The sequence below is a fragment of the Pirellula sp. SH-Sr6A genome (assembly GCF_001610875.1).
Classification (GTDB): Bacteria; Planctomycetota; Planctomycetia; order Pirellulales; family Pirellulaceae; genus JBKCUI01.
Genome location: NZ_CP011272.1, coordinates 3,160,204 through 3,390,889, shown reverse-complemented (window position 1 = coordinate 3,390,889; position 230,686 = coordinate 3,160,204). Strand labels below are relative to the sequence as shown.

The window sequence follows — 230,686 nt, the reverse complement described above, 5'->3', positions numbered from 1 at the left end:
GCTCTCGAGGCGGATGCGATCGAGCATGTCGCAGAATTTAGGGAGGCTGCTCACAAACTTCTGCGCTTGCGGATATCGCCCCATGTCAATCAACGTTTGGCAAGCAGCGGTAACTCTATCTCGCAATCCCGATATAGGTAACCAGTCGGTGTAATACCACCTCAAGTCGCCGAGGTTATTGGAAACCTGGACCATGGTATCGATTGCATCGTCCACACGATCCGCTTGGATTAGGGTTTCGATCTCTTCGATCCCCGCGGCCAAACTCTCCGGTTCATAGGGGGACGATAGCCTTAGGATGCTGAGAATACTGATCGCTTCGGTGAGTCTTCCTAGGGAACGAGTCACCTTGCCTTGATCTAAGTTCGCTTGCCTGCGAACCGAAATAGTCGTTTTGGGAGATTTGAGTACCGCTGCCAAATACTCCAATGCCTTTTCCAAACGCTTGGTCCTGCCCTCTGGAGAGTTCTCTCGTTTGGAAAGTTCCATTTCACATTTGCCAGCGAATAGGTCGCTCAAGGGGCGGTAGTTCGAGTTCTTGGGAATGCGAGCTTGCAACGCATCTACCTTTTCAAACTCACCGGCTGCGAAGTATGCCTGCATCTCTTTGATGTCCGCCCGCTCGTCGTCGTCGGCGGAGCTTCGCGGCAAGGTTCTCCAGTGAGAAATACGATCCAACGCATTCTCGATATCTTGTCGATCACGCGACAAGTCGATATCGACGAGACGCTCGATGGCGTCCGATCTGCCCGCGGGCCATCTCGCGGAAGCAATCGCCAATGGCTCTTCCGCCTCATCCCACCGAAACAAGTCGAAGAGCGCCATTCCCAAATGGTAATTGGCGAGTCCTTCGAATCCGTCTGGAAAAGAATAGCTGCGGCTCTTTGTGAGATACTCTACCGCTTTTTCGTTTCGCTCCATTGCGACGGGACGCTGCTCGATACTGCGCGCTAAGTTTCTCTCGCGAGCTCCCAGCAAGAATAGCTTTTTCGAATGGTCTGAGTTCTTGACGAGATCCGCGTCTTCGACAACCGACGCAAGCCTCGCAGCGACATCGATCTCCCCTTTGGACAGGAGCCTCAAGGCCAAATCCAGCTGCTCGGTGGGAGCTGGCTCTGGAAACGCATAGAGGTACACTCCGAGCGCTGCAAAGGAGGTGAGCACCAGTACGGCCACCGCACCTAAGAGTGTCTTCATGCTCAATCCGCGCCGTCGACGTTTCATCGCCGGAAAGCGAGCAGGCTTTCTCCCATGCTGCAACAGCATCACGGAACACCTGAGATCAAGTGCGTAAGTCCCGCGAGCGGCGAAGCAAGAAAAAGCTCCCGCCATGCCGAGTCCGACAGCAATCGCAAGACAAACACGGCTAACCACAGGCTCAGCGCGAGGGCGGCCGCTTGCTGGACCCGAAGTCGCCCCTGACTGGTTCGCTTGGGTAATCGATCGTTCCAACGCTCCAGATCCGATGAATTTGTTGCAGGGATGTCCGTCGGTGCATCAATGTGTTCAGATGAGCCGCTGTGGGAGGACGAATCCGAGTGAATAATCTCGATCGTTCCCAGGAACGGTATTCCCAAGTCGCAACGAGCGGGCGACTTTCCGTTGGGACGACGGTTCGAAGGAGTGACGTGAACGGCCTTGCCTCGCCATCGATCAATCCAAGGTTGCAGCTTTGGGAATCGGTTTAACGCGATGGCGATCAAGCTCCATGCGCTGGTGGCGAGCAGGAGGAGAATCGCTAACTTCGATCCTTGCACAGGTTGTACGACGGGATATTTCTGTTGCGACCCCGTCAGAGAAAGATATCCAATCGAGGAAGCGTGGGAGTTCGCGTGCCATTGCTTGAGCGATGCAACTTTGGCATCGCAGTCGCGGCACTGCGCGAGAAGCTCGGTACGCAACGCTTCGAGCGTGCGCTCCGAGGGTTGCAGCTCGGTGCTATTTTGATAACCGACAAACCGGAGGGGCGGGCCGTCGGAGCTGTTGTCGGAAGGTTCTGCAACAACCGGTTCAGCGATCGAATCGGCCGTTTCTCCAAGGGCCGCATAGGCCTGTGATTTCTGTTGTTGTAGTTCCAGACAGCGGCATTGGTGGAGGAGCGACTCCCGCGTCCATTCCGTTTTTCGGATCTCTCGCAGGAGGGAAATGCATTCGGACGAGGGCTCGCGAGGCTCGGTCTTGGAGAGCAAAAAATCCTCCAACTTCGCCAGATCGATGTACCGAGTCGACCTGACCCGAAACTTGATCGTGCACATATCGGAATGATCGGGAACCGTCTCGTCCCCGACAATCGGGCGGCATTCTAGAAATGTGTAGGGGCCTGCCTTGGGGCCGAGTTTCGCCAGCGAATGGAGTGCCTCCAGACGCTGTCTAGAAATAGCTATCGTCCCTCGTTGTTCGAATTGCACCTGCTGGATGTCCAGCCAGTTCAGTGCCCACACGAGAAGGGCCAGTGTCAGATACGACACCGGCTTGGCGACCAGCCATTCCTTCACTGTTCGGATTTGGAACCATACATCTCGCATCGAACGGTCACCGTGAATGCATGCAAACGAGTCAGGAAGTAATTCCAGGGTCTGTGAATTCATTCTTCGGACGTGGGGCGAGAAAACCTGAACCGTTGCTACATAAACGGCAAAAGGAATAGTTGATGCAATCGGTAGAGTTTCTCTAAATAACGCAGGCTCCGATGTCGATGACGGAGATATTCCCTTCTGGGTTTTGCAGGCCCCTTACCAGCGTTCCGCCATGATCCCGTCAACGAACCAACTCCACCGTTCCACCCGCGTCTCCAAGTTTGCTTGGGGATTGCTGGTCCTCGCATTCGCTCCGGGGTGTTCCATCTGTTGCCAGCCTTACCTCGACGATTATGTCGCGTTTGGCTCTCGCGTTCCGAGGAGCGATATGAAACGTGGGCGGGTGGGCTCCCCTTTCAGCGATCCGGCGACCCAAACGGTAATCCAAAGCGAAGCCGAGTTGCCGTATTACGAGGGGGAATACTATGAGGGTGGAGTGGAAGAGGTAATGGAAGAGGGGGTGATCGAAGACGCCCGAGCATTAGAGATCTCTCCCTAGTATCCGGTATGTAAATTCACGGGATCTCCGCGGCTGTGCCTACGAGTCTGATTGACCGCAGGTACCTTGGCGTTTAGCATCGAGGGGTTGTTTTCGTTCTCAGATTGTCATCTGGCGTTCATCCACCTCGTAAAGGGATCCCCTCCATGCTTCGTCGCAACCTGCGCGGCCTTCTTCGTCTCGCCGTGATTAGCTCTCTTACCTTCCTGCCCGTTTCGGTCTCGCTCGCGGAAATCCCTGCCAATCAGTTGACCCGTTCCGAAGAGTTGAGCGGTTGGAAACTTCTCTTCGATGGCAAGTCGACCGACCAATGGCGAAATTACAAGAAGGATGAAATCTCGAGCGGCTGGAAAGTGGTCGACGGGGCCTTGGTTCGAGAAGGATCCAATGCGGGCGATATCGTCACCAAAGAAAAGTACAAGCACTTTGAGTTGATGCTCGAATACAAGATCTCCGAGGAAGGGAACAGCGGTTTGATGTTCCATGTCAACGAGAAGAACGGAGCTCCTTGGCAAAGCGGACCCGAAATCCAGATCCAAGACAACGCAAAGGGACATGACCCGCAGAAATCGGGTTGGCTTTACCAACTCTACCAGCCTCCTGCCAATCGCGCCCTTGGAGAAACAGCACCTCTCGACGTAACTCGACCGGTTGGGGAATGGAACCAGCTTTACCTTCGCATCGCTCCGAACCAGTGCGAAGTCTCCATGAACGGCGCTGTCTACTATCACTTCAAGTTGGGCGACAAAGATTGGAACGATCGGGTTGCCAAAAGCAAATTCGCTCAGATGGCTGACTTTGGTAAGACTGGCGAAGGCCACATTTGCCTTCAAGACCACGGGAACCTTGTATCGTTCCGCAATATCAAGATCCGAGAGCTGCCTGAAAAGGGACAACCTCCTCAACCGATCGATGGAAAACTCTCTGTGAAAGGCGTCCCGGCTTTTCCGCAAATGAAGTGGGAAGGCTGGACCCCTGTCGAAGAGGATGGAACGATCAACAAACCGCTTCGCATCCTCGAGTTGACCTACGCCAAGGGATTGGCCCATCGCTTGTTCGCCATGGATCAAAAAGGCCGCATCTTCACCTTCGAGAACAAAACCGACACGAAGCAGGCTTCGCTCTACCTCGATATCCAAGACAAGGTGAGCTACTGGGCCGGGCCTGGTGCAAACGAGCAAGGGCTCTTGGGGCTGGCTTTCCATCCCAATTACAATGAGAACAAAGAGTTCTACGTCTGCTACACCCGCAAATCGGACGACAAGTCCGTCGTCTCGCGATTCAAGGCGAAGGGTGATGATCTGCTCAAGGGAGATGCAGGCTCCGAAGAGATCCTTCTGGAGTTGGAGCAACCTTACAAGAATCACAATGGTGGTGCGATTGAATTCGGACCTGACGGATACCTGTACGTCGCATTCGGTGACGGAGGTTTGCGCAACGATCCGAAGGCATCGGGCCAGAATCGCAAACAATTGCTCGGTTCGATTCTTCGAATTGATGTGAACAAGAAAAGCGATGGGCTTGCCTATGGAATCCCAGCGGACAATCCCTTCGCAGGTCAAACGGGGCTTCGACCTGAGATCTATGCCCACGGATTCCGCAACCCATGGCGAATCGCGTTTGACAAAGCGACCGGAACACTTTGGTGCTCCGATGTCGGGCAAGATCTCTATGAAGAAGTCGATATTGTGGTCAAGGGTGGGAACTATGGCTGGAGCAATTGGGAGGGAACCCATCCTTTTGGCAATCGGCCCGTGGTCGAAGGAACTTCGACGCCGATCGATCCGATTTGGGAATACGACCACGCGATCGGGAAATCGATCACCGGCGGACGGGTTTCCAACACCAAGCGGCTTCCGGCTTTGCAAGGCAAATACTTGTACGCTGACTATGTGAGCGGTGCGCTTTGGGCCTTGTCCTATGATGCCAAGAGCGGCAAAGCGACGCGCAACGAGCAGATCATCGAAGGAGGCGTTCCCGTCTTAGCGTTCGGGGAAGATGAGAGCGGAGAGGTCTATTACATGATGGACACCAACCGCGAACAATGCATCTTCAAATTCGAATCGAAGGAATAGTCTGCCCCTCGCTGCCGAACGGTCGACCCGACCGTTCAGCAACCGTGTTAAGGTGTCTAAAAGTTCAATGTCGAACGGTCGTCCTCGACCGTTTAGGATCGCCTTGAGGTATCTAAAAGTTACAAAGCCCCAAGGGTTTTTGGTTTTCTTGCTTTTAGGACGGTGGTCTAGGATGCTGAAGCAGTTGAGGACGACTGCTTGACGGGTTGTCGAACGGTCGTCCTCGACCGTTTAGGATCGCCTTGAGGCATCTAAAAGTTACTAAGCCCCAAGGGTTTTTGGTTTTCTTGCTTTTAGGACGGTGGTCTAGGATGCTGAAGCAGTTGAGGACGACTGCTTGACGGGGGATGTCTGGGGCAGATTCTCACCTGGCGCAATGCGTCAGGCGATGCTGATCTGTTGAGGACAACAGATCGACAATCTTCGACCATTCCTCTCTTTTGTCCTGAAAGGACTTAAGCGATTAGCCGGGGGTTGAGCGCGAGCGACACCCCCGGTGGATTTCATAGTCAATGCATCCCGACGGGATGCCAGCCCCACGCCTCATCGCGCACCTAGTCGAGATACTTGCGATCGTATGGAATGCCTGATGCTTCCAGCATCTCGACAAACTCATCAAGACTCGACTTCGTTTTGTGATGTTCTTCCTGATTGGCAATATAGCGCTTCACAGAATTCCTTGATGTGGGGCTAGGCGATCCAGAACTGTTGAGGCTCCCGTCGAACGGTCGTCCTCGACCGTTCAGGATCGCCTTGAGGTATCTGAAAGTCGCTAAGCTCGAAGGGTTTTTGGTTTTCTTGTTGTTGGGGCGGTGGTTTAGCGTGCTGAAGCAGTCGAGGACGACTGCTTGACGGGGGATGTCGAACGGTCGTCCTCGACCGTTTAGGATCGCCTTGAGGTATCTCAACAACGCATTCGCACTACAAGGACTTTCGGATGCGGTGGAACCCTTCCAAGATTTCGCCTCCAACCGACTTGAGCGATTCCCAAACCTCCTCGGCCGTTTCGTCGATCGCTTCCTTGGTCGGCGCATAGCGCTGCCTCAACTCGAAGAGCCTTTCTTCAAGCTTCCCTAGTTGCTCTTTGGCCTCCATATTTCCCAAATGGATCTTCAATCGCAATTCATCGCGCTGATGAGCAAGCTCCGTGAGGAGCTTTTCGAAGGTAGACTGATGGCTTTCGGTCATCTCATGCTCTCCTTGTTTCGAAACAAAATCTTCGACATGCGGCCTTCCTGTTTTGTTATATCACGTTTTCTGTCTCTCGTTTCCACGCTCGTTCTCGCTACGAACATTGCATTCGCATCGCCCCATGACGCATTTGTGATCGAAGCGATCGACGAAGAAAATGGACGCCCTGTTCCACTGATCGAGTTTCGGACTACGTCAGGGATGAAGTGGATCACGGACAATGCAGGAAAAGCAGTTATCGACGCTCCGGAACTGTTCGATCGAGAGATCTGGTTTTCGGTAGTGGGGCACGGTTACGATGTCCCCCGCGATGGCTTCGGTTTCCAAGGAGTTCGGTTGACGCCCACCCGCGGGACGACCCACCCCGTTCGATTGAAGCGTGCCTTGGCCGCCGAGCGGATCGGCCGACTGACCGGCAGCGGACTTCTCGCCGAGAGTCAGAAAATCGGGGAATACACCGACTGGAACGAGAGCGGCGTCGTGGGTTGCGACTCGGTCCAAACAACCATTTGGAAAGGAAAGCTGTTTTGGTTCTGGGGGGATACCAACTTGTTCCGATATCCCCTTGGTATCTTTCGAATGCTGGGAGCCGAATCGGAGTTGCATCCGTTCGACTTGGAAAAGATGCCGCTTCAACCCCAACTCGAGTTCTTTCGAGATCCAACGAACACATTGCGACCGATTGCGGATATCGAACATCCAGGCCCGGTTTGGCTAGGCGGCCTAATCGGTTTGAAAGACCGCAACGGGATAGAACATTTGGTCGCCAGCTACGCGAAGATTCGAGCACCGATGGACATCGAGGAGTTCGGACTTTGTGAGTGGAATGAAGTCGATCGTGTCTTTCGCGCCGTCAAAACACTTTGGAAGCGAGGCGCGAGCGAGACCACCGATCCCGAACAAGTCGCTGTACCGGACGGGCATGCCGTTCGATACCGCGACGCCTCTGGACAGGATTGGATTCTCTTCTCTAATCCGACACCTCGAATCCAGATCCGTGATACGTACGAAGATTGGTTCGACCCAGTGAAGTGGCAGGTTCATCCCAAGCTTGATGCGATTCGCTCCCGCGACGGAAGCACGATTCAGATCCATCGAGGCGATATCGCTTGGAGCGGCTATGCGAAAAAGTGGGTGATGGTATTCACCCAGCTGTTCGGCAAAGCGTCGCCGCTAGGAGAAATCTGGATGAGCACGGCAGACTCGCCGTTCGGAGAGTGGACTCCAGCAGTCCCTATCGTCACGCATAGCAATTACACGTTCTACAATCCGATCATCCACAGCGAATGGCTTCGAGATGATCAGCCTTGGGTCTACTTGGAAGGCACCTATACGGCTGAGTTTGCGAACAAGCCGGAGAGGACGCCGCGCTACGACTACAATCAAATCTTGTATCGCGTCCGAATCGACGATCCTCAGCTATCCACTATTGAACCGAAACGTTGATCGACGAAGAGACAGGTTCGGGTTGATTGCGACTTTGTGCGCTCACCGTGATCTGCTGCGATCCTCGCACTTCATGCTTCAATTGAAACACGATGGTGAACGCATCGCGCGGTCGGAAGAACTGAATGGGAGTCAACTCGACGACCCCAGTCCCCTCCACGACGCGGTAGTCCAAGCCCAGCGCACGGACCGACTGCAGCTTACACTCCTTGGGTATCTGGAGCGAAATCGCCACCTTTTGATCGGGTTGCTGTAGACGATTCTCCACTCGCAACTCATACGCAACCGTATCTCCCTGCTTGATGAGTTGAACAAGGGGTTGCACAGAAACATTCAAGCGCTCATCCGATGCAACACCAGAGCCGATAGCGGGTCGGGCGCTAGAGCCTGGCAATCCTAACCCACCGGGGGCCGTGGGTAGTCCCATGCCAGGAGCTGAGCTACCAGGTGTGGGACTGCTAGGCAATTCGCCGCTCGGTAGCCCGCCTCCAGGCAACCCACCACCAGGCAGAGCCCCGCTGGGCAAACCACCACCAGGCAACGCGCCGCTGGGCAAGCCCCCGTTGGGCAGAGGAGCGCTCGGTAAAGCGCCGTTATTGAGACCACCTGGCAGGACGCTACCCGGTCCTGTTGACGGGGGTGAATTTCCGGGAATGGTATTGGGATTGGCCAAGCCCCCCGGTGCGGAGCTGGCAAAGCCTCGTACCGTGGTGGTCTGCGAGGCGAGCAGTTGGCCCATGGCGTAGAGGCTGGCAGTGACGGGGTAGTCGCCGGGTTGTTGGACGAAGAATACAGGCTCCAGGAATTGGCGTTCGCCCGGGCGAAGGATTGGGAAGTCGCGGATGACACGAACGTCCCCGCTTTCCTTATGCACTAGACCAGGACGGCTATCGATTTGGATCCGTACGCTTTGGAGAGCTTGATTGCCGTTATTGGTGAGGACGCAGTCGAATACGACGTCGCCGTTCACGGGGGCTTGTGCCATATTGGCTTTCGGCGCGAATTGCAACGAGACCGCTGCTTTTTGGATCAAGGTTGGAACGGTCTTCTGCTGTTTGACACTTGGTGCAGCCAGTAGATCGAATACCACGCGGGCATCCATATCGGTCGTCGGCGTCGCTTGGATCGAGACTTCAAAGACTCGACGTGCATCGAGGGGGCCGATTTCCCAAATCAGCGATTGAGCCGCTTTGCGATGGGGTGGATAGGAGGTCCCATCGATCGTCATGCCATTGGGGATGGTTGCGGTAAGGACGACGTTTTCTGCGGGCAATCCACCGATGTTGGAAACCTTCACGAAGTATTGGAGTGACTGACCGGGGCTTCCTATGTCGGGGCCGAGAGCGTCGAGCACCAGTTCCGGCGCGTTCCATGTCACCGAGGTTGTCCCGCGAGCCAACGAGAGTTCCGGCATATTTTCGCCAGGTTGTTGTGGGCGAACGACTTCGACTTCGACCAATGCCGAGCCGTTCTTCGGGAGGCTGACGCCGCTAGCCGCATTCTCCAATCGTTTCAGGTAGACGTACGCAATTCCATTTTGATCGACGATCGCATCGACGGAATCCTTGAGTTGCTCCCCGGGACGTGTTGGGTCGGTGCTGGTCAACACAAACTGCGCAAACTCGGGATTGAGAGACCGGTATCGCACAATCCAATCTTTGGCCGCGACGAATCCCTCGCTGCGGGTTACTTTGGTCGCTAGGCGAGCGGGGGCGTCGTTGGTGATGACTTGCGGTAATGGGAAATCCCAGCTGACATCGATCCAATAGATCGTTGCGGTTTGACGACGCTTGTTCCATACGTCGCTTTCTGGCGCCAGGACGGTGACCTTTGACACGCCTTCCGAGGGACTGGTGAGGCTGACCCAAGTTTGGCCTTTGCGAATTGGTAGATCGTCCGAGCGATCGGCAGTCCCTTTGGTGATGATACCGGGAGCGTTGCTGGTGCGACCGCGTGCGAAGTCGATACCCAATTTCTCCACCTTCGGACTGGACGCGGGCTTCCAAAACGACTGGCGTTGGCCTTTTGCATCGTCCCCCACTTCGACAATTTGCCCCACGCTGTCAGGTGCGAGCATCCATTCGATTGGCTCATTGGTGACCAGATGATCATCGGTTCCGCAGATACCGGCCAGCAAAACCACTTCGCCCCCGACCGGGGCGACCAGTCGATTCGGTGTAATCAACAAGTCGCCGCATCGCCCTCGCATCTCTTCGGCTTCTTGCTTCTTTCCAAAGACGCAGCCTTTGCCTGAGAGACACCCTTTGCACAGCTTCTTTTCCCCGGTTTGCACACATCGAGGCGGTGTTGGAGGAGTTTGAAAGGCAGGCGCGGTGCTGGGGTATCCGTTGTTCGGATCATGGGGCGAGACAAAGGTCAACGGCCGATTGGGATCGAAGAGTCGATTGCCGCTAGGATCGATCGCAGGAAGAGAAATAGTTTGACAACCCGTTGCACCCGAGAGCAGAGCCAGGATGAACGGGCACCATGCGACCAAGCCGCGAGCGAGCGCTCGCAGTGTTGGTTGGGTTGGTGATGTGGCGTTGGCAACCATCCGTGCATGACCCTCAAGAAACCGTTCTAGCGGGATACCATATTCCCTGTGGGAATGTAGCCCTTGAAACGTGGCATGCTGGAAAAATCGGGCGCGCGAGTAGGAGAATAGCGCGACTGGTTAACGAATGTATCAATGAAAAAAGGTCGAGGGATTTCCTCGACCTTGGTTTGGAGAGCTTCCGTCATGGAGAGTTAGGCAGAGCTATCCCTCGCTGACGTTGCGGGGAGTCGCTCAGGCGCTCTCTTTGCGTTGGGGGATGCTTTTGCAGTGTCGGACTTTTCCATCGGTTGAATCGACGTCGATGGTGTAAGTGGTTCCTGGCTCTTGATCGGGCAATTCGAACATCACGTCCAGCATGATTTCCTCGACAATCCCTCGTAGGCCCCGAGCACCCACATTCTTGACTTGCGCTTTCTGTGCAATCGACTTGAGGGCCGCTTCGGTGAAATGGAGTTCGCAATCTTCCATACCAAAGAGGGCTTGATACTGCTTCACCAGCGCGTTTTTCGGTTCGGTAAGAACTTTGATCAAACCGGGAACATCCAGCGGCGCGAGGGCGGTGACGACAGGGAGACGTCCGATCAATTCGGGGATCATTCCGAATTCTAGAATATCGTCCGAGTGAACTTGGCCGAGCAAGGTCGCGACGTCTGCCTCTTCCTTTACGGTGGAGCCGGGGCCGAAGCCGAACGACTTCTTGCCCAGTCGTTTGCGGATGATTTCGTCCACACCGACAAACGTTCCGCCGCAGATGAAGAGGATATTGGTCGTGTCGATCTGGATGTATTGTTGTTCAGGGTGCTTCCGTCCGCCTTGTGGCGGAACGTTCGCGACCGTTCCTTCGAGCATCTTCAAGAGAGCTTGCTGGACTCCTTCACCGGAGACGTCGCGGGTAATGGAGACGTTCTGGCTTGTCTTTCCGATCTTATCGATCTCGTCGATGTAGAGAATGCCTCGCTGGGCCGCTTCGATATCGAAATCGGCAGCGTGCAACAACTTCAGGAGCAGATTCTCGACGTCTTCTCCGACGTAGCCCGCTTCGGTGAGGGTCGTCGCATCCCCGATGGCGAACGGGACGTTCAGCATTTTGGCCAAGCTTCGAGCGAGCAAGGTCTTTCCGCTGCCGGTTGGGCCAACGAGCAAGATATTCGATTTCTCGATCTCGACATCGTTTCCGCCTTCCCAGGTCGCGCTCAAACGTTTGTAGTGATTGTGGACGGCGACCGCGAGCGCTCGTTTCGTACCTGTTTGACCGATGACATATTCATCGAGGTGGGTCACGATATCGCGAGGGCTGGGAATTTCATTGAAGAGCTTTTTCTGCGGCTTCCGCTTTTGCTCTTGATCCAAGATCGATTGGCAAAGCTCGATGCATTCGCCGCAAATGTACACGTCGCCTGGCCCCTCGACCAACGGTCCGACGTCGCGATAGCTCTTGCGACAAAACGAGCAGAAGGCATTGCGACGAGTGGTGTTGCCACTGCCGCTACCACCCACGCTACGACGACCGGGAACGACATCCTTACCTTGGGGCATTATCGACTCCTTGCTGTTCTCTCAAGCCGCATTGACGGGCTGCTCAAGAAATGAATTGGGACACTGGATATATTGAAGCTCGAGCCATCGCAAAGTCTTCGCAATTGGATTTGCGTCGGTTATACGACAAGGGCATCCGTGTCCACCATTCGAGCCGAATTCATCATTGGGACCGAACATTCCGCAAAGCTTTCGTCGCTTTGCGGACCGGTCTCAGCCTCCCAGGCTGATCGATTGTTCTGTCTCTGTAAGTCTAACACGCGAAGTTGCCGAGAGAATCGTTTTTCTCGCGCCCCCTGAGGGGCTCCGAGGTTGGAGCGGTCTCCACGGACATCGTCGGGTTAGATCTCTCATCGATCGTTGCGTGAGGACGCAACCACCGTGAGAGACGCACTAATCTTTCGGAATTCTGCTTCGCTGATGTCACCCTCACTCCGCATTTCTTCGAAATTCTTTTGGAGCAAGTCGGCCAGTTCGCCCTCGCTTTTGGTGGATCCGCGCAACTTTGCCAACGACTGAAACGCAACAAAGGACACGGCCATCAAAATCAGAACACCCAGTATGGCCTGCAAGGCAGGGTGGGATACCAAATCCCACAACCCTATTTGGATCGGTGCAGAGCTCGTCGTGTTCATCACAGTGAAGAAACAAGTAGGAAAGAATTTCCGCCGCCAAGATCGACGAGCATACTCTGTTCAACCAGGAGCTCCCTCTCCCCTGAGTCGCCCCAATAGTACGCATGTCCACGTCGCGAGGACCAGCGGCAACAACTCTATTTTCCTCGAAAACAAGGCATCGGGTTTGCCGATTGCGAAAAGTCTCAGAACGCCTCCATTTTAAATGCCCAATGCCCTGACAAAATGACTCATTCAACCCACCTGAAGCACCGGCCGAAGCACAAATCCTCTTTTTACGACTCTCCACCCTTCTGCCCACTTCATTGTCCTTGGTTTGGTTTTAATGGCATTTAAAAGGCCTTTGATAATTCCAAGGCCGACTTCGCGTAGAGTTTGGCAAAATAGTTTAGGAACTGTACGCTTCATCTCATGGCAACCGGCCTTAGAGCGGCCTACGCTAGCGTGGAAAACTTGTTGTTTCCTTGTCATCTCGCTGTTCCAACCGGTCGATTCCCTGTGCACCAATGCAGCTCCCCATCCAGACGACAGGTCGTTTTGCTGATCGAGACGTCGAGCGCGTATGGACGCGGGTTGCTGGCGGGGATTGTGCGTTTCATGCGGATGCACGACGAATGGTCGGTCTTTTTGGAGCAGCGCGATTTAACCGCCGAACCTCCAGCTTGGTTAGAGAATTGGCAAGGTGACGGGATTGTTTCTCGCGTGACCACACCTCGTTTGCTTGAGATTGTGCGGCGCACCAAGGTACCGACCGTTGAATTAACCGATCGATACGCGAACTCCGGTCTGCCGTTGGTTCGAACGGACGACTTGCAAGTGGGGCGGCTCGCCGCGGAGCACTTGCTCGAACGCGGTTTTCGGAACTTCGCGTTCTGCGGCTACCGCAATGAAGCTTGGTCGGAGCGGCGGTTGATCGGGTTTCGCGAGCGGCTTCGCGAGCAAGGTTTTGATTCGACGGCGCATCATGTCGCCTGGATGGACACGTCGACCCGGACCTGGGATGAAGAACAGAACGATCTGGCTGCGTGGCTTCGTACCTTGGAACGACCCTGCGGCGTCCTCGCCTGCAACGATGCTTGCGGCCAAACCATTCTCTCTGCCTGTATCCGTGAACAGATCGCTGTTCCCGAGCATGTGGCTGTTTTGGGCGTCGACAATGACGACCTTCTCTGCAGCGTGTGCGAACCCGCTCTCTCGAGTGTTGTTGTCAACGCCGAAGGAGTCGGTTTTCGAGCCGCAGAAGTTCTCTCCGCTCTGATGTCCGGAAACGCGAGCGATCCAGTCGAGACCACCATCCCACCTCTCGGAATCGCCGTCCGACAATCGACAGATGTCGTCGCCATCGATGACCCCGCCATCGTGTCCGCGTTGCAGTATATTCGGCAATATGCGAGCCGTGGAATCTCGGTGCAAGATGTTGTTCGGCAAACCGGGATATCCCGAAGTTCGCTGGAACGAAAAATTCGAAAGCATCTCGGACGCACGCCGCAGGAGGAAATTCGCAATGTGCAGATTAAGAGAGTCAAAGAACTGCTTGCTACCACCGAGCTTTCTGCAGAACGCATTGCACCCCTCTGCGGATTCGAGCACCCCGAATATATGTATGTCGTATTCAAACGGCACGAGAACTTGACTCCAGGTGAATTTCGCATTCAAGCGAAACGGGGATAATCCCCGCCTTGAAACCTCCCTTTCCACTTTCGACCCTCACGCCTCGCAAGGAAAACGAAACGATGATGAAACGTCTCTCCAACCTGCTCGGGATTCTTTCCCTGAGTTGGGTTTGCCTCGCTGCCGCCATCCCCAAATGTTCGGCAGAAAACCCGATCGAAGATCGTTGGCATTACTTGTTGCGCAAACCAGCACCGACTTGGATGGCGACCGACTTTGATGATGCCAAATGGCGTCGAGGTTTCGGCGGCTTTGGGACTCGCGGTACGCCAGGTGCTCGAATCGGTACTCCGTGGAACTCGCCCAACATCTGGATGCGAAAAAATTTTCAGCTGGACACCGTTCCTGCCAAACCAGCTCTCTACTTGCACCACGACGAAGATGTCGAAGTCTATTTGAATGGTTCCAAGATTCTTACCAAACGGGGTTACACGACGGAATACATCGTCGTACCCATCGATCCCTCCCAGCATTCCTTGGTGAAGAAAGGGAAAAACCTCCTCGCCGTTCACTGCAAACAAACCGGCGGAGGCCAATTCATTGATGTGCATGTGATCGATGCGGATGCCGTTCCGAAGCTGCCTGCTCCCAAGATCCCTGAAACGCCGTTTCAATCCGATCTGGTCACCACGTGGGGGACCGAGGTCACCCCGGAGAATGCTTGGCGAGAATACCCACGCCCCCAACTCAAACGGGATCGATGGACCAATCTCAACGGCATGTGGAACTATGGGATTACGTCCGCCGAAGAACTCAAAAAGCCAACGGACTGGAAGGGGCAAATCCTGGTTCCCTTCTGTTTGGAGTCCAAGCTTGGGAAAGTCGGTCGTCTCCTGCTCGACAACGAAGCCCTTTGGTATCAACGCTCATTCGATGCGTCTCCCGTAGAAAATGAACGAACTCTTCTTCATTTCGAAGCGGTGGACTACCGCTGCGAAGCGTTTGTGAATGGCAAGTCGGTGGGCACTCACATCGGAGGGAGTACCCCCTTCTCGTTCGATATCACGGACGTGGTAAAGAAAGGCTCCAACGAACTGGTTCTTCGCGTGGAGGACGACACGATGGGATTTCAACTGCAAGGGAAGCAGCGCCCAGATCCACACGGTATCTGGTACACGCAGGTCTCCGGCATCTGGCAAACCGTTTGGATGGAGCAAGTTGCTGAGACATACATCGAAGACTTGACCATCTCCACCGACGCGCGGGCAGGATCGATCACTCTTCGCGCCGATAAAATTGGAAAGTCGAAGGATGCTTCGATGAAGGTCACGGTTCGCGACGGTGACCAAGTGGTGGCTGAAAAAGCGGTCGGAGGAAACGAAGTCACAGTCACCGTTCCAAGTGCCAAACTTTGGAGCCCTACGTCACCGCACTTGTACGAATTGGATGTGCAATTGATCGATGCCAAGGGGAAAGCGATCGACAGTGTTAAGTCCTATGCAGGGATCCGAACCGTCGGCAAGAAGGTCGATGCGGATGGTCATATTCGCATGACACTCAACGGGGAATTCTTGTTCCATTGGGGGCCGCTCGATCAAGGCTGGTGGCCAGATGGTCTTCTTACACCTCCATCGGAAAAGGGGATGCTCTTCGATATCGAGTACCTCAAGGAGGCTGGCTTCAATATGATTCGCAAACACATCAAGGTGGAGCCGCGACTCTATTACTACCATTGCGATCGGCTGGGGATGATGGTTTGGCAGGATCAAGTCAGCGGAGCCGTCAATCCACCTTGGACCCGCCTGGCACCAAACCCTGTCGACGCGACTTGGCCGGATGAAGCCCATCAGCAATACATGCTAGAGCTGGAGCGGATGATCGACCATTTGGAAAGCCATCCGTCGATCGTCGCATGGGTTCCTTTCAATGAAGCTTGGGGACAACACCGCACCATGGAAGTGGGGAAATGGGTATCGGAGCGAGATCCTTCTCGACTGAACAACATTGCTAGCGGCGGAAACTTCTGGCCGGCGGGAGATATCGTCGATGAACACAGCTATCCAGATCCTGCATTCCCCTTCGGTGACAAACGATGGGATGGGTTCATCAAAGTTGTCGGCGAGTTCGGTGGACACGGGTTCCCCGTGATGGGGCACCTTTGGGATAACGACGCCAACAACTGGGGTTATGGCACATTACCCAAAACCGAAGCGGAGTATCGCGATCGGTACAACAAATCCCTCAAGAAGCTTCAAGACATGAAGAAACAAGGCATCGCGGCAGGCGTTTACACGCAAACCACCGATGTCGAGGGTGAAGTGAATGGTTTGATCACTTATGATCGCAAGGTGATCAAGATTCCCGCAAAGGATCTTGCTCCTCTCCACAAAGACCTTGTGGAGAAATAGAGTCGGCCACCCGATCTAGGCGATGGTACAATCGCTTCGAAACGATGTCCCTCTCAAGCCCAGGAACGGAATCGAACCAAGTATGGGAACCGAGCTTTATGATTTGCTAGTCCAGGAGTTTTCCGATTTGGATCTCCTGGAGTTCGTTCGCGTGGCGGTCCGTCTCACGGTGGCCGCCGTTCTTGGCGGGATTCTGGGTTTTGAACGGGAACAGCATGGAAAATCGGCTGGGATCCGAACGCATATGCTCGTCGCGATGGGGTCTGCCATGTTCGTCATGGTGCCGCAATTCGATGGACTGGAAGATGCGGAGCTCAGCCGAGTTTTGCAAGGCATTATTGCAGGGGTTGGATTTCTCGGAGCAGGGACCATTGTCAAGAACTCCGGAGAGGATGTGCGAGGTCTGACCACCGCAGCGGGCATCTGGCTGACCGCCGCGATCGGTGTTTCCGCCGGGCTGGGTCGGGAACTGACTGCCATTATCAGTACCGTGTTCGCCATGATCATTCTCTCGCTCATTCCCCATATTCCGTTTGTGGCGCAAGAGAAGCAGCGCAAGTCGAATCATTCCTCTTCGTCGTACGACGAATCGCAATCGAATTAAATCGGAAACGCCTGACCGTGCGCGGGAATGAAGACATTCCGAAAGCCGATTTCCTGACAGCGTTGCTTTAGCGCAACTTTTTGTTCGGATTCGCCGTGGATAAGAAACAGATTCTTCGTTTCGGTCGCGGTGGAAGAAAGTACGCGAAGAAGATCGTTTTGGTCTGCATGGGCCGAGAATCCACTGACTTGATGGATGTCGATCCATTTGTTCCAAACCCGTCCCTTGAATCGGACGATAGGGGTGGGTGAAAGAAGCTTCGCGCCGAACGACGCGGGAGCTTGGTAGCTCACCATGACCAAGCTGCTGCGGGGGTCGTCGATATGATACCGCAGGTGGTCCAGGATTCTTCCGCTATCGCACATACCACCGGATGCGATGATGATGGACGAGCCGGGCTGGGTGGAACGGTACCAAGCCTCGTCGCTATCGTTAATCCAGTTTCCAGCGAGACTTCGCAAGGCTTCGTCGCCGAGATGTTCGTGGTAAACGTCATCCAGCCTCTTGGCCAAAGGGCTGTCGATGTAGATCGGGCAGTTCGGTATCCGCCCATCTTGTTTGGCGCTTTGCAAGGTGTGCATCACCAAATGGATGCGCCCCAAGCTAAAGGCAGGGATGAGGACTTTTCCTCCTCGAGCGACCGTTTGCCGGATGATCGACGAAAGTTTGTCGATGGTAGAGGGGTAGGACTCATGTTGTTTGCCCCCATAGGTGCTTTCACAAATGATCGCGTCCGCGGTGGGAAGTGGGGAAAGATTCCCGACCAACGGCAGATCCGACCGCCCCAGGTCTCCGGTGAAGAAGACTCGCTTCCATCGTTCTCCTGAACGAAATTCCACTTGAAAACTGACGCTGCCGAGGACGTGGCCGGAATCGATCAATTGCACCGATACGGTAGGGCATAGCCGGAATGGTTCGCCGAGCGGGAGGGGCGTGCAAAGACGCAGCGTATTTTCGACATCCGTGTAGGTGAAGGACGTCGATTCGTCTTCTTGCCAGCCGCGAGAGCGAAACGAAGTGCGTCGCAGCGCGCTCCGTTCAAAGTAGTGGGCTCGGTCACTGAGGATGACTTCCAGCAGGTCGTACGTGGCGTGAGAGCAAAGAATCGGACCGCGAAAACCATCGCGGACCAGCAGAGGAAGCCCTCCACAATGATCTTGGTGCGCATGGGTGATGCAAACAGCGTCGATCGATCCAGGTTCAAATTGCCAGCGAAACGGTTTCTTGCGTCCCCGTTCGTCTTCGCTCGATTCATTGCCGCAATCCAACAAGAGGCGATACGAGCCGGTATCGAGCAGATGCATGGAGCCGGTCACCGAATCGGTGGCGCCCAAAAATTGAAGGGTGGCGGAGGGCTGAGGGTTCAAAGAGCTTCGGTCCATGCTCGATATCGTAGGGGATCCACCCTGAATACACAGCCCCAGAATACGTACCGCGACCTGCTATACTGATCCTTTTATCATTCCAACGATCCATCCAGGCATCGTTTAGGGATTCAAAATGGCACGGAGACAAGGTTTATGAGCAATGTATCGCGACGCCTCTTCTTTTGGGTTGGTTCGCTCTTACTAGCCGTTGCGACCGCACCGATGCAGGTTCGTGCTCAAGTCACGTTGTTTCAGAACGTTCAAATCTTTGATGGCATTCACGACGAGTTGTCACCACCTTCGTTCGTTCTCGTTCGGGGAAATCGGATCGAGCGGATTTCGTCTTCACCGATACCCACGGACCGCCGCGGGGATACGGTTCTCATCGATGGTTCGGGCTGTACGTTGATGCCGGGACTCATCGATGCCCACACCCATTTGCTTTTTTCCCTGGTTCCCCAGCAAGCCGCTTTGATGAGTGATGCGGGATTCCTCCACGTCGTGTCCACGCGCGCCGCGAGCGATACGCTGATGCGAGGATTCACATCGGTCCGCGATCTCGGGGGGCCCGTTTTTGGTCTTAAAAAGGGGATCGACTCCGGCTTGGTCGTTGGCCCGAGGATTTGGCCCAGCGGAGCGTTTATCTCTCAATCAGGAGGGCACGGAGACTTTCGAATGCCCAATGAGTTTCCTGCTCCTGCAAACAGTCTTAGCGTCTCGGAACGAATGGGTGGTTCCGCCATTGCGGATGACGCAGCGACGGTTCGAAAGCGAGCGCGCGAGTTGCTCGGGCTCGGTGCGTCCCAAATCAAATTGATGGCAGGGGGAGGCGTCTCCTCACCCTACGATCCTATCGATGTCACCCAATACACGGTTGAAGAGTTGCGAGCTGCCGTCGAGGCCGCGGAAAATTGGGGGACCTATGTGACGGTTCATGCTTACACCCCGAAAGCGGTTCGGCAAGCCATTGAGGCTGGCGTGCGATGCATCGATCACGGCCAACTGCTCGATGACGATACCGGCAAGCTCATGGCAGATAAAAAAGTCTGGTGGAGTTTGCAGCCGTTTCTCGATGATCGCCCAAGTCCCTTTGCCGAGGGCTCTCCCAATCGATTGAAGCAATTGGAGATGTACCAAGGAACCGACCTCGCGTACAAACTTGCTAAAAAATACAAGATCCAAACCGCTTGGGGGACCGACAACCTCTTTAGCGCAGAAGGCGCGAAGCTACAAGGGGCACAGCTTGCGAAAATGACTCGCTGGTACACTCCAGTGGAAGTCCTGAAAATGGCGACTTCGGGGAATGCGGCATTGCTGGCTCTCTCCGGGAAGCGTGCCCCCTACGAGGGCAAACTCGGCGTGATCGAATCCGACGCCTTGGCCGATCTGATTCTCGTCCGTGGAAACCCACTCGAAGAAATCGAATTGATCGCCAATCCTTCCAAGGCCTTCATCGTCATCATGAAGGATGGGAAAATCTTCAAGAACACGGTAACTGCCAACACGGTGACTCCCAACACCGTGAATTCGTTCCCAGTCGATTAAAGCACGGTGTAAAACAAACCGTTCGCTCCAACACCCGGACCCACTAAAACTGTTACTCTCCACGCAACCCATAGAAAGTTGGTTATGAATTCGCATCCGTCCAGTCACCCCCAGAACCCGGCTTGGACCGCTCTCACCGAACATCACCACAAACTTTGCCATGTCCACCTTCGAGAGCTCTTTGCGGAAGAGCCTCTCCGGGGCGAAGAGATGGTGATCGATGCGATCGGACTTACCCTGGATTACTCGAAGAACCGGATGTATCGCGAAACGGTCGCGCTCCTTGTGCAGCTTGCCGAAAGTTGCCATTTGCGAGCGCGGATCGAGGCGATGTTTCGCGGAGACCGTATCAATACTACCGAAAATCGGTCGGTGCTTCACATCGCGCTTCGCGCGCCTCGCACCGCTTCTATTGTCGTGGATGGCGTGGACGTAGTTCCGCAGGTTCATGCAGTGCTCGACAAGATGACTGCGTTTTGCAATCGGGTGCGCCGGGGGGAATGGAAAGGGTACACGGGCAACCGGATTCGCAATATTGTCAACATCGGAATCGGAGGCTCGGATCTGGGACCCGTCATGGCGTACGAAGCCTTGAAGCATTACAGCGATCGATCGTTGGTGTTTAGGTTTGTATCCAATATCGACGGCACCGATTTCGTAGAAGCCACGCGCGACCTGGATCCCTCCGAGACGTTGGTGATCGTGTCGTCCAAAACCTTTACAACCCAGGAGACCATGACCAATGCCTTGAGCGCTCGCGAGTGGCTTTTGAGCGGATTGGGGGGAGATAGCGAGGCGGTCGCCAAGCACTTTGTCGCGGTTTCCACCAACGCGGAAAAGGTCTCGCAGTTCGGAATCGATACCGCCAACATGTTCGGGTTTTGGGACTGGGTTGGAGGCCGCTATTCGATGGACTCCGCCATCGGGCTGTCGACGATGCTCGCAATTGGCCCCGAAGCGTTCTTGGAGATGCTGGGTGGATTCCATGCGATGGATGAACACTTTCGCACGACGCCGTTTGATCGCAATTTGCCAGCGATGCTTGGATTGATCTCGGTATGGAATTGCAACTTCCTCGGCGCCCATACGTTGGCCATCCTTCCGTATGATCAGTATCTCAAACGCTTTCCCGCGTACTTGCAGCAATTAACGATGGAGAGCAACGGCAAACAAGTGACGCTCGATGGCCAACGGGTTAGCCATTCGACGGGGCCAATCTATTGGGGCGAACCTGGAACGAACGGGCAACACTCTTTCTACCAGTTGATCCACCAAGGAACTCGATTGATCCCTTGTGATTTCATCGCATTCCTGGAATCGCTCCACCCGATCGGTGATCACCACGATAAGCTCTTTGCGAATGTGTTAGCCCAATCCGAAGCGCTGGCATTTGGCAAGACGACGGAGCAAGTCATCGCCGAAGGAACGCCGCAGGAGTTGGTGCCGCACCGTGTGTTCGAAGGAAACCGGCCATCCAATACCATTCTCGCTCAAAAACTTACCCCCGATATCTTGGGTAAATTGGTCGCGCTGTACGAACACGCTGTGTACACGCAAGGAGTCATCTGGAATATCAATTGTTTTGACCAATGGGGGGTAGAACTCGGTAAAGCTTTGGCGCAACGGATTGTTCCAGAACTGACAGCGTCTTCCGAAGCACCCCTGCAGCACGATAGCTCTACCAACGCACTCATCCGGCGATATCGAGATGCACGAAGCTGACCGGGATCGGTCGAGCCACTGGCCATTAGAGCCAATGCGTCGGGTAAGCTCGCTCTGGCGTTAGATTGTTGAAGACAAACGTCCAGAGGACGATCAAGATCGATCCGATTGCTACCGGCGCGATCAAGAAGTCCCACGAGACATCGGCCATCACCCCCACCAACGCGACCGCGCCAGCGGGGGGGTGGACCGTCCGTGTGATCTTCATCGTCACGATCGTGGTCGAAACGGCGATGGCCATGACCCAGGGATCGGTCCCAAACAAGGCCACAACAAGGACGGCGATGGCGGCACCGATAATATTGCCACCTACCACGTTCCGGGGCTGCGCGAGAGGGCTCTTGGGAACGCCAAAAACCAACACCGACGTTGCCCCCATGGGCGCAGCGATCAGAGGGTATCGGCTGTAATACGAGAGGTATGCCAACATGGCGATACCTACAAAGCTGCCTGCCCAGGAAAGGGCCATTTGGTCACGGGAAAATCGAGGCTGGAATGCCTTCCCTTTTCGTCGACTCCGCTTTGCTGACACCACCAAACGACGACGCTCTCGTCTGATGCGCAGAATAGCGGAACGGTAGCGTCTAATTCTAAGAATGATCCATGAACTCCAGGAGAGGTAGAGTGCACTCTCCAGACTAAGTCGTCCCGTTCATTCCGTCAACCTGCGTACAACCGCAACACAGGTATAACACCTCGAGGCGGTTCCCCTTATGACGAGGACGAGAGTTCCATGACGCGCCGCGCCAAGGGGGTCGTTTTTTCTCGGTCGCCATGCAATAGGTATGTGCAACCCGCCAGATACAGATCTCGCCACTGCGGTGCAATGGATTGATAATCCTCGAGGCATGCGGAACTGAATTTGTAATCGTGGGAATCGGTTCCTTTTAGAAATACGAACTCCCTCGACTTGCGGACCAATTCCGTCGCGGATCCTCCGTTCGTGAGAAACTGCAGCGTCTTCTCCGCCGCTGCTTTGCGATCCTCTCGAATCGTCTGAAAGACGGAATCGATTCCAGGGGGCGTGTCCTGCCCTGCGAGGGCATCGCGAAACGCCTCGATGCGGCCATCCTGAAGATCGCCTCGCGCATTGGCGGCCTCCCGGAAGTGAGCTAAAAAAGACGCATTTTGAAGGAGCAACCAGCATCGTAGCGAATCGTCTTGGACATGCTGATACAGATAGTGCATCGCATTGCTAGTCGTGATGGCATGCAAGGGAACAATGGCAGGCTGACGGGTTACCAATTCCGAGGAAGCCAAGAAGATACCATCATAAATGGAGCTTGGGTGCACCCCTGCGTTTAGCATCTCTTTGACCATCAGCGATGCCCCGGTGGGGGTGAGGGTTCGAAGCCCCTCTAACACTCGCACGCTAGCCTGCGGATCTCGCTTTCCGAAACTCCACTGTTTGGTGATGGAGGGAACAAGCTCCCAGTTGAAGCGACCGGCGCGATCGACTTCCGCATCGGTGGTGGACGGGTTGGCCTCCCCAGTGTGATTCAATATCGCGTATGCCAGCGAACGAATCACCGGTTCCGAGTGCTCCCAGCCGATCACGGCGAGAGTTCGAAATGCTCCTGCGACGTAGATGCTTTTATGACCGATGCTTCGGAAATCGCGAGCCGCATGCTTGGCCAGGAGGTCGAGCAAGGTGCTCGTGGACAAAACTCGTGATGCGGCCGCTGCGGCGGCATCCGCCTTCTCTACGTCCCACTGTGCCATGGCTTCGTCGAGCTTCGCGTAGGCTTGATGGGCCTCGGGCACCCGGGCCTCGTCGACCGCAGCCATGGTCCAGTTCCCTTCGGAAACGTCCGTGGCCTGCGCACTCTTGAAGTAGTCGATCGACCAGAGCAAGGGTAGCCATCTCTGTTGGTCGACCGCTGCCATGGAGGCTTGATGGGCCGCATGCACCACCAAAACCGAGTGGAATTTGAACCCGACCGCTGGTCTAGGTTGCACATTTCGAATCCCGGCCAAGAACAGCGCGGCCAGCCATTCCTGGTAACTGACTCCATCCCTTATTCTCGTCATCACCGTTTCGACGATCTTCTCTCGCGGAGTGTCTTCCAGCAATCGGACCAAAGGCTCGATCTCTGGTCGGAACTGCACCATCCCGCTCGGCACTTGCATTTCCGAAGCACGAACGCTCGGCAGCCAAGATCCTGAGAAACCCAACGAACCGGCGGCAGTCGTGGCTGCCGATACCGACAAGAAGTTTCGTCTCGTTTGTGACCCCATTTCCAGAACCTCCAGAGTAAGAATTTGAGCTGACACTTTCCGACTCCGTCGAAAACGGAAAAGCGGAAGTGTGCGAACGGGATGAAGGACGTTTGGGCCTGCTCGACCGATGGCTATCGCCCCTCTTCTGGTATCGGACGCAATACGATTTTACGAATATCCATCACAGCAATCTTGGACTTGGTCTTCGGCCGAACCTCCAGTCTCGCCGTACCCGCCGATAGATTCGCCTTTCCAACCGTCAAATAAACCATGTTCTGGTAATGACCTGTGTCGGGAACGACCCAATCGAACGATTGATCGCCGATCGACAATGCGACTTGCGAGCCACCGTTTCCACTGCCGCAACCGCACTGGACTTCGATCTCATAGGTCCCATCGACGGGAATGTTCAGATCCCAATGAGCCCAATCGTCCACCTCGGTCCAGTATCCCAACACATTCTTATGAAGCTCAGGTTCGTACCGAAGCTTCATTCCATGCGGGACAGCTTGATTGGCGAACAACGTCACGGCTCCCTGCGGTGTTTTCAATATCGGCTTACGACCCTTCGACGCTTGGTCCATTCGCTCTCGCCATACTTTCCAATCCTGTCCAATCTGTTTGGCGCTGGCATTGGCTCGCAATCGGGAGGAATCGAATTGACCATAAATTGCGTCGTATTGTTTGGGATCAAACTCAGGATTCGGCGCACATCGCTGCCCACCGACCGAGTCGAGCCATTGATCCAATTCCGCTCGCAGCTCCCGCGCCTTGTCCGGCATCGATGCTGAAAGATCAGACTCTTCACCGATATCCTTTTCCAGATCATAGAGTTCGAACGAGTTGTCTTCATACTGCAGGATTCCTTTCCACTTCCCTTTCCGAATAGCCGCGGCAGGTCGGCTACCTTGATTGGTGTAGTGTGGAAAATTCCAAAAGAATGGCCTATCCAACGACGGTTCTCGATTCTCGAACCAATGCGAACTCAGATCGATACCATCCAAGGGCCCGAGGGTCTGGCCGACGTTTACCCCCGCCAACTTCAGGAAGGTGGGCATCAAGTCGATCAAGGAAGCAGGGGCATTCGAAACACGGTTCGGTGCAATCGATTGTTTTGTTGAGGCGATGATTAGCGGGATGCGCACCCCCCCTTCATAGAGATATCCCTTTCCGGCTCGAAATGGGGTGTTGTGAGTCATGGGCTCTTCATGAAGCTCTCGCACATGCAATCCACCGTTGTCGCTGGTAAATAGGATGATCGTCTCTCGTTCGGAGGGCTGACGGTGTATGGCATCGAGCAGCTTGCCAACGGAGCGGTCCAACGACTCGATGCTTGCCGCGTAGAGGGAATTGAAAGCTTCGGAGTTCTGTCGCTTCGCTTCCTCCGTTGCCTCCAACTTGATATGGGGCGAGTGGTGGGGGATATAGCAAAAGTAAGGTTGATCCGACTTCGTCGCAATAAACTCGGCTGCGCGACGGGTGATCAAGTATTCATTTTTGTCGCCGGTTTCTTCATCCAGCTTTCCCTTGGCGGGCAACTCCGCTACGACCTCGAAGCCTTGCTCTTTGGGGCTGCTTTCTTTACCTCCTAGATGCCATTTCCCGAACATGCCGGTCCGATAGCCCGCTCGCTGCAATTCTTCGGCTATGGTCCGTTCTTCGGGTGGCAAGGCGGAATGGATGCGTGCGTTGAGGACTCGCTGCGAAGGGTTGTCGGCTCGACCGGGCAAGAAGGACGTCAGGTGCAATCTGGCCGCCGACTTGCCGGTCAAAAGTGAAGCTCGCGATGCGGAGCAGATCGACAATCCGCAATACGCGCTGGTGTACCGAAGGCCTTGCTTGGCCAACGCGTCGAGATGTGGAGTGCGATGCTCCTCGCGACCATAGCAATGCAAATCATTGACGCCGAGATCATCGGCAAGAATCAACACGATATTCGGACGTGTATCTTCGGTTTCAGCCCCCTCCACACGGGAGATCAGGAGAGGAAAGCAGAGCGCGATGAAGGCAAAGATGTTTTTCATGGGTCAATCGAACAGGGGAGGAAGGCTGCTTCGGAGAAGCTCGATTGTATCCGATTCCGAAGTCCGCCACCGGAATGTTTATCGCATGGACGATTCCCACCACACCCAGAGGTCCTTCAACGGATCAAGTTCGGTGGGATGGACACGGCGTTTCGCGTAGGCAATGCGTCCGTAGAGATGACCCAGGTGGATGAGACTTGACTGCTGTTCGGAATACTTGCGGGCCACCCTTCGAACGAATTCGTCCGGCGTCTCTTCCTCTCCTCGAGCAAGACGATGCTCACGTCCCCACGCGATCAAAGCTCGAAAGGTGTGTCGAACGATTTGCTCTGGATTGAGTTGCATAGAAGTAAAGGGGTTGCCGTAGGTAGAAAACGGCGCAAGCGGTTCTGTGGATTCTCCTGAGACAGGTTCGGCGTCAAGCTCTTTCGCGGTCGGTTTCCGACCGAACAGCTCGGTGAGAAAGCGAAGCAAAGCGTGCCTTTGGGTCCAGCCCCAAACGACGGCGATCAGCAATAGAATCAATAGGAGCAACCAGGAGAGAAGCGAGCTCCCATTCCAGTTGATTTGCCACGAAGTGTTTTGGTTCGCGGCCCCCTGGGGCTTCCCCCCCTGCTCACCCCTGGCATCCTCAGCGTCTCTCCCCGCCCCGTCCCCTTCGTCACCACCCTCCCGTTCTTTGCCGCCATTTCCTTTGCCACCGCCCTCTCCTTCTTTGGCGACGGTTCCTTCTTTGCCGTCAACCTTGTCAGCCCTGTCAACACCGTCAACCTTGTCCCCCGCTGGGGGATTTTGATCCTGTTGACGCTGTTGATCCTGTTGACGCTGTTGATCCTGTTGACGTTGCTGATCCTGTTGACGTTGCTGATCCTGTTGACGTTGCTGATCCTGTTGACCTTGTTGACCGGGGGCTTCGACGGCGTCTTGGCCAATGCCTTGGGGGTGGGGTTGGAGATCGTCGCGACGGGCGATTTTGAACGGGGGTTGCCAATTCCATAGTGGTTGGCTCGGGAGTGGTAGGAACGCAAAGAGCAATACCAATGCTGCGACGGCGGTAACACCCATCAGGATCCATTGTGTTGCGAACGACATCTCCATGGGGATATTGCGCTCTCGCAAGTACTTCCGCAGCGTCAGCAACGCGATGAGCACTAGCAGGGACAGAGACGAAAAGAGATAGACGAAAACCATCCGATTGGCGAAGGCTCGGTCGGCTTGGGGGCCCATGAAGAATTGTCCGATGCCGAAGACGGGGATGGCCAAGAGCGAGAAGTAGAGAACCCAGACTCCTTGATTGTGCTTCCGTTGGCGTCCTACCGCTGGTGTCACTTCATTTGCTGGATCCCGAGGGTCTTTTCGAAACAAACCGATGGACTGAAGTAGTCCGGCCCCTTGGCTGGATATCCCCTCGTGAATCAAGGTGCAGTCGAAGGTAATGCGATCCGCGAGGTAGGCGATCAAAACCAGAATCAATAGTAAGAATGGAAGGCTGAGAAACGCGAGTGAACCGCTGGCGGTGAAAAGTCGCGAGATGACAAGAAGGGTTGCAGCTCCCAGTCCGGCCATATACACGAAACTCTGAGCTCGGGACTGTTCAATGGCTATACGCGCGATCAGCACGGAGGCGAATGTGTAGAGCCCGAGTACCCACATCAACCGACCCGTTTGCTGTCCTGGATAGAAGAGTACGATAAGAAAGTAGACGAGCGAACCGATCATCGAAATGATGAAGGCCGGGGCGATCGCCGCCAGGGTGTAATCGAGACTTTCGGGTTTTCGTTTCTTGTCCAGTTCCATCGCCCCAGTATAGACTCCGGCTGGACGCCTTTCGAAACGAGATCAGCGAATGGTATTGGGAACACCCGATAATCGAGCGGCGTTGCTCGGTGTGGGGAGTAAAGAAACCAATCGCGAATGCCATCGCTGGACCAGTTCCGCAGCCTGGGTGGCATCGGGGCCTGTCGCGAGCCACCGGCTGACCTCATCGAGGGACGTGATCTTGGATTCAAGGGCTCGATCGGTCGCCAGAAGGATTTGCTTTACCGACCCGATCTGAGAATGGCTCGGTGGGGCCCCTGGCGCGCTGAGACCCGGACCATTGCCTCGCCATCGCAGTCCATTGCCGTCCAGATGGAATGCCAGTTCCATCGAATCCACCGAGGCGGTTTGCGATTGCAAGGGTCGGAGATCGTGCGAGCACCATCCAAAGCGTTCCATCGTCTGTTTCAACCAAGGCACCTGGATCGTTTCATCGTGGGAGGAACCGGCAGATATCGAACCTTGAACGCGATCGATGAGCCCATTGCGAAGGATAGCTTCTTCGATGTGGAGATCTCCAAAACCTTGAAGCGGCTCTCCGATCGAGTGGGACAAAGCAGCCCAAGACGTATTGAGAAACGTGCTTTGATGGAGCGTGCTTTGCCAACCTTGCGCGTCCTGTTCCCAGCGGACTTGGCCGCGAAAGAGGGCTAAAGGGCCGACATGTTCGACGACGGGGAAATAGGGTTGGATCGCGGAACAGGGGATAGCAAGATCGCGCGTGTCGATCGCCCAATCGGTATGAGGATGTTTGGGGTCGTGATAGCGACGGACATGAACCAACCCCGGCGTCTCTGAGCCTTTGGGTTCCAAGCCGAACAAGATCTTGATGTCGGACAATGAAAGCGAAGGGGTGTATTCGATTTGAATCTGGTGCAGCGATTCAAGCTTGGGGGCCGAGGCCAAATGGGGGGAGTTGGTCAAGGTCGAGGGGAGAATGCGCAGCGAATCGATCGAGACTTTGAGGATCGGGACCAAATTATGAGGGCGGCACAAAAACGAGTCGTGCAAGATCTGGAGAGCCAGGTTGGATTGCTCTTGTTTTATTTCGGCCGCATGCAGTTTGAGAGCCCAGCCCTCGTTGGTCATGACTCCGTCGACTTGCTCGGCCCGCAGGATGGGAGTCTGTGTTTCCGGATGGGCACAGACCAATTCTCGTATTCGAAATGTGTGAGGCGAGGGCTGCTCAATCGACTGGAAAACCACATCAAGCCCGATATTGCTCCGGATCCGTTCCCGCCATGCGGCAGCCTGACGAAGCTGGTACCAGCTGGTTTTCGAAAGGACCACGAAACCGGACGTGGCGAGGAGGGGAATGAGCCCGAGCAATAAAAGAACCGACCGATACAGCGCTCGCTGCGTCGACTCGTGAAGCCACAAATGCTTGCGTCGGCGTTGGAAATGCACGGTGTATCTGGGACGCTCGCACGTCGGAGGAACGGGGAAACGATGCTTTTTCCGCAATCTGTTCGATAGCAAATCCGATTTTTCGATGCAAGCGAGCTTCCAGGTTCCTCGCAAGGTTTCGGTCGACTTGTTTCAATGGTATAAAAGCGTGCATTCCTTGAGTTCGAATTTCCATTCGAATGCCCTCCCCCAATGCTTTCATTATGCCGATTGAACCTGCCTGGCGACGAGAGAACCGCCCTCCACGAGTCTTGATTGTCGATGACGATTTCGAAGTAGCTGAACCCGTCAAATTCGCGTTGGAAGGCTTGGGCTACACAGTCACCCATGTCTCCGATGGGAACAAAGGAGTCGATGCGATCGAAGTCGTCCATCCCGATTTGATGGTGCTCGACATGATGATGCCTGGCAGGAGCGGATTCCTGGTCTTGGAACACCTCCGACGCATCAAACGCTCCAACGTTCGAGTCATCATGGTGACTGGAAACGAAGGGGAGCGGCACCAGGCCTATGCGAGGATGCTCGGGGCGGACGAGTATATGCATAAACCCTTTGCCATGGATAAGCTGCTCCAGAGAGCCCAAGAGCTTCTCGCCATGCCGCTTCCGGACGAAGAGACTGTGCGGCGTGAGGAAAGTGAGCCGCGTGAGGGCAATGGACCGAGTTCCGAGAATCCAGAAGCGGAACCGACCGGAGGAACAGCGTGAGCAGCGATTACGATTCCGAACTATCCGATGCACCCATTTCGCTCATCGCACCCACCTTCGAGTATCTCTCCATTGCCTGGCGAGGAGATATTGATGGCCATTTGGAATTGCTCGATCAGACCAAGCTACCGCTGACGCTGGAGATCCAACCTTACCGCGATGTGGAAAGTCTGTTCGAGGCGATCGTTTCCCTCCGCGTCCGCGGCGCACCTGCGATTGGTATCGCGGCTGCCTACGGAGTGGTTATCGCTGCCCAAAAGGTCATCGAAGAGCCCTTGGCCAGCGCTGCGGCCGCCATCTTGACGCAATGTGACTATCTAGCGACGAGCAGGCCGACCGCGGTCAATTTGTTTTGGGCTTTGGATCGAATGCGAAAGATCGTCGATCGCAACAAAGGTTTATCCGATAGCGAGGAACTGACTCGTGCGCTCCTTCGCGAGGCGCGGTTGATCCACGAGGAAGATCGACGAATGTGCCATGCGATCGGAGCTTACGGAGCATCCCTGCTTCGCGACGCGACAGGCGTATTAACCCATTGCAACACCGGTGGTTTGGCGACCTCCGAGTATGGAACAGCATTGTCGGCGATCTTAACCGCGCAGGACCAAGGCCATGTGCTGCAGGTTTATGCGGACGAGACTCGACCTCTGTTGCAGGGGGCCCGTCTCACCGCTTGGGAATTGCAACAGCGTGGCATTCCGTGCACGTTGATTTGCGATTCGATGGCCGCGCAAGTCATGCGGGAGGGGAGAGTGCAAGCGGTAATCGTGGGAGCCGATCGCATCACGGCGCGGGGTGACACAGCCAATAAAATCGGTACTTACTCCCTCGCTGTCTTGGCAAAGTACCATTCGATTCCATTTTATGTAGCGGCCCCGACCAGCACGTTCGATTTGAGTTTGGTCTCGGGGGACGATATCCCCATCGAACAGCGCAAGTCGACGGAGATCACCCATGGATTCGGATCGCAAACCGCTCCCATGCATATTGAGGTTTACAACCCAGCATTCGATGTCACGCCCGCGGAGTTGATCACAGCGATCATCACGGAGAGAGGGATTATCGCCCCGGTGAGCGAGTCGAAAGTCCGATCGATGCTCTCTTAGGAAACACCATGATGGAGAGCACGCATTTGTCCCGTTGTTTATCGCTGATGCTGGTGCTCGCGATTTCACTGTTTAGTCCCTCCCATGTGTTTGGACAACGGAGAAACGTCACGGCGCCGCAAGTCGAAGAGGCGATCCGCCGAGCGGTCAATTTCCTCTACTCCGAGCAAGAGAGCAACGGCGCGAATCGAGGCGGTTGGAGGGAGTACGAGACCGGTTACGGTTGCGGAAGCTCTGCCTTGGTGACATTGGCCCTCCTGAGCGCGCAGGAACGCCCCTCCGACCCTCGCTTGAAAAAGGCGCTCGATTATCTACGGCGTACAAGGCCGACAAAGACCTACGAGATCGCGCTCCACTGCATGGCGTTGTGCGCTGCGGAACCAACCCGCGATATGGCCATCATTCGCAAGGATGTCGAATCGCTCGTCGAGATCCAAGCTTCCGACGGTGGATGGGGCTACCACTTGGGAGATGGTTCTTCCGACGAATCCAACGCACAATTTGCGGTGCTGGCGCTCTGGGAAGCGAGCAAATTAGGGATCGAGATTCCCGATGCGTGTTTGGAGAAGGCGTACCAATACTGGAACAGTCGACACACCGGGTCCGGTTGGGGATACCGCAGCGAACGAGGGACCTCCGGCAGCATGACATGCGCTGGCATCGCATCCATGCTCATCCTGCGCGACGCGTCGGAGAACGTAGACGCCCGAGTGGAAAACGGAAGTATTGTCTGCTGCGGCGGTGGGGCGGACGCCATGCAGCGCGATCCTGTTTCCCTTGGCTTCGCATGGCTCGTCGCCAACTTTTCTGTTGAGCAGAATCCCTCTGGTACGGGATGGCATATCTATTATTTGTACGCGCTCGAACGGGTCGGACGATTGACGGGTCAGAGGTTTTTTGGTGAACGAGATTGGTATCGTGAGGGAGCGAGCTACCTCGTATCGGTTCAGTCCCAAGTGAAGGGTTCCATCGATGGCGGTGGGATGGAGGCTCAATCGCCCGCCACCACCACCGCTATGGCCTTGCTCTTTTTAAGCAAAGGGAAGCGGCAAGTCGTTATTGGACACCTTCGACACAGTGAAGATCGTGACTGGCAGTTGCACCGAAGAGCGGTGCAGAATCTGACCGGCCAGATCGAGAAGGTTTGGAAACGTGAGTTGGCGTGGCAATCGGTCACCTTAAAGAATGCTACCCTCGCATCGCTGCTGGAAACACCGGTTCTTTACATTAGCGGTTCCAAGGCCTTTCGGTTGACACCCGATCAACGCCAATTGCTGAAAGAATATATCGACAACGGCGGATTGATTTTTGCTGAAGCCTGCAACGGCGACGGCTGCGATGGTCGAGCATTTGACGCGACGTTTCGAGATGAAATGCAACAGATCTTCGAAAAGCCACTCACCAAGCTACCTCCGTCTCATCCTGTTTGGTTTGCCGAAACGAAGATCGATCCTTCGGCGCTGCCCGAAGATTTCTGGCTTTATGGCCTCGACGCTTGCTGCCGCACGAGCGTGATCTATTCTCCCATCAGTCTTTCATGTCGCTGGGAATTGGCTCGTCCGTGGGGAAAGACGAAAAAACATGGTCCTGCGATCGACACCGATATCGAAAACGCGGTCAAGATCGGAGTGAACCTCGCATCGTACGCGACCGGTCGGGAGTTGAAGGAAAAGCTGGATGCGGTGGAAGTCATTGCGGCACCAGCGAATTACCAAACGTTGCCCCGAGGGGTTTTGAAACTGCCGAAGATCCAACACACTGGGGGTGCCGATGATGCTTCCAGGGCGATCGTCAATCTTCTCGATGTCTACCACCGTGAAACGAAATCACTTATCGATCGCGACACGCCTCTGATCTCTTTGACCGATGAATCGATCGAACGATATCCCCTCCTTTACATTCACGGTCGAAACAAGTTTCTGTTGTCCGACGTCGAAAGAGATTGTTTGCGCAAGCACTTCGAGAACGGGGGCTTTGTTCTCGGTGATGCAATCTGCGCATCGAAGGATTTCGCGGCATCCGTTCGAGACGAGTTTCTCAGGGCCGTGCCAGATGCGAAATGGCGAAGCTTGGATCCGAAACACTCGTTCATGCTCCGCGACGAAGTGAATGGTTTCGATGGATACGATCTCTCACAAGTCGATTTGGTGGATCCGAATATCGGCACCGGAGACTTGAGCCGCGCCAAACGGGAAGGCCCTCCCGAAATCGAAGCCCTCGAGTGGAACGGACGCATCATCGCTGTCTTCTCTCCCAATGACCTGAGTTGTGCGATGGAGTCTAAACATTCGATCCAGTGCAAAGGCTATGTGCGCGACGATGCCTTCCGAATTGGTATCAATATGATTCTGTTTGGACTTTCCCAATAACGGGATCCGAAAAGGAGTCCGTACCCCGCTCGATGGTCCTTTCGATGGCTATTTAGATTTGATCTTGAGGTCGGGAAGCTTGGCTTGCAGTTCGGCGAGCGCTTTTTCGCTTACAGCCGTATCGTTTATTAGTAGATCCTTAAGATTCTTCAATCCACTCAATTCCGCGACACCTTGATCGGTAACTTTTGTCTTGCCAAGGTGGAGAAACTCGAGAGTTGGAATGGCAAGGATAGCGGGGATCGCTTCATCGCCTATCGTGGCGATATCATCAAGGTTGAGTTTCTTGAGGGATAAGCCCGCGAGCTTCTTCAAACCAGCATTCGTCACACGTGTCCTCAGAAGATTCAATTCGCTCAGTTTCGGCAATTTGGCGATCGTGTCGAGGGATGCGTCTCCTATTGCGAGCTCGCTCAACTCCAGCGATACAAGGTTCGCGAAGTTGGGCAAATACTCCGCGATCGTTTGATCGGTCACCCCGGCCGCTCCTCGTACCCGAAGCTTGGTGAGGGATGGGTTGTTGACGAAGGGGGCCAAGCACCGATTGCCGATTTCCAACCGTACCAGCGAGAGCTCTTTCAGCTTCGTCAAGGACCGAAGAGCAGCCAGTTCGTCATCGCCAATCGGACCATCGAGGATGGAGAGAGCGCCCAGGTTCTCACATTTTGCGACAGTTCCTATCCCCACCTTGGATAGCCCTCGTCCGCTCAGAGTTAGATTGCGGAGCTTCGATTGTTGAGGCAAGAACGCCAACGCTGCATCGGCCGAGCCCGCTGAGTCTGGAAATGTGCATTTGGAGAAGTCAGCAACTTGCAGATATCCCATCGCATCGAGTTTGACTTTGATGCCCGGGAATCGCGCTTCCCAATCGGCTGCGGAACGGACTTCTTGGGCGATCGCCGGCCGAGATCCGACACTCAGGCCGTCGAGGGTGAAGCTGCCGACGCCCCCGATAAGGATGATAAAGCAGGAACAAGTGCGCATGATGAAATCTCTCAGTGGAGCCTTAAACAAATTTAGGTGCGGGAGTGAAGGGAGCGATTGGGATCTTCAAGCGAGGATGTCGTTTACTACTTTACCTGCTACATCGGTGAGGCGGAAATCTCGGCCCGCATAACGATACGTCAATCGGGTGTGATCGATGCCGAGCAAATGCAAGATCGTGGCGTGGAAATCGTGAACGTGAACACCCTTCTCGGCCACGGTGGCTCCGATTTCATCGGTTTCGCCATAGGTCATTCCACCCCGAATCCCGCCACCTGCCATCCAGGAGGAGAAGCATGCGCTATGGTGGCCGCGTCCCTTGTCGCCATCCACGCCCGGTGTGCGTCCGAATTCTGTCGTCCAGACAACGAGGGTATCATGGAGCATCCCACGATCTTTCAAATCGCGCAGCAAGCCCGCAAGTGGCTTATCGATGTTCTTCGCATGTTTGGCGTGCTCCGCCATATCGCCATGCTGATCCCAATTGTGACTGCTGCTCCCATCGACCAATTCGATGAAGCGAACACCCCGTTCGGCCATTCGTCGAGCAACGAGGCACATCCATCCGAATCCTTCGTTGGTTTCTTTCGACACACCATACAACTCCAATGTGCGAGCGTCCTCTTTGGAGATATCGAAGGCATCCGGTGCATCGCTTTGCATATGAAAGGCTGTTTCAAAGCTGCGAATGCGAGCGGAAAGATCGGTGTCGGTCACTCGTTCGCTCAGGTGTTTATTGTTGAGCAGGTCAGCGAAGTCCAGCTCCAGTTGTTGTATCTTTCGCGATGCTGTGCGCGGAGCCAAGTTCGGTATGGGTTCACTTCCTCCCAGGACTCGCACACCTTGATGGTAGGCCGGCAAGAAGTCATTGTTGAAGATCTGCGTGCCTGCATATGGCATTTGCGGAGCGAGCGCAATGAAGGAGGGAAGATTCTGGTTCTCGGTGCCGAGCCCATAACTTACCCATGAACCGATGCTCGGCCGAGAAAAGAAAAATGAGCCGGTGTGCATGCCCAGCGTTGCGTTGTAATGTTCATTATCGTTCCCATTCATGGAACGAATCACACAGATGTCATCCATCCTTTCGCGCACATTGGGAAACAAATCGCTGACCAGAGTGCCGCACTCCCCTCCGGGTTTGAAATCCCAAAGTGGTTTGAGGAGAACCCGTTCCTGATTTGATAGTCCTCCCCCAACCCCTTTCTTCTTTCCGTCTGCCTTGAACAACTCCGGCTTGTAGTCGAAGGTATCCATATGGGAGGCTCCCCCATTGGAAAAGATAAAGATGACCCGCTTGGCCTTGGCTGGAAAGTGAGGTTTCTTCGGCGCGAGGGGATCGGTCTCCAATTTGGGAGACGCCGACGACGACTCGTCCGCCAATAGCTCACCGAGCATTCCGGGCATGACGAGCGATGCCCCGAACAGCGATCGAAAGACCGCTCGGCGAGACGGTGTGGACGAGCGAGTTGGGGAGAGAACCATGTTGCCAGATTCCTTAGTCGATATATAGGAACTCATTGAGGCGGAGCATGGCGCGCACCTGGGCGAACCACGCTTCGCGTTCCGATTCGTTGTCCGAATTGCCTCCCTCGCGAGCCACCTGTGCTGCTGCGAGGAGAAACCGATTCGACGCGTCCAATTCCTCTTCGGAAACCGGTCGCCCGAGGATATGTTGGTACGCGAATCGGATGCGGTTTTTTTGTTCAGGTGCGTGATCCAAGATGCGTTGGGCAATACGCTCGGCTTGCTGATGGACAAGCGGATCGTTCATCAAGGTGAGTGCTTGGATCGGGGTCGTGGTCGATGACCGCGAGCCGGTGCTCGTCGAGGGATCCGCTCCGTCGAACGTCGCGAGAAAGGGATGACGTTGAATGCGCTGTGTCATTAAATAAGCACTGCGATGCACCGACTCGTAAACGGCTTTGAACGGATTGTGTTGGGTGTATTTCCAGCTCGACGAGGGTGGAAAGGGGTGGAGTGCAGCCGGGCTCAGATTCAAATTCCCTCCGAGATGGAGAAGGGTATCGCGAATGGATTCGGCATCGAGTCGTTGGCGTCGAAACCCAGCGAGAAATTCGTTGCTGGGGTCCAAGGCGATCGCCTTGGCATCCCGGAAACTCGATAGTTGGTAGACGCGAGAGAGCATAATGTCTCGATGCAGTTTCTTGATCGACCATCCATTCTCTTGCAGACTGCACGCGAGAAAATCGAGGAGTTCCGGGTGGGTCGGAGGTTTGCCTTGCTTTCCAAAGTCGTTCGGTGTGGGGACGATTCCCCGTCCGAAATGGTATTGCCAAACGCGATTGGCGATCACCCTCGCTGTGAGAGGATTGCGTTCGGACACGATCCATTCGGCAAGCTCTCGACGCCCGCTTTCGTGGCAATCGACCGGTAGATCTCCACCTCCCATGATGGCTGGGAATCTTCGTCGAACGATGTCACCTTGCTTGGTAGGTTCCCCTTTGAATTGGACCGCGGCATCCACGGGCGACTCTCGATCGGCCACCGCGTACGCGGATTCGAAGAGGGGGGGGTGACTAGCGAATGCGTTGGCCTCCTTTTCCGCTTCTCGGTATGCCTTTTCGGCTATCGCCTTTTGGTCTTCCTTTGCCTTTTCAAACTCCTTTTTCCGTTGCCGGGCTCGTTCGTTGAGCTTGGCCAACTCCTTGTCTCGTTCCGACTGTTTCCGCAGGGTCTCTGCAAGCTCAGAGGCTGGGACCAATGGGATGAAGTCCCGTTGCTTCTGATCGAGTTCAATGCCAGGCCACGGATAACGAGTACTCGCAAAGATCCCATAGAGACCGTAATAGTCTTGCGTCGTAATGGGGTCGAATTTGTGATCGTGGCAGCGAGCGCAGTTGATGGTGACTCCGAGAAAGGCTCGACCGAGATTGTCGATGGTGTCTTCGATCGTCAGGTGCCATGGATAGTCGTCGACCCGCGAGCCGAATCGCCGCGAGTTCGACAAGTAGCCGGTGGCGACGATACGAGACTGACGCTCTGTTTCGTTCTCGCCACCACGAAGGTCGCCCGCGATTTGATCCCGCACGAATTCATCGTACGGCAAATCCCGGTTGAACGCATCGATCACCCAGTCGCGGTAGCGCGCCATTTGCGGAATTGGGAAATCGGAATTATCTCCGGCGGTATCCGAATAACGAACGACGTCCAGCCAATGCCTACCCCATCGCACTCCGTATTGTGGGGATTGGAGCAATCGATCGACCACGGTCGCAAACGCCTCGGCGGAATCGTCAGCCAGAAACGTTTCGAGCTCGGACTGCGTGGGTGGAAGACCGGTGAGATCGTAAGTGGCGCGTCGCAGAAGCGTTCGTTTGTCGGCGAGGGGCGCTGGGGTTAGCTCTCGCGACTCCAGCGAATGAAGAACGAAACGGTCGATATCGGTGATAGGCCAATCCGAATGTTGCACCGAAAGTACCGATGGTTTTGTTAAGGAACGGAACGACCAGAATTGGCGGGCCAACTCCAAGTCGATTTTTTTGCCCGTATGCTTCGTCACGACGGTGCGAGGATCAGGGGCACCGATGCGGATCCAATGAGCAAGATCTGCGATTTGTTCGTCGGAAAGTTTTTCGTCCGGAGGCATTTGCAAGTCGTCTTGGTAGCGGACCGCTCGGAGGAGCAAGCTCCCTGACTCATCGCGTGGCACGACGGCGGGTCCTAACGAACCGCCGCGACGAATCGTCCCCCGCGAGTCGACGAGAAGATTCCCTCCTAGCTCGTCCGAATCGCTGCTGTGGCATTCGTAACACTTCTCGACCAGGAGAGGACGGATCCTCTTTTCAAAGAACGCGAGATCATCATTCGAAATCGATTCTTCCACGCCATCGAATTCTCCTTTCCAAATTTCGATGCCGGAAAAGTTGGCAGCACCTCCCCGGCTCGTGACGGTGACGCTTCCATTCTTGGGGGTAATAAACCATGGGCCTAACTTTTCCCAATGGCCGGCGCCACCGCTTTTGTACTGGGAGACGACTTCGCGTCCGTCGATCGAGATGTTGTAGGTTTCCGAGTTGTTGTCTTCCCAGACGTACAAGAATAACGTGTATCGGCCGGTGGGAAGCTCGTTCAATGTGACGCGATTGCCCCCCCATCGACTGCTTCGAATCATCGTCGCCCGGGCTTTATCTGTCTCGGGTTTTAATGGAACGGACTGGCTCTCAAATCCGCGATCCGCGCAATCGAACCATGGTGCGTCGTTTCCATCCCATAGGTTTCCATCGATCGTGATCGGCGGGCCATTCAGGTTCACACCGCGATAGAAAGCGGGTGCGGGTTCTTCCTCTGCGACACTGCTACCAAGTGTTAGGCAGAGTGTGGCAAGCACAAAGCAAATGGGGAACCGCCATCGAGTGAAGTGGAACATAGCGAGCCATGGGGAGGATGAGCACTGGCTTGTTGAACATGGCAAAACACACCCATATCATAGCTCGCTCTGTGCGCAGGGGATACGGAGCGATTCTGAATCGCCCCTGCTGGCAAGGCATGTCCCTAGACGGCTGCCCGCCTGCCCGGTTCTGCTTGGTTGAGTTTGTTGTAGAGGGTTTTCAAGCTGATCCCCAGCTCTTCGGCGGCAGCGGGCTTGTTCCCGTTGTGTCGATCGATGGCCTCTTGTACCGCGAGGACTTCCATGTCTCGCAGGGTGAGAGCGGGCATGCTGGCTCGGACTTCTCGCTTCATCCGCTTATCGCAGAAATGCTTGGGGAGATGTTTGAGGCCTATCGGAGGTTTGTCGCAAAGGATCGTCGCGTATTCCACGACATTGGCAAGTTCCCGGACATTGCCAGGCCAAGGATGCTGTTTGAATGCGGCGATGGTCTCGTCGTCAAAGAGTTCATCGATGGAATCGTGTTCTGGATGGTGACGCAAATAGAGGTGTCGCGCGAGGAGCATGACGTCTTCGGAGCGTTCTCGTAGCGAAGGGACATGGATTTCGAAGGTATTGATACGAAACATCAAGTCTTCTCGAAAGGTTTGGTCCTCGACCATTTGCTCCAGATTTCGGTGCGTCGCGCACACGACGCGGACATCGACATGATGGACCTCGTTGTCGCCTACTCGACGGATATCACCGCTCTCCAAGACTCGCAGCAATTTGGCTTGCATGGGTAACGGGAGTTCGCCGATCTCATCCAAAAAAATCGTGCCCCCATCGGCCTCATGAAAGAGGCCATCCCTCTGCGAATCCGCGCCGGTGAATGCCCCCTTCTTATGTCCAAAGAGTTCGCTTTCGATCAAGTGCTCGGGGAGGGCACCACAGTTGACGGCGACGAAGGCGCGGTTGGCACGCAAGCTATGTTCGTGGACAGAGCGCGCCACCAATTCCTTACCGCATCCTGTTTCGCCTCGAATCAGGACGGAGCTGTTGGTCTTGGCAACCTTGGACACCAAGGTTGCGATGGTCTTCATTTCCTCGGATTGCCCGATCAATACCGTGCGAGCATTTTGAGGTTGTTTTGCTTTTTGAAGGGCAAGAGTGTGAAGCTTCAATCCACGCCGCGCACGCACGCGTTCAAACAGTTCGTTCATTTCGGAAAGCTTACATGGCTTGCCGATGTAATCGATAACCCCGTACTTCAGTGCGAAGACGGCAGACTCGAGAGATTGTTTACCCGTCAGGACAACACAATCCATCGTGGGCGCCATTTTCGATGCCCGTTCGATGACTTGCAGGCCATTCATGCCAGGCATGTCGAGATCGACGATCATGCAGTCGAATGTGTCCTTTTCCATCGCAGCAATCGCAGTCAATCCATCAGGGCATACCGTTACCCGGTGCCCCATGTGTGGGATCTCCATGCGCATCAGTTCTTGAAGCGAGGTCTCATCGTCCACGAATAGAATCGATAGGGGGTCATGCTGCATAACGGTACTCTCGGGGCGACGAGGGGGAATGGTCGGATGTGGTGTGTTTGGATTCGGAGGGCTGGCAAGGGATTCGCACTTCGAAGCGAGAGCCATTTCCGGCTCCCAAGCTCTTGGCTGCGATACGGCCACCGTGATCGGCGATGATTCGGCTGGTGATAGGTAGTCCTAATCCCGTTCCGCGTCCATCCCGACGGCGTGTAAAAAAAGGCTCGAAGAGATGCTGGAGAACTTCTTCGGTCATACCGCTCCCGTTGTCTTGGATAGCGAATTCGATCTGTTCGTTTTGTTGTTCGATGGTGATGGTGACCAAGCCATCGGGGCGGTTCGGATCGAGCGATTCCAACGCGTTGGTAAGAAGATTGAGAACGACTTGCTTCATCTCCTGGGGGCTGGCCCAAGCCATCATGGCCGCGGGGCCAGGGTTGAATTCGATCTTCTTCGAACGAAATTGTCCCAAGTGCCGAACCATGCCGACGACATCTTCGATCAGTTCCGCGAGATCGACATATTGGCGGCGCTCTTCGGTTCCAAGACGAGAAAAATCGAGCAGGCGTTCCGTAATTCCTTTGCATCGAAAGGCTTCGTCTTGGATTCGTCGCAAATAGGTCTTCAGGGTATCCACATCGACTCCGGTCGATTCGTCCGGTTGGGACTGGCCAGCGGTCGCGTGCAGAATACGATGCAATCGAGACTCGAGCGCTTCGGCGCTCCATGCGATCGATGCCAGTGGATTGTTGATTTCATGGGCTACTCCAGCTGCCAGGAATCCAACGCTCGCGAGCTGCTCGTTCCGAATGACCTCGCGCGACCTCTCTCGAACTTGTTCATGCAGATCGCGTTGGATGCTGAGAAAGCTGGCTACACCCAAGTTGATCGCGTCCGCCAGCTCCGCCAATTCGTCCTTGCTGTCCGCTCCAATCCGAATGGTGAAGTCCCCGGCGGCGACACGTCGGGCACCAGCGAGCAACTCTTTGAATGGTCGAATCACGGCTCGCCGCGCGTAGCTGATCAAGCCGATCAGCATGACACCCGCCACCAACGCGCTGCTCCAAGTCAGCACGATCCAAGTTCGATAGCGATCTCGCACATCCTCTCGAAAGCTGGACATCTTTTCCGCGAGCAACATAGGAAGCTCGTGAGCAAGATTGGAAAGTTCTGCCAATTGTTCCTGCAGATGCTGAGCCGAGGGTGCGTCGAAGTTTTCCGCCAGAACCGATCGTTGTTGCGAATCGATCTCTTGAATCAAGTCGCTGATTTCGGCCACCAAAGCCAGTTCTTGAGAACGGTCTGCCAAGAAGAGTTCGTCTTCATCGGAAGATTCCAATCGAGCCCGATATCGACTGAGGATGCTGCGAACTCGCTCCAGCCCCTTTTGGAATTGAAGGCTTCGCATCTCCCGTTCGTATTCACGATCGAGCCGAAACTTCATCGGCTCCTTGATGTCGATCGTGCGATCTTGATTCCGCAATGCGTCGATCGAACGAGTCAGTGCGGCGGTCATCGGCATTTCCAAGGCACGCTCTCCGAGCGTGGCGGCCAAATCGCGGTACGCGTAGACACCTCGAAAACTGCTGTAGCCCAAAACGGCGATCACCAGTCCGAGGACCACCATTGAGACAAGCAGCTTTTTTCGAATCGTCCAGTTCGGAACGTTGGGGATCCACATTGCGAACTCCTTAACGAACGATCGCGCTATCCCACGGAACGCCGCGATAGCTGGCGCGCGGGAAGGCTTGAGGAGGGGCGACGGGCGGACTGACGATCGCTTGAGGATCGCCATTGGTCAGTTCGACCAGATTGATGACTTGATGGCCGCTCGTACTGGGGAACGTGAACTGGGTACCGGGGTCTCCATTCATGCCATTGACAACATACGATCCGACTGTGAGATCCAATTCCAAGGGAGGATCATTCGAACCAGGAATCAACTGGATCTTGATTTTATGCGGAAGCGATGTTTGTACCGCACCGTAATATTGATGATCCGATTGGAACGCATTCGCAATCAATCGACCGGATGGATCCCTCAAGAAGACCTGACGGGTCAAACCATATAGAGGATCGATCACGAGGGTTCGAAGATAATTCCCAGAAGGAGAAGGAACGGAGGTTGTGATCTGCCACAACCCATCGGCTTGCGTAACAGGTGCCTGCACCATCTGATAAGTGTCGAGCGAGTTGATTCCCAACGCTTCGATAATCCAGATCGGGGACACGGGCAAAATACGTCGGTTGATCTGCGCATCGAACAGGTCGTGTCGCGCAAAGTATAGTTCCGGCGTCATCCCACTTCGGACGCTCATCCAAAAGGCCTCGTTGTTGCTGCCAAGGTCAAAGCCTTTGAAGCCTGCGACAGTTCCCGTCATTCGAAAGTACTTGGGGCGAAGCCAAGTCAGGTTGGCATTGAGATTGAGCTCATTGTTCACGCGGACTGCGACCGAATTGGATTGCAGCGATTGGATCGTATTGGATCGATTGAGAACCTCTGCCAATTGCTCCACGGAAGGGGGAGATTGAAAGAGTTGCGTCGGCTGAAATTCGGGAATAGAGCGTTTGGGAAGACAAGTAGCACCCGTCGACACGAACAAAATGGCGATGGACCACCAGATCGGTAGCAGGCCGAGAACGGTTCTACTTCTTGGAAGATTATTCCTCGGCATAGAGCAACTCCGCCAACTTTGCTTGCAATACTGAGGACTGCTCGCGGTCGGCCGGGACGATCGGAACGTCCAGCACGCGATCGTCGGCAGCGAATCGAAGCGACATGTGCGTCGGCTCGTCGAGGTCGGATTCCTGCATCGCTGCTTCGAATGATTCCACTTCGATGAGGACGCGGCGACGAACCAACAACAGTGCGAGCAAATAAGCGAGCGACTCTTGACCCGCCGTATCGAGCAGTGCCTCCAGCGTATCGACGAGTACGCGAGGGGGAGCAAGGGTCTTGCCGGTCGTTTTCTTGCTAGGAATGGATGTCTTCCACCAACCGACCGTATCCGCGTCCGGACCTGACCAAGCGTCCAGGCCGAAGTCTCGACGCACCAGTTCGCTACCCTTCTGAACAATAGCCGAAATGTATCGCTCCCCAGGTTCGAGAGGACGATTGTTTCGATAGCATTTCCGGGATGATCGTTGAATCGCATATTCCTGCATACCGTCGGCTTGTAACAGATCGGTTTGCCGGAGGCCAGATCATTCGGCCGGCTGTCTCACTACGCGTCCAGCTCGGGATCCAACGGAGCCGGTGTATCGGGCTCGAAGATTTTCCAACCGGCGGCGAGGATCATGGCCCGTCCCAGCACATAGATCGAGATCCCCATGACAACCCCGATTAAATCGGCGGCAAAGTCATACCAGTCAGCCGTTCGACCGACCGGTATCTGCAGCAACTCATCGATGGCTGCATAAGCGACGCAAACCGCGATGGCGACGGCAACATTGATCCAACGGTTGCGTTTGGTCGGGATGGCCCAAGCGACGAGAAACGAGAGGCCGGTGAAGGCCCCTGCGTGCAAGAATTTGTCATTGGCACGAATCTGGCTCATCACCGCATTCGGCGGGATGTGGGTGCCAATGAACAACAGAATCCAGTAGGCCGACAGCAACACGACTGCCCATCGAAGGCCATAGACGGTTGCTTTCATGCGAAGGGCTCAGTTGGATTCGAGAAAGAAAAAACGGGCGTCAGCTCGACGCCCGTTTTGCGTGATAGTCTATTGGAAGGATCGAGATCAATCCCACCACCACTGATTCTCTCGCAGGTCAGCAGGGGCGCCCATCGACTCTGCTTTTTCCTCGACGGCCTTGTCGACCGAGACAGTGGAGGGGTTTACAAGCTTTCGTGCGGCGATGTGGACACCGCCCCCGATTGGAGTCATCAACTGGGATTCCTTCCAAATCGCATTGATGGCTGTCTCGACTTGGGTGACTTCCGTCCCGGTGCTGACTGCGAATTGATTCTCATTGCCAAAGATCCCTAGGTTCCAACTCGCCTTTTCGTACAGATTGCGATCTTGGATGAAGGCTGCGGCGATGCTCATGTCGAACAAGTTGCGCATTTCGTGGAAAACGGGGGTAACGTCGGCGATCAGATCAAACTTTTCGGTGAACTCGCGGGTGAACCCGACGCTCGCTGGATCGCCGGATTTCCCCGTATCCTTTCGCTTGCCGTCGGATTGAACACCTTCGAGCGCTCCAGAAAGCTTCACACCTCGACCGGCCAAGTGCATCGCGGTACCTGCTTCATTAGTCGCGACCGTCGAATAATCTGCTTCAAAGTACCAGCGTTGGAGGGCATTGCCACCGGGGTTGGGGCGGGAACGCTGGATCCATGTGGTCATTGGGACGATGGGGTCTTGAAGTCCGATCCCGATCAGCTTCATGCGATAGTCTGCCTCGACGAGAACGCGCGCGAAGTGAGTCGATTTGGGAACACCCTTGATCGTAACGGTTTGCATTCCCAAGGCATTTTTCATTCCGGCCACAAGCGGTCGGATGTCCGAGGGAGCTTGGCCGCCGAACTGCGAATGGAATTGCTTCATTCGCTTGAGCCCCTCCTGGGTTGGGTCGATGGAACAACCGATGGACTTGGTCGCCCCGCCATTGGGTCCGAAGGCACGCAAAGCGACGATCAGATCATCGAGTCGGAGTGTTGCGCGGCCGTTGGAAAGACCGACAAATCGTCCAGAACCATCGGCGTACCACTGATCCGCCGGGCCTGCGATCACGATGTCTTGGGTTTCAGGAAGATAGAGGACATACTCCAAACGTTGCAGTCCTGCGATACTCCAAACTTCGTCGTTCAGAGGTTGCCCCGCATCCAGCTGCTTGGAGACAAATTTTTCCAGACGATTCAGCGAGACCTTTCGCATCGGAGACTTTTTCAGCTCCCCGGGAGGGGTGCTTTGCAGCGTCGCCATCCGCTGGGCGGCCGCGACCCGAGGGTCGACCTGCATCACGCGCAGAACGCCGGTCGCGTCGATGTCGATCCCTGCGAGGCCGTTGGCGCCGTTGTTATTATTGTTGTTGTTATTGTTGTTATTATTATTGTTGTTGTTGTTATTGTTATTGTTCTGGGCTAACAACGTTCCGCTCGCGCTGCCGAGAATGGCAACCATTGCCAGTGTGCAAGCTGTACGTAAGAAGAAGTGGTAACGCATGCCGAGCAGCCCTGTGGATGTGCGATTCGTCGAAAAGGAGGACACGGACCTCCGGCGACTGGAAGCCCTCACTCCTCAAGAATAGTTGCCAAACAGCGGGTCCGCAAGAATTTGCTGCAAACGGCTCTCGACAATTCTTTATAGCTTTTTCCGGGATTATCGCCGGAATTCCTCAAGCTTTCTTGACCGGAAATCACAGAAAAGGCTATTCCGTCCATTCGGCGTCTGCATGCGTTGGTGCGGCTCCCGCGGGTCCAACCGTTCTAGTTCCTTTGCCAGCATTGGCTTCAGCGTGGTTTTTCGGTACCTTCCTATCCTCGCGATTGCTGCGATTCTCGGTCTTTCCCCGGGGATTCCGAACGCCGCTGCGCAAACCCGTGTGCAGCTCCCGAACAATACCTACCCAGTCCCTACAACCGGCGGGTACCCCGCGCCAACCGCTCCCGCCTGGGGGGCCCCCACCGCTGGCGCCTACCCGCCCAGCGTTCTCCCTACCACCCCGTCAACCGGCTTCGATCCCTATTTCCGGCCCAGTTCGCAACCGATGTTTTCCAACACGCCGAATTGGAACCTCGGGAATCTGTTCAACTGGAACACCTCCGCTCCCGTCATTCCACTCGGGCCCGCTAACCCGGGGGTCTATCCCAACTATCCGAACCCAACTGCCGGAACGGGATTGCCGACGACGAACCCGTGGGGAACCACCCCTGGCGTCTACCCCAACGGCTACCCTTCGAATGTCTATCCCAACACGACCCCCAACGTGTTGTTTCCCGGAACGAATAACCCTCCCCTCAATACCAACTGGAATTTCAATAGCCCGTTCGGTGCACCGCAAGGTTCAGGATGGTGGAACAATTTCTGGAATAACACCTCTTCCAACGTGAACTATGGCTCGAACCAAGTCGTGCGGCTCTTTCAAGGGGCTCGCTTCCGTCACACGTGGCTCAGCGGAACCAACGGGTTCAGCAACAGCGACGCGAATTCGATCGAAAGCAACGACACCGATGTTTCTTTGGTATTCGGGATCCCCAATTTCTTAAATAGTACCCGGTCCCTCTATATCATCCCTTCCTACTCGCACCACCTTTGGGACGGTCCGAGCGTTCCGGGTAGCGATTTGCCGAGCAAGGCCTTCAGCGGGTTTCTCGACGCCGGTTGGGATACGAATCCCCTCCAAACGCTCGGGGTGGAACTCGGGGTTCGCGTGGGGGTCTTTTCCGACTTCGAATCGGTCAGCTCCGATAGTATCCGCGTAATGGGTAAGGCGCTCGGGCGGTTGCGATTGACTCCAAACGCGACGGCCAAGGCGGGGGTGTTTTATCTGGATCGAAACAAAATCAAACTATTGCCCGCGCTCGGAGTCCTCTGGGCACCTAATCCCGACTCTCGTTTCGATATCTTCTTTCCTGAACCGAAGCTTTCGCATTACGTGTCTACCGTCGGCAATACGGATATATGGTGGTATCTCACCGGCTATTACGGCGGTGGCACGTGGACTATCGAGCATACCGACGGTGCAAACGACGAAATCGATATCAACGACATCCGCGTTATGCTCGGTCTGGAGTTCGGTCGATCGGATCAAATCCGGCAAGGCTTCCGATTGGGCTTCGTCGAAATGGGATATGCGTTCGACCGAGAGCTGATTTATCGCTACCGACCCACCAGCAATCTCGAGCTGGAAAACAGTATCGTGATCCGCGCCGGCCTGGCGTACTGAACGCTATACGAATCGGCGTGGCATACGAAAGCGGGTGCTTGCTGCTAAACTTGACGATTGGACTTCGAGGCCCACCGGCCCGAAACTCGGTTCCAAACGATCAAGACGAACAACAATGCTGCGACGATTTTTCTTCCTCCTGGTGTCCGTTCCCTTCTTCCTGGCGTCGCCGTCTCCTGTCCAATCGCAAATTCTCGACAAGGAGAAAATGCTGCAGCGCGAGACCTTTTGGGATAATCGGGACTGGAACTGGTACTCCAACCAGATTCCTTTTTTTGATTGCCCCGATCGAGAGATCACCACGACGTATTACTACCGTTGGGATCTTTTGACGAAACACTTGACGTACGGGTCCCCCCATAGCGGCTATTCCTTCACGGAGTTCATCGACCGACCGTTTTGGTCGGGGGCCTACGGAGCCATCAGTTGTCCAGCTGGTTTTCAACTTTATGAGTCGCGCTGGCTCCGCTCCCCTCGCATTGCAACGGACTATCTGAAGTACTGGTTCCGCACCCCCGGCGCGCAACCCCGCAATTACTCCACTTGGCTGGCCGACTCCGCTGTTGCGGTGGATCAAGTCCATCCGAACCGCGAGGCCTTGATCGATCTTCTACCTGATCTGATCGCGAACTTCGAAGGCTGGGAGAAGCGTCATTTCGTCCCCGAGGTAGGACTGTTTTGGCAAACCGGACACGACGATGGCATGGAGCTCAATATCAATAGCCGCCAAACGCAAGACATTCTTCGGGGAGCACCTAGCTATAGGCCTTCCTTCAACAGCTACATGTGGGCCGATGCCAAAGCGATCGCGCAGATCGCGACCCTGGCAGGCAAGGCGGAGATTGCAGCACAGTATACGGCCAAGGCAGAGGCGCTGCGGTCTCGCATGTTGGAACGGATGTGGGATCCCAAACGGCAGTTCTTCTTCCCTGTTCTCAAGAACGATGAACAGAGAGATGGCTTTACACAAAAAGCGCTCTCCCGCACCTACGAGAGTGGACAATTCGCGGGGGATTCGCACGGCAGGGAGTTGATTGGCTACGTGCCGTGGCAGTTCGGCGTGCTGAAGGGGAAAACGTCATTCGATGCAGCCTGGTTGAAGTTGATGGACCGCGATGGATTCTATGCCGACTTCGGCCCCTCCACCGTCGAGCGAAACGATCCGATGTTCCTCTTGCAGAAGAGTTGCTGCTGGTGGAGCGGTCAGTCTTGGCCCTACGCCACGACCCAAACTCTCAAAGGTCTCGCCAATTACCTTCAAAGCGGCGGGGATCAGATTGCTGCGGCGGATTACGTCGATCTCCTCGGTATCTATGCGCGTTCGCATCGAAAGGATGGCAAACCTTATTTGGCTGAAGCGCTCCACCCCGATACCGGTTCATTCGAAGGGCACGATGGCTACAATCATTCGGAACATTACTTCCACTCTGGCTATTGCGATCTGGTGATCACAGGCTTGGTCGGGCTCGTACCTCGGGGCGATGCGACACTCGAGATCCGACCGCTCGCACCAGACGATTGGGAGTATTTCGCATTGGATGAGGTTCCGTACCGCGGGCATCTGATTTCCGTCGTATGGGATCGAGAGGGAAACAAATATGGTCATGGCAAAGGACTGCATGTCTTGGTGGACGGAAAGCGAGCTGGCCACTCTTCAACATTGCGAGCGTTGATATTGCCCAATGCTGTTCCTGGGCAAGGCATCGAGGCGGACAGCCCCAAACAGTCCAGTGTTCCCACCAACTTTGCCGTGAACAACGACGGAACTTACTTCCCCCGTACCGCTACGTCGTACACGGCTTCGGGAACCTCGACAAGCAAACTGAACGATGGCAATTATTGGTATCTGCGCCATCCCCCCAATCGATGGACCTGCGAGGGATCTGCAAGCCAAGAAGATTGGATCGAAATCGACTTCGGAGTCGAAAGAGAAATCAATTCGGTGCAACTCTATGTTCTGGACGATCGAGCGGATGCGAACCCATCTCCTATTCGCGCGCCGGCTTTGGTTCGTTTGGAAGCTATGGTCGAGAACGATTGGGAGAATATCGAAGCGAGTGCGTCACTCCCGCGGCCTGAGGGGCATCGACCATATGTCTTGTCGTTTCCCCCAAAGAAGGTTCGAAAGTTGCGGACGTGGCTCGTGCATGATGGATCATGGCGATCGGGACTAACCGAAATCGAAGCTTGGGGGGATGCCATCTTGCCGATCGCAACGGTACCGCCTCCCGCAGGCAACTTGGCATTCAACGATGGTTCGAAAGAATTCCCGCGCGCCACCAGCAGTCACCATGACCGTTTTGGAGGCGTCCCCAAGTCCGCGATCGATGGGATTACGAACTTTCTTCCGTCGCCGACCAATCGGTGGACCAGCTACGAGTCCAAGACCGAATCGGATTGGTTGGAGATCGATTTTGGCAAGCCGACAGAATTTCGTCGCGTCGAGCTTGGTATCTACGATGATCGGGGAGGGGTTCAACCGCCCACCTCGATCGCCTTCCAAGCTTGGAATGGCACGGAATGGAAGGCGATTCCAGAAGTGGTTCTGTCGCCCTCCAAGCCGACGGGTAGTCAGTGGAATACTGCAAGATTTCCCGCCACTGCCGCATCCAAGCTTCGCATCCTATTCACACACTCCGGCGCAGCGCGTAGCGGTGTGACGGAAGTCATGGTGTGGAACGATTGATCGACGTGTGGGTGCATTACAGGCTTAGCGTGCGTTGGATTCTCGCGATCGAGCGTTCTTTCCCGAAGAGGCACAAGTAATCGAAGAGGGTAAGTCCCGATGTCTTGCCCGTCAGGGCGATTCGAAGACCTGCCATAAAGTTCCCGAGCTTGATACCACGACCCTCGACGTAGGACTTCAGGGTAGGTTCGAAGTCGGATTGGAGCGTGCTCGTAGACGAGCGGATGACCTCGCAGAAACCTTGGACGGCCTCGACCACTGCCGCGTCTCCCTTTAGCTTCTTGGCCATCGCATCGGAGTCGATCGAGAACGCATCGTCCGGTGTGAACAGTTCATCGAATTGAAGGATATCTCCTGCCACTTTGATTCGATCTCCGGCGGCGGTAACGACCTGCGTGAGGAACTCCGCAATGTCGCAGGGGGGAGGGGTTGGCACCCAGCCCGCCTTTTGAAGATAAGGCAAAACCATCGCGACCTTTTTCTTGGCATCGAGCTGGTTCATCCAACGGGTTTGGAACGCGACCAGTTTTTGAGGGTCAAACGACGCGGGAGCCTTGTTGACCCGCGCTAGGGAGAAGTGCTGAATAGCATCGGCGAGAGAAAAATGCTCGGTGCTGTCATCGAGAGACCAGCCGAGCAGCAGCAAGTAATTCAGGACCGCTTCGGGGAGAAAACCCGTCTCGCGATAGAAATCGACGACGACAGGATTGAAAGTCTCGGGTGCAACATTGAGTTTCGCTCGCTCGGCGATCGTCGCCCCGAGTTGATTGAGCGCTGCGAAGTCTTTCTGCTTCAGATACTTATCCAGTTTTCGTTTGCTCAGCTTGGCCGTTCCACCGGGCTCGGCGACGTAGGGAAGGTGGGCATAGATGGGCAAAGGGTAACCGAGAGACTGGGCGATGAAGATCTGGCGGGGCGTGTTGGGTAAATGCTCGACCGCTCGTACCACATGGGTGATTTGAAAATCGAAATCGTCGACGACGTTGGCCAAGTGGTAAAGGCAAGTCCCGTCGGCACGCTGGATCACGTGATCTTGTTCATCGCTCCAAGCGAACGAGCAATCCCCGCGGATCAAATCGTGGAATTGGCAGTGACCTTCGCGAGGCATTTTGAGTCGAACCACCGCTTCCCGGCCTTGGGCGCGAAACTGTTCGATCTTCTCTGGAGTATCCCCCATGAACGCCCGGTCGTAGAGGAACGATTTGCCGCTCGATTCGGCGGCCGCCCGCTGGGTCGCCAGTTCCTCTGCGGTCGCGAAGTCGTAGTAGGCGGCCCCGGATTCGAGCAATCGAGCAACGGCGGCTTCGTAAGAATTCGAGCGTTGGGATTGGAAGTAGGGAGCGAAGGGGCCTCCCACCTCCGGACCTTCGTCCCAGTTCAATCCCAACCATCGGAACCCATCCAAAATAGGTTGCAACGCCGCTTGCACATTTCGATTTTGGTCGGTGTCGTCGATGCGAAGAAGGAATTGGCCACCCGACTGTTTCGCTAGCAAATAGTTGAACAGTGCGGTGCGCACTCCGCCGATGTGCAAGTATCCGGTGGGGCTGGGGGCAAATCGGGTTCGTACGGTCATGGATGTCAATCGACTCTGTGTAACAAGCAAAAAATAACAAGCGATCGATGCGAGCAAACGCTAGCGTTAATGCCCCGATCAGGAGGAGGCGCTCACCGATGTTGTAATGTGATACCAAAGGGATTAGATTCCTTCGAGTGCTGCTGCTGCACGAACGGAGACTATTTCCCAGGGATGGTGTATCGCATGATTCGCAAAGCGTTGGTTGCGTTCGGATTGGTCGGTTTCGGGGTGATCGCCGGTGTCACCTTGCACGGCGCATTGCGATTTCCAGTCGCCACCGGGCAGCCTCCCGTTTTTCCGGCCGAATCGACTCCCGTCGGTGCGATTCCCAGCGCCGACCCCCCGCCTGCCTCCTTCTTCCCCTCAGCACCATCGACCGTGCCCGTTCCGGTCGCAGGTCCCCTGCCGATCGGTATCGATATGGGAGACGGATTTTATGCGATGACCGCCGAGGAGGCGTTGAATGTCTCGGTTTACGACCGGGCCAATCGCAGCGTGGTGAACATCTCCACCACCACCCTTCGCCCGGAGAGCATGCTGGTGAGCATGGAGGTCGAGGGGAACGGCAGTGGTGTTGTGATGGATAAGCAAGGACTTATCTTGACCAACTACCACGTCATTAGCGGGTCCCAAAAAGTGACCGTGACTCTCTTCAACGGCGATGCTTACCCAGCGAGCTTGGTCGGACAAGACGCCGACAACGATATCGCGGTATTACAAATCAGTGCACCTGAGACGGCCCTCTTTCCTGTTCCATGGGGGGATTCCAGCAATCTGCGTGTTGGGCAGCATGTCGTCGCGATCGGCAATCCATTCGGACTGGAGCGCACGATGACGACGGGGATCATTTCCAGTCTCAATCGTCAGATTCGGTCAAAGACCAAGCGGCAGATTCATTCGATCATTCAAATCGACGCCGCGTTGAACCAAGGAAACTCGGGGGGGCCATTGCTCAATTCTCGGGCAGAGCTGATCGGGATGAACACGGCCATCGCGACGCGCAGCGGCGACAATGCGGGGATCGGATTCGCCATACCCATCAACACGATCAAACGGGTGGTTTCGCAATTGTTGACGCATGGCAAAGTCATTCGACCCACGATCGGGATCTTGCAAGTCTTCGAGACCGATCGCGGTCTGCTGGTGGTGAACGTAACACCCAATGGTGCGGCGGAGCGAGCTGGAATCCGTGGATCCAAATTAGCGCGTCGAAAAAATCGGGTCGGGCTCCTGCAAGTCGAGCAAGAGATCGTCGATCACAGCCAATCCGATTTGATCGTCGGTATCGATGGCCAAAAAGTGAAACGTTCCGATGATTTGCTGGGCGTCATCGAATCGAAACGGCCGGGGGACCAAGTGGTATTGTCGGTGGTACGAGGAGGAGAAACGGTCCAGGTGCCGATCACCCTTGGGGGACATGAGTCCAACTAGCCAGCAAGGCGCCTAGGCGAAGATGATTTTGGCGAAATCGCTTGCTACCGGTGCAGGATTGGTGCAGACTACGTCTCCTCCGGTATCGCGCGAGCGACGCACGGGGCTGAATTCCGCAACAACTCTTTGAAGACTTCCATGCGATGAGTACCGCAACCCTTGCACCTTTGCAGCTTCTGCCCGCCAAGACAATCGATGGCCGCAAACCGAAGCGAGAGGATGTGCCGTCGAGCGAAGTCCTGTGTGCATACTGCACGGCGAAGTGCTGCCGTTACTTTGCGATGCCGATCGACACACCGACGACCGAACAGGACTTGGATTTCATCCGTTGGTACCTGCTACACGACCGCGCCTCGGTCTTCATCGAGGACGAAACGTGGTACTTGCTGGTTCACACCGATTGCAAACATCTCCAGGCGGATCATCGCTGTGGTATTTACGAGACCCGTCCCCAAATTTGTCGCGACTACTCGACCGACAATTGCGAATTCGACGAGGACGCCGTTTACGAGATGTATTTCGAGACCGCTGAACAGGTAGCCGAATACATGGAAGCGCGATTCCATTCCAGCGACTTGAGCGCGCTCCGATCCCCCGAACCAAATCCGCTCGCTATCCTGTCCTAGTTCGGCGGTTCCACGTCCGACCGTTAGTTCGCGTTGTTCAATCCGAACGGTCGCGGTAGCATGCAAGCTTTCCTTGCCGCGACACATTTTGAAAGAACTGGCCATGGCGTTGATCGAGCCTCGCACCCTCAAGGGATTCCGAGATTTCTTACCCGAGTCGATGATTCCTCGGGAAAAGCTCATGGAGACGGCTCGAACAGTCTACCGACGCTACGGTTTTGTCCCGATCGACACCCCGGCTCTCGAACTGTTGGAAGTGTTGACCGGAAAGGGATCGGATGAAACCGATCGCCAGATGTACCACTTCACCGATGCGGGAGGTCGAGCCGTTGGCATGCGATTCGACCTGACCGTCCCGTTCGCTCGATTCGCTGCCCAACACATTGGCCAGTTGGGAACTCCGTTCAAGCGGTACCACATCGCTCCGGTATGGCGAGGGGAAACACCTCAAGCGGGGCGATTTCGCGAGTTCGTACAATGCGACTTCGACACGATCGGTACGACGGGGGTAGTGGCCGATATCGAAACGGCGTTGGTGATTCATGAACTGATGCAAACCATCGGTATCGAACGTTTCGCCATCCGGATCAACAACCGCCAAGTTTTGACGGCGTTCCTCCAGTCGATGGGGCTTGAACACGCATCTACGTCTGTTTTGAGAGCATTGGATAAATTCGAGAAAGTCGGTGGCGATCAAGTTCGAAGAGAGCTGGAGCAAGCTGGATTGAATTCCGACCAAGCCAGCGCGGTGCTGGAGCTCGCGGCCCTCCGCGGCTCGACCGACGAGATTCTGAGCCGGCTCGACCGGCTCGTCGCAGGCGTCGAACTCGGGGGAGAAGGAGTCGAAAGGCTCCGCGCCCTCACCAGCGCATTGGAGGCGGCAGGTGTTTCGAACGAACATTATCGGATCGACGTCTCGATCGCACGCGGGTTAGACTATTACACGGGCGTTGTATTCGAAACGACTCTCGGTGACCTACCGTCGATCGGCAGCGTCTGCAGCGGTGGTCGCTACGATAACTTGGCAGGACTTTATACGAAGCAGCATTTGCCCGGCATCGGTGCATCGCTTGGTTTGGATCGATTGTTGGCCGCGCTGGAGCAGTTGGGGCGTCTCCCCAAACACAGCAGTGCGGCGGATGTATTTATCGCCTTGTTCGATCCAACGCGATTGAATGACTATTTTCGATTGGCGTCCATTGTTCGCCATGCCGGTTATTCCGTGGAAGTCTATCCCGACGGAAAGAAGCTGGCACAGCAACTTAAGTATGCCGATCAGCGAGGATTCCGGGTCGCGTTGATCGCAGGTTCCGACGAGCTGGAACGAGGGACCGTTCAAGTTAAAGATTTGGTGAATAAGATCGGTACCGAGGTGAGCTGGCGAGACGAGCCGGTTAAGCTTTCGCATGCAGTCGAAACCATCCTCCGATTGACGGGCGACGATCTGCTGGCTTAGCGACTCGGAGCGAATAGCTCACCTGTTTCCCTCCCACCGAATCCCCTCCGTACCTTGCATCTCCTCTCGTCATCACTTCGCGCCCGTGGCGCCTCTGCGAGAAACCTTCCGTCCCTGTAGTCCCATCGATTGCGTGGGGGATGAGTTTCTCACCAAGGCGCAAAGATCGCAAAGAGAAGAACGGAGAGCATTCTGCTAATTGAATCCCCTCCCGTACCTTGCATCTCCTCTCGTCATCACTTCGCGCCCGTGGCGCCTTTGCGAGAAACCTTCCGTCCCTGTATTCCCATCGATTGCGTGGGGGTGAATTTCTCGCCAAGGCGCAAAGATCGCAACGAAAAGAACGGAGAGCATTCCGCTAATTGAATCCCCTCCCGTACCTTAATCCCCTCCCGTCATCCCTTCGCATATTGGCGCCTCTGCGAGAAACCTTCCGTCCCTTACCGCTTTGTGACTCTCGGAAAGAAGCGGCCGGTTTGTTCCGCATATTTTGCATAGCGTTCTCCGTATGCTTCTCGCAGTGCTTGTTCCTCTTGCGGTAATCGAGCGGCCAGCAAAACGAGTAGGAGGGCGCAGCCGAGTGCGAGGAGTCCGTTGGCGGCAAGCAGGCAGACGCCGGTCATTAGGCCCGCGGTAGCCACATAGTAAGGGTGTCGCACCCAATGGTAGGGACCTGATGTGACCAGCTCCCCGCCCGATCGAACCGACGCAGTGCCCGTTAAGCTTTTGCCAAGATGTCTAAGCGACCAGATGAAAAGTGCAATGGCGGGTAGCCCAACGAGCATGCCAACCCAGCGAACGAGAGATGGAATCGGAAGAGACGCCCACGCGACCGATGTGGGGTAGATCATGTACGCTGCTGTGGATGCGACCAACAGGAGCGTGCAGGATTGAATTGCAAGGAAGAACCCAATCGTATCCCGCGGTTGGTCTTCCCTCCGCGAGTTAGTCGACGAAGCTCGTTTGGCAGGGACTATGCTAGCGATCGCTATGCCAAGAAGGATTAGGATTGCAGCGCGATAGGGAAGCTCTAGCAGCATAGGGCGTTTCGCAGCAACGTATGCGAGAGCTAGGCGGCGGAGGCGTTTCTCACGTTTTGCTGAGGGGCTCCTTTGGCGGGAAATCGGTTGGCCATGAAGAGCCGCTCCCACCAGTTTGCTTTGCGAAGTCGAGGGTCGGACAACGAGACCGAGTGGGTTTTCCCTTTTCGCGTTTCCAGGATCACGCTTCGATCTCGCACTTCGCGCACGATCCAATATTTGTCCACCTCGTAGCTGTAGAGCTCTCCATGCGGAGAGGGAGCGATGTTCTTCGCACGGGGGCCGGGCGATAGACTGTGCTTCTCTCTCGTGTACACAACCCAGTCATTGGGGTGAAACGGTCCGCTCATTTGAACGTGTCCTAGCTTCGCAATCAGGTGGAAAAAGCTACTTTGTAAGGCTTGGAATGCTCCATTGGGGAGTTGATACTCCCTTAGAGAATAAGACGACAGTGCCAGCAAGCGTTTGCCGGGGTTGAGGTGCGGGTAGAGGACCCCGCCAACCGCTGCAACTTTGTATTCTTGAATGAGAACGGTTGAGAATCCAGGTCAGCATGAGGGGAAATGGGGGGATTGCGGTGAAAAGGTGGGGTTTTCTTGCTTGAAGGGGATTGGGGGACTGGGATGGAAAGTCGGATCGTTTCGGTACAGTTTGTATGTTTAGGCAATATCTGTCGTTCGCCGGCCGCTCAAGGGGTGATGGAGGACTTGATCCGGACACGGGGTTTGGCCGATCGGTTCGCGGTCGATTCGGCGGGGACTGCCGGGTATCACATCGGCCGGCCGCCCGACACGCGCATGTTGGCGTCCGCGAAGAAGCGAGGGTACGAGTTGGCGAGCCGAGCGAAGCAGTTCGAGAAATCGCATATCCGGTCACGGACGCTCATCTTGGCGATGGATCGGGAGAATTTGCGAGATATTTTGGCGATGGCGGAAGGAGTCCCGACTCACATTCAGCTCTTCAGCGATTATCTCGATGGCTCGTGGCCTCGCGACGTGCCCGATCCTTACTATGGAGGCGAGGAAGGCTTTGAATATGTGCTCGATATGTTGGAGACGGGATGTCCGAGGGTATTGGAAGCGCTTCAAAAAAAGATCTCACATTCTTTCTAGCCCCGCATCGACGTGACCAAACGTGTCCTCGCATCGACGAAAAATACTCTCAGTCAATCGGAGGTCTGATTGTGAATGGGAGATGAATTCGATAGCATCGCATATCACGCGATGGAGTCGCACGTACGCCCAGAGATGACCTCTGCCCGGTGAACAAGTCTTAAGAGGGATGCTTGTTCACGTGACATACTCATAATCTCTCGCTTTGCTTTTAAGCGAAAAGGGAATGGAAGAATGGCCGCATCCAGCAAGAATGCAGGAAAGAAGAAGACCGACAAGGGAGGTTCCAGCGAACCCTCCGGGATGGAGAGCATCTACAAGCGCGAACCGGGATTGAAGACCACGCTGCAGCAGATCGAAAAGCAGTTTGGCGAAGGTTCGATTATGCCCCTCGGTGGTGAATCCCAGCTCAAGATCGAGGGAATCAATACCGGATCTTTGTCGCTAGATATGGCGCTCGGTGGGGTCGGGATCCCTCGGGGGCGAATCATTGAGATCTTTGGCCCGGAGTCGAGCGGTAAGACTACAGTATCGCTTCATATCTGCGCCCAAGCTCAAAAGGCAGGTGGCATCGCGGCGATCATCGACGCCGAGCACGCGTTCGACCCGAGTTGGGGAAAGAAACTAGGTGTCGAGCTCGACACGCTGTTGGTGAGTCAGCCCAGCAGTGGCGAAGAAGCGATGCAGATCACGGAGATGCTTGTAAAGAGCAACGCCGTCGATGTTATTGTCATCGACTCGGTCGCTGCTTTGGTTCCCCGGCAAGAATTGGAGGGGGAGATTGGCGATAGCCACGTCGGATTGCAAGCTCGATTGATGAGCCAGTCGATGCGGAAGCTCACCGGTGCAATCGCTCGTTCTAAGACGGCGGTGATCTTTATTAACCAAATTCGGGAGAAGATCGGGGGAATGTCCTATGGCAGTCCTGAGACGACCCCTGGCGGGCGTGCGCTCAAGTTCTATGCGTCGTGTCGAATCGATGTTCGCCGCATTGGGCAATTGAAGGATGGCGAGGAAGTCGTCGGCCAGCGCGTGAAGGTCAAGATTGTGAAGAACAAGGTTGCGCCTCCGTTCCGGATCGCCGAGTTCGACATGATGCATAACTGCGGCATCAGCTACGAAGGAGATTTGCTGGACTTGGGGACAGCCCACAAGATCCTTTCGCGGAGTGGTGCTTGGTACAAGTACGGCGAGACTTACATCGGTCAAGGAAAAGAGAAGGCCAGAAACTTCTTGGTTGACAACAAAGATGTCGCGACCGAGATCCGCGATGCGATTTTGGCTTGCGGTGGCTACACCGGTCCGGAAGGAAAACCGGAAGCGGGCGACGATGTGGACGAGGGAGTCGCCGACTCCTGATTCGTGGGATCGCTCAACCTATCGCTCAAAGCGTGGGCCTGCGGAGGCGAACCAATCCGGTTTTCTTCCGCGGCCCGTTTTGTGCGTTGCGATCGATCGGTGCCGAGCAATCAGCCGCGCAGACCGAGCGGCGGGCAGACGGCCGGGCGGGTAGACAGTGGTAATCGAATAAGGGTGGGCATCGAGCATGCGCAGGTTAGATCGTCAAGGGTGCGGATGGGCGTCGCGATGCTGCGCGCTTGTGCTGGCGATGGTGGGAAGTTTTCTTGGGTCTGAGGATTCCACAGGGGCTGAGTCGGAGTCTGCGAAGCCGAACATCCTTTGGTTCATCGTCGACGACATGTCCGCGAACTACTCTTGTTATGGCGAGCGGTCGATCGAGACACCCCATGTGGATCGATTGGCCGAGGAGGGGACGCTCTTTCGCAACGCGTTCATCACGGCTCCGGTTTGTTCCCCTTGTCGCTCTGCGTTGATCACCGGCATGTACCAGACGAGCATCGGGGCGCATCATCACCGAAGTGGGCGAGGGGAAAGAAAGATCCATTTGCCCGAGGGGGTCACGCCGCTACCTGTGTTATTTCAGCAAGCGGGGTACTACACCTGCATCGGGAGCGGGCTGGACGGGGCCTCCGATCCACCTACGGCGAAGCGCAAGGCTCTCGGCAAGACGGATTACAACTTCGAACACGATCTTTCCATGTACGATGCAAGTGATTGGCGGAACCGCCAGCCGGAGCAACCGTTCTTCATGCAAGTGCAATTGGCGGGTGGGAAGCTTCGAGGGGGAACCGATGCGTCGGCGACTCGATTTGCCGAGCAGGCGGCCAAGGAATTTGGTCGGTCGGTGGATCCCCAAAGTGTCGAACTGCCTCCTTACTATCCACGCGATCCAGTTCTTCTTCGCGACTGGGCTGCTTATTTGGATTCGGTTCGTATGACCGATTTGCATGTGGGTAAAGTCATCGAGAGATTGAAGCGCGAGGGAATCTACGAGAATACTTGGATTGCTTTCATGACCGATCACGGGATCAGTCATGCGCGAGGCAAGCAGTTTTTATACAACGAAGGGACGCATGTACCTTTGGTGATCCGGGGCCCGGGCGTTGCGGCGGGGAAGATCCGTGAGGACTTGGTCGAGCACATCGACTTGGCCGCGACCAGTTTGCGCGTGGCAGGGATTGGATTGCACGCGTCGATGCAGGGTGAGGATTTGTTGAGCGAGAGCTATGAGCCGAAAGATGCAGTCTTTGCAGCCCGCGACCGCTGCGACGAGACCGTGGAGCGGATTCGGAGCGTCAGGACGGATCGGTATTTGTACATTCGAAACTACCATCCCGAGCGACCTCACTTGCAGCCCAATGCTTACAAGGACGGCAAGTCGATCGTCAAGACTCTTCGGAGGTTGCATGAGGCGAAGGAGTTGAGCGCGCTTAGCGAGCGGTTGTTGTTTTCACCCACCCGTCCTGCTGAGGAGTTGTATGCGTGGCGGGAGGATCCTTGGCAGTTGACCAATCTCGCGGGGGATTCCCGTTATCGATCGGAGTTGGAGGGGCATCGAGCGCGTTTGGATCGATGGATTGTGGAGACAGGGGATCGCGGAGCCGAGTCGGAGCAGATGTATGACTCGGACATGGCGGTCTATGTGGGGAAGGGGAATCCCGTGGTCGAGGAGAATATCCGCCTCATGAAACAGTGGAGAGCGGAGGGAAAGTAGCGGCCTGCCCGGTGAAGGCAGGGGCTGCCTAGGGCTACGGAAACCGGAGCCCTCGAAACCAGACCGACCGAAAGCGAGGCGATTGGCAGCGTCGCGGACGATTTATTTTCGGCGGGCCAGGAGGATGGAGGTAACGAATCCGACCAAGCTGAAGGCGCCGATTCCGAGGTAGGTGTACATATACGGAGCGGCTTGTTCGAACGCCCGTTTCATCCGAAAGTAGTCGGGCGTGTAGGTTTCGGAGAGTCCGGTGTAGGCGATGACGTTCCAGGTGTCCCATGCGGCGACGGGGGGCATATTCTCGACCGCCTTGCGAGCTTCGGCGTAGTAATCCTCTTCGGTCTTGCTCAGATCGACAGGAAAGGTCAAGCGATCGTAGGCCATCAGTCCACCGTAACCGAGAAATCCGATCGCAGAAATCAGGAAAATTCCTGTGAGGACTCGCAGCAAGATGCTGGGAGGGGTAGTTGGGCGATCTGCGGTCGCGGTAGTGGTTGCGACGGGAGGGAGAGCGGCGATATGGCGAATGGTCGGGACGTCGATCGATTTCCCGCAAGAGGGACATTGCAGCGCCATGCCCGCTTGGGAGCGGCTGACGGGTATTTGAGCCCCGCAAGAGCATGGCAAGAGAAACTGACTCATAGATTCCGATGGGACCTGAGAAGGGGGATGGAGGTAGGGCTCGTTCGCCAATCGATTCTACCCTGCAAGTCATCGCAGATCATGCTTACGGCAAGGTTTGCCGATCGGTTTTCCGCGACTTGCTCCATTCCGATAAAGTCTTCACCCAATCACTGGACCGAGCAGAGGGTGCAGTTAAAATAAGAGTGCTGTTGCGACAAGAGGTGGAGGCGTCTAGCTGAAGTCTTTTTTCGAGCGACCTGCTAAACGATCCCACCGCTGAATTGTTCGAGTCAACTAAAGCTCCAACCGTTTTCCTATCTTAGGTTGGCAAAACAAAGAACACGACCGTCGATCAGCGCATGGGTAAGAGTGAACTTGCGAGGGGCGTAGCGCCTCTTTAGCAGTCCACTCTAGGTTGCAAAAGGAATGCTGGCAAATGATGCCTTGTTCTCTTTTCTGACCTAAGGTAGGCAGTATTCGCTGGCGGCAGTGATAGCCATGGATGCAATCGGTCGTGTTCCAGTTCCTCGTGCGGTCCAGCCGCTCGATCCTTGAATTGATCCAATCCAATAAAGAGATGATTTGGAGATACCGCTTCGCAGGGTTTTGCGAGAGCGTTTGATTCTGGGGAGGATGAGGGGGTGTGTACGGTCTCGCGTATTTGAGGCGAGGTATCGACGCAGGGCGAGGATCGCCGGATTTTTTTCCTATTCGTAAATATTTACCAATTATATTCGGAGAGGGGTTCGCATTCAGTTAGGTGCTACACTTCCCTTGCCTCGCTCAGGCAGGGGATGAGAATCTGGGCGCGCAGGTGGGTTGATCCGCGTGGGTTGGGGAGTGGGATTTGGGCAAAAAATGCCGATTGTCTCGTTTCCGGACTGCGGGGATTGCCAAAACAAGACGCGTTTTAGGTTCTCGGACCATGCTGACTACGGGCACTCCGATCCTCCATTCAATTCGTGGTTTCAGGAGCTTTAACCTTGTTCGACGGCCTGTTGGATTTCGATGATGATTTGCCTCGCAGCGCTGACGACTTGGATGGTCTTCGCAAGCTGTCGCTTGAGGAGGAAGGTGATGATCTGGGCGATACGGTTGTCGATGTCGTAGTACCAGAGGACCAAGTCCAATTGGAGAGCGATGATGATTTGCTCTCCGGAATGGACGAAATCGAAACTTGGTCGGACGACCCGGTTCGGATGTATTTGACGCAGATGGGAGAGATCCCGTTGTTGACCCGTCAAGAAGAGATCCGGCTGGCGAAGAAAATCGAAGTCACCCGACGACGATTCCGCACCAAGCTGCTCGAGTGCGATTATGTGGTCCAGTATGCCTTCAAGATTCTCAAGCGTGTTCATACTGGCGAACTGCCATTCGATCGCACGGTCCAAGTCTCGGTCACCGACCGGCTTGAAAAAGACCAGATTTTGGGACGGTTGCCGCACAACCTTAAAACGCTCGATGTCCTTCTCAAGAGGAACCGTCGCGATTACCGCAATGCTCTGAGCAAGAGTGTTCCGGAAAGGAAGCGTTTGGAGGCTTGGCAATCCCTGGCGAGACGCCGGCGGAAAGCGGTCCGTCTTATTGAAGAACTAGGGCTGCGCACGCAGCGCATCGAAGCGATGATCAGCGTTCTCGAACGTTTGAGCCAACGCGTCGATGAAATCCTCCATGATTTGGCGACCCTCAAATCGCACCAAGTGGCACCTTCTCAGGTGGCGCAGCTGAAGCGAGAGTACCGCCAGATTTTGGTTGCAACCCAGGAGACTCCATCCTCGCTTCGCAACCGCGTCGCGATGGTGAAAAAGGTCTTCACCGAGTACCAGCGAGCGAAGAAGCAGCTTAGCGAAGGCAATCTGCGGCTCGTCGTCTCTATCGCGAAGAAGTATCGAAACCGCGGTCTCAGCTTCTTGGATCTGATCCAAGAAGGAAACGCAGGTTTGATGCGAGCGGTGGACAAGTTCGAGTATCGACGGGGCTTTAAGTTCTGTACGTATGCGACTTGGTGGATCCGGCAGGCGATCACGCGCGCCGTAGCGGATCAAAGCCGAACCATTCGAATTCCGGTTCACATGGTGGAAACCATGTCCCGCGTTCGCAATGTTTCCCGCCAATTGCTGCAGGAGCTTGGCCGCGAACCGACCCTCGAAGAAACAGCACGACGGGCCGAAACAACGATCGAAGAAGCGCGACGTGTGTTGGCGATGAGCCGATACCCCATTTCGCTCGATCGACCGGTTGGCAATAGCGAAGACAGCCAATTCGGGGACTTGCTCCCAGACGGCACAGCCGAAAGCCCAGCGATCGGCGCGGGGCAAGAGATGTTGCGATTGCGAATCAACTCGGTCCTCAAGACCCTGAGTTACCGTGAACGCGAGATCATCAAGCTTCGATACGGTCTAGGCGATGGCTACAGCTACACGCTCGAAGAAGTCGGACACATCTTCAAAGTGACGCGAGAACGTATCCGTCAAATTGAAGCCAAAGCGGTTCGCAAGTTGCAACAGCCCAGCCGTTCGCAAGAACTCGTCGGCTTCCTCGACTAACTCCATCGAAGGTCGAATTAGCAAATTCCAACCTCAGCCGTTTGCTTTGCAAACGGCTGAGGTTTTTTTATTGGCGAATCGAATGAGATCTCCGAGGACTTAGCCCTCACCCATCGATCGATAGTCGGATCGCCACAGCACCATGGTTCCACTACTTCATCGCAGGAATGTCTGGGAGATTTAGGTAACGCGACCAACAGACATCGCACTGCGGCCGATCGCCCATTCTTCGTCGGTGCGAATGGCAAACACCGATTGCGACCGATTTCGAGGGGTCAATCTAGCAATTCCTTCTCGCCAGTTCGGTGCAACATTCTGTTTCTCGTCCAGCTCGAACCCAAGCCACCGAAACCGATCCATGACCGAGCGGCGAATGCGGGGAGAGTTCTCACCGATGCCCGCCGTGAAGACGATCGCATCGATCCCTCCCATCAGCACGGCATATCCCCCCATGCACTTTTGAATGCGGCGGACATAGTGGTCGATAGCCAGGGTCGCGTTGGGATCGCCCGCATCTGCGCGCGCTTCGATCGTTCGCATGTCCGAGTCTCCGCAGAGTCCTCGCATGCCGCTGTCGCGAAGAAGTGCCGACTCGACCTTGTCAGGATTCCAGCCTGGTTGCCTCTGCATGTAGAAGATCGCGCCGGGATCGATGTCCCCGCTTCGGGTCCCCATCGCGATCCCTTCCAGCGGAGTAAAACCCATCGAGGTATCGATAGGAACGCCATCCAGCGACGCGGTAATGCTCGAGCCGCCACCTAGGTGCAACGAAAGGATACGGCGAGGGCCTATCGCCGTAGGGAGCTCCCTCTGCATCGTTTCTAGCGCGCGTTGGATCGCGAACTCATGCGATGTGCCATGCGCTCCGTAGCGTCGAATTCCGTATTCGCGGTACCAATTGTCTGGGACGGCGTAGCGAGTCGCCATCTCTGGAAGCTTTGCAAAGTAAGCGGTATCGAAGACCATTGCCGCAGGTAGAGATGGAAATCGATTCCACATCCACTCGATGACTTGCCTAGCCGGAGGGTTGTGGAGCGGAGCAAGAGGATCCAGGAGTCGTAATGCCGCGATGGCGTCGGAGGTGACGCGCGTTGTAGCAGGGAAGAAAGAGCCCCCGTGCACTACGCGATGCCCGATCGAGCCAATGGATCGGAAATCGACTTGAGCTAACATCTGTTCGATGGCTGCCTCGTAATTCGGAGCTTCTCCATCCTGCTGACCGATCCGGTCGACCAGTCCTCGTTGCGTTTTATTACCCGATAGCGGCTCGACGACCGCATATTTGAGCGAGGTGCTCCCCACATTCAGAACGAGGACGTTTTGGTGATCGATTGGCTCCATCGAGGTTCGGTCATCCATTCCCTTGGATCAGGGATACGAGGTCTTGGGTGGAGAGTTTGCCTGCAGCCCCAGTACCGTCAAGAACGCTTTCGACCAAGTCTCTTTTGGTGTCGTGCATCGCGAGGATTTCTTCTTCGATCGTATCCTTTGCGACGATGCGATAGACCATGACCGGTTTGTCTTGTCCGAATCGATGCGCCCGATCCGTCGCTTGATCCTCGACCGCTGGGTTCCACCATGGATCCATGTGAATGACGTAGTCGGCAGCCGTCAGATTGAGACCTGTCCCCCCAGCTTTGAGGGAGATCAAAAAGGCCGTGCTATTACCGTTTTGGAAGGCATCCACGAGACGTTGCCGTTCGGCGGCGGGAGTCGAACCGTCAAGGTATTCGTACGAAATGCCTTGCTCGTCGAGCGCTTTGCGGATGAGGCCAAGGTGTTCGGTGAATTGGCTAAAGACGAGTGCACGGTGACCTTCTTCTCGCAAATTGGTGAGCGTCTCGCAGAGTTGGTCCAGTTTGGCCGAAGAACGATCCCATTTCTTGTTCACGATACCAGGATGGCAGGCGAACTGGCGAAGTCGGGTAAGCAACGAGAGGATTTTGAACCGCTGATCCTTTTGATCGGGAAGGGTCACCAGGTTTTGCAGTTCTCCGATTGCGGTTCGACGCACCAACTCATACTGCGATCGTTCCGCAGGGCTCAGGTCGACGTACAGTACCGACTCCGTCCTGGGTGGCAACTCTTGGAGAACCTGTTCTTTGGTTCGCCTCAGAATAAAGGGTTTGAGACGATCGGCGAGCAATCGTTTCGAGCGTTCGCACCCATTCTTTTCAATCGGAGCAGCGTATTTGGTGCGGAACGATTCCCAGCCGCCCAGAACACCTGGTGCGACGACGCTGAACAGGCTCCAAAGCTCTCCAAGATGGTTTTCCATCGGGGTTCCGGTGAGTGCAATCGTCCATTTCGCGTTCAAGGTCGATACGGTTTGAGACGTTTTGCTTCGCGCGTTTTTAATCGCCTGGGCTTCATCCATCACCAACGTTCCCCACTGGACCTTCGCCAGTTCGGAGCCATCGCGCAGCGCGATGGCATAGCTGCTCACGACGAGATCCCCATGCTTTAAATTTTCGAGAAGCTCGCGTCGATCCGATTCTCGATACATGATGGGAGTCAGGGATGGGGCGAACCGTTTGGTTTCCCGAATCCAATTGAATCCGACGGAGGTCGGGGCCAGGACCAACGTCGGACCTTCCGCCGCGCGCGAAGCGAGAACGGCGAGCGTTTGGATTGTTTTTCCCAGTCCCATATCGTCGGCCAGTACTCCGCCGATCCCCCATTCCGCGAGGCGACTCATCCACTTGAAGCCCTCGGTTTGGTAATCTCGCATCAATGTTGAGAATCCGTCAGGCAAGGGAGGATCAAGCTGTTGGGCTCGCAGCATCTTCTGCATGCATTCCTGCCAAGCTTTGGTTGCCTTCAGTTGGATCCCCATGCCATCCAATGATTCGAGAACCGGGGCCGCAGAACCGTCCATGATCAGGGATTTGCGATCGGTATGGCATGCGCCTTTGAGTTGGAGCAGATTCTCACGGAGGCTTTGTTCGATGCGGACCCATTCCCCTTCTCCGATCTGTGTGTAGTCGCCAAGGAGCGGGTTGGTGGTTCCATCGAGCTTCTCCAGGAGGCGCTGCAGCGTCAGGTTTTCATCCCCGACCTGGCATTCGCCCCCGATCCCGAACCAATTCCGTTTGGAGGAGACGTCGATACGAAGCTGGGAAGCGCTGATAGAACCGATGAACTTCGGGGCCTTGGCACTCTTGTTGTCCCAGAGCACTTCGATTTCCTTTCGATGCAGTTCCAGATTTTCGAGAAACATGAGTGCATCATTGAGTTCCGAAATCGTTCCTGTGAATGGAGCTTCACCCGAGGGCTTGATTCCCAGCGATGCGCAAAGCGCCTCGGCCTTTTGAAGCTCTTCGTCCGTAGAACGCACCCACTGAACAGGCTTCCCTTCAAGAACTCCGGAGGTGATGGCAGGTTGGGAGCCCGGGTAAGTCATAGCGCCCGACCGCGTTCGGACCCGAACGCCGAAATCCAGTTGTCCATCGGCTCGTGAGCGGAGTAGAAGGAGCATGTTTCCGGGATCGCGTTGCTTCGGACCCGCGATCTCTTCAGGGAGCACGACGGGAAGATTCTTCTGGAGGGCATAGAGTCGCGAGAGCAAGTTCTCTTTGTACTGGATCGGAATCGGAGGTTGCGCGAGCAAGTGCTCGATGACGTCCCGTTGCGAACTCGTCAATTGGGCCACGTAGATCATGGGGTAGTAGGAATCGTAAACGAACAATCCATGCGGAGTGAAATAATATTTCATGCCACTCAGCGAGTCCGTTTCTCCAGTCAAGCTGAACGACAGAGAATCGTCCTGTTCCGTCACGGAGAGATAGAACATTCTATTCTGGATCTTTCCTGGCCTCTCATCGATCTCCACATTCGGTGCATTGACAAGTTTTGAAATTGCTTGCAACGAGAAAGGATTCCAATCGTACATGCTTTCGTCTGCGGTCCGAAGCACTTTGAGGTCCAAAGGGGTCAGGATGTCCAAATGGTCGAACTTCAGAGTGCGCGAGGGGAGTTTCTTACCCTTGCTAAATCCTTTGCCTGTCTTCTTCATGGTTTGCAGAAGCGGATGGACTTTCAGCTTTCCGTCCGTCGTTTCGATAGACCAGACCAATCGTCTCGCCACCGGCGCTTGCTCCAGATCCGGTAATTCCCCGCTGGGGGGGAGCATGGGTATGGAGTATTTGGCAAAGCTATCCAGGAGTGCAAGCGTCTTCTCACCAGGATCGGTCGCGAACCTCACGAGATTCGGTGAGCCAGGGTTAAATCTCTTCCTAATGATGAGGGACGAGAGGTAAGAGTCGTCGTCGTCCAGATCGAGAAGCAATTCGTTCGCAAATACTTGAATGTGCACACAGTAATGGCGAGGGGACGATGCTCCACAATCGCACTTAGCCACAGGGTTCGTGGGGTCGAGACGCAAGTAGACCCGAGCTTCCGAGTCAGGGGTGTCTAGTTCTCCGACGATTTCACCGGAAGCGTTGACAAAGAGATATGTCATCGTGATGAGCATTTCTCCATAATCACGATCGAAGAGCTGGAGCTTGGTGAACGCCTGCTCGGCACGTTCTTGCCATTCGCTCAAGAGCGAACCGCTGTTCGATTTTGACGGAATCGGAAAAGAGCCATCTTGGACCCGGTCGGTCAAGGCTTCTGCAAAGCGCTTTCGAAAATCCTCAAGATTCCTGGTGTCTGGTTTTGGTCTGTTCCCTGACAATGAAGACTCCCCTGTGCGATCGTAGCTCCGGAGAGGCGGGCGCCTCCCTATGCAGGCAGCCCACCCATGCAGGCCGCCCGCCTATTCAAGCCGCTAGTGTAACACCTCCGCTATCCCTGAGCGAGTAAACAAAACGAGGCGTACGCCCATTGAATCGCAGAGCCCATTGAAGCGCCGAACGGCGAGATCGAAACGTTGCTTCGATTACCTGCTCTGGCTTTGGGATAGGATGGACAGGGATGCTGGGGGAGGTGCGACTAACTCGAGCGATTCGCCCGTCGTCGGATGGGAGAAATGCAGCTGCATGGCATGCAGCAGATAGCCGCCATCCCCTGGCAGTCCCGGATGGCTGTCGATGGGAACTCCGCCTCTCCCATAAAGAGGGTCCCCTACGAGCGGGTGGTCGATCGATGCCAGATGAATGCGTATTTGGTGGGGACGTCCTGTTTCAATCTCGACTTCAAAAAGCGTTTCGCTTTCTCGTCTCTCGAGTGCAACGGCGATACTCTTTGCTCGTTTTCCAGAGTCAGAGGCTGCATGGACTGTCCCCAACCGCGGGTGCGATAGAGGGCCGATCGGTTGATCGATTTCATAGCGATCAGCCATTGCGATTCCTTGCGCGAGCGCCCGATAGATTTTCTTCGTCTCCGGCCATTGGATGGTCAGAGCTCGAACGGATTGTGGGTGCAATCCGAAAAGCACGACTCCCGACGTGGCTCTTCCCAATCGATGCAGAGGCTGAGCCGATGGAAAGCGAGCGCGCACCTTCATCAGCAAGGAGTTTTGATAGAAGCCAGCACCGGGAAGAGTGGGGAGGCCGCTTGGCTTGTTGACTGCGAGAATGTCGCGATCTTCGTACAAGACCTCAAAGTGTTGGGGCGTTTCCTCTTCCTGCCATCCCGGGCGATTCCATCGGATGACGTTGCCAGGCAGCACGACCGATTCCGGTTGAGCAGGCTTGTTATCGATCGAAAGCTCGCCAGCCCGGATGCGTTCGATCCATAGGTCGGCGTTGGAATGCGGAAATTCCCCGGCTAAATGATCAACGAGTCGCTCACCCCCCGGCGGTCGTTGAACTTGGTGAACATAGCAGTAGCCGTCATTGCGAAGCATAATAGCTGTACAGTAATCAAGAAATCTCGAAGAGGAAACTATGGGCCACGGCGCGGAACAGGACGGAAATCGGCAACGCGATGCGTTAAGAAAAGCCAACCGATGGTTGCTGCCTAAGCGAAGTAGTTTCCATCACGCAGTGCGAGGGATTGGCATCTACCTTTTCGAACACACCCACGCTCGATTTCACTTGGTAGCGGCAATGTCTGTTCTAGGAGTCGCCCTTTGGATGCGCATCGATACCGTGCGATGCGTCCTGCTCTTGCTAGCAATCGGGCTAGTGTGGGTGGCAGAGGGACTCAATACGGCCATCGAGTATTTGGCAGACGCGGCGGTTCCCCAGTACGATCCATTGATTCGAAACGCCAAGGATGTGGCGGCGGGGACGGTTTTGCTAGCGGCGGGGATCGCGATCGCGGTCGGGGTATGCGTGTTGGGACCACCCTTGCTGGGCTGGAATTAGTTCAACCAGTCGATGAAGGCGACCATGCAGAGAATGGAGAATCCTCCGAGGGCGATCCAAAGCCAGCTTAGCAAGCGGCCTGGGTGTTTCAGGTCGTACTCTTCCGCGATGCGGAGGACGAGCTGCTCCGCCTGCGGCAGAGAGAGTCCCAATTCGTCTCGATAGAGGCAGACCGCCTCCGACCACTGACCCGCGCGGATCAGGTGGATTGCCAAGGAATCCAAATTCGACATGATGCTCTCGGTCGACCGCGAGCTTGGTAAGCTAGGGTGAGTTGAGGGCCCTGGCAAGCTGCGGGATGGTTTGAACATGGGGTTTGAGGATTTCTTTTCGTCGTCCTATTGGTTTCTAACTCTTTAATGAAACCTTCGTCTTGAGGCGAAATTTTGCCATTTCTATACTCCCGCCGAGAAGCGCCCGTGCGGAATCGGGCCAACGAAGCCTTTTTGTTCGGGAGTGGAACGGATTCCAACCCAGCTGTTTGCGAAACAATCGCAGCCGCGGCCGGTATTTCGCCGACGCCAGGCCGCGACCGATTTGCAGTCTTGTTGCCAGCCGGCAGCAGGGTTCTGGATCGGGTTGCGCACTGAGGGGCCGAGAGCGAGTGGGCAAGCCACCGCGTGGGTGATCGGGTGGCTCCTTCTTCTGCTGGCGATCGCAGGTGGAAATTCGGTTTGGCCGGCCGCCGTGGCCAAGGAAATCGGGGTTCCGTTGGCGGATCCCAAATTCTCGATCAGTGTTTTTGCTCGCGAGGCGATTCGTCAGAAACAAGGCGTTTATGAGGTCCTCACGTTCCAGGGCGGAGTTCGCATCTACCAAGGCAACTTCGTTCACACCGCGGATCGGGTCGTGATTTGGATCGATCGTTCGCAACCGGAAAGCTTGTACGAGACCCAAGCCTTCAAGTACATCGTCGAGTCCCAGGGGCATTGCGAGGTCCGATTTGGTGATGGCCAGTCCCTGCATGACGATCGATGGATGGGAAGGTTGTTCAGCCACTATGAGCTGGAGACTCGGGCCGACGTTTGGCTGGAGCCAACAGGTCCACCCCCCGATTTGACGTCACCTCTATCTGCTCAAAGCCTTTCGTCGGTGGAGCCAGCCATAGCATGGACGAGTGCGGACTCCGAAATGCGTGTGAAGCTCGCTGCGCAGATGTCAAGCGATCCGGCTTTTCTCACCCCTCCCCCCCCCGCTTCGTCGAATAGCTTCGGTGCAACAAGTGGCAATGGGATGATCATCGGCAATCCGAGCATGGGAGGGACGGTGATCGACGCGGGGGCATTGCCTGGCCCCTATGGAGCGCAGCCCTCGCAAACCGGTGTGCCGACTCCGAGCAATGCTGTCCCCAGCAATGGTTCTGCCCCTTCCCTTCTGCCAAACCGCACGCCGGCTGGTTCCGACGTCAATGCATTTCAAATTGGTGCACCGGGGCCGGAAGTGGTAATACCGGCTCCCGTCGCGGCGCCGGTTGCTATGAGCGATCCGAGCGCTGCGGCGCCGAGACCCTTTGGCGCCCGACGCTTTGATTTTTCCGGGCGAGGTGGAATTGAACCTCGATTTGAAATGATGAACCGTCCAGAACGAGGGGACTCGGTCCTCACCTTCTCCGGGGGGATTCGATTGCGCTTTCAAGACACGACGTTAGCAACGGCCGATGGCGTGCTCGATATGGGGACCGTTTTGATCGAAGCCGATCGCGCCGTGGTTTGGACTTCGAACTTGCAGAAACTCATCTCAGGCAAAGTGGATGACATGCCGGTCGAGCTTTACTTGGAGGGGAACGTCGTGTTTCAACAAGGGGCGAGACGGGTCTATGCCGAGCGCATGTATTACAACGTGCAGTCGGAGTACGGCATGATCCTCGGTGCCGAATTGTTGACCGATGCACCCCAATACGAAGGAATTCTTCGGATCAAGGCTGATGTGGTGCAGCAGCGTTCGCGTGAGAATTTCTTGGCCCATCAAGCGGCATTGACTAGCAGTCGCCTCGGTGTTCCCCGTTACTGGCTCCAATCGGACCGCATCGAACTCAGCGACCGGAGCCAAGAGCCGCAGCGAGTTCTGTTCGGTCGTCCGTTTCCAGGTTCATCGAGCGGGGAAACCGGGATGAAAGCGCGGGCTCGCCATAATTTCGTATACCTCGAGGGGTTCCCCGTCTTTTACTGGCCTGTGTTGGATACCAATGTCGACACATCTGGATTTTATCTGACAGGGCTCAAGGTCCGGAATGATCAGATCTTTGGCAGCCAAGTTTTGTTGGATTGGAATCTCTATCAGATTTTTGGAATTCAAGCCTTCGACGGAACCAGTTGGACCCTTTCGACCGACTACCTCGAGAAACGCGGACTAGGGATTGGTACCCAGTTTCAATACAACGTTCCTGATGCATTCCCCAGCGGCTCGGCCAATGGCATTGTCGACTTCTGGGGGATACGGGATAAGGGGCTCGACATTCTCGGGGTCGATCGAACGAATTTGACCCCTGAGGAGCTAACTCGGGGCAGGCTCTTGTTCCGCCATCGACAGCTGCTTGCACCCGACACCGAGTTCTGGGCTGAAGGGGGATGGGTGAGCGATCGCAATTTCCAGGAACAGTACTTCGAGCAGGAGTGGGATACGCAAAAGGACCTCACGACTGGACTTCGATTGCGGCAGTATCTCGATAATCAGATGCTCGATGTTTCTGCGCAGTTCCAAGTGAACGACTTCCATACGGAGACCAGTTGGTTGCCTCGTTTGGATCACTATTGGCTGGGGCAGACTCTCGGTCCGTATTTCACCTATTACACCCATAGCGATGTGGGGTATGCGAGGCAGCGCGCCGCGTCGACTCCCACGAATGCAGCGGACGCGGCCAAGTTTCAATTGCAGCCTAACGAAGTCGACGCATCGGGCATTCAAGCCATGACGCGGCACGAGTTGAATCTGCCCATCGATACCGGGATCAGCAAGATCGTGCCTTATGTGTCAGGAGAGGCAGCTTATTGGGGGGAAGATGTCAACGGCGATAGTTTGACGCGATTGACGGGACAGGCTGGTTGGCGATCGTCGACTCCTATTTGGAGAGTTTTTCCCGACGTGCAGAGCACGGTTTTCAATCTCAATGGTTTGTCCCACAAGATCAGCATGGAGAGCCAGTTCTTGTACGCGGACACGACGCAGGACCTAGATCTGCTTCCTCTGTTCAACCCACTCGATGACAACGCGCAGGAGCATTTCCGACGCCGGCTCGTATTCAACACCTTCGGCGGAACCCTGCCCGATGAGTTTGATGCTCGTTATTATGCAGCCCGCCAGAGCATGCAGCGTTATGTCACTGCTGGGAGCAATGAAATTGTGACCGATCAAATGCAGTCTCGTGTTGGGCTTCACCAGCGGTTGCAGACCAAACGTGGGGCTGCCGGACAAGAGCGAATTGCAGACGTCGTCGAGTTCGACGTCGATGCCATTCTCTTTGGGGACAAGGATCGGGATAACTTCGGTGAGACGATCGGCGGTATCAATTACGACTTCCGGTATCACATTGGGGACCGAGTCACGCTGGTTAGCGACGGTTACTACGATCTCTTCGAGAACGGGCTCAAGGCGACGACGATCGGCGGCGTCATCAACCGTCCCGGGCGAGGCGAGGCCTATCTTGGCGTGACCAGTTTGGAAGGTCCCATCAGCTCCACCTTGTTGACGACCACGGTCAACTATCGCATGAACGAAAAGTGGCTCGCGACCGGGGGGGCCTCCTACGACTTTAGTGCGATCGGGAATATCGGTCAGTCCCTCGGTATCACGCGCATCGGTGAATCGTTTCTGTTCCGAGTGGGAGCAACGATCGACTACGGTCGTGACAACGTCTCCTTCCAGTTTGCTCTCGAACCTCGTTTCTTCCAGCGACGGGGACTCGGTGTAGCAGGTGGTCAGGCCATTGCACCCGCTGGATTGTACGGATTGGAATGATGTCCCAGAAGTTGATTGAACAAGTCTACGAGCATGCGCGGCAAGCCTCCCTTCTGAGCGGGACCCTCGCGTTGCTCGAATGGGATCACCACACGTACATGCCGGCTCAGGGCGGAGAGTTCCGATCGGAGCAAGTGACTCAATTGAGTGGATGGCTGCATCAGCGGCAGACGGATCCAGCGTATGGCGATTGGCTCCGAGCATTGTCGTCTTCGGATGCGATGACGAATCTGAGTGCTGTCGATCAAGCGAACGTACGCGGTCTTCTACGCGACTACGAGAAGAACGTTCTCTTGCCCGAGGCGTTGGTGATGGCGACGGCTCGGGCCACGTCGCGAGGCCAGCAGATTTGGGTGGAAGCGAAGCAGAAGCGGGACTTTGGAATGTTTCGCAGTGCCTTGGAGGAGATCGTGAACCTTCGACGCGAGGAGGCCTCGATTTTGCAAAAGCCCAATCGAACTCGTTACGACAGTTTGCTCGATCAATACGAAGAAGGGGCGGACTCCTCCCAGGTAGAAAAGGTGTTCACGGAGCTGAGCGCGTCCTTGATCCCACTTGTCCGCGAGGCTTTGGAAAGAGAAGCCAGGCATCCGAGTCACTTGGCGATCGCGGCCGATTTTCCAATCGACGGTCAGAGAGCATTATCCCGTTGGGTGGCCGAGAAGATCGGCTTTGACTTTGATCGAGGTCGGCTCGATGAGACGGAGCATCCGTTCTGCACAACGCTGGGCCCGCATGATCACCGCATCTTGACCCGATACCATGTGGATTCGTACAGCAGTGGGCTCTATGGCGTCCTGCACGAAGCGGGACATGGGATGTACGAACAGGGCTTGCCCGTCGCAATGCATGGGCTCCCCGCTGGAGCTGCTGCATCGCTCGGAGTCCACGAGTCGCAGTCCCGTCTTTGGGAGAATTTGGTCGGACGTTCGCGAGGCTTTTGGACGTGGCTTTATCCCGAAGCGATCCGCTATTTACCCGGGTTGTCGCAAGTATCGATCGATCAGATCCTCGCGGACCTTCGGCGTGTCGAACGGAGTTTGATTCGCATCGAAGCGGACGAGGCGACCTACAACCTTCACATCTTTATTCGCTTTGAAATCGAGAAGCGGTTGATAGACGAGAGTTTGCCGGTGGAGGAGCTGCCGAGTTTGTGGCGAGACCGGTACCGCGAGTACTTGGGCATCGAGCCTTCCCACGACGGCGAAGGGGTATTGCAGGATGTTCATTGGTCGGCCGGGCTCATCGGTTACTTTCCAACCTACGCATTGGGGAACCTGTACGCGGCGCAATTGATGGAATCTGCTGCCCGAGATTTGGGAGATCTGGAATCGATGTTCGCGCGAGGCGAGTTCCAGCCCCTTCTCGCGTGGTTGCGTGAAAAAGTACATGTCCACGGACGCTCGTACCTGCCGCATGAACTGATGCAGAGGGCCAACGGAGTTCCGTTATCTGCCCAGCCGTTTCTAAACGATTTGACCAAGAAACGAACGGGGGCCGAGGCTAGGTAATGGTGTGATCTCCTTTTCGGTTTGGTTTGACTTTGTGGATTGTGCGGCCTCTCCCTCGGCGACTTTCCGATCTGTCGCCAGAAAACTTCCTTCGATCGCGATTGCAAACCTACGTTTGCGGGTCTCCCTGCAGGCCCGATGCGGAGGTAGGCAACACCACTCACTTCATCGGGTAATCAGTTGTCGGTAACAAGCATCGTGTCCAAACAACGAACCACATTCTCTGAGTTCGATTCGCTCATCGAGCGACATCAGGGAGACATCGAATCTGCGCTGCACGAAATAGAAGGTTTTGTCGAGACCTTGCAGCACGACATGGAGGTACTCGAGCGTCAAGTCCACCGCGAGGATTCGCTCACCGTCGCCAGCGTCGCCTACCGATTGAAGTCGTCGGCGAAGCGGTTGGGGATCGAATTGATCCATCAATCGGCTGTTCAAATTGAAACGTCCGCGCGAAAGAACCGATTGGGTCAACTCGCGGCGGAAATCGATTTGATGAAGTACCAAGTAGAGCTCTTTACGCAGTCTGCACAGATTCAGAAAGCATCTCTGGACGAGTTCAAGGTGCCGTCGAGTTCTTCTTAAGTCTCGGTATCGCTTGCATCAGCTGATTCCACGCTGAGGCAGATATGCGACTCCCGGCAGCATGCAACGCCGCCAACTTTGGGATCTCACGCAGCGCGCTGAGCGCTCGATCATCGACCGCAGTCCCCGCGATCCAAAGGGTCTGGAGCTGCGGGTGATTCCGGAGCGACTCCATTCCGTCGCTATCGATTTTGCAATGGGACAGATCCAATTCTTGAAGCCGAGGCATTTTGGCGATCCCGGACAGCGCACCATTGCTGATGGCGGTTGATTCGACATTCAATCGGACGAGATCCCATGTCGTGTCAGGGGCGAGCCATGCGGCATCGTCGATCTGGGTGAACGAGAGATCGATCGAGTTCCATTGGGTTCTCCCACCGAGACATTTCAGCAACCAATCGGCCGTCACGGGTGAGCGGCTCAAGACCAATTCGTTGCGATCGGTGTGAGGGAGATAATCTTCCTCGAGAAATGGGCTCTTCTGCAAATAGGTGGCGTAGTTCTTCGTCAGTTCCTCGTCGCTTCCGGGCGACCAACTCTGGGCGTCCCCGCGATGGTAAAGCCTCGCCAAATGTTCCCGGAATCCGATGGACGATTCGCCCTGCTCCATCCAAAAGTGAGCCAGTCCGCAGGCTTGGCTATATCGCTTAGGCAAGTCCCGAGCATCGCGAAACGCTAATCCATTCGCATTTCCAAATTCTTGCCAGGGAAACCAGATTTGATCGTGCAACAATCGATATCGACCCGCCTGCAATCGATTGGAATCCCAACCGCCGATATCGATGAGAAACGCTGTCCCGAGATCCAGCGCTGAAAGAGACTCCATGAACAAAGCCACTCCTTCGACCGCCCAAAAACCGGGTGTTTGGTCCGAATCAAAAACAACAGGTTGCCCCGAAGCTTCTGAGAAAAATTGGTGGGTAAGTTCATGAACGAGGGTCGAGAAATTTCTCGGTCCCTCAAGGTAAAACAACGAAACCGATTGCGATGGATTGTAGTAGCCGTTGGAAAGAGCCACGTTGCGAACGCTGCTCGCGAGGGCGCTCAAATAAGCATCTCTAGATCGGAAAATGACGACTTGAAAGGGGCGTTCTCGCGACGAGAGATTCGGTGCGCCCGTTTGTTCATTCGATCGGGCGTATTCGAAAAACATTTGTCGCCACAACGCAAAGGCGAGCTCACAGTACTCGGCGACTTCGGCTCCATTTTGGCTTCGGCCCTGGAAGGCGATATCGAAGTGGGGTGTTTGAATCAATTGGTAAGCCGATGCGGGCCAACCGGTGATGGGATGAGATCCTTTGGACGAAGCGCGAACTCGGCGGGGAGTGAGGATCGCCTCGGCGGGAGGCCATCTCACTTCCGCTTGGGGGATGCGAAGGGTTGCGAAGCCTGCGCGAAGCCAGTTCCAGCGCGAAGCCTGATCTAGCTGATTCGCGGTTTGAGCTCGTTCGATTTCCATTTGGATATCGCCGTCGAGCGAAATGAGATACCGCTGGAGAGTTTCGCGATCGACGGAACTAGGGAACGCGGCTTCCCAAGCCGTCGTGAGTCGTCTACCGACTGTGCGGGCTCGCGGCATGAGAAAGCGACTTCGCCCATCCCGCGGTATGCGAAGGGATGCGATGAGGGAGCGAAGAGGTTCCCAGGCAGGGGAACTCGACTCCAAACTTTGTGTTCGATCCGTTAACCACTCGAAAAAGGGCTCCGCGCTGGGCAGAGGGAGGAGCGAGGGGGTGCTGGAGGGGGTGGTCGCCGGATCTGCGTGGAACCCCAGCGAACCGCCCGCGAAGGTCGAAGAAGCCGCTACAATCGCAGCAGGGTGTATCGAAGCCAGTGCCGCGAGCCCTTGAACGAACTGGCGCCGATCGATGCTTGGAAATGGAATGGTCATGGGGTATGGGCTGCTTGAGAATTCGGGAGACCCGTTTTCTGTCGAGGGGCCTCGCTCCAGTTTAGCGGATCGAGAATGTCGGTGAATCCAAATCGCACACGTTTGCTCCTGTGCTCTTCGTCGATGGAGGCGGGCGGTAGCGAACGTCAAATGCTTTATCTAATGCAGTACTTGGATCGATCGCGCTTCGACCTTTCGCTGTACCTCCTTTACCCGAAAGGGAGTTTGCTCGAAGAAGTGCCCGAGGATGTAGCGGTTTATTCCTATTGGGGAGATCGGTCCCCACCTCGTTGGAATTGGCCCGGAAGAATCTTTGCCGATCAAGTCCGACACTTGACGCAGCATCTTCGATCGCACCCGGTCGATTTGGTTTACGACAGACTCTTTCACATGGCATTGATCGCGGGCCCGGCTGCCAAACGGACTCAGACGCCTCGCATCGCCACCCTGGTTTCCCCTCCCAACGAAGATGTTGTCCGAAGCGAAAAGCGCTGGCTCGCTTGGAAGAAACGAGCGCTCCGGCGCAGTTATCTTTCTGCTCAAGGCTTGTTGGCTGTTGGATCGGAGACCGCTGCGAGCGCGGCATTGTTTTACAACATCCCCCGAGAACGTTTCCGAATCGTTACTAGCCCTATCGATGTCAAGCGGATCGAATCGTCTGCCCAGATGCCGTGGGAAAACTCATCGCTGGACCTTCGTTGTAAACAGGTCATTGCGATCGGTCGCCAGAGCGATGAGAAAGGACATCGATACTTGATCGAAGCCATGGCGCTATACCAAAAATTTGTGGAACAAGGAGATGCACCTCCCGTTGTGGTCCACTTGGTAGGAGATGGAGTACTGCGCAAGGAACTAGAGTCCTTGACCGATTCACTCGGACTTCGGGGTAGCGTTCTGTTTCACGGTGTCCAAGCGAACCCTTACTCGCTTTTGGCTAAATCGGATTTGATGGTCCTGCCTTCGCTCTACGAGGGGCTCCCCAACGTGGTCTTGGAAGCCATGCTATGTCGTGTCCCCGTACTCGCTACCAATACACCCGGGGGAGCGGGAGAACTATTTCGGCGTACGGGGCTCGGTCAGTTGGTAGCGCGGTGCAGCGCGACGGAGATTGCGAATGCAATGCGCCGGCGATTCTCAGATCCCGATCCATGGCTAGCCCCTCTCGAGGCAGCTCGCCAATACATTCTTGAAAACCACAGCATGGACCGATGGATCGGCGAGTTGTCCGATCTATTCGAATCCCTTAGAAGACGCGGGTCTCACTAGCATGGATTTTTTCGCAGATCAACCGAAGCGAACTTTCCAAGTCCCCGGAAGCGGTTTTGAACGAATCGGCGTCGATCGTGAGTGGGGCACCTAATACGACCAGCGGAGCGCCGTAGGAGGGGCATGCTACGGCTTGCTCGAGCGACAGTCCACCGACCGCTTGGACGGGAATTTTTACCGCTTGGACCACCTCGCGCAATTGATCGAGCGGGCTGGGCATACGATGGCCGCGAGCCGCGATTCCCCGTCGTTCGTCATATCCGATATGGTGGATCACATAGTCGCACCCAAGGTCTTCTAGCCATTTGGCGCCGGCTACCATGTCGGGGCATATCATATTGTCCCCCATCACCTTGACCCCAAAGTCCTTGCCCGCTTTGACCACGCACCGCACAGTTTCTTCGTGAGCCCGCGCCATGACGACAACATGGGTCGCACCTGCTTTGGCCATCATCTCGGCCTCAAGGTATCCGCCGTCCATCGTCTTCAGATCGGCGACGATGGGGACGTTTGGAAAGCGGCTGCGCAGAGCGCGGATTCCGTGCAGCCCTTCTGCCAGGATGAGCGGGGTGCCTGCCTCGAGCCAATCGACTCCGGCCCGCATCGCCATCTCGGCGGTTTCGAGGGCTTCATCGATGTTGGTGAGATCCAGCGAAATTTGTACGATCGGTTTCATGGGGACTCGGTCTTGGAAAGAGGAATGTTTCGCGAGGGTTGAATCCATTCTCGATAGACGAGCCTAGCCGCCCTATTCATGAATTCGGTTTGTCCTTCGCTTTGTTTTGGATTGCAGCCGTTGGTGATGAGAACGAATCCGAACTTCTTTTCGGGATGAAAGAACATCATGCTGTAAAGTCCGTACGCAGACCCTGTATGTCCCTTGAGCATTTGTCCGGGAATGAGTTTGTTGGTGGTGGTGATCGCGAGTCCGTAACCCGAGGACTCGAGTACGGGAGTCTGCATGAGTTTTGCATGTTCGGCGGAAAGGATGCGAACGCCGTCCACTTCGCCCATCTGCATGTGCATCGTCATGTACCGAGCCAGATCGGAGGCGGAGATTTTCATTCCACCCGTAGGAGAGAAGATAGGGGTACTGTAACCGAACACATAGCGATCGATCTCTTCGCGACGAGGGTGATAAGCGTTGGGTGATGGCGTGAAGGACTTCGTGTTGGAGTCGTATTCGTAGAGCGTCACGAAGCGATCGGCGTCGAGCGCGTCGACGCGATAGCCGCCGGTGAGTCCAAGAGGCTTGAGAATATGATTCGCGACATAGTCATCAAATCGTTCCCCCGAAGCGCGTTCGATGATCGCGCCGATCAAATTGAAATTGAGATTGCAGTAGCGGTGTTCCGTTCCAGGTTTTTTGGGACTGAAGCATTTCGGCGCGTAGGTGGCTTTCGACGGATCCAGCACGTCGAGCGAGAAATAGCCTTGGCTGTCGTTCAGGCTCGAGGAGTGCGAGAGGAGCATCTTCAACGTGATAGGTGTATCCGGGTGCTCTGGGTTGCGGATAGAGAATCCGGCCAAGTCCCCGGCGTCATCGGAAAGCTGGAGTTTGCCCGCTTCGACCAATTGCATCACCGCGGTCGCCGAAAAGGACTTGGAAATCGACGCGATTCGAAAGAGGTCCTCGGCGCGGAGCGGCTCCTTCGTTTCGAGGCTTCGAAGACCGAACGATTCGGCGTGGACGGGTTCGCCATTTCGGACGACGGCGACAGCGAGCCCGATCGCTTGGTACTCCTCCATCAGTTCCTGGATGGGCTTGCTCAGAGACGGGAACTCGCCAGCGCGCGCAGGTTCGTCGGCGCGCACAAGGTTGCCGAGCATTGCGAAACAGCAAAGCACAATCGCGGGAAGTTTTTGGTAGGAACGTGGCAGCATGGAAGTCTTCCTCGTGGAAGTGCGATGAAACGGTGGGGGTGGAAGGTGAGAGTATAAGGCTTTAGATCGGAGCGAGCACGCGGGTGGGCGCACGGGCGAGCGCATGGGGGGGCCGCGATTGTGAAAATGGGGTGGATCGGGTAGAATTCCAACTTCCTTCTGAGTGCAAAAAAGCTTGGAAATAATTGGAAATTGAGACGCTTTTTGGCTGTCGCGAAGGCGATCGGCGAAAGCGTGATTGAAAGTGGCGGATTCCAGCTATTGCTGAGTCCCTGCATTGACCCTAACCAGCAGATCGGTTTGTACCCGTGTCCAATTTGCCACCCGACGATTTTGATCCCAACGATCCTTCGAACCTTCCCAATGCGGATGGTGGGGGGGATGGCGAGGGGCCCGGTGAGCGGATGATCGAGGAGGCGATCGAGGACGAGCTCCGCAATAGTTATTTGACCTACGCGATGAGCGTTATCGTCAGCCGGGCGCTACCGGATGTTCGAGATGGGTTGAAGCCGAGTCAGCGCCGGATCTTGGTCGCCATGAACGACTTGAGCCTTACCCCTGGTGCCGCCCGGGTCAAATGCGCGAAGATCGCCGGCGATACGTCGGGTAACTACCACCCGCACGGGGAAGCGATCATCTACCCGACCCTGGTCCGCATGGCGCAGGAATGGAACATGCGCCACGTGTTGATCGACAAGCAAGGGAACTTTGGATCGATCGCAGGGTTACCCGCGGCGGCCATGCGATACACCGAAGCCCGATTGGCTCCCCCAGCCGCCATGATGCTGGACGACTTGAAGCTGGATACGGTCGACTACATCCCCACGTATGACGAACGGCGCACCGAGCCCGTCGTCCTGCCATCGAAATTCCCGAACTTGCTCGTCAACGGCGCGCAAGGCATCGCGGTGGGGATGGCGACCAGCATCCCTCCGCATAATTTGCGAGAGATCTGCGCCGGATTGATCCGCATGATCGAAGATCCCGAGATCTCGATCAGCGAACTGTGCGAAATCGTCCCCGGTCCCGACTTCCCGACCGGCGGGATCATCTGCGGACGCTACTCCATCCGACAAGCCTACAACACCGGACGCTCGACGATCGTGGTGCGCGCTCGCGTCGATGTGGAAGAAGGCAAAAAGGCGAGGTTGATCGTTCGAGAGATCCCATTCCAGCAAGCCCGTGATCGCGTGGTGGAACGGATCGCCGACCTGGTTCGCAACGACAAGATCAAAGGCATCTCCGGCATTCGCGATGAAAGCGATTTGAAAGAGCCGGTTCGAATTGTGATCGAGCTCAAGCAAGGTCACGATCCTCATATCGTTCTCAATCAGCTTTATCAGTTTTCCTCACTGCAAGAAACCCATTCGATCATCCTTTTGGCACTCGTGGACGGAAAGCCTCGCGAGTTGACCCTCAAGGAAATGATGCAGGAGTTTCTGCGACACCGCGTTATCGTCATCCGGCGACGCACGCAGTTCTTGCTCGCCTCGGCTCGAAAGCGAAAGCACGTCGTGGAGGGGCTGCTGCTGGCTCTCGCCGATATCGATCACATCATCCAGATCATCCGCAACAGTCGCACGCAGGCCGAAGCGAAGGAAAAACTGATGGGGGTCGAATGTCCCGCATCGATGATGGAGCGAGCGTTGGGCGATCGAGGCTATACCGATTTCCAACTGGAACGCGGCATAAGCGACACCTATCGCTTGACCAGTGTGCAAACCGACGCCATTCTGCGCATGACTCTCGGCCAGTTGGCTGGACTGGAACAAGAAAGGTTGGCGGAAGAACACTCGGCATTGCTAGATGAAATCTCCGAGTACCGCGATATCCTAGGCGATCCTGTACGGATCTATGGAATCATCCGCGCCGACCTGGAAGAAATCTCCCGTCGATACGGAACCGATCGAAAGACCGTGATCGATGACGAAGAACTCGGGAACTACAACATGGAAGACCTCATCACCGAGGAAACCATGGTGGTCACGATTTCCACCCAAGGCTACATCAAGCGGATTCCGGCCACCACCTATCGCGCCCAAAAGCGGGGAGGCAAAGGAATCGCGGGGATGCGAGCGGAGGAAGAGGATCCCGTGGAGCATCTTTTTGTTGCGAGCACCCACGCTTACCTCCTGTTCTTCACCAACCAAGGAAAGGTGTACTGGCAAAAGGTCTGGGAGATCCCGCAGATGAGCCGCGAGAGCCGCGGGCGGGCCGTCGTCAATTTGTTGAACCTTTCCCCAGACGAGAAGATTCGCGACTGCGTTGTCGTACGAAACTTTGACCTACCCGGCCACTTCCTCATGATGGGTACCAAGAAGGGGATTGTAAAGAAGACCGAGCTGGAGGCATACAGCCGTCCGAAGAGAGGTGGAATCATCGCAATCAAGCTTCGAGAGGACGATGAATTGGTTGATGTGGTCATCACCAAGCCGAACGACCAGATCGTACTTTCGACCTCGACAGGGATGGCGATTCGATTCTCCGAAAGCGATGCACGCCCGATGGGGCGCAATACGTCCGGCGTAAAGGGTATCTCGCTGAGAAAGGGTGACGAAGTGGTCGGGATGGTGGTCGCCGATCCGACAGCGACCCTTCTTACCGCTTGCGAGTTTGGCTACGGAAAGCGAACCACTTTCGGTCCAGGCGATGAGATGGCTGGCAAGGAATTGCCGATGTCCGACGAAGGATCCGAGGAAGATGGCTTGATCGAAGAAGAGGTCCCCGTCGAGGAACCGGAAGCCGAAGATTTAGGCTCTGCGAATCGCTATCGAACCCAACGCCGAGGTGGCAAGGGTGTCATCGACATCAAAGCGACAAGACGGAACGGCAAGGTGGTTGGGATCGCTGCGGTGCACGATTCTGATGAAGTCTTGATGATGACCACCCGGGGCAAGATCCAGCGGATCGCGGTCAAGGACGTTAGCGTCATCGGCCGCAACACCCAAGGGGTCCGGATTATGAGCTTGGACGAAGGCGATTCGCTCACCGCGATCGTTCGGGTTCCATCCCAAGATATCGATCCATCGGAGATTGAAGCCGCATCGGCACCGATCGCTCCCGTTTCCGAATTGCCGATCGATGAGTCGCTGCCCGAATCCACTTCCGAGTCCGATGTATCGGACGCCTCCGAAGGTGAATAAGGTTGGAACCCAAGAAGCTTGAAGCGACCGCCGATGCCAGCCTTGCTTCGGCAGGGATGGTCGAGGGGGAGCGACTGCTGGTTCTCGTATGCACTTACAACGAGAAGCTGAATCTCCCGACCCTCTTCGATAAGTTGGATGCCGTCCTACCAGGGAGCGACATTCTCGTCGTCGATGACAACTCGCCCGACGGGACCTCCGAATGGGTGAAGGCAAAAAGTGAGTCGCGACCCCATACTTTCTTGATTCATCGACCTGGAAAACTGGGGCTGGGGACAGCTATTCGCGCTGGCATGCGATACGCGATCGAGAACCAATACGATTGGGTACTGAATTTGGATGCCGATCTAAGCCATGATCCCGCTGCGATCCCCAGACTGCTTGCTCAACGCCCTGCGCACGATTTGGTAATCGGATCGCGATATGTCGAGGGAGGTGGTTTAGAAGGCTGTTCCTGGAAGCGGATCTTCGTGAGTCGATGCGCCAATGCGTATGCGCGCTGGGTGGTCGGTTGGAAGGTCCGAGATTGCAGCAGCGCGTATCGCCTGTATCGAGTCGCCGCACTGGCTCGACTGGATTGGACTTCGATTCACGGCAAAGGATATGGGTTCCTCGAAGAAATCCTTTGGCACTTGATCGATCAAGGCAATCGCTGGACGGAAGTTGGAATCGTCTATACCGAACGGCAACAAGGGGACTCGAAGATCTCGATGAAAGAAGCACTCTCCACCATCGATTCCCTGCACCGTGTCGCCCGATTGCGATCAACAAAAAACAAATCGAGAAGCGAGTAGCGAGGGGCGGACGCATTGATGCGATTAGATCACTCGGTTCTTCAAGGGCTCGTTCTGTTCGAATCGAGCTAGGTTTTCGAGGAAGTGTCTCACCAAACCCTCCATTTCCTCCCGAAAGCCCCCGGCGGAGTGGGGTGTGATAAAACAATTTCGCGCGGTCCAGAGGGGATGCTCCGCGGGGAGTGGTTCCGGCGTGGTGACATCCAGATAAGCGGCTGCTAGGTGGGAGCCATTGAGCAGGTCGACCAGTGCCTCTTGATCGACCGTGTTTCCGCGTCCGATGTTGTAGAAGATGGCTCCAGGGCTCAATCGAGCCAGACGGTTTCGATCGAAGTAGCCTTGGGTGCTCGGGTTCGCAGGAAGAATGTTGATCACATGATCGGCGTTTCCCAGCCACTTGTCCGCTTGTTCATGCGACAGGATGGGGATGGATTCGTTCCCTTTCGGCTTGCGACGCACCCCGACGATTTCCATTTCAAAGGGGGCGAGGAGCTCGACGAGCCGTTTGGCAATTTCTCCGTAACCGAACAGGATGGCTTTCTGGCCTCGGAGCAGGAAGCTATTTCGCCGGATTGGGGCGGCCGACCAAGCTCGGTTGGTGCGCTGTTCGTCGAGGCATGCGGGCAATTGGCGAGCGAGGCTCATCATCATGGAAAAAACATGTTCCGCGCACGGTTCGTCGTAAACGCCGGAACTGGTGGTTAGTGAAGCATTGCGGGCTCGGAATGCTTCTCTCAAATCCTCTCGATCGTAGGCCGTGTATCCTGCGGATGTTAAATGAACCCATCGGATTTGGGGCAATTGCAGCAGCTGTTGCGCATCGGGTTGACCGAATGCGATCTGAGCCTCGGCTAGTGCAGGATCTGCAGGGCTGCCAACTAAATTCGAGCTGCTGGTCTGGTTCGCGACGATCAGGCGATGGGAACCCAGCGCATCCCGCAAGAATTTTTCCACGGGTGCAGGGAAGCTTGCATTGGTCCAGATCGTAGTTGACCGAGTCGGGTGCATCGACATGTTCGTTCCCCTCGCGTGCTATTGCCAATCGAGTGGCGCGAGCCATCGGTCCCGAAGCTGTTTCCAAGGGAGATCGAGGAGTGTTTTTCCGTCGGACGATACGGTGACCCGATCATGCGGTTCGACGGTTCCCAGTCGATAAACGGGCAGGCCTTCGAAGGCGGATTCGAAAGCAGCGGTGCAATCCTCGGGAACTTCGCACAGCAATCGGCTGTTGGATTCGGAGAACAATGCCGTTTCCACACTCACAAAACAGGCTTGTCGCATCGCGGTGAGATCGGTGGAGACACCGAGTTCCCCTGCGAATGCCATTTCCGCGAGCGAGACCGCCAATCCACCTTCGCTCAAGTCGTGGCAAGAGACGATTTGTTTGTTTCGAATCGCTTGGTGGATTCCTTGGTAGAGTCGCATCGCGAGCACCGCATCCACCTCGGGAACTTTACCGCCCTCTAGCCCGAGGGATCGCGCCACCTGAGAACCGGCGAGTTCCTCGCGCGTGACGCCGACGAGGTAGATGGCGTTTCCGACTTTTTTCAAGTCCATCGTGATGGCTTGTTGGCAATTCTCGATCTGTCCCATAGCGCTGATGAGGAGCGAGCACGGGATGGCAATCGTCTTTTTGATACCCGATTCGTCGGTAAAGGAGAACTCGTTGTTGAGACTATCCTTACCGCTGATGAAGGGAGTCTTCCACTGAACCGCTAGGTCGTGGCACGCGATGGCAGCGCGGACGAGTGTTCCGAGAGTCTCCGGCTTTTCGGTATTGCCCCAGCAGAAGTTATCCAGAACAGCCAGTTTCGAAGGATCGGCACCAACGGCGACGGCGTTGCGAACTGCTTCGTCCATGGCAGAAGTCGCCATGTGGTAGGGATCGAAATCCCCGAGGGTGGGGTTCATTCCGCACGCGAGAACGATACCTTTGGAGCTATGGAGCTTCGGCTTGACGACAGCGGCATCGCTCGGTCCGTTGCAGGATGGACCGACGAGCGGTTTCACCACGCTACCGGCTTGGACCTCGTGATCGTATTGCCGGATAATCCAATGTTTGCTCGCGACGGTGGGGTGCGAAAGGATGTCCAGGAGAGTCGATTCGATCGTTTCGCGCGAGAGGTTCGGCAGCGATAGAGGGGCGATGCTCGAAGGTTGGTAGACTGCTTGCCGAACGATGGGGGGGCGACCTCCGTGGAGGAACTCCATGCTCAAGCAGCCGACTTCTTCTCCCCGATACATCAATCGAAGATTTCCGGTCGGCGTGTAGACGCCGAGTACTGCTGCTTCGACCCCTTCGCTGGCACAGAGGGCTTTCAAGCGATCGATCTTCTCGGGTGGGACTGCGAGGATCATTCGCTCTTGCGCTTCGCTGATCCAAATCTCGGTGTAGCTGAGGCCTTCGTATTTGAGGGGAGCTTGTTCTAACCAAACCTCTGCACCGATGTCCTCACCCATTTCGCCGATGGCGCTGCTGAATCCACCTGCGCCGCAATCGGTCACCGCGCTGTAGAGACCTTCATCGCGTGCTGCGAGAAGGACATCGAGGACCATTTTCTCGGTGATCGCATTTCCGATTTGGACAGCCCCTCCGGAAATCGATTCGCTTTCTTCGGTCAATTCGACGCTACTGAAAGTCGCTCCGTGGATACCATCCCGTCCGGTTCGACCGCCGATGGCAACAATCCGGTCGCCTGGCAGCGCGTGCTTTTCGACTTTGTTTCGAGGGATAATACCGACATTACCGCAGTAGACGAGCGGGTTTCCCAGGTATCGATCATCGAAGTAAACGGCACCGTTGACCGTGGGGATTCCCATGCGGTTGCCGTAATCTCGAACTCCCGAGACGACTCCGGACATCACCCTTCGCGGATGGAGGACTCCCGGAGGAAGCTTGGCAGGGTCGTAATCCGGATTGGCGAAGCAGAAGACGTCGGTGCTGCAAACCGGTTTTGCTCCAAGGCCTGTCCCGAGCGGATCGCGAATGACCCCGCCGAGTCCGGTGTTGGCACCGCCATAAGGTTCGATGGCCGAAGGGTGGTTGTGCGTCTCGACTTTGAAGACGACGCAATCGTCGTCGTCGAAGGTCACAACGCCTGCGTTATCCTTGAACACGCTGACGCACCAATCTAGATCGCCGAGTTCTTTGCGAATTTGAACCGTTGCAGCGAAGATCGTTTCCTTGAGCATCGACTGGAATTGCCGGGTTCCATTTTCGTCGGTGTATTCGATTTTTCCGCCGAGTGTTTTGTGGCTGCAGTGTTCGCTCCAAGTTTGAGCGATGGTTTCCAGTTCGATATCCGAAGGCTCGCGTCCGAGGGTCGCGAAGTGGGCTTGGATCGTCTTGAACTCAGGGAGGGTGAAGTAAAGTTGCCCTTCCTTGCTGAGCTTCATCAAGGCGGCATCATCGAGATTCGAGATAGGAACGATGACTTTTTTGAAGCTGTAAACCGATCCGACGGCCAGTTCGGTCAATCGCAACGGTCCCACGTTGACTTGCTCGATCGAATCATTGGCCAGGACTTTTTGGCACAAGCGTTCCACAACGGATCGGTCGACGGAGCCTGATCGGGTGCCGATCCAGTATTTGCGAAACGTACGGACTTCGTCGATATCTAGTCCGATATCGCGGAGCAACTGGAGTGTGCTTTGAGCGACCGGGTCCATGACGCCGGGCTTTGGCAGGGCGTAGACAAGAGTCGCTTGCCCATTGGACGTCGGGGGTACGGACAGGCTGGCGTCGCCGATTGGGGCCGCGATGGAGCGTTGGGCGATGGGGTCGGAGAGGAGGTCTCTGGCGACTTGTTGAACTCCGGCGAGTTCTACGGAGCCTTGGATGAGGAAGCCGTAGGCCCCGTGGACGATCAAGTCGTTCGAGATACCGAGTTCGCAAGCGGCCTTGGCGGCGGAGGCTCCGAGAGAGTCAGGCTGACCATCAGCCGGATAGATGTCGACTTGCCACAGCGTCACGGGTTGCTTTTCCTGCTTCGAGTAGTGATTCCACACGGTCGAAGTCCCCTTGTTCGAGTGCCTCGATCCATGTTTGGCAGATTGTGGCAAAGTTCTTCAAGGCTTGTAAGGCTGGAGCGTGGTTTTCTTCTAAGATCTGCCGCCAGAGCTGGGGGTTGCTGGCGGCGATCCGAGTCGAATCCATCCAGCCTTTTCCGACGAATTGCAGCATGTGCGAAGGGGTCGTTCCCGCGAGGGCGGAAGCGACCATATGGGGTAAATGGCTGGAAATCGCGAGTGCTTCGTCGTGCTCTTGGGGGGTGAGAATGCAAGTGCGAGAGCCCATCGACTCCCAAAAACGGGTCATGCGGTCGGTGAGATCTTGCGGCGTATGCTCGGTCGGGGTGATGACCACGAGGGCGCCATCGAGCAGCGTTCCGACGGCGTGTTCGACCCCGCTATGGTGGCCGCCCGCAATGGGATGGCTGCCGATATACTGCGAAGCGGGGAGCCGACCGATCGCGCCCCGGATGATGCTTTGTTTGGTGCTCCCGACATCGGTCAAGATCGCATTCGGCTGGGCGACCGAGGCGGCGACGGCGAGGGAGTCGACAATCGATTGGACTGGAGTGCAAGCGATGATGAGATCGGCGTCGCGAGCTCCTGCGAGGATATCGTCGGTGGCGACATCGATGGCGCCCCGTTGGAGAGCTGTATCCAAACGAGAAATCGAACGACCGACCCCGACGACTTGCTTCGCGAGCCGCTTTCGCTTGAGCGCCAGGCCGATGGATCCACCCAACAGGCCGACTCCGATGATACAAACTCGCTGCCAAACCATAGATGCGTTCAAAGCCACGATGAAGACGACGTCGAGAGATCGCCTGGTCGAGTCGTCAGGAAGGGGGTCGAGTAGTCTTGAAGGGATGGTAGTCTACAGTCCGCCGTTCGACTTGCGAACAGGGCAGCCGGAACATTTGGCGATTCGGAGTCAACCGTCGGGCGGCATTTGGTAGGATGGAATCCATGTTTACGACAACCCACTGGACAGCCGTGTTTCAAGCGGCCAAGGAGCAGAGAGGAACGCCGCGCACTCATTTTGGACAGTTGGTCCAAAAGTACTGGGGGCCCCTCTACCACTACGCCAGGCAAAGGGGACTCGGGGCGGAGGATGCTGAAGATGCAACGCAAGGGTTCGTGGAAGAAATGCTCGAAGGTGGGTTGCTCCAGCGGGCGGACCCCTCGCGAGGGCGGTTCCGCGCCTTTCTTCTTCACGCTTGGAAGCAGTATTTGATCGACCGCCACCGGTTCGCCACGAGGGAAAAGCGAGGGGGGCATGTCGCGCAACGCTCGTTCGACGAATCGATGGAGATGGCGTTGGTCGAAGGCGATGGCGGCTCGCTTCCCGTGTCGGATGCGGTGTTCTTTACGAGGTGGGCCGATCAAGTCGTCGAGAACGCCATGCAGCGACTGCAGGCCGAGTACATCGACAACGACCGACTCTCGGTATTCCAGTCGCTTCGAGGCCATTTGACTTCCGAGATGAACGCGAATTTGTACCAACGACTGGGGGAGACTCTCGGCATTTCGGCTTCGGCGGCGAAGGTAGCGATGCACCGGCTCAAACATCGATTCGGTGCCACGCTTCGCGAGGTGGTCGCCGAAACGATCGACGATCTCGAGTCGTTGGATGAGGAGATCGCCTTTCTCGCATCCGCCGTTGCTTCCCGTTCGACGCTCCCCCGTGGCTAGCCACGCATTGTACGGGCTGAAGAATCTTGACAGTTTTTAGATCGATGCTGTAACCGGTGGCAAGGCATGTCGGAAATGTGGTGGTACGACGTCTCGTTTTTCCATTTGTTCACGGCTTGGGGTGGATAGGTTATGGCTTTCCAGCTTGAATCGGTTGCGTGTTCGCGATGCGGCTCTCCGTTGGTCCAAGGTTCGGACTGCTCTCGATGTCTGTTGCATGCCGAATCGAGCGGGGTGAAACGCTTGTTCCCGGTACCCATCGTTTCCACCGACGAGTTGGAGGGACTGCAAAAGAGTTTTCCTCAGTATCAGCTGAAGCGAGTGATCGGCCGCGGAGGCATGGGGAGCATTTACCAAGCCAGGCAAACAACACTCGACCGAGATGTCGCGTTGAAGATCATCGACGCGAAGATCTCGGCCGACCAGTCCTTTGTCGAACGCTTTGAGCGAGAGGCCAAGGTCCTCGCGAAGCTATCTCATCCGAATATCGTGGCCATTTACGATTTTGGCCGGACCTCCGATGCGATGGCGTACCTGGTGATGGAGTTTGTGGTGGGGCTCAATCTGCGGGAAGCCATGAGCTCGATGGAGTTCAGCGTCGAAGAAGCATCCAACATGATGCGGACGCTCTGCGAAGCATTGCATTACGCGCACCAGCGCGGAGTGATTCACCGCGATATCAAACCGGAAAACATTCTGCTCGGGGATGATGGGACTTTAAAGGTCGCCGACTTCGGGATCGCAAAATGGAACGATCCCCGCTCGGCACCCCGAATCACGGCGACTCAGCAAGTTCTCGGGACGCTTCACTATTTGGCTCCTGAACAAATAGAATCACCTGGGGAAGTCGATCATCGCGTCGATATCTATTCGCTCGGTGTCGTGTTCTACGAGCTGCTGACAGGAAAACTGCCCGTTGGCAATTTCGAGTCCCCGAGCCAGCTCAATACCATGGTGCCTCGTGAAATGGATCGTGTGGTGATGCGAGCCCTATCGCGTCGTCCCAGCGCTCGTTTCCAGTCCGCAGACGAGTTTCGAAATGCCATCGGTTCTGTCGTGCAGGGTTCGCGCTCGGAGGAGCGGGATTTGCCTGAACTAGAGCCCACCTTGGTACCTGCGGTCAGTGTCCCAATTGAGCGAGAAGACATGGCCGGATTTGCGAAAGTGCTCGGATCGTTGCAATGCATCTCCAAAGGGATCTTCATCGAATACCAAGTGCGAGATGCAATTTTTGGAACGATCAAGTCGCGGGTTCATTCCATTCTCGTGCCGTGGGGACGCATCACTCGCCTGGAATACAAGCAGGGGATTTTTTCAGGGAGGCTGAAGCTGGTGGGGGACTCCATCTCTGCCTTGCAGGAGTTCCCTGGTTCCGAATCTGGGAGGATCGAGGTGAAAGTCAAGCGATCCAATCAAGAGCTTGCTGTTCGCGTTCTTGAGTCGGCTCAGGAGATCGCACCCGAGACGGTGCAACGAGATGTTTCGCCTAGGAGTCTTGCCCCTCAGAACTTGCTCCTTTCCTTTGGCCTCCTCTTTTTGGGGATTCTCAACAGCGGTTTCTTGGCCATTCTCCTGGTTCTCTATTCAACCGGATCGATGGGATGGCTGGCTGCGATTTTGTTGAGCGTGGTGTTTGGTCCCATTATCTTGACGCAGTTGATTTGTGGAATCGTTCATGCCTTTTCGGGAGTCGACGAAGCGGGGCATGTGGGATTGGTCGCTTCGATGCTTCCCTGTACCCCCTGCGCTGTAATCGGGATCCCGTTAGGGATCTGGGGACGCACTTGGCTATTTCGAAAGTCCGCGATCATGGATTCGCAACCGACCGGATTCGGTGCGACGACACGGATCTTTTTGCGAGATACACGAAACGCTCAATTGGTGGTCGCGATGGAGTCGATCGGAGCGGTCATGGCGATCGCGGGACTCGTCGGGTTCTCGTTTGGACTTTATCCCGCTCAAGTCGTTTATCGGGTGGTCGGGAAGCTTGAGCAGTCCGATCCGCGAACCGATCGGGACGCCGCATTGGAGAAGGCCGTGGCAGGAAAAGAGTTGTTGCTAGAAGCTCTTCGCGCGCGGCTTGCTCCTCTCAGCGGCGTGGCAGTTCAGGAGTTGGGGCAGGAACGAGTTCAGGTTCGATGTTGGCAGTACCAGCAAACTTGGGTGCACCGATTGCTCAAGACGCCGAGGGCCCCGAGTCTTGCATTGTTGGGTGTGGGCGAAGGGAAGGTGGTACCGAATCGGCAGATCGAGTCCTATTTGGGGAGCAGGCTCACCCAGCCATCGGGAGGGAAAGGAGAGATCGACTTTACGATCGGCAGCGATTGGGTGGCGGCGGTGGAGGTGGAAAAGCCCGATGCGATTGCTTTGGAATGGACCGAACGCGGGTGGCAACATGCGAGCTTGCTCGTAGACGGTGCAAGCGGCCCGGGCGTCCTAGGGATAGCGTCGAACCATTGGGTCGAAGGGGTTGCGAGTGTGGCTGCCCCTATTCCCAAGCGTGTGGTGTTTCGACTGCGCGGCGCGGATGGTGAAGACGCTTATGCGATTCAAGCGGCGGTCCGGGGTCCCGATTTGCCCCTCATCCTGGAGCTTATTCGCTAGAGGGCTTGGAAGGTCGAGACGGCCTTCAAGATCGTATGATCGTCCGGGAAGGTGTGGAAGGCTTGAACGAGCATTTGGTTTTCGCGTTCTTCGACATGGAGATAGCTGACCGCGCCGTAGGCGATGCGACCGCTGGAATCGAAGGTTTGAAGAAGCTCTTGGTCGCACTCGGATCGCTGCAATTGGGTTTGTACCATCCAAAACATATCGGGCGACACCGATTCCCGTTCGCATTCCGTGGTGTAACGAATGACGGCGTTTCGATCGACTTCTTGGTAGAACTTCGACCGAAGCGGAGAGGAGATGATACGACGTCGTTGAGGCAGGAGCTGCTGGCAGGAGCAGAGGACTTCGGAGATCACCAGATGCCCGCAGACAAAGGTGATCACATGTCCGTCACCTGTGATATCGATTCGAGCAGAGTAGTTCGAGCGTTGGATGTGTTTCGTTTTGTAGATCTGAAAAAGCTCTGGGTGGATCGATCGTCCGTAAACATACAGTGCGTGTTCTGCGATAGTCGGTCGGATCGAAAGCACAGCGGACCTTTGGGGGATGAGTGGGAGAAGCAATCGTGAGGGTCGCGATTATAGTGGCGTGATTATGAGGCAACCAAGATCAACTTTGCAACATTCTGACTAAAGAAATTGCTAGGGTCGGATTGATGTCAAAACTCCATGGTGCAAGAGGTGCTCTTGACTCTTTCCGATGCTGTGTCCCCTTGACAGGGAGAGGGGGCGTTGCTGGGTGGCTCGAAGTTGAGAAAAGTTATGTTATCATGCGACCCTCCAATGCACCTGGTTGCCAATCCTTCCTTGAGAGACCACGAGAATGCACATTGTACTAGCCGCTTCCGAAGCGGTTCCTTTCGCAAAGACCGGTGGTTTGGCGGATGTTTGCGGCGCGTTGCCCAAGCATTTGGCAGCTCGGGGGCATCGTTGTTCTTTGTTCTTGCCAGGGTATCGTCGCGCGATCCACTCGGGGCAACCGATGGAGGATACGCATGTTTCGTTTGTGGTTGACATGGCTGGAAAGCAAGTGGCCGCGCGGATTCTGAAGACGACCATGCACGAGGGTGCAGCCGATGTCTACTTCGTCGATCAGCCGCATTACTTTGATCGCGAGCACTTGTATGGCGACGAGCATGGTGACTATCGGGATAACGCAGAGCGATTCGCTTTCTTTTGTCGAACGGTTGTCGAAGCGATTGAACGGCTTCAGATGCACGTCGATGTTCTGCACGCGCACGACTGGCAAGCAGGATTGCTGCCCGCTTACGTACGAACCGGGTTTGGCGGCAAGCGTTGGTATCAGCATGCGGCGTCGGTGATGACGATCCACAATCTGGCCTATCAAGGCAGGTTTTGGAGTCATGACATGAATTTGACCGGCATGGACTGGCAATTCTTCAACTGGCAGCAGATGGAGTTCTATGGCGATTTGAATTTCTTAAAGACGGGGATTTCCTTTGCGGATTTTGTCACCACGGTGAGCCCCAGTTACGCGCAAGAGATCCAAACGCCCGAGCATGGGTGCGGATTGGATGGGGTACTGCGAGCCAAGCAATCCCGGCTGTTGGGGATCGTGAACGGGGTCGATTACAATGTATGGGACCCGAGGCATGACAGCCATATTGCCCAGAACTTTGGCGTCGAAAACTGGCGGGATGGCAAAACGGTTTGCAAGTCCGACCTACAGCATATGATGGGTCTACCGGCCGATCCGACCAAGCCCGTGATTGGGTTGATCGGACGCTTGGCCGAGCAAAAGGGGTGGGATTTGGTCAAGCCGCTGATGGAGGGCTCGGTCGAACAGATGCCCGCCCAGTGGATTATTTTGGGGAATGGAGAGCATCGATTCGCCACCGCGCTTTCGCAATTGGCAGCCAGGTACCCGGACAAGGTGGCGGTTCGTCTGGAGTTTTCCGAGCCTTTGGCCCACAAAATCGAAGCTGGCGCGGACATGTTTCTCATGCCGAGCCGCTATGAACCGTGCGGCTTGAACCAGCTCTATAGCTTGCGGTACGGAACCGTTCCCATTGTCCACGCCACGGGGGGACTAAACGACACAGTCGCCGACTTGGCTGGCGACGCGGAGTCTGCGGATCGGGCGACCGGGTTCGCCTTCCGTGATTATTCCTTGCACGGAATTACAGAATGCGTCTGGAGAGCCTTGAATATCTATTCGCAAGATTGCAATCAATGGGGTAGACTGGTCACACGAGGGATGCAGCAAGATTGGTCGTGGTCCACGAGCGCATCATTTTACGAATCTGTCTATAGTCGCGCCCGCGAACAAGCAGCGATCGAAGGCAGACTCTAGAACAACTCATCCGGGAGTCACCCCACCCATGCACGAAACACGCTACGACTGGCTGGCGGATCGATGGGTGATTTTTGCTCCCAACCGCGAGGAGAGGCCGAACGAGTTTCGCCCCCATATGAAGCCTTGCGCGACCCTTAGCGGTTTGCACTCTTGCCCCTTCTGTTCCGGTTCCGAACGAGAAACCCCCGAACCGACTCTGGTGCTTCCCGCGGGCGATCATGAACAGACTCGGCCACTGATTCGAGAGGAGATCCAGAGAGAGTTTCAGGGCGCGTTGGATCATTGGAAGGTGCGGGTCGTTCCGAACAAGTTTCCTGCAATCAATCGCTCTTCACCGGAAACCCGAATTGACAACTGTGGAGGATCGGACGGCGCCGGCCATCACAATCATTCCGGCTCCTACCATCGAGACAACGGAAACCACCTCAATGCAAATCGCCATGGAACGATGGCAGGCGAGGAAGTGCTCCAGCAAGTTGTCAGCACCTTGGAGATGAGCGAACCCAATACCTTTTTCCGGCGCCAGTGTGTATCGGGGACTCATGAAGTCATTATCGAATCACCCAACCACATCGATAGCATCACCTCGCTGCCGCTGGATCAAGTCGAATTGGTTCTGCAGGCCTATCGATTGAGATTGGCACATTGGCGTTCGCAACGCGGACTCCAGTATGCGGTGGTCTTCAAGAATTACGGAGCGGATGCCGGAGCGTCCTTATCCCATACGCATAGCCAATTGATGGGGCTCGATTTTGTTCCGAGCGATGTCGAACGCATGCATCGACGATTGACCGAGTATCGGCATCGCTACGATCAATGCTACATCTGCCAACTGCAAAGCGAAGAGCTTCGAGCGCAAGAAAGGATTGTCTTGGAGTCGGAATCCTTCGTAGCATTCTGTCCCTTCGCGTCCCGTTTCCCGTTTGCCTTTTCGATCATTCCCAAAAAGCACCGCTGCCACTTTGACGAAGTTGCTGAGAACGAGTTGAAAGATCTGGCGAAGGTCTTGAAGGCATGTTTAGCTGCCCTCGAATCGGCACAGCCTTACGCCGCTTACAACTACGTTTTACAAACGGCTCCCTTCCACCGCCCTGACCGAAACGCGCATCACTGGCGATTGCGAGTCATTCCACGACTGAGCAAGGTTGCTGGCTTTGAATGGGGCTCGGATTGCTTTATCAACACGACGAAACCCGAACTGGCTGCCTCGATCCTTCGCAGTCACTTGCCCACCACTGGGGAATTTTGTAGATCCTAAAGCCCCACGGATAGGCTCTTCTTGAATGGATGGCGCGCTCATGGGCGTACTTCCACTACCGCAGGTGGATTCCAGAAGTCGGGTATGATTTGTTTGTGCCAAAACGATCATTGGATGGTTTTTGTGCATCTTATTGTTTTGCACGTCGTCCAGACGGGTGCGACTTGCGGTATTCGATCTACTCGATCGGATCCCGCGTTATAAATACTCTCGCGAGCCCGCGCAGCGCATGGGTGCAGTAGTCATAGCATCGCGAGAATCCCCCCGGGCCTTTTTTCCCTCTCACTGGCCTGGGAGAGCGGCTCAACAGGCCATGCACGCTGGGCAAGAATAGCCCCCGATATCTTGCTGTTTTGCTCATTTTTTTCTTAAAAAGCCTTCGCAGAAACCACCGGAAATGCCTAAATCCATTTAGGATTGGTCGGATGCGACAACCGCTACATTCGCTACGTCCAGCGAATTCGGCACACACTACAACGAAGGCTTACACGTCATGAAGTTTCGCACTGTTGGGAAGAACGTACGTCTCCGCCCAGTACTGGAAAGGCTTGAACTCCGGCAGCTCTTAGCGGCTGACTTACCTTGGAATGCTTTCTCCTCGATGCAGATACCATCGGGAATGCAGGGTGAGGGAGAAGGGGCCTTGTACTATGTCGCCGGCAAAGAGATTGTTCCCTTAGAAATCCATCCCAACAAAATTGCGGTGGCGCTGGAAACGCCCAACCGCCCCGATTCGCTTCTTCAAGGACAATTGGAATGGTCCCGAGGCGTGAACGGCCAGCTCCAAGTCTACGAGTCGAGTGCGTCGATCCATCCATCGACCATTGAACAGCTCCAATCCCTTGGGGAAATCGAATATACCACACCGGTGTTCGTTTCTGGACAGACCGAAATGGTTCTTCTCGACGAGATCATCGTTGGGCTCAAACCGGATCAGACGGTTGAGAGCTTCCTCAGCGACAAGCCTCAGTTCGAGTCATACAGCCAGATGTTCGGCACGACAGACCAGTACGTGCTCAAGGTGAAAGATAGTTTGGGAGTGAAGACGCTTCAGCAAGCCAACGCGCTGCTAGCGGAACCCGAAGTCGCTTGGGTCTCTCCGAACTTCTATCAAAATTGGCAGAAGTTCTATATGCCTAACGACCCGTTGCTCGGTGAGCAGTGGCACTTGCACAACATTGGACAAGGGGGCAGTTTGATCGACGCCGATTCCGATGTCGTCGAGGCATGGGATATCAATGCGGGCGGCTCCTCCAATCTGGTGATCGGTGTGATCGATGATGGGGTGCAGGCATCCCACCAAGACATTCGGGCTTGGGTGAACCCGGGTGAAGTCGCGGGGGATGGGATCGACAACGATGGCAATGGTTACGTCGACGACGTCAATGGTTGGAACTTTGTATTCAATACCAATCAATCCCAACCTCAAAATCCAGGAGATGCGCACGGAACCTCGGTCGCAGGTGTCGCGGCGGCTCGAGGGGATAACAGCGAAGGTGTGGCGGGAGCTTCGTACAAATCCTCTGCGATCAGTATTCGAATGTTCGACGGAAGTAGCGTGGCGAACGATGCCAACATCGCCAATGCCTTGCGTTATGGAGCCGTTCATTCCGACATCGTGAATAATTCTTGGGGGGGTGGCTCGGTTAGCAATGCGATTAACTCGGCTTTGGCCTGGGGAGTGGTAAACGGTCGAGGTGGTAAGGGGGCTGCGTATTTCTTTGCGACCGGAAATGACTACAGCTCCGTGATCAGTTACCCCGCCAACCAATCGCTCGTGAACACCGGGGTGGTCGCGGTGGGAGCGACGAACAATCAAGGGATGCGTTCCAACTACAGCAACTACGGCTTCGGGACCGACTTTGTCACCCCGAGCAATGACACTCGAGCCGGATATTTGGCGATCCAGACGACGGATCGAACCGGGGCAGCAGGCTATGCCGCGGGTGATTACACAGGGACGGGCGCGACCGGGTTCGGGGGTACATCCTCAGCCACTCCTCTTGCTACCGGCATCGCTGCTTTGGTGTTGGCTCAGGCCGAGGTCCTCAATGTCGACTTGAGTCCTGCCCAGTTGAAGACTTATCTCCGCAACACGACCGATTTGATCGGGGGAGTGGTTTACGATATCCAGACCGGATTCCATCCCGAGTATGGTCAAGGTCGCCTCAACGCATTCACTGCCGTGGCGGGTGTTGGAAAGCCGGAGATTTCCGTCGTGGACTCGATGGTGGAGTTCTCCTCCGGAGCGACCGTACCTTTTGGTTCGTTGTTTGTAGGCCAGTCTGTCTCGAAGACGTTCCGAATTCGCAATCAAGGAACCTCGCCACTCCAGCTAACGAACCTCAATGTTCCTGCTCCCTTTTCGATTGTCTCGACATTTGGTGACAGCAGTTTGGGGATTGGGGAATCCACCAATATCACGATTGCCTTTGCTCCGACTGCCGGAGGTAACTTTCTCGACTCGGCGATCATTTCATCGAACGATTCCGATGAAGGCTCCTTTGTCATCCAATTCACGGGTACCGCAACGTTGGCTGATGTTGCAGGCAAAATCTACGAGGACTTTGCTCGCGATTTGGCGAGAGGTCCGTTCGATACCGGCGTGGATCTCGGCGCGTTTGCTTATGTCGATGCGAACGATTCCGGCACGTTCAATGCGGGGGAGACACAGGCCTTTGTGGATGCGACGGGAGCCTATTACTTTGGGACTCTGCCTATCGGTACCCATCGCATCCGAAGCAGTTCACCAGGTTGGCAATTGGTTGCGCCTGCGGGCAACAACTACACCGTCACTTTGGTCGATGAGACGAGCAATTTTCAAGGATTGGATTTCGGTTATCAAAAGAACTCGAGGGCTTACGCGCGCGCTTTCAATGATCGTAATCTCGATGGAGTAATGGATGCCAACGAGCTTCCTCAGGAAGGACTGCTCATTTATGCCGATACCAACGCAAATCGACGCTTTGAGCCATCGTATTTTCAATCCACACCCGTCCCGGTTCTGGATTTGGAAACCTCTGTTTCGACGATCGAGGTGCCAGAGAGCTTTACCATTCAAGACTTGAACGTCTCGGTCCGCATCACGCATAGTTGGATGGGGGACATGATCGTGACGCTCGTGTCGCCGACCGGCGCTCGCGTCCTCTTGGCAAACCAGCAAGGATCGAGTCAGGATGGCTACATCAATACGATTTTCGATGATGAAGCAACCGTGACGATCGGATCGGGCACATTCCCTTACACGGGGCGTTATCGACCGGAGTCAAGTTTGACGGCGGTCGATGGTAGCGATGCGAAGGGAACATGGCGGCTTGAGGTCTTTGATACGTTTGGGGCGGATGAAGGGATCATCGAAGCTTGGTCGTTGAATTTCGGTGGCAACGAAATTGGTAAACGAACCAATGGAGATGGGTATGTCGGTGTGGACGTGCCGGGTGGGACAACACCATTGCAGTTGGAGTTGAGTGGCACGTTTGACTACACCATCCCAAGCAACGGCGTTCGCAACGTGACGGGATCTGTCAATCCGATCAATGGGTTGCTGTTTGGTGTTGTCAATGAGAATTTTGCTCCGACGAACCTGTTCTTGAGCAACGCGAGCGTCCCGGAAAATCGTCCAATCGGAACGACCGTTGGGTTGTTCAGTACACAGGACCTGAACACGCGCGATACGTTTGTCTACAGCTTGGTTGCAGGAGGTGTCGACAATGCGAGGTTTACCATTGTTGGGAACACGTTGCGCACCGGCGCGGCGTTTGACTTTGAAACCAAGAACAGCTACTCGATTCGAGTTCGAAGCACAGATTCGGGAGGTTTGTATATCGAGAAGGACTTTGTTATCGCGGTCATCGATGTCAACGAATCGGCTTCGACGATCTCTCTCAGCAATAATATCCTTGCAGAAAACGAACCGGCACCCCGATTCGTCGGCACGTTAAGCACCAATGATCCAGACGCGGGGGACGTGGTAACGTATCGATTGGTTGCAGGTAGCGGTTCGGGAGACAATAGTCTGTTTCGCGTCACAGGAAATACGTTAGAGGCGATCGTCTCTCTCGATTTCGAAGCGAGGTCGTTTTACAGCATTCGAATTCGAGCCACGGATATCGCGGGATTGAACATCGAACGTTCTTTTGTGATCATTGCGACGAATGTTAACGAAGCACCGCAAGCGATTCAGATCACCAATACTCAGATTTTCGAGAACCAACCCACTGGGACGATTGTCGGCAGTTTGAGCGCCACCGATGCTGAAAATAACGTGATCCAATATGCGTTGGTGGGAGGGGATGGCAGCGACGACAATCATCGCTTCACCATTGTTGGACAGCAACTTCTGGCGGCGGAGTCGTTTGACTTTGAAACCAACAAACGGATGGCGATCCGCGTCCGCGCGACCGATGCAGGGGGATTGAGCGTCGACCGGAACTTCGTCATCGGTACATTGAACGTTAACGAAAATCCCACGTTGTTGGAATTGTCGAATGACACGGTCGATGAATTTCGCCCCATGGGAACGGCGGTTGGCGCGCTTTCGACAACCGATCCGGATGTTGGTGATCGTTTTACCTATTCTTTGTTCGGAACCGCCTCGTTTCCGGATAACATGCAATTCAGCATTGTCGGTAACGAGATACGTACGGCGGGTGTCTTTGACTTTGAGTCGAAGACCGAGTACGTGGTTCAAGTTCGCTCGACCGACTTGGGAGGTTTGTCCTATTCCATCCCGCTGACCATTCGCGTTCGCGACGTCAATGATCCGCCGAGCGATATCGGATTGTCTGCCAATGTCATTGCGGAAAATGCACCTGTTGGCACGGCGATCGGTACGTTCAACACGTTTGATCCCGACAGCGGTGATACGTTTGTTTATTCCTTCGCGTCTGGAACCGGTGCGACCGACAATGCGCTTTTCAGCATCGTTGGAAATGAGCTGCGTGCTGCCGCGATCTTTAACTTCGAGTCCCGGAGCAGTTATTCCATTCGAGTCGCCAGCGTGGATGCGTCGGGGGAACGCTTGGAAAAGATTTTTGCGGTCCTCGTCGCCGATGCACCAGAGGCCCCCACCTCCCTCGTGCTAAGCAGTAATCAATTCCCAGAAAACGCAGGTTCTTCGTATCCGATCGGAATACTGACAGCGTCCGATCCAGACGTCGGGGATACCTTAACTTATTCGTTCGCAACCGGATCCGGGGACGCCGATAACAGTTTGTTTGAGATTATCGCGAGCGGAGCTCTCAGAACGAAGCCCGGTACTTCGTTTGATTATGAATCCCGTTCGTCGTATTCCATCCGTGCACGAGTCCAGGACAGCGCAGGACTATCGCGTGAAGGTGAGTTTGTTCTCCGTGTCACGAATGTCAATGAGTCGCCCTATTCGCTGGATTTGACCTATTCTCTCAGTGAGAATTCCCCGTCGTCCACGCCTGTCGGCCAGTTCGTCGTGCTCGATCCCGATAATCCAGATACCTTGGCATTTTCGCTGGTATCCGGTGTGGGGAGTGAGGACAACAGTTTGTTCTCCGCGACGGCGGGCGGTGTTTTGACCATTCTTTCACCAGCGGACTTTGAATCGAAAGAGACCTATTCGATTCGCGCCCGTGTGACCGATGCGGGTGGACTATCCGTCGAGGGTGCTTTCATTCTTCGGGTAAGCGATATTCCAGAAACACCCCTCTCATTAAGCTTCTCCCCAACAGCATTGGCCGAGAATGCGGACTTGGGTGCAGTTATTGGTTCTTTGAGTACGACAGACTCGGATCGAAACGAATCGTTCACCTACTCCTTCGTGACCGGGGACGGAAGCGATGACAATGCTCGGTTCGCTATCATCGGTGATTCCGTTCGTTCGTTATTCGTGCCTGACTTTGAAACGAAACAAAGCTATCAGCTTCGCGTTCGTTCTACAGATAAGGACGGGCTCTCTATCGAACGTCCATTTGTTGTCAGTATCGTCGATGTGAACGAGTCACCAAACTCATTGACCTTGAGCGCAAACACTCTGCCCGAGAATGCGCCGTCTCTAAGTTTGATTGGGCAATTGAACGCAAGCGATCCGGATGTTGGCGACACATTGGCCTTCGAGCTTGTTTCGGGTGCAGGCGACCTTAGCAATACTCTCTTTGACATTCGCGGGAATGAACTGTTCGCTCGGGATCCATTCGATTTCGAAACGTCTCCGATTCACACCATTCGGGTTGCGGCCCGCGATGCAGGTGGAATGCAGGTGGAGCAGACGTTTACCATTTTGATTCAAGACGTCAACGAAGCACCGACGGCACCGACCCTGACCCGTTCCAGCCTGGATGAGAATAGTCCGAGTGGGAGCGTGATCGGACGGATTCTTTCGACAGATGAAGACTTGAACGATCCCGCCCGGTTTGAGTTGGTAGTCGGGTTTGGAGACGCTGCAGACTTTGCTATTTCCGGTGATCAATTGATGGCTGTCGGATCGTTTAACCATGAAGGCAAGAGCCTTTACACGATTGCGATCCAAGCTATCGACCGATCGGGAGACGGCCCCACCGCGACATTCACGATTACCGTAAACGACGTGAACGAAGCACCCACGACGATCACCCTCTCCAGCGATTGGGTGTATGAGAACGTGTCGATTCCTTGGGATTTCGGCCCCCTTTCTCACGATGATCCCGATGCAAACGATCTGTTGAACTGGTCGTTGGCTTCGGGGATAGGGGATAGCGACAATGGTCGCTTCGAGATCGTCGCAGGGAACCTGCACCTCATCACGGCTCCCGATTTTGAATCGCAGGGCGAGTATTCCATACGGTTGAGGGGCGAGGATCTCGGAGGATTGTTCGTGGAGCAAGCCTTTGTGATTCGCGTTCAAAACGTGGAAGAGCTGCCCTACGGGTTAACGCTCTCGAACGACACGCTACCAGAGAGTCCCGATTCGAACCGGCTGGTGGGACTCTTATCCGCGACGGATCCGGACGGGCTCCCGATCGAGTACTCTCTTCCCGACGGGTTTGCCGACGCTTCGTTCTTCGGCATTGTGGGAAATGAACTCCGCATACTGCCTTCAACCGATTTTGAGTCGACCGACTCGTTCGTTATCGGAGTGACGGCTCGCGACGCCGCTGGCAACGAGCTTACTCAAATCTATACGATTTCGATCACGGATATGGACGAAGCGCCGACATCGATCTCGTTCAATCGCGGTTCCCTCCCTGAGAACTTCCCGATCGACACGCCGATCGGTATTTTCACGGCTACCGACTCGGATCGGGGCGAGACCTTTACCTACTCATTGCTCGGTAGCGATAACAACGGGCTTTACATCCTCGGAGATCAATTGTTCGCCAGTGAACTCTTGGATTTCGAATCGTTGGCAGCGACGTCGGGTACCATCGCAATCACGGTTCGCGCGATGGATTCATCCAGCTTGTTTGTCGATCAGACCATCGTTTTGCAGGTGCTGGACATCAACGAAGCTCCCACACGTATCTTCTTGAGTCAGTCGACGACCGTCGAGAACAATGTTCCTCCGACCGAGATCGGTTTGCTCAGCACCGATGACCCGGACGCGTTTGTCGTTCCGATTCGATTTACGTTGGTCGCCGGTGAAGGAAGTTTGGACAACAGCCGATTTGAGATTGTGGGAGATCGATTGGTATTGGCCCAGACGACTGATTTCGAGGGATCGTCAACGTTGCAGGTACGCCTTCGTGCGACCGACGAAAGAGGAGGATTTGTCGAGCAGTCCTTCTCCATCGGTGTGGTCAACGAAAATGAAACTCCTTCCAATCTTCAGTTGTCGAATACGACGATTGCGGAAGGTCCGACTACCGGCCGCCTGATTGGGCTACTCACCGCAGTCGAGCCCGATGGAAGTCCGATTGAGTTTGCGCTCCCTGCAGGTGCAGGGAACAACGACGCATTTGAAATTCTCGGCAATCAATTGAGGTTGATCGGCGAAGCCAATTTCGAAGTCCAATCCTCCTACAGCGTGGTGGTTCGTGCTGTCGATCCGCAAGGTCTCTACACGGAAGTCCCGTTTGAAATCGTGATCACCGATGTCGCGGAATCTCCGACGGCCTTGAGTCTCAGCAACACTCTTATCGATGAAAACGTGTCTGTTGGAACGCTGGTTGGCACCTTCGCGACTACCGACCCTGACTTGGGTGAAACTTTTAGTTACTCCATTCTGAGCATCGACGGAGATGCGAGCGATAGCAGTTTTGCGATCGCTGGGAACGAATTGCGCACCAATGCTCGCATGAACTTTGAAGCCCGCAGCGGTTATGTATTGCGGGTTCAAACTACCGATAGCGATGGGTTGCAGTTCGATCGATTGATTCGAGTCGACTTGACCGACCTCGTTGAATTGCCACCGCAAGCGTCGAATGATGCGGGGCGCACCACGATTGGGTTGGCGATGACGTTGAATGTCCTATCGAACGACCTTGATCCCGATGGACAAATCGAACCATCGACCATTGAGATCGTAGGATTGCCCGCACGTGGATCGGTTCAGATCTTGGCCGATGGCAGAATGGAATACACGCCATCGAGCAATCCACTGGTAGGACTCATTTACTCCGATGCGTTCCAATACCGAGTTCGAGATAATCAAGACGAGTGGAGCAACGTCGCCACGGTCGCTCTGCAAGTCGATTCGGCATTTTTCAATCGACAAAATCCATTTGACGTTGATGCGGATGGATCGGTCACACCCCTGGATGCTCTGGTTCTCGTGAACGAGATCAATCAGACGGGAAGCCGTGTCCTTCCTCGCCCGGTACCTTTCTCGGCGCCTTATATCGATCCTAATAACGACGGGACGCTCGATCCGCTTGACGTGTTGCAAGTCGTCAATTTCTTGAACGATTCGAGCGGGTTCGGACCGGGGTTAGAAGGGGAAGGGGAAGCAGTGGATGGCGTGTCCGACGCGAATTCGGTTGCGGGGCTCGATTACCTCTACAGCCATTGGGATGACATCGGCGCAGCTAGTCTAGCGAACGACGATGCAACCGATAGCACGAGAAGGCTTCGTGGGCGGCGATAGGTATTTGTAAGTGCCTAGACGACTTCGCGAACCACTCGTGCGATGCAGTCTTCGATAGAAACACCTTCTGCTTCGGCTTTGTAGCTGAGCAGAATGCGGTGGCGGAGCACGGGGTGGATCAATGCGCGGATATCGTCTTGGGACACATGCGAACGTCCGGCTAAGAGGGCTCGGGCTTTCGCACCGAGGACCAGCATTTGGGCGGCGCGAAGCCCGGCGCCCCAGCTGATCCACTGATTGACGAAATCGGGCGCCCCGCTCCGGCCGGGCCGAGTCGCGTCGACGAGCTTCACTGCATAACCGGCGACTTCTTTGGCGATCGGCATGCGTCGGACCATCTCATGGAATTTGAGAATATCTTCGCCGCTGAAGAGGGGTTCGATCGGCTCGCTCCGGCGGCTTGTCGTGTCGAGCACGACCTGCAATTCGTCTTCAAAGGGGAGGTAGTCGATCAAGACATTGAACATGAAACGATCGAGCTGTGCCTCCGGGAGAGGGTAGGTTCCTTCCATTTCAATCGGGTTCTGCGTTGCCAGGACAAAGAAGGGTTCTGGCAAACCGTAGCGCTTTCCTGCAGCCGTGACTTGGTGTTCTTGCATCGCTTCGAGCAATGCCGCCTGCGTCTTGGGTGGTGTTCGGTTGATTTCGTCTGCCAGAATCACATTGGCGAAGACCGGACCGGGGACGAATTGCAACGTTCTGCGTCCGTCCACTTCCTCCAGGATCTCCGTCCCGGTGATGTCGGCAGGCATCAAGTCCGGTGTGAACTGAATGCGTCGAAAGTCCAAGTGAAAGACTTGCGCGACGCTTCGCACCAGCAGTGTTTTGGCTAAACCTGGCGCTCCGGTAATCAAACAATGCGAGCCGGAAAAAAGGCAAACCAGCAATTGTTCAATAACATCTATTTGCCCCACGATGGTCTTCGAAAGTTCGCTGTAGATGCGATCGCGCCCCTCGCGAATCTGGGAGACGACGGCTTCTTCTTCCTCGGGTGCAATGGTGATGTTTCTCAAAGTTGCGTTCCTGCTGATAGAGATGGGTGCGATCGATCATACCACACGGGACATGTATCCGTACGAGACGGGCAACACGGTCTTCGTGGGAGCCTATTAGTGGGTCATAGCATAGGTGACGATATTGATGCCTAACGGGTAAGCCTTTTTGACGGAGAACTCTTCGAAATACCAAGGGTCCTCCCCCTCGCGTTCCCAACCGTCTCCGAGATCGGTGTTGTGGCAAATGAAGACCATGATCCGTCCGTTGTCGTCGGTGATGGCTCGGTAGTTGGCATGGCTCGTGTCGGATCCAGACCGCGGCTCCCAAATAACTCCCGAGTCTCGTCCTGCCCAAGCGGCATTGATCGAAGGAAGCTGCGGCTTCTCCTTCAAGTCATAAACACAGTGAAAGATCTCGTGTTCCAGCGGAACGTCGAACGGTTCGCGATCCGGGAAGACTCGCTTGATTTCCTGATAGAAATTGTCGTATTCCTCATCGCCCCAAAAGTCATCGACCATGAGAAAGCCGCCATTGAGAAGATACTTTCTCAGAGCGATTACTTCTTCAGAATAAAACGTCAGAGCGCCAGGTTCAATGATGTAAATGAACGGGTAGTCGAACAATGCGGGATCTGTGAGTTGCAATACGATCGGCTCTGGATTCACCTTGATCGTTGTCATCTGCTGCAGGCGCAGGGAGAAGTTCAATTCACTATCGCGAAAGTCCGTGGCCCAACCGCCGCCTCGGCGTCGATACCCGCCTGATTCGTATTGGATACGTACAAAGGTGAATACATCTTTTGCAAACTTACGTTCTACCTCCCAAGTAGGAACACCTTGCCTACCGACGTCTCGCCAATCACGCGGGCGGCGCCCCCACTGAGGACCTGCGGCCCACAGGACGCCCGCAGTCCCGATGAGGACAACGAGACCCAACCCCATCCATCGAAACGATTGCGTTGAGCTCATCTTCCCTCCACCTCCTTCTTCTCAGGTTCTGGTTTCGTTTGCATCGAGACGAGCATGCGCAGCGCTTCGGTGAACCGAGGTGATTCCTCCAATGCCAACAGCAAATGCCGTCTGGCCTCTTCCATTTTGCCTTGCTTCTTCAGCGCGACCGCAATTCGATATTCGATCCAAGCGATATCGAACGGATCCAGTTCCATACAGGCTTTCCATGCTGCTTCGGCGAGGTCCCACCGTTCGCCTTTTTCAGCGGATAGGGCGCGTCGTTCTTGGACATCGAATCGCAGTGGCTGAACGGCTTGCATCCGTTCGCACCATTCCAATGTCTCGAGGGCCCGTCCACCTTTCCAGTCGATTTCACTTACCCGCAGCAACGCGTCCAGGGCATCCGAAGATCGCTCTAACCATCGGATCAAATGGGTGCGTTCGTCATCCAACGCACCCATCTCTCGGTAGATTCGGCTCAGCATCGCATGGCATCCATCGGACCTAGGATCTTCAGGCCATAATGCCTCCAACTCTTTGGCTCGCTGCAACGCTTCTTCCCAATTCTCATTCTGGATTGCGCCGCGAGCGGCTCGCTCGATGCTGTAATACGCCTTCGGATTCTCTTGGTACCAAGCCTCGACCTCGGCCCTGTCGTCACCGGTCGGCTTGCTCCAGTCAGCATGGGGAGCGAGTGCCATTGCTTCCTTTTTAATAAACGCCTCAAACTCTTGATCGAGCGCTTCGAGGCTGCCCGGAGCTCGTCGGAGAGCGTCATCGGCGGGCATACCGATAGCAAGATTATCCAGCAACTGAAGCATCGCAGGCATGCCGTAGGTCTCGATCAAGAACTGCACAGCCAGCGAGGATTCGAAGTAAGCAAACTGGACATGCATCGGAGACTTTGCATTCAAGAACGCGCTGCTCAGTTTGCTCAGAGGGACCAAATCTTCGCCCAGGATCATCTCTCGATAGTTGGGATCCATGCTTTGGCCCCAAGTCTTATCGCGCAGTCTCTCTTCATAGACAGAGATTCCTTCGGAGAGCCATCGCGGCATCTTGTTCTTCGTCTTCTGCAGCGTGACGACGTGGCAGTATTCGTGCCATAGGACTGATTTCCAATTCGAATCGACTTGAAGGGCCGCAGGTGAATTGGCTGTGATAAGCCGCCCGAAACAAACTCCTAAGAAACCTTGACCTCCAGGAAGACCGAATGTCCGAATCGCAAAATCTTTTTGCCTTGGAAAGATCTCCACGTAAACAGGTTCCTCCAGCTCGACGGCGTATTTCTCCGTGAGGACCTTTCTGGCTTCCGACAAGATGGTCACGACATCTTGGCCATAGATCTTCGCCTCCCGAGCGTCCATGCGGATCACGAATCCCGGTGCCTCAAGCGTCGCGAAACGGTCCAGCTCTTTCTGAAGCTGCTTTAGATTGAAGATGGTGACGTCGTAGGGGTCTTCGGTTCGGACCTTATCCACCCAAGTCCAACCGTCGTCCGTTTTGCCGAGCCGCAACAAGTCCTGGGCGAGTTGTGTTTGAGCGGGAACGTAGCGCGCGTCCATCGTAAGGGATCGGCGCTGGTAATCCACGGATTCGGAGAACCGGTAGTGCATGGCCAAGTGTTTTCCGATGGTGTGATCGACCTCCGGGTTCAAAGCCCATGGTTCGAACGCTTTGGTGCGATGGCTACCCTCGTCCGGGTACCGGCCCTGCAAGTGTGCGATCGCGGCGCGCAGGGCCCACATCGCAGGGAGGCGTGGGTTAACCTTTTCGACTTCGTCCAGCACCTCGAGAGCCGTTTCATACGCCTCTTCGTTCATCTTCTCTTCTGCGACCATCAAGAGGGATGGAATGTAGCGAGGATTGATCGCGAGAGATTCCTTCAAATGGTTGGTCGCTCGCTCCGGCTCTGTCGAAGACCATGTTTTGGCGAGCAAATACTGGACTTCCGGAGATTTTTCGTCGAGTTTGAGCGCTTTGGCGAGCGACTGCGAAGCCACCTTCGCATCGTTCTTACTCAATGCCATGCGGGCGGTGGCGAGGTGTGCGTCGATCATGGCTGGATCCGCTTTGATGGCTTGATCAAAGCATGCCTTGAGAACTGTTTTGGGATCTTCTCCTCGCAGGAGAAAGTATTCTCCGAGGGGAACCAGCTCGGACGAGCCCGTGTAGCGCCAAGGGCTGCGCTGGACCATCGTGTCGATGAGTTCAAATTGCTCTTTGGCCTTCGAACTCTCATTGTTCATCCGGTAGACTTGGATGGCGAGCAGGCGAATGCGGAGGCTGTCGCCGAATCGAGTCAGCGAGTCCTCGAGGACGGGAACTGCATCGGCATAGCGGCCGAGGGTCATGTAGGTTTCGATCAAGGTCGCGGGCCACTTTTCGTTCCAGACTCGCTTCTCGACTTGCTCCTTGGCGATTGCGATCGACCGATCGTAGTCCCCAACTCGAAGGGTTTCCTTCACTGCCTCTTGGTCCGACACGGATTGGGCCGGTGCGGTGGGTATCCATGCGAACAAGCAGCCGACCGCGACCATCCAAGTGGTGATCCCATGTACCATTCCAGGCAATCCCATTGCGACAACTAGCCTCGTTTGGAATCGAATTCACCGGCGTTGTGTTGCCGATTTGCCGGTTAAGCCTAACGGCTGCGGAGGCTGAAAGCCACTGTTTGGTGGGGTGAATCCTTCTCACTCGTCTCGGGGATACGCAACCGTTGCGGTGGGGATTGCATTAGGATACCTTTTCAACCGCTGCATTCGCAGGGTTTTCGAGTTTTCCACGATCTGAATACCATCCGCTTCGGAGTCGACCATGAGATCTACATTGCGATGCCTCCCCGTCGCGACTTTGCTCCTTTCATTGCTCGCATCGCAGGGGGCGGTTGCCCAATCGGAGCGAGTGCAAGATGGGATCGAGGTGGCAAAGGGAGATTGGCCTTGGTGGCGTGGTCCCGCTCGCGACGGGTCTTCGGATCCATCGCAGTCCTCGCCACGGGAGTGGGACGAAACCAAGAACATCGCTTGGAAGTCCCCCATCTCGGGGCGCGGTTATGGGTCGGTCTGTTTATCAGGACCCAAGTTGTTCTATGTGACGTCCGAAGAGGATTCTGGTGCACAAACGCTCGTTTGTTTGGATCGTCAGACGGGCCAGCGGCAGCATGAAACGGTAGTCCATGCGTCGGGGGGGATGCGAAAGAATGCGCGATCCACGTCGGCCTCCACCACCCCAGCGACGGATGGAAAACTCGTTTTTGTGGCATTGCCCAACAGCGACGCCATCTGGTTGACGGCGGTTCAGCAAGAGGGTGGCATCGCTTGGCAGGTGCGGGTAAGCGATTACGTGGAGCATCAAGGCTATGGGGCCTCTCCAGCGCTCTATCAGAATCTGGTCATCGTTTCCTCCGACAACAAAGCGGGGGGTGTCATCGCCGCTTATCAGCGAGCATCGGGGGAATTGGTTTGGAAACGCGACCGTCCGAAGCTGCCCAACTATCCTTCTCCCATTCTTTTGCGAGCGGCGGGGCGTGATCAAGTCGTGGTGACCGGCTGCGATCGGATCACCAGCTTGGATCCTCGAACCGGGGATACCCTCTGGGAAACCGAGGGGGCGACGACCGAATGCGTCACCTCGACCGTCACCGATGGGAAGCGGGTTTTCACCAGTGGAGGCTATCCCAGAAACCACATGTCCGCCGTGTTGGCCGACGGGTCCAAGACGAAGGTCTGGGAGAACGACAACCGGCTTTATGTACCCTCACCGCTGCATCGGGATGGGATACTTTACGGGGTCCTCGACGCCGGCATCGCGATGGCTTGGGACAGCGAAACCGGAAAGGAGCTGTGGAAGCAGCGATTGGGGGGGACCTTTTCCGCTTCACCGGTCCTGGTGGGCGATCTCGTGTATGCGACCAATGAGGCGGGAGAAACGTTCTTGTTCCGAGCCAATCCGAAGCGGTTCGAAAGTTTGGGGAAGATGCAGTTGGGTCGAGAAGTCTTCGCGACACCGGTTTTCAGCGGTGGAGCCATTTACTACCGCTGCACCGAAGCTGGCGATGGCGAGCGACGCGAAATGCTTTATTGCATCCGACCCTAGTCGCGGGCAACCGCTCCTTGAGACCGCACTGGAGGAACTCGACGCTACCGGCTGTCCGCCTATAATCCCACGCTGCTCTCGACATCGACGCGACTGGATCGTTCGGTTGGATTTTCCCCCCGTTGGGGCGATCCTGCGGGCCTCGAAAATGACCTTGGCATTGCATTTTGTCGCAGGATCTCCTAGTAACCCTCATAAGTGGAAGCCATAATCAGAGCTCCCCATGGCTTTCTCAGGCCAGCGTCACCACCTTTGATGAAACTCTAGAAAAATGAATACCTACAGTCTCGATTACATCGACGACTTATACGTTCGTTACATCCAAGATCCCAACAGTGTTTCGGACGTTTGGCGCAAGTACTTCGAGGAGTTTTCCCTCGCGACGCAATCCGAGGCCCTCTACTCTGGGAATGAGCCTGTCGGTGGGAACAATGGCGAGGTACCGGACGCGCTGTGGTTGGCTCGGATGCAGGAGCGAGTCGATCAGCTCGTACGGGAGTATCGAGTCCGTGGACATTTGATGGCCAAGATCGATCCACTTGGATTGAATCGAAAAGGTCCCCCCGAACTAGATCCACAATCCCATGGTCTCACCGAAGAGGACATGAACCGTCCCTTCACGTCCCCTACGCTAGAGTATGCCAACGGACGGACCGTCGGCGACATCATCGAAAAACTGCGCACGACCTATTGCCGAAGCATCGGCGCTCAGTTCATGCACGTTGACAACCGCAACATTCGAGACTGGTTGCAACGCCGCATGGAATCGACCGAGAACCGGTTGGCATTGTCACGGGAAGTGCAGACGCGGATTTACACCAAGCTCGCCGACGCGACTATCTTCGAAGAGTTTGTTCGAAAGAAGTACGCGACGGCCAAGACCTTCTCGCTGGAGGGAGCGGAGAGCTTGATCCCGCTTCTGGACCGAGCTTTGGAAAAGGCTGGTCAACACGAGGTCAAAGGGGTCGTCCTCGCGATGGCCCACCGCGGTCGGTTGAACGTTTTGGCCAATGTCATGGGCAAACGACCTCAAAGCATTTTCTGGTCGTTTGATGATCCAAATCCCGAGTTGTTTCGTGGGGGTGGTGACGTAAAGTACCACATGGGCTATAGCTCGGATTGGACGACCAGTACCGGTCAGACCATTCACATATCGCTCTGTTTCAATCCGAGTCACTTGGAGTTTGTGAACCCCGTTGCCTTGGGCCGCTGTCGAGCGAAGCAGGACCGCGCGGGGGACATCACCCGAAGCGAGCACATGACGATTTTGATCCACGGTGACGCAGCGTTCATCGGGGAAGGGGTCGTGCAAGAGACTCTCAACTTGAGCGAGCTCCCCGGCTACCGAACGGGTGGAACCCTTCACATCGTCCTCAATAACCAGATCGGCTTTACGACCGAACCGGCGGAGAGCCGAAGCAGCACCTATGCGAGCGACATCGCCAAAATGCTTCAAATCCCGATCTTCCACGTCAACGGCGAGGATCCGGAAGCGGTGGCACAAGTCGTGAACTTGGCGATGGACTTCCGCAAGGAGTTCGAGAAGGACGTCGTGATCGACATGTACGCCTATCGCCGATTGGGACACAACGAAGGGGATGAGCCTCGCTACACCCAGCCGGTGATGTACGCTGCGATCGATGCCAAAAAACCGGTTCGCGATAGCTATCTGGAACATTTGCTCAGTATGAACGAGCTGACGCGCCAGGAGGCGGATGCGATCGCCGAGGTTCGGCACAATCGGTTGTCCCGAGAGTTTGAATTGGCCAAGAGCGAGCCGTTCGTGCATGACTTGACGTCTCTCACCGGCATTTGGGACGGTTATTTTGGTGGGCCAGAACCGGTGAACGAGCAGCTGACGACCGGGGTGTCGCGCGCCGTAGCCGGAGAACTGTTGGCGAGAGCCTGCGATGTGCCGGAAGGCTTCCGTCCGCACCGAAAACTGGTGCGTATCCTGGACGATCGCCGCGAAATCGCTGCGGGGCGACAACCCCTCGACTGGGCCTCTGCGGAGATGCTGGCGTTTGCGACGCTGATCACCGAGGGGCATCCGGTCCGCTTGACCGGGCAGGACTGCGAACGCGGGACTTTCTCGCATCGGCACGCGGTACTTCACGATGAGAAGGACAATCGCAAACATATGCCTCTCAAGCATTTGTCGCCCAATCAAGCGATGATCGAAATCATCAACAGCCCGCTTTCCGAGTCCGCGGTTCTCGGATACGAGTACGGGTACAGCCTCGATTGCCCAGAGGGCCTGATCGCTTGGGAAGCCCAGTTCGGAGATTTCTCCAACGTTGCCCAATGCGTGATCGACCAATTCATCGCGAGTGCGGAGGACAAATGGAAGCGATTGAGCCGTCTGGTCATGCTGCTTCCTCACGGGTTTGAAGGGCAAGGACCCGAGCACTGCAGCGCGCGACTCGAACGCTACCTCTTGATGGCAGCGGAACACAACGTGATCGTCGCCCAGCCCTCGACTCCCGCTCAGTATTTCCATCTGCTTCGCCGTCAGGTGAAATCGAAGTGGAGCAAGCCGTTGATTGTTTTGACACCGAAGAGTTTGCTTCGGAACAAGGCCTGTGTTTCCTCGCTGGACGACATTGAGCATGGTTGCTTCCGCAAGATTCTGCCTGACGATCGGCCTGCGGGAACGCCTACCTCGCGGATCATCCTGTGCAGTGGAAAAGCCTATTACGATCTCTTGGACGAAAGAACCCGACTGGGACGCGACGATGTCGCCCTCGTTCGCGTCGAGCAGTTCTATCCGCTCGAAGCGAGCAAAGTGCTCGAGACGCTTAGCGTTTACGAAGCGGGGACACCGCTCTATTGGTACCAGGATGAGCCATCCAATATGGGGGCTTGGCAGTTTGTGAAGATCCATTGGGGAGATGAGCTCGCGGCCCGCTTCCAACTCCAGAGGATATCGCGAGCCGAATCGGCCAGCCCATCGACCGGCTCCTCTCGAGCTCACAAACTGGAAGAGCGGGATTTGCTCAACGCAGCTTTTGGTCTTGCGTAACCGGTGCGGAATGAAAGGGCAAACCATGGACCGACATGTCGATGTAGCATTTGATTGCTTGCCGTTGCGCAGCATCACCCGGCTCGATCCTCCCTTGGATGCGTCTCCGGGTTTGGTTGCGAAGTTCCATCGCATCAAAGACGCAATCCAGCAGCACGGAACTCACAACACGTATTACTTGCACAATGCCAAGTGTCGGTTCTTTGTCACGAACGACCCCAACCATGGCATGATTGCATTTACGTTCGAAGGGGTCCTGTTTACGGACGATCGAGATGAGTTATCGCGGCACTGCGAGCTCCGCGTGCAATTGGACAAAGAAACTTGCCCATGGCTGGAGCAGCATGTGGTGAAGTGGTTTGCAGAGAGCGTGAACCATGCCGTCATGGTGGAGTTCAATCGCTTCATCGACGCGGGCGGTTCCGAGCAGACCAAAGAGCGTATGGAGAAGCTGGAAAAGAGCCTTGAGGAATCGGGCGGATTCCTCGGGATGCATCTTTAAGCCGCGATGTCGCATCTGTCCGCATCGCTTCTGGCCGTGCACGCTATGACAAGATTTCAAGCTATGCACGCTATTTCAAGCTATGCACACCGGCCACCCCCTCGATGGGGATGGCGTTTTGTGTGTCCGTTTCGGGCTTTCGTACGGCGCCGGGAGTCTTAGCTGACAGCTAGTTCGCCGGGGGATTTGCTTTGGCGACGTCGATCGCTTTCTCGCAAGTTAATCTTGCGCAATCGAATGACGTTTGGCGTCACTTCCACCAATTCGTCGTCTTCGACGTATTCCAAAGCAGCTTCCAAGAAGAGTTGGCGGGGTGGCTTCAAGATGATGTTCTCGTCGCTGCCCGAGGCCCGGACGTTGGTTAGCTTCTTTTCCTTGGTCGGGTTCACGACGAGATCGTTATCGCGAGCGTTCTCACCTACGATCATCCCTTCGTAAACATCGTCCCCTGGTGCAACGAAGAGTTCCGAGCGTTCTTGCAGAGCGAAGAGTGCGTAAGGGATCGCTTTGCCCGGAACCATGGAGATTAAGACGCCGTTGGCTCGGCGAGGCAAATCGGCTTCGAGGGGCTGGTATCCGGAGAAACGGTGGTGGATGATCGCCGTGCCTTGGGTGGCGTTGAGCATGCGTGTTCGCAGGCCGATCAGCCCCCGCGCGGGGATGGAGAATCGGAGGAGCGTGTACTCGCCTCGGGGCGTCATCTCTTCGATCTTGCCTCGTCGGTTTCCAACCATTTCCATGACGGGCCCCATCTTGTCGGTAGGGACTTCGACGTTGAGGACTTCGTACGGTTCGTGCAAAACGCCGTCGACTTCTTTCAAGACGACGCGAGGCTTGCTAATGCTCATTTCGTACCCTTCGCGTCGCATCGTTTCGATGAGGACTGAAAGGTGGAGCACGCCGCGACCACGGACAGCGAAGGCTTCGCTTCCTTCGACGGGACGGACTCGCAAAGCGACATTTCGTTCTAGCTCTTTTTCGAGGCGAGCTTTCAGCTGCCGCGTGGTGACATACTTTCCATCTCGGCCGGCGAGTGGGGAAGTGTTGATGCTGAAGATCATCTCCAAGGTCGGTTCGTCGACGCGGAGGCGAGGAAGCGGGTTGACCTCTCCTCGATTGCAAATGGTGTCGCCAATCTCGATGTTCTCCAAGCCAACCACGGCGACGATATCGCCCGCCTTGGCGTCTTCGACGTCGACGCGACCCAGCTTGTCAAACATCTGCAAGTTCTGGACTTGGCAGGGAACAACTTTATCTTCTTTGGCGACGTCGACGTTTTGACCTTTTCGCAAGGTGCCGGATTGGATTCGACCGATCGCGATTCGACCGACGTAATCCGACCAGTCCAGGTTGGTTACGAGAAGTTGCAAGGGTGCATCGGGCTCGACATCGGGGCCTGGGATGGTCTCGAGCATCATGTCTAGCAGCGGAACCATGTTGTCCCCGGGCTTGTTCCAGTCGAGCGTTGCATAGCCGCTTCGGCCCGAGGCGAAGATCACGTCGAAGTGATCCATGAAATGTTCACCGCCGAGGTCGCACAGGAGCATCAAGGCCTCTTCGACGACTTCGTTGCATCGAGCATCCGGTCTGTCGATCTTATTGATCACGACGATCGGTTTGACGCCGACTTCCAGGGCCTTGGAGAGAACGAATCGGGTTTGCGGCATCGGGCCTTCGGCGGCGTCCATCAAGACCAACGCACCGTCTGCCATTCGCACGACCCGTTCGACTTCCCCGCCGAAGTCCGCGTGGCCCGGGGTGTCGATCAGGTTGATCTTCACACCTTTGTATTCGATCGCGATGTTTTTCGAGAGGATCGTGATCCCCCGTTCGCGTTCCAAATCGTTGCTATCGAGGATCCGTTCACCCTGCAATTGCGAATCGCGGAACTGGCCGCTTTGTTTCAGAAGGCAATCGACCATCGTGGTCTTGCCGTGGTCAACGTGAGCGATAATGACGATATTGCGGATGTCGTTGCGACGCATGGATCACTGCCGGGATAATGGCCAAACTCCCGAGAGAGATTCCCGGGCGCTGTTCATAAATCAGAAAAAAGGTGGATGAAGTAAGGCCTAGGTTTCATCGCTAGCTCGGAAGCTACCGACAAGGGTTGGTGTGTAGGAGCAAATCTCCGATGCCTCGAAGTAAAGCGCCAACTCGCGTGCGGCGGATTCTTCGCTATCGGAAGCGTGAACCAAATTCATTTGACGGGAGCTGGAGAAGTCGCCGCGGATCGTGCCTGGGGCTGCCTTCAGACCGTTGGTGGCCCCGAGCATATCGCGAACGACGCGAATCGCTTCGAGCCCTTCGATCGCCATGGCAACGATCGGCGAGGAGGTGATGAAGTCCTCGAGGTTCTGATAGAAGGACTTGGAAACATGCTCGGCATAATGCTGCTTCGAAAGCTCGGGAGTGACTTGCAACATCTTCATCGCGATGATGTTCAAGCCCTTCTTCTCGAAGCGAGCGATGATTTCTCCGATCAGCCGGCGTTGCACACAATCGGGTTTCAGCAGTACTAAGGTCTTTTGCATAGCGAACAATGGTTCAAAAGGAGAGGTGCCCAAACAGACGAACAGCGGCCTTTTTCCCCGCCATTGGAATCCAAATCCTTCGGCCACTGTAAACTCGAGTATTGTTTCTATTTCCTCGCGGGTGGCTAGTTCAAAACCCTTGACATTCACTGCGATTTCGCAGATGGGCCTCGTACACTTTCGCTATCAAAAGCGCGAGATGGAACGGGGCTCGAGGCCAAATCAAGGCTCCTTTTAGGGCGATTTCTACGTCGTTAAGCAAGTGCTTTGGAGCGGCAAAATAGACTGCCACACGATAGGTTTGATTGGTAATATCTACCGCGCGAATAAGAAATTCTGTCTGCATTCTTTCCGTTTTTTTCTCCTCAAAACCGCTCCGCCGAAACCCCATGGAAGATCGAAAGCAACTTTTAGTCGAAGCGGAAACTTGGATTGTCAAGGTGGGATCTCGATCGCTCACCGGGGAGGATGGCAGGTTGGATCGAGGGCAAGTCGCGAACTTAGCTAGGCAGCTGATCCGTCTGGCCGACGCAGGCAAACGGGTTGTTCTCGTATCCAGCGGCGCGGTGGCCAGCGGAGTGGGACGCTTGGGATTGCCCGGGAGACCGACCGATTTGGCGACGTTGCAGGCGGTCGCCGCGATCGGCCAAACCCACTTGATCCAAGTCTACGAACAGACGTTCGCGGAATACGGCCGCGTCGCGGCGCAAGTCCTCCTGACCGCCTCGGAACTCGATGACCGCGTGGCCTATCTCAATACTCGGAACACCCTGCGCAGACTCTTGGAACTCGGCGCGATTCCGATCATCAACGAGAATGACACCGTCGCGGTCGATGAGCTGAAGACCACCTTTGGGGACAACGACCGCTTGGCTGGAATGGTCGCAGGTTTGCTCGAAGGGAGTTTGCTAGTCATCTTGTCCGATGTGCGCGGCCTCTACGATCGAGATCCGAGCGATCCCGATGCCCGCGTTCTTCCTCTCGTCGAACAGATCGATGAATCCATCGACGATCTCGTTCGCGATCGCAAAACCGGAATCAGCAAAGGAGGCATGGCAAGCAAATTGACGACGGCCAAGTTCGTCACGCTGAGCGGTCAAGGAGTCGTGATCGCTTGGGGAAGAGAAACCGATGTGCTGGTTCGACTTTCCCAAGGGGAAGAGCTCGGCACCGTCTTCATGCCGCAATCCAAAACGTTGGCACCTCGCAAACGCTGGATCGGGTTCTCCGCTCAGCCCTCCGGTATCTTGGTGGTCGACGATGGTGCGGTCCGCGCCATGAAAGGAGAAGGCCGAAGCTTGCTGGCTATCGGTATCCAGTCGATTGTCGGCGATTTCGGCAAAGGGGATATCGTCTCCGTTCAATCGAGCGATTCGCATGAGATCGCGCGAGGCCTAGTCAACTACAACGCGGAGCAGTTGCGCCGCATCCAAGGGTGCCGGTCCGACCGAATCCAACAAATCTTGGGGCAATGCCCGTACGAAGAAGTCATCCATCGCGATAACTTGACCGTCATCTAATTCGCGAGCATCGGATACAGCGAGCATCGGATAATCTACGAGCATCGGACCGGCAAGCCTTGTTCGCAAGCTAGCGTTCGCATTCCATCCCACGTTTTCAAAACGTATCTGTGGTCAGTCATCCAACGGTCAGTCATCCAACGCGCGAACCGTTACCGCTCGCCATTCGAGCATGTTGAACGATAGGAGAACAAATCGATTGGCCTTTCGCTCCCGCGCAGAAACTTTTGCGCCATCGGCACAGCGATTGCGTCTGTGCGAAGCATTGGAGAAGCATCTTAGCTGTCGGTATTTCGAACACGTTTGATGGAGTTACATGATGAAAGCCGGTGCAACGAAGAGTAATGGATGGGTGCGGGGAGGGATGCGATGGGGAACTCTCGCGATGGGGCTTTTGCTGACGTCAGTTTCTGCTGGAGCGGCTCAGGCAGGAAATGTTTCCGCGAAGATCAGCGGTGGGAGTTTATTCCTTTACGGCGACCGAACCGATAATACGGTGCTGATTGAATCGAACGCGAGCGGGCAAATTCGCGTCGTCGGAGGCGTCAGCGGTTCTGGGGAAGCCACAACCATTAATGGGTCGAACGCGCCGGTCGATTTGCAAGGCTGGAATAACGGCATCTACGCTTATTTGTATGAAGGCAATGATTCCGTCACCCTTCTGTCTGGCAACGTGCTCGGTGCCGTGCATTTAGACTTGGGCGCTGGCGAGGACGATGTCGTGCTGGGAGCATCTGCTCCCGAGTTGTCGGAAGCATCGCTCATCGAAGCGATTCTTTCTGGGTTGCTTCCCGCGGATCCCGAGGTGATTGCAGAATCGGGAAGCCTGCAGTTGCAACGCACGTTGGTCGTGCTCGGCGTCCAAGGAAATGATCAAGTGACCATTTCCAATACATTGGTCCGCGGACGAACCACCCTCGATCTCGGGGGAGGAAACGACAATGTCTTTGTCGGAACGGTCTCCGATACCAACACCACGGATTTCCAAGATTACTTGGTCATCGTCCCTGGAAGCGGCCAAGATGCAGTCCTGGTGAACGGTGTGTCGGTCGCGCGGGATCTGCTGATTGACGATCCATCCGATGCCGCCGACATCGGAGTGTTCGATACGGAAGTAGGCCAGAACCTCTTCGTCTTCAGCTCATTAGGTGCGGATAACATCTCGATCAATAACGTGCTGGTCGCTTCGCTCGCGAAAGTGATCGCCAAAGAAGGAGATGACTATGTCTCGATCAACAATCTGATGGCAAACCGCATGGAGTTGTTTCTCGGAATCGGGAATGACCTGTTCGAAGGGTCGGGAATCATGCTCGATCGTTTGTGGACCTACTTGGAGAGCGGTGACGACCGAATGGATCTGAGTTCCAGCCAAGTGAATACGCAGTTTGTGTATGGCGCTGGTGGTAACGATTCCATCACTCTTTCGGGATGCTCTGGAACCGATGCGACGGTGTACGGCGACGGCGGTAACGACACCCTCAGCACTCCCGCAAACGGAATTCAGAACGTTCGCTTCTACAGCATCGAGAGTCGATTGTAGAAACAGCTGTGAGCAGCTAGAAGCGAATGGTTTGAAGCGGGGTCTCGTAAAAGAGGCCCCGCTTTCTTTTTTTGACCGACTCGCGGGACCAGTGGGACCAGTGGTGTCCCTGCAGGACTTCTAATCGGAAACGTTTGGACCTGCAGGCGAGGGAATGCTAGCATTAACCGATAACAGCCTACAGGATTTATCCGGCAGGCGGTTTTTACCCAAACGGTTATATGGCTAGCGTACTTGAAGTCACAGAAAGTCCTGCGGCGAACGGGGCTGGAACGCCTGCGCAGATTGCGGGGATGTTAGGAGCTCGGATCCGTGCGATGGAGACCCGGGGGCGTCCTGATTCCCCGGCGATTTCCAGCGGGATTCCGGCGATGGATCGCTGCTTGCCCGCATCGGGCTACGCGTGTGGCAGTTTGGTGGAGTTGCTGACCGAGCAACGTATTCCACATGGGGCGACGAGCGTCGCATTGGGTTTGGCGCGAGAAGCGATCCGAAATGGGAAGTATGCCGTCTTGATCGACCCCGACTGGACGTACTATCCACCCGTTCTTCAGCGGCTGGGTCTCCCCCTCGAGCGGATCATCGGAATCCGTCCCAAGAACCACGCGGATTTGATTTGGTCGTTGGATCAAGTCTTGCGGAACCCGGCGGTCGGATGTGCGATTGCCTCGGTGGACCGCATGGACGATAGGACCGCGCGCCGCATCCAGTTGGCTGCCGAAGCGGGCGGCGGACTGGGGATCCTTTTGCGGACTCTCGAGAGCGCCCGGATGCAACCGAGCTGGGCCGATGTGCAGTGGTTTGTCTCCTCGCGAGTCTCTGGTCATGTCGAGGAAGTGGAGACCCGTTGGTTCCACTTGGCGCTGCGACGCTGCCAAGGGGGAAGAGTCGGAACCGCGTTGAAGATCGGTATCGATGCCTTGGGGAATTGGGTGGAATCGCATCGAGACGAGGTGCAGCGTGCAAAAACGGGTCATGTGCATTTGGCTGCCGAACTGGCCAGGCCAGCGCGCGTCCGTCGCGAAATCGCAGGCTGATTCCGGCGGCGAGCCGACGGACAGCAACGCGCGCGCGCCGGTCGGACCTATCCTCCTATTCCGCCGCGATCCACGCCGGGGGAATGTCGTCGCCTTCGCCAATCAAACCGCGCGCCGCCGAGGCGTGTTGCCCCATATGCCTTTGAGCCAATGCGGCCCGTTGTGCCCCGAGGCGCTGGTCCAGGAATACCAACCCCAACAAGATCTCGAAGTGCTGGTCACTCTCGCCGAGGCCGCGCAATGCTTTAGCCCTATCGTGGGCCTCGAACCAATCGACTCCGAGGTGTGGGCGGGGCGCTCTCTTCCCGAACCGCAGGGCCTGATGCTCGACATAACCGGAATACCCGACCTATTTGGGGGGGAGTCGCGGTTTGGGAGCTGGGTCCGTCAATGGTTTCGCGATCGGGGGTTTCTCACAAGTCTGGCGATCGCCAACAGCGTCGGGCAAGCCTGGGGGTTAGCCAACTACATGTTCCGCAAATCCGTTCAAGATCGATTGCTTGATTGGGAGAACCGAGGCTCCCCTCTCGCAACCGTCCCTGACGAAAGCGACGCCGCACACGAACCTTGGATTGCGATCGCTCCGGCTGAAGAAACCGACACAGGAATGTTTGCAAGGCTCCCGATCGAATCGCTTCGATTGGACTTGGTCACCACCGCGAAATTGCATCGACTCGGAATTCGCACCGTAGGGCAACTTTCCGCGCTCCCACGAACCGCGCTCCCTTCTCGATTCGGCGATCGACTTTTGCAGCGGCTCGATAGTTTGCTCTCTGGAGCAAGCGAAACGATCCGGTCGCTTCACCCGAGCCCCGATCTCTGCGTGGAGCGTATCTACGAATACTCGACGCCCCATCGCGGGGATGTGGAAGCCACGATTGGAGAACATTTGCTGCACCTATCTGGCCAGTTGAAGCTTCTCGATCAAGGGGCATTGCGCGTCGTTTGCCGCGTAGCATTGGAACGCAACGCCATCGAACTTCAGGGAGTCGATGGTGACAAACAACGTTGCGAATCCTCGACCTCAACACCAGCAGGGACCGCGAGCGTTCTGCAAATCAGTCTTTATCAACCAAGCTACGACCGCGAACATTTGCTTTGGCTCATGCAGATGCAGCTCGATTCGCCAGCCTTTCAAATCGGCGATGTCTACTGGGCCAAGGGGGTTACGACGCAAATCACGATGGCTGCCCCGATGACATGGAAGCAACCGAGCTTGTTCGACTCCGATACGGTCAAGCATCGCGATGCCATCGCCAAACTCGTCGATCAGCTAAGCGTTCGACTTGGTCGTGAACAAGTCGTTGCACCTGTCGTCTTTTCAAACCCTGCACCCGAGTGGACATACGCTTGGGTGCCGATGACAGGATGGAGACGCACAGGAGAGGAGCAGGAAACGAAGAGGAAATTGCGGAGAGCTCCGAGACGGGATTATCAATCGGAGTCGCCGATTGCGGGACCGAGCCCGCATCATGTTTGGCGACGTCCCTCGCGGTTACTGGGTTCTCCGACCCCTTTGCAAGTCACCGAATGCGACGAGAAGCAATTGCCGGCCATCGTCCGTTATCCCATGGCCAACACGCCGGTCCGGAGCTTGCAGGGGCCGGAACGCATTGAGACCGGATGGTGGTACGGCGCTATGCAGCAGAGGGACTATTACCGACTCCAGCTCGAGAACGGGGCTTGGATTTGGTGCTACTGGGATTATCGCCAGAAAGCTTGGTATCTGCATGGGATCTTCGACTGAAGCCGCTATCGCTGGAAGATTGGCAGGTAGCCCTTGTCGAGTTGGAGCATGATGAGATTGCAAGCGGTCGTATAGACTTTGTGGATCATGGGGCTATCCCAGGAGCCATCGCTCAGCTGTTCGTCTGCGATGCGATCGTAAAGTCGATCTCGAAATCCGGGCCACTCTTCTCCCCCTTGTCGATAGACGACTTGAGCGTAGTAAAGATAGGTGTAGTGCCAATGCCCGAACAAGCTATCTTCCTTGGAGATGGAATAGAGTTCTTTGCGGCAGTACGCGAGCATCTCCGGGACCTTTTTGCTGTCGTAGTCCCCGGCGTTGTAGAGAGCGGCCAAGCTCGCAGCGGTGATAGCGGGGCGAGACGATCCTTTTTGTTGGCTCGAGTAGCTGATCCCGCCGTCTTCGTTCTGGCAACTGTAGATGTAACGCTTCGCCGCCTCGATGATCTCACCTGGGACGGGAATGCCTGCATTGCGGCATCCTCGCAAGCCTTGCACTTGCGTGATGGTCGTGGAGCCTTCGTCGTAGTCATTGCCGTCTTTGGCGCTGACATAGCCCCAGCCACCTGCCGAGGTCTGTGCTTTCCCGCAGAAGCTCACCGCTCCATTGAGGACCTCCACTAAGTCATCCCGTCTGTCCTGCAGTCCCTCTTCCCCGAGCACCTGGGAAAGGAACAGCATGGCGAAGCCGTGGCTGTAGGTATAGCGTTGATCGTTGTCTGGGTCTCCGATGAGGCCGTTCTTTTGCGATTGGCTGATCAAGTAATCTGCGGTGCGGGCGATGTACTTCGCGTAAGGCCCTTGCGTGATCGTGGAGCCCTGGCAAATCATCGCGGTCCCCGCGAGCGCGGCGATGGCTGCCGGATAGGGAGGCGTGTTCCATTGACCGCGCGACGATTGGGTCTTAGCCAAGTAATCCAAACCGCGGCGGATGGTGGCTTCCCATCGCCCGTTCTTGTCCGCGTACGGAGTTGCCGCGGAAGGCTCCGGAGTGGCCGCGGAAAGCTGGGGAGCCAAGCGCGATGCGACGAGCGCGGTGCTGAAACCGGTAAGGAATTTTCGTCGCGTCGCCATTGAACGATGTGCCATGGCACGTTGCTCCCTGTTCAGGATAGGTTAGGTACCGAGATCGCCAAACAACGGGGTCGAGAGGTAGCGTTCGCCGAGCGAGCACATGATGGTCACGATCCGCTTCCCTTTGAACTCCGGTCTCGCGGCGACTTGCGCGGCAGCCCACATGTTGGCACCGCTGCTAATCCCCGCCATGATCCCTTCGCTCTTGGCCAATTTTCGTCCCCATTCGAACGAGACTTCGTCATCGACTTGGATGACATCATCGATCACCGTTCGGTCGAGGTTCTTCGGAACAAAGCCTGCACCGATGCCTTGAATGCGGTGCTTGCCGGGCTGGCCGCCGCTTATGACAGGGGATTGTTTTGGTTCGACAGCAATCGCTTTGAAGTTGGGATTCAGTTTCTTGATGTAGCGTGCCACGCCAGTAATGGTACCGCCGGTGCCGACCCCTGCGACGATCGCGTCGATTTGGCCTGCGGTATCCGCCCAGATTTCAGGGCCGGTGGTTCGTTCGTGCACGGCCGGGTTGGCTGGGTTTTCAAATTGCTGAGGCATCCATCCGGATGGATCATTTGCCACGAGTTCCGCGGCCTTGGCGATCGCCCCTCGCATCCCATCGGCAGCAGGGGTGAGGACCAAGTTCGCGCCGAGCGCACGCAGCAACGCGCGTCGTTCAATCGACATCGATTCCGGCATGGTCAACGTGAGACGATACCCCTTTGCCGCGCAAACGAATGCGAGCGCAATGCCCGTGTTCCCGCTGGTCGGTTCGATGATGTGCGTTTCCTTGGTCAGTCGTCCCGATTTTTCAGCATCTTCAACCATCGCCATCCCGATTCGGTCTTTGACGCTGTTCAAAGGATTGAAGAACTCGCACTTGGCAAAGACCGTCGCATGCTCTGCGGGCACAAGCCGATTGATCCGAATCATCGGGGTGTTTCCAATCGTGCCCACTACGTTATCGAATGTTTTACCCAAAGGCATTTGTATCTTTCTTTCCGCAAATCCTGAGAACAAAAAGGGAAAAGGATTCAGAGGGGCTCGCAGTGCTCATCGATCAAGCTCCTGTTGCTTTCGCCTCCGATACGCATTTTCGTTTCGATACCAGTGTAAGGTTTTTTCAAGGCGCAGCCCACCGGATCTATCCCGGGTCCCCTTGGATATTTCCAAGGTACTGGGCCCGGACTTCGGGGTGGTTTTTGACTTGATCTGGCGTCCCTTCGCAGAGGACAGCCCCTTTATTGATGACGTAACAACGATCGACTGCACCGAGGATCTCCAACGCAGCGTGATCGGTGATCAAGATGGATATGCCCGTATCGCGCAGCTCGAAGATCGTTTCCTGGATGCTCTGAACGGTGACTGGATCGATCCCTGCGAACGGTTCATCGAGCATAATGATCCGTGGATTGGACACGAGGCACCTGGCAATTTCGAGTCGACGGCGCTCGCCACCGGAAAGCTTCGATGCTCTCGATCGGCGGATGTGAGTGATCTTGAACTGCTGCAAGAGCTCTTCGGTTCGCTCGCGGCGCTGCTTGCGATCCACTCCGAGGAGCTCGAGCATGGCCAAGATATTTTGCTCGACGGTCAGTTTGCGAAAGACGCTCGACTCCTGGGCCAAATACCCCATCCCGCCATCGCGCGCTCGGCGGTACATGGGCCAGAAGGTGACCTCTTCCCCCATCAAAAAGACTTGCCCACGATCGGGTAGAACCAGCCCGCAGGTCATCCGAAAGCTAGTCGATTTTCCAGCGCCGTTGGGGCCGAGGAGACCGACGATTTCCGCCGGACCGACTCGCATACTGACCCCGTTGACCACCTTTCGACGGCCATAAGTCTTTTCCAAGCCAACGACACTGAGAACATCCATGTTCATCTACTTTCTCGCGACGACCCTGGGCTATCGGATCAAACCCATCCGTTGGACATTGGGAAGGAAAGGTACCGGGGCGTTCCAGACGTGTGGCCAAAATACGATGACCGCTCGGCCGATCATCAATCTTTCGGGGGTATGGTTCTCTGCCCAAGATCTCGCGTCGGAGCTCGCGGCCGAGTTATCGCCGAGTGGGAAATACCATCCTTCTTTCATAGAAAAATCGACGATCCGTCGAGACGTGGTCAGCGCGCTTTCCCCCCAAACTTTGGGGAGATTGGCGAGCGTATTGCGGTCGAGGGATTCGACGGACATCTTTTGCAACAACTGATCGATCGTGGCGCTGTGCGTCCCCTGCGCGTACGCATCGCGCGCTCCAGGCGGAATGGAAGTTCGCAATGCTTCGCTCAAATTGGGGTAATCATCGAGCCGCCCGAAACTGTGCAGCCTTCCCTGTGCGATGTAGTAGATGTCGCGGAATACCTTCGCGCGCGAAACGCGAAGCTCTCCACCGGAAATCCCAATTCCGAGGGGCGCACCATCCAAGGGATCGTCAGCGGATGCCGTCGGGCCTTTCGGTTTGCCATTAGCGACCCCCGACCAGTTGATTCGATTGGACGGGCTCCACTCCACCGCCGTGCCGTCGACCCACAATACGATCTGATCATCCACGTTGGCAAGTTTCACACGATGTTTCTTGCCCGAACGAAGCCGAGTCTCCGACTGAATCTGTTGGACGAACTCGTCTCCCGATTCGAATACATTCAGGAGTTGTCCTTCATTCTCGATCCGGGCTAACGCTTTGCCGTCGGTCAAGTTCACTTCGACTATGTGCTTCACACCCGATTCGACGAGCAGCAACGAAAGGACCTGCGAACCCGAGGACGTTTCGATTTCGAATTCGCTCGCCAAGTCTCCGGTCCAGTGAATCCCATCGGTTCCACCGGCCGCAGAGGGTTCCCCGGTGGCCATGGCACGCTCGACGGCTTCCGAGAAGCGTTTGTTGGATTTGGGATCGGTCGGCGCGGTGAAATGCGTGTTGTAGGAGGTGAAGTCGGTGATGAGCCGCGGTTGGCGAGCGTCGGGGCGAGCTGGGAAAACTCCCTTTTCCTGGATGTAGTTCCATGCGACAGGATCCACGACACGATGGTAGTAACGCAACCAACTCGGCTCTTTGGCTTCGTTATTGCAGGTGGCTGACCAAGCCTTCTCGTCCCATTGCACGACCCATTTCTTCTCCTCATTGTTCAGGGGTTGCCAAAGGCTCGGCATGCCCGCTTTGACAAGCGGCTTGGGGATGAAGTGGGTGTCGCTCACCGGTTGCAGCATCGCACCGAGGACATGCGGAGGTTTGCGTGCGATCTCGAACGGTTTGGTCGGTTGATCGTTCCTTCGGACGTAGATATCCCCTTCGGTGATTCGAATGGTTTCGTTAGGGAGCCCGATGCAGCGTTTGATGTAATTCTGTCGCGCGTTCTCGATGAACTTGAACACGATCACATCCCAACGTCGCGGAGTATTCCAGACGTAGGCTAGCTTGCTGACGAGGATTCGATCGCCCGTAAAGGTCGCTTGGTTGGCGTTCTTTGTGGGGTCGGCACCTTGCGGCTTTCGGCAAAGAGGACAAACCGTCCCGACGACGGAATGCCCGGAGATGCGAGCACCGGTTTCGGACGAGTACTCGGAACTGGCGCCGCATTGGTACTGAAATCCACATGACCCGCACACGACGTCCTTGTGGGCTCCCATCAACGTTGGGGCCATCGACCCGGTGGGAATGACGAACGCCTCGGCAATGAAGGCCTTGAAGAGGAGGGCTAGGATGAACGCGACGGCAAGACTCTCGACCGTTTCGCGAAAGACCAACCCTTTTGAGGGAGGGGGAGGAGGATCGCTGGCTACCGTCTCGGGTTTGGTCTGCTCATCCATTGCCATCAAATCGTATTTTCGCGAGGAAGCATCGAAGATTGTGAAGAGGGGAAGTACGTCAGTATACCTGCAATCCCATCCCCAACGCAGCGCTGGATCCCTGCCAAGCGGGAAAGAAGCAAAAGCTAGCAATGCATCCTGAAGAAGACGCCGTTGGCGACACTTTTATGAAGCGAGTTCCTGCACAGCTTGCGGCACGGTCTGCTGAGCCACTCTGGGGGACCCCGGAACTCGGCTCGCCTCGCTCGAGACTTGCACATTCTCGAAACCGTTGATGACCGATTCGATCGACGGCTGCAGCTCCACCAACATATCGGACAAGTAAGCGAGTACGTCGTAGGTGGCAGGCCCCTGATACTTGCCGATGATTTCCAGCCGGCCGAGGATCCGGCCTTCGGATTCGATCGGCAGCTTGACCTGCCATCGGTCTGCGATTTCGGGCATGCTGTTCACATTCCAGTTGGCATGAAAGCCTTCGTGGAGCCATGGCATGTTGAGATCGAGGGAGATTTTGGCGAGCGAATGTTTTTCGGCGAACTCGACAAAGGTGCTCCAGACGATCTCCCATTCGCGCGACCCCTGCAATCGAACTTTCTGGATGCGGACGGTATTTTCCGCCAAGCCGCGACGGGCCAAAAGACTTTTGGTAAAGCACCACACTCGCTTGCAAAGCAACTCCAGTTCGGCAAATCCGAAGGCGCGTGTTGCGATCAATAGCCCCATCGCTAAGAGGATGGCTGCTACGGCGATCAGATCCGTCCCGGCCAGGACACTCAATACGGCCCCGCCCGATGTGACGACCGACAGCAGGGTGATAGCTCCGACCAACCATTGATTGCGAATACCCAGCCTCATCAAGTTGTGATGCAAGTGTCCGCGGTCGACAGTGAAGACGCTTCTGCCGGTGAGCTTCCTACGAATGATGGCCATCGAGGAGTCGAAGAGTGGAATCGCCATGAGCGCGACGGGAACCATGATAGGAAGAGGCGTGTTGCCGCTCACGGAACATCGCATCGCGAGCACGCCCAACACCAATCCAACCAGCATGCTCCCCGCGTCTCCAAGAAAAACCTTGGCTGGGGGCAAATTGAAAAACAGAAAGCCGAGAAGCGCTCCTGCCATGCTCGCCGCGAGAATCGATTCCACAGCGTTTCCTGTCCAGTAACCGATTGCGGAGAGGGAGGCGCATGCGATCCAGCCGACAGATGAGCAAAGGCCATCCGCTCCATCGATCAAGTTCACCGAGTTCACCGCCAACAAAAGCCATCCCAAGGTAACAGGGACGACAAGGACACCTAGTTCAAACTCCCACCCGAACAAACTCAAGCGCGGAATGGTAAAGCCGAAGGCGATCAAGGAAGCGCAGATGAGGACTTGCCCTGCTAACTTTTGTCGACCTCTCAAGCCGATGCGGTCGTCGAGCACTCCTAACGCGACAATCGATATCGCGCCGAGGGTTAACGAGACGGCTTGATAGATGTTCGAAGTCGATGCCGATGCGATGTCTTCCCGAACACCGAGCATGAGTGCGACGCTCGCGATCAGGCTGATCAAGACTGCGACCCCGCCACAAAGGGCCACCGGCTCTCGATGCAATTTGCGATGCGAATCAGGATGGTCCACCAACCCAACGCGCATCGCGACCCGACGCGCGATGGGAGTCACGACCAGAGAGATGAATAAAGCAATCGTGAGGGCTACTAGTGGGTAAATCATTGGTGCTAACAACACGATGAGGGTCGAGGGTGCAGAATCAAGGCACCGGGCATACCTGCGGTTGCTACCAACCATTCTCGCTGCACTCCCCTCATGATCCTCACCCCTTACCTGTCCGTCTAGGTCTTCGTTCGAGAAGTATTCGTAAAAGTTAATGCTACAATTCGGATCTCCCTCGCAACCGATACAGATTACCAGGTGAATGGATCAGATCTTCGTTGGGGCACCAAACTTCGATTTGAAACCTCGGTTCTATGACCTACGTGCGTGCCGATCCGGATCGCTGTAGATGGAATTGTCCGCCATCACCGATCGGGGGCTCAACTGGACGGGATAAGGAAAAAGAATGGATCGCCGCAAGTATGACGAACTGGTTTCCACGTTTTTTGAGTGGCAGCAACCGGCGATCACCCAAATCTTCAGCGAATTGCTCGCTGCTGCGGCTGCGGAATCGGCGATGATCCCCTCGGCCATCATGAGCCAGAATTATGAAACGGCCCGAGCGAATCCCGAAATTCACAACTTGCCGGGGAATCTCAAGGACGCCCGCGATGTGATATTCCCCTACTTTTGGGGAACCGATAGCTGGAACAATCCGCTTCATTTGGAGAATGTGCGCGGTCCCGCCAACAATGCCTCGCTCATCGGCATGCTGGCCTGCTTGCTGAAAAACCCAAATTTGTGCACGGATCGCTACAGCCAACGCTCCAACGAGTTGGAGGTCAAGGCGATCACGACGTTGGCAAACTTGATCTTCTATCACACCGACGATCCTTGGGGCGTTTTTACGATCGGGGGTACCATCTCGAATCTATACGGCGCGAAGATAGGTCTGGAGCGGGTTCTCCCCGGTGCGATGCGAACGGGGTTGGGGGCCGAACGGATTGTCGGGATCAGTTCCCAAGCCAGCCACTATTCCAATCAAACCGTCGCCGGCTGGCTCGGGATCGGAACCGAAAATCTGATCGAGATCCCAACGGATGAAAATCTTTCCATGCGGATGGATTTATTGTCGGAACAACTCGATGCACTTTATCAGACTCGCACTAAAGTAGCCTACATTTGTTGCACGTTCGGAACCACCGATGGATTTGGTTTTGACGATATCGAAGCGGTTCACCATCTCCTGCATCGGAAGGCCGCGGAGTACGACATGGTGGTTCCTCAACTGCATGTCGATGCCGCGGTCGGCTGGGCACTCTCGATGTTGAGCGATTACGACGTGGGTGAGAATGGTCTTTCGTTCGATACCGAAATCCTTGGGCTTGTCAGCTCGATCCAGTCCAAGAACCAGGGGCTTCGGTTCGCCGATTCCGTCACGATCGACTTTCACAAGATGGGGCGAGGTCATTACCCCGCCAGCGCATTCATCGTGAATCGACGCGAAGATCTGAAATACTTGGCGAGGACCGTTTCTGATACACCTTACTTTTCGGATGCCAACGCGAGCCGCGATCCAGCTTTGTTTACGTTGGAGTGCTCGCGTCCCGCGCTGGGTCCCTACAGTGTGATCGCGTCCCTCAACGGTATCGGTTTGACCGGTTGGCAAATGCTCTTGGCTCGTTCGTTGGAATTGGCGCACCGATTGAAGACGAAACTGGCCCAATTGGAGTATTGCAAAGTTCTCAATGCGGGCACCCCGGGAGCCAGCGTCAATTGGTGGGTATTCCCAAAAGGTCGCAACGCAGAGGAGATCTACCAACAACTGGTACGCAACGAACTAACCCTTGAGCAACGACATCGATACCTACCCGAGATTCGCCGTCTCTATGACAAGAGAGCGAAGATGATGGATTCAGCGATCGATGCTCGGCTCGGATTTACCACCAGTTTCGGTTATTGCCCGCACGGCATCGATATCCCCGCATGGAAAGCTGTCTTCTTTAATCCCAAAACGACCGAAGCGATGGTCGACCGCATTGTCGAAAGCATTGAAGAACTGTAGCGGTTGCTGCCGGGAAATCTCGTTCTCATGGCAACTTCGCAACATCGCGGAGCTTGGCTCGATGGCTTCCCCTCGCAGCACATCTCATTCGCTACAATTTTGTCGCTCGAACACTCACCCCGATACCAACCCCCCAGGAACGATCATCATGCCGAAGACATTGTTCGCAGTCGCACTGACTGCTTTATGCGCTTTTCCCATCGCCCCCATGTCGCCCACTGCTTGGGCGCAAGAGCTAGTTAAAGTCGCCGAAGAGTTCATCTACGAGAAAGCTCCTTTTCCGAGTTGCCATGCTTCTACCATCGAAGAGGCCGCGGACGGTACCTTGGTCACAGCGTGGTTCGGCGGTCTCCACGAAAAGTCCGATGATGTTGGCATTTGGGTGTCTCGCTATGAGAAGGAGCAATGGACTGCACCGGTGGAAGTAGCCAATGGTATTCAGTTCCAATGGGCCACGCCGCAGCGGGTCGGGATGGGTGAAAAGGCAAAGACAGTCGATGTAAAACGCGTTCCGACTTGGAATCCCGTTCTCTTTCAGCCTTCCAATGGCCCGCTTCTTCTCTTTTATAAAGCGGGCCCTAACCCGGACGCTTGGTGGGGGATGCTCTCGCAATCCAGCGACCACGGGAAGACTTGGAGTCCCAGTGTCCGGCTCCCAGACGGAATTTTGGGTCCGATCAAAAACAAGCCGATCGAACTGGCCGATGGAACGATCCTATGTCCAACCAGCAATGAAACACCGGACGCTAAGAGCCAATGGACCGTGCACTTCGAGTGGACCAAGGATCTGGGCAAGTCCTGGACTAGGACGCCACCTCTGAACGATCCCACGCGATTCGGCGCCATCCAACCTAGCATTCTCAAGTTGGGTGGCGATCGACTTTTGGCGCTGGGCAGAAGTCGTCAGGGGAAAGTCTTTCAAATGGAATCGAGCGATTTGGGCAAGACCTGGGGCGAAATGAGTTTGATCGATCTCCCCAATCCCAATTCTGGGACCGACGCGATCACGCTTCGCAGCGGCATCCACCTCTTGGTCTATAACCATGTCACCAAGGAGTCGCAGGAATGGGGGGGACGGCGATCTCCACTCAACGTCGCCCTATCTGCCGATGGGCGATCCTGGAAACCAGTCTTGGAACTGGAAAACGAACCGAAGAAAGAGTTCAGCTATCCGGCGGTGATCCAAACACGCGATGGCAAAATCCACATCACCTACACTTGGTTGCGTGAAAAGATCAAGCATGTTGTGTTGGAACTAAAGCCCTGATCTGCCGGGGTACTCTATCTAGGGCGTCCACCATCGATTCAGTTGTTCCGTCAGTCGAGCTAGCTGCTGCGGCTCTTGGTCCGCAAGATTCTTGGTTTCCGTCGGATCGGCCAAGATATCGTAAAGCTCGGGCTTTCCGTCAGGTTCGTTGGTGGGATCAGGGAGGATGAGCTTCCAGTTTTGATCGATACACCAACGCCAACGAACGTTCTTCTCAGGACGGTTCAAGTCGATAGCGTTATGAGTGAAGCATGCCCCCTGCAGCGTTTTTCGGCTCGCGAGCGCTTTGGCGTCGAGCAGATCGATGCCCGGCAATCCCTCGGGAACGGGCATCCCGAGCGCCTTCCAAAGCGTGGGAGCCAGGTCGATGCTTTGCGCTAGTTCCTCGCTCTGCTGGGGCGCGATTTTACCCGGCCAGCGAACCATGATCGGGGTTCGCAACCCACCATCATATGGGGACTGCTTCGACTTCGGCGCATAGCGAGGGCCATCCGTATTCTGGATCCAGCCGTTGTCGGCCACGTACACCACGATGGTGTTGTCTGCGAGTTTGCGATCGTCCAAACTCTTGAGCAGCTGCCCGACCGTTTCATCAAACCATTCGACCATCGCCCAATACTTGGCCACATGGATGCTCGGGTGCAACTTTTTGTATTTTTCCAGAAGGCGTTCAGGAGGGGTGTGCGGATCGTGGGGAAGCATGGGCGCATACCAAACCAGGAAAGGCTTGTTCTTTTCGGTGCATTCGTCGAGGAATGAATCGATCGGCTCCATCGTCTTTCTTCCGATCGCGAGCCCATCATCTCCGTGCCGACCACCGCGGGTCATGCCGTGGGTGAATCCCCCTTGCTGATACTCCCCTTGCCACCATTTGCCGGTCTGAAGTGTGAGGTAACCGTTTTCGCTTAAGGAACGAGCCAGAGTGGGGACCGCTCGCATATGGGCATTCATCGTCTCGCGTCCAACTCGAAACGCTTCCGACGCTTGGAACTGCCCCGGCTTCATCCCCGCAACCAATGGCGGATCGTTCGAGGTGATTTTGTGCTGGTGGGGGTAACGACCGGTAAGAATCGTCGCCAAACTTGGGCAGCAAAGGCTGGAGGGAACATACCCGCGGCGAAAGGTAAGGCTCTCGGCAGCCAGCCGATCGATGTTCGGCGTCTGGATGTGCGGATGCCCCATAAATCCGTAATCGGTCCAAGCGTGGTCGTCGGAAATGATCATGACCACATTCGGCGGAGCGGACTGGGCAATCGTTCCCAAAGCAAGCAGAGCAATGCCGAAGCTGGCAACTAAATGGAACCATCTGCCGGCGCAGAAGGTTTGGCGAGCCCGCGTTCGAATCATGGTGAGATCATTCCCAAAAGGAGGAGGGGTGGAGGAATTCAATAGACGAAAACCGCGAGACAATGCGATGCCTTCGATGTTGTGATCGGGGTAGCAAAAGGATATTCTAGTCGGTTGTATTCAAGTTTGTGACTGGCTCAATTCGTGACTGGCTCAGCGTGTGATCAGCCTAGTGCCAAGGACCGGCGAGCCTCACGGAAGGGCGAGTAGCGATGATAGGCGAGCTGGGCTTTAGGCGAGCAGCGCTAAAGAGTGGTCAGCCCGATTGGGATCTTTTCGCTGTGTGTTATGAACCGTGTGTTCTTGAAGCTGTGTGTTTTTGGAAAAGGAGCGTCCGGCCCCGGGCGATCGTGCATGCGACAGTCTTTCTTCTCTATAGGTTCATCCCTCTCGCTCGGTGCAATCCTGTTGCTCGGTGTTCCCGTCTCCTCGCATGGGAACGATTCCGCCCAGCCGATCGCAGTCAAAGCGGTGGACATCGGACAAAGGATTCCTGACGGGCGATGGACGGACTATCAAGGTAAAGAGTGGAAGACGGAAGAGTTTCGAGGGAAAAAAGCGGTCGTCTACGCGTTCCTCGGGACCCAGTGCCCGTTGGCCAAAATGTACTCGGCCAAACTGGTCGAGCTGCAAAAGCAGTTAAACGGGAAGGAGGTCTCATTTGTGGCCGTCGATTCCAACGTCCAAGATAGCTTGGCCGAAATGGCGGCCCATGCTCGCAAATACCAAATCGAATTCCCGTTTGTGAAAGACCCCGATCAACGTTGGGCGGATGTGTTGGGTGTCACACGAACCCCCGAAGTCTGCGTCGTCGACGAAAAAGGACGCTTGGTCTACCGAGGAATGATCGACGACCAGTACGGTATCGGCTTTCTACGCGAGCAGGCCAATGAACAGCCGCTCGTCGATGCAATCGAATCCGTGCTCGCAGGTCGCGTCGTCGAAACCCCCATCACCAAAGCCCCTGGCTGCTTGATCGGTCGCAAACGATCGCAGGCCGATTCGGCGGACGGTGCAGCGGCTAGTTCCGTGACTTATGCGGAGCAAGTCAGCCGCATTCTGCAGAAACGATGTGTCAGTTGCCATCGCCCGGATGAAATTGGGCCGATGGATCTTTCGAATTATGAAGACGCCTCCTCCTGGGCCGACATGGTCCTCGAAGTGGTCCGCGAGGGACGCATGCCTCCTTGGCATGCCAGCCCCGACCACGGTCAGTTCGCAAACGACCGACGCATGACCCAGGAAGAAATCGATACCCTCGAAACGTGGGCCTCTCTCGGTACCCCTCGCGGAAATCCAGAGCGAGAACCGGAACCTCTGTCGTTTGTCGAAGGATGGCAATTGGCTTCCACGCCCGACCTCGTCGTGCCCATGGCGAAGGAACCCTTTCGTGTTCCCGCGAAGGGGGAAGTGAAATACCAATACTTTGTTTCCGACTTGAACAACTCGGAGGATATTTGGGTTCGAGGAATGGAGATCGTCCCGGGGAATCGAGCGGTGGTGCACCATGTTCTGGTCTTCGTTCGCGACAAGAACGACAAGAAGAATCGGGCCTTCGGTGGCGAGCGCGGCTTTTTAGTCGGCTACGTTCCGGGGACACGCGTCGAAAGGATGCCCGAGGGAATGGCAAAGCGAATTCCCGCCAACAGCGAGTTGGTCTTCCAAGTCCACTACACGCCCATCGGAACCGCGCAAGAAGACTTGAGCAAAGTCGGCTTCTGGTTTGCAGACAAAGCCTCGATTACCCATGAGGTCCAAACGACTAGCTCGGTTCAAACCAATCTTCGCATTCCTCCGAACGAAGCGAACTACAAAACCGCAGCGATGCTCCCCGAGGAACTCCCTGCATGCGATCTCCTTTCGATGAGCCCGCACATGCACCTGCGAGGGAAAGCGTTCCGGTACACGGCCGTCTATCCAGACAAAAACCGAGAAGTTCTCCTCGATATCCCCGCATACGATTTCAATTGGCAAACCGAGTATCGGCTCGCGACCAAGAAACCGCTCCCGGCAGGAACCCGTATCCTTTGCGAAGCGGTGTTCGACAACTCCACCAAAAACCTTAATAACCCCGACCCCACCAACTGGGTGGCTTGGGGGGATCAAACGTACGAAGAGATGATGATCGGCTACTTCCACATCGCCGTGCCCATCGATCCCAAAACGGGAGTTTCCAAGCCGCTTGAGAAAGTGGGGCGCGGTACCTCCCCCACCCCTTCGCAAATCTTCAACTTCCTGGATACCGACGGGGATGACAAGCTGTTGAGAGACCAAGTCCCAGAGCGGATGTTGCCTTTGTTCGATCGCCTCGACAAGAACCGAGACAAAGTCCTCGAACGAAGTGAATTACCGCCGGGGTGAGTCGCCTAGCAAGCGACGTTCGCTCTCAGGCGAGTGACGGGGTTTCAGGTTGGTGACTAGGATTCAGGTTGGTGACGGAGCCACTCTAGGGCTTCGTCGCGATTGCCATGATAGCCGTCCAATTGCATCGATCGAGCTTTGCGCAAGAGTTCCGCAAACCGAGGGCCCGGTCGGAGCCCCAGTGCGTGCAGATCGCGCCCGGTAAGGTGCGGTGCCGGGTTCAGTTCCTCGGCGGGCCATCGCAAGGCATCGCGACAAAACGAGATCCCTCGGCCATCGAGAGCTTCTTCGGCAACGAGGGTCCCGGCCACTTCCACCGCCAAGGGGGCGTGCTCGGCGATCAAGATCGGCTGGATTTGGGACCAAGGAAGCTGGTCGCCAGATCGAATCGCATCCACATGGCTCATCGCGAAAATCGCTTGCTCTGTGACCCGATTCGAGAGCTTCCATCTCGCTTGAATAGCTCCCAATATCTCGGCTGCTTCGCTCTGCGGCACGCCTCGAGTCGGTTCGGATTGGGAGCACAACCAGAGCAGCGCTACGGATGCAGACATCGAAGAATCGCCGTCGTGCTCGGGTTGAAATCGGCTGAGGCAGCGCATTCCCCTTTCGCGTCGCGCGTCATCCTCTCGCCAGCGTCCATCCAGTTCGGGCCACAAGGGAGCCAGTAGTCCGAGCCCATACAATTCCGAGATTCCCCACCCTCGCTTCGGCGATTCAAAGAGTTTGAGCATCTCGGCGGCGATGCGTTCTCCGCTCACAACTAAAATCTCATTCGCATGCCGCTTGATCGCATCGGCAGTTTCGCGATCGATTTCGAAACCAAACCGTGCGCCAAAGCGGACGGCTCGGAGCATACGGAGTTTGTCTTCGTCGATTCGATGGTCTGCTTGTCCGATGGCGCGAATCCGTTTGGCCGCGAGATCGATTGCACCCCCTACAAAATCTTTGAGTTCTTCCGCGATGGGGTCGTAGAACATACCGTTGATCGTAAAGTCACGGCGTTGTGCGTCTTCCTCTGGACGTGAGAATTGGACCCAATCGGGGTGTCTACCGTCGCTGTAGGTCCCGTCGGAGCGAAAGGTGGCAATCTCGACTTGGTAGCGCGTCCCACCGATGCGACGGTGAACGCATGCGACTCCGAACGCGGCCCCGATTGCGAGGGTGTTTTTGGGACCGAACAGCGCGATGACTTGTTCCAATCGAGCGCTGGTCGCGACGTCGTAATCATGGGGTGCATTGCCCATGCAGGCATCTCGGACGCATCCGCCGGCGAAGTACGCGATGTGACCGCTGCGCTGCAGGCGAGACACGATCTCCTTGGCGAACTGGTAGAGTTCGGAGGAGTCATTCCAAACGGCCATGTCGCGCAATCTCAAGGCTCCGCTTTCGCCTGAACATGGATGACTTGGCAATCGGGAAGTGACTCCACGAAGAGCCTGCCATACGGTTTGGTCACAATCCGTGGATCGGTAACCAACACAACACCCGAGTCGGTGGCGGTGCGAATCAAACGTCCGAACCCTTGCTTGAACTTGATCACCGCTTCCGGCAATTGGTAATCGCGGAACGGGTTGCCTCCTTTGCGTCGAATGTCTTCGAGTTTCGCTTCGAGAAGCGGATGATCGGGGACGCTAAACGGCAGTTTGCTGATGATCACCAACTGCAACGCATCCCCTGGAACGTCGACTCCCTGCCAGAAGCTTTCGGCGCCGAAAAGAACACCCCTTGGGTTGGCTTTGAAGTCTTGGAGAAGTTGTGTGCGAGGTGTCCCATCGGCTTGCGAGTAGACAGCCAAACCTCGCTCGAGCATCCAAGGCCTGAGGGCGTCGCAAGTCTTTCGCAGCATGTCATAGCTGGTGAACAGAATAAACGCGCGCCCTTCGTGCGCCGCTACATAATGCCGAATGGTCGGCAAGACTTTCTTTTCGTAATTGGCTTTGTCTTGCGAGGGATCCGGGAGATCGGTCACCAGTTCTAGCCGCGCCAATCGTTTGTAATCAAAGGGACTGCCGACCTGGAGCGCAGCGGCTTTGAGTGCTCCGATCCGCTTTTGAAAGAACTGAAACCCCTGCGATTTGCCGGTCGACAAGGTCGCGCTGGTCAAGACAACTGTCCGCACCTTGTCGAACAACGCGGTCTTGAGATGTTTCGAGATATCGATGGGGCTGCTTCGAAGTGTTATGCGGACCGAGCCGCGGCCGAATTGACTGCGGGACTCCGACTTTTCAAGCCAATAGACCGCATCGGTCTCTTTCTGTTTGAGCCACTGATCCAGGGTGTTGGCAAGGGCCGTGAGGCGTTTGCTGGCCGACATCAACTCCAGTCGATCGTTCGCATTCTTCAAGTCCTGGCCAAATCGTTCCAATTGCTCGGAGAGAGATTGCAACAACACTGGGAGGTCCGTTTGAACCTCCAGAAGATCGTAAACGCGACCATTGCCAGACGCGGAATTAGCGAGCCAGGAGAGGAGATCTTCGGAGAGGGCGTCGAGCGATTCCATGCATCGGTAGGTCTCTCGGGTGAGCTGTTTCAAACCCAGTGCGGAGAGGATTCCCTTGTCGTTGCGAGGGTTGAACAGTTTGCGAAGGGTGTAATCGATTTGCGAGTTGCTGATCTGGAGACCTAAGTGCTCTCCCGCCACCGACTCAATTGTATGGGACTCGTCGAAGATGACGGCGTCGTATTCGGGGAGCATGCCGGCACCCTGAGCGCGGAGAGCGAGATCGCTGAAGAACAATGCGTGGTTCACCACGAGAATTTGCGAGTTATGGACACGGCGTCGGGCTGCGTAGTAAAAGCATTCGTTGAAGTGATCGCATTTGCGACCCATGCAATTGCCGGAGTCGCTGGCAACCTCATCCCAGACCGACATACTCGGTTTGAAAGGAAGGGAGCTGAGGGAGCCCTCGTGGGTTTCCTTGTTCCAAAGAGCGATCTGTTCCAGTTGATCGTAATCCCGATCGCTTTGGAGAAGGCTCGCGGCCCGGCTCATGGCGAGGCCGAGGCGGCGCTTGGAAAGATAGTTGCCTCGGCCTTTGACGAGAACGCTGGTGAACTCGCGAGGAATGACGGCTTTAAGGAGAGGTAGGTCTTTGGCGACCAGTTGTTCTTGAAGACTGATCGTGTGGGTGCTGACGATGACCCGTCGTATTTTCTCCTCCTCTTTGTCGGAACCTCCCAGTTCTTCTTGGTCTTTGCGAGAGAGCCGCGGCGACGGGGGGGAATCCATCCGACCTTCTGCTTGGGTTGCGAAGAGGATCGCGGGAACGAGGTAGCCGAAACTTTTACCGACCCCAGTCCCTGCTTCGACGACGAGATGATGGCCGTCGTGAAGGGCCTTCTCGACTGCTTCCGCCATTTGAAGCTGTTCGCGTCGGTGCTCGTAGTTTCGGATCCTGCGCGCGATATTCCCTTCCGGTCCGAGAATGGAATGAATGTCGAGGGAAGTCATGTGCAGGGGCTACCGAGGGGAAACGGGTCGTGGCCATAAGACTAACACGCGGGCAGGAGAATGAGTAGAAGCAGAATGCTTAGAAGAGGAGCTGGGGGCTTCAGAGCAAGCGACGTAATAGAGAGGGGACCGGGCTAAGCAGCGCGGTGGTAAACGATGGCGTTGCCTCGTTTGGAGTGTTGCTCCGTGGCGCCGCACCGGCGGAGAACGTAGGCGATTTGCTGGGCGAGCCATCGCGGTTCGCCGATAGCTTGGGCCAACTCCATCGTGTCAAAGGTTTTGGGGAGTTTAGGGCGCCCCATCAGTTTCCAGAGGTCTTTGGTTGTGCGCAGCGGGGTCGCAGAATTCGGGTCGGGGGTGAGGGCCAACATCATATCCAGCGATTTGTATTGCTTGCGCCGGCCCCGTTTGGGGGTATCGATCCGGCGTTCGATGCATTGGACCGAGAGAATCTCGATCGAGAGGCGCGGGTGCGGGAAGACTTGCGTGAAATGAATGAGTTCACCGAAGAACTGGATAGGGCGCTGGGATTTGGGGCTCTTCCGTTTTCGGAGGAGTTCGCCTGTTTTCTTGTCGTAGGTCTCGATGATCTTTCGCTCGATCCAAGGCTTCACGATGCGAACGCGATGCCCGTCTTCCAAGAGTGAGAGGATTTTGCGGCGAAGAATCCCGAGGCCCGCATGTTGGATTTCGACCAACGCGCCGGCGGTGTCGATGGCGTCGATCCGGTAATTCGACTCAGCCACCTCGATGGCGTCGGGGGAGGCGGCGTAGAGTTTTTTGAGTTCTCGGTGCAGGGAGGTTTCCATCGCGTCATCCTGACGTGCTGTGCGACCGGTCGCGGGGGCCGGGGAATGGGCGACCTGGGGAGGGAGGAAGATAGCCGGAGTGACTGGGTGGGGGCAAGCTGGGAATGGGAAACGTGGGGAGGGCAAACGACCTGTCGCACGCCTCACGTTCGCCCGGGGATGGTCGGTTTTGTCGGGGAATTGCCGGAATTGAATCTTTTTTCCCCTCGATTCCAGGTGAATATTGAAGGTAGCGACCTGGAGGCGGGCTGGTGATGCGCCGCTTCCGGGACCTTCCTCCTTCCATTTTGTGAATCCAACTCGACATGTCCGACAGCCCATCCGACTTGCCTGTCCCCCCGCCGGTTCCCCGGCCTCCCGTCGCGCGGCCAGCCGTTACCCGGGCGATCGATTTGCACGGGGGAGGTATAGGAGCAGATGCCCGGAGCGGTTTGGCGGGGCGTGGTAACGTCGACACCAATGGAGAGGGCGATGAGAAAGGGCAAATCGCCGGTATCGGGGACTTCGACCCGAACAGCGATTCCGGCGAGTTTGAATTGCAACCCGGGGTTGTACCATTGGATCGCGGGTCCGATCCGAAAACCCCTTCGCTCCCCGTGTTAGGGGAATACGTCATCCTGGAACGAATCGGCGCTGGGGGGATGGGGCAAGTCTTCCGGGCCAAGCACCGGACTATGGATCGGGAGGTGGCGTTGAAGATATTGCCCCAGTCGATGTCTCATGACGCGCTCGCCCGCGAACGGTTTTACGCCGAAGTGCGCGCGACCGCGAAACTTATGCATCCCAACATTGTCACCGCCTTTGACGCAGGTTGCCACCGGTCCGGGGATGCTCAGGTGCATTTTCTGGTTATGGAGTTGATTCGAGGCGAGTTGTTATCACAGCGGATCGCAGCTTCAGGTCCAATGTCGACCCGAGAGGTCGTGGAGATATTGATCCAAGCCGCATCGGCTCTCGAGTATGCGCATTCACTCGGGATCGTTCATCGGGATATCAAACCGAGCAACATGATGCTGACGCCCAGTGGGACGCTGAAGATTCTAGATTTTGGACTCGCCGTGCTGCGCGACCGAATGGAGAGCACCAAGGATCGGACACGTTCGCAGATTATCGGAACGGTCGAGTTCATGGCTCCGGAACAAATCAATGCACCTGATCAAGTCGACCATCGGTGCGATCTGTATTCGCTCGGAGCCACGGTTTTTTATTTGCTGACCGGCAGGCCCATGTTTTCGGGAGAGTTGGTGCAGACTGCATTAGCGCAGGTCCACCGCAGACCGCCTGCGTTGTACGAAGTCCGCGCGGATGTCGACATTCGATTGGATTCGGTTTTCCAATCGTTGGTGGCAAAGAACCCAGACGAACGGCTTCAGTCGGCAGCGGAGTTGATCGACAAACTGCAGCGATTGAATTTGATGGAAGGGCTGGAGTCTTCGTCGCGGCAAGGTGAGTCGGTACTACCAAAGATTTCCCCGGTTCGCCCAACCGATTTTGGTCTTGCTCCCTCGACTTCGCAGAGGCAGTTAGCAGCCATTGGGATCGAATTGGGGATGATCCATTCCCGGGTGAGCTATATCGATCGAGAGCACAAGGTAGAAGAGGTCCCGGTCGATGGGGAATCAACCACGCTTCGCAACATGCTGTACAGCGATGGAGAGCGGGTTGCGGTCGGGGGACAGGCTGCGGAACTTCGGGCGAGTCAACCCGATCGTATCTTCTATGGGATGCAGCGATGGTATGGACTGCCGTTGCTCGAGCGACCTTTCGGAGGCAGGCAGGTGCCACCGGAGGTCTTGGTAGCAGCCGTGGTAAGGCAGATGGTCAACGCGACGCGGCATGTTCTGCCCAGCGCCTCGCATGCCGTCGTAACCGTTCCCGCGTGTTACGATCAGTTGCACCGATGGAGCACTAAAACCGCTTGTTCGATCGCAGGGATCGAATTGCTTCAGCTGTTGGAAAAGCCTTTGGCGGCGACGTTGGCCCATGTGGAGATCGATTCCCGTTTGGCCAAGACGGCTTCGGAGGACGGGTATCGCCGGACGTTTCTGGTCGCGATGTTGACGGGTTCTTCATGCGAAGTTTCCGTTGTCCAAGTGGAGGGATTGAAGGTTCGGTTGATCGCGACCGCAGGTGACTGGCGTCGCGGGATGGTCCGATGGCATGATCGCATGGCGAAGAAGATTGCCAGCGAATTGGAAAAGCGATTCGGTGTGAGCGCGCGCGAGGACCGGAGCATTGCGTCGCGCATTCAGCGAACGGTGGAGAGAACTTTTGAACGGATGCGTGCCGCCTCGGTTGTTCCCTTTATCGTGGAGGTCCCTGGCGGGAAGTTCGAGGGGCGGCTCGACAGGAATCGGCCCGAGGAGTGGGTGGATGAGTTGGTAAGCGACTGCGGTTTGTATGCCAAAGAGGTTGCCGATCGCGTCGGGATCGCGCCGGGCGGATTCGACGCGGTCTTGTTGCTTGGAGACGCCCGGTGGTATCCCTCCATTCAGAATGCGGTTGCCCAAGTCGCGGGGCCGAAGGTTCCATTGATCCCACTTAAATCCAGCCACATCGCCCGCGGAGCGGCCATTCAAGCAGAGTACTTGATGCCACCCATGGATATCGATTCTCCCCATGCGGTATCCAGCACTGCCTACGATCTCGGTGTCGTGATGCAGGATGCTAGTGGCGTCACGGCCCCCAGAATTTTGATTCCTCGAGACAAGCCGCTGTCGTGCCAGGCAACGCGGACTTTGCGATTCTCCAAAGAAGGGGAACGGCAACCGGTCTTGCAGTTTGTGGAGGGGTCCAGATTGGGGAATTCGACTTGGAATAAATTGGGGCGGGTCGACTTGCAGACATGCTTTGCTGGCCGGCGGTCATCCGATCCACTGCAGTTGAGGTTGGAGGTGGATGAAAGTGGCTTTTGGCAAGGACTGATCCATTGGCCGGGGGGGAATAGCCAAGTGCCGGTCTCCCCGCTGAATGAACCGTTGATGGATGTGGTCTCGATTCGGCAGTGGGGAGATTGGTTGGAATCGTTGATGCTGTGCAACGGTTAAGCAGGGATCGAGCATGGATGGAGAAACGGCTTCGAAGCGGACTTCCCCCTTGTCAAAAATTAGTGGTTGGGGTCTACGGAGGACTTGGTATTCGCTAAACTGGGGAGGATGGCGTGTCTCCATTGATCGCCCCCGGCACGGAAGCATTCTTGGACGATTGGCTAGGTGTGTAGGGGGCTGAGTTCGTAGACCCATGGGAATCTAACGCGAGGGTAGGCGGAAATGTTGAATCAATTACCAGTCTTGGACGGTGAGCCAACCGCGAAGGCATGCTGCCGATGGAATCCACTCGCATTGGGAGTTCTCCTCGGTCTGTCGATCGCAGCGATCGCTGGTGTTGGCTATGGCGTGGGACGATGGAGTCAGGGGAGCCAGGAGGCGAGCCAATGGAATGGAATTCCTCGCGATCGCGTTCCGCCCGAGCTGTTGCAGGCATCCGCCACCCACGGTGGCGCCAATCTGGCGGTTGCAACCGGTCAGATCGACGAGAGCTCCGAAGGCTTCTTTGCCCTCGATTTTCTCACCGGGGATCTCAAGTGCTGGGTGTACTACCCACGGCAAGGCGCGTTCGGGGGGATGTTCTATACCAACGTCCAAGCCCAATTGGGAATGAGCAAGAATCCCGAGTATCTCTTGATCACCGGGGCTGCCGATCCCGCGTCGGTAGGGAGCAATATCCGACCTGCTGCGTGCTTGGTTTACGTCGTCGATACCAAGAGCGGATTCTTCGCCGCCTACACGATCCCGTGGAACCGAACCTTGGAAAGCTCGAGTGCAATGCAGGGTGGCGCCATCCTCCCGATCGGTGGAGGTCAAATTCGCGAACCGCAAAGCGGGGTCAAGAAACCGGTCAATCCTCCGAATGCAAACAAGAACGATCCCAAGAAGCCGGGCGGAGTCGGCCCTGCATTTCCGGCAGGTGGCCCCATGCCCGCAGGTGCCAATCCGGGCGCTAATCCAGCGGGTAACCCAGGGGCAAATCCCCCGGCGGATCCGTTTGGGCAGCCCGCGGGCAACAATCCCAACGCTCCTGTCAATCCACGAAAACCTTAGTCACGCGCACGCGTTAGAAGCAAACCTCCCGAGTATGGCCATCAGCGAATGGGTTAGCGGACGAGTCTTTCGATTCGTCCACGGTAACAATCTTGTTTACAACACTTGCTGGGAAGACCCCCGGCTCGACCGCCAAGCATTGAACTTGACCCAGCAAGACAAAGTGCTGGTGATCACCTCCGCAGGCTGCAATGCCCTCGATTACTTGCTCGCCGGTGCAGGAGAGGTCCATGCCGTGGATATGAATCCGCGGCAAAACGCGCTGCTCGAACTGAAGGCCTCCGCCATTCGGAACCTCGATTACGAGCGGTTCTACAAAATGTTCGGCGAAGGAAGGCTTCCCAATGTGGAGTCGGTCTACGCGTCCCGCTTGCGGAAGTCGCTGAGTCCCGTCTCGCAAAAATACTGGGATCGATGGATCCGCTTCTTCGACCATCCCAAGAAAACGTTCTACTTCCGCGGAACCTCCGGTGCGTTTGCGAGGATGGTAGGATCGTATATCGACAAAGTGGCTCGCTGCCGCAAAGAAGTCATTGAGATTCTCGACGCGCCCACCCTGCAAGATCAGCAGGAGATCTATGACCGAGTCCGTCACAAGATTTGGTCCAAGTCGCTGAAGTTTGCCATGAACCGGGATACCACCCTCAGCATGCTCGGCGTTCCCAAGGCGCAGCGACGTCAAATCGATCAACAGTACCCCGGCGGTATTGTCCGGTTCGTCGAGGATTCGCTCGAAGCCGTCTTTGCCAAAATTCCGATCCAGGACAACTACTTCTGGCGCGTGTACATCACCGGCTCCTACACCCCGACCTGCGCACCCGAATACGTCAAACAAGCCAACTACGAAAAGCTTCGAAGCGGTTTGCTCGATCGACTGAATGTGCATACCAACTCCGTCCAAGGATTTTTGGAGCGACACGAGGGAGAGATCACACGATTCATCCTGCTCGACCACATGGATTGGCTCAGCGATCACTTCTTTCCTTGGCTCGAGTCGGAGTGGCAAGCGATCTTGATGCGGGCTGCACCGCAAACTCGAATACTATGGCGATCCGGGGGATTGCGCACCGATTTCATCGACGAGGTGGTCGTTCGAAAGAACGGTGAGTCGGTGAAGATCAGCGAACTGCTTACCTACGACACGGAACTCGCGAACCGATTGCATCAGCTCGATCGCGTCCACACGTACGGCAGTTTCTACATCGCCGATTTGAAAAATGGATAGCCGATTAGAAAAAGGCATAACAGGGCACCGACCACTCGATGTCTGGTATGTTGCGTGGGCGACGGCAATTCGGTGATGGTAGGTCGTTGATGGTGCATCGATTTGTTCGGTTCGCTGCAAGGTTTTGATCGTTTCTTTCTTGGTGCGGGTTGTCAGTCAATGGTTCATTTGCCGGTAGGGTTTCGTTTTGCAGGCGTTTCGGCAGGGATCAAGACGCGAGCTGGAGCGCGCGATGTGACCCTCATTGTTTCCGATGCTCCCTGCATCGCAGCAGGCGTCTATACGACCAATCGAGTCGTCGCGGCGCCGGTGGTCATCTCCCGATCGCGAACCCCCTCGAACGCAATCCGGGGAATCGTCGTCAATAGCGGGAATGCCAACGCGTGCACCGGAGCGCAAGGGGATCGCGATGCGATGCGCATGACCGAACTGGCGGCGCAGGCAGTCGATTCGACGGGAGGATTGAAAGGGGAGCAATTCGTCGTCATGAGCACCGGTGTCATCGGTCGCTTCTTGCCGATGGAGAAAGTCGAGAAAGGTATCCAAGCGGCTGCCAAGGAATTGGCTGCGACCGAACAAGGCTATCTCAATGCTTGCGATGGAATTCTTACTACCGATATCGGCCGCAAGATCAGCGACCGACACTTCCACTTGGCCGGACGTGAGACCCACATCGTGGGGATGTGCAAGGGAGCTGGGATGATCGGACCCAAGATGGCGACCATGCTGGCCATCTTGATCACCGACGCACCGCTCGAACCCGGACAAGCCCAACGACTGCTGCAGGCTGCCGCGAACAAGTCCTTCAACTGCATCAGCGTCGAAGGGCACATGAGCACGAACGACTCGTTGGTGTTGTTGGCGGCGCAGCCCACAGCACAGAGTCCTGCCTTGCAAGGAGCCGACGAAGCTGCGTTTGCAGAACAATTGACTAGCCTCGCGATCGAATTGGCAAAGAAGATTCCCGACGACGGAGAAGGTGCCACGCACTTGATCGAGATCCGGGTGCATGGCGCGAACAACGATGCGGATGCCGATGCTATGGCCCGAAGTATCGCTCTGAGCAACTTGGTCAAGACCGCGATCACCGGCGGGGATCCCAACTGGGGGCGCATCGTATCGGCGGCGGGCTACGCAGGCGTCCCGATGCGTCCGGAGTGGACCGCGCTCCAAATCAATGGTTTGCCTCTGTTCGAACGAGGGGAACCTATCGCTTTCGACGCAGCCAACGTCAGCAGCTCGATTCGTGCTAGCAAGCTCACTCGCATCGATCTTCAGGTCGGCATGGGGCCAGGCGAAGCCATGCATTGGACGACCGATTTGAATACCGAATACGTTCGATTCAATTCGGAGTACACGACCTAATCGGCGAGTCTACGGTCTATTTCGCATTCCCAAATCGATGAGTGCTCCGAGTCGCTGAGTGCTTACAGGTCTTTGGCTTGCATCGCTTTGGCTGCGGACTCGGGAGAGAAGATGCTGTCGACACCGCTCTGCGACAGACGCAGGAGCATAAGCACGGGTTCGTACCGGTTTTCTTGCGTGTAGCTATGCAGAAACTCCGCTCCGAGACCGCAGCGTTCGGCAGTCGGACCGATTACCAGGCAGTCGCCACGTTGCAGTCGGAGATGGATCGCCAGCGGAGTGAAGGGAATTGTGTCCCGCTCCGATACCGGCCTTAGCGCCGCATCCCGTACGACCACCCGATTGCGATAGTCCCCATGTTCGATCTCCGGGGTGAGTCGGACATCCGCCGTGTAATCGTTTCCGGGGGTGGCCGTGAGGGAAAAGAAAAAGCGGGGACTGTCGAGCGACCGGCCCTTGAATGTCTGGTCATGGTAAAAGAGTGTCACGCGATCTTGGTTGAGATCGCGAATGGGGATTTCCTTTCGCACTCCTGCTCGGCAACGCCAATGCCGCGCCACGGAGACCACATCGGCGGCGAGCCCGGTCTGTTCGAGCGTATCACCCTCCATCCGCTTCTCCGTCTCGCTCAACCACGTTTCCAAAATACGAGGCAGGCTTCCCGAAATCTTGGCAACACGGATGCCGTTTCTGTCGAGGTTGAGTCGCAATTCGGGGGGCAAGATCTGTTGGTCTGCCAGGCTCCACAGTTCAGCCGACTGTTCGACTTGTTCAGGTTTGAGACGGATCAAATACGTTTCGATCGCGACCGCTTCATCGGAGAGCGGTGGCGTCTTGATCCCGGCTTCGATTGGTCGAGGCTGCTCCCCGGACGGAAGCCACGTGGCACAGCCTGATGCGAAGCAAAGCGTTGCACCGAAAGTTATTAGCCAAGCTCTAGCAATCATCGCGATCGCAGCGCGTTGTCTGCGGGCCGGGAAGCTGCGTTGGGAACGGTCCCCGGCGCGAAGCCAGGGGCACCGACAGGTTGCCCGGCCGGGGTCAAGCCGCCAGCTGGAGTTCCTCCGGGGATTCCTGCGGGCTGCGCGCCGTTGTTGGCTTGCAGATTGTTCTCCATTCCGGGTGGTACATACTCGCGAGTCTCTTCAGTCCACCCGGAGGGTAGTTTCAACGGGATGAATTCTTTTAGAAAGATCGCTTCGCCAAGCTTTTGCCATGCCGATGCGTTCTTCTCACGCGTGGTGAACTCGTAGTGTTCGCGGCTATCGACCATCGCTTTACCCGGTTCATCAACGTGATCGGGATTGAATTTGATCAAGTGGACGGGGAGGAAATGCTCTCGATCGAGATAGACCAAAACGTGATCGTAATTCACCGCGTCTTGCTGGGTCTTAGGGTATGCCTCGATGACAAAAAGATCGTTGTTCGGGGTTCCATCAGGCTTGGTGGGAGGAGGCAAGGCTCGCAGCCAATAACGTTCCTTCAGCTTCTTGGCCTCGACACCGAAGAGGAACGGCATCGGGGACTCGAGGATCCCGATCCCCTGCATCTCTTTGGGAATGGTGAAGTGCGTGACCTTCTTTTCCTTCCGATCGTAATTGTGAACCGTCGCGCCGTCGCAGATCCAGTAGTCGCCAAAGAGCGAGTCGGAGGCGAGCATTTCCGGTTGATTCTTCGCATCGAGCTTCCCGGTCAGAGCGACCATTGCGTCGATCCGGTACATCCCCTTGTCCGGTTTCATGTAGCGAACGACACCGGCGCTGACGGTCGTCTTGATATCGGTGACTCGCAAGCCGGTTTGTTGAGCGAGCTGCTGCACAAAGTTCGCATTGGAGTTGTATTCGTAGCGACGAAACTCGCACGAGAGCCGATCCAAGTTTTTGGTGCTCTGCTCCCAATACTTCAATAAGTCATCGAGGTATGCGATCTCTTGTGCTGTCAAGGGTTTGTCCGCGTACGGGTCCTTGGTCACGACAGGATCGAGCCCTGACGCGGGGGGGGTGGCGTTGGGGCGTTGCAAGCCCGGATTGTAGAGAGGGTTCGGCGTGTTTGGGTTGGCCGCGTTGTTGGTAGAAACGGGAATCGTCCCGGCAGCACCTGGCTGCTGAGAAGCCTGGGGATTGGCATTACCAGGGCGTGCACCCGAGGTGTTGTAGCCTTGCTGGCCGAACAGCGATGTTCCGCTGCTGGCAATAAGGCAAGCGAGTGTGCACGTTCCGATCCAGCGATTCCAAGTTTTCATTTGTGTCGATTCCATGACGGGCTTGGCCAACTCCGAGCATCATGCTCGGGCGATTGCGGACGAAGATAGCAACTTGCTCGGGTGCGACCTAGATCGGTTTTGGCGATTGTAGGGATTCCGGGATTTGGGGCGGCGCGATTTTTGGGATTGGGCAAAGGCTGACGTGGATTTCAAGTGCTAGCTTTTCGCGGTTCCTTTTCTTTTCGCACGGACTGAGCATCGCGATGGTTTTCTTTGCCCCTACCTATATTCCCATGTCGGCGACGGCTTCCTCTTCCCTCGGGGCAGCGGGGATGGAGTCGGGGCTGGATTCTTATTCGATCGCAGGGTTGCCTAAGCTTTTTGCGGATCGGCGTACGAAGTCGATAGGGGCGTTGCACCTGATCAATGGCGAGCATTTTTCGGGGGCGGAGCGAGTCCAGCAGCATTTGGGCAAGAAGCTTCCGGAGGAGGCCGTCGACGCCCATTTCGTTTGTTTGAAGCCAGACAAATTTCCGGAGATGTCCGGGCTGCCTAGTTCGCATGTTTGGTCCGCCCCGATGCATTCGCGATGCGACGTTTCGGTTTTTGGGCAAGTCGCAGCGATCGCGGCCCGCGTGAAGGCGGATCTATTGCACGCTCACACCCCGCGAACGGCGATGATCGCGAGCTGGGTTTCTCGGCGAACCGGACTGCCGTGGGTGTTTCATGTCCATTCTCCTACGGCGCGCGATTCGACCCGATGGGGAATCAATCGCGTGAACGATTGGATCGAACGCTTCTCCTTATGGAATTGCGATCACATTATCACCGTCTCCAAATCGCTGAGGCGCGAGATCCTCTCGCGCGGCGTTTCCCGTTTTCAAGTCACCTGTGTTCCTAACGGCGTGACCGTTCAAGAGCCGATCGATCCCTTTGCTCGCATCAATCGCGAGACATGGAAGCTCGGAATGGTGGCGCTCGTTCGGCCTAGGAAGGGGATCGAAGTTCTGTTGCAGGCGATGGCGAAGCTCGGGCAAATGGATTCCGTACAAGGAGAGCCACGCGTCACGCTCGATGTCATCGGACCGTTTGAAACGGCGGAATATGAAGCCCAAATCATGGCACAGGTTCAGGAGCTGGGATTGGAACGCATCGTTCGATTCCATGGCTTTCGTCGCGATATTCCCGAGGTGATGAGGGGGTTCGATGCGATGGTTCTTCCGAGCTTGTTCGGCGAAGGGATGCCGATGGTGGTGCTCGAGGCGTTGGCCGTAGGGGTGCCTGTGATTGCCACACGTGTCGAGGGAACTCCCGAGGTTATCCGCTACGGCGAGGAAGGTTTTCTCGCGGAACCGCAGGATCCCGAATCCTTAGCGCAAGCCATTACGGAATTCATGGCGAGCCGCAGCCGCTGGACTGAAATGAGCCAGCGAGCGGTCGCGAGACAGAGGGATCATTTCTCCGATACGCATATGGCTCAAATGACCGCCCAGGTTTATCGGCGAATCGTGGGGTAGAGGACAAGGGATTGCGACTCCCTTAAATTTGCCGGTTCGGTAAACTGATTGGTTCTGATTTCGCCACTTGCCAACAGTAGAACCATGACCGATCTCGATATCCATCAGCAGTTAAAGTCCGCACTCGAAACCTTTATCGATCCCGAGACCGGAAAAGCGGTGGGACCCAGCGGTCAAGTCGGAGATTGCTCTGTGAGCGGTGGAGTGGTTTCCTGTCGCTATAGCATTTCCTCCATGATGAAGCCGATCGCCGATGAGCTGGTCGATCGATTGAAGGGGCACATCTTGGCCCATGTCCCCGGCGTGCAGGACGTGCAGGTCAAGGTTGAGTCGTTGTACAAACCGGCTCCGCCGATCGGTCAAATCGGATTGCGTGCGAAGTGTGTGATTGCCATCGCTGCTGGCAAAGGGGGCGTCGGGAAGAGTTCTTTGGCGGCATCGATTGCGCTGACCTTGGAGAAGCTCGGTTCCAAAGTGGGCTTGATGGACGCGGACGTCTACGGCCCCAGTATTCCGCACTTGTTGGGCTTGGATGGACGACCTGAAATTGTCGATGGAAAGATTCAGCCTATTTGCTCCGGGACCATGCCTGTGATGTCGATGGGCTTTCTCGTCGGAAAGGACCAAGCCGTCGTATGGCGTGGCCCCATGTTGCACGGATCAATCACCCAGTTCCTGCGCGATACGGCTTGGGGAGAACTGGACTACTTGATCATCGACATGCCTCCTGGTACCGGGGACGTTGCGCTCACCCTGTCACAAATTTTGCCCCTGACAGGTACGGTAATCGTTTGCACCCCTCAAGAGGTCGCGCTCCTCGATGCAGGCAAGGCGATTGCAATGTTTGAAAAGACCAGCGTCCCTGTTCTGGGGGTCGTAGAGAACATGAGCGGGTTCACCGATCCTGAAACGGGAAAGACCTACGAGATCTTTGGCAAGGGAGGCGCACGGGCCAAGGCAGAGGAACTGGGTGTTCCTTTTCTAGGAGAAGTCCCGATTCAAATCGCGCTGCGAAGGGAATCGGACGAAGGTCGGCTCGCGGAAGCGTTGAAAGATCCTCAACTATCGAAGCCATTCGAAAACGTTTGCCGAGGATTGGTCCGATCGATTTCAACACGGTTCGCAAAACAGGCCCAGTCCGCTCCTTTACCTTTGCTCCAGTAGGTTCTCATGATCGAGGGACTCAAGGTTGGCGATCGAGCTGAGTTGACTTGGACGGTCGGCAGCGAGCACACCATCCATCTCGGTGTAAACCGAAAAGGGTTTGGCGACGATGGCAAGGCGATGCGCCGAAGTGCCGTGGTCTTTTCGACTCCTAACATGATTCTCTTGATGGAGCGCGCGGCGAGGAAAGCGATCGAGCCCTACTTGGAAGTCGGCGAAGAATCGGTCGGCGCGCAGGTCCATATCGATCATCTGGCAGCGACTCCCATCGGAGCACAAGTCACCGCATTCGCTCAAGTCACGGCCATTCAAGGCCGGGCTGTCGATTTCGATGTCACCGCCTTTGACGAACGAGAAATGATTGGCAAAGGGACGCACCGGAGAATGGTCGTCTCGCTCGATCGCATTGCCGATCGGCTTGAGCAAAAGACTCCAACCCATCGAAATGGAACTTTGATTCCCATGCTGGCGACTCCCAATCCAGGCGATCTACCGAGTCTTTCTACGCTTCAAGTCGCGGTGGACGATCGAGTGGCCAAGGTGCTCCTCAATCGCCCGGAGCGTCGCAACGCAGTCGACCAGCAAATGACCCGGGATTGGGAAGAGTTGAATGCTTGGTTGGCAGGTCATCCTGACATTCGCATCGTGATCATTCAGGGAGCAGCCGACACGTTTTGCTCGGGGGACGATGTTCGAGAGGTAGGGGATCTTTCCCTCGAAGTGGCGCGGGAGTTGAGTTATCGGCAGGCCAGGATGTACCTCAATTGGGAGAATCTCCCACAGATTTTTATTGCGGCCGTGGATGGGAACGCGCTCGGGGCTGGCTGCGTGATGGCTTGCTCGTGCGACTTTCGCATCGCGACCTATCAGGCGACTTTTGGAATGCCTGAGATCTTGCTCGGTTGGTCCCCCGGCTATGGGTTGTCGCAATTGACGGCGTTGGTGGGCAAGGCCAAGGCGATAGAGCTTTGTACGCTGGGAGGGCCCATCACCGCTCAGCAAGCGATGGATTGCGGGTTGGTGCATCGACTGGTTGCCAGACAGCAACTCTCGACTGCCACCGCGGAGCTGACTCAAAAGCTGCTGGCCATGCCCCCTATGGCATTGCGGGAGACCAAGCGGTTGATCCACCAAGACGAAGGTACGCAGGTCAAGTCGACCTATGTTGCGGACACCCAAGCCTACGTGGAATGTCTGGGTACCGACGACGCGCGAGAAGGGATTCGCGCTTTTCTTGAAAAACGCCCCGCCCGCTTCTCGAGGTAGACAGATTCAACAAGGGTGTTGGTAATTGGCTCGCTGGGCCCGTTTGGAGAGGGAATGAGTCGGTGAATCGACTTGTTTAGGTTGATCTATTCAATTGGTGTTTCGAGGCGGTAGGTCTCGTTGTTTGAAAAATTGAATCTCCCTAGAGCGATACCATCTTGTCGAACACGTGTTCTTGAGTGGCCTGACCGACCCGATCGGTACCTCGTCTCAACGAAACCAAGTCTTTGCATCCATGTTCGACCAAACCAGCGTTTATCTGCTTCTTGTTGTTTTTGCAACCGGCCTGTTCGTCTCCGCCCGCGGAACATGGCGTGTTGTTTCTAAAAATGCGGTCGCTGGGGGATGGTTAGATAAACTGACTTTGGGATTGTTCGTCCTCGCCCTTGGGTTCATGGCATTTGAATGGCTGGGCGAAAGCTACTTGATGCGAAGCGGCCTATCGCGGGCCATCGTCGGGAGCCTTGGCTTTGTCGCGTGGATGGGTGCGGTTTTGGCCGCGGCCAAAGCGCTTCTTGGTAAGCCGACCCACAACTGGATTTGGGGTGGGAGCGCAGCTGCGATGATTCTCATCGGGTGCGGAGTGTCGATCTGGTCCTACGAACGTTATTCCCGGCTGTTCAATCACTTTGTTGTGTTCAACATCGATGCCTGCATCGGTCAGGTGATGCCATCCAACGCGTTCAAGGGCTATGCAGACAACGGGGAGGAGGTCGACCTTTTCCAATTCAATACCGACGATCGGGTCTTTTCGGAGTTCGCTTCCCAGTTCTCGATCCGTTATGCCCGGTTTGAAAATGCATTGATTCAAACCGCAGACGCGGACAAGCAGGCCAATTGCCATGGTTGGGTTTTCACGAACGGAAAGTTTCTGCTTCGAGGGACCGGCGTGGAAACGATTTTGCGTTCGAACCAATATCGCGTGGTGACCGCACCCCAATCGAACGACGTAGTTATTTACCGGGATGTGACCGGAAAGATCTTGCACACGGCGCTGGTGCAAGCGGTATTGGTAGACGGTACCGTCATCGCCGAGAGCAAGTGGGGGATCGACAAACGGGTTTTGCATCGCCCGGAGGATCAGCCCTATTCCAACCGATTCGAGTACTACCGCACCGACCGGCGTTCCCACAGCATCCGGATCGTGGAGGCGCAGCCTGCCTCGGAGGAAAAGGTCCATCTGACGTCCGCAAAATAAATTGCGGCACGGTCAAAGGCCTAAGCGATTCGAATGCTCCACAGAGGAGATGCAATGCCTTTGAGTCTCTAGACCGTGGCCTGCGCGAGTTGCACGGTTTCTTCACGCTGATGTTCCGAGGCGGATGAGCAGCATTTGGATGCGAGCGACTCGAAGCTGAATTCCAGTTGTTCGCTGGGGCGGGAGTGTTTGAACTCCTTGTACAGCAGGCTTGGCTGAACGTCGTGATTATGCTGGTACTTTTCGCTGCAGTATTCGCGAATCTGTCCGGTGACTTCATGGAAGAAGATTTGGCAGATGCGAAGTCCCGCGTAGATACGAACGGGTTGGACTGCGAACATCTCAATGGTCCAGTGGCCGCAGAAGCCGGCATCGCCGAACCCGGACGAGCAATGGACGAAGAGTCCTAGTCTCGCGATCGAGCTGCGACCTTCGATCATCGGCACCAAGTTGTGGGTTTCGGTGTGCTCAATGGTCCGACCTAAATAGATCTGTCCAGGACTGAGAATGATCCCTTCGTCGGGGATAGCGATCCGACGGAAGCGGTTGGGTTGTTTGGCATCGAGGACCACCTCTTCGTAGACCAGCAGTTCATGGTGCAGCGAAAGGTTGTAGCTGTTCGGATTGAGACAGTCCTCCTCGAATGGAGTAATCCGAATATCGCTGCCTAGCCGGTTACGAATTTCTTGGCCCGAAAGAATCATCGCAATCGCCTTTGAGAAAGTGTTGGGACCAGCGTATCGCTGACCCAGGTGTTCACCTTCTTCAGGATAACCGCTTGGGTGGTCTTCGATCCACCACCCAAGCCGGAAATTTGCAAGCTTTGTCCCGATTGGTTATCGAGTCCAGCGTTGGGTTATGCACCCATCAGCAAACCGCACTCTTTCGCCAATCGCTTTCGAGCGACGTGCAATCGACGCTTGATCGTGCCCACGGGGGCATCGAACGAATCGGCCATTTGCACGAGGCTTTGGCCGTCCAGGTAGAACGCGATCAAGGTCGCTCGATCCAGTTCTCCCAATCGGTCCAATCCGACGTGAACCTGGGTGGTTCGTTCGTTGGATAGCACGGCGTCGATAGGTTCTCGATCATCGGACAACGTTGCCTCCAGGACTTCATGGTCGATCGCCGTCGGTTTGGGGCGCCGGGTCAATCGGTTGATAGCCATTCGGTGCACGATTTGTCGAAGCCATCCGGCGAAGGCCTCTGGGGTTTGCAGTTGGTCGATCCGACGGAAGGCTTGGATGAAAACGTCTTGGCACAATTCTTGAGCTTCATCCCAGTTTCCAAGTCGCTTGTAAGCGATCGACAGGATGTGCTGTTGGAATCGGCTGTAGAGTTGGTCCATGGCATCGCGGTCGCCGCATTGGGCAGCCTGTACCAAGTCTCGGATAGTGCAAGTGGTTGGTTCGAAATCACATTCAGCGATAGACATCGATTGGAATCTCTCTAATGGCCTTTTCGAGCTCGCGATGCGAAGGGATCTTCAGCGATCGAAGCGAAAAGGAGTGCTTATGGGGTGGCCGCGAGAGAGACCTAGCGCTCAGGGAATCCATTCCTAAAACGATGCGGAAACGAATCCGTCGACGTCCTGGGGATGGCTCTATCCAAGCGGAACGGGATCGAAGCGGGAATCGGTTAGGTTGCCGCTGCTTTGGACGCTGGCCAAAACAACGGGGCTGCCGAAAAAGGTGCTACGAGCCGTTGGCTTCTCGCGGTGTCGCCGTTGGGTACGGTGAAGAATGCTCAGCTCTGGCGATCGATTGCTGGCATTCTGTAAACCGCTCTACCGAGAGCGGTTTCTAGGGGTCGGATTGGGAACTGGCTGATGGACCGGCTGCAATTGCATGCCAGAGCGCATCCGCCACCCGGAGCCCCAAGAGTAAAACTCGGGGCGTTCTAGCCCTATCGATTTACTCGTCGTACCAAGCGTGCGTGTATGGAGATGACGCAAGAGGAGCGATGCGTTGACCACTGCTACCAACGCGCAATCTCGCACTACGGCGACTGCATTGACACATCGTTGAGCAATATTCACTTGACGCATGACATCCTCCCGTCGTCGTTTGACGCACTTTGAGAGATTCCTCGAAACAAAAAAGGTGACCAAAAATCACTTGTTTACAGGTCACCTGTCGCCACGGCTTGACGGCCGTGTGCGGGATCAGACTATGGTATCGTAGGTTTGGTTCGGAGGAAAACTTTTATTTTTTGGAAATCATGGAAAACGAAGCCCCCAGCAGACGAACTGTCGAACCCATCTTTTCCATCCTCCCTTTTCCTTCGCGCGCTCGATCGACGGCGGGATACCGGCTCTGGAATGTCTCCGCCGCCTGCCTGGTGATCCTGCTGACCTGGCTTTCTGGATGGTTCTCCAACGCTAAGGCGTTGGGTTGGCAAGGAGCCGGCGAGGCGGTCGACGGTCGGACGGCAGCGTTGGTATCGGTGGAACTCCCGCTCGACGCGGGAGCGGAACAGCGACTCCTTTCCTCCTTGGAAAGCTTGGCGAACCGACCGACTGGAGCCGATCGGCAGATCGTCGTACTCGAGTTCAAGCGCGCCGCCTCGGCATCAACGGCAGGAGGAGACGAGTCAGTCTTGGGGCGTGGAACGCCGTTCGAGCGTGCGTTGTCGGTCGCTCGGTGGTTGGCAGGGCCGCGCGGGGCTCGTCTCCAAACCGTTGCATTTCTTCCCGAGTCGATCGCTGGACACGCGGTATTGATCGCTCTGGGGTGCGAGGAGATCGCCATGCCCTTGGACGCCGAGTTCGGGCAAGCGGGAATCGAAGAGGTGACGCTCGATACGACGGTTCGCCAAGCCTATCTCGATATCGCAAGCCGTCGAGGTAACGTCATTCCCGCCGCGGCGGTCCTCTCCATGCTCGATCCGACGGAGCCCCTCACTCGCATCGACCATACCGATGGAAAGATCGAGTACGTCACTGCCTCGCAACTAGCGGACCGCGAGAGAAAGGCCGGCGAATGGAAAGAGGAGCAGTTGGTTCCGAACAATCAACTCGGATGGTTCCGTGGGCAAGAGCTACGCAGTTGGCGGTGGATCGCTTACGCGGCCAGCGACCGCGAGCAATTGGCGATCGCCCTACGATTGACGAAGCCACCGATCGAGCAACCGACGTTTGACGGCCCAAGAGTAGTCGTTCGAACGCAATTATCGGGCATTCTCAGTCCGCGCCACGTGGATCGCATGTTGCGAGCTCTCGAGCAGGGGCTCGCCGATGGCAAGGCGAATCTGGTGCTGATCGAACTCGATACGCCGGGAGGCAATTTAGGTGAGAGCCTGCGTCTGGCGCATTACTTGGCTGAGATACCTCCAACGCAGGCGGAGGTAATCTGCTACATCCGGAATGCGGCGCGTGGCGATGCGGCGCTGGTAGCCCTCGCGTGCAATGCGTTGTTCATGCATCCCAACGCGGTATTGGGTGGACCCGGTGAAGCTTCGATTTCTCCCGAACAATGCTGGGAGCAAAGGGCTTCAATCGAATCGTTGGCGCGATCGAGCGGTCGCAGTGTTGGTGAATTGCTCGGGTGCCTTTCCAGCGAGATTCCTATATTTGAGTACACCGCGTTCGATGGCCGTTCGCAATGGAACAGCCCGGAATGGTTGGTGGACGACCCCCAGGTGGCGCAGTGGACCCAAGGCGATCCGGTGTCGTTCGAAGGTGGATTGACGTTCGAGGAAGCCAGGGAGCTGCGATTGGTCGTCGATAGTTCTCTGTCGATCGAACAACTGGGGAACCGGTACGGTGTGGAGACATTGCCGGTGCCGCTGAAGACCAATGCGACAGAACAGTTCATCGATTGGCTAGCGAGCCAGTTATGGATTTCCTTTTTGCTTTTCGCGATCGGCATCACGGCGCTGAGCGCGGAGTTGGGATCACCCGGAGTGGGATTCCCGGGTATTCTCGCCGCGATCTGTTTTGGGCTCTTCTTCTGGCTCCGGTTTTTAGATGGGACTGTCGAGTGGCTGGAGGTGATGTTGATCCTCGGCGGAGTCGTCTGCTTGCTGGTCGAGATCTTTTTGTTGCCGGGATTCGGTGTCTTTGGAGTGACCGGGCTCGGCATGTTGGCCATCGGTTTGGTCTTGGCGGGACAAACGTTTGTGTGGCCGACCAATGACTATCAGCGAGGTCGTTTGGTGCAAGGCTTTGGTCAGATCGGGCTCGTTACCTTCTCTCTGTTGGCACTAGCCATTCTCTTTCGAAAGCAGATTGCGAATTCCCCTTTTGTTCGTTGGATGGTATTGCCCCCTCCCACCAAGCATGTCGATCGCGAGAAGAAGCAAGAGGTCGAAGAGGAAGTCCGAGCTTTCGTCGGATGGCAGGGAACGACAACCACGCGATGCAACCCTTATGGAAGAGCGATGGTCGGTGATCGGATGTGGAACGTTGTATGCGAAGAAGGATGGATCGACGAAGATACGGCAGTGGTCGTGGTGGCTACCAAGGATCAGCAACTCGTGGTTCGCAAGAACGGTTAAAGCACTGAGAAACCGGTAGTGCCCAAAGCAGAGAGTGTTTGTGCCTAGCGGTTGGGTGCGCGCGCGACCGAACCTTTATGTCAACTTTTCACAATGGGAATGCTGTCCATCGGGGCGCTCCTCTGTGTATCCTGTTTGTGTATCCTGTTGGGGATTCCTCACTTGAACAAGGACCATTTCCTCATGAAAAGTATACGAGCAGCCAGCATCATCGCATCCCTTTCCCTCGCGAACCTCTGTGCCATGGCGACAGATGGGGTGGGACAGGACAAATCAGCTCCACCTACCAAACCCCAGAAAGCAGCGGTGACCGCGCAAATCGAGCTTGAAGACGCTCCCGCTGCCAAGAAGGAAGCGAAATGGCTCCCGCTCTTCGAAAAGAATTCCCTCGAAGGCTGGGAGTCCACGAACTTCGGCGGTGAAGGATCGGTCGAGATCAAGGAGGGTGTTTTGACATTGGGCCGAGGAGATCCCCTTACCGGCGTCCACACCAAGAAGAAGGATTTGCCAACCGATCGCTACGAGATGCGATGGAAGGCGAAGCGTGCCGATGGAACCGACTTCTTTGCGGGCGTCACGTTCCCCATTGGCAAGGACCATTGCTCGTTCATTTGCGGGGGATGGGGAGGTGGTCTGGTCGGGATCAGCAGTATCAATGGAAACGACGCTTCGGAAAACGAAACTTCCAGCTTCCGAGATTTTAAAAATGGAAAGTGGTATTCGTTTCGTATTCGAGTGGACAACAAGGTCTTGAAGGCGTGGATCGATGACGAAGAGGTTGTTAGCGTGGATCGCGAAGGAAAGAGTTTCTCCGTTCGCGCCGAAGTGATGCCTTCGCGTCCCCTCGGTTATTGCGCCTTTCAATCGGTAGTCGAAGTGAAAGAGTGGGAATACCGAGTCCTGGATTAAGCAGGCTCTTGGTGGGAGAGTTGAGAAAGCTCGCGCAGTACGCTGGCCGCTTTGCCTGAATCGATCGCGTGCTGCGCTTTGGCGACCCCATCGACGAGGGAGTGCGTATGTTCGCTCACCCAGAGGGTCGCTGCTGTATTGGCGACAACAATATCCCGCTTAGGCCCTTTCTCACCTCGCAATATTCCTCGAATCGCATCGGCGCTTTCCTTCGGGCCATCGACTATCAAGTCGTCGACACGGATTGGGTTCAGCCCGAAGGATTGAGGTGTCCAAGTTGTTTGGGTGAGCATTCCGTAAGCAATATGTTGCACCTGAGTCGGCGCGCTCAGGGTGACTTCATCCATCCCATCCTCCCCCCGAACCACGATGGCGGCTCGAACGGGGAGTTGTAGGAGAGCGGCGGCGATTTTGGTCTGAAGGTCTTCTTTGCCGACTCCGATGATCTGGAACGGGGCGCTGGCGGGATTGCAGAGGGGGCCCAAGTAATTGAACAAGGTGGGGACACCGAGCGACTTGCGAACTTCCGATACGTGTTTCATCGCCGGATGCAATTTGGGAGCGAAGCAGAAGCAGAGGCCGAGCGATTCCAAGCATCGTTCGACGGTTTCTCGCGGCGCGTCGATATGGACTCCGAGTTCGCTGAGCACGTCGGCGGAACCGGTTGCGCTGGTGATCTTTCTGTTGCCGTGTTTGGCGATCGAGGCCCCTGCCGCAGCCGCGACGATCGCCGTAGCGGTCGAGATATTGAAGGTCCGAGCCCCATCACCGCCGGTGCCGCACGTGTCGACTAGATCCGTTCGTTGGGTGCGGATCGGCGTCATCATCATTCGCATGGCTCGGGCGGCTCCGACCAACTCGCTCACCGCTTCCCCTTTCTCCCGCAACGCCAGGAGCAATTGTCGAATCAGATCGTCCTCGACGCGGCCGGCCAGCATCCACGTGATCACGAGTTGCATCTGATCCGCGGTCAAATCCGACTTTCTGCGAACGATTTCCAAGTAATCTTCGAGCATTGATGGGATGCAGGTAAGGGAATCGGCTAGTAACTGACGGCTAAGTCACGTAAAACATTAGGTTTGCGTAACGGTACGAGTTGAATTCCTCGAACGGCTTTTGTCCAGCATGGCAAGAAAAGTAATCATCGATTGTGACCCAGGGATCGACGACGCCATTGCGCTCATCATGGCCCTGTTCGACCCGCGTCTGGACGTTGTCGCGATCACGACATGCGGCGGAACCGTCGAATCGGATCGTTGCACGCAGAATGTGTTGGGGCTCCTAGAGCGGCTGGATCCTCCGCGGCTACCCCGGGTAGGTGGAGGGACCGATCCCGAGGATGCACCCGTGTCGGACAATCGATTTCTTCACGGTGAAGACGGAGTGGGGAACATCGGATTCTCTCCTGTCCAACGCCAGCACTTGATGAACAGCGAGAAGCTGCTCGCAGACCGAATCAAAGCCGATCCCGAGAACGTAAGCGTCCTTTGCTTGGGGCCCCTCACAGGACTGGCCCGCGCCTTCGCGCGAGATCCGTCGATCGTCGAGCAGGTCGATAAAGTGATTATGGTGGGGGGAGCGACCAACGGCATCGGCGATGTCACGGCCGCTGCAGAGTTCAATATGCACTTCGATCCGACGAGCGCATCTACCATCTTCCGCTCTCCGACCACGAAGACTTTGATTCCGCTCGAAATCGCTCATCAAGTCACTTTCGATTTCAATTTTCTGGATTGCCTACCCCCCAAGTACACGCGGGCAGGGGGACTGCTTCATGCCATGATTCCGCACTTGTTCCGAAGCTATCGTCAACATCGAGCCCAAGAGACGATCGCGCTCAACGCCGTGCTCGGAGTCGCTTACTTGGTCGAGCCCATGCTATTCGGTTCGGAAGAGTACTCGGTCGAGGTCGAAGAGTTGGGGGAACTGACACGCGGGGCAACGATCATCGACCGGCGTCCCTACGCGGTGAAGCATCGCGGGATGGAGGTCATCACGAAGGTGGATGTCGAGGCGGTAAAGGATTGCGTGATCAACGGATTGAAATTCGCTGGTCAATGCACGGGAGGCGACTGACGTGACGCGATCGCGCATCGGTCCTTTGGCATTGGAGGCACCGCTGGGGGGCCCGAACAGCCATATCTATCGCGCGATCCACGTGCAGCAGCGTTCGCAAGTGGCCGTTCGCGTCTTCCCTATGCCGATGGGCATGACGCCGGAGAGCAAACAGGAGTTCGCCGCCAACCTCGAAAAGATCAAAACACTCAAACATCCGGGTGTCGTCCGTTGCTACGGAGGGGGCTTCGACGCCAAGGATGCGTATCTGGTTTACGAGTTGGTCGAAGGTGAATCGCTCGATCACGCCCTCGAACGACGCGAACGATTGCCTTGGGAAACGGTTCTCGATTACGGACTGCAACTTTGCGAAGCTCTTCAGCGCGCCCACGAAGCAGGTTGGATCCATGGACGTATCCGTCCCGATAAAGTGCTCCTGACGCTGGGCGGAGAAGTCGCCAAACTGAACGAGATTTGGCAAGGACCTGCAGCGACCCACCCTCCTCGCCCTGAGGACTTGGCCTACCAATCCCCCGAACAAGTCGAAGGAAAAGGGAAGCTCGAGGTCGCTTGCGATTTGTATTCCCTCGGTGCAACCCTCTACCATGCGCTCACAGGCAGACCTCCCTTCGCAGGGGCGAATGCCGGGATGGTTCGACAAGCGATCTTGGTGCAAGACGTCGAGCCGGTGGCAGCTCAAGTCTTCGATTGTCCGGTCTGGCTTAGCGCCATCGTCGAGCAACTGATGCACAAAGATCCACTCAAACGTCCCTATTCCGCCACGGCCACGTCCCTCGCCCTCCGCGAGGCGCAAAAGCGTGCCACGTCCGGGGTCGCTGTGGTGCAACATGCTGTTTCAGGCTTCAGTCCGCTGCAAATGAACGTCGACAAGGACGAAGCGGAAAAGATCTTGGGACGCAAGAAGAAAAAAAAGCGTTCGAAACGCGACGAGGAATACGACGACTCTCCGGCGATGCTGGAAAGACCTCTCGTCCTGGTTGGGATCTTGTTATTCATCGTCGCAACCATCGGCTACTTCCTCATGCCCCTCAGCGAAAAGACGCTTCGCTATCGGGCGGAACTCTTCCTGGCTCAAGAAGACGTGGGGTCTCTCAACGAAGCGCGCGATCGCTACTTAATCCCGTTGATAGAACGGTTTCCAGAGAGCGAGTCGGCGACATGGGCCGAAGAGAGGTTGATCGAAATCGAAATGGTCAACGCCGAGCAAAAGATGCAAAGCAATCGAAGGTTCGGGCGGGAGCCCTCGAGCGAAGGGGAACGAAAATTTGTCGAAGCAAATCGCTTCGAGCAATTCGGGGATCGCGTCACCGCGCTCGACAAATACAAAGCGATCGTCAGTCTTCTCAAGAATGAGGAGAAAGAGCGTCCTTTTGTGAATCTGGCAAGACGACAGATCGAGAAGATCGAAAGCAGCCCGCCCGATGCCGACGAACTTCGTCGCTTCCTACAAGAAAAGCTAAACGAAGCGGACAAGAAATATGGCAGCGGGGATCTGCTCAGCGCCAAGCAGATTTGGGAAGGAATCGTGAGTTTGTACAACGGGAACAAAGAAATGCTTTCCCTCGTCGAACGTGCACAAGGAAGGCTTGAGAAGCTGAAAGAGTAGCTTCCCGCCATGCCGATCGTATGAGACGACGCTAATCATGTGCCGAAGTATAGTACTACAGAAGCCATGAACGACGAAGAACGATTCCCCTCGAGCGAATTGGATCCGGGGACGCCGCCTTCCGGTAGACATTGAAACAGATTTCTATTCCTCCTCGTTGGATGATACCTCCATGTTGTTAAACCTGAGTCGATGCTACGAACGAAAGCCAGCGATCTATCGACTTCTCGTGCTGATTCTTGTGATCGGTTGGGTCGGGTGTTCTCCCAATTCCGCGTCGAAGAATCCCAGCGATGCGAATGCCGAGAAGATCGACGAGAACTCCGGTGCAGCGAGTGGTTTGGATTCCAAGACGGGCGACGGGGACGCATCGGTGCCTAGCGACGGCGGTACGTCGGCGTCCCCAATCCCTGCCGGTTCCTCCGCTTCGCCATCGACTCCCCCTTCCGCGACTACATCTGCCGACTCCGTTGCATTGAAGGGATTGCTCGAACAGTGCATCGCGACCTACCAAACGTTGAAGTCGTATGAGGACGAAGGAGTGCTTCAGCTTTCCATTCCTTATCCCGACAAGCCGCTGGTTCAGACCAGGCCTCTCGCCGTTGCTTTCGAGCGACCGCGGAAGCTCGCGCTCTGGACACCCCAGTTGCGATCGAGTTGGAAACCACAAACGTTTGAGTCCATCGCAGGCGACGCCGAGTTCAAACCCTTTGAGAATCAGCGAGTTGTTCGCCCTTTGCCAGATCGCATCACCTGGAGTTGGTTGCTCGACGATCATCTAGGGGTCCTCCTCCATCGCAGGGTTTGGGGAATCCCTATCACAATCGAGCTGCTTCTCGCTGGAACTCCTTTGCAGGACTGGCTTGATCAAGGGGAGTTTCGAAAGCTGGAGGATGACACGTTCGATAGCGTTCTATGCACACGAGTCGAAGTTCTTTTGGAGAAGAGCCCCTTTGTGCTGTGGATCGACGCGAAACGGAACTTGATCCTGCGTGTGGAGATGCCGATCGAATCGGTCTTTCCACTCCCACAGCCCCTTCCGGAGAGTGTGGACAGATCCAAGTGCCAGTTTTCGATCGATTTGGTGAATGCGAGGATCAACCATGCCATCGATTGGAGTGGATGGACGTTGCCCGAAAGCGATTCCGATTTGCTGGTGCGCCGCTTTGTCGATCCTCCCCTGCGCAATATTCCCAAAGAACTCGGGACAAAGCCGAAACCAGTGTTGCTTCGAGGACCGGCCAACCAAGATGTGTTGGACACGACCGCGAGAGGAAAGAGGGTAACGGTACTGCACTGGATCGATGACAGCGAGACGAGCCGCGCGTTTGTCGATGACGTCTATCGGTTTCAAAAGAGTCTTCAAGAACGAGGGCTCTCGGCGTTCTGCGAGGTTTGCTTGGTTTCCGATAAATCAGCGGATCGGATGGCGGTTACCATGAAATCGTGGAATTGCGATTTGCCCGTCGCGATTGAGTCCAACGGGGAATTGGGTGGGCAATGCGGAGTTACGAACTACCTGACCAGCGTGATCCTCGGACCGGACGGGTCGATCCAATCGATCGATCCTGTCACCGATTTCGCAATGTTGCTCAGCAAGGTTCAAGCGGTCCAAGAAGGTGAGGATATAGCCAAGCGATTCTTGAAAGTCGCAGTGGATGATGAAGCTAGGTATGCCTCTCGTCTGCATCGCAATGTTTTGGACAAAGAGCAAATTGCCAAGATGAAGCCCGAGCATCAGGAGATCGCTCCCTTCCCCTTGAGCTTCCATAGAATCGCGCTGGATTGGCGCACCGAGTTGGAGCATTCGACCGTTTCGGCGGCGGGCGAATGGTTTCCCAATCAATCGATCTCCTCGTACCTGCGCGCGGAGTCCTTGTTCGAAAAAAAGGACAACGCTTTTCGACTGGCTACCTTGCTGGATGACCAAGGAAAGATTTGGAGCGTGGATCAAGCTGGAAAGAAAACGATGATCTCCAGCGTTGCGATTGCGCAAGCGACCGATGCCAAGAGAATTCATGTCCTGCCGGACCCATGGACCCATCATTACGTCGCGATCATCCCCGAAGGACTGCCCAGGTTCTGGTATTGTGTTTCGCCCGTGAGTTCGACTCCGAGTTGGACTCCGACCGATGCGGCACAGATCCCCTTGGAAGCCGGCGAGTCGGCTATCGGAGCCGCTTGGGCATGCAAAGAAGGGGTGCCGATCTTGTGCATCATCACAGACCGCCAACGCTTCTTGCAGCTCAATCCGGCGACGACGAAGCTCGATATCTCGCGATCGACTTCCAATTCTCCTACTTCATCGATCGTCGGAGTAGTTCCCAAGATTGATGCCAAAGGGGTTTTTGCATCGTGGAAAACGACATGGTCGGATCGAACGGTTCAAGACATTCCAACCCTTGCCCAAACATCCGAGTCCAGCGTGGGCGCTATCGCAGGAGTTGAGACCGATGAGTTGGCTTTCATGCCAGAAGTGGGGAACTGGGTGTGGGGCCAGGGGGCCTCCGAATCCTATTTAGTAGGGTTGGAGAAAATGCCGAGTGGCGAGACCGGAGCCGTATTGATGAACCGACAATATCAGCCGTTGTTTCGGCAAGTTCTCTCGGTGCGCCCTGAACAATGCAAACTCCTGGCCGCGACGCAGACGAGTCAAAGCAAATTCTACTGGCTCGCGACCGCCCCCAATCGCGTCCTGCACTTGCAGTCGGTCGATGCTATCCCCGACCAGATGTCGTTCGGGAAAAGAGTCTATGGCGCGACTCTTTTAGCGGATGGCGAGAAGCTGCGAATGGTTGTTGTTTTAGAAGACGAGGTCAGTTGTTGGACGCTGGAGGAGATCGACGCAAAACCATGATGGACCCAAGACCCTATGAGGAAGCGGAACCCCTTGCGATCTTCGTCTATGGCACCTTGAAACGGGAGCAATTGCGGGGAAGTCTTTGGCCTCGACCTGCGATTTCCATCACCCCCGCTATCGCCGTTGGGACACTCTACGATCTGGGGTCCTATCCGGGCTTGGTGGAGGGCGACAATTTGGTGCTGGGGGAAGTCTGGCGATTCCATCCCGAGGATCTGCAGGAGACTTTGGTTGTACTCGATCGGATCGAGGGGTTCGATCCGGTCAAGAACATGGGGGAGTACGTTCGGCGAGTGATCCAGGTAGAGACCCTCGCAGACCCTGCCTCTTCCGGTGCGGGTTGCGAACCTCCTTCCCAAACGGTGATGACCTGGACTTATTTCTACAACGAACCGCGCCGACTCGCATCAGCTAGACGAATCGAGGTTTGGATGGAAGCAGGTGGGCACTGGGTTTGCCAATGGCCCGATCCGATGTCCAAGGTCCCTCGTAGTTTTGCCGAAGAGTGATGGAATCGAGCTAGGACTGCCAGGTGCCGAACCAGTACAATACAAACCAGTGAAAGATGACCACGGCATCGTCCCCCTCCGCTCGATCGAACAATCGAATCGCTAGAGATAGACCCACCATGCAACGATCCCTCCGAACCATTCCCGATGCAATCACGTCTCGTCCGATTGCGCGCACGCGATTCGCGGCCCTTCTAGCAATCGGCCTGTGGTTCCCGCCAGCCATGCTGCTCTCGTCGCACGCCACGGTGATCGGCCAGGAAACGGAAACGAAAAAGCCACCGCAAGTCGTCATTCCCGAGCAAAAGCCAGGGGAGGCGGATTTTGATAAAGCCATCCAACTTCGTCTCAACGTTCAAACATTGGAACAATTGAACGAAGTCATCGAACTGATCGACTCGGCGATCAAAAAGGGATTGAGCGCTGGCAGCGAAGAATCTGCCAAGGTATTCCTCGCATCCGCCTACAAGCAACGCGTTGAAATTTCGATGCGTCAATTGATGCAGGGCCCACGCAATCGCGCGACCGTGAGCAAATTGCTTGGAGAGCTTCTCGACGATCTTACTCGCTCCATCGAACTGGATCCCGGGTTAGTAGAATCGTACTTGATCAAGGTAGCGATCCTTCGCGATCGCCAAGAATTTGGTGAGGCACTGGATGTGATCAATGCCGGGATCGCCGAAATGGAGCCCCGATTGGAACGGAACGCCAAGAGCGCCGCGTTTCGCGAGAATCTAGCCAAACTCTATATCACTCGCGCAACCCTTCAGGATGAGCCCGCGTCGCAAGTTGCCGATATGGAAAAGGCAGTCGAAACCAATCCTGCCGACCCCAACATCGTCAAACAACTCCTTGCACTGTTGGAAAGCCAACAAAAGTTCGACAGACTCCTCGCTGTTCTCGATATGGCTTTGGAGTACAACCCCGATGCTTTGGAGTTTTTGCTAAGCAAGATCAGCGTCCTTCTGAGACTTGGCAAGTCCGAGGAGGCGATGGCATTCAGCACGCAATCCATCGACCAGAGCACCAGCGATGAAGTGAAAGCGGGATTGCTCCGACAGCGATCGCTGCTCCATCAAGTCGCGGGAAATAAAGAGCTTGCCAAAGCGGATCTCGACGCATCTCTGGAACTTGCCAAAGACAATATTCCGTCGATGCTCCTGCGGGCTCGATTGTCGGTGGAAATGGACAACATGGAGGGGGCGAAAAAAGACATCCAAGCGATCTTGGACCTCGACGAGCAAAATGCGGATGCGATTCTGCTTCGCGCCGACATCGCTGCTGCGACGGAAGAGTTTGACGCTGCGATAAGCGACTACCGATCCTTGATCGCGCGCGTTCCTGCCGGGACGCCGCAACGCGAAGAGTTGCTCATGAAACTTGGTTTGGTCTTTTGGCAAAGCAACCGACACAGCCAAGCCCTCCGCATCCTGGATCAAGTCATTCAGGCTAACGATGCCAACTGGCAAGCTCATCGGTTGCAAGGGGAGATTCTATTGAGCCAAGGTGAGCATGCGGACGCCGTGATCGCCTACGAAAAGGCCCTCAATCTGATGCCCGAGGCGGTGAGCAGCGAAATTCGTTCTTCATTGCTCAACAATCTGTCCTGGCTTCTCGCAACCAGCCCTCTCGACGACGTACGCGATGGCAACCGATCGCTCGAACTCGGCCTCCAAGCCTGCGAGCTCACCAAGTACAGCCAAGCTCACATCCTCAGCACCCTAGCTGCAGCCTACGCCGAACAAGGCAACTTCGAAAAGGCGATCGAGTTCTCCGAGAAAGCAGTCGAACTCGGGCGCAAAGATGGGAACGAACAGCTTGAGCAACTGGAGGAAGAGCTGAAGAGTTACCGCGACAAGAAACCTTGGCGAGAAAAGCAAGAAGCTAAGCCGGAAGTGAAGTCCGAAGCGAAGCCGAAAGCAGCTATTCCACTCCCCTCGGGAACGGGAACTTGATCGAATTGGCCCCAGTGCTCCCCCAGGGCGAGCACGAATTGTTTCATAGCGCTCGGCAACTCTGTCCGTCGCGCGCGATTCGAGTACGCGATGACCGAATCGGGGAAGGACTACCGTTCGAGACCGAACCAGTCCCTTGGTACGCACGTGGCCGATGGCTCCGCGACTCCCAAATGCGACCCGCGACCTTTTTGAATTACGGCATCGCGGACTATTACATCCAAGACGCTGGCTCCCTTTTGCCCGTCGCCCTGCTCGATCCCAAACCCGGCGAATGGATTTTGGATCTTTGTGCCGCACCGGGTGGGAAGGCATCCGCGATTCTCGAAGCGATGCAGGGGATCGGCGTGCTCGTCGCCAATGAGACAATACGCAGCAGGCTGGATTCACTCCACTACATGCTGGCTCGAACGGGACACGCCAACTACATCGTCGCCAATCAAGATCCCGAGGATCTGTCCCAGGCCTTGTCGGGGCGCTTCGATGCTGTCCTTGTCGACGCCCCTTGCAGCGGACAGATGCTGGTCGCGCGCGACAAACGAGACGAAAGCGCTTGGTCGCAAAAACAAATCCTACATAGTGCCAAGCGTCAAAACCGAATCCTCGATGCTGCGGTCCGTATGTTGAAACCCGGGGGGAGGTTGATCTACTCGACTTGCACCTTTGCCCTAGAGGAAGACGAAGAGCAGATTTCAAGACTGGCAACGAACTGGCCAGACAGATTCGAACCGATCGAATCGCAAGGGCTTGGTGCGTGGCAATCTCCTCTCGCGAAGGGGTGCTATCGCCTCTGGCCCCACCGCGACCGATGCGCAGGAGGCTTTGCAGGTGGGCTAGTATTGAAAGACTCCGCACCGGAATGGGAGGAGGAGGGGAGCAGCGGCGGAGGAAAGCGATTTGCCAAAGGTAAGGGGCTTCGAGGTCATCCCAAGGAAGAGCGCGACCTGCTTCAGTCCATCGCCCCTGTGGGAGACCTATCGGGAGACTTGGAGTTTCGGCTTTGGAATGGCGAGCTGTCGTTGGCTTCTCCTGATGTTTGGCGACTGCTGGACCGTTTTCATTGGTTGGGAACACCGATGACCGCCGCGTTTCGAAAAGGGACGCGTTGGTTACCCTCGCATGCCTTGGCCATGTTGCGTCCCACCTGGTTCCAGCCAAAACAATGGGTCGAGCTAGATTCGGACCGGGCAAGCGTCTATCTGCGAGGGGAAGTGGTTCCGCTTCGAGGTGACTCGCCCGACCTGGATGCTGGCGCTGGCTCTGTCGCGAGGCGGGTGGAGGCCGAAGGAGACGGATGGCGGGTGGCCCGCTGGCGGAATTGCCCCATGGGCTGGGTAAAGGGAGTGAGCAATCGCTGGAATAATCACTTGCCCACCTGGGCGGTGATGAACTCGATCGAGGATCCCTCGTAGTTCACCAACAAGATTTCCACTGCATCGTTGACGGCCCTTCCCAAGACGAATAGAGTGGAACGGAGACGATTCGGAATCTTCTAGGGCCTTGTTTGTGTTTTCAAACCGCTTTCTAACGATCTTGGTCCTCCTTATTTATGGAGTACCCTCTGCGATTGGGCCGCATTGGCACCATCACGATCGTTCTTGCTCGCACGTCGATGCGCCAGGCGCAGGGAACACGTGCGCTCCGTCGGATTCCCATGGAGATTGTCACGAAGCTAGCGCTAGCTCGGGTAAGACGACAGCGAACCACTGCTGCTGCCATCGCGAATCCCCCTATCGAAAAGGTGCCGAGACACACGAGCATCGGTTCGAGAACCTTCATCCGTCGCGGTCGGACTCCGATGCCAACAGACTTGGCGATGGATGGTCAGGGGTATCGGAGGATTGCGGGCTTTGTGCCATCTGTTTGCATCAAGCCCAGAGCCAAGTCGTAGCGGCGTCCATCGCATTGGATGGCTTTGCGAATTATCTCTTCACGATCGACTTCCGTGCGGACTCGGCCGATTGTCTCTCCTTTTCTCTGCTCCGCACGCGCGCCCCTCCCGCCATCGCCACCTGCTCTTAGGTCGCGCGAGTCGCTTCTCAAGATTGTTTCCAGCATGAGTCCATCGGTGGATGGTGCCCTGCCAGTGTGCATACCATACTGTTGGCACGCCTAGGAGACGCTCGCTTCGGCTGCTAGGGCATCGTACTCTGGACTTTTCAGATCGATGGTTTTTTCTAACGCTATGGTTCTTCCCCCTCGACTGGGTAAGAAGAGGCCAAGCGGGGCTGGGTATATCGCGATGCGAGCGAGCAAGCTTCGAGGATGGGATTGGTCTCAATGGGCGAACTACGATTTCTGCCCTGGCTTGAATCGATACGTGTACTGGCTCAAAGAGCCTGTGGGCTGGTTTGTTCTCGCAACCGTTTGCAGTGTTCTCGTCGGTGCTTTTCTGAGCCCGCTCGGGTGGACGGTTGCGATGGGGCTCGTTGCCGTTCTGATATTGGGTCTCGGGTTTCCCTGGATCGCGACTCGATCGATTCGCTGTGAATTAGCACCTCAATGCACCGAGGTTCGCGAGGCGGATGCGAGCAGTTTGATCTTGAAGATCACCAATCGACTCCCTTTGCCAGTGATGGGGTTGATGATCGAAGGATGGGACGAGGGCGATGGCGCGATCGAGGAGGGGGCAACGTCTCCCAACCGTGTCGGCCTGGCTCGTGTTCCCGCTTGGAGCAAGGCATCGTACCGCGTGCCTTATGTTCCGGAATACCGAGGAAGGTATCCGAAGGGAACGCCTCGCGTAGCATGCTCCTTCCCATTCGGTATTTGGACCGCTCGAAGAGAAATCCAAAACGTGCAGCCAGTCACGGTTTGGCCGATGGCGATTCCGGTCCAAGGGGACGTGGAGGTCACCGGCGACAAGCGGGCAGATTCCGGATTCGGGCAGCGCGTTAGTACGTCGGGCGACTTTTTGGGCGTTCGGGATTTTCGACACGGCGATTCCCTCAAGAGCATTCACTGGGTTCAATCCGCTCGGATGGATCAATGGATCGTGTGCGAACGGGGAGGACCGCAACGCGAAACGTTGGAGCTGCGAATCGAGACAGGGCCATCGCTCGGGGGCAAGGAGGATCGGCGTGAGAATTTAGCATGGCGAGTTCGCATTGCAGCTAGCTTGGTCGATGTCTTGGTCGCCCATCACGTTCCTTTTCGGTTGTTCATCGATGGTATGCAACGATCGATTGCGACGGGCTCTCACGCTCGAGAAAGGTGTCTCGACCTCCTCGCGGAAATTCCGGTGGATGACAGTGATGGGAAAGAAGGCTCGCGTTCGCCCAAGCCGCCACAGCCTGGCATTGCCAATCGATGGAACATCACGGCTGTGGGAGAGGACGGATTGCCGCTCAGTGCGCATCAGGTCCACGTGCGAATAGAACAAGGCTGCGCCGGGCTTCGCTCGGTCGATGCATTCCAGACGCGCACCATCCATCTGGACGAAGATATTGCGAGCCAGTTTAACCACATTCTGATGGAGGTGAGTCGTGAATCTTGCTCAGCATGACCAGACTTTGCACCCAAGTGGAGATCGCGAGCTTGGGTCGCGAGCAGAAGGTTCCTCGAAGCCAAACAAAACGGAGTTTGTACGACGCCGATCCAAGGATCGCGGCGACTTGCAATCAAACCAAATAAAGGGGCGTCGGGCCAGCGTCGTGCTGATGGCGTTGATCGCGATATGGATACTCGCCTTGCGCCGCTGGGAGTACGAGAGCCCATGGATTATGGTGCTCGAGTCCGTGCTTGGAGGAAGCTTGCTGGCGGTGGCGGTATGGATTCGCAAGAAACTGGCGAGTCGTTATTCGCAAGGGGAATGGTGTCGCAGTGCTTCGCTGGATACGAAGCAGTCGACCGACTCGCATTGGCAATGGTACAGAAAGGGAGTGACTGCCCTTGTCACGTTCGCTGTCGTGATGCCGTGGGTAGTCGACCCAGTCGCGCGGGGACTCGGTTATGGGAATGGCATTGAGATTGTGATGTTGAGCAGTTTGTTATGGGGTGCGGTGGCTTGTAGTTTGATGGCCACGACAACCCGAATGCTTGGGCTCTCGGTCGTTTGCAGCGGATTTCTAACGCTGTTCACCACGTTTATCAGCGACGACCTTACAACAACTTGGTTTGCTTACGCATGGGGAGCGGTTTGTTTGTGGTGGTTGGTCTCGAACCATTGGGAGAAAGTGGAACAGAGTGCAGCCTACGACATCCAATTCGGCTGGGGGCAGCGACTGGCATTTCTATCCTTGGGTTGCATCGCCTTCGGAACGGGCGCGATCTTGATCGCTGATCGTATTCCGGTCCTTCGCAAGCTGCGAGCGGAGGTCATGCCCACTAGTGGCGGTACGAGCGGAAAGGACTCCTCAGCCCAGCGCGGAATAGGGAATGGAGATCAACTGGTCGCCGCCCGCAGTCGCCCATCGTCCTTCGGCGCAGTCGACACCGATCTGTTTTTGGATTCGGACAAACCCAGTCTCTTTGATTTGTTCAGCGACGAATTCGGCGATGTCAAAAAGAAGGATCGCGTCGAACAGACACAAGCACTCAACCCGAACGAAATTCAAGACCAAGAGGGGAATGTTTCGGAAGCGAATCAATCCCCGAAGGGTGGTGAGTTTAGCATCGAGCGAAAGGTACCCGACCAACGATCGAAAACCGAAGACATCGCATCCAATGCTGTGATGTTTTGGCAAGGGGCTGCGAACAGCCACCTAGCTGTCGAACGATTGGATCGCTTCGATGGGGAAGTTTGGCAATCGAGTCTTTCAACCGAACGCAACGGAGTCCGCGTCGAGCCCAAGGAGGTCGAGATCGATGGTCAGCTTTGGTTTGCACCCGGTACCAAGAGGATGGAGAGTTCCATCAGTCCATTTGTAGGCGCGGTCCCCGAAGCGATCCGATTCACACGCTACGGCTCTCCTGTGATCCCTACGCGATCAGGGACACAACTTTGGTGCATCGACGATATCACGCGAGCCGACTTCTTTCATTACGGCATGGACGATTGCTTATCGATGCCCGGGCGAGAGCATGTCCCGGACTATACGATTGTCCGATTGATCCATAGCTGGATCGACTTGGAACGCGTAGAAGACCTTCTCGAGAACTGTGCACCAGGACGCTCCCATACCTATCTCCCCGTGGAATGCAAGTCGACGATCCACCGCTTGGCGCATCGCTACGCAGGCCGAAATCCTCGCGGCTGGAATCAGGTGCAAGGTGTTGTTCAGGGGGTGCGAGAGAATTTCCGTTTGGGGACAGAGACGGAAAAAGGATCCGTCTCGGACATCTCTTCCTCGGCCTTGGATCGGTTCTTGAAAAATGGTCATGGACCAAGCTATCTTTTTCCGACAGCGACCGCTCTGATGCTCGAGCATTTGGGGTATGAGACGCGATTGGTTACGGGCTTCTACGCTCGCTCCAAAAACGTTTTTGGAGCGGAGAAGGACATTGCAATTCTGCCGAACGATGTCCATGTTTGGCTCGAGATACACGCTGGGCATGGCTATTGGATTCCGTTGGAACCGACCCCCGGTTACCACGAGCCTTCGTATACAGCGAGCCTTCGGTACCGCCTCTATCAAGCCCGATGGTGGATCCTGTACGGCCTGTTGGCAACGGGTTTGTTGGGTTCTTTGATCTATGTATCTCGAAGCATGGTGTTCGAGGCTGCAATTCTGGTTTTATCACCGTTCCTTCCGTTGTTACGAGATCGTGCTCGCATCGAATGGACGGCTTGGCTTTTGGATACGCGAGCTTGGCTGGCAGGACATCCTCGTCGCCATGGGACGGTGCCGAAGGCCCACTTTCGGGAATTGAGTTCGATGAGAGAGGGCCTGGGCAGTGCGCTCACTCAGTTCTTTCGAGCATCGGATCGTATTTGCTTCGGCGGGGCGTCGACTATGGATCGCTACGAGCGACAGGCACTGCAAACCCTTTGGACTCGGCTTACGACACGACGCATTCAAACTGCATTTCGCAAAACGATAGGATGATGAGGGGATGACGATCACTGAAGGTACGGTTGTGGATATGAGCATCGCATTGTCCCGATTGCGGACACGATTGAATCATGTCTTGTTAGGTAAAGAAGAAAAAATCGAGCTCGTGATTGCGTGTTTGATAGCTGGCGGCCATTTGCTGCTGGATGATTTGCCTGGCTTAGGAAAGACGACGCTGGCGAAAGCGATCGCTGAATGTTTCGGAGCGAGGTTTGCTCGTATCCAGTGCACACCGGATTTGCTCCCGAGCGACGTGACGGGATTCAATCTTTTCAATCAGAAGACTCGCGAGTTTGAGTTTCACAGCGGTCCCGTCTTCTCCGATATTCTGCTAGCTGACGAAATCAATCGCACCACACCGCGCACCCAGAGTTCGTTATTCGAAGCGATGGCGGAAAGACAAGTCACGATCGATGGCGTTTCGAGATCTCTCGCCGAATCATTCTTTGTGATTGCGACGCAGAATCCGATCGATAGCCATGGGGCGTATCCGTTGCCTGAAGCCCAGCTCGATCGTTTCGCGATGAAGCTAGAGATAGGCTACCCCGATCGTGCGGCTCAGCTTGCAATTCTCAATCAATCGAAGAACCGCGACCACACATTGCCTGATAGCCCCTTGTCAATTCAATCCCTCCGCGATCTGCAAAGGGTTGTCGACCAGTGCCGCATCACAACCGAGTTGCAGGAGTATCTCGTTACGTTGTCTGAAGCGACCCGGCAGCATGATGCCATTCGGCTCGGAGTCAGTCCACGTGGCATGTTGATCTGGCAGCAAATTGCCAAGGCATGGGCTGTCCTGCAAGGGCGAGATTTCGTAGTTCCCGATGATATTCAATCGGTCGCGCATCCAGTTTTGGGCGTTCGTTTGATTACACGCGGTCAACCGGTCGACTCGATTATCGATTCTATTCTTTCAAAGACCAAGGTTCCCGATTACCGATGAACACCCATCTTTTTGAGACGTTCGTCACGCGGAAAGCGCGCTGGCTTCCCTGCCTCTTCGTGCTCTGGATTGGATGTGGTGGAGAGAAGGAATCGCTTCACGAGTTGGAACATGAGATTCCAGCCCATTGGCCCGCGGACTTTCAAGACGCCATTTCGAAGATCGAGCAGCGGACTGAGGCGTTAAAGTCGACGCATCGCGGTACCGAGACCCGCAGTGAATTGGTCGAGATTGTCGGGTGGGTTCCGGAAATAGCCGGCGACACCGATTTGCCGGAGGAGTTGTGGGTACCGATCTATCGGACATGCGAAACGCTTCGACGACATTTGGAGAAGAGCGATGTGGAGATCGTTGCCTACCAAGACGACTTTGACCGCTTGGCGACGCTCCTTCGAGAGTCCGATGTAGAGTTGCGCAAGATCAAAAAGCAATTGGATGCACCTGAGCCGTCTCCAGCCAGTGATTAGCGATTCGTGCGTGCTGCGCTGGGAGTGCATTGCAGATGGAATGGATAGGAAAATTTCGAGACTAGCATAGGGCGAGGGTTGAGGGATGGATATCGTGATACTAGGTGGGCTCGTTCGGGCGATCCAAGGAGTCGCGGCGGCATCGACCACATTGGTTGTCGGACTCTTTGTTGCGGCGTTGCTTCGGTATTATGTCGGGCCGGAGGGTACAAGGCGTTTATTTGGCGGGGACGGATTGCGTTCGCTGGCTCAATCTTGGTTGATCGGCATGCTCCTGCCGGTTTGTTCGATCGGAGTGATTCCGATCTTGCGAGAGATGAAGCGGATGGGGTTGCGTCCGGGAGCGATAACCGCATTTGCATTGTCCGCTCCGCTTTTCAACCCTCTTTCATTGCTTTACGGGTTAACGCTGTCGAGGCCATCTGTCATTCTCGGATTCGCGTTTGGATCGCTCGCGGTGGTTACGATTTTGGGAACGGTTTGGGATCGCTTTACGACTTGGAAAAGTCCTCAGCTCCATGAGTCCGATCTCCCGGTGGGGTTAGGGCGACTGGGGGCGTGTGCGATCCACATGGTGAGAGAGCTATTCGGTCCGTCGGGGCTTTACGCGTTGATTGCCATTTCCGGATTGTTTTTGTTGGGTGCGGTTTTGCCGCATGGAGCACTGCAAAGCTCGGTAGAGCAATTGGATCCCATGGCTCCCTTGATGATGGCGATCGTTTCGATTCCAGTCTATGCGCCTCCCATGTTGACGATGAGTCAGCTGGGGATGATGTTCGATCACGGTAATTCTCCAGGTGCAGCATTCTGTTTACTACTGCTGGGGACTGGCATGAATCTCGCGACGCTGGTTTGGATTGGGAAAAACTATAGCTGGCGTTCGACCGCCATTTGGTTCGGTGTCCTGATGATAGTCGTTGTGGGATGTGCGTATGCGATCGAGAGGCCATTGATTCCACCGGGGGTCGAGCCGGCGGGGCATACGCATGCGTTCGATATCTACACCAACCCGCTCCATTCGGGCGAACCGATCGGGATAGCGAGATTGCGAGAGGAGTTTCGCAAGACGATTGGGTTATTTGATGCCCTGGGACTTGGAATCTTGGCGGCGATGGCCGTTGGAGGCTGGGTGGTAGGAGGACCTTGTAAGCCATCTATGGACCGATTTTTGGAGTCGTTGCCTAGCCGGGTACAGAGTCATGCTCGCGGAGGATTGGATCGTGACGTTCCTCCTGTGGTGGTGGGGATGACGGGCGTGGCCGGTCTCTTTGCGTTTAGTATTGTGGGGTGTTATGCATACTATCCAGCGCCAGAGGAGGTACTCGAGGAGATGCGATTGGCGCGGGTGGAGCTATTGAGTGGAGTTGCGAGCAAGGATTACGAGCGGGTGTTGCATTGGATCCCGATTTTGGAAGAGTGGTCGCGCAAGCTCGAGGTAGGATATGCGATGCGGCATTACGAGTTGCGTCCTTATCAGCGGATGCAGACGTTTTTACTTCGGAAGAAGCTGGAACTGCTCGAGCATGCCACCGAGCATCTTGTTGAAGTGACGAAGAGCAATCCAGGTGAAGAGTTGAGGGCGCCGACGATCGACTTGCAGGACATGGAAGAGCATCGCAAGGAGATCGACGAATTGCGATACGCGATCAGCCAAAACGGCGGCCGTTTGGTAAAAGCCTTCCGCCAACCCGAATGGCCTTAAGACTTCATCTGTTGAGTACAACAGATCGACACGCCGAACGTTCGTACTCGACCGTTCTGCGCGCTAGACCACCTCTCTATCAACCAATCCCCCTCTCCCTCGGAATGCTTCCGCAACGCACGGTTGCCGAAACGTTCTTACCTTGCGCGATGCGTCAATCGCTGCAGATCTGTTGAGGACAACAGATCGACATGTCGAACGTTCGTTTCGTTTGTCCTGAAAGGACTTGAGCCATTAGCCGGGGGTTGAGCGCAAGCGACACCCCCGGTGTGTTTCCCAAGGTGTATGCATCCCGACGGGATGCAAGATGGCTCTGTAATCCCTTCGGGATAGAAGAGGGTGTGGGTCGTGACCGGGGGTGTCGCTCGCGCTCAACCCCCGGCTACAAGCTTGGATCCTTTCAGGATCGCTCGCCTTGCCAAAGCTTTTACGGGAATCGCGCCTCCGCCACTCCATACGCCGGAATCACCCCCTCCCCCAAGCTTTTGCAACGCACCCTTGCCGAAACATTCTTACCTTGCGCGATGCGTCAATCGCTGCAGATTTGTTGAGGACAACAGATCGACATGTCGAACGTTCGTTTCGTTTGTCATGAAAGGACTTGAGCCATTAGCCGGGGGTTGAGCGCAAGCGACACCCCCGGTGTGTGTCCCAAGGTGTATGCATCCCGACGGGATGCAAGATGACTCTGTAATCCCATCGGGATAGAAGAGGTTGTGGTCGTGACCGGGGTGGTCGCTCGCGCTCAACCCCCGGCTACAAGCTTGGATCCTTTCAGGATCGCTCGTCAACGCGAGTGCTCGCTCGTCTTGCCAAAGCTTTTACGGGAATCGCGCCTCCGCCACTCCATACGCCGGAATCACCCCCTCCCCCAAGCTTTTGCAACGCACCCTTGCCGAAACATTTTTACCTTGCGCGATGCGTTAATGGCTCCAGATCTGTTTAGGACAATAGATCGACATGTTGAACGTTCGTTTCCTTGGATCCTTTTAGGATCGATCACGCATCTAGGTTGATTTATTTCACCACGGAATACACCGAAAACACAGAAGGGGAGGCTTCACTCTGACTGCGCCTTTTTCCGTGTCTTCCGTGTGTTCCGTGGTTCCTTCATTCAGATTGGCGAGGACGTTTTTTCCACGATTAACTTGTCGAGCTCTTCTTTTAACTTGCTCAAGATCTCGTCGTAAGGAAACGATCCTAAGGCCTCGCCTCCTTTCTTGAGGTTTACCCTGTTGGGACCACACCACAACCCAAGATCGGCGTCGTCGGTCTCTCCTGGGCCATTCACGCGACACCCCATGACGGCGATCGTGATCGCATAGTCCTTGGCGTACTCGGTCATCGCCTTCACGTCTTGCGCTAACTCTACAAACGCTTCATTCTCGACACGCGAACAACTGGGACATGAGATGATATTGAGCTTCGACGGATCCAACGCGACGACCGAGCGAAGCCGACCGTTGCGGATGTCGTCGATGATCTGCATCCCCGCTTCAATCTCCATCGACTTCTTGGAATTGGGGACCGTCAGACTGACTCGCAACGTGTCTCCTATGCCCCGACCTAAAAGCTGCTCAAACGCAATCCGGGTCTTGATAATCCCATCCGGTGGAAGGCCCGCTTCCGTAACCCCCAGGTGCAACGGAATGTCAGGACGCGCTTCCGCGAATCGACGATTCACCTCCACCACTTTCGTCGGATCGCTATCCTTCAACGATACGACATATCGCGTGAACCCAATGGAATCAAGGAGCTCACAATGCTCAAACGCCGACGCGAGCATCGGACCGATGGAATCCGATTCGTCGAACTTCTTCTTTTGAGCTGGGTCGACGCTCCCGCAATTCACTCCAACTCGCAGGGCGCAGTCGTTCGCTGCTGCGACCTCGGCAAGATACTTCACTTTGTCCTGCCACGGCCGAGTCCGTTCGTGATGGTACAAGTGCCCTGGGTTGTACCGAACCTTGTCGACGTGCGGTGCTACCTTCTCGACCAACCGATAATTCTCTTGCAAGTCGACGGACAAGTTGGCTTCCGTCTGTTTGCGAATTTCGGCCAATGCCGCAGCGTCCTTGTCCGAGTCGACCGCGATGCGGACCACGTGGGCGCCGGCGCGGTAAAGGTCGTTTACCAAGGCTACCGTGGCGTCGATATCGGTGGTGTGGGTCGCGGTCATACTCTGCACCGCAATGGGATGCTCCGCACCGACGTAGATCGAGCCAATTTTTACGGAACGTGTGGGATTGCGTTGGATTTCCATGAGCTTTCTCAAGTGTTTTCGGTGCCGGAGTCCATACTATACCCTCGCGGCAATTTCACGACAGCTTCTTCTTTTTCTCTTCCGCCGCGCTTCCCCGGTAATAGTGCGGCAGCAATGCGAACAACTCGGTGAACTCACCTCGCACCCATTTCTCCCAACCCATCTTGGCTACCGTCGCTGCTTGAGGGGAAAATCGGATATCTTCAAGCCAATGCACTCCCGTGAGCCACTCTCCCCACTTGTCCATGTCCTCTTCATTGGCCAAGAACCTGCGTAGCCGTTCGCAACCTGGACCAGCGAGGCGATGCTGCTCGCTAACTCCCACTCGCTGCAACGCCATCAAGAATTCCTCGATATCGATGGCCTGCGTCCCGGAGGGGGGAGTTGAACCGTCTGGTCCCCACCCTTTCCAAAACAACTGGCCCCGAAACGCATCTAGCAACACATGGGTCCAGCGACTTGGATCTGGATCCAACTCGTCGCATTGCCTATGAATCGCATCGAGCGTGTCCAGCTCGACAATCGGACATCCCAGTCCGTACGCCATCGCCTTGGCCGTCGCGACTCCCACTCGCAGACCGGTGAAGGAACCCGGCCCTGTCAGCAAGGCCATGCAGCCGATCTGTGACGTGGCTAGCCCGTTTTGATCGAGCAATCGGCGGATGGCAGGTGCCAGCGACTGCCCCGATCCAATATCATCCGGCAGAACAGCAGATTGCACCGATGCTGGGTCGCCCGAGCGATCGATGATGGCGACGGAGCCCGATTTACCGCTCGTCTCCAGCGCTAAGAGGACGCTCACGAGCTGCTCAGCAATTCTGCGAAGGTACGAACCAATGTTCCGCTTCCTCCAGCGTCGCACCAAGCTTTGGGGCTGTCCAAGAAGGAGGGGCCAGCGATGTCGATATGGGTCCAAGGGATCTGCTGTACGAACTCCTCCAAGAACTTCGCGGCGGTGATCGCTCCCCCCCAACGGCCCTCGCCGACATTTTTAATATCGGCGACTTTGCCGGCGATTTGCTCGGAAAAGAAACTATGCATCGGGAGCGGCCATACATACTCGCCGCAACGCTCTGCCGCCGATTTGATCTCCGATTGCCATTGCGGGGCATTGGTCATCAGCCCGGAGATGTCGTTCCCGAGCGCGACGCAGCAAGCCCCCGTCAGAGTAGCGAAGTCTACGATCTTGGAAGGGGAGTATCCTGCAGCCACGTCCAAACAGTCGGCGAGCACGAGACGTCCTTCGGCATCGGTGTTGTGGATCTCAATGGTTTTGCCACTTCGTGCGGTGAGCACATCCCCGAGCTTGAACGCATCCCCGGAGATCAAGTTCTCGACCAAGCCTACGACGGCGACTAAATTGCATCGGGCTTGGAGCCGTGCCGCGGCCTGCATGATTCCCAGGACGGTCGCCGCACCGGCCATGTCGCATTTCATGGTCAGCATCCCATCAGTAGGCTTGATGGAATATCCACCGCTATCAAACGTGACCCCTTTACCGACCAAGGCGATAGGTGCAACGGTTGGTTCTGCGCCTCGGTATTGGAGAACAACCAAACGGGGTTCCTTGACCGAACCTCGCGCTACCCCTAACAGAGACCCGCATCGTTCGTTCTCCAGTTTGGCTTTGTCCCAGATCTCAATCGACAATTGATACTGCTGCGCGACTCCTTGGGCTGCCTCCGCAAACGATTCGGGATACATGTAGTTCGGAGGGAGATTAACCAGCTTTCGAGTCAGGTTGATCGATTCCCCAATGGCAAATCCTTTGCGCAGGTTCTCTTCTTGAAGGTCATGCCATTCCAGGCTCTCTGGTTCGTAGAGGGACTTTTCTTTGCGGAAGAGGTCTTGTCCAACACACCCGATCATCGCACCAGTGACCGCCGCGCGTTCCACTTCGCCGCTTCCAGTGAATCCGACGAACCGAACGACCTCGCGCGACTTGCTCGCCAAGAGCTTCATACCGGCGCCAGCGGCGCGGCCTGCCGTGAGGGGATTCCAATCCGAGGCAGCACCCGTTCCGACCAAAACCAATTGTTTGGTGGCAATTCCGGCTGGGGCCTGCACCACGGTCGTCTTCCAAGGCTTGGTCGAAACCTCACCCGACTCCAGCAATCGCGACAAGAGGCCGTTGGTCGCTTGATCGGCCTCCGTGAGATGCGGGGCAGCTCGCCAGTTTTCGGGGATAGCGAGGACGATCGCATCGCAGGGCGAGCCAAGCCAATTGGGAAGGGAGCGGACACATTGCATGGAACCACCAAACTCTCACGGGGATGAATGCCAAACCATTCGATCGAATCAATCCGTCTCTACCTCTGGTAGATCGGGAGGAAGTGATACTTTACCGACAGACTTAGGATCGCTAAAGCCGTGCAGTAAACCTTCCCCGCGTTTTGCTCCTCCCCGCTGGAGGAATTCCAAGCTCCGTCGGGTTGCTGTTTGTCGAGCAGCAGCGTTCGGACGACCTCTTCGGCCTCTTCTGCGACCTTGCCGCCCCGCTGGTGCATCCCTTGCGCGTAATAATAAACGCCATACAAGACGAATCGGTCTGCCCAAGTGGGGGGATGCTCCTGCAACCACTCGGTCGCCCCCTGCACCAATTCCGATTCATATTCCCCGCAAACCTGCATCGCGAGCAATCCCGCTGAAGTCATGGAGAACGTGGGGTTGTCATTGTGCGCTTCGTAAGAAAAACCATTCTTGCGAATCTTCGGAACGCCGCTCGCATCCACTGGGGATGTATAGGACCGGATCAAGTATCCGATGGCTTCGTCGATCGTTTCGGAGGGGACTTCGAGCCCATCGTTCTTTGCACTTCGCAGCGCCATGACTTGCCACACCGTGACAGAAAGGTCGCTATCGGCGGCATCAGGCGTATACCGCCACCCACCTTTGGCATAACCGGGCTTTCGAATCTTTTGACTCCGGACGATCACGTCGATCGCTTTTTGGCAGCGTTCATGGATCTGCTCGTTCATGCTCGGGTCGATTCCCATTCCCAGCATTTCGGTGAGCATCAAAGTGACGATGCCATGTCCATACATGCGTGAACCATCGCTTGCGCCGAAGTATCCCGATCGATCTTGCCGGTTTTCTCCCAAAAGGTACTGCAGCGCTTTGCGCATCGAGAGCCCTTCCGGAGTGTCGTCAACGGGTTGATGTCCCACTGCGGCCATGGCCATGATCGCCATGGCGGTCATCGCATTGTCGTGGCCTCGGTCAACAATCGCGCCGCTGCTCTTTTGTTGGCTGATCAAGAACGCGATGCCCCGTTGGACGGCCTCATCGGTTTCCGTGGGACGCAATCGGTCCGAGGTCGCGACGACCGGCGATGCCGGCTCCTGAGCAGATGTCCCATTGGAGAGGTCGCAGTTCGCGATCCAGGCAGCGGTGCATGCAAAAAGGATTGCGGGGAATCGAACTCGATTTCGACGAACGGCCCTGGTTCGAATGGTGCTAGAGGTCATGAAGCAGTCGCGTTCCGATCAATCTCGATTTCCAAAGGGGACGGGCGTAAACGTGCCATCGTTTTCGTCGGCGATCCTTTCCAATGTTTGGAAGCCGACGACGCTATGCAACAATACCGTGTGGATGGGGACAGCTACCGCGTATCCGCTTTCGGACCGCACCCGATTGTAGGTGCGAAGCTCCAGTACGGTGTTGTCCATGATTTCGCCGTCGGATAAGAGAAAGATCGCGTCAGGCTGCAGCGATAAGGCCATGGCGAGAGACGAGGCAGGGTAGGTGTTGCTTCCCAAGTCGATACTGCGAATCCAATTTCGAACCCGTCGAATGGATCGCGGTACTGCTGTAAGGAATTTGCCCTGAGGAGGCGGTTCGTCAAACATCGGGTGGGGCATGGAGTCAAAGCTGATGACGAAGAACTCTTGATCGGACGAAAGGCCTTTCAAGGCTCGCTCTAGCTCCACGCAAAGTGCTTCCCATCGCGGCCCTCGCATCGAACCCGAGGAATCGATGACAAAAACAAAACGATTCCCCGAAGCCTCGGCTCCGAAGAACTGTGCTTTCGACTGCCCTTCCGTTTTTTGGGACGCTTTTTCCTCGTTGTCTTGAACGCCGGCACGCTCCCCCGAGGCCTGGCGGTCTGCGGAGAGATCGGAGGCCGCGACCTGGGAGGATTCGATCTCTACTTGGACCTCGGTGTCCAGTGTGGGAGTGGTGATGTCGACAGGTTCGGTGATTTCCTCGGTAAGCTCCGGTTGGACCGAATCGAGTTCAAGCAGGGCCAGCGGTTCGAGCTCCGATTCGGACGAGGAAGACATGGAAATGACAAGGTCTTTTCCAGAGTTTCCACTCCCGCCGATCAGCAATACCGCTAGGGCGAGGCAGGCGCTGATGTGGAACAAGAAACTGACTAAGAATGAAATCCAAGGCGCGAGAGAGCGGGAGCTTCGATCATGCGGATTTTTATTCATGATTCCCACTATCGCTTGGATTTCGAACCCCGCTCCGGTCGAGGGATGAATCGGTAAGTCCCTAAGTTCTCGGAGGCTACGCGCTGCATGGTGGATGCAAACTCGTCGAGAAAAAAATGGACAACATGGATCGGAACCCGAGGCTCCCCAGATGTGAGTATATCGGTGGAGCGGTTGGCTTGTCCAAGGTGTTTTGGAACGTCGACGCGAGTATCTCCGTCAAACAGCAGGAAAACGCCATCCGGCTGCATGGCGATGGCCATGTCCAGCGCGTCATTGGGAGGGAGGCCTTCTTTTTGGATGCTGCAACGAGCCAGCCATCGCAAAGTCTTTTCGACGTTTTCGGGAGTTGCTGGCACGGGGAATTCCTCTGGTTGGCCGGGGCTGAACTCCAGCCGCTCGACCTCCTTTCCAAAGAAAAGGATCGAGAACCTCTGCGATGGTTTCATGCTTCGCAAGGATCGCGTGATTTCCTGTTTGGCAAAGTCGAATGCATTGTCTCTCCGCATGCTCGGCGAGCAGTCGACAATGTAGACAAACGTGTTGCCGGTGGCCTTTACTCCAAAGAACTCCGCTCCCGCAACCAAGTTCTTGCCCGGGGCTGAGACGGGCATCGCCTGCAGGGCCTTTGTAACATCTTGGGCGGCCCGTTCCTGGGCCAAGAGAGGTCCAGACAAATCGATTTCCGACATGGTGGGGTCGCGAATGTCAGGGATTTCGGGATCAAGGTTCGGTGCTTCGGGCGCAGGGGCCTCCAAAGGCTCTGCGTCCAGCTCACTGGGTGATTCCATGGGTGTTTCCACGAGCACCTCCTCCGCTTCGACCGTCGCAGAGACAATCGCTAAGACTTGCGGTTGGCGGATCTGCTGGATGACGACTAAGCTCAGTAGTCCGACGGCGATGGCATGCACCGCGGCGCTGATCCAAAGATGGGAGGCACCCCATCGAGTTCGCTTGGATCGATCCACACGCGACCTTTCGTCGTCGAGTTGAAACGGGCAAGGGACGATGGCGGCGATATCGGGGGTGCTCGCATCCGGAACGGTAGAAAGGGATTCGACACGGTGGGTTGGGATGGTTTCCGATGAGATCGACTCCGCGATGTGCGAGGGTGATTCGTGTTGTTCCGCTTCCTCATCACCAACGGGCTGTTCTCCGACAACCGGGTGCGAACCGGCGAGCTCTCGTGGGCTAGGGGAAAGGGGGCATGCGGAGGGGGGCGATTGATCCTCTCGCTGCCGTCTCAGAATGGCCTCTTCCATCGCCGTCCATGGAGAAGTATTCGGAACGGATGGAACGGAGGAGGGTTGAGCGGGACCGGAATGAGCAGACGGTTGCGGTTCCTTTGCTGGTTCCAGATGGGGAAGTGGCACGTGGGACGGAACTGGCCCGCGCGTCGGAACCGGTTCTTGGCTTGTGTCCGGACTGGGCGTGATCTCGAAGGAAGAGAGGGGGAGATCGATCAAGTCCCGATGTTGGAGGAACCAATGTTCCAACGGTTCTCGGTCACCTTGTTCAGCTTGTCGCAAGGCAGCTTGAAGGCATTGGGCGGCGGCGTGGTACAAGGCCGCGCGCTCTTTGAAGCGGAGCGCTTCCAATGCTAGTTCAGCTTGCGCAAGCAATCCGTCATCGCGGGCGCGACTCATGGCGTGGACTCGGCTAGATAGGGCGTAGGGGCGTCCACGGGCCGGCCGTGGACGTTTATCTAAGTATCATGCCGTCGGCGGGGGGATGCGTCAAGGAAATGGCGAAGAAGCTCAGTCGTTGAGCGGTTGGGTTGTCCTGAGATAGGCCATCAGATCGCTCAATTCCTGTGGCGAGAGCGCGTCGAGCAATTTCTCAGGCATGATCGAAAGGCTCTGTTGCTTTCGGGTCAGGATCGCGGATTTTTCAATCGTTTGTGGCTGTCCATCGAGTCCTTTCAAGACGAGTTGATCCTCGGTTTCCGATTCGACGAACCCCGTGGCCGTCGAGTCATCGTCGAGGATCAAGACGACGGTTTGGTAGCCTTCACGGATCTCCAAACTGGGAGCGATGATATTGCGCAGGAGCGTCTTGAGTTGATCGCGCTGGTAGCCGGTCAAGTCGGGGCCGATGCCACCTCCATCGTCAAAGAGTTGGTGGCAGCGACCGCATTGTGTTCGGTATAGCTTCTTGCCTCGGTAGGGATCGCCGGGCTTTTCGTCGAGGAGTGGGATCATCTTCTCGGCCGCTTGGTCGGCGCTGACGAGATTCATTCCCGAGGGGGCCGGGTAGCGTCTTTCAAGCGCCTTTTGCAATTCCCCGTTCTCCAACCATCGCATGGCCCGCTGCGCATCTAGAGGAAGGGTGTTGGCGTCGACTTGGTTGTTCGCGCACGCGTTCAGCCATTGCTGGGTCCAAGCGACGCGTCGCGCGAGGGTCGCGCCAGCGATCGAACGGCTTTCTTCGGAGAGTTTAGGCCATACCGCTAGAATGGTTTCCGCAATAGCGGGATCGTCGAAACCTGCTACGGCGCCCAAGGCAGCCTGCCGGGATTTTTCATCTGCCGGATCGTTGCGAATTTCTTCAAGCAATGCTGGAAGGAAGGGGGGGATACGAAGCTCACCACCCAGTCGGATCAGTGCAACGCGTTGTTCCGATTTCGCTTTAGGGTCGCGGACAATCGCTACTCCTTGTTCTATAGCTGTCGCATCTTCCCTGCGGATCGCCAGAGGGAGCGAAGGGACGCCAAGTCCTGCGAGCGCATCGATCACCTCAGCAGGGACGCTTTTGAGGGATCTGTTTTGAAACGCCCTCTCGAAGGCTTCAATCGACTTGGTGGCTGAGGCAGTTCGCAGCGAACTCTTCGCAAGCGACCCGTTTGAAAGTTGTGCGGTTCGTCGAAGAACATCGAGAACCGCCATCCATCCCTCTTCGCTAGGAACTCGACTGAATCGCTCGATCAATCGCGGGAACAAGAATTCTGCTACCCAGGGTTGCTGTTCGATATCTGCCGACGTCAGGATCGGTCTGACCGTTTCCGTCGGTTGATGGGCGTGGGCCTCGATCGCCCACCAAACCAAATGGGGGAGGAAGGGATCGTTGGCTGGAAACGCTTCGGACCACATCGGGGTCAAGATCGCCAGCGACGAGTCTAAGGGCAGGCGCCGCGCGGTGGACGCGATCTGGCAAAGAACTCGCACGTCTCTTTCCTTGGCAGATAACCGCTGAACGGCCTTTCCGAAGGAGTCTGGAAATGCCTTGCTGTCACCCACGAGCCGAATCAGCCATCGACGGACATCGGGATGGGGATGTTCTACCCATCGACAGATTCGTTCGATCGGAAGAGAGGAAGGCATAGGGGTATGGGCGTGGGGAATCGTTCCGGGAATCCAGCCGCACGCGTGAACGGTCCAAAGAATCTCCAGTGCCACATCGCCCTTCTCCGATTCCAGTGCTGATGCGAGGGTTTCCTGCCATCGAACATTTTCAGGTCGGGATGCGATCCACCGCCGGGCCTGGTCCCGTTGCCAACGAATCGGGCTTCGCAATTGTTGCATGGCCCCCTCGATCGTAGTAATGGGCGGCGAAGTCACGGACTCGGATTCTTGATTCCGAACAAGTCGATACACCCGACCTCGCTCTTTGTCTAGCTGTCCGGTATGGGCGTAGATATGAGCAACTTGAAAGTCATACCAATCGCAAACGTAAACACCCCCATCGGGGCCTTCGGTGATCGCGACAGGTCGAAACCACTTGTCACTGCTGGAGACGATGTCGCGAATATCGTTGGTCGAGTAGGTGGAGCCATCGGGAGCAAGCTCGGTTTCGATGAGCTTTCCGTGCAAGGGGTCGATGGCGAACATGCGACGGGTTGCATCGGAGTTCCAGAAGCGATCGAGCATGAACATGGCGTGGGTGAAACGTTGGATCGGAGGGTGTTTCATCGGCATCAGATACCCGAACGCAAAGGGATTCGAAAGGCTGCCATGTTTGGAAAATCCCTTACGGTAGTAACCTCCTTGCAAATAGTGAAACCCTCGCGTGTCACCACCGTTATGGCCGGAGAAGATGTCTCCTCGATCGTCGAACGCCACACCGAAGGCATTGCCACCTCCTTCGGCGAAGACTTCGTATTGACGAAATTGAGGGTGGTATCGCCAGATTGCTTGCCCCATCGTGTTGATAGGAGGATCGGCCGATCCGTATCGTTTGACTTGCCCGGATACCGTGCTTCCTTGGGCCGCGTAGAGCCACCCATCGGGGCCCAAGCACAAGCTGTTCACCACGGAGTGGGTGTCCTCGAGTCCGAAGCCTTCGAGGTGAATCTCAGGCGGTCCATCCGGAGCGAGATTGCGATCGCGGTCGGGATAGAACGTCAGGTAGGGTGGGTTCAATACCCAAACGCCATCGGGAACCGGCGCGACCGCTGTGGCGATATTCAGATTATCCAAAAAGACGTGGTGGGTTTCGTAACGGCCATCCTCGTCTCGGTCTTCGTGAACCGAGACTCGATCGATACCTTCGACGCCCCCAAGACCCGGAGGAGAGGGCTGTTTGTCGTAGACGATGCGCCAGTACGCGTCGCGGCTCTGCGGTTTGAGGCCGGCGGGTTCCGGATACTGCCGATATTCCATCACCCACATTCGCCGCGCATCGTCGAATGTTGTCATCAAGGGCTGCCGAATCAAGGGTTCGTGGAGGACCAAGTCCCAGCGGTATCCATCCGGGACCTGAAAACTCTTCGCCGCTGTCTCGGGAGCCATGGCGGTGGTAGGGTCGCCGCGATCGCTCGCCGTTTGCGCCAGCGAGCTTTGTTCGGTGAGCGAAGCGACCAAGACGAACGTGGCGATGGATGCGAGGAGGAGAAGGTTTGTCCAAGCTCGCGGCGCACAGATGTTCATAGCAACAAGGGAGGGAGGTGAGGGAGCGAGGTGAGAGTCAGCAGGCCCCCCATTTTACCGCATGCCGCGAACCGGGATGGATCTTCGAGTCTCGTTTTGAGACATGTTAGGCCAAAGGGATACAAACCTGGAACGAAAGAGGGACTCGATTCGTCTACGTTGAACCAAGCAATTTGGGGGGTGAACTCAAAGCTTGGCAGGGATTGTCGTTTTTGGCACATCGATTGCATTGCAAGTTCTTTCAGAATCGAAGCATCGATGGAAAAGAAATAGTTCATTGCGACGAACATGGGAAAGTGGTTTGTTGTAGTAAAGGGAAAAGAAAATGATCACGCACACACGAAGCAAGACGATCGGATGGAAATGGGGAGTTGCTGCCGCCGCTATGGGGTGGTTGGGCACAGGGGGGTGGTTGGGCACGGGTGGTTGGTTGGGTCCAGGATCCTTGCAAGCTCAGCAGGGTCCAGCCATTGCTTATCCCGTAAACAGTTGGTCGTTTACCGAGCGATCGAGTACGGTAGACGAAGGTTTTATGCGCGGCCAAGCATCGATTATTGGTGCGGTCGGTGAATTGTCGTACTTGAATAGTTTGGCGGCGATCAATTACCAAGAGGCGCAGCGCCGCGCGATCGACAATAGCGTTGCGTACACCAAGGCCTACTTCGAGCGTCGCGAGTTGCGAGAGGAATTCCTGCGACGGTACGGCAGCAAACCGTTCGTCGGTGAAGCGCGACGACGCATGGTGGAGTACTACCAGCCAAAGAAGCTGTCGGCGTCTCAGTTCCACCACGACACCGGAGCGATAACTTGGCCCCATATTCTTCGTCAGGCTCAGTACGCTCCGCTGAAACGGGAGATCGACGCGATTTTCGAAACCCGCACGTGGGAGAACAGCGGGAATGGGAGTCCAACCCAGTTGCAAGTCGCCCAATTGGTAAAGTCCCTTGCGGCTTTGCTTCGTGAGAATCTGCAAACCATGTCGGCCGAACAATACATCGAAGCCCAAGAGTTTTTGCGATCGGTGGATGCCGAAGCAAAGTTGCCAGTCATGCAACGACTTGAACAAGCAGCTGCGCCGGAGGGAACGCCTGCCGCCCCGCCCGTTCTCGCGGAGCCGGCGGCCAGCGATGGAATTGGATCGGACAGCGTTCCGGCCAAGAGCGTTCCTGCTGCAGATGGATCCGAGACTCGCGCCGCGATCGGTGGAGGGGACTCGAAAACGAAATGGGTAAGTATGCAGAAGCTCGATCTTTAACGGAGAAGATCGAACGGAAGAATCTGCCCCCAGCAATGGGAAACGTTCTCTCTCTAGCTTTTTGGTAGTGTGTGTGGGGCTAGAGAGAGAAAAGGCTGCCGAGGAGTGGTTTTTGCAAGAAAGCTACTCCTCGGTTTTTTTATGTAATAACCGCTCTCCGAGCGGTGTCGTATGTCGCTACCGCTCTCCGAGCGGTAGCGTCCGAAAGACGCCCTGGCGAACGCCGTTTTGAAGTCCTTTAGTACCGGAAGGCCGTTTTGAAAACGGCTAATACGCAGGACCAGGGAGGGATTTAGGGGCGTTTGAAGGTGAGGGTCGCTTTGATCTCGACTTGCTCGCTCACTTTAGGAAGACCGTACTTCATGCCCCACTTGGTTCGGTCGAGTTTGAAATCGGCCTTGAGAACGACTTCGGTATCGGTGACTTCTACCTTGTAGGGAACTTGTTGTTCCACCGTCTTGTCGAGCATGGTCATTTTGCCGGTGATGACCCCTTCTTCTTCATTAGGCTCGATCTTGGTCGACTCAAACTTGATGGTCGGATACTTCTTGACGTCAAAGAAGTCAGGATTCTTGAGGTGGTCGGTGAGTTTTGGGTTGTCGGAGAAAAGGCTGTCGGCTTTGATTTCGATAGAGAGGGTGCTCTTTTCGGGGGATTGCCAATCGACCTTCGACTCTGCACTGAATTCCTTGAAGCCGCCTGAGTGGGAGGATTTTTCGGCTGGCTTGCTTCCGACAAATTCGATCTTGGACTTTTGATTGTCCAGCTTGAGAATATCTTGGCAGATACCTACCAAGGAGGATGAGACGACGAATGCAGCGCAAAGTGCGAATCGCAAAACCATAAGAGAACTCCAATGGGTTGGATGTGGGTGTCTGGAACCGTATACCCCAGCGGTATCCGGTTGGGCCCGGAAATGCCGGGGCTCAGATTATACCGATCCTCCTAGCCCCACGGCGAACTCTTTTGCGACGAGGGACGCTGTTTCTAGACGCGGTCCAAGACGCTGTGTTTGTGGGCGGTGAGCCCTTCTTTGTCGGCCAGGATCGCGATTTCGTCGGCGATGCCATGCAATGCGTTTTGGTCGTACTCGATCACGCTGCTCGATCGAAGGAAATGGTTCGATGACAAACCGGATGCCCAGCGGGCGGTACCGCCTGTCGGGAGGACGTGCGATGGGCCTGCCGCGTAGTCACCGAGCGCGACCGGGGAGTAGGGACCAAGGAACGTGGCGCCGCTGTTGGTGATCTTCGGCAAGAGCCGGCGAGGATTCTCGATGGCGATTTGCAAGTGCTCGGGGGCGATTTCGTTGGTGACTTTGCACGCTTCGTCTTCATCGCGGCAAAGAATCAGAGCTGCGAATTCGTTGAGCGAAGCGATTGTCAGATCGGCTCGCTCCAACTTTCGAATTTGATCGTTTACCGATTGCTCGACGCGATCGAGCATTTCGGCATCCCATCCCACCACGATGCTGGCGCCTGGGGAGTGCTCGGCTTGTGCGAGGACATCGGAGGCTGCGAATTCAGGTTGGGTGGTTGCATCAACCAGCACGACGACTTCGCTCGGCCCCGCGATGGAATCGATGTCGACATGCCCGTAGACGAATCGTTTGGCGAGGGCAACAAAGAGGTTTCCAGGGCCGACGATCTTGTCAACGGCTTGAATCTCAGGAATTCCATACGCGAGGGATGCGACGGCTTGCGCGCCCCCGACTGCGTAGACTTCGCGAATGCCCAGTTCGTAGCAAACGGCCAGCATGTCCGGGTTGTAGGCGCCCAACGGAGTCGGTGGAGCGACGATGGCGATTTCTGATACGCCGGCGCATTGGGCTGGGACTGCGGTCATGAGGACCGTAGAGGGGTAAGCGGCCGCACCGCCTGGGACGCAGATTCCGATGCGTCGCAAGGGGGTGTAGCGTTGTTCTAGGACGACGCCGGGTTCGGGGGTGATCGAGACGTTTTGGTGGAGGATCCCTTTTTGGAACGTTTCGATGTTCTTGCGAATACGCCGGACGGCTTGCAGGAATGAGTCGGAGGCGGCTGCGTGGGCTGCCTCCATTTGCTCTAGCGGTACACGCAGGTTGTCTGCTCGAGAGTCCGGATTATCTAGCTGTTTGGCATACCGGATGACTGCCTCCGTGCCCTGCTCTCGTACATCGGTGCAGATACGCTGGACGACTTGACCAGGCGTCAAGGGTTCGCCGAAGACCCGAAGCGTCAGCTCCCTCCCTCTCGGCGATACAACGGATCCGTCAGGGCTGAGCTTCTTTCGTAGCCTGGCAATGGAAGAAGCGAAATCTGGACCGGAAGCGTCGAGCCGTTCCAAGCGAACGGCGGAGGATAGAGGCTGAGACATGTCGTGCAGACTGCGGTCTTTATTGAAAGGAAGCGAGCTGTTCTTCGGTGAAGCTGACATTGGAGGCGACGGACTGCACGTCGTCGTGGTCCTCAAGCTTCTCCAGCAGCTTCATCACCGAAACCGCAGTTTCCGAATCGACTTCAACGGTGGTGCTTGGAACTCGAGAAACTTCTTTGGTTTCGATCGTAACTTGATTCGATTCAAGGGCTTCGACCAAACCGCTGTAGGCTTCGGGCGGGCAAGTGAGCTCGAAGTATTCGCCGCTTTCGGTCACATCCTCGGCTCCATTTTCCAACGCGAGCTCCATGAGCTTCTCGAGGTCGATCGTCGATTGTTTGATCGAGATCACACCCTTTCGTTCGAACAGATAGGCGACGCAGTTGGTGGAACCGAGTTTTCCGCCGTGGTTGTCGAACAGCTTGCGAACCTCAGGGGCTGTTCGATTCCGGTTGTCGGTAAGGATGTCGCACAGGACCGCTACACCACCCGGTCCGTAGCCTTCGTAGAGAATCTCTTCGACATCGCCACCCTCGATCTCCCCGGTCCCTTTTTTGATAGCTCGTTCGATATTATCACGCGGTAGCGAAACGGCTTTCGCATCGATGATAGCTGTCCGGAGTCGAATGTTCGAGCTAGGGTCGCCTCCTCCGAGCTTGGCAGCGACGATGATCGCTTTCGAAAGTTTGCTCCAGAGCTTGCTTCGCTTTGCGTCAACCGCGGCCTTTCGGTGCTTGATATTGGCCCACTGCGAGTGACCTGCCATACCTTAACTCTCCCGTTCGTTTCGTTGCAACAATCGATCTATTTCGGCTTCTTCTTCGTGATCTTCACGTTGTTTGCCATCTTGGTCGGCTTCTTAGGTGCAGCGGCTGGTTTTTTGGCTTCTGCTTTATCCGTACCTTTGCCTTCTGCGCCTTTGCTGTCCGTGGCTTTGACCTCTGTGGTTTTGCTCTTCGGTGCGGGAGCAGCTTTGCTAACGGATTTGCTCACGCCGTCTGCCTTGCTACTCTTGTCAGCCGGTTTGCTGGCTGTTTTACCCGGCTCGGTTTTGCCGGAATCTGCTTTCGGTTTCGCTTCCTTGGATTTCTCTTCGGTACCCTTTGCAGCGGGCTTGGATTCTTTTTTGGTCTCTTCCTTTGCTGCCGTATCTTTCGCAGCGGCTTCTTTTGCGGCCGTGCTCTTGGTTTCTACTTTGGGAGCTGGAGCGGTCTCAGGCTTCACTGGCGTCGCTCCTCTGGTTGCGTCCTTGCCGGAAACCTCTTTGGCGGTTCCCTTGGCGAGCTTGGGTGCAGCTGGTTGTTCTGTGGAAGCCGTCTTGGCTTTTTTGGCTTTGGAGGTGTCGACGACTACAGGTGGTTTGGGAGTTACTCCCAAGTCCTTGAAGACGGCCAGTGCCGCGGGGCTCTTGGGGTTGGCTGCGTATTCGACCCCGAACTGATGGAGCAGATTCGAAAACTCCGCCCCTTTGGTTTTGGTGATCGCTCGTTCCGCTCCGGGGAGGATCTTCTTTTCGGCTTCGGCAGCGGTGACAATATCGGCGGCCACGAGCGCGTCGAAGGAAGCTGTTCCGACGGGGATGGCGTGACCTCCGAGGGCTCGCTGGGAGACATAGTTGAGCATGAAGGGAGTCATGCCAGGCCAAGCTTGTAGCTCCTCGGTGGCTTTGCTCAGGTTGGCTTTCTTCAAGTCCTCGATGTCGTATTGGTATCGGTTCTCGAAGAGGGATTGCAGGCATCGTTTGATACGATGACCCGCGGCATTGGCGTTGGGAAGGTTTCCGAGAACCTCACCCAGTTCGATCACCGTGGAGACGCGAACTTCGTTCCAGTCGAAATACGTTTGCTGCAGCTTCGCGAACGCTTCGTCCGCTTGCTCCGGTTTGGAATCCTCTAGGCAGCAAGCGTAAAGGAGATTTTCGAGCACAGTCCGTTCTGTCGAATCCTCTTGGTATTTGAAATGCTTCTTGAGAGACTTGTGAAGCTGTTCTAACTTTTCGGCTCGGCTACTCATGGGGGATATTTCAAATGGATTCGATGGAAGGTGGGTCGGTTACTCGTCCTGCGCAGCTTCGCGTTTCTCTGCGGAGCGGGAGGCTTCCGGGGTGTCCAAGCCTTCCTCGGAGTCGGTAAGCAAATCCTCTTCGGCTACGACTTCTTCGTCGCCGGTTTTGGCTCGTTGGTCCGCAGCGCGTTCCGCTGCGATTTGGTCCAAGATCTGAGAGACGGCGAGAGACTTCTTGATACCATCGTCGAGCACAAAGGTGAGCCTCGGTGTGTAACGGGTGTCGATACGATCGGCGATCCTAGCCTGCAAAAAGCCAGCCGCATTTTGAAGCCCGCGCAGACTGGTGGACTGCTGCGTTTTGTTTCCCATCACGCTGACAATCACCTTGGCTTCGCGCATGTCGGGTGCGACCTCGACGCCGAGGACGGTGACGTTCTTCACTCGAGGGTCCCGCATTTCTGTCAGGATCGCCATGGAAACCACCTCGCGGATGGCTTCCCCTGCTTTCAATAGTCTTCGTGCCGTCATAGATTCTCTTCGATGTTTTCCCGTGTCTCCGATCAAGCTCACATGCTTTGGGGAGGCTCGTTAAATTCTCGAAGTCTCCAATTTTCTCGCGACTTCTTCGATTCGGTAGGCTTCGAGGATGTCGTCGACTTTGATGTCGTTGAATCCACCCAGCCTGATACCGCATTCCATGCCGCGAGGGACTTCCTTTACGTCGTCTTTGTGACGCTTTAGGGTATCCAAAGCATAGTCACCGATCTTGCGGCCTTCGCGGTTCACTCGAACGCGGCAACCGCGTTCAATCGTTCCTTGCGCGACATAGCAACCGGCGATCGTTCCGACGCGGGAAACGGCGAAGACTTGTTTGACCAACGCTCGGCCCAATTCGACAACTCGTTCCTCGGGCTTCAGTCGACCTTCGATCAACGCCTTGATGTCCAAAGCCAAGTTGTAAATGATGTCATAGCGGCGAATTTCGACGTTACGATCATCGGCCAAGCCTCGAGCGGCTTCATCGGGGATCACATTGAATCCAACGATAACCGCTTGCGATGCGCTCGCGAGGGTAACGTCGGCGACCGTGATGCCACCCACGGACTTCTGAAGAATCTTGATCTCGACTTCGGGGTGATCGAGTTTGGTCAATTCCTTTTCGATCGCTTCCAAAGATCCGCGTGCATCGGCTCGGATGATCAAATTCAAGACGACCTTTTCTTCCTTGACTCCTAGCTTGCCCGTTTGCAGCAATTCCTGGAAAGTCTCGAACGAAACCTTGGGAGAGGTTCCTGAAAGGTTTTGTGCTCGCAACGCATTCTCGCGGTCGGCTGCCAGCTGACGCGCTTGGCCGATATCGTCCAAAACGAAGAACTTTTCGCCCGCTTCGGGGGCTTTGTCCAAACCGGTGATGTTGACCGGCATGGAGGGACCCGCTTCGGTGAGTTGCTTGTTTCGTTTGAGTGTGTCGTACAAGGCTTTGACGCGACCGAACGTCGATCCGCAGACGACGATATCGCCGACTCGCAACGTTCCGTTCTGAACCATCACCTTCGCGATCACGCCCCGATCGGAGGCTTGCTCGCTCTCCAAGCAAACGCCCGCTGCCGCTCTCTTGGGATTGGCTCGGTACTCGTGCAATTCGGCGACAGTCAAAACGGTCTCAAGCAGCTCATCCATCCCTTTACCGGTGATGGCACTGGTTTCGACCACTTCGACGTCCCCACCCCACGCGCTCGGAGTCAAACCGTGCTCGGTCATCTGCGTCATGAGCCGGTTGAGATCGGCTCCGGGGAGATCGCACTTGTTGGCTGCGACGACGATCGGAACGCCCGCTGCCTTCGCGTGCGAAATCGCTTCTTCGGTCTGCGGCATGATGCCGTCATCGAGGGCGACGACAAGGATCGCGATGTCCGTCACATTGGCACCACGAGCACGCATTTCGGTAAAAGCTTCGTGACCCGGGGTATCGACGAACGCTACCGCACGCCCATCTTTCTTGACTTGGTAAGCCCGAATGTGCTGGGTAATACCACCCGCTTCGCCCGTAACGATCTTGGTGCCGATCAAGTAATCGAGCAAGGATGTCTTGCCGTGGTCGACGTGCCCAAGGAAGGTGACGATCGGCGGTCGCGCGACCAAGTCTTCCGGGTTGTCTTCCACAGCTTCCAGTTTGTTGATCAAGCTGGTTTCGAGCGACTCGGCTCGCTTGAACTCGATATCGACCCCGATATCGGCCGCCACCATCTCGGCTTGCTCCTGAGCCAGCGTCGAGTTGATGTTGGCCATCGTCCCCATCATCATCAGCGAACGGAGCACGCGCGCTGCAGGCACTCCGGCTGCCTCGGAGAAACTGCGAACGGAGCAAGGAAGCTCGAGGATCGCTTTCTCTTTTCGAGCGATCGTGTGCTGCTTCTTGATCCTGGCCCCTTTGTTGCCACGTCGTTTGTTCTCTTCCTCTTCGATCAGAGCCAGATCTTTCGAGGAATGAATCTTAGTGCGAAGGCGATCGCTTCGGCCGTCGTTGAAACCCTTTTTCTTGAGCTGGGCCTTGGCTTCTTCCTCGTCCGCAGCCTTCTTGTTCTTGAGGTTGAGCTTGTTTTCCGCATTCGCTTTGAAGTCGGCTAGCCCTGCGTGCATGGCTTGGCTCGGCGTCGAAGCGCGGTTGCTGCCAGCCCCTGTTCCGGTTTGCTTTCCGGGTAGTGGCTGCTTTTCCGTCGGCTTCTCCATCCCCTTCTTGACCCCTTGGATCACGTCCGGGGTGAGCTTGACGATCGGCTTTTGCGTCGCTTGCTCTTGGGGTTTGGCCGAAGGAGGAGGAGTCGCGGACTTAGGAATCCGAGCCAAATTCAAAACGGGCTCGCGAGATCGCTTGGCGCGATCAGGCCGATCCGCTGATGGCTTGCTACCGTCGGCGCTGGGAGCGGCAGGGCGCTGACGCCCCAGAACTCGGACCTTGCCGCTCGTCTGCGCGGGTGCGTAGTAGTCGTCGCGTCGCAAGGGACCCGGTGTCGACGACTTGGAGGACTCTGCGAGCTCCTTCTCGGAAACTGCATCGGACTCCGCAGGCATGTCGATTTCCACATCCTCGATCGGTGCGGCCGTCGGAGAGGATTCCGCGACCATAGCCGGTGCCGGCTCGGAAGCGATGTCTTCGGATTCAGAGGGTGCAACAGGTTGTTCGGTTGTCGAGACATCCTCGGCGGGGTACTCCGCATCCCCACGCGCATCGGTGGAGACTCCAGTACCAACCGTCGCGCGACGGCCAGACGAGAGGTCCCGCTTCGCGCCGCCAAGCTTTCCGCTCAGATCTCGAATGGGAGCCTCTTTGAGAGGCTCGCGAGCGGGTTTGGGAGGTGGGGGGGGAGCTGCTGTCGCCGATGATTTCTCATCGAGATGCTTCTTGATCTTTGCGATCTCGTCGTCTTCCAGGCTAGCGAGAGCGCTGCCTTTGTTTTGGATTCCCAATCGCGCACAGAGATCGACCAGCTCTTTGCTGTCTAAACCAACGTCTTTCGCCAGCGAATAAATTCTAACTGCCACTGAGCAACTTTCTCCGGGTTCTAAACCCTTGTCCAAACGCGAGCAATGGGCTGAGCCGTGGCTCCGTCTCGCGTTTTTTCACAATACTATTAATTCATTTGGATGCCCCCACAAAGCTCCCCAGGAAGCGTGCTGTGGGTCCTCTCTGCTTCCTCGCAGACGACTGCGAGGACTTCAATCGGTTCGACTGACCGTGCAAGAAGAAAACCCTTTGCACACCTTCTGCTATGATGGTAACGGATGTTTCGCATTCGCGTCAGTCTTCAAACGTTGATTAGCTTTGCGATTCTGCTCCATTTTCGGGGGGCTGGCTATTCTCAGATTGCTGAGGTGCTGGCTCGTCTGCCGCAGCCTGTGGGGCTTCCTCCACAGCGACGACTGCCGCTGCGGGCTTCGGTTGCCCTCGCTCTTTCTTTTCAAGCTCTTCGGTGGCTCGTCGTTCTTTTTCTGCCTTCTCCTGAATCTTTCGTTCTTCTTCTTCGATCTCTAACGCCTCGGCTCGCTCTTCGGCTTGCTCGACAATCGCGTTGACTTCGTCTTCGGTCCAGTTCCCCATTTCCATCAAGGCATCGGGCTCGATGACGGAGAGGTCATCATAGGACAGGTATCCCTGTTCGACCAATTGCTGTGCCACCTCCTCGGTCATCCCCTCGAGCTGCATGAACATTTCCATGGCCCGCTCGATCTGACGCTCCAGTTCGGAGGCGGTCATGATTTCGATGTCCCAGCTGCAAAGCTTGCTAGCCAGCCGTACGTTCTGGCCGAAACGACCGATCGCCTGGGAGAGGTGCTCTTCGTTAACCAAAGCGATCGCGCGGCCGATCATATCGCAAAGCAACACCTGCTCCACCTCGGCGGGCTGCAAAGCATTGGGGATGAGGACCATGGGGTCGTCGCTCCAGCGAACAATGTCGATTCGCTCTCCCGCCAACTCGCTCGTCACGTTTTTGATCCGATTGCCTCGCATGCCCACGCAAGCCCCCACGCAATCAATGCGCTGGTCGGAGCTGCTCACAGCTACCTTGCTGCGGTAGCCGGGCTCGCGGCTGATCGCATTGATTTTGATGACTTCGTCTGCGATTTCAGGGATTTCTTGCTCAAAAAGCCGCTGGACGAAGCTGGGGTGGGAGCGAGAAAGGATGATCTTGACGCGGTTGCCGGCCGCCTTGACTTCGTAAATGACAGCGCGGATGCGGGACCCGTTGTGATACGACTCTCCGGGGATCTGTTCGCTACGAGGGAGAATGGCCTCGACGTTTCCAAGCTGAACGATGGTCAAACCCCGCTCGGTTCGCTGTACGATTCCGGTGACCAGTTGACCGACCTGTCCATAGAATTCATCCAAGCGAGCGTCGCGCTCCGCTTCTTTGAGCTTCTGGATGATGACCTGCTTTGCGGTCTGGGCGCCGATCCGGCCAATCTCGTCCTGGCTCAATAAACGCCCGTCCACCGAAGCACTGATCTGACCACCTTCCGGTGCAATCTTGACCGATACCTCTGCGTCCTCGCCAAATTGACGCTTGGCAGCTGTTATCAACGCCGATTCGATCGCCTGGATGACCAGATCTGGGCTAATCTGCTTTTCGCGATGCAACGAATCGACAATTCGGAGCAGTTCTTGAGGATTCATTAGGTGTCAGTAGGTTTGTAGTCGTTTTCGGGGGTGGCGGTGAACTCAGAACCCCCGTTTTCACTACCGACCCTATTTTTCACTGGAATCGGGTAAGGCTATCGGAAACGGGTTGACATGTCAACTCCCAAGCAGGCGCGGAGAAGCCCCAGCAAGGGCTCTGGCGGACCCGTTAACTCGAGCCGGAGGTCGCCTTGCTACGGCTCCAGGGCTCGCTCCATTGCCTGTTCAAAGGCCGACTGTTCAAGGGGTCGACTGTTCTAGGCGGCGACTGTTCAAGGGGCCGCAGGCGCCGCCGTCGGTCCCGGTTTGGCTATCTCCAGCTCGGCGCTGAAAAGGGCGCGGGGGTCGGAACGCTCTTGAAGTGTCGTCGCTAGTACGCGGATCTTTCTCTCGACCGGACCGCGGCAGACCTCTCGCTCGTTCCAGATCACCGTAACCGGCTTGCTCAAGTCGACTAAGTCATCGCGCAATCGAACGAGAAGTCGGTCGACGTCATTCGTTTGGATGCGAACCGTCTGTTCTCCGCGGTCGGTTTCGATCTCTGCGGTGACCAAAGCTCGATCGACCGGCTTGGTTCCTTCCGGAATCGCCAGCCAGTAAAAGCGATGGGCGAGGACGTCGTCCTGCTTCCAGAGGATTCGCGAGGGGGTGATGTTTCGGTTGTGCTGTGTCATCCAAGGGATCGCTTCGGCATCCTGGCGATCCATCCAGTGCCCCTTCCCTTCGTGGATCTTCACCCAGTGCACGTAGCCCCCGGGGTCTTTGGTGTGAAGCTCTTCCAGCAGACCTTCCCATTCCTTGGCGATGCGATTGCGATCGTAGGCCTTGTCGAGCTCCCCCATATGGAGTGTGAACGGCAAGTTCCGCAGGCCCAAAGGACTGGTTTCGTTTGGATGCCCCGCCATCATCGCCGCAGCCGCAAATCGATCCGCCATTCTCGGTGCCAATTGATACACGCCATCGCCTCCGGCGGAGTAGCCCATCAAGTAAACGCGATCCGGGTTCACGCCCTCCACCAGAATGAAGTTTTCGATCAAGCGTGCGAAGAGAAGGTCGACTTGCGGTTGATGCCAAAGGTCCCATGTGTCGCCCGGTGCGCGCGGGGCGACGTAATACCCCTCCTCCAAGCGGTAAAGCCTTTTCTGGTTCTGCCACTGCTGATCGTTGACCCGTTTGGGAGCGCCGCCACCCCCGTGCATGGAGATGGTCAAGCTCCTGCCGGTAGCGGGTGCTTCGCCGAAGACTTCGACGTGAAAGGGCATCGTCCACTCCCCGATTTTGATCTCCCGCTGCTCCAGCTCCTTTTTGCGGTCGGATCTCTGAGATTCCTTCCAGTCCTCGATCAAAAGCGCTGCAGCGGAATCGCACTGTTCTCGGGATAACGACTGTGTCGCGAAGGATTGGTCCGCCCAATCCCCTCGCGATGCGCGAGGCTGACTCAGAAACGCGCGAAGTTCTGTCAAGGGTTCCGAGCCGTCACAGCGAGCGTCGCCAACTGCGGAGGCGATCCCTGTCGCGATGACGAGCAGAACCAGTTGTTGCACCGAACCAAGACGCTTTGTTTGGGGCATCGTCAGAAGCCTTGTTGAAGTTGCACGCATAAGGGGTGGGTGTCGCGGGCGGATGCCGTCCAAGCTTACTCGGGGGGAGGCGGATTGCCAACCTGGACACGGCGGAGCCGATTGTATATAATCTATCTTGATTGTATACAATTTCTTGGGTTGTCGATGCGGGCGGTTTCGAGGCGTTCATGGCGGTGCACGGGGACAAACGGGAGCAAGTGGTGGCTTGGGTGCTGGATTGCATCGCCTCGGGGGGACTGGGGGGCGGAGATCGATTGGTCGCCCAAGAAATCGCCAGCGCGACGGGGGTGAGTTTGACGCCCGTTCGCGAAGCACTCGCCGAACTAGCTGGTATCGGGTTGGTCGATCTGTTGCCCAACCGTGGCGCGGTGATCCATCGGTTTTCAAAGAGGGAGATTTCGGGGGTTTGTCGAGTCCGCAAATCGCTGGAGTGCGAGGCGACTCGTTGGGCGACCTCTCGGATTCCTATCGAATCCCTGCAATCGCTCGAACGCGATCTCGCCAAAATCGATGCCAAAGTGAAGAAGGGTTCGAAGCCGATCAAGCAGGCGCGAGCCGCGGATACGAAGTTGCACGAGCTGATCCGAAACCATTGCGGCAATCCTTTCTTGGAGCGGGAATTGCAAAGACTTTCGCGACTCTTTCGGTCCCTTCGCGATGCGTCTTGGATGAAAGCCTCCGAGGGGCCCGATGGGAACCGGCTCCGCGAAGAGCTTGAAGAGCATCGCGCGATTGTCCGAGCGCTCTTGCAACGCGATGCGACCCAAGCGAGGGCCGCTATGTCCCAACACATTCGCGCTTCGGTGCAGTATTGGTTGCGCGCCGCACGTAGCGAACACGCCCATTCCTCTTCGATCGATTCTTCCGTCTAGCCATGTTCCCCTGAAAGGACTTACACCTTGAATACTAAAGACTTTGCTATCGTTCCTACCGAATCGGAGCTGCTAGCACTCCAGCGGGATCTACGCTTCTATCCGAGCTCTAATAGCAATCCCAAAGTGCTAACGCTGGAGCAAGTCGAGCATTTCAATCGATCCGGATATATCACACCGCTCGAGGTGTATTCGCCGAGTGAGATCGCCGAGATTCGACGGTACTTCGATGGATTGTTGGAACAAGTCGTACAAGCTGGGGGGGATAGTTATTCCATCAGCTCGGCACACATGAAGTATGGGCCGGTTTATGACATTCTAACGAATCGCAAGATTGTTGATTACGTAAGCGATCTCCTCGGTGATAACGTGATCGGGTGGGGGTCCCACTTCTTCTGCAAACTGCCAGGGGATGGCAAGTCGGTGGCTTGGCATCAAGACGCGAGCTATTGGCCACTTTCCCCTTCGAAAGCGGTAACCGTGTGGCTGGCGATCGACGATGCCGATGCCGAGAACGCTTGCATGAAGTTCATTGCGGGGAGTCATCACCATGGGCACATGACCTATCGGCCGAGCAACTCGGATGATCACAATGTGCTCAATCAAACCATCGATAACCCGGAGCAGTTCGGCGAGATCGTTTGGAATCCTCTGCCAGCTGGCTCCGCGTCGATCCATGCCGATTTGCTTCTGCACGGTTCCGAAGTGAATCGTTCGAATCGCCGTCGCTGCGCGCTGACGTTACGATACTGCGCCGCGGAAGTGCATGCGGCGTTGGGGTGGAACGAAAAAGGGGTCCAGGTACGTGGCTCCGATCCACGCGGGCATTGGACGAATCTACCCCGCCCGACCGCATCGTGATCGCACAGTATCGTGATCGCACAGTATCGTGATCGCACAGCATCGTGATCGCAGAGTGAATTCCTCAATGGCCGTGATATATAACCGTGACATTTCCGGTCGTCTGGGGGGGTGAGGCTTCCGGGCAAAGGATTGCAAGTTAGGTTGATTGATCTGATTGGATTGGTTGAAGCGATCGGGATGGTCGTCCGATAGCTCTTTCGTGATAGAAGTTCACCAAGAGAGCTAGCAATGAGTCAGGTCTGGAGATGGAAATGTATTACACCGGTGCGCGCTGGGGCTCTTCTGGTGGTTTGTCTGTTCTGCACCGGTGCGCCGAGAGGTTTAAGTCAGGAGGGTTCGGTTGCCCAAGAGGCTCAGCCTCCGTTGGTCATTAGTGGAGAGGCGCCCGAGGACTCAGCAGAGTGGCGCGATTTATTGGAGCGGCTCGATGCGCGAGTGAAGGAGTTGGAGGCGGGACAAAAGGCTCCCTCTAACAAAGGGTCGAGTGCTGCCAAGCCGGACGAGTCCAAGGGGCCGCCCCAGGACAAGTGGAAGGTGACCTTGGGCGGTCATATGCAGTTGGATTCCATCTTTTGGTCTGATGCCGATCCCGCGATTCCGGGGACGCAGAACTACACCAATTTTCGGCGCTTGCGGTTGGTTGCCAATGGGGAGGGTTACGATCAATACGATTTCCGGCTTCAGATGACACTAGAGCCGGATTCGGAGACCAACAATTTGCTGACGACGACGGGGTTGATCAAGGATGCATACTTTTCCTTGAACGAGATCCCACTCTTGGGGCGATTCCGCATCGGTCACTTCTTCGTACCATTCAGTCTTGAGCAAGTTACGAACGACACGAACAATATCTTTTTGGAGCGATCGATTCCGACGCAGACGGTTTTTGCGGCGGATCGGGAGCTGGGCATGGCGCTCTACCAATCGGCTTGGGATGATCGATTGACCTTGTCCTCGGGGTTGTTCGTGGACAGTGTGAGCGAGTCGAACAAAAAGAAGATCGATGACAATCAAGGTTATCGGCTGTCGGGGCGGCTCACCTACCTCCCGTACTACGACGAAGCGAGCGATGGTCGCTTCTTGGTTCACACCGGACTAGGTGTCCTTCATACCGACGACAGCGATGACGTGGTTCGATTCCGTGCTCGTCCTCAGATTAATGAAGGCCCTCGCATTATCGATTCCGGGGCTCTGGATGCCGATCGCTACACGACCGGCAACCTCGAAGGTGCTGTCGTGATGGGGAGGGTAACCTTTCAGTCGGAAGCGTTCTTATCGAGCGTTGCGATGAACAATGGGACCGAGGGGAGTGCGAATGGCGCCTATGTTCATGTCAGCTGGTTTTTGACCGGCGAGAACCGGATCTTTGAGAAGTTTGGTCAGCATGGACCTCAGTTTGGTCGGAACAAGCCCACTCGGAATTTCAGCGTTCGCCCAGGAGCCTGGCAGCCTGGCGCTTGGGAACTCAAAGCCCGTTGGTCCCATTTGGATCTCAACAATCTCGAGCGCGGTCAATACAACGACTTGAGCGTCGGCGTGAACTGGTATTGGAGCGACCGCGTCCGAATGATGATGGATTGGATCCATCCGATTACCAGCGACGATGCGATCTTCGGTGCAACCGAATCGGACATTGTCGGTATGCGATGGGACGTCAACTGGTAAGTCAACCGTCCTTCGATGACGCCAGATCGCCCGTCGCGACACGTGCTTTGTAGCGGCGAATGCTTCGGTGAAAGAATCGAGTCCCTCGCGGAGCCTAGTGCTCTTGTCGTCGAGCCAGTTCATCGCGGAGCTTGGCGGCCAGTTCGTATTGTTCGTCACGGACGGCGGCAGCTAGTCTTTCTTGGAGAGAATCCCCTACAGCATATTCATCGCGGATCGATTCTCGAAGCTTGATGAGTTGCAAAACCATCTCGTCGTTTTCGAAGTCTTCGGTCGCTTCGTGTTCTTCGAATACAGCTCGAATCGCTTCTAAGCCTTGATTGATTTCCGCGACAGCCGCATCGGGGGTCGACTCGTCGAGTGCAGCCAGTGCCGCTGCTTGGGTGCGATGGAACAAAACGAACGGTCGGTACTGCTCGTGGCTCATCGTCCATTCGTCTTCGGGAGAATGGTCCCGGCAGACGTCCATCAAAGCCAGCGTATGGTCGGCATCCTCGACGGCTCGGTGGTAATGCTCCAATCGGAGCCAAGAGATACGGCGATGATAAAACTGAACGAACTCGCGATCTGCCTCGAAGCATTGGTCTTCGTTCATGACGAATTCGGGATCGTTGGTTTCGACGGCGAGCATCGCGTCGAGGAAGGTAGGAAAGCCACTGGGTTGAAGTCCATCGGGACGCCCGTTGGTTTCCATTTGGAGGACCCCAAGATCGACTCGCATTTGGATGACGTCGCGTCCGTCATCCCCTTTCACCAATCGAACGCAGAGAGTGTGCGGATCAAATTCCCAGTTCTGTAGGATGGCATCGAGCCCCTTGTACGAACTCATCTCGAGCTGTCTCGCTTTTCTTCTCTGGAGGCTACTTCCGGGCGTCGCGTTCGCTCCAAGCTTGTTCGGATCAGGTTTCATATCAGTGGTACTCGGAAAAGGTCGGCGGACCACTTCGAACAAGTATAACATCGAACTCATTTTCGCGAAGCAAGCCGTCTTAGAAGTGTTTGCAAATAACCAAAGCGAGAGTAGACCTCGATTGGAATTTTCTTCACAATCTCCTTACTAATTCTCCGGGGCTCGTCCGTTCGGAGGGGTGCCGTGCGAGCCGTGTCGTGCTTCGGGGCAATGGGCGGACCTGAAAACATGTGGGGAGAAAAAGGGATGGAATCATCGGACAGCTTGAACCGCCCGGCTCCTCCCTCTCTTTTGGATCGAGGGCCGGTTCCGAGCGATGTTCCGATCTCGTCGGTGATCGCCAACGTGCATCCGTGCTCCTACCTGCCAGATCGCCAAGCCAATTTGCCGCTCGTATTGCCCCGGCAGCGAGTGACGCCCGAACAACTGGATGCCCTGCTGGCGGCGGGAATGCGCCGAGCGGGTGTTTTTCTCTACCATGCAGCTTGCGCAGAATGCGCGGCCTGCGAACCGATTCGGGTCGATGTGAACCGATTCGAGTGGACAGACTCTTGGCGCCGTATCCGCAATCGGGGGGATAAATCGTTGGAGGTCGCTCTGACTCCGGCTAGTACGACTCCGGAAAAGTTAGCGCTCTTCAATCGGCACCGAAGAGAGAGGGATCTCGCGTCCGACGATAGCCCCTACGCGCTCGACGATTACGAAAGTTTCCTCGTGGAGAGTTGTTGCGAACATACCCTCGAGATGCAATTCCGATTGGACGGGAATTTGATTGCTATCTCGGTGATCGATTGTGGCAAGGATTCCGTCTCTGCCGTTTATACCTATTTTGATCCCGTGCATACCAAGCTTTCGCTCGGTACCTACGCCATCTTGAAACAAATCGAATTCTGCAAGCGTACGCAAAGACAGTTTGTCTACCTGGGGATGTACGTCGCAGCCAATCGCCATCTCAGTTACAAAGAGCGGTTTCGTCCCCAGCAGCGTTGGATCCGAGGCAAATGGATTGATATCCATTCAGATTGATAGGGAGGGAGCTATACTGGATTCGGCTCAGCGGATCGCATCGGTAGGCAGTGGACCGATGTTGGCCCTACCTGCTTTTCGTCTCCTCTTCCTTGCGCCTTCGCTTAACTCGTCATCTTGAACAATACCTATGGGATTCTTTGACAAGCTGTTTAAAAAGAACGAAGCAGCAGCATCGAATAAGCGAGTGGACGTTGGAGATCGCTTCGAAAGGATCCGGTCCGCCGTGTCGGGCACGATGAGCAATTTCTTTGTCGCGAAAGACCGCTACAACGAGAATCGCATCGTCGGTGTCAAGCTCTGCGATATTGACAAGGTCGAGTTTTTTGAAAGCCGCTTCAAGGGGTTGAACAAGCCGTCCGAGGGCCAGATCGGATCGCAGATGGTTCACCCAAACATTGCCAAGACGCTCGAGTACGGGTTTACGACCAAGGGCCAACCCTACATCGTGATGGAATACGTGGACGGTCCGGGCTTGCAAGTCCTAGTACTGGAGAAGATGGAGGAGTCGCTTCGAGGCAAACGGCTCAATCTTATGGTGCAAATGGCAGAGGCCCTCGACTACGTGCATAAAAAGGAATTCATCCACCGCGATATTTGCCCTCGCAATTACATCTGTTCGCACGATATCCAAACCGTCAAACTGATCGACTTCGGACTGACTCTTCCCGCCACGAAACCCTTCATGGTACCCGGTAATCGAACCGGCACTCCTCTTTACATGGCTCCCGAAATCGTGCGTCGAAGAGCCACTGACAAACGGGTCGATATTTTTTCCTTCGGTGTCACTTGCTACCAACTCATCACATTTGAGCTTCCCTGGAACACGACCGAAACTTCAGGCAAGGCGGCGTTGCAACACGACACGGCTCCTCCCACCGAAATCACCGAATGGAAACCGGACTTGGATAAAACATTGGCCAGTTGTGTCATGAACGCTATCAAGGCCAATGTGGAACAGCGGACACCCGATATGGAGACCATGCTACGCCAACTCCGCCAGGTGAAGAAGTCGCCGTGAGCCTTTCGTTCGACGAAACCAATCGACGCACCGAAGCGGAGTCGATTAACGCCGAAGCGTACAATCGTATGGCGCGCGCCGGACATGTCCTGGCTACCCCGGTACGGGATGAAGAGCTCGCCAATCCCTTGGCCGTCGTCGACGGAAGAGGTTGGCTAGGAGGATCGATTCATGGTTGGAATGTCCTGTGTCTCGCAGCAGGTGGCGGTCGTCATAGCGCGCTCTATGCGGCTGCGGGAGCCAAGGTCACCGTGGTCGATATCAGCGAAGGTATGTTGGAACTCGATCGAGTCGTATGCCATCGTCACCGCTTCGATGTCCGGCTGATCCAAGGTTCGATGGTGTCGATGCCGATGCTGCGCGATAACGAGTTCGATCTCGTCGTTCATCCGGTGAGCACTTGCTATGTGCAGAACATTCGCTCCGTCTTTCTTGAGGTAGCACGAGTCCTTCGCGGGGGAGGTCTCTACGTCTCTCAGCATAAGAGTCCGTTCAATTTGCAAACGTCGCTCTCCACCGATCGAGGACGCTACTGGATCGAAACCGAGGTAGAGGCCGTCGCGAAGAAACTGGAGCCGGGGCAAATCAGTTCGTTGCGCGAGTCCCACTCTCAAGAATACGCTCATTCGTTGGAGTCGATTCTGGGAGGGATCTGTCGCAGCGGGATGCTTATCGAGGATCTGTCGGAACCGGAGCATGCCAATCCATCGGCTGCACCCGATACGCCTAGCCATCGAGCTCGATTTGTTCCACCGTATATTCGTATTAAGGCGCGGAGGGCAAAGCCAAGCGGGCTGGTTTTAGGGCGCTAAGAAACATTGGTTTGAGCCCGGTTCCTTCGCAGGGCTAGGTCATTCGGAACCAGCGTCCCAGGGCGAAGGTGGGGATGGCGAGAAAGCAGACCAGCAGGCCGGCCGTGTTGCCAGCGAATTGGAGTGTGATCGCTGCATCCAAAAACAAGATCGTGAGGATCGCTTGTTTGATCGCAGCGACCAGCGAAGGCACCGTTCCCGCGCGCACCGAACGCACGGCTCTTAGAAACCAAGGTGCTGCGAGGAGCGCGATCAAAATCGGAAATCCGGTCGCTGGTTCCAACCTCAAAAAAGTTCTTGCATCGACCTGCAAGGGTGCGAGGGCGAGGATCGCGAGGCCGAGCACGCTCAGCGACCAACTGGCTGCCAAAAGTGGTTTGGATTGAAAGAGCTTCGCTTCCTTTCGAGCCGCCAACGTCAAGCCTACGACAAACAAACCGTGTCCGAGGGGGAGCATCCAGGCGGCGTGGCCGAGCGAAGAAAGGGCGGCGGATGTCGCCGGTACGACCGTGCATCCCAAAGCCATTCCTGTCATCAGATTGCAAGCCCGACAGAGGCCCATGATCCAAGGACCGATGAATGTGCTCTTGAGAGGGCTATCGTACAGCACGATGCAAATCGCCAGGAGAATCGAGCCGACCGCAGGGTAGAACCCGCGCCAAGGTTCCGAATGAAGGCTCTTCTCTTCGGTCCATCCGGTTGTTGCGAATCCTGATGCGGTCGCGAGGAGGACGCCACCAATTAGTAGTCCCCATCCTGCATGCCGCGCCGTACCCCAGGAGATCCGATCGTCGACCAAGGGGCCTTTCCGCCCCTCCTGTTTGTCCTTCGCGATGTCGTTGACATCGTTGAGGACCATTCCCGACCAATAGAGAGCGATCGAGGCGAGGGAGATCAGGAGCAATCGCGGCGCATCGGCAATATGCCATACGCCTGCGACAATCGAGAATCCCGCCAGCGCGTCGGCGCATGCGGTCAGGGTATTGGGAATGCGAACTAGCTGGGCCCAGTCGCGAAACCGAACCATGCGTTACTGCCTCTTCTGGAACTCAGGAATGAGTTCGGGTACGGGCAGACCAATGGCACCTCGCCCCTCTCGAAGCCGGAATTGAACGTCTTCGTCGATACCCTCATTGTCCGCGTCCCAGAACCGACCGATCACTTCCTTCGGCAGATCCTTGGCCGAGCGGACCAAACGCATGCCTACCATGCGAGCCGGGTCGCTGGTGTACCACCAAGGACTCAGCGGAACGTTCGGATCTTCGGATTTCCAGTCTTCATCGACCGAACCCAAGCGTGCGGCAGAACGGAGACGCTCGGCAGAATCTTCCCATCCACCCCCCCGCGCGGCTCGCGAGTCGGGCTGGGTTGGCCAACCGATGGAATCTTGCCAAGACAGCTTCTTGCCACCGCGATCGCCGTATCCATCGGGTGTGAATTGATCGATGGTCCACTCCCATACGTTGCCGTGCATATCGTGAAGGCCGAATGCGTTTGGTAATTTGGTGCCGACTTTGGATGCACCGTTCGATGCGTTATCGGTGAAGGTAGCGTATTTCTCCAGCTCCGTTGCGTCGTTTCCGAAAGAGTACGCGGTCTTCGAACCGGCGCGGGCGGCATACTCCCATTCCGCTTCGGTGGGGAGCCGGTATTGGACTTTGGTGATGCCGCTGAGCCATTTGGTGTATTGCTTCGCCGCGAATTGGGTCATGGTGACCGCCGGTTGGAGATTATCCTCTCCATGTTCGTACGTGTGGCTCGGGTCGTAGAGAGGGGTGGGGACCGTGACGGCATCCGCTTTGTTCGATTCGTCGACGAGCCGGATATTTTCGGCTCGAAGCCGCTTGAACAAATCGTAGTTCCGCATGAAGGTCTTGTATTCACCCCACGTCAGCTCGGTTTTGGCCATCCAAAACGGGGGAACTTGAACGGTGAATTGCGGGCCTTCGTCTTCCGTGCGACCTTCCTCCGCAGCGGGAGATCCTACGATCACTTCTCCGCCTGGGATCGGGATCATCTCAAACGAGATATTGGATCGCTCGATGGTATGGACGTAGGGAACCATGTAAACGCCCTCGAATTCGACAAAGGGCCCCGATGCCGGTTTCGTCTTGCTGATACCTAGCGAGGCATCGGCAGATGGCGTTTGGGCTTGAGTGACCGAACATGCCAAGGCGAAGGATGCAAACAGAGTTGCCGTCAGTTTATTCATGGATTTGCTTTTACTTTGGGGAAAGACTCGCTGCAACGAACCCTCTAGGGTAACTCGCGAGGGAGGAATGATCAACGACGAAGTGTTTCCCTGGCCGTTTCGTCTACACCCAGCCGGGATCGATTGGGTACAATCGGCCCCGTCCGAACCTTGTTCGTCTCCTCTCATTCTCCTTTTCCAGGTGTCCATGTCACGCTTTGTTGTTCGATGCGGTCGTATGAGAACGCTGTTCGTGATGAGCTCGAAGAGTGAGCATCCTCGCGGCAGAATGGTGATCGCGCGCACCAATCGAGGGCTGGAACGGGGCGAAGTCCTTTGCGAAGCAACCGAACGGGTGATCGCTCAGATGAAGGACCCACCATCGGGAAGCATCCAGCGGGACTCGACCGCTGCCGATGAAAACGAATACAGGCATTTGGAGAGCCGAATTGCCAAGGATTTCGAGCTTTGCAAACGGTTTATCCAAGAGATGAAACTCCCGATGACCCTCGTCGACGTCGAACGAATCTTCGGGGGGGAACAGATCATTATCTATTACACAGCCGAGGATCGAGTCGATTTTCGGGAGCTGGTCAAACGCCTTTCCGGCGAGTACCAAACGCGGATCGAAATGCGACAGATCGGGGCACGCGACGAGGCGAAGCTTCTTGCGGACTTCGGTGATTGTGGAAAACCGGTGTGCTGCAACACGCACCTGCACGGGATGCCCCCGGTTTCCATGCGCATGGCCAAACTGCAAAAAGCGACCCTCGACCCCAACAAAATTTCCGGCCGATGCGGCAGGCTCAAGTGCTGCTTGCGTTACGAAAACGATACCTACGAAGAGCTTGCAGCAGCTATTCCTCCGGCCGGCAGCGAAATCGTCACCCCGCACGGCCGCAGTCGGGTTCTCAATGTGGAGATTCTCAGTCAGCAGCTGTTGATTCAAACCGAAGACAATCGCCGTTTGCTGATTCCCGCCTCGGAGTGCTTGACCGTCCTGAAGCGCGGGCAAGAATTCTAATTGCGCCACCAGTCACTTTGGCCCGTATATGGAAGTTCAGGTTATGCATCGTGAATGAACAAGTCCTCGCGATCGTCGAATTGCTGCAAAAGGATCAACGCTATCACTTGGAGGCGTATCAATTCGTCCGCGAGGGGCTCGCCTATGCTCAGAAGGTGATGAAGCTCCCCGCGACCAAAGAGGAAGGGAGCGAGAATCCCCAGGACCATCATCTTACCGGGCAGCAGCTTTGTCAGGCTATCAAAGAATACGCGCTCGACCAATACGGTTTCATGGCCAAGACAGTCCTCAACAATTGGGGTGTCTTCTCCACGAGTGACTTCGGTGAGATCGTCTACAACTTGATCCGAATTCGGGAGATGAGAAAAAGCAAATCCGATCGGCGAGAGGACTTCGACGATCAATTCGACTTCGATGATGCGTTTCAGCCGAGGTTCGAAATTTCAAGCGATGCGAGCTAAGTCGATGAGCCGCACTCAACAAATGGTCGTGCTCGCGAGCGCATCGATCCTGCTCGTCGCTTGGATTGCTTACCTGCTATGGGTTTGCAGTCAGATTTGAAGTGGAGTGGTTCGCGCATGACACGTTGGCTTTCGATACTACTGATCGCAGCCGTGCGGTTCTACCAGCGAGGAATCAGTCCACTTCTGGGCCCCAATTGTCGCTTCACACCTACCTGCTCGCAGTACATGATTGAAGCGATCCAAAAGTACGGTGCGATCCGTGGTCTGATCAAAGGAACTCGACGGATCTGCCGTTGCCATCCCTTTCAGCCGGGAGGCTACGATCCACCGTGAGCGGCTAGCTTACCACCTTCCCTACCTTCCTCAGACGCTAGGTAAAGCATGAGTATCTTAGGAAGGGTTAGGAAGCGGAACCGGTTTACCTTGCGAAAGATACTCGGCGCCACGGATGCTCGGCGCCACGGATGCTCTGCATGGCGAAGTCTGCTTTTGACCTCGAAGGGATGGATGGATAGGAGCTCTATGGCCTGCGCTTTTTGGCGAACGGCTTGCCGCCGCCCGATCCGCCGAAGCGTTTGCCACCTGGCTTGCCCCCGGGGCGCCCTCCCCTAGCAGGTCCGCGAGAAGGTCTCCCCTCGCCGCTTGGACCTCGTGCGGGTCGGCCTTCACCGCCCGGACCTCGTGCAGGGCGTCCCTCGCCGCCTGGACCTCGCACCGGTCGGCCTTCACCGCTCGGACCTCGCACTGGGCGTCCTTCGCCACCCGGTCCCCGGGTTGGTCGCCCCTCTCCGCTTGGTCCGCGCGCTGGGCGGCCTGCGCCCCCTGGTCCTCGCCGAGTCCCGTACGGGGAACTGCCACCGGTTCGAGGTGGTCGGCGGCCAGTGCCGAAGCTGGGTCGATCTTCTCCTGATCCGAACTCGGGTCTGCTTGCTCCCCCAGCAGATCGAGACGTGTATGGGCTACCACTGGACCCACCACGGCTCGCTCCTCCAGGACCTCCTCTGCCGCGCGCTCCACGGCTGGGTCCTCCGGGGCCAGGTCTACGACGTCTGTCTCCAGGGCCATCGGCGGAACGGGATCGTTGGCCATAGCGTGGCGCACCTTGCCCTGCCGAGGCAGCGCCTCGTTGGTAGGGCGAATCTCCTTCGTCTGTAGCTCTTTCTCGAGGTGCTCGATCTCGCGAGGGACGATCGCCACGTCCTCGGGAGTTAGGTCGTGGATCGGACCCGTTGCGACCCCTTGGTCTCCTCGGGGGACGAGCCGCGTCTTCCGAGCCATCCTCGTCGGATTGGAGCATTTCCTCGAAACCTTCGTCGCCAAAATCCTCTAACGCTTCTTCGTCCTCGTACGAGAGGACGGCGCCTCGTTTGTTCGAATAGACTTCTGGAGCGTTGAAGTCGGTGACGAGAACGGCGTCATCCAGCCCTTCGTCTTCCGCGTCTTCATCGTCGGCGGTTCGGAACGGATTCTTCGACATGGGTGGGAGGGTGTCCAAGATGGAATCCACCTCGAATTCATCGTCGTCGTTCCAGTCTCCTCCATCCTCGTTGAAGACAGGTGGCCTCGATGGTTTCGCGGCACTTGGTTTGCCCGACCGAGGAGCCGAAGAAGCCAATTCGTTTTCCGTGTTTCGTTTTTTGCGTTCGCGGCGGTCTTGGTTGCGAGCCTTCTTGATTTCCTCGACGGCTTGGTAAAGGGCTGCGACTTCTTTGTCTTGCAAAGGTCGGTAGGCTCCCTCGGGCATATCGGCCAACTTGAGAGGGCCGATGGAAGTGCGACGCAGCACCACTACTTTGTGTCCGAGGCGAGCGAGAACGCGGCGGATTTCGCGATTCTTACCTTCGCTCAGCGTGATATCGATTTCGGTGCAACCCTTGCGCACTTTGCGGATGGTGGCGCCATCGACACGCGCGACCCCTTCGGCAAGATAGATGCCTCGTTGAAGCCTTCGCATGGCCTCCTTTTCGACTTGACCAGCTACCACTACGAAGTAGGTCTTGGGTACGCAATGTTTCGGATGAGCCAATCGCTGTGCGAGCTCTCCGTCGTTGGTGAGCAGGATCAAGCCGGTGCTCGATGCGTCCAATCGGCCCACGGGAAACAAACGCGCTTGGGCTGGAACCAAATCGATCACACGTGGGCGTCCCTCGGGATCGCTGTTGGTGCAGAGGACGCCCGCTGGTTTGTGGACGGCATAATAAACGGGGCGATGTCGTTTCAGGGGTTCGCCGTCTACCAGAATCTTTGCTTGGTCGGCATCGACTTTGACCCCGACCTGCGAGATGACTTTCCCGTCGATTTCAACGCGGCCTTCGGTGATCAATTCGTCGACTTGCCGACGAGACCCGAGCCCCGCTGCTGCGAGGAGTTTGTTGATGCGCTGCTCTCCGCTGAGAAACGACGGGGTTGCATCGGTAGTTCTTTTTGGCTTTGACATGATGATCCAATCCACTCCCCAAAGGAGCGATGCCAACGGACGAAACACTGTTCTCGCAACAGGGGGAACGCCAGCATAACGAATTCAAGAATAATCGATCGACGAGATAGCGATCGGCAGCGTCTCACGACGTTGCAGTGCGACTAAGAATAGTTCATGAAAAGTAAAAAGTGCAGGGCTAAAGCCGCATTTTCGATGGATGCGAGGGGTGCCAGGTCCGGGGGTTGCGAGGCGATGCTTGGCGTGCCGGTTGCGGAAGGTCCCAGGGGGAGCCGATCGTGGGGGGGTATGGGAGTGCTCAAGCGCATTCCGTGGACGGGCCGCGGAACTATCCGGGGGAAGCGACGCTGCAGGCGAAGTCCAATCGGGCGGCTAGCTTCCCTTCGACAGTCACTTTTCCGGTCATGAAGTAAGCGGTGGAAACGATGTCGATGAGGGTGATCTCGATATCGACGGTTTCACCGGGCCGCACCATCCGTTTGAACTTGGCTCCGTCGATGCGGGTCGCCACAGGAACCACTGAGCCGTCTTGGGGGGTGAACTGGCTGAGCAGGATCGCACCGCTTTGCAAGCATGCCTCGCAGAGGATAACCCCGGGGACCAACGGGTAATTGGGGAAGTGGCCTTGAAGAAAGAACTCGTCCGATTGAAAGGTCTTGCGACAATGGATGGTTTTTTCGGTTTGCTCTACGACTTCGTCGACCAGCAGCATCGGTTTGCGGTGCGGAATCTTTTGTTGGATTTGCTCCAGGTTCATCGCGGTGGTTGTCATGGCGAAAGTCTATCGTGGATTGGGAGGAAGCGATCGGTGGTACGGATTTTTGGGGATCGATAGGTCGCTAATCGGAGTTAGCGATCGAAGAGTTGGTCTTGGATTCCTTGCAGTGCCTCGATGCAGACGGCGATATGTTCATCCAGATCGACGCCGAGCTCTTGGGCGCCTCGCTGAATATCATCGCGGTTGACGGCTGCGGCGAAACTGAGGTTTTTCAACTTCTTTCGAACGCTCTTCGATTCGAGACCTTCGAGCTTGTCCGGTCGTACGAGGGCGCAAGCGACGAGGAAGCCGCACAGCTCATCGCACGCGTACAGGACGCGATCGACCAAGTGCACTCGGGGATAGGCAGGCAAGTAGTCCGCGTGCGAAAGGATCGCATAAATGACTTCTTCGGGGTAGCCAAGCTCGCGAAGGATCTTGCTCCCCTCGACAGGGTGTGAGGGGGGATCCGGCCATCGTTCGTAGTCGAAGTCATGCAAAAGGCCCACGATTCCCCATTCCGACTCATCCTCATTCATTCTCTTTGCATACGTGCGCATCGCCGCCTCGACGGCGAGCATGTGGCGGCGCAGGGAAATGTTCTGCACGTACTGGTGCATCAGTGCCAAGGCAGACTCTCGATCCATAGGCAGTCGGACTATCCTCTGAGGGAAGGGTTAGGGGCGGATTGGGATAACGGATCACGATAAAACAAATCGGGACAAAATAAAACGGGCGAAGAGAATTCCCTTCGCCCGTCTATGATATCTCGGTGTCTAGCGGTCCGGTTTCCGATTCCGACTAGGCCTTCTTGGCTGCATCGTATCGCTTGCCGACTTCGTTCCAATTGACGACGTTCCAGAAGGCTGCGATGTAGTCAGGGCGTCGGTTTTGGTACTTGAGGTAGTAGGCATGCTCCCACACATCGAGACCGAGGATAGGCGTTCCTTCGATGCCCGCGACTGCATTGCCCATCAGAGGGCTGTCTTGGTTGGCGGTGGAACCGATTTCCAACTTTCCGTTGTTGAGGACCAACCAAGCCCAGCCGCTGCCGAACCGGGTTGCGCCCGCGGCGGCAAACTTTTCCTTGAACGCGTCGAAGCTACCGAACGTGGCTTCGATGTCGGCGAGCAAGGCCCCGCTGGGTTTGCCACCGGCGTTCCAGCCGATGATCTGCCAGAAGAAGGTGTGGTTGACGTGTCCGCCGCCGTTATTGCGAACTGCGGTTCGTTTGTCCTCGGGAACCGCGCTGAGGTCTTTGATCAAGTCTTCTGCGGACTTTGCTTCGAGCGGTGTTCCCTCAATCGCCTTGTTGAGGTTGGTGATGTAAGCCTGATGGTGTTTGCCATGGTGGATTTCCATCGTCATCGCATCGATGTGCGGTTCCATGGCGTTTGAGGCGTAAGGAAGAGGTGGCAATGTATGGGCCATGTTGGAGACTCCGCAATGAGTTAGTGGTTACGTTGAATTGCAATCCAGTGATGGCGCATTCTATCAAAAACCTAGAAAATGACACCCGCCCCTACCGGAACCCTCAGGGCTCGCGTCGCGCGATGGTCAAATGTTTCCGCCAATGGGTGTTGTCCATATGCGGGTAATCGCTTCGAAAATGAACCCCTCGCGACTCCTGTCGAGCTTGCGCAGCAATCGCCATCTGCAAACTGACGGTCAAGATGTTTTGGAGCTCCCAACCTTCGACACTAGCCAAATCGTTCGAGAGCACATAGCTGCAATATTGCTGCAATGCGCTGATCGTTTCGGTGAGTTGGGATTCGCGCCGGCGGACGCCCACATTGCGCCACATGACCGAACGGACCGCGTTTCGAATATCGCCCAGATCAAAGGTCCCGTCGAACCGGCTTTGTCCGAGAGACTCCACGGGGAGCACTCGAAGCTCGCTTGAATGATTCTCTTTTGCGCCCTGCGACGCATTCCGCCCCGCGATCGCGCCGTATACCAGCCCCTCGAGGAGGCTGTTGGAAGCAAGGCGATTGGCGCCATGCAATCCACTGCTGGTGACTTCCCCGGCTGCCCACAGTCCCGGGAGGGATGTTCGCGCCTGCGTATCGACTTCGCATCCCCCAATCATGTAATGGGCACCCGGTCTCACCGGGATCGCGTCGACGGCGATGTCCAATCCAAACCCTTCGCAGACCTTGGCGATCCCCGGGAATCGCGCCCGAACATGCCGGGGATCAAGGTGTTTCATGGTGAGGTAGACGCACGAAGATTGTGTTTTTTCCATCTGACTCACAATCGCTTGGCTTACGACATCGCGGGGGGCTAATTCCAAGCGTGGATCGTAATCCCCCATGAAACGGTATCCCTGCGAATCGATCAAGTACGCGCCGTCGCCTCGGATCGCTTCGGTGATCAAAGTGCGCGAGCTTCCTGCGATATAAAGAACGGTGGGGTGAAACTGCATGAACTCCATGTCTCGCATGACCGCCCCGGCCCGAAAGGCGAGGGCGTGACCATCCCCAGTCGCAACGCGAGGATTGGTCGACTCTCGGAACACTTGGCCGCACCCTCCGGTGCAGAGAACGGTTTCTTTTGCCCAGATGAGAAAGGGCTTGCCACCTCGCGTGGACGCGACCGCCCCATGACAGCGACCTTCGTAGGTGAGCAAATCGATGGTGAAGGTCTCTTCGCAAATCTCCGTGTTTGGCCGTTCCTGGGTGTGAGCGATCATGGCTCGCATGATTTCTTTGCCCGTCGCATCCCCGAGCGCGTGGAGGATTCGCTGGTGGGAGTGCCCTCCCTCGCGTCCTAAAACGATTTGCCCGTCGTGCTGGTCAAACCGAGTTCCCCATCGAATCAATTCGGCCACGCGATCCGGCGCTTCTCGAACGACGGTCTCGACAACCTGCGGTTCGCATAAATCGCCGCCCGCTATCAATGTGTCTTGTACGTGGTTATCGAAGCGATCTTCGGGATCCCATACGCTGGCGATTCCGCCTTGTGCGTAAGTGCTGTTGGATTCCTCCAGCTTGTCTTTGGTGAGGATGAGAGTTCGAAGATCGGGATCGATTTCGTGAGCTGCCCGCAGGCCGGCCAATCCTCCTCCAATGATGAGGACGTCGGTAAAGAAGTGACCGCATCGCTTGGGGTCGAGATGGGTGAGGTAGCGATTGGTCCAACGATCCCAAGGCTGTAGGAGGGGGACATTGGGAATGGAGCTAGCGAGCATAGAGAGCCTGTTGGGAGGGAAAGAGTCGCCCAACTATAGTACTCGGTACAGCCTGGGTCCGCTGCTGGGGCTCGGTTTCCTCGCGATCCCACCCCCCAACGCGATCCACCAGCGCGATCCGATACCTATTCCGCGTCTCGAACGATCAACAGCAAATGGGAGATGGGATTTAAATCCAATTTTGGCAGTGCAGCCTGTGAGCGGAACTCTTCGCGTCGCTTGTCCGACAGCGGTGCAGAACGCTTAGCGCCAGGAGCGAAACGGGAAACGAGGCCATCGGGAGTCTCTGCAGCAAGCCTTCTTGCGACCCCTCTGTTGGCAGCGACTTGGATGCCGTCGAGTTGATCGATCAATGCTTTCGCGGAATCATCCATGGCGATATTGAGTCCGAACTCCGGGAAATCCTTGTACTGAGAACATATGTCATCCAGAGCGCTCGACAAGCTCTTGGCGTAGCCCTTGAGGAAATAGACTCCAGCACCGTTTTGGCTTACCGAACCTGCCATACCCGTTGATAGAAGCGCGGCGAGCTGCTCGGGAGAGAGTGCAAGATCCTCCACCGAGGCGATTCCATGTTCGTTCAAGATCCGGTTCAACGCGTTGTTCTCGCGAGCCACGCGGTCTATCGAAACCGATACCACCATCAACATAAAAGGAGCCTTGCTCGCATCGCTCGACGAAGACGAGGTCTGCGACTCTTTGTTCGCTCCTGCGCTGGCCATCGAAGAGGTGTCGATCCGCGGCGATTGGTTTTGGGTGGCGAGCTGACTATCGATCTTCACCCTCTCGGCGTCCTCCACCTTCACCTTCTCTGATGCAGGTGTCGCCGATGATTCCGCCATCTGCAGATCGGTGCGGTTGGGCAGCGAGGAGCTGTCGCGAGGAGCGGAAATCTCGCTATCTATGGGAACGGCCGGAACGGGGACGGTCGGAGACCCAGAATTGGTGGCGACTGCGTTCGCTGGAACGTCAAGGACTGCTGGCCCTACGGGAGTGTCGAGGGGCGCGGACGGTTGGTTTGGATCAACGCGATCGCTGAACGGTGGAAGATCGGCAATCGGATGCGGCTCCGGCCTAGGGAGCGTGAGGAAGGCAAACAAGGCGATAGCGCAAGCCGAAACGAGGGCCCCGAGCGGGATCCACATGCGTTGACGATACGAAAGCTCTGATTTGACCCTCGCCCCTGCGCCGATCCCGTGCGCATCGACGGAATCGTGGGATAAAGGAATCCAATGCGGCGCGTCCAAGTCCATGGAGGCGGCCCGCTGTTGGGCAGCAGCTACGACCTGCGAAGCAAAAGACTTGGATAATCTACCGGTCGGACGCCCCCGCAACAGAGACGACCGCATCGCGGTGAGTTCTTCGAGACGGTCATGCAGCGACGGATCCTCGCGCATCGCTTGCTCGATCCGACGCGCATCGGCGCCAGACAACTCCCCATCCAGCATGCCGCTGAGCAGTTCGTGGTTGTCTGGAGGTTGAGGATTCATGATTTCACCAAGGAGATTGAGTAGTTCAACTCCTCCGAGTGTGCACAGCCGGAAAAAGTTCCCACACGGCCAAAATAGAATAGCAGGGCGATGAAGAAAATGGGAATTTTCGTGAGTACGGACCGAAGCGTAAACCGGGATTTGCACCCACTTGTCCGTTCGAACGCAAAAGTTAAAGGGGCCGAAATTCCCCTGGCCTGGCTGTAACGAAAGGAAACAGTTCCATTTCGCGCTGAAGCTGATAGTTGGCTCATTGTTATTTGTAAATCTAATACCATTTGTCGAGAGTAAAAGTTCTTAATTTTAATTCTTGACGGTCATGCGTGATGGCGATAAACTCCGATCGTGGTTGTTAATAGAGGAGTTTTGCCATTAACAAAAATAATAGAAGAGCCGCTAGCACGCATGGGGCAGTCCACATTCGCTCCTTGAAAGTGTTTTACGACGTGGTGCGTAAGCGTAGCTTCTCACACGCCGCGGTCGAACATGGGATGACGCAGAGCGCTGCGAGTCAAAGCGTTCAGCATTTGGAGGACTTTTTATCCGTGCGGTTGATCGACCGCTCCAAGCGACCTTTTGTATTAACGGCCGAGGGGCAGAAGTTCTACGACGGACTTGCCGGCGTGCTTCGCCAGTTCGATGCCTTGGTGGACGAAGTCCGTTTGGGAGGAAGCGATTCGGGCGAAGTGACGGGGCACGTCGTGGTCGCGTCGATTTATTCGATGGGATTGAGCTATCTCCCGGTTTTGGAGGAGCGATTCGAGAAGGCGTTTCCCTCCGCGACGTTCGCCTACCAATTGGCTCACCCGCACGAGGTTTATCGGATGGTCGAGCAGGGAACGGTTGACTTTGGGATGGTGAGTTATCCCGATGTCAATCATGCGACGTTGCAAACGACGTTGTGGCGCCATGAGCCGATGGTATTGGTCGCGTCACCTCGTCACCGATTGGCGTCGATGGGGAAGATTTCCCCGCAGGCGCTCTCTCAGGTTGGCTTGGTCGCCTTTGCGAGCAACCTGCGTATCCGTCAAGAGATCGACAAAGAGCTTCGGGCTCTCGGCGTGACGATGCGCGTGGTGGTTGAATTGGATAATATCGATTCGGTAAAGCATGCCGCTATTGTGAACAGCGGTGTTGCATTTCTACCGAAACTTACGGTTGCCAGCGAGCTTGCTGCAGGGTCGCTGACGATGATCGAATGCGAGGGGCTCGAACTGACTCGACCGCTTGGAATTATCCAGCGACGGGATGTGTCGATGAGTCGAGCGGCCCGCAATTTCATGGACTTGGTCATGAAGAATCGGGTGTGGGATCAGGATGATTCAACCGATGTAACGGCGGATGCTCGGGCGCAAGCTTCTTGATTCATGCGTCGGGCGAACTCGCAATGAACCGCCACCCCTTATCACTGCTCTCCTTGGATGGCGGTGACTCACCTCGAACCACTCTTTCCACTAGATAGGCACACGACACATGAACGCACCTTTTGGCTTCCCAGAAAAGAATGGTCTCTACGATCCTGAACTCGAGAAGGATTCATGTGGTGTCGGCTTTGTCGCGCACATCAAGGGCCAACCGAGCCACCAAATCGTCGTCGATGCGGACACCATCCTGAAAAACATGGATCACCGCGGGGCGTGCGGATGCGAAGCCAACACAGGGGACGGTGCCGGGATTCTGGTCGGTATGCCGGACAAGTTCGTGCGACGAATTGCAAAGGAAGAATTCGATGTCGAGCTTCCACAGGTCGGTTTCTACTCGGTCGGGAATATCTTCTTCCCCAAGGACGAAACAGAACGCGAGCACTGCCGCAAAGTATTCAACGAACTGATCGCAGCCGAAGGGCAGACGCTGCTCGGATGGCGCGAAGTTCCCCAAGCCACTGACTTTGCCGATATCGGACCAACGGCACGATTGGCCGAACCGAAGATTGAGCAGGTTTACATCGCGGCTGCAAAGGGTCTGTCCAACCTCGAATTCGAGCGCAAGCTTTACTTGATTCGCAAGCAGGCGAGCCACAAGTTGCGAGGGGATTCGAATCTGAAGCAGGCGACTCTGTTCTATGTTTCCTCCCTTTCGACTCGAACACTGATCTACAAGGGAATGCTCACTCCCGCGCAGGTCGTTCCCTATTATTTGGACCTGTCGGATCCCGATTTCGAAACGCACCTCGCGATGGTCCACTCGCGATTTTCCACCAACACATTCCCAAGCTGGGATCGTGCTCAACCGCTTCGCTTTATGAGCCATAACGGTGAGATCAACACGTTGCGTGGGAATATCAACTGGATGCGAGCGCGCGAGGGGAACGCAGCGAGCGAGTTGTTTGGCGACGAGTTGAAGAAGCTTTTTCCCGTCGTCGAGCCCCACTGCAGCGACTCGGGGACCTTCGACAACGTGCTGGAGTTCTTGCTCCTGAACGGCCGAACGTTGCAGGAAGCGATGATGATGATGGTCCCTGAGGCTTGGCAAAAGCACGAGACCATGTCGCCCGAGAAGCGAGCGATGTACGAGTTCTTTAGCTGCATGATGGAGCCCTGGGATGGCCCTGCGTCGATCGTCTTCACCGACGGTCAAACCATCGGTGCCACACTGGACCGAAACGGGCTGCGTCCGAGCCGGTACTACTTGACTACCGATGATCGGGTCATCATGGCGAGCGAAGTCGGTGTCCTCCCTGTCGAGCCATCGATCGTCAAGGAAAAAGGACGTCTCCAGCCCGGCCGTATGTTCCTGATCAATTTCGAAGAGGGACGTCTGGTTCCGGACAAGGAACTCAAGGAGAAGTTTGCCAAGTCCGAGCCTTACAAGGATTGGTTGCAAGAGAAGCGTATCACCCTGGGTGACTTGTCCGCCGACAAAGAGCCCCATGGCTTCTACCCCGAGTCCTTGCTCCCTCGCATGCAGGCCTTCGGTTATACGATCGAGACGATGCAGTTCATGCTGCTGCCGATGATTCAGAATCAAGTCGATCCGATCGGTTCGATGGGGAACGACTCCGCGCTCGCATGCTTGAGCGACCAACCGCGTTTGGTCTATGACTATTTCAAGCAGCTCTTTGCTCAGGTGACCAACCCTGCGATCGATTCGATTCGCGAGGATGTCATCATGTCCCTCGAGTGCTACGTCGGCCCCGAAGAGAATTTGCTCGATGCGACTCCGGCCCACTGCGAACGGTTGCTGATCCCTCATCCGATTCTCACCAACGAAGAGTTGGCTGCGATCCAGCACATGACCCATCGCGGTTGGAAAACCAAGACGATCGACATCACCTACGATCGAGCTCGAGGCAAGGCAGGACTTCTCGAGACGTTGGATCGGATCTGCTCGGAAGCGGAGAAGGCAATCGACGAGGGCTTCACGATGGTCGTTCTCAGCGATCGATCCATCGGAGAGCATCGCGTGGCCATCAGTAGCTTGCTCGCATGCGGCTCGGTCCACCACCACTTGGTTCGCGCCGCGAAGCGGACTCGAATCGGTATTGTGCTGGAAACGGGAGAAGCGAGAGAGGTCCATCATCATTGCTTGCTCGTCGGATACGGCGCCGATGCGATCAATCCGTACCTGGCGTTCGAGTCCTTATGGCAAGCAAGCCGCGATGGGTTGCTTCAAGGGATGGATGACGACAAGATCGTCGCGATGTATCGCAAGGCGGTTGCAAAGGGCATGCTCAAGGTGATGGCCAAGATGGGCATCAGTACCTTGGCCAGCTACAAAGGAGCTCAGATTTTCGAAGCCCTCGGCTTGCAAGACGAAGTCATCGGGCGTTGCTTTGCGGGAACCAATAGCCGGATCCAAGGCTGCTCGTTCGATGTCTTGGCCGAAGAGACGATGAGACGCCACGCGTTGGCTTACCCAGAGAGCAAATCCGACGCATTGCCCATGCTGGCCAACGTCGGTGAATTCCACTGGAGAGCCGAAGGGGAGCGACACGGCTGGGATCCTGCGGCGATTTCGGATATCCAAGTCGCAGCGCGAGCGGGTGACAAGAATGCTTACCGGCGCTTCGCCGATCACATCAACAAAGATGCGAAGATGCGATACGCACTGCGAGGTCTCATCGAGTTCAATGCCGGAGCCGGAACCGGACCCATTCCCATCGAGGAAGTAGAGCCTGCGAAGGAAATCGTGAAACGATTCTGCACCGGCGCGATGAGTCTCGGGTCGATCAGTTCCGAAGCACACGAAACCCTTGCGATCGCCATGAACCGATTGGGTGGCAAGAGCAACACGGGTGAAGGGGGTGAAGATCCCGTCCGATTCCAGCCCCTTCCTAACGGAGACAGCAAGCGTTCGGCTATCAAGCAAGTCGCTTCGGGGCGGTTTGGTGTTACGATTGAATACCTGACCAACGCCGACGAGATTCAGATCAAGATTTCGCAAGGTGCGAAGCCGGGTGAAGGGGGAGAGCTCCCAGGCAAAAAGGTCGATAACTACATCGCCCGCATTCGCTACAGCACCCCGGGCGTGGGATTGATCAGCCCCCCACCCCACCACGATATCTACTCGATCGAGGACTTGGCTCAGCTTATTCACGACTTGAAGAATAGCAACCGTGCAGCCCGCGTGAGCGTGAAGCTGGTGAGCGAAGTCGGCGTCGGAGTGGTCGCGTCGGGGGTTGCTAAAGCGCACGCGGATCACATTTTGATTTCCGGTGATACGGGGGGAACGGGCGCATCTCCGTTGACGAGTATCAAGCACGCGGGGCTTCCATGGGAGCTCGGAATCGCTGAAACGCATCAAACGCTTGTGCTGAACAATTTGCGAAGTCGCGTGACGCTGCAGACAGACGGCGGACTGAAAACGGGCCGCGATGTTATCATCGCAGCGTTGCTCGGAGCCGAAGAGTTTGGATTTGCTACGGCACCGCTCATCACCCTCGGGTGCATCATGATGCGCAAGTGCCATTTGAACACTTGCCCGGTTGGAATTGCGACCCAGGATCCTGAGTTACGAGCCAAGTTCGCGGGCAAGCCGGAGCATGTCGTGAACTATTTGTTCATGGTGGCCGAAGATGCTCGCGAGATTATGGCGTCGCTCGGGTTCCGAAGAATTGATGAAATGATTGGCCGAACCGAGTTCTTGCGAGTCGATGCCGCGATCAAGCATTGGAAGGCGGACGGATTGGATTTGACGCCTATCTTGGCACCTGCCAAGAAACCGAGCGAGGATGTCCAAGTTCGTTGCGTGGACAAGCAGGATCATGGTTTGGAGAAGTCGCTCGACTTGACCCAGATCTTGCCACGCTGCCGCGAAGCCATTGAGAAGGTCAAACCGGTTCGATTTGAGTTGCCGATCATCAACATCAACCGAACGGTCGGGACGATCTTGAGCAACGAGATTGCCAAGGTGCATGGCCAAAAGGGATTGCCAACCGATACGATCCGTATTCGCTTCCGAGGGGCAGCAGGTCAGAGCTTCGGTGCGTTCTTGGCCCATGGCGTGACGTTGGAACTCGAAGGCGATGCCAACGACTATGTCGGTAAAGGGCTTTCCGGTGGTCGGATCATTCTCTACCCCGATCGAGCTGTTTCCTTCAAGCCGGAAGAGAACATCATTGTTGGAAACGTGTGCCTTTATGGTGCGACCAGCGGTGAAATCTTTATCCGTGGGCGAGCGGCAGAACGATTTGCTGTTCGAAACTCCGGATGCAAGGCCGTGATTGAAGGGGTCGGCGACCATGGTTGCGAATACATGACCGGAGGGCGCGTGGCGATTCTCGGGCCGACCGGTCGCAACTTTGCAGCGGGGATGAGCGGAGGGATCGCTTACGTTCTCGCCGATATGGAAGCATTCCGTATTCAATGCAATCTGGGAACCGTTGAGTTGGAGACCCTCGAAGAGGATGAAGACATCGCGGAACTTCATGCGATGATCTCCAAGCATGCGGAGCTTACCCGCTCGACGGTAGCCGCAGCGTTGCTAAGCGATTGGTCCAGTAGCATTCGCCGATTCGTCAAGGTGATGCCAACTGATTACAAACGAGTCTTGAACGAAATGAAACAAAGCAAACGAGAGATGGCGAAGGCCTAGTTCGGTGCACCGTTTAGTTCGATGAATCGAGGCGAGGCTCGTTTGATGCGAGCCTTGCCGATCCCAACACGAAGACAACATCCGATACGAGAGTAAGAGAAGCATGGGCAAGCCAACCGGTTTTAAAGAGTTCGATCGCAAAAAGGTAGAGTGGCGATTGCCAGTTGTTCGGTTGAAAGATTACGGCGAGATCTATACCGATCCCGATGAACAGCAGTTGCGAACCCAAGGTGCTCGATGCATGGATTGCGGTGTTCCGTTTTGCCAGTCCGCGACCGGTTGTCCCATCGATAACTTGATTCCCGAATGGAATGACTTGGTTTACAACGGCCGATGGAAAGACGCGCTCGATCGATTGCACAAGACAAACAACTTTCCGGAGTTCACCGGTCGGGTGTGTCCAGCTCCCTGCGAAGGAGCTTGCGTATTGGGAATCACCAATCCACCGGTAACGATCAAGAACATTGAGAACGCGATTATCGATCGCGGATATGCAGAAGGTTGGATTCATCCAAAGCCACCCGAGACTCGCACAGGGAAGAGCGTCGCCATCATTGGTAGCGGTCCCGCTGGGTTGGCGGCTGCCGATCAGTTGAACAAAGTGGGGCACACCGTCACCGTGTACGAGCGATCCGATCGGATCGGTGGGCTCCTCACTTATGGCATTCCCAACATGAAGCTGGACAAGAACGTCGTCCAAAGGCGACTGGATCTGATGGCTGCCGAGGGGGTCAAGTTTGTGACCAAGGCGGATGTCGGTCGCACGGTCGATCCAAAGCAATTGATGGCAGAGAACCATGCGGTGCTTTTGGCGACGGGTGCGACCAAGCCTCGCGATTTGCCAATCCCAGGTCGGCAGTTAAAGGGTGTTCACTTTGCGATGGAGTTCCTGAGTGCCAACACCGCGAGCTTGCTCGATAGCCAGCATGCGGATGGAAAGTTTATTTCTGCAAAGGGCAAGCGAGTTGTTGTTATTGGCGGTGGAGACACCGGTTGCGACTGCATCGGAACCAGTTTGCGACATGGTTGCAGCGAGCTGGTGAATTTCGAATTGCTAGACAAGCCACCCGAGAGCCGAGCACCGGATAATCCTTGGCCGCAATGGCCACGCATTTTCCGCAGTGACTACGGTCACGAAGAGGCGGTGTTCAAATTCGGTAATGATCCTCGCGAATATTGCATCTTGAGCAAAGAGTTCATCGACGATGGCAAGGGAAATGTCACCGGGATCAAGACGGTCCGCGTTCAGTGGGTGAAGAAGGATGGCAAGTTCACGATGGAAGAGGTTGCGGGGAGCGAAGAGGTCATCGGTGCCGACTTGGTACTCCTCGCGATGGGCTTCCTAGGGCCTGAGCACTACGTCAGCGAGGTCCTAGGACTGGAGCTGGATCCGCGTTCCAACTACAAGGCCGAGCACGGCAAGTTTACGACTTCCATTCCGGGTGTCTTCGCGGCAGGCGACTGCCGTCGAGGCCAGTCGTTGGTGGTTTGGGCGATCAATGAAGGTCGAGGTGCCGCACGCGCCATCGATATTTATCTGCGAGGCCACAGCACCCTCCCAGCCCCAGGCCTCACCATGGGCTCGGCTCTCGTCTCGACGACCTAAGCGAATGCTCTTGCGTAGCATCCAATCATCATTGCACGGGGCGCATGGACATTTTCCATAGCGCCCCGTTTCCATTACGGACCGATACCCACTCGCTCCTCCTCTATCTTCTTCTGCTCCTCCTGCTTTGCGATCCTTGCGCCTTTGCGAGAGATTCTCATTGGTCCTGTTTTAAAATGGCGCGCCAAGGCGCAAAGCTCGCAGAGGGGCTTGTGGTTAGAGATTGCTTGCAGGTCTGCTCTTTCCTTCCTATCTTCATGCCCTCATTTTCCTGCCATCGCTTCCGACTACGGAAGAGACAAGTGAGATTGCAATAAGATGAGGGACATACAGTTAAAAGACCTCGTCGAGAATTCTCTCCACCACTCACCCTTACACTTCTTCTTCCACTCCTTTGCGATCCTTGCGCCGTGGCGCGCGACTTTCTTCAGTCTTTAATTTAAATGGCGCGCCAAGGCGCCAAGCTCGCAGAGGGAAATCGGGAATCAAGTAGACTCAAGCGCTTGATTCGCGATACGATTCAGGAAGTGACGCGGACTCGCTGTTTTCTTCCGGCAGTCTTTTCTTGCCCAATTGAAAAAACTTCCAGCAATCGTGCAGGTCTTGAAGCTTGGCTAGCCGATGAGCAATCGAAACGCTATCCATCGCATCCGACCACCCGCGACTCTGGCATTTCGCATCTCTAGCGCTAGTCTGTTTGGTCATTGAGTAGTTCCACATCCAATTTATCGTTTAATCGATTGGACGACCTCTTCATCTTAATCAACCCGGCTCGCGAGAGAAGTTGGATCGGATGGCCATCCATCTCGTCTGCCGGAACCAAAAAGGCGATGTCCAACGTAAGCCTTGGACGGCCATGAATGACAACGGCCAAACCACCGCAAATAGCGTACTCCACTCGATGGCGAGCAAACGTATCCGTTTAGCAGCAGTAGTTCGTCCGTAATTCTCATCAAGAGCCAAGTTTCTTTGCGTCGACCTTCATCGCAGCCAACCGATCAAGGACGGCGGTCTTGGCTGCGGCCAAGCCTTGGGAAACCGGCTCATAGCCGAACAAATAGAATTTCACTTTCGGCTCGGTTCCCGATGGTCTGACAGCGATCGCGTTTCCTGACGGCTGAGAACTGCCCGGTAATGCCAAGTCGAGAATCAACATGTTGCTCTTAGGTGCATCCAGTTGTTCCGTGCCGCCGCCGATTATTTTGCGAGTGAGGTTTCCATAGTCGCGGACGGCAACGACGGAAAGGCCACCCATCGTCGTGGGGGGATTGTCTCGGAGGGATTGCATCAGCTTCTTCATGTTCGCCATCCCCTCGCTCCCCTCCATCTGGACGTTGATCAAATCCTCCAGATAGCAGCCATGGGTGGAAAGAAGCTGTTCCAATTTCTGGTGAAGCGTGAGGCCTTGGGCTTTCAAGTCCGCCGCGAGTTGGGTCATCAGCAGGCAAGCCACGGCACCATCTTTGTCTCGAGCGTATTGCCCAATGAGGTAGCCGTGCGATTCCTCCGTGCCGAATGCGAAGTTCTCGGGCCCGAGCTCATCCATCAATCCTGC

At 55.9% G+C, this 230,686-nt stretch carries 157 protein-coding genes and 1 pseudogene (2 of these 158 running past the window's edge); 77 read left to right on the top strand and 81 right to left on the bottom strand.

The features are described 5' to 3' along the window. Together VN12_RS13085 and VN12_RS13080 are read right to left on the bottom strand one after the other, a co-directional pair. On the bottom strand, window positions 1-1,197 hold the beginning of the coding sequence (locus tag VN12_RS13085; RefSeq protein ID WP_168164385.1) for a tetratricopeptide repeat protein. The gene continues 1,221 nt to the left of window position 1, outside the view; the window shows 1,197 of its 2,418 coding nt (coding positions 1-1,197); its start codon is at window positions 1,195-1,197; its stop codon lies beyond the left edge, outside the window. Window positions 1,198-1,265: 68 nt separating this feature from the next. After that, window positions 1,266-2,588 (bottom strand): hypothetical protein, encoded by a 1,323-nt coding sequence (locus tag VN12_RS13080; RefSeq protein ID WP_146677255.1) that lies wholly within the window; start codon window positions 2,586-2,588, stop codon window positions 1,266-1,268. 160 nt (window positions 2,589-2,748) lie between these two features. Here VN12_RS13080 and VN12_RS13075 point away from each other — a divergent pair, with 160 nt between their 5' ends. Beyond that, on the top strand, window positions 2,749-3,075 hold the full coding sequence (locus VN12_RS13075) for a hypothetical protein (protein WP_146677254.1): 327 nt from the start codon (window positions 2,749-2,751) through the stop codon (window positions 3,073-3,075). A gap of 146 nt (window positions 3,076-3,221) precedes the next feature. Beyond that, complete coding sequence (locus tag VN12_RS13070; RefSeq protein ID WP_146677253.1) at window positions 3,222-5,150, top strand: family 16 glycoside hydrolase; 1,929 nt, start codon at window positions 3,222-3,224, stop codon at window positions 5,148-5,150. Window positions 5,151-6,071: 921 nt separating this feature from the next. Here VN12_RS13070 and VN12_RS13065 read toward each other — a convergent pair. Beyond that, a complete protein-coding gene (locus VN12_RS13065) occupies window positions 6,072-6,338 on the bottom strand; it encodes a hypothetical protein (protein ID WP_146677252.1) in 267 nt (88 codons plus the stop codon). On the opposite strand from VN12_RS13065, the gene VN12_RS13060 reads away from it, so the two are divergent. Then, window positions 6,324-7,787 carry a DUF4185 domain-containing protein gene (locus VN12_RS13060; RefSeq protein WP_146677251.1) on the top strand — a complete coding sequence of 488 codons (1,464 nt, stop codon included), beginning with the start codon at window positions 6,324-6,326 and terminating at the stop codon, window positions 7,785-7,787. The two genes, VN12_RS13065 and VN12_RS13060, sit on opposite strands and share 15 nt — an antisense overlap. Here VN12_RS13060 and VN12_RS13055 read toward each other — a convergent pair. From VN12_RS13055 to VN12_RS13045, 3 genes are all read right to left on the bottom strand, one after another. Further along, window positions 7,768-10,341, bottom strand: a complete 2,574-nt coding sequence (locus tag VN12_RS13055) for a hypothetical protein (RefSeq protein ID WP_146677250.1) — start codon at window positions 10,339-10,341, stop codon at window positions 7,768-7,770. The two genes, VN12_RS13060 and VN12_RS13055, sit on opposite strands and share 20 nt — an antisense overlap. 234 nt (window positions 10,342-10,575) lie before the next feature. Further along, window positions 10,576-11,880: an ATP-dependent Clp protease ATP-binding subunit ClpX gene (clpX, locus tag VN12_RS13050; protein ID WP_146677249.1), complete on the bottom strand. Its 1,305-nt coding sequence runs from the start codon at window positions 11,878-11,880 to the stop codon at window positions 10,576-10,578. A 350-nt stretch (window positions 11,881-12,230) separates the two neighbouring features. Then, window positions 12,231-12,515, bottom strand: coding sequence for a hypothetical protein (locus VN12_RS13045; RefSeq protein WP_146677248.1), 285 nt, complete (start codon window positions 12,513-12,515; stop codon window positions 12,231-12,233). 411 nt (window positions 12,516-12,926) lie between these two features. Between VN12_RS13045 and VN12_RS13040 the strand changes: the two genes are divergently transcribed. From VN12_RS13040 to VN12_RS13030, 3 genes are all read left to right on the top strand, one after another. Then, on the top strand, window positions 12,927-14,186 hold the full coding sequence (locus tag VN12_RS13040) for a XylR family transcriptional regulator (RefSeq protein ID WP_205855030.1): 1,260 nt from the start codon (window positions 12,927-12,929) through the stop codon (window positions 14,184-14,186). A gap of 65 nt (window positions 14,187-14,251) precedes the next feature. Next, window positions 14,252-16,534 carry a glycoside hydrolase family 2 protein gene (locus VN12_RS13035; protein ID WP_146679912.1) on the top strand — a complete coding sequence of 761 codons (2,283 nt, stop codon included), beginning with the start codon at window positions 14,252-14,254 and terminating at the stop codon, window positions 16,532-16,534. Between the two features lie 22 nt (window positions 16,535-16,556). Beyond that, window positions 16,557-17,138, top strand: a complete 582-nt coding sequence (locus tag VN12_RS13030; RefSeq protein ID WP_205855029.1) for an MgtC/SapB family protein — start codon at window positions 16,557-16,559, stop codon at window positions 17,136-17,138. Here VN12_RS13030 and VN12_RS13025 read toward each other — a convergent pair. Next, window positions 17,135-18,520, bottom strand: a complete 1,386-nt coding sequence (locus VN12_RS13025; RefSeq protein ID WP_146677247.1) for an MBL fold metallo-hydrolase RNA specificity domain-containing protein — start codon at window positions 18,518-18,520, stop codon at window positions 17,135-17,137. The genes VN12_RS13030 and VN12_RS13025 overlap by 4 nt on opposite strands. A gap of 138 nt (window positions 18,521-18,658) precedes the next feature. Here VN12_RS13025 and VN12_RS13020 point away from each other — a divergent pair, with 138 nt between their 5' ends. Together VN12_RS13020 and pgi are read left to right on the top strand one after the other, a co-directional pair. Next, the gene (locus VN12_RS13020; protein WP_146677246.1) at window positions 18,659-20,050 is read left to right on the top strand and encodes a metal-dependent hydrolase family protein; all 1,392 of its coding nucleotides are present in this window, start codon (window positions 18,659-18,661) and stop codon (window positions 20,048-20,050) included. Window positions 20,051-20,134: 84 nt separating this feature from the next. Then, window positions 20,135-21,772, top strand: coding sequence for a glucose-6-phosphate isomerase (gene pgi, locus VN12_RS13015; RefSeq protein WP_146677245.1), 1,638 nt, complete (start codon window positions 20,135-20,137; stop codon window positions 21,770-21,772). Between the two features lie 25 nt (window positions 21,773-21,797). Here the strand turns inward: pgi and VN12_RS13010 are convergent, their stop codons facing one another. The 5 genes from VN12_RS13010 to VN12_RS12990 form a co-directional block, all read right to left on the bottom strand. Then, the gene (locus VN12_RS13010) at window positions 21,798-22,241 is read right to left on the bottom strand and encodes an HPP family protein (protein WP_146677244.1); all 444 of its coding nucleotides are present in this window, start codon (window positions 22,239-22,241) and stop codon (window positions 21,798-21,800) included. Between the two features lie 242 nt (window positions 22,242-22,483). After that, window positions 22,484-24,046, bottom strand: coding sequence for a hypothetical protein (locus VN12_RS13005; protein WP_240491134.1), 1,563 nt, complete (start codon window positions 24,044-24,046; stop codon window positions 22,484-22,486). 77 nt (window positions 24,047-24,123) lie between these two features. Continuing rightward, complete coding sequence (locus tag VN12_RS13000) at window positions 24,124-26,016, bottom strand: sulfatase-like hydrolase/transferase (RefSeq protein WP_146677243.1); 1,893 nt, start codon at window positions 26,014-26,016, stop codon at window positions 24,124-24,126. Between the two features lie 78 nt (window positions 26,017-26,094). Beyond that, on the bottom strand, window positions 26,095-27,813 hold the full coding sequence (locus VN12_RS12995) for a DUF4129 domain-containing protein (RefSeq protein WP_146677242.1): 1,719 nt from the start codon (window positions 27,811-27,813) through the stop codon (window positions 26,095-26,097). Window positions 27,814-27,855: 42 nt separating this feature from the next. Beyond that, the gene (locus VN12_RS12990) at window positions 27,856-29,241 is read right to left on the bottom strand and encodes a hypothetical protein (protein ID WP_146677241.1); all 1,386 of its coding nucleotides are present in this window, start codon (window positions 29,239-29,241) and stop codon (window positions 27,856-27,858) included. Window positions 29,242-29,444: 203 nt separating this feature from the next. On the opposite strand from VN12_RS12990, the gene VN12_RS12985 reads away from it, so the two are divergent. Genes VN12_RS12985 through VN12_RS12975 form a run of 3 tightly spaced genes read left to right on the top strand, consistent with a single transcriptional unit; the run spans window position 29,445 to window position 33,423 of the window. Then, on the top strand, window positions 29,445-29,948 hold the full coding sequence (locus VN12_RS12985; protein ID WP_146677240.1) for a response regulator transcription factor: 504 nt from the start codon (window positions 29,445-29,447) through the stop codon (window positions 29,946-29,948). Window positions 29,949-29,992: 44 nt separating this feature from the next. Further along, entirely contained in the window at window positions 29,993-31,054 is a 1,062-nt protein-coding gene (mtnA, locus tag VN12_RS12980) for an S-methyl-5-thioribose-1-phosphate isomerase (protein ID WP_146679909.1), read from the top strand. A gap of 8 nt (window positions 31,055-31,062) precedes the next feature. Then, entirely contained in the window at window positions 31,063-33,423 is a 2,361-nt protein-coding gene (locus VN12_RS12975; RefSeq protein WP_146677239.1) for a DUF4159 domain-containing protein, read from the top strand. 48 nt (window positions 33,424-33,471) lie between these two features. Here VN12_RS12975 and VN12_RS12970 read toward each other — a convergent pair whose 3' ends face one another. The 9 genes from VN12_RS12970 to VN12_RS12930 all read right to left on the bottom strand — a co-directional run bounded on the left by VN12_RS12970 (window position 33,472) and on the right by VN12_RS12930 (window position 45,410). Next, complete coding sequence (locus VN12_RS12970; protein ID WP_146677238.1) at window positions 33,472-34,407, bottom strand: hypothetical protein; 936 nt, start codon at window positions 34,405-34,407, stop codon at window positions 33,472-33,474. A gap of 66 nt (window positions 34,408-34,473) precedes the next feature. Next, entirely contained in the window at window positions 34,474-35,889 is a 1,416-nt protein-coding gene (locus VN12_RS12965; protein WP_146677237.1) for a DUF1501 domain-containing protein, read from the bottom strand. Between the two features lie 13 nt (window positions 35,890-35,902). Next, window positions 35,903-38,794: a DUF1553 domain-containing protein gene (locus VN12_RS12960; protein ID WP_146677236.1), complete on the bottom strand. Its 2,892-nt coding sequence runs from the start codon at window positions 38,792-38,794 to the stop codon at window positions 35,903-35,905. A gap of 125 nt (window positions 38,795-38,919) precedes the next feature. Continuing rightward, window positions 38,920-40,293: a sigma-54-dependent transcriptional regulator gene (locus tag VN12_RS12955; protein ID WP_146677235.1), complete on the bottom strand. Its 1,374-nt coding sequence runs from the start codon at window positions 40,291-40,293 to the stop codon at window positions 38,920-38,922. Beyond that, window positions 40,283-41,962: an ATP-binding protein gene (locus VN12_RS12950; RefSeq protein WP_168164383.1), complete on the bottom strand. Its 1,680-nt coding sequence runs from the start codon at window positions 41,960-41,962 to the stop codon at window positions 40,283-40,285. Before VN12_RS12950 ends, VN12_RS12955 begins: the two co-directional genes overlap by 11 nt. Before the next feature lie 10 nt (window positions 41,963-41,972). Further along, window positions 41,973-42,956: a hypothetical protein gene (locus VN12_RS12945; RefSeq protein WP_146677233.1), complete on the bottom strand. Its 984-nt coding sequence runs from the start codon at window positions 42,954-42,956 to the stop codon at window positions 41,973-41,975. Further along, window positions 42,943-43,335, bottom strand: a complete 393-nt coding sequence (locus VN12_RS12940) for a hypothetical protein (RefSeq protein ID WP_146677232.1) — start codon at window positions 43,333-43,335, stop codon at window positions 42,943-42,945. The genes VN12_RS12945 and VN12_RS12940 overlap by 14 nt, the downstream gene beginning before the upstream one ends. A 170-nt stretch (window positions 43,336-43,505) precedes the next feature. Further along, on the bottom strand, window positions 43,506-43,937 hold the full coding sequence (locus VN12_RS12935; RefSeq protein ID WP_146677231.1) for a VanZ family protein: 432 nt from the start codon (window positions 43,935-43,937) through the stop codon (window positions 43,506-43,508). 87 nt (window positions 43,938-44,024) lie between these two features. Continuing rightward, window positions 44,025-45,410 (bottom strand): DUF1598 domain-containing protein, encoded by a 1,386-nt coding sequence (locus VN12_RS12930; protein WP_205855028.1) that lies wholly within the window; start codon window positions 45,408-45,410, stop codon window positions 44,025-44,027. A 334-nt stretch (window positions 45,411-45,744) separates the two neighbouring features. Between VN12_RS12930 and VN12_RS12925 the strand changes: the two genes are divergently transcribed. Both VN12_RS12925 and VN12_RS12920 read left to right on the top strand, forming a co-directional pair. Beyond that, window positions 45,745-47,175: a hypothetical protein gene (locus tag VN12_RS12925; protein ID WP_146677229.1), complete on the top strand. Its 1,431-nt coding sequence runs from the start codon at window positions 45,745-45,747 to the stop codon at window positions 47,173-47,175. A 115-nt stretch (window positions 47,176-47,290) separates the two neighbouring features. Next, complete coding sequence (locus VN12_RS12920; protein WP_146677228.1) at window positions 47,291-49,861, top strand: discoidin domain-containing protein; 2,571 nt, start codon at window positions 47,291-47,293, stop codon at window positions 49,859-49,861. Window positions 49,862-49,877: 16 nt separating this feature from the next. Here the strand turns inward: VN12_RS12920 and gltX are convergent, their stop codons facing one another. Further along, window positions 49,878-51,437 carry a glutamate--tRNA ligase gene (gene gltX / locus VN12_RS12915; protein WP_146677227.1) on the bottom strand — a complete coding sequence of 520 codons (1,560 nt, stop codon included), beginning with the start codon at window positions 51,435-51,437 and terminating at the stop codon, window positions 49,878-49,880. A 186-nt stretch (window positions 51,438-51,623) separates the two neighbouring features. Between gltX and VN12_RS12910 the strand changes: the two genes are divergently transcribed. The 3 genes from VN12_RS12910 (at window position 51,624) to hisS (ending at window position 54,953) form a co-directional block, all read left to right on the top strand. After that, window positions 51,624-52,871 carry a S1C family serine protease gene (locus tag VN12_RS12910; protein WP_205855027.1) on the top strand — a complete coding sequence of 416 codons (1,248 nt, stop codon included), beginning with the start codon at window positions 51,624-51,626 and terminating at the stop codon, window positions 52,869-52,871. A 143-nt stretch (window positions 52,872-53,014) separates the two neighbouring features. Beyond that, on the top strand, window positions 53,015-53,497 hold the full coding sequence (locus VN12_RS12905; protein ID WP_146677226.1) for a YkgJ family cysteine cluster protein: 483 nt from the start codon (window positions 53,015-53,017) through the stop codon (window positions 53,495-53,497). Between the two features lie 109 nt (window positions 53,498-53,606). Then, window positions 53,607-54,953: a histidine--tRNA ligase gene (gene hisS, locus VN12_RS12900; protein WP_146679907.1), complete on the top strand. Its 1,347-nt coding sequence runs from the start codon at window positions 53,607-53,609 to the stop codon at window positions 54,951-54,953. 440 nt (window positions 54,954-55,393) lie between these two features. Here the strand turns inward: hisS and VN12_RS12895 are convergent, their stop codons facing one another. Continuing rightward, entirely contained in the window at window positions 55,394-55,993 is a 600-nt protein-coding gene (locus tag VN12_RS12895) for a methyltransferase family protein (RefSeq protein WP_146677225.1), read from the bottom strand. 29 nt (window positions 55,994-56,022) lie between these two features. Next, complete coding sequence (locus VN12_RS12890) at window positions 56,023-56,343, bottom strand: hypothetical protein (RefSeq protein ID WP_146677224.1); 321 nt, start codon at window positions 56,341-56,343, stop codon at window positions 56,023-56,025. A gap of 273 nt (window positions 56,344-56,616) precedes the next feature. Between VN12_RS12890 and VN12_RS12885 the strand changes: the two genes are divergently transcribed. From VN12_RS12885 to VN12_RS12875, 3 genes are all read left to right on the top strand, one after another. Next, complete coding sequence (locus VN12_RS12885) at window positions 56,617-57,105, top strand: low molecular weight protein-tyrosine-phosphatase (protein WP_146677223.1); 489 nt, start codon at window positions 56,617-56,619, stop codon at window positions 57,103-57,105. 303 nt (window positions 57,106-57,408) lie between these two features. After that, entirely contained in the window at window positions 57,409-58,464 is a 1,056-nt protein-coding gene (gene recA / locus VN12_RS12880; protein ID WP_146679906.1) for a recombinase RecA, read from the top strand. Window positions 58,465-58,651: 187 nt separating this feature from the next. Then, window positions 58,652-60,181, top strand: a complete 1,530-nt coding sequence (locus VN12_RS12875) for a sulfatase (RefSeq protein WP_240491133.1) — start codon at window positions 58,652-58,654, stop codon at window positions 60,179-60,181. Window positions 60,182-60,283: 102 nt separating this feature from the next. On the opposite strand, the gene VN12_RS12870 is transcribed toward VN12_RS12875, so the two are convergent. Continuing rightward, window positions 60,284-60,823, bottom strand: coding sequence for a hypothetical protein (locus VN12_RS12870; RefSeq protein ID WP_146677222.1), 540 nt, complete (start codon window positions 60,821-60,823; stop codon window positions 60,284-60,286). A 965-nt stretch (window positions 60,824-61,788) separates the two neighbouring features. On the opposite strand from VN12_RS12870, the gene VN12_RS12865 reads away from it, so the two are divergent. Further along, window positions 61,789-63,351 carry a sigma-70 family RNA polymerase sigma factor gene (locus VN12_RS12865; protein WP_146677221.1) on the top strand — a complete coding sequence of 521 codons (1,563 nt, stop codon included), beginning with the start codon at window positions 61,789-61,791 and terminating at the stop codon, window positions 63,349-63,351. Window positions 63,352-63,531: 180 nt separating this feature from the next. Here VN12_RS12865 and VN12_RS12860 read toward each other — a convergent pair whose 3' ends face one another. The 3 genes from VN12_RS12860 to VN12_RS12850 all read right to left on the bottom strand — a co-directional run bounded on the left by VN12_RS12860 (window position 63,532) and on the right by VN12_RS12850 (window position 69,142). Continuing rightward, entirely contained in the window at window positions 63,532-64,710 is a 1,179-nt protein-coding gene (locus VN12_RS12860; protein ID WP_146677220.1) for an acetate/propionate family kinase, read from the bottom strand. Next, a complete protein-coding gene (locus VN12_RS12855; protein ID WP_205855026.1) occupies window positions 64,703-67,897 on the bottom strand; it encodes a DEAD/DEAH box helicase in 3,195 nt (1,064 codons plus the stop codon). Before VN12_RS12855 ends, VN12_RS12860 begins: the two co-directional genes overlap by 8 nt. A 336-nt stretch (window positions 67,898-68,233) precedes the next feature. Continuing rightward, window positions 68,234-69,142: an RluA family pseudouridine synthase gene (locus tag VN12_RS12850; RefSeq protein WP_146677218.1), complete on the bottom strand. Its 909-nt coding sequence runs from the start codon at window positions 69,140-69,142 to the stop codon at window positions 68,234-68,236. Between the two features lie 40 nt (window positions 69,143-69,182). On the opposite strand from VN12_RS12850, the gene VN12_RS12845 reads away from it, so the two are divergent. Beyond that, on the top strand, window positions 69,183-69,605 hold the full coding sequence (locus tag VN12_RS12845) for a diacylglycerol kinase family protein (RefSeq protein ID WP_146677217.1): 423 nt from the start codon (window positions 69,183-69,185) through the stop codon (window positions 69,603-69,605). Here VN12_RS12845 and VN12_RS12840 read toward each other — a convergent pair. Continuing rightward, window positions 69,602-69,838 (bottom strand): hypothetical protein, encoded by a 237-nt coding sequence (locus VN12_RS12840; protein ID WP_146677216.1) that lies wholly within the window; start codon window positions 69,836-69,838, stop codon window positions 69,602-69,604. The genes VN12_RS12845 and VN12_RS12840 overlap by 4 nt on opposite strands. Before the next feature lie 223 nt (window positions 69,839-70,061). Between VN12_RS12840 and VN12_RS12835 the strand changes: the two genes are divergently transcribed. From VN12_RS12835 to VN12_RS12825, 3 genes are all read left to right on the top strand, one after another. After that, window positions 70,062-73,559 (top strand): organic solvent tolerance protein OstA, encoded by a 3,498-nt coding sequence (locus tag VN12_RS12835; protein WP_146677215.1) that lies wholly within the window; start codon window positions 70,062-70,064, stop codon window positions 73,557-73,559. Beyond that, window positions 73,556-75,070 carry a carboxypeptidase M32 gene (locus VN12_RS12830; RefSeq protein ID WP_146677214.1) on the top strand — a complete coding sequence of 505 codons (1,515 nt, stop codon included), beginning with the start codon at window positions 73,556-73,558 and terminating at the stop codon, window positions 75,068-75,070. The genes VN12_RS12835 and VN12_RS12830 overlap by 4 nt, the downstream gene beginning before the upstream one ends. 198 nt (window positions 75,071-75,268) lie before the next feature. Further along, window positions 75,269-75,655 carry an Hpt domain-containing protein gene (locus VN12_RS12825; protein ID WP_146677213.1) on the top strand — a complete coding sequence of 129 codons (387 nt, stop codon included), beginning with the start codon at window positions 75,269-75,271 and terminating at the stop codon, window positions 75,653-75,655. Here VN12_RS12825 and VN12_RS12820 read toward each other — a convergent pair. Next, window positions 75,630-77,546: a hypothetical protein gene (locus VN12_RS12820; RefSeq protein ID WP_146677212.1), complete on the bottom strand. Its 1,917-nt coding sequence runs from the start codon at window positions 77,544-77,546 to the stop codon at window positions 75,630-75,632. The two genes, VN12_RS12825 and VN12_RS12820, sit on opposite strands and share 26 nt — an antisense overlap. An 81-nt stretch (window positions 77,547-77,627) precedes the next feature. Here VN12_RS12820 and VN12_RS12815 point away from each other — a divergent pair, with 81 nt between their 5' ends. After that, on the top strand, window positions 77,628-78,812 hold the full coding sequence (locus VN12_RS12815; protein ID WP_168164380.1) for a glycosyltransferase: 1,185 nt from the start codon (window positions 77,628-77,630) through the stop codon (window positions 78,810-78,812). On the opposite strand, the gene VN12_RS12810 is transcribed toward VN12_RS12815, so the two are convergent. Together VN12_RS12810 and VN12_RS12805 are read right to left on the bottom strand one after the other, a co-directional pair. Further along, window positions 78,790-79,488 carry an orotidine 5'-phosphate decarboxylase / HUMPS family protein gene (locus VN12_RS12810; RefSeq protein WP_146677210.1) on the bottom strand — a complete coding sequence of 233 codons (699 nt, stop codon included), beginning with the start codon at window positions 79,486-79,488 and terminating at the stop codon, window positions 78,790-78,792. The two genes, VN12_RS12815 and VN12_RS12810, sit on opposite strands and share 23 nt — an antisense overlap. Beyond that, window positions 79,485-80,696, bottom strand: coding sequence for a serine hydrolase domain-containing protein (locus VN12_RS12805; RefSeq protein ID WP_205855025.1), 1,212 nt, complete (start codon window positions 80,694-80,696; stop codon window positions 79,485-79,487). Before VN12_RS12805 ends, VN12_RS12810 begins: the two co-directional genes overlap by 4 nt. Before the next feature lie 404 nt (window positions 80,697-81,100). Here VN12_RS12805 and gyrA point away from each other — a divergent pair, with 404 nt between their 5' ends. After that, window positions 81,101-83,839: a DNA gyrase subunit A gene (gyrA, locus tag VN12_RS12800; protein WP_146679903.1), complete on the top strand. Its 2,739-nt coding sequence runs from the start codon at window positions 81,101-81,103 to the stop codon at window positions 83,837-83,839. Window positions 83,840-83,841: 2 nt separating this feature from the next. Then, complete coding sequence (locus VN12_RS12795; RefSeq protein WP_146677209.1) at window positions 83,842-84,633, top strand: polyprenol monophosphomannose synthase; 792 nt, start codon at window positions 83,842-83,844, stop codon at window positions 84,631-84,633. 24 nt (window positions 84,634-84,657) lie between these two features. Here the strand turns inward: VN12_RS12795 and VN12_RS12790 are convergent, their stop codons facing one another. The 3 genes from VN12_RS12790 to VN12_RS12780 are packed head-to-tail and all read right to left on the bottom strand — an operon-like array spanning window position 84,658 to window position 89,425. Continuing rightward, window positions 84,658-85,647 (bottom strand): D-2-hydroxyacid dehydrogenase, encoded by a 990-nt coding sequence (locus VN12_RS12790; RefSeq protein WP_205855024.1) that lies wholly within the window; start codon window positions 85,645-85,647, stop codon window positions 84,658-84,660. Between the two features lie 18 nt (window positions 85,648-85,665). Beyond that, entirely contained in the window at window positions 85,666-88,605 is a 2,940-nt protein-coding gene (gene purL, locus VN12_RS12785; RefSeq protein ID WP_146677208.1) for a phosphoribosylformylglycinamidine synthase subunit PurL, read from the bottom strand. Further along, window positions 88,571-89,425 (bottom strand): prephenate dehydrogenase, encoded by an 855-nt coding sequence (locus VN12_RS12780; RefSeq protein WP_146677207.1) that lies wholly within the window; start codon window positions 89,423-89,425, stop codon window positions 88,571-88,573. The genes purL and VN12_RS12780 overlap by 35 nt, the downstream gene beginning before the upstream one ends. Before the next feature lie 185 nt (window positions 89,426-89,610). Here VN12_RS12780 and VN12_RS12775 point away from each other — a divergent pair, with 185 nt between their 5' ends. Both VN12_RS12775 and VN12_RS12770 read left to right on the top strand, forming a co-directional pair. Further along, the gene (locus tag VN12_RS12775; RefSeq protein ID WP_168164379.1) at window positions 89,611-90,336 is read left to right on the top strand and encodes an RNA polymerase sigma factor; all 726 of its coding nucleotides are present in this window, start codon (window positions 89,611-89,613) and stop codon (window positions 90,334-90,336) included. Window positions 90,337-90,468: 132 nt separating this feature from the next. After that, the gene (locus VN12_RS12770; RefSeq protein ID WP_146677205.1) at window positions 90,469-92,940 is read left to right on the top strand and encodes a serine/threonine-protein kinase; all 2,472 of its coding nucleotides are present in this window, start codon (window positions 90,469-90,471) and stop codon (window positions 92,938-92,940) included. On the opposite strand, the gene VN12_RS12765 is transcribed toward VN12_RS12770, so the two are convergent. Beyond that, a complete protein-coding gene (locus tag VN12_RS12765) occupies window positions 92,937-93,476 on the bottom strand; it encodes a DUF2617 family protein (RefSeq protein WP_168164378.1) in 540 nt (179 codons plus the stop codon). The genes VN12_RS12770 and VN12_RS12765 overlap by 4 nt on opposite strands. A gap of 292 nt (window positions 93,477-93,768) precedes the next feature. Here VN12_RS12765 and glgA point away from each other — a divergent pair, with 292 nt between their 5' ends. From glgA to VN12_RS12750, 3 genes are all read left to right on the top strand, one after another. Next, window positions 93,769-95,259, top strand: coding sequence for a glycogen synthase GlgA (gene glgA, locus VN12_RS12760; protein WP_146677203.1), 1,491 nt, complete (start codon window positions 93,769-93,771; stop codon window positions 95,257-95,259). A 28-nt stretch (window positions 95,260-95,287) separates the two neighbouring features. After that, a complete protein-coding gene (locus tag VN12_RS12755; RefSeq protein WP_146677202.1) occupies window positions 95,288-96,520 on the top strand; it encodes a DUF4921 family protein in 1,233 nt (410 codons plus the stop codon). Window positions 96,521-97,013: 493 nt separating this feature from the next. Continuing rightward, window positions 97,014-105,551, top strand: a complete 8,538-nt coding sequence (locus VN12_RS12750; protein ID WP_146677201.1) for a cadherin domain-containing protein — start codon at window positions 97,014-97,016, stop codon at window positions 105,549-105,551. Between the two features lie 14 nt (window positions 105,552-105,565). Here the strand turns inward: VN12_RS12750 and VN12_RS12745 are convergent, their stop codons facing one another. From VN12_RS12745 to VN12_RS12735, 3 genes are all read right to left on the bottom strand, one after another. Beyond that, a complete protein-coding gene (locus VN12_RS12745) occupies window positions 105,566-106,564 on the bottom strand; it encodes an AAA family ATPase (RefSeq protein ID WP_409994257.1) in 999 nt (332 codons plus the stop codon). 96 nt (window positions 106,565-106,660) lie between these two features. Then, a complete protein-coding gene (locus tag VN12_RS12740) occupies window positions 106,661-107,515 on the bottom strand; it encodes a DUF4159 domain-containing protein (RefSeq protein ID WP_146677200.1) in 855 nt (284 codons plus the stop codon). Then, window positions 107,512-110,061, bottom strand: a complete 2,550-nt coding sequence (locus VN12_RS12735; protein WP_168164377.1) for a peptidase MA family metallohydrolase — start codon at window positions 110,059-110,061, stop codon at window positions 107,512-107,514. The genes VN12_RS12740 and VN12_RS12735 overlap by 4 nt, the downstream gene beginning before the upstream one ends. A gap of 253 nt (window positions 110,062-110,314) precedes the next feature. On the opposite strand from VN12_RS12735, the gene VN12_RS12730 reads away from it, so the two are divergent. The 3 genes from VN12_RS12730 to VN12_RS12720 all read left to right on the top strand — a co-directional run bounded on the left by VN12_RS12730 (window position 110,315) and on the right by VN12_RS12720 (window position 115,119). Beyond that, window positions 110,315-111,595 carry a PQQ-binding-like beta-propeller repeat protein gene (locus VN12_RS12730; RefSeq protein ID WP_146677198.1) on the top strand — a complete coding sequence of 427 codons (1,281 nt, stop codon included), beginning with the start codon at window positions 110,315-110,317 and terminating at the stop codon, window positions 111,593-111,595. Window positions 111,596-111,866: 271 nt separating this feature from the next. Then, on the top strand, window positions 111,867-114,617 hold the full coding sequence (locus VN12_RS12725; protein WP_146677197.1) for a 2-oxoglutarate dehydrogenase E1 component: 2,751 nt from the start codon (window positions 111,867-111,869) through the stop codon (window positions 114,615-114,617). Window positions 114,618-114,642: 25 nt separating this feature from the next. After that, window positions 114,643-115,119, top strand: a complete 477-nt coding sequence (locus VN12_RS12720) for a hypothetical protein (protein ID WP_146677196.1) — start codon at window positions 114,643-114,645, stop codon at window positions 115,117-115,119. A 158-nt stretch (window positions 115,120-115,277) separates the two neighbouring features. Here VN12_RS12720 and typA read toward each other — a convergent pair whose 3' ends face one another. After that, the gene (gene typA / locus VN12_RS12715; RefSeq protein ID WP_146677195.1) at window positions 115,278-117,104 is read right to left on the bottom strand and encodes a translational GTPase TypA; all 1,827 of its coding nucleotides are present in this window, start codon (window positions 117,102-117,104) and stop codon (window positions 115,278-115,280) included. Window positions 117,105-117,191: 87 nt separating this feature from the next. Next, window positions 117,192-117,653: a nucleoside-diphosphate kinase gene (gene ndk / locus VN12_RS12710; protein ID WP_146677194.1), complete on the bottom strand. Its 462-nt coding sequence runs from the start codon at window positions 117,651-117,653 to the stop codon at window positions 117,192-117,194. A gap of 389 nt (window positions 117,654-118,042) precedes the next feature. Here ndk and proB point away from each other — a divergent pair, with 389 nt between their 5' ends. The 4 genes from proB (at window position 118,043) to VN12_RS12690 (ending at window position 123,497) form a co-directional block, all read left to right on the top strand. Continuing rightward, complete coding sequence (gene proB / locus VN12_RS12705) at window positions 118,043-119,173, top strand: glutamate 5-kinase (RefSeq protein WP_146677193.1); 1,131 nt, start codon at window positions 118,043-118,045, stop codon at window positions 119,171-119,173. 316 nt (window positions 119,174-119,489) lie between these two features. Beyond that, window positions 119,490-120,713, top strand: coding sequence for a hypothetical protein (locus VN12_RS12700; protein ID WP_146677192.1), 1,224 nt, complete (start codon window positions 119,490-119,492; stop codon window positions 120,711-120,713). Between the two features lie 221 nt (window positions 120,714-120,934). Continuing rightward, a complete protein-coding gene (locus VN12_RS12695; RefSeq protein WP_146677191.1) occupies window positions 120,935-121,750 on the top strand; it encodes an ImuA family protein in 816 nt (271 codons plus the stop codon). Continuing rightward, the gene (locus tag VN12_RS12690; RefSeq protein WP_168164376.1) at window positions 121,674-123,497 is read left to right on the top strand and encodes a Y-family DNA polymerase; all 1,824 of its coding nucleotides are present in this window, start codon (window positions 121,674-121,676) and stop codon (window positions 123,495-123,497) included. Before VN12_RS12695 ends, VN12_RS12690 begins: the two co-directional genes overlap by 77 nt. A gap of 5 nt (window positions 123,498-123,502) precedes the next feature. Here VN12_RS12690 and VN12_RS12685 read toward each other — a convergent pair whose 3' ends face one another. From VN12_RS12685 to VN12_RS12665, 5 genes are all read right to left on the bottom strand, one after another. After that, a complete protein-coding gene (locus VN12_RS12685; RefSeq protein WP_240491412.1) occupies window positions 123,503-124,585 on the bottom strand; it encodes a prenyltransferase/squalene oxidase repeat-containing protein in 1,083 nt (360 codons plus the stop codon). A 27-nt stretch (window positions 124,586-124,612) separates the two neighbouring features. Then, window positions 124,613-125,554, bottom strand: a complete 942-nt coding sequence (gene cysK / locus VN12_RS12680; RefSeq protein WP_146677189.1) for a cysteine synthase A — start codon at window positions 125,552-125,554, stop codon at window positions 124,613-124,615. 157 nt (window positions 125,555-125,711) lie between these two features. Beyond that, on the bottom strand, window positions 125,712-126,449 hold the full coding sequence (lptB, locus tag VN12_RS12675; protein ID WP_205855254.1) for an LPS export ABC transporter ATP-binding protein: 738 nt from the start codon (window positions 126,447-126,449) through the stop codon (window positions 125,712-125,714). A 24-nt stretch (window positions 126,450-126,473) separates the two neighbouring features. Beyond that, window positions 126,474-128,375 (bottom strand): signal peptidase I, encoded by a 1,902-nt coding sequence (lepB, locus tag VN12_RS12670; protein WP_168164375.1) that lies wholly within the window; start codon window positions 128,373-128,375, stop codon window positions 126,474-126,476. A gap of 165 nt (window positions 128,376-128,540) precedes the next feature. Further along, entirely contained in the window at window positions 128,541-130,106 is a 1,566-nt protein-coding gene (locus tag VN12_RS12665) for an MraY family glycosyltransferase (protein ID WP_168164374.1), read from the bottom strand. 331 nt (window positions 130,107-130,437) lie between these two features. On the opposite strand from VN12_RS12665, the gene VN12_RS12660 reads away from it, so the two are divergent. Continuing rightward, on the top strand, window positions 130,438-132,036 hold the full coding sequence (locus tag VN12_RS12660) for a pyridoxal phosphate-dependent decarboxylase family protein (protein ID WP_146677185.1): 1,599 nt from the start codon (window positions 130,438-130,440) through the stop codon (window positions 132,034-132,036). Between the two features lie 148 nt (window positions 132,037-132,184). After that, window positions 132,185-133,303 (top strand): sialidase family protein, encoded by a 1,119-nt coding sequence (locus VN12_RS12655; protein ID WP_146677184.1) that lies wholly within the window; start codon window positions 132,185-132,187, stop codon window positions 133,301-133,303. An 18-nt stretch (window positions 133,304-133,321) separates the two neighbouring features. On the opposite strand, the gene VN12_RS12650 is transcribed toward VN12_RS12655, so the two are convergent. Beyond that, window positions 133,322-134,650 (bottom strand): sulfatase, encoded by a 1,329-nt coding sequence (locus tag VN12_RS12650; protein ID WP_146677183.1) that lies wholly within the window; start codon window positions 134,648-134,650, stop codon window positions 133,322-133,324. Window positions 134,651-135,004: 354 nt separating this feature from the next. On the opposite strand from VN12_RS12650, the gene VN12_RS12645 reads away from it, so the two are divergent. Next, the gene (locus VN12_RS12645) at window positions 135,005-137,011 is read left to right on the top strand and encodes a redoxin family protein (RefSeq protein ID WP_168164373.1); all 2,007 of its coding nucleotides are present in this window, start codon (window positions 135,005-135,007) and stop codon (window positions 137,009-137,011) included. A gap of 56 nt (window positions 137,012-137,067) precedes the next feature. Here the strand turns inward: VN12_RS12645 and VN12_RS12640 are convergent, their stop codons facing one another. From VN12_RS12640 to VN12_RS12630, 3 genes are all read right to left on the bottom strand, one after another. Then, window positions 137,068-138,375: a CCA tRNA nucleotidyltransferase gene (locus VN12_RS12640; RefSeq protein ID WP_146677181.1), complete on the bottom strand. Its 1,308-nt coding sequence runs from the start codon at window positions 138,373-138,375 to the stop codon at window positions 137,068-137,070. Window positions 138,376-138,386: 11 nt separating this feature from the next. Next, a complete protein-coding gene (locus tag VN12_RS12635; RefSeq protein ID WP_146677180.1) occupies window positions 138,387-140,465 on the bottom strand; it encodes an ATP-dependent DNA helicase in 2,079 nt (692 codons plus the stop codon). Between the two features lie 134 nt (window positions 140,466-140,599). After that, a complete protein-coding gene (locus VN12_RS12630) occupies window positions 140,600-141,274 on the bottom strand; it encodes a hypothetical protein (protein ID WP_146677179.1) in 675 nt (224 codons plus the stop codon). 305 nt (window positions 141,275-141,579) lie between these two features. On the opposite strand from VN12_RS12630, the gene VN12_RS12625 reads away from it, so the two are divergent. From VN12_RS12625 to argJ, 4 genes are all read left to right on the top strand, one after another. After that, window positions 141,580-144,321, top strand: coding sequence for a protein kinase domain-containing protein (locus VN12_RS12625; protein WP_146677178.1), 2,742 nt, complete (start codon window positions 141,580-141,582; stop codon window positions 144,319-144,321). A 222-nt stretch (window positions 144,322-144,543) separates the two neighbouring features. Next, on the top strand, window positions 144,544-145,374 hold the full coding sequence (locus VN12_RS12620; protein WP_146677177.1) for a hypothetical protein: 831 nt from the start codon (window positions 144,544-144,546) through the stop codon (window positions 145,372-145,374). A 34-nt stretch (window positions 145,375-145,408) separates the two neighbouring features. Then, on the top strand, window positions 145,409-146,599 hold the full coding sequence (locus VN12_RS12615; RefSeq protein ID WP_146677176.1) for a DUF3419 family protein: 1,191 nt from the start codon (window positions 145,409-145,411) through the stop codon (window positions 146,597-146,599). 159 nt (window positions 146,600-146,758) lie between these two features. After that, window positions 146,759-147,964: a bifunctional glutamate N-acetyltransferase/amino-acid acetyltransferase ArgJ gene (gene argJ, locus VN12_RS12610; protein ID WP_146677175.1), complete on the top strand. Its 1,206-nt coding sequence runs from the start codon at window positions 146,759-146,761 to the stop codon at window positions 147,962-147,964. A gap of 62 nt (window positions 147,965-148,026) precedes the next feature. Here the strand turns inward: argJ and VN12_RS12605 are convergent, their stop codons facing one another. Next, entirely contained in the window at window positions 148,027-148,911 is an 885-nt protein-coding gene (locus VN12_RS12605) for a hypothetical protein (RefSeq protein ID WP_146677174.1), read from the bottom strand. Continuing rightward, window positions 148,908-150,206 carry a TIGR03009 domain-containing protein gene (locus VN12_RS12600; RefSeq protein WP_168164372.1) on the bottom strand — a complete coding sequence of 433 codons (1,299 nt, stop codon included), beginning with the start codon at window positions 150,204-150,206 and terminating at the stop codon, window positions 148,908-148,910. The genes VN12_RS12605 and VN12_RS12600 overlap by 4 nt, the downstream gene beginning before the upstream one ends. Before the next feature lie 224 nt (window positions 150,207-150,430). On the opposite strand from VN12_RS12600, the gene VN12_RS12595 reads away from it, so the two are divergent. From VN12_RS12595 to VN12_RS12580, 4 genes are all read left to right on the top strand, one after another. After that, window positions 150,431-151,684, top strand: coding sequence for a glycosyltransferase family 4 protein (locus VN12_RS12595; protein ID WP_240491411.1), 1,254 nt, complete (start codon window positions 150,431-150,433; stop codon window positions 151,682-151,684). An 84-nt stretch (window positions 151,685-151,768) separates the two neighbouring features. Continuing rightward, window positions 151,769-152,848 carry an Mrp/NBP35 family ATP-binding protein gene (locus VN12_RS12590; RefSeq protein WP_146677172.1) on the top strand — a complete coding sequence of 360 codons (1,080 nt, stop codon included), beginning with the start codon at window positions 151,769-151,771 and terminating at the stop codon, window positions 152,846-152,848. 6 nt (window positions 152,849-152,854) lie between these two features. Then, a complete protein-coding gene (locus VN12_RS12585) occupies window positions 152,855-154,114 on the top strand; it encodes a thioesterase, FlK family (RefSeq protein ID WP_146677171.1) in 1,260 nt (419 codons plus the stop codon). A gap of 235 nt (window positions 154,115-154,349) precedes the next feature. Further along, window positions 154,350-155,312: a hypothetical protein gene (locus tag VN12_RS12580; RefSeq protein WP_146677170.1), complete on the top strand. Its 963-nt coding sequence runs from the start codon at window positions 154,350-154,352 to the stop codon at window positions 155,310-155,312. 68 nt (window positions 155,313-155,380) lie between these two features. Here VN12_RS12580 and dcd read toward each other — a convergent pair whose 3' ends face one another. Beyond that, window positions 155,381-156,016, bottom strand: coding sequence for a dCTP deaminase (gene dcd / locus VN12_RS12575; RefSeq protein ID WP_146677169.1), 636 nt, complete (start codon window positions 156,014-156,016; stop codon window positions 155,381-155,383). Between the two features lie 152 nt (window positions 156,017-156,168). After that, a complete protein-coding gene (locus VN12_RS12570; protein WP_146677168.1) occupies window positions 156,169-156,747 on the bottom strand; it encodes an RNA polymerase sigma factor in 579 nt (192 codons plus the stop codon). Window positions 156,748-157,532: 785 nt separating this feature from the next. Here VN12_RS12570 and VN12_RS12565 point away from each other — a divergent pair. Both VN12_RS12565 and VN12_RS12560 read left to right on the top strand, forming a co-directional pair. Further along, on the top strand, window positions 157,533-159,809 hold the full coding sequence (locus VN12_RS12565) for an NfeD family protein (RefSeq protein WP_146677167.1): 2,277 nt from the start codon (window positions 157,533-157,535) through the stop codon (window positions 159,807-159,809). A gap of 183 nt (window positions 159,810-159,992) precedes the next feature. Continuing rightward, a complete protein-coding gene (locus VN12_RS12560; RefSeq protein ID WP_168164371.1) occupies window positions 159,993-160,718 on the top strand; it encodes a DUF1080 domain-containing protein in 726 nt (241 codons plus the stop codon). On the opposite strand, the gene trpD is transcribed toward VN12_RS12560, so the two are convergent. Next, on the bottom strand, window positions 160,715-161,734 hold the full coding sequence (trpD, locus tag VN12_RS12555; protein WP_146677165.1) for an anthranilate phosphoribosyltransferase: 1,020 nt from the start codon (window positions 161,732-161,734) through the stop codon (window positions 160,715-160,717). The genes VN12_RS12560 and trpD overlap by 4 nt on opposite strands. A gap of 109 nt (window positions 161,735-161,843) precedes the next feature. Between trpD and VN12_RS12550 the strand changes: the two genes are divergently transcribed. From VN12_RS12550 to VN12_RS12500, 12 genes are all read left to right on the top strand, one after another. After that, complete coding sequence (locus VN12_RS12550; protein WP_146677164.1) at window positions 161,844-162,794, top strand: nucleoside hydrolase; 951 nt, start codon at window positions 161,844-161,846, stop codon at window positions 162,792-162,794. Between the two features lies 1 nt (window position 162,795). Further along, window positions 162,796-164,400, top strand: a complete 1,605-nt coding sequence (locus tag VN12_RS12545) for a serine/threonine protein kinase (RefSeq protein ID WP_168164370.1) — start codon at window positions 162,796-162,798, stop codon at window positions 164,398-164,400. 172 nt (window positions 164,401-164,572) lie between these two features. Further along, window positions 164,573-167,257 carry a hypothetical protein gene (locus VN12_RS25825; protein WP_168164369.1) on the top strand — a complete coding sequence of 895 codons (2,685 nt, stop codon included), beginning with the start codon at window positions 164,573-164,575 and terminating at the stop codon, window positions 167,255-167,257. Then, complete coding sequence (locus VN12_RS12540) at window positions 167,254-167,769, top strand: gamma-glutamylcyclotransferase (protein WP_168164368.1); 516 nt, start codon at window positions 167,254-167,256, stop codon at window positions 167,767-167,769. Before VN12_RS25825 ends, VN12_RS12540 begins: the two co-directional genes overlap by 4 nt. 119 nt (window positions 167,770-167,888) lie before the next feature. Next, complete coding sequence (locus VN12_RS12535) at window positions 167,889-169,724, top strand: tetratricopeptide repeat protein (protein ID WP_168164367.1); 1,836 nt, start codon at window positions 167,889-167,891, stop codon at window positions 169,722-169,724. Beyond that, the gene (locus VN12_RS12530) at window positions 169,721-171,136 is read left to right on the top strand and encodes an RsmB/NOP family class I SAM-dependent RNA methyltransferase (protein WP_168164366.1); all 1,416 of its coding nucleotides are present in this window, start codon (window positions 169,721-169,723) and stop codon (window positions 171,134-171,136) included. Before VN12_RS12535 ends, VN12_RS12530 begins: the two co-directional genes overlap by 4 nt. 94 nt (window positions 171,137-171,230) lie before the next feature. After that, a complete protein-coding gene (locus VN12_RS12525; protein WP_146677159.1) occupies window positions 171,231-171,746 on the top strand; it encodes a hypothetical protein in 516 nt (171 codons plus the stop codon). A 163-nt stretch (window positions 171,747-171,909) separates the two neighbouring features. Then, complete coding sequence (locus tag VN12_RS12520) at window positions 171,910-173,229, top strand: DUF58 domain-containing protein (RefSeq protein WP_168164365.1); 1,320 nt, start codon at window positions 171,910-171,912, stop codon at window positions 173,227-173,229. Continuing rightward, window positions 173,210-175,711 (top strand): transglutaminase-like domain-containing protein, encoded by a 2,502-nt coding sequence (locus VN12_RS12515; protein WP_146677157.1) that lies wholly within the window; start codon window positions 173,210-173,212, stop codon window positions 175,709-175,711. The genes VN12_RS12520 and VN12_RS12515 overlap by 20 nt, the downstream gene beginning before the upstream one ends. 37 nt (window positions 175,712-175,748) lie before the next feature. After that, window positions 175,749-176,660, top strand: coding sequence for an AAA family ATPase (locus tag VN12_RS12510; RefSeq protein ID WP_409994279.1), 912 nt, complete (start codon window positions 175,749-175,751; stop codon window positions 176,658-176,660). After that, the gene (locus VN12_RS12505) at window positions 176,657-177,127 is read left to right on the top strand and encodes a hypothetical protein (protein WP_146677155.1); all 471 of its coding nucleotides are present in this window, start codon (window positions 176,657-176,659) and stop codon (window positions 177,125-177,127) included. The genes VN12_RS12510 and VN12_RS12505 overlap by 4 nt, the downstream gene beginning before the upstream one ends. An 85-nt stretch (window positions 177,128-177,212) precedes the next feature. After that, complete coding sequence (locus VN12_RS12500; protein ID WP_146677154.1) at window positions 177,213-178,829, top strand: permease; 1,617 nt, start codon at window positions 177,213-177,215, stop codon at window positions 178,827-178,829. 1,114 nt (window positions 178,830-179,943) lie between these two features. Here VN12_RS12500 and ispG read toward each other — a convergent pair. The 7 genes from ispG to VN12_RS12465 all read right to left on the bottom strand — a co-directional run bounded on the left by ispG (window position 179,944) and on the right by VN12_RS12465 (window position 190,393). Then, window positions 179,944-181,092: a (E)-4-hydroxy-3-methylbut-2-enyl-diphosphate synthase gene (gene ispG / locus VN12_RS12495; RefSeq protein ID WP_146677153.1), complete on the bottom strand. Its 1,149-nt coding sequence runs from the start codon at window positions 181,090-181,092 to the stop codon at window positions 179,944-179,946. A gap of 55 nt (window positions 181,093-181,147) precedes the next feature. Then, window positions 181,148-181,894, bottom strand: a complete 747-nt coding sequence (gene tsaB / locus VN12_RS12490; RefSeq protein WP_168164364.1) for a tRNA (adenosine(37)-N6)-threonylcarbamoyltransferase complex dimerization subunit type 1 TsaB — start codon at window positions 181,892-181,894, stop codon at window positions 181,148-181,150. Then, window positions 181,891-183,342 (bottom strand): leucyl aminopeptidase, encoded by a 1,452-nt coding sequence (locus tag VN12_RS12485; protein ID WP_146677151.1) that lies wholly within the window; start codon window positions 183,340-183,342, stop codon window positions 181,891-181,893. The genes tsaB and VN12_RS12485 overlap by 4 nt, the downstream gene beginning before the upstream one ends. Before the next feature lie 59 nt (window positions 183,343-183,401). Continuing rightward, the gene (locus VN12_RS12480; protein WP_146677150.1) at window positions 183,402-184,559 is read right to left on the bottom strand and encodes a prenyltransferase/squalene oxidase repeat-containing protein; all 1,158 of its coding nucleotides are present in this window, start codon (window positions 184,557-184,559) and stop codon (window positions 183,402-183,404) included. 18 nt (window positions 184,560-184,577) lie between these two features. Beyond that, window positions 184,578-185,528, bottom strand: coding sequence for a VWA domain-containing protein (locus VN12_RS12475; protein ID WP_146677149.1), 951 nt, complete (start codon window positions 185,526-185,528; stop codon window positions 184,578-184,580). 8 nt (window positions 185,529-185,536) lie between these two features. After that, window positions 185,537-187,174 (bottom strand): vWA domain-containing protein, encoded by a 1,638-nt coding sequence (locus tag VN12_RS12470; protein ID WP_146677148.1) that lies wholly within the window; start codon window positions 187,172-187,174, stop codon window positions 185,537-185,539. A 111-nt stretch (window positions 187,175-187,285) separates the two neighbouring features. After that, on the bottom strand, window positions 187,286-190,393 hold the full coding sequence (locus VN12_RS12465; RefSeq protein ID WP_146677147.1) for a PVC-type heme-binding CxxCH protein: 3,108 nt from the start codon (window positions 190,391-190,393) through the stop codon (window positions 187,286-187,288). A gap of 325 nt (window positions 190,394-190,718) precedes the next feature. Here VN12_RS12465 and VN12_RS12460 point away from each other — a divergent pair, with 325 nt between their 5' ends. Continuing rightward, window positions 190,719-191,648, top strand: coding sequence for a hypothetical protein (locus VN12_RS12460; RefSeq protein ID WP_146677146.1), 930 nt, complete (start codon window positions 190,719-190,721; stop codon window positions 191,646-191,648). A gap of 292 nt (window positions 191,649-191,940) precedes the next feature. Here VN12_RS12460 and VN12_RS12455 read toward each other — a convergent pair whose 3' ends face one another. From VN12_RS12455 to VN12_RS12420, 8 genes are all read right to left on the bottom strand, one after another. Then, window positions 191,941-192,492 carry a YceI family protein gene (locus VN12_RS12455; RefSeq protein ID WP_146677145.1) on the bottom strand — a complete coding sequence of 184 codons (552 nt, stop codon included), beginning with the start codon at window positions 192,490-192,492 and terminating at the stop codon, window positions 191,941-191,943. Window positions 192,493-192,635: 143 nt separating this feature from the next. Then, window positions 192,636-194,003 carry a histidinol dehydrogenase gene (gene hisD, locus VN12_RS12450; RefSeq protein WP_146679898.1) on the bottom strand — a complete coding sequence of 456 codons (1,368 nt, stop codon included), beginning with the start codon at window positions 194,001-194,003 and terminating at the stop codon, window positions 192,636-192,638. 19 nt (window positions 194,004-194,022) lie between these two features. Next, complete coding sequence (locus VN12_RS12445; protein ID WP_146677144.1) at window positions 194,023-194,769, bottom strand: YebC/PmpR family DNA-binding transcriptional regulator; 747 nt, start codon at window positions 194,767-194,769, stop codon at window positions 194,023-194,025. 38 nt (window positions 194,770-194,807) lie between these two features. Beyond that, a complete protein-coding gene (locus VN12_RS12440; RefSeq protein WP_146677143.1) occupies window positions 194,808-196,016 on the bottom strand; it encodes a hypothetical protein in 1,209 nt (402 codons plus the stop codon). A gap of 39 nt (window positions 196,017-196,055) precedes the next feature. Continuing rightward, window positions 196,056-196,538: a 30S ribosome-binding factor RbfA gene (gene rbfA, locus VN12_RS12435; protein ID WP_146677142.1), complete on the bottom strand. Its 483-nt coding sequence runs from the start codon at window positions 196,536-196,538 to the stop codon at window positions 196,056-196,058. A gap of 60 nt (window positions 196,539-196,598) precedes the next feature. Then, complete coding sequence (infB, locus tag VN12_RS12430; RefSeq protein ID WP_146677141.1) at window positions 196,599-199,553, bottom strand: translation initiation factor IF-2; 2,955 nt, start codon at window positions 199,551-199,553, stop codon at window positions 196,599-196,601. Window positions 199,554-199,827: 274 nt separating this feature from the next. Beyond that, window positions 199,828-201,183, bottom strand: a complete 1,356-nt coding sequence (nusA, locus tag VN12_RS12425; protein ID WP_146677140.1) for a transcription termination factor NusA — start codon at window positions 201,181-201,183, stop codon at window positions 199,828-199,830. A gap of 275 nt (window positions 201,184-201,458) precedes the next feature. Beyond that, window positions 201,459-202,757, bottom strand: coding sequence for an alpha/beta hydrolase (locus tag VN12_RS12420; protein ID WP_146677139.1), 1,299 nt, complete (start codon window positions 202,755-202,757; stop codon window positions 201,459-201,461). Between the two features lie 131 nt (window positions 202,758-202,888). Here VN12_RS12420 and VN12_RS12415 point away from each other — a divergent pair, with 131 nt between their 5' ends. From VN12_RS12415 to VN12_RS12405, 3 genes are all read left to right on the top strand, one after another. Then, window positions 202,889-203,641 (top strand): GntR family transcriptional regulator, encoded by a 753-nt coding sequence (locus tag VN12_RS12415; protein ID WP_146677138.1) that lies wholly within the window; start codon window positions 202,889-202,891, stop codon window positions 203,639-203,641. Between the two features lie 27 nt (window positions 203,642-203,668). Continuing rightward, a complete protein-coding gene (locus tag VN12_RS12410) occupies window positions 203,669-204,502 on the top strand; it encodes a phytanoyl-CoA dioxygenase family protein (RefSeq protein WP_146677137.1) in 834 nt (277 codons plus the stop codon). A 231-nt stretch (window positions 204,503-204,733) separates the two neighbouring features. Next, window positions 204,734-206,170: an OprO/OprP family phosphate-selective porin gene (locus tag VN12_RS12405; RefSeq protein ID WP_146677136.1), complete on the top strand. Its 1,437-nt coding sequence runs from the start codon at window positions 204,734-204,736 to the stop codon at window positions 206,168-206,170. A gap of 94 nt (window positions 206,171-206,264) precedes the next feature. Here VN12_RS12405 and VN12_RS12400 read toward each other — a convergent pair whose 3' ends face one another. Further along, window positions 206,265-207,080, bottom strand: a complete 816-nt coding sequence (locus VN12_RS12400; RefSeq protein WP_240491410.1) for a UvrB/UvrC motif-containing protein — start codon at window positions 207,078-207,080, stop codon at window positions 206,265-206,267. A gap of 183 nt (window positions 207,081-207,263) precedes the next feature. Between VN12_RS12400 and VN12_RS12395 the strand changes: the two genes are divergently transcribed. The 3 genes from VN12_RS12395 (at window position 207,264) to VN12_RS12385 (ending at window position 209,939) form a co-directional block, all read left to right on the top strand. Continuing rightward, window positions 207,264-208,106: an arginyltransferase gene (locus VN12_RS12395; RefSeq protein WP_146677135.1), complete on the top strand. Its 843-nt coding sequence runs from the start codon at window positions 207,264-207,266 to the stop codon at window positions 208,104-208,106. A gap of 130 nt (window positions 208,107-208,236) precedes the next feature. Beyond that, window positions 208,237-209,127, top strand: coding sequence for a serine/threonine protein kinase (locus tag VN12_RS12390; RefSeq protein WP_146677134.1), 891 nt, complete (start codon window positions 208,237-208,239; stop codon window positions 209,125-209,127). Then, entirely contained in the window at window positions 209,124-209,939 is an 816-nt protein-coding gene (locus VN12_RS12385; protein ID WP_240491409.1) for a class I SAM-dependent methyltransferase, read from the top strand. The genes VN12_RS12390 and VN12_RS12385 overlap by 4 nt, the downstream gene beginning before the upstream one ends. A gap of 34 nt (window positions 209,940-209,973) precedes the next feature. On the opposite strand, the gene VN12_RS12380 is transcribed toward VN12_RS12385, so the two are convergent. Both VN12_RS12380 and VN12_RS12375 read right to left on the bottom strand, forming a co-directional pair. Beyond that, window positions 209,974-210,966: a UbiA family prenyltransferase gene (locus VN12_RS12380; RefSeq protein WP_146677133.1), complete on the bottom strand. Its 993-nt coding sequence runs from the start codon at window positions 210,964-210,966 to the stop codon at window positions 209,974-209,976. Between the two features lie 3 nt (window positions 210,967-210,969). Beyond that, a complete protein-coding gene (locus VN12_RS12375; RefSeq protein ID WP_146677132.1) occupies window positions 210,970-212,151 on the bottom strand; it encodes a formylglycine-generating enzyme family protein in 1,182 nt (393 codons plus the stop codon). Between the two features lie 217 nt (window positions 212,152-212,368). Here VN12_RS12375 and VN12_RS12370 point away from each other — a divergent pair, with 217 nt between their 5' ends. From VN12_RS12370 to yidD, 3 genes are all read left to right on the top strand, one after another. Further along, on the top strand, window positions 212,369-213,154 hold the full coding sequence (locus VN12_RS12370) for a stage 0 sporulation family protein (protein WP_146677131.1): 786 nt from the start codon (window positions 212,369-212,371) through the stop codon (window positions 213,152-213,154). A 50-nt stretch (window positions 213,155-213,204) separates the two neighbouring features. Beyond that, entirely contained in the window at window positions 213,205-213,615 is a 411-nt protein-coding gene (locus tag VN12_RS12365) for a Minf_1886 family protein (RefSeq protein WP_146677130.1), read from the top strand. 117 nt (window positions 213,616-213,732) lie between these two features. Beyond that, entirely contained in the window at window positions 213,733-213,951 is a 219-nt protein-coding gene (yidD, locus tag VN12_RS12360) for a membrane protein insertion efficiency factor YidD (protein ID WP_146677129.1), read from the top strand. 1,441 nt (window positions 213,952-215,392) lie between these two features. On the opposite strand, the pseudogene VN12_RS26815 reads toward yidD, so the two are convergent. The 6 genes and pseudogenes from VN12_RS26815 to VN12_RS12330 form a co-directional block, all read right to left on the bottom strand. Beyond that, window positions 215,393-216,055: pseudogene (locus VN12_RS26815) on the bottom strand (pseudouridine synthase); the annotation flags it as partial. Between the two features lie 328 nt (window positions 216,056-216,383). After that, window positions 216,384-216,827, bottom strand: a complete 444-nt coding sequence (locus VN12_RS12350) for a 3-hydroxyacyl-ACP dehydratase FabZ family protein (protein WP_240491408.1) — start codon at window positions 216,825-216,827, stop codon at window positions 216,384-216,386. A gap of 77 nt (window positions 216,828-216,904) precedes the next feature. Beyond that, a complete protein-coding gene (locus VN12_RS12345; RefSeq protein WP_146677127.1) occupies window positions 216,905-217,459 on the bottom strand; it encodes an HD domain-containing protein in 555 nt (184 codons plus the stop codon). A gap of 154 nt (window positions 217,460-217,613) precedes the next feature. Further along, window positions 217,614-218,243 carry a superoxide dismutase gene (locus tag VN12_RS12340; protein WP_146677126.1) on the bottom strand — a complete coding sequence of 210 codons (630 nt, stop codon included), beginning with the start codon at window positions 218,241-218,243 and terminating at the stop codon, window positions 217,614-217,616. A 103-nt stretch (window positions 218,244-218,346) separates the two neighbouring features. Next, window positions 218,347-220,002, bottom strand: coding sequence for an L-aspartate oxidase (gene nadB / locus VN12_RS12335; RefSeq protein WP_146677125.1), 1,656 nt, complete (start codon window positions 220,000-220,002; stop codon window positions 218,347-218,349). Between the two features lie 125 nt (window positions 220,003-220,127). Beyond that, window positions 220,128-221,492 carry an anti-sigma factor family protein gene (locus VN12_RS12330; RefSeq protein ID WP_146677124.1) on the bottom strand — a complete coding sequence of 455 codons (1,365 nt, stop codon included), beginning with the start codon at window positions 221,490-221,492 and terminating at the stop codon, window positions 220,128-220,130. Window positions 221,493-221,920: 428 nt separating this feature from the next. Between VN12_RS12330 and VN12_RS12325 the strand changes: the two genes are divergently transcribed. The 3 genes from VN12_RS12325 to VN12_RS12315 all read left to right on the top strand — a co-directional run bounded on the left by VN12_RS12325 (window position 221,921) and on the right by VN12_RS12315 (window position 229,131). After that, window positions 221,921-222,856: a LysR family transcriptional regulator gene (locus tag VN12_RS12325; RefSeq protein WP_256388132.1), complete on the top strand. Its 936-nt coding sequence runs from the start codon at window positions 221,921-221,923 to the stop codon at window positions 222,854-222,856. A 109-nt stretch (window positions 222,857-222,965) separates the two neighbouring features. Beyond that, window positions 222,966-227,525 carry a glutamate synthase large subunit gene (gene gltB, locus VN12_RS12320; RefSeq protein ID WP_146677122.1) on the top strand — a complete coding sequence of 1,520 codons (4,560 nt, stop codon included), beginning with the start codon at window positions 222,966-222,968 and terminating at the stop codon, window positions 227,523-227,525. 103 nt (window positions 227,526-227,628) lie between these two features. Next, window positions 227,629-229,131 (top strand): glutamate synthase subunit beta, encoded by a 1,503-nt coding sequence (locus VN12_RS12315; RefSeq protein ID WP_146677121.1) that lies wholly within the window; start codon window positions 227,629-227,631, stop codon window positions 229,129-229,131. A gap of 495 nt (window positions 229,132-229,626) precedes the next feature. On the opposite strand, the gene VN12_RS12310 is transcribed toward VN12_RS12315, so the two are convergent. Together VN12_RS12310 and VN12_RS12305 are read right to left on the bottom strand one after the other, a co-directional pair. Then, complete coding sequence (locus VN12_RS12310; protein ID WP_146677120.1) at window positions 229,627-229,836, bottom strand: hypothetical protein; 210 nt, start codon at window positions 229,834-229,836, stop codon at window positions 229,627-229,629. 247 nt (window positions 229,837-230,083) lie between these two features. After that, a protein-coding gene (locus tag VN12_RS12305) for a phospho-sugar mutase (protein WP_146677119.1) crosses the window boundary here: on the bottom strand, window positions 230,084-230,686 show its final stretch. It continues 1,218 nt past the right edge of the window; only the last 603 of its 1,821 coding nucleotides appear in the window; its start codon lies beyond the right edge, outside the window; it ends in the stop codon at window positions 230,084-230,086.

Bases quoted from the DNA above. Each gene is read 5' to 3' on its own strand.
- VN12_RS12380 (WP_146677133.1), bottom strand. From the start codon at position 210,966: ATGGTTCGGTTTCGCGACTGGGCCCAGCTAGTTCGCATTCCCAATACC.
- VN12_RS12370 (WP_146677131.1), top strand. From the start codon at position 212,369: ATGAGAACGCTGTTCGTGATGAGCTCGAAGAGTGAGCATCCTCGCGGC.
- VN12_RS13010 (WP_146677244.1), bottom strand. From the start codon at position 22,241: ATGGCCCTTTCCTGGGCAGGCAGCTTTGTAGGTATCGCCATGTTGGCA.
- VN12_RS13025 (WP_146677247.1), bottom strand. From the start codon at position 18,520: ATGGACCGAAGCTCTTTGAACCCTCAGCCCTCCGCCACCCTTCAATTT.
- VN12_RS12955 (WP_146677235.1), bottom strand. From the start codon at position 40,293: ATGCAGCATGACCCCCTATCGATTCTATTCGTGGACGATGAGACCTCG.
- VN12_RS12420 (WP_146677139.1), bottom strand. From the start codon at position 202,757: ATGCCCCAAACAAAGCGTCTTGGTTCGGTGCAACAACTGGTTCTGCTC.
- VN12_RS13040 (WP_205855030.1), top strand. From the start codon at position 12,927: ATGGCAACCGGCCTTAGAGCGGCCTACGCTAGCGTGGAAAACTTGTTG.
- VN12_RS13030 (WP_205855029.1), top strand. From the start codon at position 16,557: ATGGTACAATCGCTTCGAAACGATGTCCCTCTCAAGCCCAGGAACGGA.
- VN12_RS12970 (WP_146677238.1), bottom strand. From the start codon at position 34,407: ATGCGCACTTGTTCCTGCTTTATCATCCTTATCGGGGGCGTCGGCAGC.
- VN12_RS12455 (WP_146677145.1), bottom strand. From the start codon at position 192,492: ATGGTTTTGCGATTCGCACTTTGCGCTGCATTCGTCGTCTCATCCTCC.
- VN12_RS12375 (WP_146677132.1), bottom strand. From the start codon at position 212,151: ATGAATAAACTGACGGCAACTCTGTTTGCATCCTTCGCCTTGGCATGT.
- VN12_RS12645 (WP_168164373.1), top strand. From the start codon at position 135,005: ATGCGACAGTCTTTCTTCTCTATAGGTTCATCCCTCTCGCTCGGTGCA.
- VN12_RS12520 (WP_168164365.1), top strand. From the start codon at position 171,910: ATGGTTCTTCCCCCTCGACTGGGTAAGAAGAGGCCAAGCGGGGCTGGG.
- lptB (WP_205855254.1), bottom strand. From the start codon at position 126,449: ATGAACATGGATGTTCTCAGTGTCGTTGGCTTGGAAAAGACTTATGGC.
- VN12_RS12605 (WP_146677174.1), bottom strand. From the start codon at position 148,911: ATGATTGCTAGAGCTTGGCTAATAACTTTCGGTGCAACGCTTTGCTTC.
- VN12_RS13020 (WP_146677246.1), top strand. From the start codon at position 18,659: ATGAGCAATGTATCGCGACGCCTCTTCTTTTGGGTTGGTTCGCTCTTA.
- VN12_RS12405 (WP_146677136.1), top strand. From the start codon at position 204,734: ATGAGTCAGGTCTGGAGATGGAAATGTATTACACCGGTGCGCGCTGGG.
- lepB (WP_168164375.1), bottom strand. From the start codon at position 128,375: ATGGATGAGCAGACCAAACCCGAGACGGTAGCCAGCGATCCTCCTCCC.
- trpD (WP_146677165.1), bottom strand. From the start codon at position 161,734: ATGCTCGAAGATTACTTGGAAATCGTTCGCAGAAAGTCGGATTTGACC.
- VN12_RS12460 (WP_146677146.1), top strand. From the start codon at position 190,719: ATGATCACGCACACACGAAGCAAGACGATCGGATGGAAATGGGGAGTT.
- VN12_RS13080 (WP_146677255.1), bottom strand. From the start codon at position 2,588: ATGAATTCACAGACCCTGGAATTACTTCCTGACTCGTTTGCATGCATT.
- VN12_RS12310 (WP_146677120.1), bottom strand. From the start codon at position 229,836: ATGACCAAACAGACTAGCGCTAGAGATGCGAAATGCCAGAGTCGCGGG.
- VN12_RS12975 (WP_146677239.1), top strand. From the start codon at position 31,063: ATGATGGAGAGCACGCATTTGTCCCGTTGTTTATCGCTGATGCTGGTG.
- gltB (WP_146677122.1), top strand. From the start codon at position 222,966: ATGAACGCACCTTTTGGCTTCCCAGAAAAGAATGGTCTCTACGATCCT.
- VN12_RS12700 (WP_146677192.1), top strand. From the start codon at position 119,490: ATGATGAAAGCCGGTGCAACGAAGAGTAATGGATGGGTGCGGGGAGGG.
- VN12_RS12655 (WP_146677184.1), top strand. From the start codon at position 132,185: ATGCCGAAGACATTGTTCGCAGTCGCACTGACTGCTTTATGCGCTTTT.
- VN12_RS12485 (WP_146677151.1), bottom strand. From the start codon at position 183,342: ATGCAATGTGTCCGCTCCCTTCCCAATTGGCTTGGCTCGCCCTGCGAT.
- VN12_RS13045 (WP_146677248.1), bottom strand. From the start codon at position 12,515: ATGAACACGACGAGCTCTGCACCGATCCAAATAGGGTTGTGGGATTTG.
- VN12_RS12770 (WP_146677205.1), top strand. From the start codon at position 90,469: ATGGCTTTCCAGCTTGAATCGGTTGCGTGTTCGCGATGCGGCTCTCCG.
- VN12_RS12930 (WP_205855028.1), bottom strand. From the start codon at position 45,410: ATGGTTGCCATTCTCGGCAGCGCGAGCGGAACGTTGTTAGCCCAGAAC.
- VN12_RS12695 (WP_146677191.1), top strand. From the start codon at position 120,935: ATGGCTAGCGTACTTGAAGTCACAGAAAGTCCTGCGGCGAACGGGGCT.
- VN12_RS12640 (WP_146677181.1), bottom strand. From the start codon at position 138,375: ATGGCCGTTTGGAATGACTCCTCCGAACTCTACCAGTTCGCCAAGGAG.
- VN12_RS12600 (WP_168164372.1), bottom strand. From the start codon at position 150,206: ATGAAAACTTGGAATCGCTGGATCGGAACGTGCACACTCGCTTGCCTT.
- VN12_RS12875 (WP_240491133.1), top strand. From the start codon at position 58,652: ATGCGCAGGTTAGATCGTCAAGGGTGCGGATGGGCGTCGCGATGCTGC.
- VN12_RS12945 (WP_146677233.1), bottom strand. From the start codon at position 42,956: ATGCCGAGGAATAATCTTCCAAGAAGTAGAACCGTTCTCGGCCTGCTA.
- gyrA (WP_146679903.1), top strand. From the start codon at position 81,101: ATGATCGAGGAGGCGATCGAGGACGAGCTCCGCAATAGTTATTTGACC.
- VN12_RS12845 (WP_146677217.1), top strand. From the start codon at position 69,183: ATGGGCCACGGCGCGGAACAGGACGGAAATCGGCAACGCGATGCGTTA.
- glgA (WP_146677203.1), top strand. From the start codon at position 93,769: ATGCACATTGTACTAGCCGCTTCCGAAGCGGTTCCTTTCGCAAAGACC.
- VN12_RS12615 (WP_146677176.1), top strand. From the start codon at position 145,409: ATGGCCATCAGCGAATGGGTTAGCGGACGAGTCTTTCGATTCGTCCAC.
- VN12_RS12510 (WP_409994279.1), top strand. From the start codon at position 175,749: ATGAGCATCGCATTGTCCCGATTGCGGACACGATTGAATCATGTCTTG.
- cysK (WP_146677189.1), bottom strand. From the start codon at position 125,554: ATGCCTTTGGGTAAAACATTCGATAACGTAGTGGGCACGATTGGAAAC.
- VN12_RS12630 (WP_146677179.1), bottom strand. From the start codon at position 141,274: ATGGAAACCTCCCTGCACCGAGAACTCAAAAAACTCTACGCCGCCTCC.
- VN12_RS12775 (WP_168164379.1), top strand. From the start codon at position 89,611: ATGTTTACGACAACCCACTGGACAGCCGTGTTTCAAGCGGCCAAGGAG.
- pgi (WP_146677245.1), top strand. From the start codon at position 20,135: ATGAATTCGCATCCGTCCAGTCACCCCCAGAACCCGGCTTGGACCGCT.
- VN12_RS12685 (WP_240491412.1), bottom strand. From the start codon at position 124,585: ATGGCACATCGTTCAATGGCGACGCGACGAAAATTCCTTACCGGTTTC.
- VN12_RS12850 (WP_146677218.1), bottom strand. From the start codon at position 69,142: ATGCTTCGCAATGACGGCTACTGCTATGTTCACCAAGTTCAACGACCG.
- VN12_RS12635 (WP_146677180.1), bottom strand. From the start codon at position 140,465: ATGACTTCCCTCGACATTCATTCCATTCTCGGACCGGAAGGGAATATC.
- VN12_RS13035 (WP_146679912.1), top strand. From the start codon at position 14,252: ATGAAACGTCTCTCCAACCTGCTCGGGATTCTTTCCCTGAGTTGGGTT.
- VN12_RS12790 (WP_205855024.1), bottom strand. From the start codon at position 85,647: ATGTCGATGCACCCGACTCGGTCAACTACGATCTGGACCAATGCAAGC.
- VN12_RS12995 (WP_146677242.1), bottom strand. From the start codon at position 27,813: ATGGAACTGGACAAGAAACGAAAACCCGAAAGTCTCGATTACACCCTG.
- VN12_RS12620 (WP_146677177.1), top strand. From the start codon at position 144,544: ATGTTGAATCAATTACCAGTCTTGGACGGTGAGCCAACCGCGAAGGCA.
- VN12_RS12480 (WP_146677150.1), bottom strand. From the start codon at position 184,559: ATGACCTCTAGCACCATTCGAACCAGGGCCGTTCGTCGAAATCGAGTT.
- VN12_RS12965 (WP_146677237.1), bottom strand. From the start codon at position 35,889: ATGGTTCTCTCCCCAACTCGCTCGTCCACACCGTCTCGCCGAGCGGTC.
- VN12_RS12890 (WP_146677224.1), bottom strand. From the start codon at position 56,343: ATGAGCGGACCGTTTCACCCCAATGACTGGGTTGTGTACACGAGAGAG.
- VN12_RS12805 (WP_205855025.1), bottom strand. From the start codon at position 80,696: ATGCTGCCACGTTCCTACCAAAAACTTCCCGCGATTGTGCTTTGCTGT.
- dcd (WP_146677169.1), bottom strand. From the start codon at position 156,016: ATGATTCTTTCGGGCCAAGAAATTCGTAACCGGCTAGGCAGCGATATT.
- VN12_RS12820 (WP_146677212.1), bottom strand. From the start codon at position 77,546: ATGACCATTCCATTTCCAAGCATCGATCGGCGCCAGTTCGTTCAAGGG.
- VN12_RS12985 (WP_146677240.1), top strand. From the start codon at position 29,445: ATGCCGATTGAACCTGCCTGGCGACGAGAGAACCGCCCTCCACGAGTC.
- VN12_RS12560 (WP_168164371.1), top strand. From the start codon at position 159,993: ATGAAAAGTATACGAGCAGCCAGCATCATCGCATCCCTTTCCCTCGCG.
- VN12_RS12590 (WP_146677172.1), top strand. From the start codon at position 151,769: ATGACCGATCTCGATATCCATCAGCAGTTAAAGTCCGCACTCGAAACC.
- VN12_RS12735 (WP_168164377.1), bottom strand. From the start codon at position 110,061: ATGGTACATGGGATCACCACTTGGATGGTCGCGGTCGGCTGCTTGTTC.
- recA (WP_146679906.1), top strand. From the start codon at position 57,409: ATGGAGAGCATCTACAAGCGCGAACCGGGATTGAAGACCACGCTGCAG.
- VN12_RS12470 (WP_146677148.1), bottom strand. From the start codon at position 187,174: ATGAGTCGCGCCCGCGATGACGGATTGCTTGCGCAAGCTGAACTAGCA.
- VN12_RS12650 (WP_146677183.1), bottom strand. From the start codon at position 134,650: ATGATTCGAACGCGGGCTCGCCAAACCTTCTGCGCCGGCAGATGGTTC.
- VN12_RS12810 (WP_146677210.1), bottom strand. From the start codon at position 79,488: ATGAAACCGATCGTACAAATTTCGCTGGATCTCACCAACATCGATGAA.
- typA (WP_146677195.1), bottom strand. From the start codon at position 117,104: ATGCGTCGCAACGACATCCGCAATATCGTCATTATCGCTCACGTTGAC.
- VN12_RS12935 (WP_146677231.1), bottom strand. From the start codon at position 43,937: ATGAAAGCAACCGTCTATGGCCTTCGATGGGCAGTCGTGTTGCTGTCG.
- VN12_RS12905 (WP_146677226.1), top strand. From the start codon at position 53,015: ATGAGTACCGCAACCCTTGCACCTTTGCAGCTTCTGCCCGCCAAGACA.
- VN12_RS12500 (WP_146677154.1), top strand. From the start codon at position 177,213: ATGGATATCGTGATACTAGGTGGGCTCGTTCGGGCGATCCAAGGAGTC.
- VN12_RS12340 (WP_146677126.1), bottom strand. From the start codon at position 218,243: ATGGCCCATACATTGCCACCTCTTCCTTACGCCTCAAACGCCATGGAA.
- VN12_RS12625 (WP_146677178.1), top strand. From the start codon at position 141,580: ATGTCCGACAGCCCATCCGACTTGCCTGTCCCCCCGCCGGTTCCCCGG.
- VN12_RS12740 (WP_146677200.1), bottom strand. From the start codon at position 107,515: ATGAGCTCAACGCAATCGTTTCGATGGATGGGGTTGGGTCTCGTTGTC.
- VN12_RS12720 (WP_146677196.1), top strand. From the start codon at position 114,643: ATGGACCGACATGTCGATGTAGCATTTGATTGCTTGCCGTTGCGCAGC.
- VN12_RS12440 (WP_146677143.1), bottom strand. From the start codon at position 196,016: ATGAGTAGCCGAGCCGAAAAGTTAGAACAGCTTCACAAGTCTCTCAAG.
- VN12_RS12570 (WP_146677168.1), bottom strand. From the start codon at position 156,747: ATGTCTATCGCTGAATGTGATTTCGAACCAACCACTTGCACTATCCGA.
- VN12_RS12540 (WP_168164368.1), top strand. From the start codon at position 167,254: ATGATGGACCCAAGACCCTATGAGGAAGCGGAACCCCTTGCGATCTTC.
- VN12_RS12885 (WP_146677223.1), top strand. From the start codon at position 56,617: ATGGAAAGTCGGATCGTTTCGGTACAGTTTGTATGTTTAGGCAATATC.
- VN12_RS12390 (WP_146677134.1), top strand. From the start codon at position 208,237: ATGGGATTCTTTGACAAGCTGTTTAAAAAGAACGAAGCAGCAGCATCG.
- VN12_RS12595 (WP_240491411.1), top strand. From the start codon at position 150,431: ATGGTTTTCTTTGCCCCTACCTATATTCCCATGTCGGCGACGGCTTCC.
- gltX (WP_146677227.1), bottom strand. From the start codon at position 51,437: ATGACCGTACGAACCCGATTTGCCCCCAGCCCCACCGGATACTTGCAC.
- clpX (WP_146677249.1), bottom strand. From the start codon at position 11,880: ATGCCCCAAGGTAAGGATGTCGTTCCCGGTCGTCGTAGCGTGGGTGGT.
- VN12_RS12550 (WP_146677164.1), top strand. From the start codon at position 161,844: ATGGCAAGAAAAGTAATCATCGATTGTGACCCAGGGATCGACGACGCC.
- VN12_RS13000 (WP_146677243.1), bottom strand. From the start codon at position 26,016: ATGAAAAACATCTTTGCCTTCATCGCGCTCTGCTTTCCTCTCCTGATC.
- VN12_RS12830 (WP_146677214.1), top strand. From the start codon at position 73,556: ATGATGTCCCAGAAGTTGATTGAACAAGTCTACGAGCATGCGCGGCAA.
- VN12_RS12580 (WP_146677170.1), top strand. From the start codon at position 154,350: ATGTTCGACCAAACCAGCGTTTATCTGCTTCTTGTTGTTTTTGCAACC.
- VN12_RS12725 (WP_146677197.1), top strand. From the start codon at position 111,867: ATGAATACCTACAGTCTCGATTACATCGACGACTTATACGTTCGTTAC.
- VN12_RS12660 (WP_146677185.1), top strand. From the start codon at position 130,438: ATGGATCGCCGCAAGTATGACGAACTGGTTTCCACGTTTTTTGAGTGG.
- VN12_RS12535 (WP_168164367.1), top strand. From the start codon at position 167,889: ATGCAACGATCCCTCCGAACCATTCCCGATGCAATCACGTCTCGTCCG.
- VN12_RS12960 (WP_146677236.1), bottom strand. From the start codon at position 38,794: ATGTTCCACTTCACTCGATGGCGGTTCCCCATTTGCTTTGTGCTTGCC.
- VN12_RS12465 (WP_146677147.1), bottom strand. From the start codon at position 190,393: ATGAACATCTGTGCGCCGCGAGCTTGGACAAACCTTCTCCTCCTCGCA.
- VN12_RS12730 (WP_146677198.1), top strand. From the start codon at position 110,315: ATGAGATCTACATTGCGATGCCTCCCCGTCGCGACTTTGCTCCTTTCA.
- VN12_RS12475 (WP_146677149.1), bottom strand. From the start codon at position 185,528: ATGAATAAAAATCCGCATGATCGAAGCTCCCGCTCTCTCGCGCCTTGG.
- proB (WP_146677193.1), top strand. From the start codon at position 118,043: ATGGAAGATCGAAAGCAACTTTTAGTCGAAGCGGAAACTTGGATTGTC.
- VN12_RS12400 (WP_240491410.1), bottom strand. From the start codon at position 207,080: ATGAAACCTGATCCGAACAAGCTTGGAGCGAACGCGACGCCCGGAAGT.
- VN12_RS13055 (WP_146677250.1), bottom strand. From the start codon at position 10,341: ATGGTTGCCAACGCCACATCACCAACCCAACCAACACTGCGAGCGCTC.
- VN12_RS12950 (WP_168164383.1), bottom strand. From the start codon at position 41,962: ATGTGGATCCCCAACGTTCCGAACTGGACGATTCGAAAAAAGCTGCTT.
- VN12_RS13065 (WP_146677252.1), bottom strand. From the start codon at position 6,338: ATGACCGAAAGCCATCAGTCTACCTTCGAAAAGCTCCTCACGGAGCTT.
- VN12_RS12910 (WP_205855027.1), top strand. From the start codon at position 51,624: ATGATTCGCAAAGCGTTGGTTGCGTTCGGATTGGTCGGTTTCGGGGTG.
- VN12_RS12330 (WP_146677124.1), bottom strand. From the start codon at position 221,492: ATGAATCCTCAACCTCCAGACAACCACGAACTGCTCAGCGGCATGCTG.
- VN12_RS12445 (WP_146677144.1), bottom strand. From the start codon at position 194,769: ATGGCAGGTCACTCGCAGTGGGCCAATATCAAGCACCGAAAGGCCGCG.
- VN12_RS25825 (WP_168164369.1), top strand. From the start codon at position 164,573: ATGTTGTTAAACCTGAGTCGATGCTACGAACGAAAGCCAGCGATCTAT.
- VN12_RS13070 (WP_146677253.1), top strand. From the start codon at position 3,222: ATGCTTCGTCGCAACCTGCGCGGCCTTCTTCGTCTCGCCGTGATTAGC.
- nusA (WP_146677140.1), bottom strand. From the start codon at position 201,183: ATGAATCCTCAAGAACTGCTCCGAATTGTCGATTCGTTGCATCGCGAA.
- VN12_RS12870 (WP_146677222.1), bottom strand. From the start codon at position 60,823: ATGAGTCAGTTTCTCTTGCCATGCTCTTGCGGGGCTCAAATACCCGTC.
- VN12_RS12920 (WP_146677228.1), top strand. From the start codon at position 47,291: ATGCTGCGACGATTTTTCTTCCTCCTGGTGTCCGTTCCCTTCTTCCTG.
- VN12_RS12840 (WP_146677216.1), bottom strand. From the start codon at position 69,838: ATGTCGAATTTGGATTCCTTGGCAATCCACCTGATCCGCGCGGGTCAG.
- nadB (WP_146677125.1), bottom strand. From the start codon at position 220,002: ATGCTCGCTAGCTCCATTCCCAATGTCCCCCTCCTACAGCCTTGGGAT.
- VN12_RS12315 (WP_146677121.1), top strand. From the start codon at position 227,629: ATGGGCAAGCCAACCGGTTTTAAAGAGTTCGATCGCAAAAAGGTAGAG.
- rbfA (WP_146677142.1), bottom strand. From the start codon at position 196,538: ATGACGGCACGAAGACTATTGAAAGCAGGGGAAGCCATCCGCGAGGTG.
- VN12_RS12585 (WP_146677171.1), top strand. From the start codon at position 152,855: ATGATCGAGGGACTCAAGGTTGGCGATCGAGCTGAGTTGACTTGGACG.
- VN12_RS12505 (WP_146677155.1), top strand. From the start codon at position 176,657: ATGAACACCCATCTTTTTGAGACGTTCGTCACGCGGAAAGCGCGCTGG.
- VN12_RS12755 (WP_146677202.1), top strand. From the start codon at position 95,288: ATGCACGAAACACGCTACGACTGGCTGGCGGATCGATGGGTGATTTTT.
- VN12_RS12565 (WP_146677167.1), top strand. From the start codon at position 157,533: ATGGAAAACGAAGCCCCCAGCAGACGAACTGTCGAACCCATCTTTTCC.
- ispG (WP_146677153.1), bottom strand. From the start codon at position 181,092: ATGGAAATCCAACGCAATCCCACACGTTCCGTAAAAATTGGCTCGATC.
- VN12_RS12780 (WP_146677207.1), bottom strand. From the start codon at position 89,425: ATGGTTTGGCAGCGAGTTTGTATCATCGGAGTCGGCCTGTTGGGTGGA.
- VN12_RS12895 (WP_146677225.1), bottom strand. From the start codon at position 55,993: ATGCTGCTAGAGCTTCCCTATCGCGCTGCAATCCTAATCCTTCTTGGC.
- VN12_RS12345 (WP_146677127.1), bottom strand. From the start codon at position 217,459: ATGGATCGAGAGTCTGCCTTGGCACTGATGCACCAGTACGTGCAGAAC.
- yidD (WP_146677129.1), top strand. From the start codon at position 213,733: ATGACACGTTGGCTTTCGATACTACTGATCGCAGCCGTGCGGTTCTAC.
- VN12_RS12750 (WP_146677201.1), top strand. From the start codon at position 97,014: ATGAAGTTTCGCACTGTTGGGAAGAACGTACGTCTCCGCCCAGTACTG.
- hisD (WP_146679898.1), bottom strand. From the start codon at position 194,003: ATGTCTCAGCCTCTATCCTCCGCCGTTCGCTTGGAACGGCTCGACGCT.
- VN12_RS12860 (WP_146677220.1), bottom strand. From the start codon at position 64,710: ATGGATGACCGAACCTCGATGGAGCCAATCGATCACCAAAACGTCCTC.
- argJ (WP_146677175.1), top strand. From the start codon at position 146,759: ATGGTTCATTTGCCGGTAGGGTTTCGTTTTGCAGGCGTTTCGGCAGGG.
- VN12_RS12350 (WP_240491408.1), bottom strand. From the start codon at position 216,827: ATGACAACCACCGCGATGAACCTGGAGCAAATCCAACAAAAGATTCCG.
- ndk (WP_146677194.1), bottom strand. From the start codon at position 117,653: ATGCAAAAGACCTTAGTACTGCTGAAACCCGATTGTGTGCAACGCCGG.
- VN12_RS13075 (WP_146677254.1), top strand. From the start codon at position 2,749: ATGATCCCGTCAACGAACCAACTCCACCGTTCCACCCGCGTCTCCAAG.
- VN12_RS13060 (WP_146677251.1), top strand. From the start codon at position 6,324: ATGGCTTTCGGTCATCTCATGCTCTCCTTGTTTCGAAACAAAATCTTC.